Here is a 184,705-nt window from a genome sequence, read left to right as displayed (position 1 = left end):
TTTTTTTTCAATAAACTCCAGAGCCTGTTCAAATTGCGAAGACTTTTCATCAGGCTCAAAGCAGCCACAAAACTGTATATTCACTTTGTCCGAAAACGTTTTCTCGATACTTGATATTTCAGGGGTGCTCGTGCCTTTTTGCCAGTTGTAAAGATTCCTTAATACTTTCTCGTATTGATCATCACTATCTAGATCGTTGTCTAAATTATTAGCAATAGATGTTTTGGTGTTTTGGATTAAGTCGATAAGCCAATTCAAGACTTGCGGTACAGGGAGAAGAAGCTGCGTAGGTTCAATCGTAGAGTCTACGGCAGGAAGATACCAAAACCGTCCGCCAGGCATACCCTCATCCATTTTTGATTCAATTTGCCAAAATACCGTATGTCTCGCTAGAGCTGGTATGATAACCCTGGCTAAATAATGCCAAACGATTTTTCTTTGTGACGCCTTTGAAGAATAAACATTGAGTTCGATGTTCTTATGCATCAAGTAATCATCTGCAACATTGGAGATCAGGTCTTCTTTCGCTCTTTCATCAAGCCCTAAAGCATCCGCTATATCACCCAAAATACTTTCCCAAGTATTAGATAAATTATCCATCGTCATCTCGACATATTTAAACGTGCTTTTCGATTTTGAAGTCATCTGACTATTAGCGCCAAGCGCTTTAGCAATTTGAAGAAGTACCGATTCGAAGGTTGGAAAAGTAGCCACTGAATGTCCTTTTATTGTTTCGTTTTCCGCTAGAAAAAGAAATTTGATGGGGGGGGATGTTGCTTTTCATTTTTCTACAGAGCCGATTTTATCATACTGAAGCCATCTGAATACCTGAGTATAAAAAGCATGACAACAACACAATCTAGAAAAACAAAAGAACTCGTAATCAATTGGCACATGACAGAGGTCTGCAATTACAGTTGTAAATACTGTTTTGCAAAATGGGGCCGCCCCAAAGAACTCCATCGTTCAGAACAGGCAATCGCTAACTTATTGGATAAGCTAGCAGACTACTTCATCAAAGGCACTCCAGTCTTAAAAGAAAAGCTGGGGTACGAAAGTGTTCGTCTTAACTTTGCAGGAGGGGAACCAATGATGTTAGGAAATACGTTCGTTACCGCTTTGGTTCTTGCAAAACAAAAAGGATTTAAAACCTCAATCATAACTAATGGACATTACCTAATTCATGGAAAATCACCGTTGCCGAAAGATACTTTAGACATGATTGGAATCAGCTTTGACAGTCAGTACTTAAGTACACGTATGAAAATAGGAAGAAACGATCGAAAAGGGAACTCTTTTGGTGTTAATGATTTAACACATGCTCTAGCGAACCTTACACAGTCACAAACAGGAATCAAAACAAAGATTAATACTGTAATTAATAGTCTTAATTGGGAAGAGGATTTCTCTAATTTAATTTCTAGTCTAAAACCATACAAATGGAAAGTATTACAGGTCATGCCTTATGGTGATAATGAAATACTAATTTCCAAAGAACAGTTCGATAATTTTGTTCAAAGACATAGTGGATTAGGGTTACCTATGTATTCTGAGTCTAATTCTACTATGACAGAATCATACTTAATGATTAGTCCAGAGGGTTGCTTTTACCAAAATACTGCCAATAAACCTGGGTATAAATATAGCGAATGCATTAATTCATGCGGTGTGGAAAAAGCTCTTTCTCAAATAGAGTTTAATCCAATTACGTTTGCTTCAAGATATAAAGAAACCAATATAGATATTGTAGAAATCTCATAAATCTACTAACAAAAAATAAATCTAGGTTCCTTATTATAGGAGCTATAAATAATCACAAAATACTAGATGAGGAACAGATGAATAAATTTATCGTTTTTGAAGGGTTAGATGCATGTGGAAAAACAACATTAAGCTCTCTATATGCGAAAGAAATGAATACTATCGTTCATAATGCGGTAGTCCCTGAAGCTCATGATCTAAGAAAGGTCATTGACTCCTATGAGTCAAAAGAGAGTGCATTTCTATTTTTTTTGTTAAATAATTTATTGAAGAGTAACGAGGTTTCTAAAGTATTAAACGATGAAGATATCATATTAGACAGATATATATTTTCAACTTTGGCTTACCAAACAATTATGCTTGGAGAAGATATTGTCAAAAAAATTTTTGACACACTTAGAATTAATAAAAAAATACTTCTTCCAGAAGTGATCATTTTTGTTAAAGCCGATATTGAAACAATAAACAACAGAATAGAGACCAGAGGTGGTACAGTTCAGTGGTACGGCGATGCGGTTACGCAAAATAATAGTGTTGAATCAGCATATCACAAAGTTTTTGAATGGTTTGATATTCCAATTGTAGAGGTCGATACATCAGAAAAGCATGGCCGTTCGGTAGAAGAAAATTACCAACTAATGAAAGATCGGGTCGAGCACGTTCTTTCGGGAGGGAATAATTTGTACAGTTTCTAGTTCGATATCTCTCGGTGATATTGCATTAATATGCGGACACAAACGGCTCGTAAAGAAAGCCGCTTCTGCTTATGTTTGGGAGAAAATGAGCACTACTGCTCCGTGATGCGACATAAGCAAATGTAAGGTGACATTCTGGCTAGATTGAACAGCGATTTATTGCGCAAACTCATAAAGGGGCATTTTCGAGTCACAGAGTCCGCGCTCCCATTTGTGATCACCAAGCGATTCTGTCGATACGCAAACAAAGTTAGTCTGTCATATGTTACAGACCAACTGTTCACGATATTTCATCCTAAGTAGAGTTTATTAAACCCGACCAAAAGCTTTGAGAAAGTTCTTGGGGTGTTGGTGAAACCTTACATGCTTGGGGTGATTAACCTTCCTCTTTCCCCTAAAAGGCGGCGCAATGTATCCCCAATTTGAACATCTTGAGAAATATATTACGTAATCAATCTGTGCATTCTGCCATTGGTCAGTAACAACGGTGTTTTCATCGAAGCATTCTACTGACTTCACTTGAATTCGGTAGAATTTGTTCCCGTCAGAAATAAGCACATCGGTCTTCATGCCATGATCGATCATGGGCATAAATACTTCCCAACCATCTTGCAATAGCCAGCTTGCTAATAGGGTTTCGTAAGAGATGCTTTTGTAGTGTTTTTTAGCTTCAGAAGAAGTGTGGAGTGTTTTTATAGGCATAGTAATATCCTAATTACATGCTGAGTGCTTTTTTAGCTCAAGACAGCCAGCGAAGCCTCCCTTATAGGATAACTTCAATTAGGATTCACAATGGCTCTATTGAGATCTCATCAACTAGTAATGGGAGCTGCCCCTAGTCTTCTACCTGTTTGGTTACCTTGACTATTAATACTAGTGTTCACGTAGCGTGAGTGAATCGGTAAGTGTTCATATTAAAATAAACAAAGATCTTTATTTCGTCAATTTAACTAATGGCGAGAAAGCTTCATTAGACAGACAAACTGGCAGGAACCCAGAACAATAGACACCACACTGATTAGAAAATGTAGGTCAAACGACTTTCCGCAAAGTTTGATGGAAAAACATCCTGAATTGAAAGGGGTCAAAACCGTGTTTACTATGAGCTGGCACTTAATAAAGATCACATTGGATGATTAGTCCAATGTGTATAAAGAGCTAGATAGTTGGAAAGTTATATGTCATTTGCGCACTTGAGCATGCCTAGACGTTCATTCAATGCCTTTTCCCAAGCTTCCAAGGCAGCTCTTTTTTCATCTAGGTATTCATACATATCGTAGTGTTTTGAGGAAACATCAGAGAATGCGTGACCTTGTATGCGATCTCGAATTTCTTTTGACAGCTTTATTGTTGCACCGAGAGTTTTTACTGTTCTTCTAAAGTCTCTGCCGATGAAAGGTCTAATCTCTTTTGTTCGGGATTTATAAGTTAAGAGCGCTTGAGCAATTGTGTTTGTGGGCATGTGCTCAAGATGTTCCGTTTTCTTATAAAAGACGTATGGACTATCTTGGGTTGCATTATCCTTTAACTCTTGAAGGATTTTGATCGCTGTTGTGGTCAAGGGAATCACGTGGGGAATGTTAGTTTTAAAGTTGCCTTGTTGAACAGTTAGGTACTTATCTTTGAAGTTAATATCACGCCACTCAAGCGTTACGATTTCGTATGGTCGCTGCCCTCCAAGATAGAAGCAAAGTTTTATTACTTGGCGAGTTTGATAAGCTAAATCGAGGTCTTCGTATCGATGATCCATATCCCAGAGTAGTCGTTCGACTTCTTCCCAGCTTAAGAAATGTGTCCCCGCTTTTTCTGCCCACGTCTGCTTAGGTATGTCTGCGATAGGATTTCCTGAAATACCAAATTTTGTATTACGGTTTTTGTAAGCAGGATCACTGTCATAGAAGCGACCAAAGTTGAAAGCGGCATGAAGGATAGAACGTATTTTGTTGCTTTTAGCGGCATACCCAGCTTCAATCGGAACCGCTAATATGTAGATAAAATCTTCAGCTTTAAAATCCTTCGCCTTACGTTTGATATCTAAGTAAGGAAATACGTTATCTACAATTTTTTTCATTTCATCTTGATAAGTTCGCTTTCCTTCAATTCTCTTGTGTTCAGCATGGAGTGTGATTAATTGCTCAAAGCTACCAAGTTCGTTTGCTTCACGCTCTTCTCGAGCTTTTTCTTCAGCTCGGTACTTTAGCTCGGCTTTTGGGTCGATTCCTTGAGATAATAGGTCACTGTATTCTTTGCACAGATCACGGGCATGGGAAAGGGTCATACCTGGAAATTTCCCAAGAGATATAAATTGAGCTTTTGAGTCTTTGAAGTAGCGGAACTTAAAGTTGATTGAACCCGAGGGCATGACTTGAACTCCGAGACGACCTTTGCCTCTCTCACCTGATTTTTCCCAAGTGTAGTAAGGAGACTTTCTTGGTCTTAGTCCTTTAACTTCTTTAACGGTTAACATGCGCACCTTCATACAAAACAAGAGTAACTTGACTAACATTAAAACTAGTCAAGTTGTTAGTCAAGTAAGGTGGTGGTTTAGTGTAGTTAAATGTAATCGTAAATGATATAGTACTTGAGGTTTCGTTTTGTAAATTATTGATTTTTATTACTTATGTAATCTTTAGTAATTAAATGCGACTCTGTAACAATATCACTTCTAAGGATGTGGTCATTGGTTCGAATCCAATAGGGCGTGCCATTTATTCAAAAGCCCCGATAACTCTTTGAGTTGTCGGGGCTTTGTCGTTTTAGAACATTCGATATTAGTCGCTACGTCACCTACAACTTTTGACTGAGATTATAGCTATTGCAATCTCTAGCAATTAACATGAGCTCATATTGGTTGCTTTCCTGTTTATCTTTATGCCTGCCACGTCTAGATTTTATGAACAACACGCAGATTGTTTAGCGGAGCAATACACTTCGCTCAAGTTTGAGGATGTCCATGCGAGCTGGAGAGCTTTCTGGCCTCAAGCCAGAGATCGCGTCTTAGATGTTGGGGCTGGCTCTGGTCGAGACGCTAAATGGATGGCTGCACATGGATGTGAAGTTATTGCGATTGAACCTGCTCAAGCGCTTCTGAGATTTGGTAAGTCTTACTGTGGTGATTCAGTTACTTGGCTTGAAGATGGGTTACCTAAGCTTGAGAAAACCATTAATCTTGGCTTTCGCTTCGATTTAATTCTTGTCAGTGCGGTATGGATGCATCTTGCACCTACGCACCGTGAACGCGCATTTCGAAAACTTGCGAATTTGCTAGCGCCCAATGGTCGATTGGTGATTAGCCTTCGTCACGGTGACTTTTCTGATGGCCGTAAAGCTTATCCGGTATCGGTTGAAGAGCTTGAAAAGTTTGCAAAGAATAGCGCGTTAATGGTGAGAAACGTATCTCTCGATGATGACCAGTTACAGCGAACAGGTGTATCTTGGCAAACTGTAGTTATGTCTTTGCCTGATGATGGTTCTGGTGATCTGAATAAGGTTCGTCACATTATCGTCAATGATTTCAAATCGGCTACCTATAAACTCGCACTACTGCGTACTTTACTACGAATTGCAGATGCTCATTCTGGTGCAGTGGTTGATCGTAGTGAAGGTAAAGTTGCCATCCCATTAGGATTAGTCGGCTTATATTGGATTCGTCAATTTAAGCGTTTAATCGATAAAGAGAACATCCAGCAGAACTCGAACTCGTCTAAAGGACTAGGTTTTATAAAACCCGATGGTTGGGGCAGACTTTCCCATTTAAGCCCTGATGATCTTGCTATAGGCGCGACATTTTTTGGTGAAGATGCAGTTGCGCTGGATAAAGCAATAAAAGACAGCTTAAAAACCATAAAAGATGGCCCCGTCACCTTTACCTATCAGGGCGATAAATCAAACCCTTACTTTGAAATGATTCGTTCAGCTAAGAAGCCAAAAAGTTCAATTGTTGTGGATAGCGAGTTCCTCGAAAGCTATGGGCTGTTTGTGTTGGATGAAAGCCTTTGGGATTGTTTTCGATTGTATAACTCTTGGATTGAGCCGCTGGTAGTCAACCAGTGGATTATGGAAATGCAACGATTTCGGTCTAATCAAGAGCGGAGTATTCCACTGCAAACGTATCACGATTGTTTGGTCTGGATTGATAAAGACCATGATACGCGAGTGGTGCGAAAGAGAATTGAACAGTTGAAGCTCAGCCATTGCGACATTGTCAGTGTATGGAGTGGAAGCAAATTACGAAATGAGTATCACGTTGATCACTGTTTGCCTTTTGCTTATTGGCCTAACAATGATAAGTGGAACTTGCTACCAACTTCTAAGGCTGAAAACCTGAACAAACGTGATCGTATTCCTGCTAGCTATCGATTAAACGCATCCAAGCCGCGAATTTTGGATTGGTGGCAGTTAGCGTGGGGAGAGACGGATACTTTGAGTCGGACATTTTTCACTGAGGCTTCATTGTCGCTACCTAATGTGCCAGCATCTTGCCAAGATTTTGAGCATGTCTTTGAAGCGATGGGATTACAAATTCGTGGTGTTAAAAGTCGCCTGTGTATCGCGGAATGGTAATATCTCGTTTGCTATTACCTCGTGATAAATGAAGTTTGATTGGTAACTAACAAAAAAGCGCTGGTTAACCAGCGCTTTTGCATTTACTAAGGGCATTACATCTTTTTAAAGATGATGGAGGTGTTGATGCCGCCAAAGGCGAAGTTGTTACTCATCAAATATTTCACGTCCAGCTCTCGGCCTTGTCCGGCAATGTAGTCTAAATCGCCACATTGCTCGTCAAGGTTTTCTAGGTTGAGCGTTGGGTTGAACCAACCCGTGTGCATCATTTCTAAACCTAGCCACGCTTCAATTGCGCCACAGGCGCCTAGTGTGTGGCCAAAGTAGCTCTTGAGTGAACTGATTGGCACTTTGCCCAGAGCATTCGCTGTTGCGTTGCTTTCTGCAATATCACCGCGGTCGGTGGCAGTGCCGTGAGCAGATACATAGTCGATCTTCTCAGCAGTAATCCCCGCGTTTTGCAAAGCCATTTCCATACAGATTTGCATGGTTTCCATCTGTGGTTGAGTGACGTGTGCGGCATCACAGTTGCTGGCAAAACCGATGATTTCTGCATAGATTTTCGCGCCACGAGCGACGGCGTGTTCGTACTCTTCCAGAACCAGCGTTCCCGCACCTTCACCAATCACCAAACCATCGCGATCGGAGTCATAAGGTCTTGGTGTGCTTTTCGGGTCTTCATTCTTCAGACTGGTGGCAAAAAGGGTATCGAAGACAGCGGATTCCGTTGGGCACAGTTCTTCAGCGCCACCAGCAACCATTACCGTTTGGTAGCCATGTTTGATTGCTTCGTAGGCGTAGCCGATTGCTTGACTGCCCGAGGTACATGCACTGCTGGTTGGGATCACTCGGCCTTTCAAACCGAAAAATAGACCAACGTTCACTGCTGTGGTATGCGGCATCATCTGCACGTAAGTCGTTGCGGTGATCGCTTTCGTGGTTTTCTCATTCAGCATGACACCAAATGCGCCGATTGCGTCAGTACTGCCTGTTGATGAGCCGTATGCGATACCCGTTTGACCGTTGGTGAGTACGTCGTTACCAATCAAACCTGCTTGGCTCAGTGCGTTTTCTGTTGCGACGGTCGCCAATTTAGAAACACGCCCCATGCCGCGTACTTGCTTGCGCTTGTAGTGCTTTGGCAGTTCAAAATCTAAAATTGGTGCCGCGAGCTTGGTGTTCAAACCATCATACTGTTCGTAAGAAGGCATGTATTGCGTCGCGTTCTGGCAGTCACGCAGTTTTGGCTCGACAGATTGCCAATCGTTACCAAACGCAGTCACACCCGACATTCCGGTTACAACAACTCGACGGTTCATACTAGGCCTCCGTTTACCGAAATGACTTGGCGAGTTACATAGCCTGCGATGTCAGACATAAGGTAACTGACTAAACCAGCGACTTCTTCTGGTTCTCCCATGCGGCGCAAAGGAATTTGCGGCATCGCGTGTTCTTTTACGTGTTCGTCTACCATGCCTGTGTCGATAAGTCCCGGTGCAACGCAGTTAACGGTGATTTTTCGTTTTGCCAGTTCAAGTGCGAGTGATTTTGTTGCACCAATTACGCCCGCTTTTGCTGCGCTGTAGTTGGTTTGGCCACGATTACCCATTAGGCCAGAGACTGATGCAAGGGTAACAATTCGGCCGCCTTTGCGCTTTTGCACCATTGGCATAACACAAGGGTGAAGAACGTTGTAGAAGCTATCTAGGTTGGTATGAATCACGCCATCCCATTCTTCTTCGGTCATCGCAGGGAAAGCGGTATCTTTTGTGATGCCAGCGTTGTTCACGACGCCATAGTAAGCGCCGTGTTCGGCGATATCGGCTTCTAGCTTCTCACGACAATCTGCACGGTCACTGATGTCGAATTGGATAAGACGACCGCTACCACCATGTTGTTCGATGGTGTCTAGGGTATTTTGTGCGCCTTGTTGATCGCCCATGTAATGGACGATGATTTGGAAACCATCTTTGGCTAATTGAACGGCAATGGCTTTACCGATGCCTTTGCTGGCACCTGTAACGAGGACTTGTCGGGTCATTGTTGACTCCTGATTTTCATTTCTTGTAATTTTTCTTCTGATGGAACGTAAACGTTCAATTGGCAAGTCGCTACAACAGTTCCTTGTAGCTCAATACGGGCAGAAAATACCGCCATACCGTTATCTTCCATGACTTTTTCGGCATACACATCGAGCACTTGTCCGCGAGAAAACGCATCGCATTCAGACGTGTATCGACGGCTACCAAGCAAAAAGCCAATTGGTGGCGCTTGTTCTTTCATTAATGCGTGGTAACCAGACCACGCCGCGACAGATTGCGCCATAAACTCAATGCCAACGTAAGCAGGCACGGTTTGAGAGGCCGAGTCGAAGAACGGGTTGTGTTCTGCGATATCAACCTGACAATGAATCGTATCTTGTTGAACATCTATAGCACGATCAACCAAGATCATTGGTTTGTCGTGTGGCAAAAGTTGTTCGATGGGAGGAAGTTTAGTCATGAGCGTAACCAAAAATAAGACTAATATTGTTGCCACCAAAAGCAAAAGAGTTGCTGAGAATCGCTTTGTTGCCAAGTTTGGTTGGCGTCTCAACTAACGATATATGGATATCGTCTGCCTTGGTTTCGCAGTGTTGCATTGGCAAGTCAAGGTTGTACTTGAGAATATGCCAAGCGATAGCGGCTTCCGTTGTACTTGCAGCGCCTAATGTGTGTCCGGTAAGTGGCTTTGTAGAGCTCACAGGAACGGAGTCACCAAAGCAGCGGTGGATGGCTTTGCTTTCCATCGCATCATTTAACGGCGTTGCGGTACCATGCGCGTTGATGTAACCAATGTCTTGTGCTGTTAGTCCTGCATTGGCCAACGCTTTTTTCATCGCTTCTTCTGCGCCTAACCCTTCTGGGTGTGGTGCGGAAATGTGGTGTGCGTCTGAGCTATCGCCAACTCCGAGAAGGGCAACAGGCGCGGGTGTTTTGCTTAGCAACATTAATGCTGCGGCTTCGCCGATATTGATGCCGTTGCGATGTTGGTCAAACGGTTTGCAAAGAGTATCGGATAGGGCTTCTAAACCGTTAAAGCCGTTTAGCGTTAGGCGACAAATGGTATCCACGCCACCCACAATGACCGCATCAACAATACCAGAGCGAATCAGGCGTTGCGCGGTTAAAAAGACACGACCACTAGAAGAACAGGCGGTTGAAACTGAGTAATGTGGGCCGCTCAAATCAAAGTAGGCGGCAATAAAATCGCTGCAGTTGCCAAGCTCTTGTTTGGTGTAATGGTAGTCGGCAGGAAACTCGCCGTTTGCCAGCTTCTCTCCAAACGCGATTTCGCCATCTGAAATGCCAGATGTGCTGGTGCCGATCACGACTGCGATACGGTCACGACCATATTCAGCAATGGCGTTATGCACGTCGCTTTCGATTTGCTGCAAAGCCGAAAGTGCGAGGCGGTTGTTTCTTGTATCAAACCGGCTGAAAGCTGGTGGTAATTGCGGTAACGGCTGTGCAATTCGACCGATTACTGTTTGTCGGCCTGAATTCAAAATGTCTTGGTCAACCACCATGTTGGATGGTTTCGCTCCCGATAAACACTGGTGGATGATGACGTCATCTTGTCCCATTGCGGAGTGGAAACCACAGGCCTGAATATACAAAGGTTGAGGAGAGCGATTAGGCATATTGTTGTTCTAAATTGTTCTTAATTAATCTGATGTTGCAGTGTCTGAATAGAAATTGAAAACTGATGCTTGAGGTGGTGAAAATCAATCTTACCCTCTAATTTGTTAGAAGAACTGTATTGAATCTCAATGATCTTTTCACCGTCGCTATCAAAGATGGCGCGAGAATTATTTTTATCAATCATTTGCCACCTTACCTCATTTAACGACCCTTCCCAAGCGGAACTCGGCCAGAGCGTGATCATCAGGTTAAATAATACCTGTTCTGGCTGCGGTAGCGTACCTTGCAAACCGTTGAGCACTTCGGTTTGGATTTGTTCTCCATCGTAAGACAACGAGAGCACTCGCGTCCCCCAAGATGAGAAGCCTGCCAGTACCACTTCGTTGCTAGTCACTTGCAGTTGCACCGGAAGTTGCTCAGATGTGGGTTTGCCATCAATTACCCAAGAGGCCGTAATCAATTGGCTGGCAGCCAGCTGGTAACCTAAGCTGGCTGGAGTCGGTAAGTTAACTTGGGTGTTCTCAGCAATATCGACTTGAGGCGTCGATTGGTGAGGTACCAAGCTACATGCACTTAAAAACAGACTCAGTGCGATTAACGTCGCGCAGCGAAAAGCATGGTTAAAAATCATGACGTCGTTTCCTCTGTTTTAATCGCAATCGGAGAGAGCAGCCAAGCGACAAAAATACCACTTAACACCGTAATGCCGAAACTGTGAATCGCGTGAGTTTGGCTGAGTGACAGCAACCCAAATGACAGCACAGTGGTTATTGCCGAAAGGGTGATCGCCAATAGTGTGCTCACGCTGCGGGCTTTCTCGGCAAAGAACAGAGTGTAATCGATCCCGATACCAAGAATGAGCACCAAGCCAAGCAAGTTGAACAGGTTTAATGTTGTTCCCATCGCGACAGCAGTTGCCAGACCGCACGCGCAAGCAATCAATGATGGCAGTAAAACTCGCCAACTGTGTTGCAGACCGTACCGCTTGATTAACACCAGAAAGATCACAGTACTGGCGGCTACCAATAGCTCCATGATTTTGATTCGGTATTCACCAAATAGGGCGGAAATTTCTTCTGCTTTGTTTAGGTAGACAACATCAGACTGCGATTTGGCAAACGACTTAACAACGGCGGAGTCTTGCAATTGGTTTAGCACCACTACCGTTGCCGATTTTCCTTTGATCTTCCCCAAATGGAGAAAACGCACAGGTGCTGATACCGGGTTTTGCAAGTACTGATCAACCGTGACAGGGATAAAGTCGGCGTCCATTTTCGGCTTTTTATTTAAGCCCAGTCCGGATGCAAGTGGGCTGGATTGTGTCGCGTAAAGGTCGTGAATCAATTGATAGTCTTGTTGCTGACGTTCAACTGAGCTCAAGTAGCGGCTCAGACTCTGGTAGCTTTCGATGGTGCTGTCTGCTTTCCACGCTTCTAAAGCTGGCGTCAAAGACTCCAGCTTTTTCATTAGGTTTTCGTCATCGTCGGCGGTAACGACCAACATTTGCTGCGAAGATTGCATGCCACTGAGCGTCGTAATCAAGGTTTCTTGCTGCTTGAGATCTTTCGGCATCGTTTGCAGCAGACGAATGTCGTCATCGTAGTTCAATTGCAGCAAGAAAAAGCCACTCGCAACCACACATAACATCGGTAATCCGATTTTAATTCGAGGTTGATTCCAAAGCGTTAACCATTTCGCCAACAGTGATTGTCCCGGTAAATTCGAAATGGAGCGCGATGGGTTACGAGCCAGTATCGGATACCAAGCCACCACGGTGATGTAAGCGGCAATCAGACCAATGGATGAAAACAGCGCAAGCTGCTGCAAACCAGGAAACGGTGCCGCTAACATGCCCAAATAGCCGATCAAACTGGTGATTAAGCCAAGTGTGATCGCTATGAAAATATGCTTTAACCCTTGCTCGCTATCCCATTCATTTCCCGCCGCAAGGCGTTCGGTTAGGTAGTGGAATGCGTAGTCGATAGACACGCCGATTAAACTTGCGCCAAACACTAAGCTGAACAGATGGACTTTTCCAAAAATCCACGTCGTAACGGACAACGCAACGAGCAAACCAATGGTGATGGAAAGCAGCGCCAGAGACAGTGGCATCACACTACGAAAGACCAACACGAACAATGCAATGATACCGAGCAGAGAGAACACACCGATGGTGCTGATCTCCGATTTTGCACTTTGCGTACCAAAGTCGGCGTAAAATAGAACGCCAGTATGTGCGACTTCAGCGCCATATTTCTGCGCGACGCTTTGTTCTAGCGCTTGAATATCAGGGACTGCAAGCTGCCCAGTTAGGCTATAAGGAGAGTCTTTTAGCTCAGCAGTAATAAGCAAGTATTGAGCACCGTCTTTTTCGACGGACAGATAGCCGTTATCCAATCGGAAAGAGGACGATTGCTGGGTAACTTGGCTTAAATAATCACGAAATAGCAAGAAAGGATCATTTTGTAACTCTTGCCCAGTCACCCCAGAAAACGGGTTGTACAGAGACTGAATCACATGCTGCACTTGCTGTTCTGGATTTTGGCTTAAACGCTCTCGTTGTTCAGGCGTCAGCAATTGGAAGCGGTGCTTAAAGTAGTAACTCGCCCAAGCTTGCTGTTCTTGAGGTGAGATTTTTCCTACCACATCGCGAAAATGATTACTTTGGCGTAACCCCTTATCAAACTCTGCAGCCGCTGCAAAAAGGGCATTTTTGTCCGGCGCTGTGATCACGAAAATGACTTTGTCGCTCATACTTGCCGAGACCGACTCAAAGGCTTGCTCAGCCACCGGGTTTTGTTGGTTCTTCGGCAACAGTTTTAAAATGTTGGTCTCAATCGGAGATTCTGCACTCCAAACCCATTGTTTGAGTAGCAACGCGCCCGCTAAAACAACGAGATTGAGCCAAACAATAGCAAAGGTGTGAGTGCCGAGACTGAGTTTAGAAACGGAATTGAGCGTCTTCGGCATCCGTGAGTTCCTGAGGTAGAGAGGTCTGGTTCGTAAACGTGATTTCGGTCTTATCGCCACGCAGCTCTTGTAGGGTTAGGCGATCAATGTGCGTTTTACCGGAAAGGGTGATGGCTTTAAACACCGCATTTAATGGCGACTGTTTTGGCACTAAAACGAGCTGCCATTGATTGTTCTCAACTGAAAAATTGAGTGTGAATTGTTCTTGCAGTGCAGAAGTATCCCCGTGGAACACGGATAAAAACACATGGCTAAAGTAGAACGCCATTGGGTTTTCTTGTGCAGAGATCGTTTTCGGAGCTTGGTCGGCAAAAGTCTGACGAAGTTTGTTTTCCGTCAATACCAAATTGACTGCGAAAGGTTCTGTTTGTTGCCACAACAAGCCATGTGTTTTGCTCAGTGTGAACTGACCTTTAGAGGTTAAAGGTTGACTAAACATTTCCAGATGACGCTGCTGCGTAAAATCTCCGCGTACGATTTCATGCTGAGACAACTGCTGTTGAAGCGATGCCAAATCCGTTACATTTGCTGTAGGTGTGGCCAGTGCTGGAACAGAAAATATCAGCAAAAAAGAGAGTAACCACTTTTGCATTAGTTCAGGCTCCCATGGTTGTGCCATTGCTCTACTTTATCTAAAAAGACTGCTGGAGACACAAAGCACATCTCTTGCTTTTCAATGGATACGGCGACTTGCGTTGTATGCGCTTTGCACATACGTTGATTCGTTTCGGCGTCGTAAATCACGTAATCCACACGTAAGCGGTTTTCCCACTCAGTGAGTTGCGCGGTAATGCGAATGGTGTGATTAAACGGAATCGCCTTGACGTATTTAACGCGCGTGTCGATGATCGGCCACATGTACCCAGAGTCTTGCATATCGCGATAGCTGTATTGGATCTTCTCCATCAGCACACGACGCGCTTCTTCAAAATACCGAAAGAAGTTGCCGTGATATATCACGCCCATCGGGTCAGCATCTTGGAATGAGGTGACCATAGTCACCTCCGCTTCTAATGGGTAGAGAACCTGCTCTTGCATTATACCTCCGCGTAGAGTGGCCAATGACGTTGCTGAATGCGTTCAATGAAATGACGCAAATCTTGTTCTAACGGGCGATCTTCAATCACAAACTTAAACTCGCTCAGTACGGCGTCACGAATTACTCGCAAACTCTGACTCATGTGGTGTTCGTCCAATTCGTTATGACGGCGACGAATCTCAACCGCTTGAACGCTTGCTAGGAGTGAAGCCGCAGCAACTTGCTCTGTTAACTCAAGTACGCGTAGGCAATCACGAGCCGCAATGGTGCCCATGCTCACTTTGTCTTGGTTGTGACATTCGGTTGAGCGAGAAAAAACGCTCGCTGGCATGGTGTTTTTCAACGCTTCTGCCGTCCAAGCTGAGATACCAATCTGAACCGCTTTAAAGCCGTGGTTGATCGGTTTACGCTCGCCTTCTGCACCGGTTAAGTTAAACGGCAGGCCGTTATTGAACTTGTAATCCATCAATTGCGCCATCTGACGATCCAGCAAATCAGCTAAGTTGGCAATGTTCACTTTCAACGTATCCATCGCCATTGCGATATGACCACCGTAGAAGTGACCGCCGTGCAGAACGCGCTCGTTGTCGCCATCGATAATTGGATTGTCGTTGGCACTATTTAGTTCATTCTCGATCAATTGACGTAGCCAAGGCAGTGAGTCTTGCACCATGCCTATTACGTGTGGCGCGCAACGCAGCGAGTAGCGATCTTGCAGTCGGTCGCTATTGCGTGGCGGACGTTCAGCATTGAGATCATCACGCAGCCAAGCCGCAACTTGCTGTTGACCAGGGTGAGGTTTTACCGCAAACAACGCTTCATCAAAGTGGAAGTCATTACCTTGCATACCCACAGAAACCATCGCGGTAATCTTGGTGCAAAGCTGCGCTAGGTATTCTGCGCGTTTGTAGGCAAGACAGGCGAGGGCAGTCATCACGGATGTACCGTTCATTAACGCCAAACCTTCTTTTGGTTTTAGGCGAATTGGCTCAATGCCCAGCTCTGCAAACACTTCTTGTGTTGGTCGCACATCGCCTTTGTAAAGCACTTCACGCTCGCCAATTAAGGTCGCCGCTAGGTAAGACAGAGGCGTTAAATCGCCGCTTGCGCCCACCGAGCCTTCTTGTGGAATACGCGGCGCAATGTCGTGATTGATAAGCGTAACGATTTGGTTCAACAGATCGTGAGACACGCCAGATACGCCTTGCGACAATGAACATAAACGTGTCGCCAACACCGCGCGAGCTTGCTCATGAGAAAGGATTTGACCTAAGCCACAGCCATGGAAGCGCGTAAGGTGCAACGGAAGTTCATCCACAAGAGCGGGTGGAATCGCCACAGTACATGAATCTCCGTAACCCGTAGTCACGCCGTAAATAACGCCTTCTTCTTTCAGTAATCGTTCCAGAAACGCCACGCCACGATCAATTTTCGCGGTAAATTCTGGCGAGGTGTTCATGTTTGCCTTTGCTCCTTGAGCAATGGCAACGACATCTTCGATGGTTAAAGATTGGGCACCAAAAGTGATGTTGTGATTATGGTTGTTTGTCATGTGGCTGATTACTTAAAGTCCAGAAGTTAAAAAAGTTGTACCACTGTAACGGCGCTTGCAGTGTGTGGTGTTCTAATCTGTGTGCGTACTGTTGAACCACGTGTTCTAGTGCCTGCTGACGCTCCTTGCGCGGTAGCGTGATTTGGTCACTAAAGTGTTCAAAGTACACATTAAAATGCGGAGTGTTTGCTTCATCGTCGCGTAGGCCGAAGAGTAGGTAAACCGGCGCTTTTAATACCGAGGCCAGCATGAATGGGCCTTGCGGGAATGGTGCAGGTTTATCAAGAAAATTTGCCCAAACGACACGATTTTCTTTGCTGGTAGACGTGCGATCGCCAACGATCACCACCCATTCGCCTTGCTCGATTTTTTGTTGAAGGAGAATCGCGGTGTCTGGTCCCATTGAGCTGACTTGAATCAGATTCAGTTCCGAATTTGGGTTTACCGCCTTCATTACCGCATTAAATTGTTCAGCGTGTTGGGTAAATACCAAGGCATTGATTTTGACATGAGAGTGTCGACGACCAAGCGCGCGGCAGAGTTCGATGTTGCCAAGGTGCGAGCCCAAAATGAGCACGCCTTGTTTTTTTTGCGCCATCTCTTCGAAATGATGTTGGCCGTGAATGGTTAGGTTGTCGACATTAAAGTCACCTTGCCATGCTGCTAGTTTGTCGAGCATGGTTCGCCCAAAAGAAAGCAGATGATGATAGCTGTCCAACTGTTTTGGCAGTGCGATGTTCTGCTGCGCTGCGTAGCGCTGCAAGTTTTGCAGGTAAATCTCAGACGCTTCGCGGGCAGATTTACCCGTGAAGTGGTAGTAGCGCATGACTAACTTTAAAATCAGGTCGAACGCTTTTCTACCGAACAAGCGGTAAACCGCGAGCAAGGTTTTGATGCCTAAAATCGTGCCTTGTTCTTTTCGTTTCGACCAGTGGGCATTGCTGTCGTCTGTGTGACGGCGCTTTCTGGCGAGTAGCGAGGGTATACGCGGCAACATGCCAAAAAATAGGCGAGTGTGCATCCAGCTTATCTTGACGTTATCCCACAATGCGTCGAAGTGGGAAATGCCACCTTCAGGGTAGATCACGCGCGTTGGAACAAAATCAATATCGACGCCTTCCCAGTACATTCGCACCAGAATTTCGATATCAAAATCCATGCGTTTGCCGATGTTGTACTTGTTCAACACGGCGACCGTTTTCGCCACTGGGTAGGCGCGGAAACCGCACATGCTGTCTTTGATAGACAGTGACAAGGTTTCTATCCACACCCAAACGTGCGTAGCGTAGCGACCATACAGACGGGCTTTAGGTACGCTCTCGTCGTATATCGGTTGGCCAGAAATCAGGTTATCTGGTTTTGTTTCGCTGGCGCTGAGCAATTTGGGTAGTGCTTCTAGGTCGTGTTGACCGTCTGCGTCGATTTGAATGGTGTGCGTAAAACCAAGCTGGTGAGCTTGATGTAGGCCAGCCATCACCGCGCCACCTTTGCCTCGGTTTTCACTCAGACTAATCAGTTTTATCAGCCCTTGCTCACTCAATGCTGAAAGCGCTTGTTTGGTGTCTTCATTGCTGCCGTCGTCCACGACCAGCACTGGCAAATCGAAAGAGGATAACGACGCAGCCACGTCTGCAATTGTGCTGCCGTGGTTGTAGCAAGGAATTAAAAAGCAGGGACGGTAATCACTCACGTGACTCACCCAGTTTCATTTTGCCTGAAGAGTGAGTCACCAAGGTTTCACCGTTTTTCGATGTGTACTTAAAGGTCAATTTCTCGCGCTCATTGTCCCAAGAGAGTGAGAGACAAACGTCGGCGTTTGGCAGAATCGGCTCTTGAAATTTGATGACTTCCATTCCTTTAAATACCTTGGGGGTGTTCAAATATTGAACGGCGTAGAGCAACGCCCAGTCAATTTGAGTGACGCCGGGTAAAAGAGGAAAGTGACTGAAATGACCTTGGAAATCTAAGATGTCAGCATCCATACGCAGCAACAGCTCCGCGGTGTGGTCACTCACTTCAATATTCTGAATAGTTGGTTTTCTTTTATCCATGTTACTAGCTTTATTGGAATAGTTTTTCAATTTCAGCAACTTGGCGTTTGCCTTGGCTGTTCAATGGAATTTCGTCGACCACTCTGAATTTTCTCGGGATAGCGATCGGCTCTAGCCAATTGCGCAGAGCCTTGCGAAGCTCAAGCCAAAACTTGCCTTTACCGAGTTCATTAAGCACATCACCGCCTTTATCGTTAAGTACGATGATCGAGACTAACGTGAGGCGACCAGATTCTTCCATTGGGATAACCACGCTTTCTTGAACCCACGGCAGTTGCTCTAAACGTTTTTCCACTTCGACAAGGGAAATACGCTTTTCTTCGACTTTGACGATTCGGTCAGTGCGTCCACGCAATTCAAAAGAAATACTATCATGGAAATAGCATTCATCCGCAGTTTGGTACCAAGTGTTTTCATCAATGTGTGGCGAGCGGAGCTTTAAACAATTTTCATGGTTAAGCTCGGCTTCAACACCAGGGAATAACGTCCAAGGAGTGCTGGCTACGTGCTGCTGACGGTAGGCGATGCCGCCGGTTTCTGTGCTGCCAAAAACTTCAATAGGAAGTGACCCAAACAACAGCTGGCTGTGCTGCGCCGCTTGGTTTGACAAGGGGCCACCAGATGAAAATACGCACCGAATCGAAACCGGATTGTGCTCTTCACTGAGTCGTTTTAGTAACGCAGGGCTGCTTACTAGCGTGGTGTCAGCATCGGCGTGATGGATAATTTGCTCAGGGAATTCGAGGTTGTGTGCTGAAAATGGACGTGCAGAGCACAAAGGCCACAATACGCGAAACAGCAAGCCGTAAATGTGTTGATGAGAGACGGTGCTTTCAACGCGCGTGTTGGCAACCTTGTCGCCCCACAGGTTGTCTAGAATAGCAACTTCGATATCGAGCTGTTTCAGCGTTTTTGCAATAGCTTTTGGTTTGCCGCTTGAACCAGAAGTAAATAGCGTTACTGGTATTTTTGCCAGATTCAATTCGTGCCAAACAAAAGGTTGGTCTACCTGTTGCTCGTGAATCAAGGTGATGCCTACCAATGATTGAGCTTTTACTAGGAGTGAACTCACCTGTTCTGAAACAGAAACATCGGCATCATGCAACAATAAATCGTAATGCTCGCTGAGTTCTTTGAGTGCTTCTAGTTGGTAGTTACCAGGCAATACAATGGATTTTCCTGCGTGACAACAAGCAAAAAAGCCAACGGCAAATAGGTAGCTGTTGCCAAAACACAACGCAATGTTTTGCGTTGGCTGGGTTTCTAACTGCTGAGCAAGCGTTGCGACGTGCTGCTGGAAATCACCCCAAGTGATAACTGTGTCGCGATCGTAAGAGACAGGGGATTGCTCATACCTCTTTGTGCTGAACAAGGTCGCCAGTGAGGTAAAGCTCGAATACGTTGTATTCATACGATTAGTGTTCCTTTCGAACAAATTGACGCACGATCCATTCTCCGGCGAACAAGCTACCAGCAAGTAAGTAGCTAATCAGACCGTTATACAGCGTCCATATTTTTACTGGCAGGAAACAGGTATAGAGGGCAAAAGCTGCATTCAGTACAAAAAAAACGCACCAAACCATCGTCACTTTGCGAGTGTAAGCAACGCCGCTTGGCGGTAGTTCTGGTTCTTGTAAACGCGCGAGCCTTTCAATGATCGATTGAGGCTGTTTGAGACTAAAAGCGAACACGCACAACATGCATACGTTCACAACCACAGGGTAAAACTTAAGCCACCCGTGTTGTTTAAACACCATGCCAAGCGTAACAAGAAGAATACCGACAGCGCCCGTGGTGAGCGCTAGGAATTTAAACTCTTTAAGTGGGGTCTTATTTGCGACGAATAAACGCAAAAGCAACGCAGCAATTAACAAGCCCCCAACTAAGTTCAAGCCAAATTTATCTATACCGAAGTAAACGGCGAAGGGGTAGGCAAACAGTACAATTGCAGACAGACCAGTCAGCAATTGGCGCATTAACTTTCCTTCAATAGCTCAGTGACTGCGTTAACGACATCGTCAACGGTTCTTACTGTACTAAATTCAGCAGGTTTGATTTTTTTACCAGTGACATTCTGTAGGTGCACGACCAAATCAACCGCGTCAATGCTATCTAGATCGAGATCTTGATATAAGTGCGCGTCAGGTTGGATGTCGTCTGCGTCGATTTCGAACAGCTCAACAAGCGCATCTTTAACTTGTTCAAATACTTGATCTTTATTTACATCAGTCATGAATATACCTACAACTTATTCATTGGTTTGAGAAGAAACGTATTTCGCTAGGTTTGCTACAGAAGCAAAGTGTTCGCGCGTATTTGAGTCGTCAGCATCGATGACGATGTTGTATTGCTTTTTAATTGCTAATCCAAGCTCAAGTGCGTCGATAGAGTCTAAGCCAAGTCCATCACCAAAAAGTGGCGCATCCGTTTCAATGTCGTCTACGGTTAAATCTTCAAGGTTCAAAGCATTAATAATAAGTTGCTTAATATCGTTGTGTAACTGTTCCACTGGGACCTGCTTATCAATAAAAGTTTTCTGGAAAAATGTTGTCAGCTAAGTGCTGTTGTAAGCGTCGAGCCGCTATCGTTGGTGACGTAGTTTGCTTTATAAAGGGCTCAATCTCAACTTTATCCTTAACTTCAATTTTGAAAAAGGGCTTTGTTGTTGGCACCTGATACCATTTTTTCTCTTTTGTGAGAAAGCTCGGTGTCACCGTAATATGTACGACTCTTAAATCTCGTTCTGTTCTTACTGCAATTTGCGCCGCGCCACGTTGCAACTTAGGTTTTATGCCTGGTGTTGTTCTTGTGCCTTCCGGAAATATAAGCAACACGTTGCCTTTATTAAATCGTTCTTCACAAAGTGCTAATAAATCATCTGGCGCTTCGTTTGGAATATAGCCGGCCGCTTTTACAATATGCTTCATAAAAGGATTCGACCAAATTGCCGACTTTACTAAACAATCACAGCGATTTAATTGTGAGGCGATTAAAACGTAATCAATTAAACTCGGATGATTGGCAACAATTAAACAATTTCGATCTTGTTGAAGAAGGTCTGCGCCAATAATTTCATAATCAATCGCCCCGCTGAACTTCATTAATTTACAGAATGTGTTGAAAGAATATTGAATCGCGCCTTGAACTTTATATTCACGTTCGGTTTGGTCAGAGACAAAAATACGAATAGCTGGAATTACGATAAAGCTAAGCGCTAAACCACCCAAACCAAATACCGAAAAACAGAAACCCGTGGCGAGCACGCGCCAATACTGATTTAAGCGATTCATTTTTTGCGCCATTCCCAAGCTTGCTGTGGGGCATGGATGGTCCACTGAGTTTTGTCTGACAAGTAGTGCTGCAAAAACGCTAAGCCTTGTGGCAAAAGGTGGCCTTGTTTTTCTACGCTTTGGCTGCTGCGCAACGTAAAATCATCACCGTTTGATAGCACCAAACCTAAGCCAAAGCCCGGATACTGCTGCTGTTCAAATTCGGCGTAGGATTCAGGTAAAGGTTCATCAAAGTCGACAAGCAGAACTTTCTTATCTGGATTGTCTGCTAAAAATAGCCACGCTTCTAATATCGCGCTTTGGAATGTATTTTCCGATGCCGCAATCGAAGTGAGAGGGATTGGCTGCTTGGTTGCGATGGTCGCTAAACCTGCCGCGGTATTGTGCACTGATTGAGAGAACGCCATTGGAGAGGCTTCTTCGCCACTGATGATGTCTGCAACCAGCGCGACACTGCGATGCAGTTCGCCATGACGGCTAGAAAACACCAGATAATCGACCTGATGTTGCTTTAATAATTCGATGGCCGTTTGCACTGCAAGTTTACTTAATGGACTCATTCTTCGGCGCATCATTGCAGGAATATCCGCCACATTTACTTTGCCATCTTGTGGCCAATTTCCGCTTGCAGCCCATTCTTTCCATTCATCAGGTTGAGATAAACCCAGTGAATTCGCTGTCCACGCATCAATATTGAACGAAATTTTGATCTTCGAGTTTGGCATATTTGGTTAAATTGTTTATTTTACAGCTCGATACAATTTGGGCTTCACCCGAATTCATAATAAAAAGGAAATTCTTATGTCGCGCTTTAAGCTGTACATCTCATTATTATTAACTTTGCTTCTTGTCGGTTGTGGACGTGTACAACCTGTATTGAGTGTGGAGGATACTCCAGTTGCGTATGATCTTCAAAATAAACAAGTAAAAATGGCGATTGTGCAATCCGCAACTAACCGTGGTTGGACGATTGAAGAAGTTAGTCCGGGTGTATTAATTGCGAAAATTCACGTTCGTACACACTCTGCTGAAGTAAAAATTCCATACAACAACAAATATTATTCAATTATTTATCTCAACTCAGTAAATCTCAAAGCAAGTGATGGCAAAATTCACCGCAATTACAATCGTTGGGTAAACAATTTAAATGTTGATATTCAGCGAGCACTTGCGTTGTTGGGCACTCAGTCTCAGCAATAAAAATTATTAAATGCAGTTAGGTTTTTTCGTGTTAAATCAAAATAATGATCCTTTTAATGCTTTTGAAGCAAAAACAGAAGCTCAAAAATTATCTTTTGCCCCTATCGTTTTCCATACCGCGAGAACACTCAGAGATTTGGGTATATTAGCGGCGCTCGATAGCGCTGGTTCAAAAGGCATGAGCGCCATTGATATCGCCGAAAAAACAGGCGTGTCAGAATATGGTGTCAAAGTGCTGCTAGACATGGCGATAAGTGCGCACATTGTTTTGTGGGAAAAACCTAACTACTCACTGGCCAACCTCGGGTTCTACTTGTTGTACGATGGCATGACCCAAGCAAACATGGATTTCACGGCCGACGTTTGTTATGCCGCGATGATGCACCTGACTGAAGCAATCAAAGACGGCAAACCTGCTGGACTGAAAGAGTTGGGCGATTGGGAAACCATCTATCAAGGGTTGTCGACATTACCTGAGCAAGCTAAGCAGAGCTGGTTTAAGTTTGATCACTTCTATTCGGATCGTTCTTTCCCATTGCTGCTTAAAGAAGTGTTTGCCAATGAGCCAAAACATATTGTCGATATCGGTGGCAATACGGGTAAATGGGCAATGCAGTGCTGCAACTACGATAAAGATGTGCATGTGACCATTGTTGATTTGCCGCAGCAATTGGAAGTCGCGATGTCGAACGTGGCAGAGAATCAGCTCAGCGAGCGCGTGCATCCGTATCCTGCCAATATGCTTGATAAAGCCCAAACATTGCCTGATCATGCCGATATTTGGTGGATGAGCCAGTTCTTAGATTGTTTCTCTCCAATTGAAATTTTAAATATTTTGAAGAAAGTGAAGGCGCAGTTGAGCGCGGGCGATACCGTTTACGTTCTCGAACTGTTTTGGGATGCGCAGAAATATGCGGGTGCGTCATACAGCTTAAATGCCACCTCGCTTTACTTTACCTGCCTAGCCAATGGTAATAGCCGTTTCTACCGTAGTGATGATTTCCTAGAAATTGTTGAAGCAGCAGGTCTCTCTGTTGTGGAAAGAACGGACAACATTGGCCTCGGACATACCTTATTAAAACTCCAAGCAAGCTAGTATAAAGAATGAAAACAGAGCACAAGCAAGTTGTCGTCGTTGGCGCAGGTCCTTCGGGTTCCACCGTTTCTGCGTTGCTAAAATCTCGTGGTATTGATGTTGTCGTGATCGAAAAAGCGACGTTCCCTCGTTTCTCAATTGGCGAAAGCTTACTTCCAGCTTGTATGGAGGTGGTTGAACTTGCCGGAATGACAGAGGCGGTGAAGCAGCATGGCTTCCAATTCAAAGATGGTGCGGCGTTCCGTCGTAATGGGGTCTACACCCACTTTGATTTCACTGACAAATTTACCGCAGGACCAGGCACCACATTTCAGGTTCAACGCGCCAGTTTTGATAAAGTGCTCGCTGACAGCGCCGCAGAGCAGGGCGTCGATATTCGTTATCAACATGAGCTGGTTAGCTTGGCGTTTGAAGGCAAAAAATCGCGCTTAGAAGTGGTTGGGCCCGATAAGCAGGCGTATCAAATCGAAGCCGATTTTGTTTTGGATGCGAGTGGTTTTGGCCGAGTGCTGCCGCGTTTGCTGGATCTGGAAGAACCTTCTTGCCTTCCACCAAGAAAAGCGATCTTTACGCATATCGAAGATCATATTTCACCACAAGAACCAGAGTACGATCGCAACAAAATTCTGATTTCAGTCCATCCTGAAAATCACGACGTATGGTACTGGCTCATTCCATTCTCGAATGGTACGTGTTCGTTTGGTGTGGTGGGTGAGCCTGAGTTTTTCGAGCAACACCCAGAAGATAAGCTTGCAGCTTTGCAGCAGTTGGCTAATGAAGAGCCGGGTTTGGCATCTTTATTGCGAAACGCGAAGTACCCAAATCCTGCAGGAGAGTTGGGTGGCTATTCAGCGAACGTCAAACGCTTAGCCACAGAACACTACGCGCTGCTTGGTAACGCGGGCGAATTTTTGGATCCGGTATTCTCATCGGGTGTCACTATAGCGATGAAGTCCGCTCAATTTGCTGCTGATTGCGTTGTGCGTCAATTGAACGGCGAAGTGGTTGATTGGCAAGAAGAATACTCAGAACGCTTGATGGTTGGTGTCAACACGTTCCGCACTTATGTGGAAGGATGGTACAACGGCACGCTTCAAGACGTGATTTTCTACCAAGCTCCAAATCCACGCATTAAACAGATGATCAGTGCAATATTGGCTGGTTACGCGTGGGATACCGAGAACCCATACGTCAAGCAAAGTGAACAACGCTTGTCGACACTGGCTGAGTTAGTTCGTGGCGAAGGTTTTTAAATTACTAAGAAAGAACCATTAAAAACATCTCATTAGCCCCATCTGTGATTCATAGATGGGGCTTTTTATTGCCTTGATTTTAATAAGGTTATTCATTTTTTGGTGGGTTATTGAACGTTGAAATTGCCTTAAAGGTGACCTTAATCACATAAATGTTTGTTGTAGCTGATATTTCTATAAAACTCGTAGGAAATGGATTACATTTTGGGAGTGTTCCCTCAACTTGGTTATATCGTGAAAAAGGTATCTAAGCGACTGTATAGATTAGTAAAGTTTAAAAAACGGCAGCCACTCAAAGCCGTATTGTTTTCCTTTACTTCCATGTTGAAGGGCAGGCAGCAGCGCCTCATTAAAATGCTTCCTTTTTATCCTCAACGTTCCCATCGATGTATTTTTTCTCCCGAGCCATTTCAAGAGCCTTCTGAGCATGTTTTGGCGTGGGGACAGCGAGTCAGCCCAGCATTCAAAAGCAAAGTGGTCGAAATTTGCTCTGAGCTAGAAATCAACCCGAATCATCTAATGGCTTGTATGGCCTTTGAGACGGCTGAAACGTTCAGCCCTAGCATTAGAAACGGCTCTGGGAGTGGGGCGACAGGTCTGATTCAGTTCATGCCCGCAACCGCGAAAAACTTGGGGACGAGCACTAAGCATCTCGCCATGATGAGCGCCGTTGAACAGCTCGATTATGTGAAAGCTTACTTTTGGCCTTATCGACACCGAATGTCTTCGTTGGAAGATGTTTACATGGCGATTCTCTACCCCGCGGCAATCGGGAAGTCACCCTCACACGTGCTGTTCAAACAAGGTTCGATCGCTTACCGACAAAATGCAGGCATCGATCGTCACAGCAAAGGGAGCATTACGTTGAGTGACGTCTCTTACAAAGTTAGGCAGAAGCTGGCGAAAGGTTTGCAGCCTAACTTTATGGGTTAGCGTCGCCATCGTTGGTGTCGGTGGTTGTTTCCGACTCTGTCTCTCGGCTCACTTTAACTTGCACAATCCGGTGATGCTTGACGTTTAACACCTCAAACTGCCAGCCCTCATAGTCGACCAACTCTCCTGCATGTGGAAGGCGTCCTAGCCACCAAGTTAAAAAGCCATTGAGGGTTTGAAAACCTTCACTCTCTTCGCCTTCAATTGTGGTCAATCCCAGTTTGTATTTGAGTTCGTTGAGAGGAATCAGCGCATCCATCAGCCAACTGCCGTCTTTTTGCTGCTTCGCCCAGATTTGTTCTGGTGCCATTCCTAATTCGCCAGCAATGGACTTGAGCAAATCGTATAAGGTGACTAAGCCTTGCACGTCGCCATATTCATCAACAATAAATACCATCTCTGCGCTGGTTTGTTGCATGTAGTTCAGCAGAGGCAAGCCTTTCATCGACTCCGGTACAAAGCGCGGATGTTTGAGCAATTTACCGAGTCTCGAAACAGACAGGTGGTCGTACTCATCAAGCAATACTTTTGAGGAAATGGTGCCGATGATGTTATCTAAACCGCCTTTGCACACTGGCCAAACTGAGTGTTGAGTTTGACGTAGGTGTTTGAGAATCGCATCCAGCGGCAAGTTGGTGTCCAAAAAATGGATGTCGCAGCGCGGCGTCATTAAAGACAGGGCTAAACGATCATTGAGGTGCAGTAGCTTGCGGATCATCAGTTGTTCTTGCGGTTCGATGGCTCCTGATTCCGAACCTTCATTGACGACGGCAAAGATGTCTTCTTCTGTGACGATTTCGCCTTGGTTTTCGTTTTGGCGCAGAAGTTTAAGTAACGCGTCTGTCGACACAGTAAGTAAGAACACAAAAGGTCTGGCAAGTTTGGCTAACCAATGAATCGGATAGGCGACCACAATTGCGATGCTTTCCGCGTTGTTTTGCGCAAAACGTTTTGGTACGAGCTCGCCGATGATGATCGCGAAGTAAGTGATCAAAATAACAACGCTGGTGGTCGCAAGAATGGTGGCGACTTCGCGCTCTAGCCCTTGGGCAACGAGCCAGTGTTCAAAAGGAATGGACAGCGTCGCTTCACCAAAAATGCCACTGAGTAGACCGATGGCAGTAATGCCGATTTGGATAGTCGAAAGAAACTGGGTAGGGTTGTTTTTTAGTTCTAAAGCGAGCGCAGCAGGTGCGTTGTCTTCGGCCATCATTTTTAGTCGGCCGCTTTTCGCCGCGACTAACGCAATCTCAGACATAGCGAAAATGCCGTTTAGTGCGATCAATCCAACAAGCAATAAAATGTCCATGGCGCCTTCCAATAATGCACACGTTAGCAGCATAACGAGATTCTCTCGCGAGAAACGTGAGGTTGTGAATAATTCAACGCGTCATGCCAACAGAATGTCTTATTAAAAGGATAGAGTTCATTTGTTGAATGTGGTTTTCGCGTCCAGACGAATGATTCTGTTACTTGACTGGGATTCTGATAAACTACGCGCCCATTTCCTCTTTAGAGACGTTTCTATGCCATTTTCTAAGCTTGGTTTAAGCGCACCAATTACGGATGCCGTAACGGCGCTGGGTTACGAAAAACCGACTTCTATCCAACAAAAAGCGATTCCAATTGTGCTGCGTGGCAGCAACTTGATCGCGGCTGCGCAAACAGGCACGGGTAAAACCGCCAGCTTTGTGTTGCCAATCTTAGAAAAGCTCAGCCAAGGTGAGACGCAACGTAAAAAACGCGCTCGTGCCATCATTCTTACGCCAACGCGCGAACTGGCTCTGCAAGTGCATCAAAGTATTGAAGCGTACGGGAAGAACTTGCCACTGCGCTCAATGGCGATGTTTGGTGGCGTGGAATATGCGCCGCAGAAGCAAGCGCTGATTGAAGGCGTAGATATTGTGGTGAGCACTCCAGGACGTCTGATTGATTTATACGGCCAGCGTGCGATCCATTTTGATGAAGTGGAAATGCTGGTATTGGACGAAGCCGATAAGATGCTTGATATGGGCTTTATCGACTCGATCGATAAGATCATCGATTGCATGCCAGAAGATGTTCAAAGTTTGCTGTTCTCGGCTACGTTGTCGAACCCAGTTCGTGATTTGGCCAAAAACGCGATTGTAGATCCTGAAGAGATTACGATTGCAAAACACAGCGCATCTAAGTCGAACATCAAGCAGTGGATCACCACCGTCGATAAAGACATGAAGTCATCGCTTTTGAGCCACATGCTGAATGAAAACGACTGGTCGCAAGTGCTGATCTTTATTGAAACAAAACACGGCGCGGCCAAATTGGTTAGCCAGCTTGAGAAGCGCGGCATTGTGGCTGAAGCGTTCCACAGTGGTCGCAATCAGCGTGTTCGTCAGGAACTGATTGAGAAGTTCAAAGCGGGTGAAATTCAGTATCTGGTTGCAACCGGTGTTGCCGCGCGTGGTATTGATATCGACAACTTACCAGTAGTGATTAACTACGATTTACCATTCCCTGCGGATGAGTACGTACACCGCATCGGGCGTACTGGCCGTGCTGGCGCGCAAGGTGAAGCGATCTCTTTGGTATCGAAGGATGATTTCAAAAACCTGTGCATGATTGAAAGCCGTCTGGGCCACTTGCTTGAGCGTGTTGAAATCGAAGGTTTTGCTCCAAGAAAGCCCGTGCCGATTTCGATTTTGAATTACGTACCTAAGAATAAGCGTAAACCGCAAGACAATCGTCCGCGTCGTGAGAATTCTGAACCGCGTGACGCAAAATAGTCTGCTAATACATTGAAAGCAAAGCCGCATTCGTGCGGCTTTTTTGCGTTTAGAACCGCCGAAAACACAATGGATTTTGTCTGGTTTGTCGACCGTGATGAGGAAAAAAGTTAAATCGTGTCATACGCTTAACACTCAAAATGCAAATAACTGCGTAAATGTTTTGTCAAATTTCTGTCCTCATATTTGCAGAAGGGCAGGAATAGGCGCAGACTTTCGCGCTTGCTAATGAATGCATAAATGAGGCACGAATGAAAACAGGTGATAAGCAATTCGCTGTTATTGGTCTTGGCCGATTTGGTTTGGCGGTATGTAAAGAATTACAAGATTCTGGGTCACAAGTCTTAGCGGTCGACATCAATGAAGATCGAGTGAAAGAAGCTGCAGGTTTTGTGAGTCAGGCCATTGTGGCAAATTGTACTCATGAAGAAACGGTCGCAGAGCTCAAGCTCGATGATTACGACATGGTGATGATTGCCATTGGTGCGGACGTGAATGCCAGTATTCTTGCTACTCTGATAGCAAAAGAGGCGGGTGTAAAATCGGTATGGGTAAAAGCTAACGACCGATTCCAAGCTCGCGTTCTGCAAAAAATTGGCGCAGACCACATCATCATGCCAGAGCGCGATATGGGCATTCGTGTGGCGCGCAAAATGCTGGATAAACGCGTACTCGAATTTCATCCATTGGGCAGCGGATTAGCAATGACGGAGTTTGTTGTTGGCTCGCGTTTGATGGGTAAAACGTTAAGCGATTTGGCGCTGTGCAAGGTCGAAGGCGTGCAAGTGTTGGGCTTTAAACGTGGCCCTGAAATCATCAAAGCGCCCGATATGAGCACCACGCTTGAAATCGGCGATCTCATTATTGTGGTTGGCCCGCAAGACAAGTTGGCAAACAAGCTGAAATCATTATGACGCAATTTCATCAGAGAGGCGTTTTTTACGTCCCAGACGGCAAACGAGATAAAGCGAAAGGTGGCGAACCGCGCATTATATTGCTGAGCTTTCTCGGAGTGTTATTGCCTTCTGCTGTTCTGCTTACGCTACCGATTTTTTCGGTTTCAGGTCTGTCTATTACTGACGCGTTGTTTACCGCGACTTCAGCCATCAGTGTGACTGGGTTGGGTGTGGTCGATACCGGCCAACATTTTACGCTCGCGGGTAAAATTCTTCTGATGTGTTTGATGCAGATCGGCGGCTTAGGGCAAATGACCTTATCTGCGGTGTTGCTCTATATGTTTGGGGTGCGCTTGAGTCTACGTCAGCAAGCGTTAGCCAAAGAAGCTCTTGGCCAAGAAAGGCAAGTCAACCTACGTCGTTTGGTGAAAAAGATCGTCACATTTGCGCTGGTGGCAGAGGCGATTGGTTTTGTTTTCCTCTCGTATCGTTGGGTGCCAGAAATGGGTTGGCAGACGGGCATGTTCTATGCGCTGTTTCATTCTATTTCGGCTTTCAACAATGCTGGCTTCGCTCTCTTCTCTGACAGCATGATGAGTTTTGTCAACGATCCGTTAGTGAGTTTCACCTTAGCTGGTCTGTTTATCTTTGGCGGCTTGGGTTTTACTGTGATTGGGGACGTTTGGCGACATTGGCGTAAAGGTTTCCACTTCTTACATATTCACACCAAAATCATGCTGATTGCCACGCCGTTACTGCTGTTGGTGGGAACGGTGCTGTTTTGGCTTTTGGAACGTCACAACTCCAACACCATGGGGTCACTCACTACTGGCGGGCAATGGTTGGCCGCTTTCTTCCAATCAGCCAGTGCGCGGACAGCGGGTTTTAACAGTGTTGATTTAACGCAGTTCACGCAACCGGCATTACTCATCATGATCGTTTTGATGTTGATTGGTGCGGGTTCGACCTCTACGGGTGGCGGTATCAAGGTGTCTACTTTTGCTGTCGCGTTTATGGCGACGTGGACGTTCTTGCGTCAAAAGAAACACGTGGTGATGTTTAAGAGAACGGTAAACTGGCCAACGGTAACGAAGTCACTGGCAATCATTGTGGTGAGCGGAGCAATTCTCACCACCGCGATGTTTTTGTTGATGCTGACGGAGAAAGCTTCTTTTGACAAAGTGATGTTCGAAACGATTTCTGCTTTTGCAACGGTTGGGCTTACTGCAGGTTTGACGGCAGAGCTTTCAGAGCCTGGAAAGTACATCATGATCGTCGTGATGATCATTGGCCGTATTGGGCCTTTGACGCTCGCATATATGTTAGCGAGACCAGAGCCAACCTTGATTAAGTACCCAGAAGACACGGTTCTTACTGGTTGATTTGTCAGTAATAAGCAAAATGAATGTAAATTAACGCTTTGAATTTAAAGTGATATTTTGACTTTTTTGAGCGTCGATTGGTCATCGGCGCTCAAACATTTATAAATAACGTGGTCTTCTGCTCAAATTTTCTTTTTGATCCCCTTGTCAGCATTCCCTTATCCTTTCATTTCTGTACCATTCATTCACTTAATTTATATCTAATGCGTAAATAACCATCAGGTAACCGCTCATTAAATTGATGGGTATCTGAGTTCGTTTTACGCATGGTGAATTGAAAAGATGGAGCTGTACTTTGAAATTCCACACCTTTGCCTTGACCATGCTGACTGCACTTGTTGCCGGAAACAGTATGGCAACGACCCCACCATCGCCAATTTGGCATCCGATCACGCTGAGTGACGGAAGCAATAGCGAGGCGATTTTACGCGGAACTGCTGATTTCCATTGGTTTGAAGACAAACAAGGCAATGCCTTGATTCAGGAAGATGGTGTTTGGTTTTTTGCTCAGATCCAGCGTAATTCAGACACCCCTGAGTTGCTCTCGACTGGTATTGAGAAAACCCAATCCAGTGATGCGCCTGATTCAGCGAAGTTTCGTCCGGACGTGCAAGTTAAGCCGGAGCTGTCTTCGTTAAAAGCGATTGAACCTATGGCTCGCCAAAACTTATTGCGCACGGCACAAGGTTATCAGGCGATGAGCAGCTCGAGCGTGAAACAGCAGCCTTTGTTGGTTGTGCAGGTTTCTTTTAACGATCAAGCGATGGTGCACAATTTCGAGCAACGTGTTTTCGACACGAATGGCCAAAGCGTTGTGGATTACTTTGATAAAAACTCTCAAGGTAAATTCAAAGTCGTCCCAGCTATCGAGAGTTACGGCACCGCGAATGATGGTGTAATCAATGTGACCGTGGCACAAAGCCACCCAAATTGTCACTCTAGTTCTAGCGACACCACATGTACGGCCAAGCTGAACGCCGTGTTTACAGAGGCCTACCAAAAACTGGATCCGTACTTCAATCTTTCTGCTTACGACAGTAACCAAGATGGAACCGTTGAACCTTCAGAGTTGTCAGTGATGTTTATCTTTGCTGGTGGCGATCGTTCAACCGGATTCCTTGACCGTCCTGCTATCTGGCCGCACAAATTCTCTCACAATGATGTCACGCTAGATGGCAAAAAGATCACTGACTATTGCGTGTTTGCTGACTACCAAGTTGATCATCAAGCGACGTTGGGTGTGATCGTACATGAGCTTGGCCATTTAATGCTTGGCTTACCGGATTTGTACGCAAGGAACAGTGACGCCTCGATCGGTTCTTGGGGCGTGATGGGTGCTGGTTCATGGGCGAAGAAACCGGGTGATTCGTACTCAGGTGATACGCCCGTTAACATGAGCGCATGGAGCAAACACGCGGCTGGTTTCGTTGTACCAACGATCACTCATGAAAGCCCGACGCCTATTTCCGTGAATAACGACGACGTCAAATTGGTGTATCTCGACCCATACTTAAAAGAGTTTGGCCCACGCGTGTATTTGGAAAACCGTACCTTTAGCGGTTACGACCGAGCATTGGCGGCAGAAGGGGTATTGGCGACGTCTGTGAACGTCCAGAACCGCTTTAACGATGTTGGCGCGATGCAGGTTCAAATCATGCAGGCTGATGGTCTGAATGAGTTAGAAAATGATGGAAGCAGTGATGCCGGCGATTTGTATCCTAACGGTGGCACTGAGATTTCCGACACTTCTAATCCAGGACTTCAAGTAATTGCTGGGTTTGAAACTGGTGTTCGTATTTCTAACATTGCTAGCAGTACGAATGGCGGCAGTTTCTCCCTTGAGCAAGCGAGCGAGCCAAACAAATCGGCTTGGCTGAACTCTCTCTATCAAGGTTATGTGTTTGCTAGTGGCACAAATACGCTGGCGGTTTCACTCGATTTAAATAACGCTACAGAACTGGATGGTATTCAGCTGTACGCGCAAAGAAGCAGCCTTCAAAGTGATATGACTTACCGAGTATGGCGATTCCCATTCTCAGGTAATGCGGGTTACCGGTTGGTGTTAGACCAAGACAGCGCTGAACTGCTACAACAAGGTTCTTTCCAAAAATCATCACGAATCTTATTCCCTCAGCCAAGTCAACTAAGTGCTGGTCAGCATCTGTTGGTGGTGGAATTGGAAGGCGGTGAGTTTGAAGCGAACTTTGATTTTGGTCGTGTTCTAAAAACAGAAAAATCCTCTTTACCTGCGATGTGGACAGGCAGCAATAGCAACATGTACACATTTGGTTTGAATCAGACAGGCTTCTCTTTCGTACCGTTTGCCGCGCTGCTGAATGTGGATGCGAGTCATGTCGTTGAGGCAAAAGCAGACTCATTGCAAACCGATAAGAACAAGTCAATCGAGTTGAACTTGATGGACAATGACTTTATGGCCGTTGGTTATCAGTTCAATGTGGACATCGTTCAACAACCAGAACATGGCACCATTTCGGGTAATCAGTACCAACCTGAAATGAACTTTGTTGGTTTGGATCGTTTTCAATATCGTTTGTTGTCGATTGATGGTGCCTACTCATCTTCAATCGTGAATGTTCAGGTGGAAGTGCTTGGCAGCAACGAAGCGCCAGTTGCCGTGATTAATGTTGATAATCAAGACATGACGGTTGGGCAGCGAGTCACGCTGTCTGCGTTAAATAGTACGGATGCCGATGGTGACGTGTTGAGTTATCGATGGGAGCAGTTGGCTGGCACTTCAGTTTCTCTTGGCAATGCAACCAGTGTTAGCGCTAGCTTTACGGTGCCTCAAGGTGCAAAGGCGGGTGAGGTTCTGACATTCCGTCTTACGGTTGCGGATCCAAGTAACGAGACTTCCAGTGCGACCATCGATTTAACCGTGCAAAACTCAGCTCCAATTACGCTAGCGGATACGGCGACAGTCGCCGTCGGTGAAAGCATTGTGATTGATGCAGCGGGCAATGATTCGGACGTGAACGGCGATAAACTGGTTGTACAAAGTGTACAAAACTTAACGGGCGTAGGAATCGCGAGTGTAGAGAACGGAAAAATCCGCTTTCAAGCACCGGATAGTCCGGCTGACGGCATCAAGCTGCAATACACGGTTTCGGATGGCAAAGGTGCTACTGCAACGGGTGAAGTGACCGTGACGGTTGTTGCTTCTTTGAAAACAACGACGTTCAAAAACTCGGAGGGTGGCGGCAGTGTTTCTTATTGGGCTCTGATGTTACTCGCGGTATTGGGCTGGCGACGCCGCGTCTAAAACGGTATTAAATTTACGGTATAAGCCACTCGCATCGAGTGGCTTATTTTTTGTGTCTGATTTATTTCGAATTTGCTCTCATTATCTTATGAGATGTGTTTCTCATTATTTTAAAAGCGATTTTTCTACTCTGCGGTTACCCTAGGGGCAGATTTTTACAAATTAAGGATGTTGTATGTCAACCGAGGACTTTTCTGTTTCGGCAATATGCCGAGAAGCGGCAGTGATGGTCAGAAGGAACCTACTCGCAATTGTCATTGCGTGTATTCCATTAATCATCGTGCACTCAATTTTTGTGTTTATGTATCCTGAAATGACGGGGCAAGATCAAGCGAGCGCCCAAGAAGGAAACATCACGGGATTTTATTTCGTCACAATCGTTTTATACCCACTTGTTGCTGCGATGGCTGCTGTGCGTGTGCACCGGATTTATTTGGTTGGCGATTACATGCACTCGGCGTTGGATGTGTTTCGTTTGTCGGCCCGAGAATTCCGTTTCATTGGCTGGTGGATATTGTTTGGACTGATGATGATGCTCGTCATTGGTATCCCAATCTTTGTATTGTCGTTTATCTACATTGCAGAAAGCGGTGAACCCGATTTTGTCGCCATGGCGTTTATCACAACAGTTGCAAGCATTCCAGGCTATTGGGTGATGGCGCGTTGGTCGTTTGTTCTGCCAGCGACCGCAATGGATCATCAGCCGCGCAGTTTGCGTCGTTCATGGAACCAAAGCAGACCATACAACAAGCAAGTATTCATTTTGATGGGATTAATTCCATTAGGTGCAGGATTACTCAGTCAGCTTATCTTTAGCCACTTTACGAATTTCTTCATGCTGAGTTTTGTTGGCGTTGCCTATGGTATTTTCGGCGCGTACCAGCTGGCATTGTTATCGTTGAGCTATAAAACGGTCGTGGATATCGAACGCGCTCGTTTTGATACGCCATCAGAGCCACCAAAAACGGGTGAAGAATTTTCCGCTTAATCAATTTGATCGTTTTTACATACCACCTCCGTTTGTGAGGTGGTATGTAGCGGGTGAATACCTTTCCTGCCGTCTTCGCGTTATTCATGCAAAATACCCATGCCCATTTCATGGCTGAATGACAGTGACGTTCACACGTATACTGACAACAGTACTTCTTTTTATTAAGGAACCCCACATGTCCATTTGGCAACGGGTCAGTTTCACCCATCGCTTTAGTCAACTACCGTCAGCTTTCTATACTTTGGTTGAGCCACAACCCTTGGATAATACTCGCTGGGTTGCTTGGAATGGTGAGTTTGCGCAGCAGTTTGGTTTACCAGCAGAGCAAAACGATGAGCTATTGGCGGTTTTTTCTGGGCAAAGCGAATTCGAACCGTTTCGTCCTCTGGCGATGAAATACGCAGGGCATCAGTTTGGCGTCTACAACCCAGACTTGGGTGATGGACGTGGATTGCTGTTGGCGGAAATTGAGCATCAAAATGGCACTTGGTTTGATATTCACCTTAAAGGCGCGGGGCTAACACCCTACTCGCGCATGGGGGACGGCAGGGCGGTGTTGCGCTCAACCATTCGTGAGTATCTATGCAGCGAAGCCATGGCGGGGCTTGGGATCCCGACGACTCGTGCTCTTGGCATGATGGTCAGTGACACGCCTGTTTATCGCGAGAAAACAGAATTCGGCGCAATGTTGATTCGTATGGCGGAGACCCACGTGCGTTTTGGCCATTTCGAGCACCTTTTCTATACCAATCAATTGGCAGAGCAAAAGTTGCTGGCGGACAAAGTCATCGAGTGGCACTTTGCTGATTGTGCGTCGGCAGAGAAGCCATACGCTGCAATGTTTGGTGAAATTGTTCAGAAAACAGCGGACATGATTGCTTACTGGCAAGCGTATGGGTTTGCTCATGGCGTGATGAACACCGATAACATGTCAATTCTCGGGCAAACCTTTGATTACGGGCCATTTGGTTTTCTCGACGATTATGAATCGGGGTACATTTGTAACCATTCTGATTATCAGGGGCGTTATGCGTTCGAGCAGCAACCGCGAATTGCCCTGTGGAATCTTTCTGCTTTGGCACATGCCTTATCACCGCTCGTCGAGCGAGAAGATTTAGAACAGGCACTGAGCCAATTTGAAAGGCGTTTAAGCCAGCAGTTTAGCCGCTTGATGCGCAGTAAGCTGGGTTTGAAAACAAAAATTGCAGAAGACGGACGTTTGTTTGAGTCGATGTTTGAACTGCTTAATCAGAATCATACCGACTACACGCGATTCTTTAGAGCGTTGTCCAACCTCGATAAACAGCCAGCGCAAGAGGTCATCGATTTGTTTATTGACCGGGAAGCCGCCCAAGCGTGGCTTGATTTGTATTTGGCTCGATGTGAGCTGGAGGTAGATGAAATTGGTGAGCCGATTTCAGCCGAGCAACGTTGTGAACAGATGCGCCAAGCCAACCCGAAATACATTCTTCGCAACTACCTTGCGCAATTGGCTATCGATAAAGCTGAGGAAGGGGATTTCAGCGAAGTTCATCGTCTTGCTGAGATACTTCGCCATCCATACGATTCGCAACCAGAGTTTGAGGCGTATGCCAAATTGCCGCCAGAGTGGGGGAAAAAGATGGAGATCAGCTGCTCCTCATAAATGGGTCATTTCCCACCCATATCCTTTAGGTTTGTGGGTGGATTTCCCTCCTTTTGGCTCTCGCTTGTCAACTTTAATATTTTAATGGATTGATTTTAAATAAAAAAATAGTTGGTCTGTTAATTGCTCTTTGATGAACATCCGTACCCATCACCTTAACTTCATGGACGGGATGGGATGTGATTTATCAAGGAGAATAATAATGTTAAAGCCTCTAACCCTACTATCTGTCTCTGCTCTTGCTGTTACCAGTTTTAATGCCGCTGCGAATTGTGACCCAGGTGAAACGGTCATCAAATTCAGCCACGTGACTAATGCGGACAAACACCCAAAAGGCATTGCTGCTTCGTTGCTTGAAAAACGTGTCAACGAAGAAATGAACGGCAAAGTGTGCATGCAGGTGTTTCCAAACTCAACGCTTTACGATGATGACAAAGTGTTGGAAGCTCTTCTAAATGGTGATGTTCAACTCGCTGCTCCTTCTCTTTCTAAGTTTGAGAAATTCACCAAGAAGTATCGCCTTTTCGATCTGCCTTTCTTGTTTGATGATGTCGCTGCTGTTGACCGCTTCCAAAACTCTGAAGCGGGAGAGAAGCTGAAAAACTCAATGAAACGTCGTGGTCTACAAGGCATTGCGTTCTGGCACAACGGTATGAAGCAAATGTCTGCCAATAAACCTCTGATGGTGCCAAGCGATGCGAAAGGACTTAAGTTCCGCGTCCAAGCTTCTGACGTTCTTGTTGCCCAGTTCGAGCAACTTGGCGCAAACCCTCAAAAAATGTCCTTCAAAGAAGTTTACGGCGGTCTACAAACGAAGGTTATCGATGGTCAAGAGAACACTTGGTCAAACATCTACGGTAAGAAGTTCTTCGAAGTTCAAGATGGCATCACGGAAACCAACCACGGTATTTTGGATTACCTCGTTGTGACGTCGAACGATTTTTGGCAGAAGCTACCAGAAGATCAGCGTGAACAGCTCAATACCATCATTCAAGAAGTGACTGTTGAGCGTAACGCGGAATCGACCAAAGTGAACTTGGCGAATAAAAACAACATCATCGAAGCGGGTGGTGTGGTTCGTACGCTAACGCCAGAGCAGCGTCAAGAGTGGGTGACGGCTCTGCAACCAGTGTGGAAAAAGTTTGAGAAAGACATTGGTTCTGACCTGATTGAAGCGGCTTTGGCTTCAAACCAACAATAACAAAAACGATATCCATTCGCCCTCGGACTCTCTCTAAGCCGAGCTGAGGATGAGGGCTTTTTCCCCTTTACTGATGACGTGATGTAATTATGGAACCGACTTTTTTTGCCAAGGCTGGACGAATCACCGATGCCATTGAAGAAACCTTGATTGCTTTCTTCTTAGGTGCGATGACATTGCTGACGTTTGCTAATGTCATTTTTCGCTATGTCTTTAACGATAATATTCTCTGGGCGTTAGAGCTCACCGTATTCATGTTCGCGTGGATGGTTTTAGTTGGCGCTTCGTACGGTGTGAAAAAACACTTTCACATTGGCGTGGATGTCATCATCAATATCGTGCCTGAAGGGCGCCGTAAACTCCTTGCGCTAGTCGCAGCGGCCTGCTGCCTAACCTTTTCGATTCTGCTTTTGATTGGTGCTTGGAATTATTGGTATCCCTTTGCGACAGAGCGCGCATGGTATGAAACCGACGATATCCCAATGCCTGAGTTTTTACAGTTCTTAGCGGATTGGCTTAATGAAGGCGAGCGCTACGAAAAACTACCACGCTTTATTCCTTATTTCGCTTTGCCGCTTGGTATGGCGATGCTCACTTTCCGTTTTTTACAAGTCACTTGGCAGATCGCTACAGGCAAGCTGGATCGCTTGATTGCAGGTCATGAAGCTGAGGAAGAACTGGAAGCCTTAAAAGAAGAAATGAGTGAAGCTGGCGATGCCATGACTCCTCGTTCCTCGAACGATTCTGATCACAAGGAGCGCTAAGCCATGGATATTTTACTACTGTTTTTAATGGTGATTGGCTTCATGCTCATTGGTGTGCCAATCGCAATTTCTCTGGGTCTTTCCAGTGTTCTTTTCTTAATGCTGCATTCCGATGCTTCTTTGGCGTCAGTTGCTCAAACGCTGTTTAATGCCTTTGCTGGTCACTACACATTGTTGGCGATACCTTTCTTCATTTTGGCCTCAAGTTTTATGTCGACAGGTGGCGTTGCAAAGCGAATCATCCGATTTGCGATTGCCATTGTTGGTTGGTTCCGTGGTGGTCTCGCCATGGCTTCCGTTGTGGCATGTATGATGTTTGCAGCACTGTCTGGCTCTTCACCAGCAACCGTGGTCGCTATCGGTAGTATCGTCATTGCGGGGATGATCAAAAACGGTTACTCGAAAGAGTTTGCTGCGGGTGTTATCTGTAACGCAGGTACTTTGGGGATCTTGATTCCGCCATCGATCGTGATGGTGGTGTATGCTGCTGCGACCGATGTGTCAGTGGGGCGTATGTTCCTTGGTGGTGTGATCCCGGGTTTGCTGGCTGGCGTGATGTTGATGATCGCTATATACATTGCGGCGAGGATTAAGAATCTACCTAAGCAACCATTCGTGGGATGGAAAGAAACGTTTGATGCCGCCAAAGATGCGAGTTGGGGGTTGTTGCTGGTGGTGATCATCCTTGGCGGTATCTATGGCGGTATTTTTACACCAACAGAGGCTGCGGCAGTTGCGGCGGTGTACTCATTCTTTATCGCGAACTTTATATATAAAGACATGGGACCATTTGCTGATAAGCAAAACACCAAACCAGCGATCGTCAAAGTGATTCAGACCTTTGTGCATGAAGACACTAAGCATACCTTGTATGAAGCAGGTAAGCTTACCATCATGCTGCTGTTTATCATTGCTAATGCACTGATCTTAAAACACGTACTGACTGAAGAACGTATCCCTCAGATGATCACGGAATCGATGCTGTCTGCGGGGCTTGGGCCAATTACGTTCTTGATAGTTGTAAACTTGTTGCTCCTGATCGGCGGTCAGTTTATGGAGCCTTCGGGTTTATTGATCATCGTTGCTCCTTTGGTGTTCCCAATTGCCATTGCGCTGGGAATTGACCCAATTCACCTCGGTATCATGATGGTAGTGAACATGGAAATCGGCATGATAACGCCACCAGTCGGGTTGAACCTGTTTGTAACGGCTGGGGTGGCAAGAATGTCGATGATGAATGTTGTAAAAGCGGCATTGCCATGGGTGGGTGTCATGTTCTTGTTCTTGATAATTGTGACTTATGTACCTTGGGTATCAACTTGGTTACCTACGACCTTGATGGGGCCAGAAATAATCACTAAATAACACATTTTCAGGATTACATTCACGCAACCAAAAAGAGGTGTGAGCAATCACACCTCTTCGTCTATGGATTTAAAATCTTGTTTTCTCGGATCGGGATGGACTCTGCGCTCATAGCCGTGCCACTTCTTTTTGTTTTTACGTCGGTCTTCACCGGAGCGCCTTTCTTCTTGATACTGGCCGTCTACCATCACTGTATCGGTAATGATCGGTATCCTCACTTTTTCATTCATATCCATATGAGCCCAATAATTGCCTTAGAAAAATTATGATTCAAGTTGGATATAATACCAATCGTGCGAACCTGTTTTATTTATAGAGCTCTTTATCTATCTGATAGCGTTGCATTTTGTCATACAGCGTTTTTCGAGGTACATTCAACTGTTCCATCGTTTGTTTGATGCTGCCATTGTTTTCTAGTAGCGCATTTTCTATCGCTGCCTTTTCAAACTCCGCCACTTGCTCTGCAAGGCTACTGGTTGAGGCGGGGATGGAACTCGGTTCGCCTAATTGGATGAGTTTACCTAATAAAACGAAACGCTCTGCTGCATTGCGGAGTTCTCGGACATTTCCCGGCCAATCGTGAGCCATTAGCTGAGCCAAATCTTGTGCTGAAAGACTTGGCGAACTTTTACCATAGCGCGACGCCGCGACTAAAAGAAAATGATGGAAAAGGGCAGGGATGTCTTCCTTGCGTTCACGTAAGGGAGGCAAATCTAGCGTAACCACGTTGAGGCGGTAGTAGAGGTCTTGACGAAATGTACCTTGTTCCGTAGCACGTTTAAGATCCACTTTCGTTGCCGCGACAACGCGAATGTCGAGAGGTAAAAGTTCGTTTGAGCCAACGCGTTCAATCACGCGCTCTTGCAGGACGCGCAACAAACGAATTTGTGCCTGAATTGGCATCGATTCGATTTCATCTAAGAAGAGTGTGCCGCCCTGCGCAAATTCAAACTTACCAATACGCCGACTGTCTGCACCAGTAAATGCGCCTTTTTCGTGACCATAGAGTTCGCTTTCAATTAAGTTTTCTGGCACCGCGCCACAGTTCACCGCCACAAAGTTATTGTTTCTACGAGAACTTTGTTCGTGCAGTGAGCGGGCGATAAGCTCTTTACCTGTACCTGTTTCGCCAAACAGCAGAATATCGGCATCTGTATCAGCAATGTGGGTGATGGTTTCTCGTAGCGTTTGGATGCTGGTGGTTTCACCGATGATTCGGGGGCCAAGCGTTTGGCTTGCTTTGAGTGATTGACGAAGTTTCTCATTTTCGTTCGTCAGTTGGCGTCTTTCAATGGCGCGCTTTACGGTTTCAACCAAGTGTTCTGGCGCAAAAGGTTTCTCTATAAAATCGTAGGCCCCTTGGTGTAACGCATTTACGGCCATAGAGATGTCACCATGGCCTGTAATCATGATGACTGGCAGGTTTGGGTCGCGTTGAACTAACGTGGTTAACAGGTCCATGCCTGAAATGCCGGGTAAACAAATGTCGGTTACAATTACGCCAGCTTCATCGCTTTGTTTCATGGCTAACAAGGCGGATTCCGCATCGGAAAAAAATGTCGCTTCGATATCGGCTAGCTCAAACGTTTGTTCTATTGCTAATCGAAGGTCGGCTTCATCATCAATAAAAAACACCTGACACATTATCTTATCCTTCTGATTGTTCGGTGCGTTGGCATATTGGTAAGCACAATGAGAATCGAGCGCCACCTTGGGCTCGGTTGTGAGCACTCAAGCTGCCGTTCATACCAGCCAATATTTGCTGAGATATAGAAAGTCCTAATCCCAATCCATTCTTTTTAGTTGTTAAAAACGGTTCGCAAAGTTCGGACAGTGTGTGCGAACCAAGCCCAGGGCCATTGTCATCGACATGAATCATCACTTTGTTTTCATCCGTATCCGTTTCAACGAGCAACCACACTTGTTTATCTTGTTGTTCTTTTACGGCTTCAATCGCGTTCGTCAGCAAGTTAACCAGAACTTGCTCCAATTGAATGGTATTGATTTGAACTTCGATGTCGTCAGTAGGAAGTTCGGTAGCAAGTAGAACACGAGCAGATTTAAAAGCGGGTTTCATGAGCTCTTTTGATGAGGCTATCACGGGCAACAGACGTGTTTGGGTAAGCTCATTGCCGCTGGCCTTTTTGGCAAACGAACGCAATTGCTGGCTGATGTTTGCCATTCTGTCTGTGAGGGCTGAAATGCGAGTGAGATTGTCTTCCACTCGGTCATACTTTTCTTTCTGAAGGAACAATTTTCCATTCTCAGCAAAGCTACGAATGGCTGCCAACGGATTATTCAGCTCATGGCTGATGCTCGCTGACATTTGACCGAGAACTGCCAGCTTAGCCGCTTGAATCAACTCATCTTGGGTCAAACGCAGTGTTTGCTCCGTTTCGGTTCGCTGCGCAATTTCAGCCTGTAACTCTGCTGTTCTCGCCATGACTTGAAATTCTAACTTCTGATTCGCTTCTTGTTGGATTCGTTCTAACTGCAAATGACGTTGTTGGCGGTGATAAATCAACTGGCCAATCAAGAACAAAACCGTAAAGGCCAACGTAAGCACAACGATATAGCCCATCGTAACCCAAACGATGGATTGTTTTGGCGAAAGCACACGAATCGTTAGCTTTAACTCAGGTAAAGGCAGTGAAGAGACAACCAGTGTCCCTTTATTGTAGGGGTAGCCTTGTTTCAGTTCAGAATTTGGTGCATTCAAGTTGCCGACAAAGCCCAATGTCGGAATCGGTGTGTCGAGATATTGTCTACTCGTCCAAACTTGCTTTTTATCTGCATCACTTAACGGTTGTAGGCTTTTGAATAGCCAATCCTGCCGGCTGCTCATAAAGACAATATTGTGAGGGTCGCTGGCCACGAACACGCTGTCAGGTTGTTGCCAGTTATCTTCAATTTTACTCAAATCCATTTTTACGACCACGATGCCCAACACGCCGCCAGCATAAATTATTGGATATGAGTAGTAATAGCCACGTTGGCCGGATGTTGAGCCCAGAGCGTAATATTGGCTGCTTTCACCGCTGATGGCTTGTTTAAAGTAAGGTCTAAAAGCAAAGTTGCGTCCAATAAAAGAGCGCTTTTTACGCCAGTTACTTGCTGCAATGGTCGTGCCCCATTGATCAATCAAATAAGTATCTGCCGCTTCAATAACGTTGTTCACCGATTCTAGATAGCGATTGGTGATTTCGAGTTGAGCGCTATTTGAAGGATTCAGTAGAGCTTCAAAAAGAGGATCATCTTTGGCTAAAAGATTGGGTATATGGGCGTATTTATCGAGCTTATTTTTGATGTGGCTAGAAAATTGTTCGAGCTGTGATTGGTGTTTATCTAGCAAAGATTGATAGCTGTGTTGCCACACCCAGCGCCCGCCCACAATGGCGCACAGGAAATATAAGGCGAAAAAAATCAGTAAAATACGATTTCGTTGAGACATCCTTGCATTCCTATTACACGTCCTTTTTATGCCTTTAGAAATGTTAATGGGTTGTAGGGATGATGGGGGATTTAGTTTTCAACTCTGTGGAGTAAAACAAGAGCAAGATCTCTTTTTACGCTTTTCAATAAAAAAAGCAGTCGATTCTCTTGAAAAAGTCGCTATTGTCCCCATTCTAGATATGCTGACGCGCTCATTGGGTGTTTTAATCCCATTTTTGGCAAAAAAATGAGTCAGCTTTCGAGAATTTAGCGCAGACAATGTCCACATAGTGGCTATTGGCTCGACAGGGTTGCGACAGATCGCTAGAATGTCGCGTCTAAAAATTCTGTCCTGAGGCTAATAGGAGATACCTTTGATATTTCTGTCGAAGATATCACTGATTAGTCTGGTGCTGAGAATCAGCATCAATACTCGATTTTAAATTAGGTGTTCGGACAGAACACTACACAAGGATGAAGCGTTAACTTAAAGAGTTACGCTCATACGCTCGGATAACCGAGCCACTTTAGAGGTTTATAAATAATGCAAGTTACTGTTGAAACGCTAGAGGGCCTAGAGCGCCGTCTAAACATTACTGTTCCAGCTGCAAACATCGAAGATGCTGTAACAGCTGAACTACGCAACATCGCTAAAAACCGTCGTTTCGATGGTTTCCGTAAGGGTAAAGTGCCTCTAAAAATGGTTGCTAAGATGTACGGCAAAGCAGTACGTCAAGACGTTCTTGGTGAAGTTATGCAACGTCACTTCATCGAAGCGATCGTAAAAGAGAAAATCAACCCAGCTGGCGCTCCAACTTTCGCTCCTGTAGAAAACAAAGAAGGTGCAGACCTAGTTTTCACAGCAACTTTTGAAGTTTACCCAGAAGTTGAACTAAAAGGCCTAGAAAACATCACTGTTGAGAAGCCTCTAACTGAAGTTAAAGAAGCAGACGTAGAAGAGATGATCGAAACTCTACGTAAGCAACAAGCAACTTGGGTTGAAGTTGAAGAAGCAGCAGAAGCTGGCAAACGCGTAAGCATCGATTTCGTTGGTTCTATCGACGGCGAAGAGTTTGAAGGCGGTAAAGCAGAGAACTTCCCACTAGAAATGGGCGCTGGTCGCATGATCCCTGGTTTCGAAGACGGTATTGCAGGTAAAACTGCTGGTATGGAATTCGACATCGACGTAACTTTCCCAGAAGATTACCACGCTGAAAACCTAAAAGGTAAAGCGGCTAAGTTTGCAATCAAAGTGAACAAAGTTGAAGCTCGTGAACTTCCAGAACTAAACGACGAATTCGTTGCTAAGTTCGGTGTTGCTGAAGGCGGTGTAGACGCACTTAAAGCTGAAGTACGTAAGAACATGGAACGCGAACTTAAGCAAGCTGTTAAGACTCGCATTAAAGAGCAAGCAATCGAAGGTCTAGTTAAAGAAAACGAAATCGACGTTCCTGCTGCACTTATCGAGCAAGAGATCCACGTTCTACGTCAACAAGCGGCACAACGCTTCGGTGGTAACCCAGAAGCAGCTGCACAGCTTCCACGTGAACTGTTCGAAGAACAAGCTAAGCGTCGCGTAGTTGTTGGTCTTCTACTAGGTGAAGTAATCAAGTCTGAAGAGCTAAAAGCGGACGACGAGAAAGTGAAAGCTCTAATCGAAGAAATGGCTACTGCATACGAAGATCCATCAGAAGTTATTGCTTACTACGAGCAAAACGAGCAAATGATGAACAACATGCGTAACGTAGCTCTAGAAGAGCAAGCAATCGACGCGATCATCGCTAAGGCACAGGTTACTGAGAAAGAAGTAGGCTTCAACGAGCTACTTAACCAACAACCTGCTGCTTAATAAGCAATATCTTGCGTAGAAGGTTGACTTAACGTTAACTATTCTGCTAACAATGGTCCGTATGATAGTCATCATCCGGGCCATTTATTTTAGGGACATAAGAATATGAGCTACCAAGAAAAAAATGCAATGTCGCCAATTATGGACGCACTAGTACCAATGGTGGTTGAACAAACTTCCCGAGGCGAGCGTTCTTACGACATCTACTCACGTCTACTTAAAGAGCGCGTGATTTTTTTAACTGGTCAAGTGGAAGACCACATGGCAAACCTTGTCGTGGCTCAGCTACTTTTCCTAGAATCTGAAAATCCAGATAAAGACATTTTCCTATACATCAACTCTCCAGGTGGCAGCGTAACTGCAGGTATGTCAATTTACGACACAATGCAGTTTATTAAACCAAATGTAAGCACTGTATGTATGGGCCAAGCTTGTTCTATGGGCGCATTCCTGCTTGCAGGTGGTGCAGCTGGTAAACGTTACGTTCTTCCTAACTCACGTGTGATGATCCACCAACCACTAGGTGGTTTCCAGGGTCAAGCTTCTGATATCCAAATCCATGCTCAGGAAATCCTGACCATTAAACAGAAGCTAAACAACCTGTTAGCAGAACATACTGGCCAGCCTCTTGAAGTGATTGAACGCGATACCGATCGTGACAACTTCATGTCAGCAGAGCAGGCTGTGGAATACGGTATCGTGGATGCAGTGTTGAGCCATCGCGGCGCGTAATTTAGCCAGCGCATTTTGGCAAAAATTGATATACACTCATTCATGAAGAGTAAAGGCTAAGAGGTTAGCGAATGACAGATAAAAGCAAAGAAAGTGGCAGCGGTAAATTGCTGTACTGTTCTTTCTGCGGCAAAAGTCAGCACGAAGTTCGCAAGCTAATCGCAGGTCCGTCAGTTTACATTTGCGACGAGTGTGTCGACCTATGTAACGATATTATTCGCGAAGAAATCAAGGATGTTCTCCCTAAGAAAGAATCTGAAGCGTTACCAACGCCAAAACAGATCCGTGAACACCTTGACGACTATGTGATCGGACAAGATTACGCGAAAAAAGTGCTCGCAGTTGCGGTATATAACCACTACAAGCGTTTACGCAATGGTGATACAACGAGCGAAGGTGTGGAGCTTGGTAAAAGTAACATCCTTCTAATTGGTCCTACAGGTAGTGGTAAAACGCTGCTTGCTGAGACGCTAGCTCGATTCTTGGATGTGCCATTCACAATGGCAGACGCAACCACACTAACCGAAGCTGGTTATGTGGGTGAAGACGTTGAAAACATCATCCAAAAGCTTCTGCAAAAATGTGATTACGATGTAGCGAAGGCTGAACGCGGCATTGTTTACATTGACGAAATTGACAAAATTTCTCGCAAAGCTGAAAACCCATCAATTACGCGTGACGTATCTGGTGAGGGTGTTCAGCAAGCGCTATTGAAACTTATCGAAGGTACGGTTGCTTCAGTTCCACCTCAAGGTGGTCGTAAGCATCCACAGCAAGAATTCCTACAAGTGGACACGTCTAAGATCCTGTTCATCTGTGGTGGTGCATTTGCTGGTTTAGATAAAGTTATCGAACAGCGTGTAGCTACGGGTACTGGTATCGGCTTTGGTGCAGAAGTGCGCTCGAAGAACGAAACCAAAACCGTCGGCGAACTGTTTACTCAGGTTGAGCCAGAAGATCTAGTGAAGTATGGTTTGATTCCAGAATTCATTGGTCGTCTTCCTGTGACAACAACACTGACAGAGCTTGATGAAGAAGCGTTGATTCAGATCCTATGTGAACCGAAAAACGCACTGACCAAGCAGTATGCAGCATTGTTTGAGCTAGAAAACGCAGAGCTTGAATTCCGTGAAGATGCCCTTCGTGCTATCGCGAAGAAAGCAATGGAACGTAAGACAGGTGCTCGTGGTTTGCGTTCAATTCTGGAAAGTGTTCTGCTTGAAACCATGTACGAACTGCCATCTGCGACAGATGTAAGTAAAGTCGTGATTGATGAATCCGTCATCAATGGTGAGTCAGAACCACTGCTTATTTACAGCAATGCCGACAATCAGGCAGCTGGGGCAGAATAAATTCAGCCATGAATGAAAAAGGAGGTAAGTAATTACCTCCTTTTTTTATTTCTCTTATTGAATCCAAACAATTAGCCCCCATATACTGCCTTAAGTAATACGTTAAACGTGAAAGCGGAAGAGAGAATTATATGAACTTGGAACGTTCCGAGCGTATCGAGATCCCGGTATTACCTCTACGTGACGTAGTGGTCTACCCGCACATGGTGATTCCATTGTTTGTTGGTCGTGAGAAATCGATTAGCTGTCTAGAAACGGCGATGGAAACAAACAAACAAGTTCTGCTTGTGGCTCAAAAACAAGCTGACACTGATGAACCAACGGTTGATGACCTATTCGAAGTGGGTACGGTAGCTACCATTCTCCAACTTCTAAAGCTCCCTGATGGCACAGTAAAAGTACTGGTTGAAGGTCAGCAGCGCGCAAAAATCAATCATTTCAAAGAAAGTGATTTCTTCTTAGCTGAGGCGGAATTCATCGTAACACCAGAATTGGATGAACGTGAGCAAGAAGTGATTGTTCGCAGCGCAATCAACCAATTCGAAGGCTTCATTAAGTTAAACAAAAAGATTCCACCAGAAGTGCTAACGTCACTGAATGGTATCGATGAAGCGGCACGCCTAGCAGATACGATTGCGGCACATATGCCTCTTAAACTTGTTGATAAACAACAAGTTCTTGAAATTATTGATGTTACTGAGCGTCTGGAGTTCCTAATGGGCCAGATGGAATCAGAGATTGATTTGCTACAAGTTGAGAAACGCATTCGTGGTCGCGTGAAAAAGCAAATGGAGAAGTCTCAGCGTGAGTACTATCTGAATGAGCAAATGAAAGCGATTCAGAAAGAGCTTGGTGAGATGGAAGACGCTCCTGATGAGTTTGAGACTCTGCAAAAGAAGATCGACGAATCAAAAATGCCGCAAGAAGCACGTGAAAAGACAGAGCAAGAGCTGCAAAAGCTTAAGATGATGTCTCCAATGTCCGCAGAAGCGACAGTAGTTCGTAGCTACATCGACTGGATGGTAAGTGTACCTTGGACTAAGCGTTCTAAAGTGAAGAAAAATCTTGCGAAAGCGGAAGAGATTCTGAACGAAGACCATTATGGTCTAGAGCGCGTGAAAGAGCGTATTCTGGAATACTTGGCAGTTCAAAACCGCATTAACAAGCTAAAAGGTCCAATCCTTTGTCTTGTTGGTCCTCCAGGCGTGGGTAAAACATCGCTTGGCCGCTCAATTGCATCTGCTACTGGCCGTAAATACGTACGTATGGCCCTAGGTGGCGTGCGTGATGAAGCGGAGATTCGAGGCCACCGTCGTACTTACATTGGTTCATTGCCAGGTAAGCTGATTCAGAAAATGTCGAAAGTTGGTGTGAAAAACCCTCTATTCCTTCTGGATGAAATCGACAAAATGTCTTCAGACATGCGTGGTGACCCGGCTTCAGCGTTGCTTGAAGTGTTAGACCCTGAACAAAACAACTCATTCAACGACCACTACCTAGAAGTGGATTACGACTTGTCTGATGTGATGTTTGTTGCAACGTCTAACTCGATGAATATTCCTGGTCCGTTGCTTGATCGTATGGAAGTGATTCGTCTATCCGGTTACACCGAAGATGAAAAACTAAACATTGCGAAGCGTCACCTTGTTGAAAAACAAGTGCAACGTAATGGCTTGAAACCAAACGAGATAGTCATCGAAGATTCAGCAATCATCGGTATTATCCGTTACTACACTCGTGAAGCGGGTGTGCGTGGTCTTGAGCGTGAGATTTCTAAGATCTGCCGCAAAGCAGTGAAGAACATCCTGCTAGATAAAGACATCAAATCAGTGACGGTAACGATGGACAACCTAAAAGAATACTTGGGTGTTCAACGTTTCGATTACGGGAAAGCTGATGAAAGCAACCGAATTGGTCAAGTTACTGGTCTAGCTTGGACTGAAGTGGGTGGCGATCTATTAACGATTGAAACTCAATCTATGCCAGGTAAAGGAAAGCTGACTCAAACAGGTTCGCTGGGCGACGTAATGCAAGAGTCTATCCAAGCAGCAATGACCGTGGTGCGCTCTCGTGCAGATAAACTGGGCATTAACTCAGATTTCTACGAGAAAAAAGACATTCACGTTCACGTGCCTGAAGGTGCGACGCCGAAAGATGGCCCAAGTGCGGGTACAGCAATGTGTACTGCTTTGGTATCGGCTCTGACCGGTAACCCGGTAAAAGCTGAAGTTGCGATGACGGGTGAGATCACCCTACGTGGTGAAGTATTACCAATCGGTGGCTTAAAAGAGAAGTTACTTGCGGCACATCGTGGCGGCATAAAGACAGTGCTTATCCCGAAAGATAACGAGCGTGATCTGGAAGAGATTCCTGAGAATGTTATCGCAGATCTGCAAGTTATCCCTGTTCGGTGGATTGATGAAGTTCTGAAAGTTGCACTAGAGCGAGACCCGACAGGCGTTGAGTTTGAAGCTAAAAAATAGTGATGTGCAGCAAAAATAAGTAAAAGTTTGCGCTGATAAGCCTAAAAAGGCTTGTCAGCGTTTTTTTTGGGCGCTAAGTTAGTTTCGATAGCTGCCAGCCCTTGAAAAATAAGGGTTGGAGCATATTTTCTTAACTATGGAACGAAAAGTCATCACAAAAATAATCACAGATGGCACAAAGGGGAAATCACAGTGAATAAAACTCAATTAGTAGAACAAATCGCAGAAAATGCAGACATCTCTAAAGCGTCAGCGGGTCGTGCTCTAGATGCATTCATCGAAGCAGTAAGTGGCACACTTCAGTCTGGTGATCAAGTTGCTCTAGTTGGCTTCGGTACATTCAGCGTTCGCACTCGTGCTGCACGTACTGGTCGTAACCCAAAAACTGGTGAAGAAATCCAAATCGCAGAAGCAAAAGTACCAGCTTTCAAAGCAGGTAAAGCACTGAAAGACGCTTGTAACTAATTAAAGCGTGATTCTGTTGCCGGCCATTTGAATAACTTTTGCTCAAACAATAAGTTTCGAACAAAAATTTACAAACTTCGAGCCGAACTTTTTTAAATTATGCGCATCATACTGATGCGCATTTCTTTTTCTGATATTATCGCGTCATTATATTTTCTATTAGAAGCCGTACGCTTCAATTGTGGAGAGCAGTTAAATTATGATGGATCGACTACGCGAAGGCGTGAATAGCATCGCGGTCAAAATTATCCTTGGACTTATCATCCTGTCTTTCGTATTTGCCGGTGTAGGTAGCTACCTAGTGAATGGCAGCAACAATTCAGCAGCGAAAGTAGGTAACACCGAGATTCCTCGTGGTGAGTTCGAGATGGCTTACCAAAATGAGCGCAATCGCATGCAGGCTCAATTGGGTGACTACTTCTCTCAAATGTTGGCTGACCCTGCATACGTTGAATCTTTCCGCAAATCAGTGCTTGATCGTATGATTAATGACGTATTGCTTGACCAACAAGCTGAAGCACTTGGCTTACGAATCAGCGATGCTCAAGTTCGTAGCATGATTCTTGAAATGCCTCAGTTCCAATCTAACGGTCAGTTTGATCAAGAAATTTACCAAGCATCGCTACGTCGTGCAGGTTTCTCTCCTGATTCTTTTGCTGAGTACATGCGTCGTGAATTGGTGCGTGAGCAGCTTCTAACAGCGCTTCAAAGCAGTGAGTTTACTCTTCCAGGCGAAGTTCAATCTCAGGGTAAACTGTTTACCCAAACACGCGACATCCGCACTGTAACCATCGATTTGGCAGAGTTTGCGAAGAAAGTTGAGTTAACTGACGAAGAAATTCAAGCTTACTACAAAGCAAACCCAGATAACTTCACTCGTCCAGAGCAAGTGAAAGTGTCTTACGTTGAGTTGTCTGCTGAAGCACTTAAGAAGCAGATTCAAGTAACAGATGAAGACGTTAAGAAATACTACGACGAGCATCTAGACAAATACTCTTCAGAAGAGCAACGCCGAGTGGCGCACATTCTTGTTGAAGGTGATGATGAAGCAAAAGCACAAGCTATCTTAGATGAATTGAACTCAGGTGCAGATTTTGCTGCGGTAGCGCAAGAGAAATCTGATGATTTCGGTAGTGCTGAAAACGGCGGTGACTTAGGTTGGATCGAACGTGATGTTATGGATCCGGCTTTTGAAGAAGCTGCGTTTGCACTTAAGAACCCAGGTGACATGTCTGGTCTAGTAAAATCTGACTTTGGCTACCACATTATCAAGCTAGAAGAGCTGAAAGATGCCGTTGCAAAACCATTTGATGAAGTGGCTGCGGAGATTAAGCAAGAGCTAGTAGACCAAAAAGCGGTGGATCAATTCTACGAGCTTCAAAACGAGCTTGAGCGTGTTGCTTTTGAGTACCCTGATTCACTAGATGATGCTTCTAAAGCCATTAACCAAGAAGTGAAGACAACAGACTTCATCTCTCAAGTTGATGCACCTGAGGTTCTACGTAACCAAGCCGTTATGCAAGCACTACTGAGCCCAGAAGTGAAAGAAGACGGTCTGAACTCTGAAGCGATTGAAGTTGCGCCTGAGCACATTATTGTTGTTCGTGTTGAAGATTCTCGTGACGAAACAGTGCTTCCATTAGCTGAAGTGAAAGACCAAGTTGTGGCTGAACTATCTCGCGTTAAAGGTGAGCAAGGTGCTCTAGAGCTAGGTACAAAAGTGGTAGCTGCTCTGAATGAAGGCAATACTGCTGTTCTTGCGGAAAACAACCTAACATTTGGTGAGCAAGAGACCGTTGACCGTCGTTCACCACTAGCAACTACCGTCTTTGCAATGGCGAAGCCAGTAGATGGCAAACCTGTCTACGGTCAGTCGAAAGACCTTGAAGGCAACATCGTAGTGATTGAACTGGATGCTGTGAAAGCGGAACTAGATAGTTCGCTAGAAGATCAAGTCGCGATGCAAATGCAACGTGCATCATCTCAGCAGGATCTATCTTCTGTTCTCGCTGTATTGCGTGCTAACACAGACATTGAGTACTTTGTTGTGAGCAACTAAGCACTAATTATGTAATTTGCATGTTAACTAAAACGGGTCGCGTAAGCGGCCCGTTTTATTTTTGTTTAAACAAACTTCAATGACGATGAGTGTTTGCCTACATTAGGGCGGATTATTTCAGAGCGTTAATTTGGAGTGTATATGTTCAATATGAAATGGATTTTAACCTTGTGTTTAGTGGTGTTCGCACCACTCAGTTTGGCCGCTGATACCAAGGCTGATAAATATGAAGGAATTGAAATTACGGTCAATATCAATACTGCTTCTGCAGAAGAGATAGCAACGATGCTGAAAGGTATTGGCGAAAAGAAAGCGCAAAGCATAGTTGACTACCGTACTGAGCACGGCCCATTTAAAACAGCAGCTGATTTAACCAATGTGAAAGGAATTGGTGAAGCAACCATCAAGAAAAACGAAGACCGCATTCTTCTATAAACGCGGGCTTCGACCATTGTATTCTTACTGAGTTTTCGTTTCCGGTTACTGCTTTCCCGAACCAAACCCTCTTTCGTGGTTCGGGATTTTTTATCCAAATATACGGCGATGGAATCTTTTCTCTACTAATGCCATACCTAAGCCTCCCATTGCACCAAACAGGTGTGCATCAACAGCAACACGAGCGCCTATCATTGCAGCAGTGCTGGTTGAAGGGCCATAAAATTGCTCCCATGCAATTTTCGCAATAAGTCCGGCGACTAAGAGTAGGCTACTTCTTCTGTTTTCAAACACTTCTCTGAGAGCCCAAAAACCAAACAAACCGTGTAAGACGCCAGACAAGCCGACATAGACTGACATGCTAGTCAGTAAGTTCATTGCGCCGACAAAGGCACAAAGCAAAAGAAAAACAATCGAGAAGTTGCGTGCACTAGGACGGAATATAAACGCGATAACCCATAATCCTGCCAAGTTCATTCCAAGGTGGGCAAAGTTGGTATGCGTGAAATTTCCTGTTACGATTCGCCACCATTCACCATGACGTATGTTGTAAGCGTGCCATTCGGTGAGGCTCGCCATTGGTTCGAATTGTAGTACTAAGCAGATAACGCTGATGATGGTCAGCAATGTATAAAGGTTCACTCTATGTCTCGTTATTGTTCTCAGTGTGGAAAATCGCGCAAAGCCTGTATTTGCCAATGGATTGTACCGCTAGCAAGCGGGGTTGAACTTATCATTCTTCAGCATACGAGTGAAGCGCATCGTCCACTTGGTACGGCACGGATTCTCAATTTGAGTTTAAAGAACTGTACTTGTTTGATTGGCGAGGATTTTTCTGACGACGCACAGTTAAACGCGTTACTCACCGATGAAGCGTATCAGCATTTTATCCTTTATCCGTCGGAGCAATCACAGTGCCTTTCAGACATTGCGTGTACCGAGAGCGAGCGCACAAGAAAAACACGCTTGATTTTGCTCGATGGCACGTGGAAAAAAGCCTATAAAATGTGGCAGCTTTCCACCAACTTGCACACTTTAACCACAGTAAAGCTTCCCGAGGATTTACAAGGTCACTATACAATTCGTAAAGCGCCTTCAGACAACAGTCTTTCGACAGTGGAAGCAGGGTTTTATGCGTTGAGTTTATTGGAGCCGGATAACGACTTCTCGCCGCTACTTAATGCTTTTGACAGGATGATTGAATTTCAAATCGCCCAGATGCCTCCGGGCGTATTTGAAAAAAATTATTTGAACAAGTAGAACAACGTTCTACAACACAATCGAAGAGAACAATTGGCGGTGTAGCTTTTGCGCATGACCATCGGTCATTGCGGATATGTAATCGGCAATGACTCGCATTTTGCCACTATCGCTAGTTGCACTCTGCCAAAGCTCTTTTGTGTGTATTGGCAACAATCGTTCAGGATCGGCACTTAGTGCTTCGAATATATCCATGATGATTTGTTGCCCTTTGTATTCGACAATCTGTACCTGCGGCACTTGAATGACATACTGACTGACGAAATGTTTAAGCACATCTAGCGCTTTCGCCATATGCGGTTCTAAACAAGCATTCCATGCCAGTAAAGGGTTTTGGAATGGTTCATCAACCACTTTAATAGAGATGCTTGTAAGTAGGGCATTGACCATACCGCCAATCGCATCTTTGCGTTGGTGATGTTTACCGCTAAACAGCATTTGTCCAATAGAGCCGATATGTTCTTCAAACCAAGGATCACCGCAATCGGCTAACTGACTTGCTGCACCTTCTTGCCACTGCTGACGTGTGACCATACCCAGCACAATGGCATCTTCTAAGTCGTGCACGCCATACGCAATATCATCGGCGAGCTCCATAATGGAGCAGTCGAGGGATTTAAAGCGCGTTTTGCTGTGCTCTAAATCGGAGTCTGGTCGATAGCGCATTTGGCTCAACAGGCTTTTGTCATTCTGGCTGAGTGGAGCGATAACCCAATCAAACAGATCTTTATCACAATCGTAGATGCCTTTCGCTGGGCTCCATTCTTTGGCTTTTAATCGGCGTTGATGTTCTGCAGGGTTTGGCAGCTTGACTGAACGAGTCTGACTGATGAGTGCTGGGTATTTGATCAAACCTAACAAAGTTCGGCGCGATAGATTCATCCCGAAGTGCTCAGTGTATGGCTCCAATTTGGTCACAATACGAAAAGTCTGCGCATTGCCTTCAAAGCCACCATGGTCACGCATCATATAGTTCAATGCGACTTCACCACCGTGTCCGTATGGTGGGTGGCCAATATCGTGCGCGAGACACAGAGAGTCAATCAAACTGTCCGAGGGCAATAGTTCTTTAAATTCAGACTGTTTCTTTTTGAGTTGCGCGACAATACCTGTGCCTAATTGGGCCGCTTCTAACGAGTGGGTAAGTCGACTTCTATGAAAGTCTTCCAAGCTGTTGCCATGAACTTGAGTTTTCGCTTGCAGGCGTCGAAATGCCGCAGAGTGCAGGATTCTCGCTCTATCACGTTGATAGGGGCTGCGGTGGTCATCACGGCGGATTTTATGCTCATCATCGTGGCGCTCTTGCCACAAAGAGTGTAATTCAAACGACACGTTTATCTCCATAAACTAAACTGGCTAACTGATTTCATCCAGCGATAGCTCAAAGCTTGGGGCGAATGTATTAAGGAAGTATTCCATTTCTGGCGTTTTACGTTCTTGTAAAGTGACGTCTAGGCGCTTTTTCGCTAAGGCAAACTCATGGTTACCTGCGCTTAGTTCTTCCAAACATTTTAAGTACGCACAGATGGAGTCGGCCTGTTTTACTATCTGAGAGTCTTCTTCGTGAGACGAATGAGAAAGTAGAAATGGGGCAAAATCTTCCTGAAATTCTTCCGGCAACATAGAAAGTAATTTGTGCTCGGCAGCGGCTTCTATCTTCTTATATTCTTTTGCGATTTCGGGATTGTAGTACTTAACGGGAGTTGGCAAATCACCAGTGAGCACTTCACTTGAATCGTGATACATCGCGAGAAGAGCAATGCGTTCAGGATTAAGCGTGCCGCCGAACTTTTTGTTTTTAATTAACGCGAGTGCGTGAGCGACAAATGCGACTTGTAAGCTGTGTTCCGAAACGTTTTCTGGTGATACAGAGCGCATCAAAGGCCAGCGTTGGATAAGCTTCATTCGTGCCAAGTGGGCGAAAAAATGGCTTTCTTTCATGGCTTTCTCCGTTTCTGGTATAAAAAAGGAACTCACTAGGAGTTCCTCTAAGCATATGAGAGATCAACACTAATTACTACCAGTGATTCTTTACTGGCTGTAGGTTGATAGGAATCGCTCGAAGCGTCCGATTGCGGTTTCCAGATCTTCAACGTGTGGCAAAGTCACAATGCGGAAATGGTCTGGTTTTGGCCAGTTAAAACCTGAGCCTTGTACTAGCAGTACTTTTTCCTGTTTCAAGAAATCGAGCACCATCTGTTGGTCATTCTTGATGTTGTACATCTTGGTATCGATTTTAGGGAATAAGTACATGGCACCTTTGGGTTTCACACAAGATACCCCTGGGATCTGGTTGATCAGCTCGAACGCGCGATTACGCTGCTCTAGCAATCGACCACCAGGTAAGATCAACTCATTGATACTTTGGTAGCCACCTAGCGCGGTTTGAATCGCATGTTGCATCGGCACGTTGGCACAAAGACGCATAGAAGAGAGCAACTCTAGACCGTTAACGTAGCCTTGTGCTAAGTGTTTTGGACCAGTTAAGAACATCCACCCACCACGGAAACCACATACCCGGTAAGCTTTCGACAAACCATTGAAGGTCATCACAAGTACGTCTTCCGTTAGCGTCGCAACAGAAGTGTGTGTTGCGCCATCGTAAAGCACTTTGTCGTAAATCTCGTCAGCGAAAATGATCAGCTTGTGTTGGCGAGCAATCTCAATCACTTCAAGCAAGAAGTCACGACTATATACAGCACCTGTTGGGTTGTTCGGGTTGATCAGAACAATACCGCGAGTCTTCGGCGTGATTTTCTTTTTGATGTCATCAAGGTCTGGATACCAATCCGATTGTTCATCACACAAATAATGAACGGGGTTGCCACCAGACAACGCTACTGATGCCGTCCACAATGGGTAGTCAGGCGCAGGGATGAGCATTTCATCGCCGTTGTTTAGCAACGCTTGCATTGCCATCACGATCAGCTCCGACACGCCATTACCGACGTACACATCTTCTACGTCTAGAGAACGAATGCCTTTGCGTTGGTAATGTTGAACCACCGCTTTACGTGCAGAGTAAATGCCTTTGGAATCACAGTAGCCTTGAGAGGTCGGTAGATTACGAATTACATCTACAAGAATCTCATCAGGGGCGTCAAAACCAAATGGGGCAGGGTTACCAATGTTCAACTTTAGGATTTTATGCCCTTCTTCCTCCATGCGCTTAGCATGTTTGAGTACAGGACCCCTAATGTCGTAGCAGACATTGTCGAGTTTTGACGACATCCCGATATTTTGCATTGTATAATTCCTAAAAATTCGTTAATTTCTTTATTAAAATACAATAATTTGTTTTTTATTAGAATATAAATCTGTAAATTATCCGTTTGCAGGCTAACTTTTGCTCGCTTGCTATCACAGGATTTTGCAAAAGATCGCATACGACCTTGATTTGCTTTGGGTCTAAACTTAGAGTAGCCGTCAGTTACCTTTATCCTCACATACTTCGAGGTTGATTTGTCAGAGTTCCATCAAGCCGTAAAAAGAATTATCGAGCGAGTTCAGCACACGGAAGGCAATCAAGTACGTCTGGTCGAGCCCCTCAGCGAAAAACCGAATTTCGCATTTATTGATTGGCTTGATGCACAACCACTTTTTCCCAAGTTTTATTGGCAATCCCGTGATACTCGTGAAGAGGTCGTCGCGCTAGGACAGTTGCACTCTTTTGTTGAGCCGGGTCCTGCCTATACCATTCTTGGTGAAGGGCAGCGAGTATGGGGCGGGCGATCGTTTGATGGCCAGCACGAAAAAAATCGCCGTTGCATGCCTTCTTTCTTCTTTTTGCCTCAAATTGAACTGATTCGATTTGATCAGCAGTGGTCACTTGCGGTTAACCTAACTGAAGACAAAGCGCGCACGCTTGCAGGCTTGAGAAAGCTTATTTGCGATGTCGCCGCTTTACCTCCGATCTCGTCACACATTCGCTCGATTGTTCATACTCCTGTCAAATCTGAGTGGGATGCGCTGGTACATAAAGTTCTGACTGGGATTGAGAATGATGAGTTTAAAAAAGTTGTGTTGGCTCGCCGCTCTACTGTCCAACTGGATAACAGGTTGAGCGCTGCACAACTGCTTAAAGCGAGCTATTTGAACAACCATCACAGCTTTCATTTCTTGCTGAGTTTAGACAGCAAACACAGTTTTATGGGTTCTACGCCAGAGCGTTTGTATTCTCGTGTTGGACATGAGCTTCATACCGAAGCTTTAGCGGGCACTATTGGCCGCGGCGACAATGCCACTCATGATATGGAATTGGCGAATTGGTTATCTCAGGATTCAAAAAACTTAAACGAAAACCAGTACGTCGTGGACGATATCGTGGAACGCCTTTCTCCTCATTCCGAAATGGTAGAAGTAGAAACCGAACCGAGATTGGTGCGTTTACGTAAGGTGCAGCACCTCAAGCGCAATATTCATGCAAGCTTAAAAACAGGCACAAATGGCGTACAACTGCTTTCTGCATTGCAGCCGACGGCCGCAGTGGCAGGTTTGCCTCGTAAAGAGTCGATGCAGTTCATCCTTGATAACGAGCCGTTTGCTCGTGGCTGGTATGCCGGCTCTATGGGTTATATCAGCCATGAACGCGCAGAGTTTTGTGTGGCAATAAGAAGTGCATTGGTGCTTGGCGATCAAGTTCAGCTGTTTGCTGGAGCGGGTATTGTTCCTGGATCAGTTGCTGAACACGAATGGGCCGAGTTAGATAAAAAGATGTCGACGCTGTTAACGTTGATTTCCGATCATCCGCCGCTTGGAGTGGCATCATGAGTTACGATCAAGCGGTTCTCAATCGAATTTGGTCAGAGACCATTTTGACTGAGCTTCACCGATTTGGTGTGAAGCATGTTTGTATCGCGCCGGGGTCGCGTTCGACTCCTTTGACTTTAGAAGCGGCGGAACAGCCAAATTTTTCCATTCATACTCATTTTGATGAGCGTGGATTAGGTTTTATGGCGCTTGGTTTGGCGAAAGCGAGCCAAGAGCCGGTAGCCGTTATCGTGACTTCTGGCACTGCGGTCGCAAACTTGTTGCCTGCGGTAGCAGAAGCTAAATTAACGGGCGAAAAACTGGTTTTGCTTACCGCTGATCGCCCTGTTGAACTCGTCGGTTGTGGCGCAAACCAAGCAATTAATCAGCTTGGGATTTTTTCGCAGCATGTATCGGCAAATTTGAACTTGCCAAGTCCGAGTTTAAATACGCCGCTCAACTGGTTACTCACTTCGGTTGATGAGGTGATGTTTAACCAGCAGTTACATGGCAGCGCGGTTCACATTAACTGCGCCTTTCCTGAGCCGCTGTATTCTGACGGGGAAAAAAGCGCTTACCAAAGCTACCTGAACAGTGTCGAAGCGTGGCGCAAAGGCGGTCAAACATATACTCAACGATTCGTCAGTCCATCATTTCGTGACATTCCATTTTGTGCTGATAGAAAAGGAGTGGTTGTTATTGGCAGCTTACCTGCTGATCACGCGCAAGCGGCAAAAGCGTTTGCACAGCAAATGGGGTGGCCTGTATTGGCGGATCCGCAAAGTGGAGTTAGCTCCGGTTGGTCACATTATGATTTGTGGTTACAACAGCCTAAGTTGGCCAGCCAACTCGACGAATGTGATTTGGTGCTCCAGTTTGGTAGCCGCATCATATCTAAGCGATTGAACCAATGGATTAATAAACAGGTGTCGCAAAGCCAACAAGGCCGAGATGTTCAGTACTGGTTTATCTCGCCAAGTTTAAGCCGAGATAACCAAACACACCTTCCGCAATTGCATTGGGTGGCATCACCTAAAAGTTGGCTCGAGCGTGTTGATGTTAAGAGCTCAAGTACTCAAGGGTGGGCTGATGGATTGCTGACCGATATAGCCCATGTTCGCGCTCACATTCGCGATGAGTTTCTGTCTTCATCAGCTTCAACGCTTAATGAAATCGCGTTAGCGGCTGACATTGAAGAGCGAACGCAGAACGTCGATGTCTTTCTCGGTAACAGCTTGTTTGTTCGATTGGTCGATATGTTTGGCCGATTAAATACTGAGGTGTTTACCAATCGCGGAGCGTCGGGTATTGATGGTCTATTTGCCACAGCTTCGGGTGTTCAGCGTTCGCGAGGCAAGCCGCTATTGATGTACATCGGTGATACATCGGCGCTTTATGACCTCAACTCGCTCGCGCTGTTTTCTCGTAATGATCTGCCATCAGTACTTGTGGTCACAAACAATGATGGTGGTGCGATTTTCGATATGTTGCCAGTGCCTCAGGAGCATCGCACTGCGTACTACCAAATGCCCCACGGTTATCAGTTTGAACATGCAGCTAAGCAGTTTGGCTTAAAGTATGAAAAGCCAACTACATTAGAAATGTATCAAGCAGTGGTTGCCGAGCACTTGTCGAGCGGCCAAGGCACAATGCTGGTGGAAGTTCAAACCCCACCAAGCCAAGCCGCAGAGTTGATAAAGGCATTTAATAAGAGCCTGCATGCTTCACTCTGAGCGTCTCTCTCCAACTGAAAAACACCAAAGTGGTGATCTTCCCACTCTGGTGTTTTTGCATGGTCTTTTAGGAAGTGGTGCTGATTGGCAAGCTTGTTTGGATGAGCTGACTCAGTTTGAACGAGTCGTTATCGACCTTCCTGGTCATGGTCGCAGCCAGTTTACAAAGTGCAACGATCTCGATGATTGCTGCAAACTTCTTAATTCCACACTATCTTTATTATTTCCTCCGCAACAACCACTTATTTTGATTGGCTACTCAATGGGTGGAAGAATCGCAATGCACGGTCTTGCTGGTGAGTGCTTCTCAGATCTCAATATTGTCGGCGCGATTGTGGAAGGGGGAAACTTCGGGCTTCAAACAGAGTCAGAGATACAGTCAAGATTGCACAACGACCAAAAATGGGCACTGCGCTTCGAGAGTGAACCACTTGAACGTGTTTTGAGCGATTGGTACCAACAAGCGGTGTTTTCTTCACTAAACCATGAGCAAAGACAAACATTAATTGCCAAGCGAAGTGCTAATCTTGGCTCGGCAATTGCGAACATGTTGATGGCAACATCGTTAGCCAAGCAGGCGTATTTACTGCCCACACTGCAACAACAGCGCATACCCATTTATTATGTGTGTGGCGCGAAAGACAAAAAATTTAGCCAACTGGCACAAACAAGCGGGTTGGCGTATCGACAAATTGAAGGCGCAGGACATAACGTTCATCAAGAGCAGCCGAAACAGTTTGCGATGCACATTAAGCAAATAATTCATTCTCACTTTCAGTGAGAGCAACGAGAACAATGGGAATCACCATGGCTAAAACAGTAGGCATTTCTGAAGAAGAACTTTACGCTCCGGTTCAATGGAAAGATTGCGGCGAGAAATACGAGGATATTCATTACCACAAGTCTGAAGATGGTATCGCGAAAATTACCATTGCACGCCCTCAAGTGCGTAACGCGTTCCGCCCTCAAACGGTAAAAGAGATGATTGATGCGTTGGCAGATGCACGCTACGACTCAGGTGTTGGCGTTATCATCCTAACTGGTTTGGGTGAAGATGCATTCTGTTCTGGTGGTGACCAGAAGATTCGTGGCGACTACGGCGGTTACAAAGATGACCAAGGTACGCATCACCTAAACGTATTGGACTTCCAACGTGATATTCGTACGTGTCCAAAACCTGTTATTGCTTCCGTAGCGGGTTGGGCTGTTGGCGGCGGTCATGTACTGCACATGATGTGTGACCTAACAATTGCAGCGGACAACGCGCAGTTTGGTCAAACGGGCCCTAAAGTGGGTTCATTTGATGGTGGTTGGGGCGCGTCTTACATGGCTCGTATCGTAGGCCAGAAGAAAGCACGCGAAATCTGGTTCCTATGTCGTTTCTACAACGCGCAAGAAGCGTTAGACATGGGCTTGGTCAACACGGTTGTGCCTCTAGAAGATCTAGAGAAAGAAACCGTTCGATGGTGTCGTGAAGTTCTTCAGCATAGCCCAATGGCGCTACGCTGCCTGAAAGCGGCATTGAACGCGGATTGTGATGGTCAAGCTGGTCTTCAAGAGCTTGCGGGTAACGCAACGATGATGTTCTACATGACAGATGAAGGACAAGAAGGTCGTAACGCATTCAACGAGAAACGTCGCCCAGACTTCGACAAGTTCCCTCGTAACCCATAATCCGTAAATAAAGAGGAGCCAGAGTGCTCCTCTGCTTCGTTTTTAGTCCCGAGCGCCTCGCCCTCAGGGAGGATGGTTCGTTCTTATAGCCAGCAAGCTTGGGTTGTACGTAATAGGACAGGAATTATGCGTAAAGCAAAGATTTACCGTTACTGCCTTCCAATGGACAGTGGCGTAATACTGCGTGATAACAAGCTGACGGAACGCATCGGCTACATTGTTGAGCTATCTGATGGCGAGAACACGGGATTAGGTGAAGTCGCACCGCTTTTTGGTTTTAGCTTGGAAAGTACCGAAGAGGCTGGCATTCAGTTACAAGAACAGGCTGAACGCTGGGTCGCGGGTATACCGGTTGATTATGCCAATATGTATCCTTCGGTTGCGTTTGGCTTATCTATGGCTCAATTGGAGTTAGAAGGTGGTTTGCCGACGCAAGGCAAATATCAAACTGCTCCACTGTGTACGGGCGATCCCGATGAGTTGATTCCAAAACTCAACGAGATGGAAGGTGAGAAAGTGGCAAAAGTGAAAGTGGGTCTGTATGAGCCCATTCGCGACGGCATGCTTGTGAATCTCTTCCTTGAATCTATCCCTAAATTAACGCTTCGACTGGATGCGAACCGCGCTTGGACTCCCGAAAAAGCGCAGCAGTTTGCTAAGTACATTACACCGTCTCTTCGCCAACGAATTACGTTTTTGGAAGAGCCATGCCGAGCTCCTGGCGACAGCATGTCTTTTGCCATTAATACTGGTATCGCGATTGCTTGGGATGAAACGCTGCAAGATGCCGTTCGTCGAGAAGACTTTAGCCTTGAAGATCTGACAGGCGTGAAAGCGATCATTATCAAACCGACATTAATCGGCTCCGTCGATTTCTGCATTAAATTGATCGAAAAAGCAAAAGCGTTAGGTATGAAAGCGGTGATCAGCTCAAGCATTGAGTCGAGCCTTGGCTTGAACCAATTAGCACGTTTGGCGCAATGGCAGTTGCCTGATGAAGTTCCTGGTTTGGACACTATCGGGTTGTTCAAAGCGCAGCTAGAGCAAGGTTGGCCAAAGTGCGAACTTCCTGTGCTTCCTTTGTCTGAGCAGGAGTTAGTGTGGCATTCAGCATAGAGCCATTCTCTACAGAAAATAGTGCGATTCCACCTTGGAAGTATTGGGCTCAAACGAGCCCTTTTTCTATTGCACTCGCAACACCTCAAGAAACATTGAATTGGCAACAGCTCTCGCTTCGTGTTACTCAATACGCGCAATCGCTCTTGCAGCAAGGTGTTACGCGCGATGAGGTGGTGACTCTGGTAGGGAAGAACCAAGTTGAAACAGTATTGTTTTATTTAGCTGCGCAACAGTTAGGCGCTATCACCGCGTTGACTATGCCTCAGCCAATCGAGGCGCTACAAGGTAAGCTCTGCACTCTGTACGGCGATCATAAAACGCGTTTTGTTTGGTTAACTCCGGAGTGTGAGTTCGCTTACTCTAGCGAAGAGAAAGCAGCATTAAATGCGATTTTTCTCACTTTGCCTACGGTAGATACCGTGGTTGAAAACACTGAGGATGACTATCAGCATGACAGGTTGGCTTCGATTGTGTTTACCTCAGGCTCAACGGGGGCACCGAAAGCGGTGGTTCATACGCATCGACAGCACCTCGCTTCGGCAGAGGGATTACTTTGTGAGTTCACCTTCCATCAACAAGACACTTGGTTGTTGTCGCTTCCACTTTATCATGTTTCCGGCCTTGCGATTGTCTATCGCTGGTTGTTTGTTGGCGCAACATTGAAAATCGGCACGGGAAGACTGGCAGACGATATCCTCGCGGTTTCACACGCCTCTTTAGTGGCGACTCAACTTAAACGCTTGCTAGATGATGATGTTGAACTGTCACTGACGCACGTTTTGCTGGGGGGCAGTCATGTGGCTCATGAGTTGGCGGTAAGAGCCACAGAAAAAGGCATCGAAACGTGGTTAGGTTATGGTATGACCGAGGCTGCATCTACCGTTACGGCAAAACAGATCAATGACGTAAGCAATGCTGGGCATTTACTAAAAAATCGTAAGATTAAGTTGGTTGATGAGCGCATTTACATTGGTGGACAAACGCTAGCTTCAGGCTATTTTCACCAAGGTCAAGTGACGGCATTCGTGGACGAGGATGGTTGGTTCGACAGTAAGGATCTCGGTACTTGGCAAGGAGATGAGTTAAAGATCATCGGTCGGGCCGATAATCAATTTATCTCAGGTGGAGAAAACGTTCACTGTGAGGAAATAGAAGCAGTATTGAACCAAATCCCAAGCGTCACTCAGAGCATTGTCGTGCCAGTCGAAGATGTTGAGTTCGGTCATCGTCCTATAGCCGTTATTCAATCAGAAGCGTTACTGAGCCAACAGGAATACGAGCAATACTTGTGGAAAAAGCTTGAGAAGTTTAAATGGCCAATCGCTTACTATTTGATGCCACAAGCCTTGTTAGAAGGTGGAATTAAAGTTTCGCGTAAAGCGGTCAAAGAGTGGCTGCTGTATGAGTTAGATAATCAACGTTAAATAGCTGGCGCTCATTTGCCCTGCTGAAATGAGGCGAAGATTAGTCAATTTTGCTATGTGTTAGTCGGAAAGGGAATTTCGTAACCTTATAACTCTGAATCATAATCATGTCTCAACGTAGAGCAGAAAGGCATAAGCTTCAGAATGGTGACATTGGTTTTATTGATAGCGGTGGTATTACAAATTGGCATCGCAATCAGCAGTGAAGGGCTCACTCGCTCGTTAGCTGAATTGACGGCGTTTTTAATCGCTATCGCGTTGGTGTTTGCGCTCAAGAGTGACAAACAAGAGTCAACCTCCGACCAACGCGATAAGTCGACAACGATTATCTAAGTACTAGCCAGCTTAGTGACGTGGTGGAAATTAATACCCATAAAGTCACACCAAACAACAGCGGTTTAGGGCCCGAAGATTTCAGTTTCGAAATCGAAATACTACATCCTATCAAGAATAAGCACACCACCAGAGCTTGCTTCGCAATGGTAAAAATACCGTGATACACCACCTCAAGTTGTGGGAAGAAATCACTAAAGGCGATGGCCGCGCAATACCAGAAAATGAAGTAAGGAATCACTAACTTTTTCGAACCGTTCTCTTTGTTCCCACGTGAGAAAATCACGGCGCTAATCAAAGCAACAGGAATGATCCACAAGGCTCGCGCCAGTTTGAGCGTGGTTGCAGTTGTCAGTGCCTCTTCACCGTAGGCAGAGGCAGCGCCAACAACAGACGAAGTATCATGAATCGCAATTGCCGCCCACGTCCCAAAGGTGTGTTGGTCTAGGTTTAACGCATGACCAATGACGGGGAAGATGAACAACGCTAGAGAGTTGAGTACAAAAACGGTAGCGAGTGCCAAACCTATTTGTTCATCTTTGGCTCTGATTGCTGGTGCGACCGCAGCAATTGCGCTGCCACCACATATCGCAGTTCCGGATGAAATGAGATACGCAGTCGTCGTTTCGAGTTTGATTACTTTGGCGATGAGTGAGCCAATGACGAGTGTGCCGACAATCGTAGCGATAATTAGCCCGATACCATCTGACGTGACAGACAATGCCTGTTCAAAATTGATACCAAACCCTAAACCGACAATAGAATAAGAAAGCAGTTTTTTGGTGAAAGAGGCGATGGGTAACTCAGTAGGAACTAAGCCAAAGCTGGCAAGTAAGAAGCCAATAACAAGTGCAATAGGGGATGACACAAAAGGAGTTAAGCAAAAAAGCAGTGCCAGTCCAAAGGGGATGTACTTTCTGTTCAAGATTTATGATTCATTGTCGTTAGTGAAAGCGAGAGTATATCGCACTGTATCTGGTCAGTTTGTCTTAATGATTTGAACACACGTTCAGATAATCTAAACGTGTGCTCAAATAATTCTCAACGTTTTGTTTATCGCCAATCTCCGCGCAATGCGTGCACTTTTTCGAACATAGTTTGTGCGGTGGCTGAGCTAGGATCTACCGGTTCGCCAGCTTCAATTTCCAATTTGGACCAGAAGCGAGTCGGGAACCCTCTGCATGCTCGTCCTTTAGCGCGGCTAAAATAACTGCCCCACAATCCTTTCAATGCCATCGGAATCACAGGTACTGGGCTTCGACGCAGAATAATGTCGATGCCACGCATGAAGTCGTTCATTTCGCCATCGGAGGTCAATCGCCCTTCAGGGAAGATACAGACAATATGGCCTTCATTGAGAGCTTCTTCGACGTCGTTAAATGCTCGACGAATAGAACTTCGGTTGCTAGCAGAAATTGGTATCACGCCAGCACGGCGTAAAAAGCGTCTTAGCGGCGGCAGGTTGGCGTAATCTTCTTCCATCACAAAGCGAATCAAACGAGGGCATACGGCACTCAGTAACAGGGCATCCATGTAGCTCACATGATTGCACACAATCAATGCACCACCATGCTCAGGTAAGTTGTGCAGATTTTTGTGTTTAACACGATAGATGGTGTGCGTGAGCATCCACATTGCAAAGCGAACCACAAAAATCGGGATTTGTAGAAAGATATATGCCGCGACTAAGAAATTAAGCACTGCAAGAAGCGCAAACAATTGTGGAATACTCATCTCTACTACGCTCAGGCATATAATGCCAAGGATCGCGCTGCCCACCATAAATAGTGAGTTAAAGATATTCAGACCTGCTATCACTTGCGCACGTTCAGTCTCCTTCGCTCGGTGTTGCATTAAGGCGTACAGTGGGACGATAAATAATCCGCCCGATGCTCCTATCATGAGCAGATAGAAAAACAGAGGCCAGAAAGGCTCGAAACGAACAAATTCAATGAAGTTTGCGAACTCAGGTAGCTCAGTTGGTACTGATGTCGCCATTAAGTAACCGAAGATGGTGATGCCTAAGGCACCGATTGGCACGATGCCCACTTCGATTCGATGATTTGAGATCCAGTTGCAAGCCAGTGAGCCTAGAGCAATCCCTACTGAGAAGAGTGCAAGTAAGAAGGATACGGCGCTTTCTGTACCGTTCAGATAGACCTTGGTGAAGTTTGGGAACTGAGTAAGATATGCAGCACCGAGAAACCAAAACCAACTGATGGCCATGATGCATTGAAATACGATGCGATCGGATTTCGCGATCGCCAGCGTGTGCTTAGTTTGCTGATAAGGTCGCCAACGGAATTTAAGTTCAGGGGCACTTGCCGCAGCAAATGGAATCGAGCGACTGGATAAGTAACCGAGCAGGGCAAATAGAACCACGCAGAAAGCGGCCAGATACTTCGCGTTGTCAGCAGAAGCAATAATGCCTGCACCGAGCGTGCCGATAAGAATGGCGATAAATGTCCCGGCTTCAACCAAGGCATTGCCCGGTACCAGTTCCTTAGCGTTTAATTCCTGAGGAAGAAGCGCGTACTTGACGGGGCCGAAGAACGCGGATTGCGTACCCATTAAGAAAAGCAGCAGAAGTAAGACACCGTAGCTTTCTGTTATAAAGCCAACGGCGCCTAGCAGCATGATGGCGATTTCAAACAGTTTTACTTTGCGAATAAACCACGATTTCTCGTATTTATCCGCCAAAACTCCAGCAGAGGCAGAAAAAAGGAAGAATGGAAGAATGAATAATCCAGCTGCTAAGTTTATGAATAAATTACTAGAAATGGGTAATGCGCTAGAACCAGCGAAAGCGACAAACAGCAACAAAACGTTTTTAAAAATGTTGTCGTTGAAAGCGCCAAAAAACTGAGTAACAAAATAGGGCAGGAACTTTCTTTGCGTAAGCAAGGACGGCTGTCTGTCGGATGACATGGATAATCCTTTGTTTGTTACCAGTTCATGATGTAGTTAGAAAGCAAGTTACTGATTAACTCTTTACCATCTACAGGCTCACTTGAGAAAAACTTGTCATCAACGCTAAGAAGAGTAATGCCGTGTACGCCAGCCCATAGTACGCGACTCGCTTGAATGACTTCGGATTCCGTACGTTGAGGAGCGATTTGTGCGAGTAATGATTCGAGCATTCCTGTCATGCCATCAATACGTTTCGCATGCCATTCTGGAAGTTCGGCACCGTTCATGTTGTGTTCGAAAACCAATTGCCAACGGTAAGGATGTTTTTGTGCGAAATCGTGGTAGCAGTATGCAAGTTCAAAAAGTGCTTGATGAGCATCTTTACTGCTTTTTGTTGCATTTAGCGCTTCCTGCGATAACTCATCTAAAGTTTGAGCCACGGCATGAAGTAGCAACAAATTATAGTTACCAAAAATATTCACCAAGGTGCTTGGCACGTAACCAATCATGTTAGCGATCTTGCGAAGGCTAAGTTCGTGGTAAGAGTTCTCATCTAAAAAATTTTTGACCGTCGTTAAGGTCAGGTTAATCAACTCTTCTCTGGTGTGATCGTTTCTGCGCGCCATACTCTCAAACTGCTTTATTGAACAACGTTCAATATGATAGACAGCTACTTAATGAGCGTCAACCGCGCAATCACGTTAGAAGGCGACATGTTTGGCAATATTCTGATACATGTCAGACTCTTTAGATTGTTTTCATAAGGTGACATACGGAGTATGATGAACCAACAATCATCTTTGGCGTGCTACTGCTTGTATGTACAAGGTTTGGAGCACAATCTGAGATGTACCCAAACGGCTTCTTTTACCTGAGGTTGCGTGGGTATAACAATCGTCAACTTTAAGGATAACGATGAAACGTTTATTTTCTATTGTTGCTCTATTAATGTTTACCGTTGCTGTCACTCCTATCGCAGAAGCGAAGAAGTTTGGTGGCGGTAAGTCTTTTGGTAAGAGCTACAAAACAGCACCTGCACCTAAACAGCAGCAACAAAACACCAATACGATCGGTAAAGAGCAAACGACCAAGTCTTCTAGCAAGAAAGGTTTGATGGGCGGTCTATTAGGAGGCCTTCTAGCTGGTGGTCTACTTGCTGCGTTCTTCGGTGGTGCTTTTGAAGGTATCCAGTTTATGGATATCCTAATCATTGGTTTAATTGCCTTTATTATCTTTAAGCTTATGCGCGGAATGTTAGGTGCGAAGCAGGGCAGTATGAACCAGCAACGTCAACAACCGGCATTTGGTGGTAACGCGTCAAAGTTTGAACAACCGAACATGCAGAACTTTGAACAACAACCAAATACAAACGCAGGCGGTTTCACCGGTTTTGGTGCTCAAACAGATGTACCACACAATTACCCACCGGGTTTCGATCAAGCTGCGTTTATTAACGGTTCTCGTGAGCACTACCGCATTTTGCAAGGTGCGTGGAACCACAACCAACTAGACACTATTGAAGAATATGTTTCTCCAAGTCTATTTGAAGATCTGAAAGCTGAGCGCGCGAAGCTAGAAGGTGAGCAGCACACTGATGTGATGTATGTCGATGCAGAGATCGTTCGTGCTGAATACGATGCGAACAAAGCACAATTAAGTTTGCAATTTAGTGGCCGTTACCGTGATGCTGCAGAAGGTGTAGAGGAAGATATTGAAGATATCTGGCACCTAGAGCGCGACCTAACAGTACCGAATGCACCTTGGTTGATTGTTGGTATTCAAGGTTAATCACCAAGCTCGTTCAATTTAGTCTTAATAAAATCCCGCTATTTAGCGGGATTTTTTGTATCTGTTAATTGTTGGATGAGCGGAGATAGCTCTACAGGTAAAAGCGAAAGGTAATGCTCCGTAGCTAAGCACAATACAACTCAGTCGTTTTATGATTTAGCAGTCTAATGACTTAGCCATTTGGTATCTGGGATAGCTCAGTTAGTATTTTGTTGTGTCTATTCTTGAGAGATTTAGAAAGTTAATACTATTCAGCGTCTTATCGAAGAACTCTTACCTGTTAAAAGATCGGTTCTAACGTTGAGTTTGGCCTAAAGCAATGTGTCGGTATTGGTTGAAGATCTTAGCTACATTAGGAGTTCGTAGAACATGAATGCGACACTATGGGGTGAGCGAGAGATTGTTAGAATGGGTGTTGATCTTACGATGTATAGAACGAAAAAAGCCAGCTCAATGAGCTGGCTTTTCAATATGGTGGAGGGGGACGGATTCGAACCATCGAAGGCGGAGCCGGCAGATTTACAGTCTGCTCCCTTTGGCCACTCGGGAACCCCTCCAGGGTATTTTTATACTTAGAAAGTGTTTTCCCAACACGGCTTTCCAAGTGTTTTCTCATGACAAAATCACAAGAAAGAATATGGTGGAGGGGGACGGATTCGAACCATCGAAGGCGGAGCCGGCAGATTTACAGTCTGCTCCCTTTGGCCACTCGGGAACCCCTCCAGGGTGTTTTTATACTTAGAAAGTGTTTTCCCAACACGGCTTTCCAAGTGTGTTCTCATGACATAATCACAAGAAAAAATATGGTGGAGGGGGACGGATTCGAACCATCGAAGGCGGAGCCGGCAGATTTACAGTCTGCTCCCTTTGGCCACTCGGGAACCCCTCCAGGGTGTTTTATACTTGAAAAATGTTTTCCCAACGCATCTCTCAAGTGCGGAGCGCATCATAGCAAACTCGCTCCGGCTGTAAAGCGTTTTTCTAGCGTTTTTACGTTGAATGCTGCCTTTTTGGGCAAAGATGGTAGAAAGTCAGCGTTTTGTATGTCCTTTATACAGAACGAAAATATACTTTTTACTGGAATTTACACTACTTGACGTTAAAAGACGTATCTATTGATAAACTGTAAGCAGTTTAATGACATAAGTTTATTCGTTTAGTAGTCAAGATCATGAGCATGAAAGCCACTTTATCCTTATCTGTTTTAACGCTTTCTATATTAATGGCTTCCCCTAGCGCTTTTGCAGCAAAGCGAGGTCCGTCTGCGGTCACGGTTGTGACTGAGCAAGTAGAAACGCACGAAATTAATCAATCTTTATCCCTTATCGGCAAATTGAAGGCGGCAGAGTCTGTGGTTGTCGCTTCAGAAGTTGCAGGTAAGGTCAAACAAATTGCAGTAAAAGCAAACCAGAACGTGCAGCAAAACCAACTGTTAATTCAATTGGATGATGATAAAGCGCAAGCAGCATTGGTTGAGGCAAAAGCTTACTTAAAAGATGAAGAACGTAAGTTAAAAGAATTTCAGCGTTTAGTTAAACGAAACGCAATTACTCAAACCGAAATTGATGCACAAAAAGCAAGCGTGGAGATTGCTCAGGCTCGACTTGATGCTGCGAAAGCGAATCTCGCCGATCTGCATATCACCGCGCCCTTTTCTGGAACGGTTGGATTTATCGATTTCAGCCGCGGGAAAATGGTTAGCGCAGGAACTGAGCTTCTGACATTAGACGATCTGTCGGTCATGGAGTTGGATTTACAAATTCCAGAACGTTATTTGTCGATGTTGTCGGTTGGAATGGAAGTCGCCGCGAAGACCAGTGCTTGGGGTGAACAACGTTTTTCTGGGAAAGTCACTGGTATTGATACCAGAATCAGTGCAGAGACATTGAATTTGCGCGTGCGCATTGAGTTTGATAACCCAGAAAACCAATTGAAACCGGGCATGTTGATGAACGCTTCTCTGGCATTTCCTGCTATTAAAGCGCCGATCATTCCTGTTCAAGCACTTGAATACTCAGGCACTAAACGCTTTGTATATGTAATTGATGAAAACAACAAAGCGACTCGCCAAGAAGTGTTGCTGGGTGCGCGTGTCGACAACGAAGTAGTGATTGAATCTGGCGTTGAGATTGGTGACAAGATCGTTGTTCAAGGTATTGTTAACATGCGTGATGGCGTTGAAGTGAAAGAAATTGTCGCGCCACTCAAAGCGAACACCACGGATGTGACACGCAATGACAGTGAATCGGTTGAGGAAGAAAACTAATGTTACTTTCCGACGTTTCAGTTAAACGCCCTGTCGCGGCGTTAGTTCTGAGTATGCTGTTGTGTGTGTTTGGCTTTGTGTCATTCACCAAATTAGCCGTTCGTGAAATGCCTGATATTGAGAGCCCAGTCGTTTCTATCAGCACGCGTTATGAAGGCGCGTCGGCAACCATTATTGAAAGCCAAATCACCTCCGTACTGGAAGATCAGCTTTCTGGGATCAGTGGAATTGATGAAATCAGTTCCACCACTCGTAACAGCATGTCACGCATCACGATCACTTTTGAGTTAGGTTACGATCTGAATACTGGGGTGAGTGATGTGCGTGATGCCGTTGCTCGTGCTCAGCGCTCGTTACCCGATGAAGCAGATGACCCAATTGTTTACAAGAACAATGGTTCGGGTGAAGCGTCCCTTTACATCAATCTGAGTTCTTCTGAAATGGACCGCACACAGCTGACGGATTATGCCGAGCGTGTTCTGATGGATCGTTTCAGTTTGATCACGGGTGTGAGTTCTATCGATCTCTCTGGCGGTTTGTACAAAGTCATGTACGTGAAACTCAAACCAGAGCTTATGGCTGGTCGTGCGGTCACGGCATCGGATATTACATCAGCTTTACGAAGTGAGAACCTAGAAAGTCCGGGTGGTGAAGTTCGCAACGACTCGACGGTGATGTCGGTACGTACGGCTCGTACTTATAACACGCCTGAGGACTTCCAATATCTTGTCATTAAACGTGCAAGCGACAACACGCCTATCTACTTAAAAGATGTGGCGGATGTCTTTATTGGTGCAGAAAACGAAAACTCGACCTTCAAAAGTGACGGTGTTGTAAACATCAGTCTTGGTGTGGTACCGCAGTCAGACGCAAACCCGTTAGAAGTGGCGAAGCTGGTTCGTTCTGAAGTCGATAACATTCAGAAGTTCTTACCAGAAGGAACACGTCTCGCGATTGATTACGACGCGACAGTATTTATCGAGCGTTCAATCGAAGAGGTGTACAGCACGCTGTTTATTACAGGTGGCTTGGTGATCTTGGTGTTGTATATTTTCATCGGCCAAGCTCGTGCGACTCTAATCCCAGCGGTTACGGTGCCCGTTTCGCTGATCTCTTCGTTCATTGCCGCGTATTACTTTGGCTTTTCTATCAATTTGATCACTTTGATGGCGTTGATCCTGTCTATTGGTTTAGTGGTGGATGACGCGATTGTGGTTGTTGAAAACATCTTCCACCATATTGAACGTGGTGAATCGCCTCTGCTTGCCGCGTACAAAGGCACTCGAGAGGTTGGTTTTGCGGTTATCGCGACAACGTTGGTTCTGGTGATGGTGTTTCTGCCAATTTCCTTTATGGATGGCATGGTAGGGCTGCTATTTACAGAGTTTTCTGTATTGCTGGCGATGTCGGTAATTTTCTCCTCTTTGATTGCACTGACACTTACACCTGTGTTGGGCAGCCAGATCTTAAAGGCAAATGTAAAACCAAATCGATTCAACGAAGTGGTCGATCGCCTGTTTAGCAAGCTGGAGAATGGCTACCGCTCATTATTGAAAGGAGCATTGAAAGCTCGCTTGGCTGCGCCATTGGTGATTCTGGCTTGTATGGGCGGCAGTTATTTCCTAATGAATCAAGTACCAGCTCAATTGACGCCACAAGAAGATCGCGGTGTGATTTTTGCGTTTGTGCGCGGCGCAGATGCTACGTCGTACAACCGAATGTCAGCCAATATGGATATTGTCGAAGATCGATTGATGCCATTGCTAGGGCAAGGTTATCTGAAGTCATTCAGTATCCAAACGCCAGCGTTTGGTGGTCAGGCAGGTGACCAAACTGGCTTTGTGATCATGATTCTAGAAGATTGGAATGAACGTGATGTAACGGCTCAGGAAGCGCTCAACAAAGTACGTGGTGCATTGGCGGGTATCCCTGATGTTCGAGTGTTCCCATTTATGCCAGGTTTCCAAGGTGGTTCGAGTGAGCCAGTTCAGTTCGTATTAGGTGGTTCGGATTACGATGAACTTCTCGTCTGGGCTGAACTGTTGAAGAACAAAGCCGAAGAATCACCAATGATGGAAGGCGCTGAGATAGACTACTCCGAGAAAACACCAGAGCTGTTAGTTACGGTCGACAAACAACGCGCGGCTGAACTCGGTGTGAGCGTAAAAGACATTTCTGACACGTTAGAAATCATGCTCGGCGGTAAAAGCGAAACGACTTATGTTGAGCGTGGCGAAGAGTATGATGTTTACCTTCGTGGTGATGAAAATAGCTTCAATAATGCTGCCGATTTGAGCCAGATTTATCTGCGTACCAACAGCGGCGAGCTAGTGACATTAGACACGGTCACAAAAATAGAAGAAGTGGCAGCATCTATCCGTCTGTCTCACTACAACAAACAGAAGTCCATCACCATTACTGCAAATCTTTCCGAAGGTTATACATTGGGTGAAGCGCTGAATTACCTCGATCAGCAAGCCATCGACAACTTGCCGGGTGACATTTCTGTGAGTTATTCGGGTGAGTCGAAAGACTTTAAAGAGAACCAAGCGAGTGTCGCAGTTGTGTTTGCACTGGCATTGCTGGTGGCGTATCTCGTGTTGGCGGCTCAGTTTGAAAGCTTCGTGAACCCGCTAGTAGTAATGTTCACTGTACCAATGGGTGTGTTTGGTGGTTTCCTTGGTTTGGTCGTAATGGGGCAAGGAATGAACATTTACAGCCAGATCGGCATGATCATGTTGATCGGTATGGTAACGAAAAACGGCATTTTGATCGTAGAATTTGCCAACCAGCTACGTGACCGTGGTGTTGAGTTTGAAAAAGCGATCATTGATGCTGCCGCGCGACGTCTACGCCCAATTTTGATGACCGCGTTTACCACACTTGCAGGTGCAATCCCGTTGATCGTATCAACAGGTGCTGGTTATGAGAGCCGTATTGCTGTGGGTACGGTTATCTTTTTCGGGATGGGATTTGCTACATTGGTGACCTTGTTTGTTATCCCTGCGATGTACCGACTGATTTCTGCGAAAACACAAGCCCCAGGTCATGTAGAAGCAGAACTGAACAAAGCGCTCAGCCACGATTCGAAAGGCCGCACAGTGCATCCTTAACGACAACATGTAACGCTTTGATTAAAAACGCCGAACCATTTTTGTTCGGCGTTTTTTTATATTTCTAATGATTATTTATAGATCTAACCATTAATTGTGGTTATTATTTCGCCACTTCTTCGAGGGGCACAGGACTCGCTCATCGTTTATGACTGAATGTCGAGTCTTGCTAGGTATAAAGCCAGGAAGGTGGCTATACCTATGATTATTGAGGTGTTCCCTTGAAAAAAGTTCGTGGTAGTTACATGGTAGAAATGGTTCTGGTTGCGGGTATTATGGCGTTGTTAGTCACCACTGCACTTCCAACGTTTACGAATGCGCTAAAAGGTCATCAAGATGGTATTTTGGCGTCACTTGATACTGTTCAACCTAGTAGTCATGTAAACAAAGAGACCGCAGAAAAGTTTTCCGCTCAATAAGCAAAGCTACTTTCTAGATTGATAAAAGAAGCCGAGGCATTTGCCTCGGCTTCTTTACATTTAACTTCAAATTCTGGGTTCAACGTCGCGCTAGAAGCGTTTTCCTAAGCTTATTTGTAGACCTTCATAGCTGTCGTAAAAGTCTTCAAAACCCATATCTGCGACATTGTAGATGTACTCTGCGCGCAACCAGATATCTTTACTCATATCCCAATGAACTCCAGCTCCTACGTTAAACAGTGCGCCAGAGTCGTCAGTCACTTTCTGGGCATTTGGAACATACATTTCTGCTTGAGTCCCCAAAGCGGTCACGCGGCCAAACAAAGAGAGTGGTGTGTCGCCTAAGTTGTCACTGGTCAATACCGCTGACATGCCTGCTTGGTAATAGTGCAAATCCAAATCTGTTTTTAGCGTGTCGTTCTTAAGCTCGTTTTGGGAGTAACGAAGCACACCTTCAAACGCAAGGTATTGATTAACATGATAGCCCCAGCCAACAGTGATATGCGGTGTGGACCACTCATTGTCTCTGTCTGATCCAAAATACGGCGTATCGAAACCAACGTTACCAGTACCTAGATAAAAATAAGATTGATGAGTTTGTTCTTGAGCAGCAAAAGTCGGCACACTGATGGTCAAGGCAGACAATAATAGGATGGCGTTTTTCATAACTTGACGATAACCTTTGTAAAAGAACGTTGTAATGATTTGTGTTAATATTAATTTAATCAATAAGATAGATGGCGCTTATCATATCAGTTTTTGTTCAAAGGTAGTGATTTTCGAATGGGAATTGTTGCGCTAAAGCATACTTCCTACTTATGAAAGTGGACTAACTGGATATGGTGACGAAAGCCAATCAAATAAGAGAGAAGGAAAGTAAAGTGGCTGAATTCAAATATAAAAATCTGACTCAAGAAGAACAAGACAAGTTAGACGCAGCGACATTTCGTCGTTTATTGGCGCATTTAGATGCAAACAAAGATGTGCAAAACATCGACCTGATGATCCTTGCGGGCTTCTGTCGTAACTGCTTTAGCAAATGGTACAAAGCAGAGGCTGAAAATCTCGGTTTGGATTTAGATATTGATGACGCTCGCGAACGTGTTTACGGCATGACTTATGATGAGTGGAAACAAAACCATCAACCAGCAGCAACGCCAGAACAATTGGCCGCGTTTGAAGCGCGTCAGAAAAAGTAATCCCAATCAATAAAAAACAGCCCGCACATAAGCGGGCTGTTTTTTATATTCGAATTTGCATCTTAAGCGGTAATTGGACCACAACATGCTGGCTCAACACAGCCTTTCGCTTGAATGACTTCAAGTTGCGCGAGATAAGGTTGAATATCACCGATGTTCTCTTTTACCCATGCTAAGTCGTAATACGTATCTAAGTAACGCTCACCAGAGTCACATAGAAGTGTCACGATAGAGCCTGTTTCACCGCGTTGTTTCATTTCGCAGGCCAGTTGAAGTACACCGTAGAGGTTCGTCCCCGTAGATGCACCGACTTTACGTCCAATCAGCTGAGAAACCCAATGCGCGGTCGCGACACTTGCCGCATCAGGAATTTTTCGCATCTCATCAACCACACCGGCGATAAAGCTTGGCTCAACACGTGGTCGGCCGATGCCTTCAATTTTGCTGCCAGTATTGCCTTTTAATTCATTGTTGCCGGATTGGAAGGCATCGTAAAACACTGAGTTTTCAGGGTCTACCACACACAGTTTGGTGTCGTATTTTTGGTAACGAATAAAGCGGCCAATGGTTGCTGAAGTGCCACCAGTTCCTGGACTCATCACTACCCAACTCGGAATTGGGTGATCTTCTAACTGCATTTGGCTGAAGATCGAGTTCGCGATGTTGTTGTTGCCGCGCCAGTCAGTTGCACGTTCAGCATAAGTAAATTGATCCATGTAGTGGCCATTTAACTCTTGAGCCAAACGTCGAGACTCGTCATAAATCTGATCTGAGCGTTCAACAAGGTGTGCTTTGCCACCGTAAAACTCAATTTGTTCAATCTTTTTACGCGCGGTGGTTTTTGGCATAACGGCAATGAAAGGTAAGCCAAGTAAGCGAGCAAAATACGCTTCTGAAACGGCAGTGCTGCCTGAGGATGCTTCAATTACTGTGGTTTCAGGACCAATCCACCCATTACAAATCGCATAAAGAAACAACGAACGCGCCAATCGGTGTTTGAGAGAGCCTGTTGGATGCGTGCTCTCATCTTTTAGGTAGATATCGATACCATCAAGAGAAGGCAGTTCGAGTTTAAATAAATGAGTATCAGCAGAGCGTTGAAAATCCGCTTCAATTTTACGCACTGCATTGTTGATCCAGTTGTGGTCAGTACACATAGCGTCTCTCCTTGGAAATCGATAGATAAGCATTAGATAGGGATAATTTACCTATAAGGTGAGAGAAAAACTTTGCTATAGTTGCTCTTGATGGGGTTTGGGATAGAAAAATTTTCTACATTTTATGGTTTTTATAGAAATGAAATTAGATCGGGTCGATAAACAACTGCTTGCTTTGCTACAAACCGACAGCACCTTGTCATTAAATGACTTAGCAGAGCGAGTCAATCTGACAACAACGCCTTGTTGGAAGCGTTTAAAAAGGTTGGAAGAGGAAGGCTACATTGAAAAGCGCGTCGCGTTACTGAGCGCAGAAAAACTCGACTTGTCTTTTATCGCTTTTGTTCAGCTAAAAACCATCGATCACTCAGAAGATTGGTATCACCATTTTGTTACAACAGTGAGTGATTTCCCTGAGGTGATGGAGTTTTATCGTATGGCCGGCGAGTATGACTACATGATGAAAGTGCTGGTGAAAGATATGAAGTGCTTTGACGAGTTTTATAAGCGCTTAGTGAATAGTGTAAAGGGGCTCTCTAACGTGACTTCAACATTTGCAATGGAGTCGATTAAATATACCACTGAGTTGCCAATTCGAAGTTAATCTAAGTTTACAGTTACTGGAATAATAGTTGTTACTGACGAGACATTAAAATGGAACGTAAGAGTGACATTATTCCAGTTTTAAAATACAAATCTCTTTTATTAAATATAAACGAGATTCGTTCTTGCTTTTATTTGTGTATTAGATAATTATGTTTTTCTAATCTGTTAATGTCCATACAGCATAGCCCGCCAAAAATTAACGCAATTTTTCTTCATTATTTTTCCTGTTTTATTTTGTTGAATATTCATTCTTTCTAAATTAATTAATTACATTAATTTAAACGTTTGCTTCGCGTTTTTTCGGGTAATTTTCTCGCCATTTATCAGAATTTATTTTTACCCTTAATATAGTAGTAAATACTTAAGTAATAAAGTCATCAACAATAGGGATGGCGATTAATAAAACATCGTATTATTATCTCGCCCCTTGAGATGCAACAAATTATTACTAAAAATGAACAGAAATTATTATTTGATTTTTCTTGCTGCTTTACTTGCTGGTTGCGGTGGAGGAGGTGACTCCAAGCCGAGCAATACAAGCTCTCCAACTTCTATCACGAAGCAGAGTCGTCCACAGCTGATTGTTGAAGATGCCTCGTTGCAGTTTGAGGGTGTGGGAACCATCACTCAGACACTATTGAGCAACGTTCGCGGCTCAGTATCTTACCAAGTCATTGATTCAAATCCGCCGAATGTGGTGAGGGTGAATGATTCGGGTGTATTTCAAATCCTGCGTCCAGGCACCGCGATAATTCGTGCAACAGATACCAGTTCTGTGTATGAATCTTCTGAAACGACGTTTTCGGTCACGGTTGAACGAGGTTTTAACAATGATCTTTCTGCCAGTGATTTAAGCCTAGTAGCACTCGATCCTGACGGGAAAGCTCTGACCGTGCGCGGGCAGAAAGGTAAACTGAGTTATCAAGTCGAAAGCGGGCAGAACCTCATTCAAGTTGATGATAACGGCGTTGTTTATTCTCTTGGTTCTGCGGGTCAGGCTTCTGTACTGATTTCCGATTCAGGTAACGACTTATATCTACCTAAGCAAGTTCGTGCAACCGTAACATTGTATGCGATAGGTGCTGAGCAACTTAAATTTGCCTTAATCGAAGATGAGTATCGAGACGGTTTAACCTTAGCGCCTTCACGTTTGGATAAAGTTGAAACGCAAAATATCACTTACAAAATTTTGCGCAGCGAACCAGACAACGAGGTTGCCGAGTTACTAAATCCAGAAACGGGTTTGCTTTTGATCCACAACGTTGGTCAGGTAACCGTCGAGGCGACAGCAACATACAGCGATGCTTTCTTAAACAAGCAGCAAGTCGCTCAGTTTGTGGTCGATGTGAAACCGGGTCAACGTCAAGCCATCAGTGTTGCGAATATTGCTAAGACGTATGAAGACGGTGGACGCATTTTCCCTCAAGTTGCACACGCTCGCGGCGACTATGGATATCGCATCATCAATGGTGAAGATGTTGTCGCTAAAACTACGGATGGTGAAGCGTTGTTGATCAAAGGTGTTGGTAGCGCAGAAGTTGAAGCCTACGAATACGACTTGCGTAATTATCCAGCAAGTAAAACCCGCTTCAACATTGAAATCGAACGCGCACCTCATCCGGTAATGAAAGACGTGGAAATGTCTCTCACTTATCAGCCTAAACTGGCTATTCCAATGGCGTTTGCTGGTCAGAAAGGCAAAGTCAGTCTGATTGGTGGGTTGCCTGAAGGTCTTCGAATGAAGGATGGCAACTTAGAAGTGGATACCGCGGGCGAATATCGTCTTAAGTTTGAAGATGATGGCGGTGACTTTTACCAACCAACTCAATTCAATGTTGTGATCAAAGTTGCGAAAGCGCAAGGCCAAGCGATGACGACGCAAGATTATGAAATGGTATACAGCAAAGACTACGATTTTAACTTGCAGCGTGATTTTGGTTTAACGGCCAGCAATGATCATTTGGAAGTCGTTGACAATACTTCTCCAGGCGTTGCAGATGTTATTGGTGACGGTCTTATTCGTGTCTACAAAGCGGGTCAAACGACGTTAACAGTTCGCAGGAAAGAGAGTGCAAATTACACGGCCGGTCCAGATCAAAAAGTTCGCTTTAACATTCTGAGTGCGCCAAGCCGAATTGCTATCCAGTCAGGCGTAGTAGAAGGTACGTGGAACATCAACCAACCTTATGTCCAAAAACCATCGATTCTCGGTACGGTTGGTGAAGTGAGCTACCGATTTGCGACGGATTCTGCAACCGATGTGGTTTCCTTAGATCGCAAAACGGGTGATATGCGCATTCTGAATGCGGGTAGCACCAGAGTTATTGTGTCGGACGCAGGTAACGATAAGTTTACTCCAGGTGAAAGTAGCTTTGCTGTAACGATTAAACAAGGTAGCAACCCGGTTTCTATTACTTATCCAACTCTGGACTTTTCTGCTGGTGCGGTTATCACACCTGTGATGAGTGGGGGAGATGCCAAAGCAAGCTACCGTCTGATTAACCAAGCTGAGCCGGTGGTTGAGTTGTTATCTTCAGATTCTGGTCGTTTGAAAGTGCTGCATGCTGGCGACTACCAAGTGGAAGTGACGTTAACTGCACGTAACTATACAACTAAAACCGTATTGGTTAACGGCACCATTAATAAAGCGGATCATCCAGGTCTTACGACGAAGCTTCAAACTGTGGAATTTACGCCATTTAAGACGATTAGTTTGGACTTTGGTAAAACGGTAGGCACTCGCACTTACTCATTTGCTGATACCGTGAGCGAAGAGCTTGCCACGTTAGACAATGCGAAAGCTGAGTTGACGCTAACTAATTACTCTCAATATCATTCTATTGCGTTGGATATTTCTGAGAGTGAATCGCGAGATTACAAAGCGTTACCAAGAACAAGAGTTACGGTTAATGTCGATTTGGCGGAATCGGGTGTTGCAGATAAATACACACAACTTGATAGCGAACAAACCGTCATCGTCAGTACCCTCAGTGCCCCACAGTTTTCCAATTTAGAAGAAAGTGAGTTTGGCATCATGGGGTCGCGTTCGGTGCGTGAACCGACGGATGATGAGCTGCAAAAATTTGGCAAAGGTAAGGTCGCGCTGTTCTTGTTAAAACCAGTGGGTAGCGATGACCGAACCCAACAAAAGGCAGTCTGGGTACATGTTGCTCGATTTGATGGCTGTACTGCGGATCTGTTTTCTGATGATCTAAAACCATTCGATGCAATTGATTATGATGCAGCAGGCTATTGTGCGAACGGTAGTACGATTCGTATGACTCGCTTTTTAGTGATTGACGACTCTAAACTAGAAAACATTGAGTATGAGTTGGCAGCGCCTATCGTGTACTACCGTCGCGGTCAACGTGAGTTCTTAGCGAGTGATGACGGCGGTTTTTATGCCAAGCCAAATGTGGTGTACGGAAAAAGCAAGTATGGCTATCCGAAATCACTTTATGAGTGGTCAGTGGTAACCATGAAGTATCAACCGAATTAATCATCGTTTGATACCCACTAAAAAGGAGTGCTGAGCACTCCTTTTTGCGTCTTATACGCACGGGTTACTTCGTGTAGCGCATGACTCCTTCTTGTACGGCTGTCGCCACCAAATGACCTTGCTGGTTATAAATTTCGCCACGCACTAAGCCTCGAGTATTACTCGCCGTTGGGCTTTCTATTGCGTACAAAAGCCATTCATCCATCTTGAAGGGACGATGGAACCAGATTGAATGGTCAATCGTCGCAACTTGGAAATTCGGCGTCATTAACGACACTTCATGTGGATGCATCGCCGTGACCAAAAATCCCCAATCTGACGCGTAAGCCAGCAAGTATTGATGAATCAGTTGGTTATCTGGCATCTCACCGTTAGCACGAATCCAAAGGTACTGTTTTGGCTCCGCTTTTTTGGGTTTTAGAGGATTGATCACCGTGACAGGGCGAGTCTCAATCGGTTTTTCTCCGCAGAATGTTTTACGCAAGCGCTCTGGCAGAAACTCCGCAATATGACTTGCGAGTTCACTCTCTGAGGCGAAGTTTTCAGGCCCCGGAATATCTGGCATGGCTTTCTGGTGATCGAACCCCGGTTGATCGCCGTGATAAGAAGCCGTTAGATAAAAAATAGGTCGTCCATTTTGCACTGCTTTAACGCGTCTGGTGCTAAAGCTACGTCCATCTCTTAAATTTTCCACATCGTAAATGATCGGCTTTTCAGGGTCTCCAGGGTAGAGAAAATAGCTATGGAAGGAGTGCACAGTGCGTGTTTCTTCTACTGTGTAACGCGCCGCTGAGAGGGCTTGCCCAATCACTTGGCCGCCGTAGACTTGAGGTAAACCTAGGTTTTCACTTTGTCCACGAAACAAGCCTTCTTCTAATTTTTCGAGTTGTAGTAGGCTGAGCAATTCTCGTAATGGTTTACTCATTGTGTCTCCTCACCGATGTGTTTTTTCTTCACGTTACCTCAAGATCTGATGATCTGTGAAGTGACTTTGTTTAGAACTGTTGAGTGACTTAATAGTAGTCTCATCCTTAAACCTACGAATAAGGCAAAAGGAATAGTAACAACGTTTCTGCTTTGCAGGAAAAGTCCAACTAGTCCTAATTATGAAACGAAATCAATTGTTTGAAAAATTCTAACTTAGTCAAACTATTGTCAAATAAACGAAAGGAAACAAGACAGTTTTATATTCCAACCCTATACTTATCCCGATTTAATACTCTTCTTGAGGAATATATGAAAAAAACACTACTACTTGTTACTTCTTTACTTTTTGGCGCTGCGTTAGTGGGTTGCCAAACTTCTCATACAACAGAAATGGAATCTGCTGAGGCGTCAATGAAGACAATTACAGGTACAGTGGCTTACCGTGAACGTATTGCTCTACCACCAAATGCTGTGGTTACGGTAACACTAGAAGATGTGTCTTTGGCTGATGCGCCATCTAAGCTTCTAGCAAAACAAACGTTCGAAACGGAAGGTAAGCAAGTTCCTCTTTCGTTTGAGCTGAGTTACGACAGCAACGAAATTAAACCGAATCACACTTACAGCGTGCGCGCGCGTATTGAAGTCGATGGTAAATTGCGTTTCATCAGTGATACGCATAACGGTGTGATCACAGATGAAGCTCAAACTCACCAGTTGGATATTCGTCTAGTTGGTACGCGTTAATACCCAACATAGCGAACAAAAATGGCAGCCTAAGGCTGCCATTTGTATTTTCTGAGGGCGATTTTTCCTATCTCAGAAACTTCGACCCCTTCAGCTTCTAATTTCTGCTTTTGCCTGTCTAAGTCTCTGCCTTTCAGCGATATCTTCCCTTGACTATTGATGACTCGAAACCAAGGCAATTTGCTACCTTCTGGCAAATTCCCAAGAGCTTTTCCTACGTGTCTGGCGTATCCCGGATAGCCTGCCATTTTGGCAATTTCGCCGTAGGTCGATACTTTTCCTTTTGGAATTTGGTGAATTACAGCAAAGATTTGCACTAAAAATTGGTCCATACTGAAACTGTCCGTTGTGGCTTGCTAAGGAATGGTAATACACACGACTTGTATTTCGCTAACAGTTCTTGTGCATGATTAACATTTGTTGCTAGTGAGTTAGATGCCTTTTTAAAGACCTTTTAACTAAAGACAAATTGGTGCATCAAGCGCACGAAATACAAATTAACGATAAGCTAAGCTTGAATCTAGACCCACTCAACGACTTTAGATACCCAGTTTTATTTGCCGTTGAGTTACCAAGTTGGTGGGGAAGCCAGGAGGCGCTATGATTTTTTCAACACTTCAATTTTTCATCACAACTTTTCTTGCCGTTGTGTGTGCCCGAGCGATGAGTTTGAGTGAGGGCGAAATCCCAGTACTCGCACTCATGATCCCGGCATTATGGCTGTTGCCTCAAGGTGGCCTTGCTGGCTTAGTGTTGCTCGGCGCTATGATGGTGTTTGGTGCGACGCTTTCGATGCAGCCCATTGCGTTGTCTGTTGGCGTGCTGATTCTATTCCCGTTACTTATGGTGGTGTTCTCACATCGCAGCTCTCTTGGCGTTCTCCTTACTACCGGTTTGATTGTGATTACCTTACAAGTAGGGCTGATGGTCACGCAACAAGGCGGTAAGCTTGATGGTTCAGCTTGGGTGACCGTGGTTCAAACGTTGTCTGTTGTGGTCATGTGGTGGGCAGCAACGCATTGGAAACGCTCAGAAAAACACAGCTGGTGGCCTTTGCTTTTACTATTGCCTCTCTGGATTGCCGATCTTCATTACGCGGTGCTGGTGGCGTTGAGCATTACTGGGATGTTGGCTTCGATGGAAACACTCGCCAAATTAAAAGACTCGATTCGCTGGAGTAAGTTGCTTTGTTGGACACTACCAACCGTCGGTTTTGCAGCGTTGGTGGTGAGCCCTAATACGGATGTACCAAATCCTGTATTTGTGGTCTGGATCTGTTTGTTGGGTACTGCTTGGATGACGGACTACATCTTACGTAGTAGTGACGAGCAGGCGGAGTTATAAAATAGTTGTAGGCGTTCAGAGGAAAAAGTGACCCGTGCGGCAGACTGTTGAATTGATTGTGAAACAATAAGTGAATTAGTATATGTTCATCATTTCATAATTATTCTACTTTCCATAATAATAACCACACTGTAAGTGGTTAATTTTAGATAAGTTTGTCATGATCACACTTGCTCGAACGCTGCTGCTTTTCGCTTGTCTGTTACCAAGCATTCATGTAAAGGCCGAACCTTCATTACAGCCTCACTATAAAATCGCGACGGAAGCGGATGATGTTGTCACTCGCGTTTTATTTGATGCGGTATCCACTGAATTTGGTGTGAGTGTTGAGTACATCAACTACGCGAGTTTTGATGCCATTTTAGATGCAGTCGCGAATGAAGACGCAGACTTTGCTGCAAACATTACCTATACCGATACTCGCGCCGAGCGTTTCAGCTATTCCCGACCAACAAACATTGAATACACATACCTATATGGGCTGAGCGACTCGACATTAGATGACATTTCGCGTGTTGGTGTGCCTCAAAACACCATCTACTCAGAACTGATCAAACAGTATCATCCAGAGTTAAAACAAGTTCCCTATAAAGGCCATAACGAAGCAGTACGTTTGCTACAAACTGGTTTAGTGGATGGCGTGGTTGATGCGATCAACCAACTCAAACCAATGTTGTTGGAAGGGTTTGATGCCAAAATGCTCAACGATCAGATCTCCATCAAACCTGTTTCTATCATTAGTAAAAAAGGTCACCACTTAGAAGAGTTGGATACCTTTGCCTCGTTTATTCATGGTGAAGCGGTACAAAAGCAACTTCGTGAGCAAATCGCGTTGTATCAATTTGAGTTGAGACGTTCAGCCCTACGAGATGCGATCAAGTTACTGCCTGTCAATTTAAAAGAGCCAATTCGAATCAAAATGGAATCCATCTTTCCTTATGTGGTGTACAACCCTGATGGCACCGTACAAGGGATGACAGCCGATATCGTTCTACAAAGCTGTGAAATTCTGGATTTAAACTGTGTGATCATCAGTGAGCCTAACGAAAGTTGGGAGTCGATGTATCGCCAGTTCATGAAAGGTGAATTTGATATTTTGGCACCATTGACGGTGAGCAGAGAACGGCATGAATTCAGCTATTTCCCAAGACCGCACTATTCACCAGCTTCAGTGATGGTCAAGCGATTGGGTTACAAGCCAAACACCTATTCCCATGTGTCACAATTGATCTCTGAAAGAATCGGTGTAGTCAAAGACGATTTCTTCGATCAAATGATGACTCAGCTTTTACCGTTGAAAGAGCTTGAGCGCTTTAACACGCAGCACGATCTTATTGAAGCATTGCTTAAAGGGGAGGTGGATTACATCCCGATGGATACGGCAATGCTCAACCATTTCCTTCGTTTGAGCGAGCTTGTGCCCATCGAACAAGATACCGCGATAGGGGAGTTTTACAGTTCGCAGTTGTCTATCGGCCTCGTCGCGAATGAACGCGGTGCAATGTTAGCGCCATATTTTAGCCGCGCGATCGCGATGTTGGGCGTTGACAAAATTGTGGCTCAATACGATTTACGTCCAGATTGGCGCACGGCGTTAGAGTATGAGGTGCGATTGGCAACACAAACCCAAGCGGTATTTCTATTCGTACTTGTATTGGCAATTTGTGTTTCTCTCTATCTGTATCGTCAATCCAACACCGATAATTTAACTGGGTTGAGGAATCGTCGCTCTTTGCAAGTTAAGTATCGCCAAGGGGTGAATAAGGATTTGGCGATACTTTATTTAGATATTAATCACTTCAAACAAATCAACGATACCTACGGTCATTTAGCGGGTGATGAAGTGCTGCAATTGCTTTCGCTGAAGATACATCGAGTGTGGTCTGGGCGTAGCTATCGTATTGGCGGTGACGAATTTATTTTGCTCGGATACCCAACACAAATAGAGCTTTCGAGAGCCGTTCAAGAACTGAGTCGATTGGATGTTACCGATAAATTGTGCGCGGAGCTGAAAACTGTCACGATTTCAGTTGGTGTTTCTGAGAAACGAAAGCAGCACATGAGCTTGGAACAAGCGCTGCATTTGGCGGATGAAGACATGTACGTAAGCAAACATTCTTCTCGTCATTATTCTGGTTCTAGCGACTATCTTGTTCAGTCTTAAATGGATGAATTGATCGAGTTTTGTCCAAACGAATGAAGAATAGTGGATTTAGCGGTTTTTGCCCTTGCATTATGAAGGCCGATACTGAATAATCCCCAACATCATTTGAGGCAAGCCCTCAAAAAAGAATTATGGGGCTCTGGTCCTCTCGCAACAATAGCTCGTGAACTCGGTCAGGTCCGGAAGGAAGCAGCCGCAGCGTGTGACTTGTGTGCCGGGATGTGGCTGGGGTCCCACCCTTTAAAAGCCCCGCTTATATAGCGGGGCTTTTTCGTTTTTAACATCTCTTTTTGCCTTGAGCACTTTACTTTATAATCACGCTTGTTTTAATTCGCCAAGTATTCACTTTCCACCTGAGATATTGTCATGATTTCAAAAAACCAACTAAAACTGCTTCGTGCTTTGGGCCAAAAGAAACAGCGTAAAGCGCATGGTTTGTTTCTTGTTCAAGGTGAAAAGAACGTATTAGAGTTGGCGAGCAGCTCATTGGTTGTGAAGCAAATTTTTGCTACGGCAGACTTTTTGGAAAGTCACCGCCAAGAGCTAAGTGGTTTTGAGTGCGTTGAAGCGTCGCTTGATGATCTAACCAAAGCAAGTACGCTTGTGAGCAACAACGCAGCCATTGCTGTGGTAGAGATTCCAAACGTAAAAGAACCACAGGCAAAGGGCTTGATGATTGCTCTGGATGGTGTTTCAGACCCTGGTAACCTAGGTACGATTATCCGTGTAGCTGACTGGTATGGCATTAAGCACATTATTGCGAGCACTGACTGTGCAGACCCGTATAACCCAAAAACCATCAGCGCGACAATGGGCAGTTTTGGGCGTGTGCAAGTGAGTTTGGTTGATTTGCCAAGCTACTTAGCAGAAGCAGACTTACCAGTGTATGGTGCTTTCCTTGAAGGTGAGAGCGTGCATAAAACTGATTTTTCAGCAGAAGGTATTTTGTTGATGGGCAGCGAGTCACATGGTGTGCGCGAAGAAGCGTCTAAGTTCGTGACAGATAAGATCACGATTCCTGCTTTCGGTGGCGCAGAATCTTTAAACGTGGCAATGGCGACGGGGATCATTTTGGACAACATGCGTCGTCAGCACAGCTAATCGTAGCAACGAATTTTAGATACAAAAAAAGCGTAACGGCCTAGGCGATTTCAAGCTGAGGCTCATTACGCTTTTTTCGTTTTGAATGCGGTTATTTTTCTAACATATCCAACTTGTTTGGCACGCCGTTCCATTTTTCCGCTTCATCCATCGCTGGTTTCACTTCAGTTTGTACCGGCCAGATTTCTGCGAGTTCGGCGTTGAGCTCTTTGTAGATGGTTTGATCTTCAGGCAGCTCGTCTTCTTGGAAGATTGCCGCTGCGGCACACTCGTCAACACACAAGCCACAGTCGATACATTCTATTGGGTTGATTACCATGAAGTTTGGACCTTCGTGGAAGGCGTCAGCCGGGCACACCGCGACACAGTCGGTGTATTTACATTGGATACAGTTATCGGTTACGACAAACGCCATGATAATCAGCTCTTAAGTTAGTCAAAATCAAAGAAGGGGGATAATACTCATCCCAAGGCAAAATTCAACATTCACCAAGTTAAATCCGTCGTCCAACCTTGATTTAGTATGACAGACAATTCAATTTCTCGTAAAATGCGCGCCATTGTGAGCTGGGGGCCGTTAGGTTTTTTGGCTAAGACACCTACTATAACGAGACATCGACATGATTCGTATTAATGAAATTAAGCTTCCTCTTGATCATGAGGAAGGCGCGCTATTAGACGCGATCACTAAAAAACTTGGCATTCCTGCTGAGAAAGTTATCTCTTTTAACGTCTTTAGACGCGGCTACGATGCTCGTAAGAAAACCAATATTCATCTTATTTACACGCTAGACATCATCGTTGAAGGCGATGAAACCGCGTTGCTAGCGAAGTTCGCAAACGATCCTCACGTTCGCCAAACACCAGACATGGAATACAAGTTTGTTGCGAAAGCACCTGAGAACCTAACAGAGCGCCCAATCGTCATCGGTTTTGGTCCATGTGGTCTGTTTGCTGGTTTGGTGTTGGCTCAAATGGGTTTCAACCCAATCATTGTTGAACGTGGTAAAGAAGTACGTGAACGTACTAAAGATACTTTCGGTTTCTGGCGTAAACGCACGCTAAACCCAGAATCAAACGTACAGTTTGGTGAGGGCGGTGCGGGTACGTTCTCTGACGGTAAGTTGTACAGCCAAGTGAAAGATCCAAACTTCTACGGTCGCAAAGTGATCACTGAATTTGTTGAGGCTGGCGCACCAGAAGAAATTCTATACGTAAGTAAACCGCACATCGGTACTTTCAAGCTGGTAACGATGATCGAGAAAATGCGTGCGACTATCATCGAGCTAGGTGGTGAAATTCGCTTTAGTACTCGTGTTGATGATCTTCATATGGAAGACGGTCAAATCACTGGCGTGACATTGTCAAACGGTGAAGAGATCAAATCTCGTCACGTGGTATTGGCTGTTGGTCACAGTGCGCGTGATACATTTGAAATGTTGCACGAGCGCGGTGTGTACATGGAGGCGAAACCATTCTCGGTTGGCTTCCGTATCGAGCACAAGCAATCGATGATCGACGAAGCGCGTTTTGGTCCAAATGCGGGTCACCCAATTCTTGGTGCTGCGGATTATAAACTGGTTCACCATTGTAAAAATGGTCGTACCGTGTACAGCTTCTGTATGTGTCCAGGCGGCACTGTTGTTGCGGCGACATCTGAAGAAGGTCGCGTAGTGACGAACGGCATGAGCCAATACTCTCGTGCAGAGCGTAACGCAAACAGTGCGATTGTTGTGGGTATCTCTCCTGAGGTGGATTACCCGGGTGATCCTCTAGCAGGTATCCGTTTCCAACGTGAACTTGAATCTAACGCTTACAAACTAGGCGGCGAAAACTACGATGCGCCAGCACAGAAAATCGGTGACTTCCTGAAAGGTCGCGATCCAAGTCAACTTGGTGATGTTGAGCCATCATTCACGCCGGGCATTAAGCTCACAGACTTATCGAAAGCGCTGCCTCCATTTGCGGTAGAAGCGATTCGTGAAGCCATTCCAGCTTTCGATCGTAAGATCAAAGGTTTTGCATCTGAAGATGGCCTACTGACTGGCGTTGAGACTCGTACCTCTTCACCAGTTTGCATTAAGCGCGGTAAAGATTTCCAAAGTGTAAACTTAAAAGGCTTCTACCCTGCGGGTGAAGGTGCAGGTTACGCTGGTGGTATTCTTTCTGCTGGTATCGATGGTATTAAAGTCGCAGAGGCGGTTGCGCGTGACATCGTTGCAGCAATGGAAAATGCATAATTAAATCACTTTTTGATTTGATGAAAGCCAGTCAGTTTTGCTGACTGGCTTTTTTGTATGTGCTGCATAGCTAATTAGGATTAGTGAGCATTTTCTGCGCGACATTTGAGACGTTTCCTCGTCATGTCTCTGGCTTTTGTTGGTGTTTACTTCTGCAGATAAATTTTTCTTACTGGGATAAATATGCAACAAGATTTAGCTTGAGAGCAGTAGATAAATGAATTTTGATAGAGATCAATAGACTACGCCTATGAACAAAATTGCTAATTTCCATTTAGTAAAATCAAGAAAGTAGACGACACTTATCTTAAGGCCGCAATAAAATGCCGCTAAGGAGATAAGAATGCATTCATTAAAAGTAAAAGATTACATGACGTTGCAAGCGGTGACTTTCACTAAAGACATGTCACTCACAGCCGCTTTGAACAAAGTGATGCAGAGCGTGACGCTTGGTGGTCCAGTCATTGATGAAAACGAAAAAGTAGTGGGGTTCTTATCTGAACAAGATTTGTTAGATAAGTTGGTGAAAGCCAGCTACCACTGCCAAGATACACATACTGTGCAAGAGTGTATGCATGAAGATGTGTTGTCCGTCTCGCCAGAAATGTCGGTCATTGAGTTGGCGGATATGATGAAAGTCGGTAAGCCAAAAATGTACCCAGTAGTTGACGACCGAGGAAAACTTGTTGGCATCATCACTCGCCGTGATGTTCTGCGCGCTATTGGGATGACGTTAAACGAATGCTTTAAACATCCAGTTTGATGACGACATCGACATGACAACTTCGAAAGGCGCTGCGGCGTCTTTCTTTTTTCGGAAAAAGGCTGAGGTTGAGCGAAGTGGTTATTTTTCTCTTTTAACAAAATTCGTCTTGACCTTGGAGCTAGCTCCAAGGTTTATCCTTAGTGGTAGATGAACAGTCTCAGCCAATAAGGAAAACAAACTATGTGTACAAAACATCAAGGTTGCCAGTCAGGCAAAATCAAAACTTCTGTGCCACTCAGCGCCCATGACTCTTGCTGCGCGCCAACTAAACCGACGCTAAATATTGCTCAAGCGGGTGTTGATACTGTTGAAAGCTCTTGCTGTAGTGGAGGCAGTTGCAGTTCGGACACCGCCGATGAAGAAGGCCCCGCGGAACAGCGAGAATCCTCGATTCGTAGCAGTTGGATCGTGTCCGATATGGACTGCCCGTCTTGTGCGCAAAAGCTTGAAAAAGCCATCATGTCATTGCAAGGCGTTACGAATGCTAAAGTCCTTTTTGCTACAGAAAAGTTAGTTGTCGATTTTGATGACCATTCTCTAAGTTCGATCATCGAACAAACAGCGCGCCAAACTGGTTTCCCGCTTTCTGCGCTGGATAAACCAAAGCAAAAGAAAGAGAACAAAGGCTGGTTCGGTTTTGTTCAAGACAATCTACAGATTTTATCGATCGCAGGTGCAATGGCATTTGCGGGCCTTGTCGCAAGCATCAACCCTCAGCTTAGTGGCTGGATTTTTACTTTAACCTGTTTGCTGGGTTTGTATCCTATTGCCCGTAAGGCCGTCAAACTGGCTCGTGGTGGCACACCATTTGCCATTGAAACACTGATGAGTGTTGCTGCATTAGGTGCGTTGTACTTAGGTGAAACCGCAGAAGCCGCGATGGTGTTATTGCTCTTCCTTATTGGTGAAAAGCTAGAAGCATACGCATCATCACGAGCTCGAAGTGGCGTTCAGGCCTTAATGGATTTGGTACCAGAAAACACCACGCTGATCATTGATGGTGTACGCAAAGAAGTACCAGCGTCTCAGCTTCAACCTGGGGACGTCATTGAAGTGGCACCTGGCGGTCGTTTGCCAGCTGATGGTGTATTGATGACGACGTTAGCCGGCTTTGATGAAAGTGCATTGACCGGTGAATCAGTTCCTGTTGAGCATGAAGAAGGCGGGAAAATCATGGCGGGGGCTGTGGTAGTCGATAAAGTAGTGCAGGTGCAAGTGACCTCCCGCCAAGGTGAAAATGCCATTGACCGCATCCTTCATTTGATTGAAGAAGCTGAATCGCGCAAAGCGCCGTTAGAACGATTCCTCGATAAATTTAGTCGCTGGTACACGCCACTTATGATGCTGGTGTCTCTTGCCGTTATCGTTACGCCACCATTACTGTTCGCTCAACCTTGGGAAACATGGGTGTACCGTGGTTTAGCATTGCTCTTAATCGCTTGTCCTTGTGCCTTGGTTATTTCAACGCCTGCTGCGATTACGTCGGGTCTGGCTGCTGCGGCACGCCGTGGAGCATTGATCAAAGGTGGGGCAGCGCTTGAGTTGCTTGGCAAAGTGGAGTCGGTTGCGTTTGATAAAACAGGCACGTTGACACAAGGTAAACCGCAAGTAACGGACGTGGTGACTTATGATGTAACAGAAGAAACACTACTGAGTTTAACGGCTTCTATCGAGATGGGGTCAAGCCACCCTTTAGCGGTTTCATTAGTGAAGCGGGCTGAAGAACAAGGCGTTTCGATTCCTGAGGCAAATGATAAAACTGCTCAAGTCGGCTCTGGTGTAACAGGTTTGGTGAACGGTAAATTAGTGCAAGTTATTGCACCATCAAAAGCGGACTTCCCTGTTTCTTCGAAAGTAGAAAAACGTGTTATTGAACTGGAAGAACAAGGCAAAACCGTGGTGATCGTTCGTCACGATTACGAAGTTATTGGCGTGATCGCGTGGCAAGATACTCTTCGTCAAGATGCTCAACAGGCAATCGCCACGTTGAAAATGTTGGGCGTAAGTTCTGTGATGTTGACGGGGGACAACCCACGCAGTGCAGAAGCGATAGCCCATCAAATTGGTTTGGATTACAAAGCGAGCTTGTTGCCTGCCGATAAAGTGCGTTATGTGGAACAACTTTCTACTAAGCACACGGTTGCGATGGTTGGTGATGGTATTAACGACGCACCTGCGATGAAAGCTTCTAGCATTGGTATCGCGATGGGCGGAGGTACTGACGTCGCATTAGAAACTGCTGATGCGGCACTAACGCACAACCGCTTGGTTGAATTGCCAGCAATGATTGAATTATCACGTGCGACGCTCAATAACATTCGTCAAAACGTGGCATTGGCGCTTGGCTTAAAAGGCGTGTTCTTAGTCACCAGTTTATTGGGTATCACTGGGCTTTGGGTTGCGGTCTTGGCAGACAGTGGGGCGACTGCGTTAGTGACACTCAATGCGCTACGACTTCTGCGGTTTGAATCTAAACAAGTGCAATAACGCTATTCTCAAAGTTGCTCTATATTTAACCCGAGGCGTTTCTCGTCTCGGGTTTTTATGTTTCTGTGAGCACTATAAGTTTTGTGAATGTAATCTGAGCCGTCGGACTTGTTGTTATGCAACGAAATGATAAGTTTGCCCGAATAATGTGATCTAAACCGTTTTAATTTGAAATTGTAGATTTATTACATTTTATCAATGTGATTGTGATCACTCTATGTTGGTGCAAGGTTCGCTACAGTGCTCCTGTACCCAACAACTTACTAATGAGCTTATTGTTTACAAAATAAGCCACAATAAGGAGCGACATATGTCTCAAGCTGTATTCCATTTAGGTGTTACTGAAGCTGATCTTAATGGTGCAACTCTAGCCATCATTCCAGGTGATCCAGCGCGTGTTCAAAAAATCGCAGAACAAATGGAAAACCCTGTATTCCTAGCAAGTCACCGCGAATACACGCTTTACCGCGCAGAACTAGACGGTAAGCCAGTTGTGGTTTGTTCAACAGGTATCGGTGGTCCATCTACCTCTATCGCAGTAGAAGAGCTAGCACAGCTTGGTGTTCGCACATTCCTACGTGTAGGTACGACTGGTGCAATTCAACCACACGTAAACGTAGGCGATATGATCGTGACAACAGGCTCTGTTCGTCTAGATGGTGCAAGCCTACACTTCGCTCCAATGGAATTCCCAGCAGTTGCAGACTTTGATGTTGCAACCGCGATGAAAGCAGCAGTTGAAGAATCTGGTGCAACAGTTCATATGGGTGTGACTGCTTCAAGTGACACTTTCTACCCAGGTCAAGAGCGTTACGACACATTCACTGGTCGTGTTGTGAAGCGTTTCCAAGGCTCTATGCAAGAGTGGCAAGACATGGGCGTGCTGAACTTCGAAATGGAATCAGCAACGCTACTTACCATGTGTGCAAGCTCTGGCCTGAAAGCAGGTTGTGTGGCGGGTGTAATCATCAACCGTACACAAAAAGAGATTCCAGATCATTCAACACTGAAAGAAACGGAAGCTCGCTCAATTAAAGTTGTAGTAGAAGCAGCACGTAAAATGCTTTAAGCGCTCACTTTAGTTGGCATTTAAACAAACAGAAAAACCCAGAGGCTTGCCTCTGGGTTTTTCTATGCGCCTTGTTCAAGGTGCGATTTTCTAGATTCTGAAACGCAAAGTGATTGAAGCTAGGATAGGCACTAAAAACACGAAAGCAGCTCCAGTGAGCTGCTTTCGTGTTTTTAGAGGGCGACTAGATTTCGTCAGAACCGCCAGCGGCTTCAAACCATTTCGCAAGATGCGTTTTGAGATCTTTCAGCTCTTCAGGGCCGATAAGCGCAAGGCCAAGATCCTCTGCACGAGTAATGTCATTGTGACGAAGAGGACGGAAGCTCACCAGCATAGCGCGTGCTTGTAGACCGCCTAGCAGGTCACGCAAAGATTCCAGTTTGTACAGCGTATCGTCACCATCATCGCGCATGCCTTTCGTTTTACACTCAATGATGTGCAGCTTGTTATTTACAACCGTTGCTACGTCTAGCTCGTTACGTACTTCACTTTCACCCAGCTTACGATATACCTGAACATTCAAAGAGCGGTCTTGAATCGTTGGCATAGTGTCTTGGATTTGCTTCACAGTGCTGTGAACCAGGGTCTCCAACCATTCGCCGTTAGAGAATCGACGTGCGTCTTCGTTCGCGAAGGTCAAAATGCCATTTTCGTAAGTCGCGATCTGTGCTTCGACAAGATCCGACAGCAGCATGTTGAGTTCACGGTAGCCTTGTTGCTTCTCAGAGAGCTCCACATCCAGCTTCTGTTCCTTACGGCAGGTTGTCGCAAGGTAGTTGAGTGTCGCCAAGCCTGGACCCAATTCAAGCGCATTTGACGCCCAGCGTTCGCCAAGCTCATACAGTTTTTGATCAAGAAGAGGAGGAAGGTCTACGTGGTGGAACTCGCCGCGCGCACCGAAAATAGTTAGGTAGTCGGAGATAGTAATGTGGTCTTCAACTTGCGTATCTTCTTTGCCATCTGGGTAAAGCCAGCAAAGTTTGTCACTGTTAGGTTCAACCACGAAGATAGGCCAGCGATAAGTACGGAAAACCTCGTAAACCGACAACAATCGATGACGAAGGCCACAGCTTGCGTTCAGTTTGACGTCTTCTCCACGGTCGTGAAGATCTTTCGCGAGCTTTTGAATCGATTGTTTAATCAGGGTTGTATTGACAGCAGACGGAATTTCAAAAAACTCAGAAGTAATCTCTCGCTGCTCTAACACGCTACTCAGTCGGTCAAACATATCTACCTGTGTTTTGTCACCAATGAATACGATATGTGTGCTTAAAGTGCGATTATCCAATAGAGGAGTGACCAATCTCACTGGGTCTTGGTCGATAATACCAACATGAACAGCCATAGATTTTCCTTTTTGTGTGGCCGCTCGAAAAGAGAAGTGCAAGGGATGAGCAGGCCATATTACCCATATGTAGACAAGGCCGAGAAAAAACAAGGGCGACTTCATAAAAAGTCGCCCTTATACAGCTGGTTGCATCAACTATTGCATAAAAATTTACAATTTAAAGCGATGGACTAATTCATTTTGCTGATGAGCAAGCTGAGTGAGAGATTCACTCGTATGAGTGATGCTCGACATCGCGTGGTAACTTTCATCCGCAATATTGTTGATGTCTTCAATGTTGCGCGCAATATCTGCTGAGGTTTCGCTTTGCTCTGCTGCCGCTTGAGAAATGTGCGTACTCATTTGGCTGATTTCGATAATGAGTGCTTGGATCTCTTCCATTGAACTGTTCGCTTTCGAGGCTTGCTCAACCGACATTTCCATATCACTCATGCAGCTTTGAATCACTTGGTTGGCTGACTGAGAGCTCGATTGCAGATTGCTGATCATCGATTCGATTTCTGTGGTGGATTGTGTGGTTTTCGATGCCAGCACACGTACCTCATCGGCTACCACGGCAAATCCGCGTCCTTGCTCTCCTGCACGTGCCGCTTCAATCGCGGCATTGAGAGCCAACAAGTTGGTTTGCTCAGCAATGTTGCGGATGACATCCAAAATTGAGCCAATTTGACCACTCATCTTTTGCAGTTCAGAAACGGCAGACACAGACTCGTGAAGGCGCGTTTCTAGCTGATTGATGGTCGAAATGTTGCTACTCATGATATTTCGGCCTTCTTCGGATGCAGACTCAACACGTTGAACCATTTCCAAAGAGCCTTGAGCGCTTTGCGCAACTTCTTGAACCGAGTGAGACATCTCGGTCATAGCCGTTGCCACGTTGGCGGTCTGCTCACGTTGTGCATTCAACTTAGATTGCGCTTGAGAAGACGTTCGTTCGTTGGTTGTCGCGGTCGAGGCTAAGTTTTCTGATGCTTCATTTAACTTCACTAGAATATCGTGCAAGCTGTCCGCTAACGTGTTGATATGGCCACTAACGCGGCTGAACTCGTTGTTAAAGCGAATATCAATACGTTGCGTCATATCGCCTTTAGTTAGGCTCTCTAGCGCATTGAGAATACGTGTTAATGGCTCACGCACACTTTGCGCGATGTGATAGCCGATAGCCGCCGCAAACAAAACCACAACTACACCAATCACAATCGCTTTCGTCACGCCAGCAGAGTAAATGTCACCGGCATCATCAAGAGATTCGTTTAGTTTGTCTGTTGCTGTCGTTGTGAATTGCTCAAGGATAGCCATCGTAGAATCGACTTTGTTAGCTAAGTTCGCAATATTGTCGTACAGAGCTGCGCGAGCGTTGAGGTAGTTGTTGTGTTGGTCTAGCACACCACCACGCATACCTACGTCACGGGTAAATTGTTCTACGGATTCGCCAAAAGCTTTTTCTAACTCAGGAAGCTGAGTGACCAACCCACGGAATGCGTAGTTCAAGTGCGTTACTGCTTTACGGTTTTTCGTTACCGCTTGCGTAACAAACTCAGGATTGGAGCTGGCCAGCGCATCAGAGGTGATCACTTCGGCATCTTTGAGTTTGATGAAGTAGCTTTTCGCCATAACTTTCACTGAAATACTCGATTGGTCTGCAACGTATTCTTTCAGGCCAACAGAAAGTTCAGTGTTGAGTTTTTGAAAGCGGCGCGATGACTTCTGCACTTCTTCTTGTGCTGAAAACATTGCTTCATAGTTGTCCATTGCTTCGAGCGCTTCGGTAAAGTAGCTTTGCTCTAGCGTCTTCAGTTGAGAAAAAGGTTCGGCAAGAGAAGGGTAGATCTGGCTTGCTGATTCGAGCTGCGCCAAAGTGGATTCAAAACGTTGTTGAGATCTCGCAAACTCCTGACGCATTTCTTCCATGCGCTGTTTATTCTCAGTGGTTAGAAAATCTTTAAAAGACTTGTCGGCAGAAAGCAGTTCCACACTGGTTTGGTTAGATAACGATACAAGGGGCAACGATGATTTAGAGACGGTTTCAAATTTACCGTGAATATCGTGCATTCCCCCCATCATAATGGCAATTGTGACAGCAAACAGGATGATGATCAGCGCAAAGCCCGCATACATCCTTTTAATAACTGAACCTCGCATAAGTGAGCTTCCTCTCCCAAAAATAGACAACATAAATAAGAATTGTCTTAAAAAAGTAACAAAATTCATTGGATTGTATTGAGTTCGTGACGCACGTTTTATGACGCATACGACAAAAAAAGCTTCGTTTATTAGCATTAGATTGATAATGTTAAGTGAACACTGTTTTTTATTGAGCTCAGCTTTGGGTTGGAGCATACTAAATGGGTTACACACCTTTATAAAATGGAGTCCCCATGGCGGAAGAAACTATCTTTAGTAAAATTATTCGTAAGGAAATCCCTGCAGACATTCTTTACCAAGATGATTTAGTGACCGCGTTTCGCGATATTAACCCTCGCGCGCCAAGCCACATTCTTATCATCCCGAACAAGTTGATTCCGACAACGAACGACGTGGAAGCAGAAGACGAAGCAATGATGGGACGCCTATTCACTGTGGCGAAGAAGCTTGCGAAAGAAGAAGGTATTGCTGAAGACGGTTACCGTTTGATCCTTAATTGCAACCCTCATGGTGGCCAAGAGGTTTACCATATCCACATGCACCTACTAGGCGGTCGTCCTTTAGGTCCAATGGTATTGAGCTAAGCTAATTTGAAAAGGGTGGTGCCTATGCCACCCTATTTATATTCTTTTCTGAGCACACATTTGCGGAGATAAATGTGAAATTAGGTGTGAAGCTGTTTGGACTGATTAGCTGGGTCTTGATGGCGTCTGGCTGCGCTAATTTGTCTGCGGGCAATTTGTTTAGCCACTACAGCGACCAGAATCAAGAAGTTTATCAGGCAGTTGTTGCTGGCAATTATGCCAACGCTGAGCAACTCCAATCGAGCGACGTCGGTGGCGAGATCCTTGGCAATTTCGAAAAGGGTCGTATTTCATTCCTTGCGAAAGATTATCCAACCAGCCTCAAAGCTCTCGAAGAGAGCGACCGCGCGGTACGTGTTCAACAAGACCGAGCAACCATTTCTGTTTCTGAAACAGCGACGAGCGTAGGTTCACTTGCTGTAAACGACAATCTTAACGAATACCAACCTGCAGACTACGAACTCGGCTTTTTGCATTTATACCTTGGTCTGAACTATCTACAAAAAAATGATTTAGAAGGCGCACTCGTCGAAGTTCGTCGTGCTAACCAAGTTCAGGAAGCGGCTCGAAAAGCGCGTGAAAAAGAGCTGAAGTCGGCAGAAAAAGATCTTAAAAACCAAGGTATGTCAGCCAACTTAGGCAGCGTGCTCGCGAGTTATCCAGACGCAGGGAAAAAACTCAGCGCGGTGCAAAACGGTTATCTCTTCTATCTTTCTGGTTTGTTGTACGAAGCGTCACGTGATCTTAACAGCGCTTATGTGGATTACCGTCGCGCTTTGGCTGTGATGCCAGATAACAAACAGGTTATTGAAAGCACGATGTACGCCGCGAAAAAGCTCGGTATGCGTGAAGACTTACGTCTGCTTGAAAAACGCTATGGCAAGGCACCGACAGGGTTAAATAAGTCACAAGGACGCGTCATTGTGATTGACGAGCAAGGTGTGGTTGAGGCTTTGCAAGGTTGGCGTATTGATTTACCTATTTTTGACAGTCGCGGCAATGGCGCAATCTACTCATTGGCACTACCTTATTATCCGAAACGTGGGGCACCACGCTTTAGTGATGTGGCTTTGAATGGAACAAAACTGCCTTCTAGTACGTTGGCTGACGTTAATGCCATGGCTCAGAATGATTTGAATGAACGCTTAACGACAATAGTGATTCGCCAAGCCATTCGCGTTTGGGCGAAAGACCGAATCAGAAAAGAAGCAGCGAAAAAAGGCGATGACGTGGGCAATATTCTTTTCAACGTTTGGAATACGTTAACAGAACAACCAGATACTCGAAGCTGGCAAACGCTGCCAGCGCAAGTGAAGACGGCCTCACAAATTGTGAAGCCGGGTACACAGCAGCTAAATTTAGGCGATCAAGTCTATCAATTTGACGTACCAGCGCAGCAAACCACACTGGTGTGGGTTTCTCGTCAGGGAGCGCATTCGACGGTATGGCATAAACAATTAGGGAGATTGTAATGAGAGCATGGCTTATTGGCTTAGCAGTCATTATCGGTTTGGCAGGTTGTGCGGACAACACTGCTGGGATCCGAGTTGATGGCCAAACACAAAACGTATTTTTTAACGATAACGTATTGGGCAGCCGACTGTTGGTTGACAACATCACCACGACTTACGTCGATGATCGACCACGTGGTGTGGTGCAGTTAAGCAGTAACTACAAAGGTGACCAGCACATTCTTTATCGCTTCTACTGGTACGACAACAATGGTTTGGAAGTGAACACCAAACCGGGGCCTTGGCGCAAAATGATCGTGCGTGGATTTGAATCTGTGACGCTTTCGGAAGTCACGGTCAATCCAAATGGCACACATTTCCGTGTTCAAATTAGAGAAGCACAAGACGATTAATCTTAACGGCTTTGCCGTAGCTGCCGCGCCAACATGCGCTGGTATTGATATAACTAAGGAACTCTCATGAAAAAAAGTATTATTGCTCTTTTAGGTCTAGCCGTTATTTTGGGTGGTTGTTCTAACAAAGTCTCTTACGGTGATTCACAAGCGACTGAAACGACAACCATCGATTTCGGTTCGACGGACCTACAAAAAATTGCTGGCGAGATGGTAGACAGCATGATGATGTCAGGTTCAGTAGCAGCAATTACTCGTGACCAACGTCCAATCGTGTTTGTTGAGCGAATCAAGAACAAAACCAGTGAGCACATCGACACTGAATCGATCACTGATACCATCTCAACTAAAATGCTGAACTCAGGCAAATTCCGCTTTGTTGATATGGACCGCGTAGAATCGGTTCGTGAACAACTTAACTTCCAAAATACGGACGAGCTTGTTAACCAAAGTACAGCAATTCAGTTTGGTAAAATGGTCGGTGCGCAATACATGCTTTACGGTAACCTTTCTAGCATCGTGAAAAATGCAGGTAGCGATAAAGATGTATACTACAAAATGACAATGCGTTTGATGGATTTGGAAACAGGCCTAATCGAATGGGCTGATGAAACAGAAATCCGCAAAGAGCAATCTAAGAGCCTATTTGGCCTTTAATTGACCATAATGGAGAAGTCATCAATGGCGTGGTTTTCTTGGCAACAAGCAAAACAGTTAGATCCGAGCTTAAATGCGTTAGATGGCTTCTTTTCAGAACCACTGGTGAAGGTGCAAACCGTCACCGGCGGGCTCACCAACCGCTGTTGGCGGTTGGAATCTTCTCAAGGCCTTGCTTATGTCTGGCGACCGACCAGCAACGTATGCAAGGCTTTTTCTATCTCTCGTCATAACGAGTATCAAGTTCTTCATGCGATCGAGTCGCTAAATCTCGGGCCAAAGCCGATCTTCGTTCATGAGCAAGGGTTATTAGTGGAGTGGATCGATGGGATCACGCTGACAAAAGATGGCATCGAGTTGGAAGAACTCTTACCCATCGCGGCGATCATTCATCAATACCATTCGAGCTCCATACCTGTTGTGCCATTTTCTTACATCTCGCGAATTGATCATTATTGGTTGGAGTTAGAAGGAAAGTACGTCGGTTCAGAATTTGAAACTCTATACAAACAGTGGCGTTCTGAACCTAGTGTTGAGCAAATTCCGTTAGCGCTGTGTCACTTTGATTTGGGGTGTTACAACCTAGTTCGGGGAGAGCAGGGCGTGAAAGTCATTGATTGGGAGTACGCAAGCCTTGCAGATCCAAGATTAGATTTAACGCTCATTTTGCAAATTACCGATTCGCCAATAGAAGAGTCGGTTGAACGCTATTGCCAGATTCGAAATATTGAAAATACCTCAGTTTGGCTTGAAGGAGTAAAAGCGTGGCACCCCCGCACTTTAGTGATGGCAATGCTTTGGTACTTGCTTGCTTATAAATTGTGGGGAGATGAACAATACTTAAACAGTGCGCAAGAGTTTAAAGATTTATTGTGTTTAGAAGATCACTGTTTTGAGAACTCGTGACGTTTTCCCCTTTATCAGTAAGGAAATAGTGGTAGTTTTAAAAAAAGTACCAGATTTTACAGGGAGAGGTACACATGATTATTTACTTGCACGGCTTTGATAGTACAAGCCCAGGTAACCACGAAAAAGTTCTTCAACTACAGTTCATCGATGACGATGTCCGTTTCATTAATTACAGCACGCTTCATCCTAAACATGACATGCAGCACCTGCTAAAAGAAGTGTCGAAGGTTATCGATCAGTCTGATGATCCTAATCCACTTATCTGTGGGGTTGGCCTTGGTGGGTATTGGTCTGAGCGTATTGGTTTCTTGTGTGGTATTAAGCAAGTGATGTTCAATCCGAACTTACATCCAGAAAACACCATGGCTGGTCGCATCGATCGACCAGAAGAATACGAAGATATTGCAACGAAGTGTGTAGATCAGTTCAGAGCTAAAAACCAAGGGCGCTGTTTAGTGATTTTGTCGAAAGAAGATGAAATTCATGACAATACAAAAACGGCTTCTGAGTTAGAAAAGCACTACGACATCATCTGGGATGAATCGCAGTCACATAAGTTCAAGAAAATCTCTCAGCATCTTCAAGCGATGAAAGAGTTCAAAAATACCTAGTACGCAAAACTCATTGTTTACGATTTAAACAGCACTGCTTGCAGTGCTGTTTTTCTATCTGTCCCATTTCGCTGGATTACTCCAGCTCACATTTTCAGCCGTTTAAAGGCAAGAATATTGTGTTCTTTCTATGGTTTTCTTACTGATGAACTATGTGGCACGAATACCTTGTTGTAGAGTAGTCGAAAAGTAGTCAATCCGCATCCAGAGTAAGGATTTTGGTTGCCTTCAAAGGATGGCTCTATATAATGAACCAGACTAAAATAATTTGATAAATATCAAAAAAAATTGAGAGCGAGTGAGAAACTTGCCCACTTTTGTCTGGAATCGTATGTTTCAGGCGATGTAAATGATGCCCAATGAACAAACAGTAATAACAACGAAAAACATAGGCATCCGTTTTAATCCAAACAAGCTGAGACACCTCTAAGAACCAAGAATTCATCGGTTGGATGTTTTACCGCAGATTTGCTGTGAGTGAGACATCGGGCTGAACCCCATATATTCATTTTTGTAGAGGAAAATCATTGTGACACGCATTATCGTTGTAGGCGGCGGTGCTGGTGGCCTTGAGTTGGCGACTAAGCTTGGCCGTACTCTTGGTCGTAAGAACCGTGCGCAAATTACGCTAGTAGACCGTAAAGCGAGCCACTTGTGGAAACCACTGTTGCATGAAGTTGCAACGGGTTCTTTGGATGAAGGTGTTGACGCTTTGAGCTACCGTGCTCATGCGAAAAACCATAGCTTCGATTTCCAAATGGGTAGCCTTCAAGACATCGACCGTGAACGTAAAGTGATCATTTTAAGTGAGCTGAAAGACGAGCACGGTGAACTTCTTATGCCAAGCCGCGAGCTAGAATACGATCTTCTAGTGATGGCGATTGGTTCAACATCGAACGATTTCAACACTCCAGGCGTTCGCGAAAACTGTATTTTCCTAGATAGCCCAGAACAAGCGCACCGTTTCCGTACAGAAATGAACAATGAGTTCCTAAAGCTGCATGCGAAAAACGGTAATGGTACAGTGGATATCGCGATCGTTGGTGCTGGTGCAACGGGCGTTGAGCTATCGGCTGAGCTGCACAATGCCGTGAAAGAACTTCGCACTTACGGGTTTGGTGATCTAGATTCAAGCAAGCTGAATGTTAACCTGATTGAAGCGGGCGAGCGCATTCTTCCTGCATTGCCACCACGTATTTCGTCTGCGGCGCATCAAGAGCTTGTTAAGCTGGGTGTAAACGTTCGTACAGCAACGATGGTGACTAAGGCGGAGAAAGACGGCCTAACTACCAAAGATGGCGAAAAGATTCCTGCGCAAATCATGGTTTGGGCTGCGGGTATCAAAGCTCCTGATTTCATCAAAGACATTGCAGGTCTAGAAACAAACCGTATTAACCAATTGGTTGTGAAAGGAACACTGCAAACAACGCGTGATGACGATATTTTTGTTATCGGCGACTTGGCGCAATGCACACAACCAGACGGCTCATTTGTGCCACCTCGTGCGCAAGCTGCGCACCAAATGGCTAGCCAAGCGTTCAGCAACATTGTGGCGAAGCTAAATGGTCGTGAGTTGAAAAACTACGTGTACAAAGACCATGGTTCTTTAGTGTCTCTAAGCCGCTTCTCTACAGTAGGTAGCTTGATGGGTAACTTAACCAAAGGGTCGATGATGGTTGAAGGCCGTATTGCACGTGTTGTTTATATCTCACTATACCGCATGCACTTGATGGCACTTCACGGCGTGTTCAAAACAGGATTGATGATGCTGGTTGGCCGCATTAACCGTGTATTGCGTCCAAACCTTAAGCTTCACTAATTTCGGCGATTCAGCCAGTTTCAGTGTTGAAACTATAGAATAGAAAAAGCCACCGCAAGTCGGTGGCTTTTTATTTCTATTTTGTCCCGTCCCAAATAAAGCTTACACCTTCCAACGCTTACCGCTGTCTTACAGCAAATCAGTTGGCAGAAGTGAATACACGACGCCATCTTTTGGTTTGCCATGGAAAATAAATCGATTTCTGGCGATGGCTTCTTTTTTGGCTCCAACGGATTCGATCAAAGCTTGGCTGGCGTTGTTATCAGGATCACAAACGATTTCAATACGCGTTAAGCTCAGTTTCGCAAAACAAAATTCTGCCAACGCTTTAATCGCCTCTTGAGCGTAGCCTTGTCTTTGGTAACGGTCTGCTACCCAATAACCAATACTCGCCATATTAAACGTATGGTAAAGCTCATTCACGGCTGCCATTCCCAGCAAGGTATTGCTATCTCTATCATAAATACCGAAACCAAATGCTTCCGTTTTGACCCAATTTAAACGTGTTGCTAGTAGAAAGTCTTGGGCATCTTTTAGCGAGACTTCTGCGTCACACCAATCAAGCCAAGTATGCAAAGATGGGGATTGGGAGAGCAATCGTTGTAGCGAGTGAGCGTCATCTGCTGGGATAAGACGAAGGGCTAGGCGAGGGGTGATGATTTCAAAATCTGGGCTCATGAATAAATACGACTTCCATTGCTGATTTTAGAGATACCGACCTTTCGTTCCTTAGGTCATTGTAGTTGTTGGCTTGGGTTTACTTCGCTCAAAGGCTAAGGCTCAAACCGAGTGACTACTGGCATGGTTGTGATTAAATGAGTTTAGGTGATATGAAGTGGCAGATAAAACAAAGCGCAGCGATTGCTGCGCTTTGTAGAACTGTCGAAGTTTAGTTAACTCGTCGCACTTGGATGATCATTCCCATTAGAGGGTTGTCTAAGTAGTGCGTTTCGCTGCTTTTCATGCGGCGTTTTTGATCCAATCGGTAGCTCTTTAAGAAGGTTTCTTCAGTCACCGTTGGTGAGATTTCTGCGAGGTTACCCACTTGAACGTTGCCGTCAACATCACCGAGTTCATCATTCAACTGGTCAGTTGATTTAGACTCAAAGCGAACTTCACGAACGCTTGGTTCACGCAAATCCAGCGTGGTTTCTGCAAACAAGTAATGCTGCACGTAAATTTGGAATTTGCCATCTAACTCATACAGTGGGCCGTTGATGGTTTCTTCGTTATAGCCATCGCTAGAGTAGCTGTTATTGCCATTAATCGGGCTACCATCTGCATTGTAAGAGCCAGAGAAATCACGACCACCTACAATTCGAAAGATTGGCGCGCTTGCTTTACCTCGATCACCTTGACGCCATGCTACGTGTTTTAGCACTTTAAATCCGGCATGATTGTTCAGCGCCGCTTCTTGTGCGTTTAAGCGGAAAGAAGAGCGAGGTAACAGAGTTACGCCTTTAGAGCGGCGGTAGGCTTCGCTGTCCAAACTGCCTACATTTTCCATGTCAATTTTAGGCAGTTGGTTTGGCCAAGATTCAGTAGTGCTTTCAGCGTCGACTGCTCGCTTGAAAATAATTACTTCAATATCAAATTGACGCGCAGCCCAAGAAGGCATTGAGACACATAGAAGCAATAACGGGATCAATATTCTCATTCGACTATTAGCTCGTTGGTAATAAATTCTGTTTAAAATCATTCAGTAAGTCTTGTACAAACTGAATGCGTTTACGTCGGTCCGCCAATGGTACGCTAAACTTGAACTTAGTTGGACCTTCCATTGCAAATTTTTGCGGCTGTGATTGCAGGAGTTTAACTAAATACGCTGGATTTATGTCAGCATCAGGGTAAAACTCGATAAATCCACCTTTATCATGGGCTTCTATCTTCTTCGCTTTAATACTACCTGCGGCAAATTTCAATTCTGAGACAGCCAGCAAGTTCTTCGCGGCATCAGGAAGTAAGCCAAAGCGGTCGATCAGCTCAACTTTTAATTCGGATAGCTCATCGCTGTCGCTCACACTCGCAATTCGTTTGTACATCGACAGACGCGTATTGACGTCTGGAATGTAATCATCAGGCAGTAGCGCAGGGATTCTCAGTTCTACTTCTGTTTGTTCACGAAGCAGATCATCCAATGATGGCTCTTTACCTTCTTTCAACGCTTCAACCGCTTGTTCAAGCATTTCCATATACAGTGTAAAACCAACAGATTGAATTTGACCACTTTGTTCGTCACCAAGCAGTTCACCAGCGCCACGAATTTCCAAATCGTGCGTTGCCAGAGTAAAGCCCGCGCCTAAGTCTTCCAGTGAAGCAATGGCATCGAGACGTTTAATGGCATCTTTGGTCATTGCTTTTGGATGTGGCGTTAACAAATAAGCGTAAGCTTGATGGTGAGAGCGACCAACACGGCCACGCAATTGATGCAGTTGCGCCAAGCCAAGGTTGTCAGCACGATCCATAATGATTGTGTTGGCCGTCGGAACGTCGATACCCGTTTCAATGATGGTGGTACACACCAACACGTTAAAGCGCTGGTGGTAGAAATCATTCATGATGCGTTCTAGTTCGCGTTCACGCATTTGGCCGTGTGCCACGGTAATACGGGCTTCTGGAATGAGTTTTTGTAAATCTTCTGCCGTTTTTTCAATGGTTTCAACCTGATTGTGCAGGAAGTAAACCTGACCACCACGCATGATTTCACGCAGTACGGCTTCTCGCACCACGGACTCTTCACGTTCGCGAACAAATGTCTTAATAGCTAAACGACGTGCTGGTGGTGTGGCGATGATCGACAAATCACGCATACCACTCATTGCCATGTTCAGCGTACGAGGAATCGGCGTTGCCGTTAGGGTGAGAATGTCCACGTCAGCGCGCATCGCTTTGACTTTCTCTTTTTGACGAACACCGAAGCGATGCTCTTCGTCGACGATCAACAAACCCAAATCTTTGAATTTGATGTCGCTGGAGAGCAATTTGTGCGTACCGACGACGATATCAACTTTGCCATCCGCAACATCTTGCAAAATCACTTTTTGCTCTTTGGCTGATTTAAAGCGAGAAAGCACCTCGACTCGGATTGGCAAGTTCGCGAAGCGGTCACGGAAGTTTTCAAAATGCTGCTGAGCAAGCAGGGTTGTTGGCACGAGTACGGCAACTTGTTTGCTGTTGTCCGTAGCAACAAAGGCCGCACGCATGGCAACTTCTGTTTTACCAAAGCCAACGTCACCACACACCAAACGATCCATGGCTTTTGCTTGGCACATATCGGAAAGCACCGCGTTGATTGCCATGGCTTGATCATCGGTTTCTTCAAACGGGAATGTTGCTTTGAAGGTCGCGTATTGGCCTCGATCCAAGGCAAATTTAAAGCCCGGTTTTAGCTCACGTTTCGCGTATACATCAAGTAGCTCTGCTGCAACATCGCGTACTTTCTCAGCTGCTTTTCGACGTGCTTTCGACCACGCTTCTCCGCCAAGTTTGTGCAGAGGAGCCGTTTCTTCAGCGCCGCCAGAGTAACGGCTGATCAAGTTTAGCGAGGAAACGGGAACATAAAGTTTGGCGTCGTTTTGGTATTCAAGCGTCACATACTCGGTTTTCATTCCCCCCGCTTCAAGGGTTTGCAGACCGATGTAGCGGCCGATGCCGTGGTCTATATGAACAACAGGTTGGCCTGGTTTCAGCTCGGCAAGGTGGCGAATAACAGTGTCACTGTTGACGGCTTTTTTGTCTTTGCGACGGCGTTGAATTACGCGATCGCCAAGCAAGTCACTTTCGCATATCAGCGCGAAATTCAGCTCGTCATGAATAAAGCCGTGTTCTGCTGAACCAAGAATCAACGTGAAACGGTGATCTGACTCCAAAGCGTGATACAGCGATTCTTGCACCACTGGGCGAACTTTGATGCCTTGCAGAAGCTCAGTCAGGGCTTCGCGTCGACCTTCCGATTCCACCGAAAAGATGATTTTGCCCGTAAATTGTTCGCTGAATTGGCGCAAACGAGATAATGGCTCTTTGTTTTGCTGTTGAACGCCAAGTTCTGCCAGTGTTTGTACCGCTAAGTTTTGGCGGCCAGCACGTTTCACTACTTTCTCTAGGCTGAGCTGTGCCTGAGGAAGTTGTTTGAAGTGTGCAAACAATTCGTCTTTCTTGAGCCACAAATCATGTGGGGCAAGAAGTGGACGCAGAGGATCAATTTTCTTTTGATCGTAGCGATATTCGACGTCATTTAAGAATGTGTCGACAGCTGCTTCAATGTCGCCGTATGTGATCAGCTGCGAATTTTCAGGTAAGTAGTCGAACAGGGTTTCGGTATGGTCGAAGAACAGTGGTTGCCAGTATTCAATGCCTGCCGGCCACGTTCCTTTGGTGACTTGCATGTAGATGGATTCTGGCTCGCGTCTCGCCTCAAACTGGGTGCGCCAACGAGTACGGAAATCTTCAATCGCTTCTTTCGTCGTTGGGAATTCATGCGCAGGCAGTAATTGGATTTGCTGAATGTCTTCAATAGAACGCTGGTTTTCCGGATCGAAAGTGCGAATGGTGTCGATCTCATCATCGAAAAAGTCAATACGGTAAGGATCAGCACTGCCCATCGGGAATAAGTCGAGAATCGAACCTCGGCTCGCGTATTCACCCGGCCCAAATACTTGGTCTACGTGACGGTAACCCGAGTTCTCTAGTTGCACTCTCAGGTTTTCTAGCGAGAAATTATCGCCTGTTTTGACCATTAGTGTGTGCTGTAACAAAAAATCTCGCGGAGATTGGCGCTGAAGAACAGTGCTGACTGGCACGATAGTGACACCGCCACGTTGATTCGGCAGTTGGTATAGGCGAGCAATACGGTCAGAAATTATCTCTTGGTGTGGAGAAAAATTGTCGTATGGCAACGTTTCCCAATCAGGGAAAAGGCTTACCGGTTGGTCGGTAAACTGTTCGATTTCTGCTTGCAGTTTCAACGCGATCTGCGGATCTGGCACAACCAGTAGTGAGTGACTTGAATGCTGCTTGGCCAGTTCGGCAATGGCGAGTGGCAGCGCTGCACCGGGTAAGTTGCCAAGTTGTTTTTTGTCGCCACGCTCAGTTGGATTGGTGACGGAAAGTATCGTTGCTTTGGTCATAGGAGTTATTTTTTATCTCGCTCCAGTGAGCGCTGACGTAAAAGTTTTTGTTGTTGATATAAAGCGGCTTTAATGAGCAAATCTTGGTCTGCTTCTCTGAGCATTTTATATCTAAGAGTGACGACGAACCCTTGCTCAGAGGCGACACACTCTACGACTTGAGCGTAGCAGTAAATTGCCGCAGCAGGATGGTCAAGAAAGAGTTTCACTCGGACAAATTGGTCCGTTTCAACTGGGCTTGATGATCGGTAACTCAACTGACTTGCACCAAATTGAGTGGTCTGGAAGCGAACCGAAATATCATCTTGTTGAGATAACATAAAGCTCAGCAGTAAGTTGAGCTTTGAGTTTTGCGTATCGAGCAAACTAATAACGTGTTTAAGCTCTTTATTTTGCAGCTCTAGGCGTGCGTTATCTGCCAATGTATCTAAGTGGCTGAACTCGCTCGCGACAATAAAAGGCGCAGGAATTTCTGACACAAACGTTTCTTCGTCTGGCAAAGCAAAATCGGTCCCCAAGGTTTCCACGTTAATGGTGAGGTTATGGTGAACGGTGAAGTATTCTTGCTCTGTCATAAATCGGTCCTTTGTTGCCAGCGAGCACTCTCATTTCACTACTAATAAGAGGGATAGGGCACTGATTATCGCTAACTGAATGAAGTTATCAAGTTTACCACTACTGCGTTTGAACTTTTTGCCCTAAATGCAGACTTATTGCATGTCGTTGACAAATTTAGCGATTATCTTGTCTTCTTCATGAGAAGAGTAAGGTAAGATAACTCTTATTATTTAGAACTAGGGTCAATCGCCCTTATTAGAAAACCAGTTGGTTTGTCCTGTATGTATCATCCTATCTCTTTGTTTATTGGCTTGAGATATCTTCGGGGACGCTCCGGAGATAGGTTTAGCCGATTTGTTTCTTATATGTCGACGGCGGGCATCACGATCGGTGTGATGGCGTTGGTCACTGTGCTTTCGGTTATGAACGGATTCGAAGCACAACTGAAAGAGCGCATTCTTGGTGTTCTTCCTCACGCGGTGATTTCTCAACATGATGGTCGCACTCCACTGACGGAGTCTGCGCCGCAATTCATTCAAGCGATGTCGGATGTTGCTGAGCCAGAACCTGTTGTTCGCGGAGAGGCGGTAATTCAAAGTTCGGCACAACTGACGGCAGGTTATTTGATTGGGATTGAGCCTAAGAAAGGCGACCCGATTGCCAACCATTTGATTGCGGGTCGTTTGTCTTCTCTTCAAGCGGGAGAGTACAAAGTATTTCTTGGCCACAGTTTAGCGCGCTCTCTTAAGGTTTCTATTGGCGACAAAGTTCGTTTAATGGTGACAAACGCCACGCAGTTTACCCCTCTTGGTCGAATCCCTAGTCAGCGCAACTTCACAGTGGCTGGTATTTTTAATACCGGTTCGGATGTCGATGGTCAGCTTATGATCGTCAATATGGCGGATGCAGCTAAGTTAATGCGCCTGCCCAAAGATACCGTATCTGGCTGGCGAGTGTTTTTCTCTGACCCATTTATGGTGACGGATTTCGCTGATAAACCGATGCCTGAAGGGTGGCAGTGGAGTGATTGGCGTGCACAACGTGGTGAGCTTTTCCAAGCTGTGAAAATGGAAAAGAACATGATGGGCTTAATGCTGGGTCTCATTGTCGGCGTTGCAGCGTTTAATATCATTTCTGCTTTGATCATGGTGGTGATGGAAAAACAATCTGAAGTCGCGATTTTGAAAACGCAGGGTATGACGCAATCGCAAGTCATGACGATTTTCATGGTGCAAGGCGCAAGTAGTGGTGTGATTGGGGCTATTGTCGGCGGAGCGGTTGGCGTGGCGTTGTCACTCAACCTCAACGCCATTTTGGAATCGGCTGGCGTGGCTCTGTTCAGCTTTGGCGGGCATTTACCAATTGTGATTGATTCTTTCCAAATTCTATTAGTGGTAGTGCTAGCGATTGCTCTGAGTCTGGCTGCTACTGTTTATCCTTCTTACCGAGCATCTTCTGTTAAACCTGCTGAGGCACTTCGCTATGAATAAGCTATTAGAATGTCGTGATATTCGTAAAGTATACCGAGAAGGTTCGTTGGATACGGAAGTGTTGAAAGGCGTGAGCTTTGATATCGATAAAGGTGAGCTCGTTTCGATTGTTGGCTCATCGGGCTCTGGTAAGAGTACGCTGCTTCATATCCTTGGCGCATTGGACGACGCAACGCAAGGTGAAGTGGATTTTTTAGGGCAGAACCTATCGGCGTTAAGCTCCAATAAGCAGGCTGCTTTGCGCAACAAACATCTTGGTTTTGTGTATCAATTTCACCACTTACTTGCTGATTTTACGGCACTCGAAAATGTCGCAATGCCACTGCTGATTGGCGGTACTAAAGTGACAGAAGCTAAAGAGGCGGCAAAAGCGCTGCTTGAGAAAGTGGGCTTGAGCCATCGTATGGATCACCGCCCATCAGAGCTGTCTGGTGGTGAGCGCCAGCGTGTGGCCATTGCTCGTGCTCTTGTGAACAAGCCTGACTTAGTTTTGGCTGACGAACCAACTGGTAATCTGGATCACAATACGGCTTTGGCGATTTACGATTTGATGCGTGAATTAAACAAAGAGTCGAACATCGCCTTTTTAGTGGTGACGCATGACAACGAACTCGCAGCAAAAATGGACCGTCAGATGCACATGCAAGATGGCCTTCTGGTGGATCGTTTGATGACCGAATCGGCATCGGTGGAGGGCTAGTTTTGTTCTCTTCTTTAGCATTAATGATTGGTGGTCGCTTTAGTCGTGCGAAAAAGCGCAACAAAATGGTGTCGTTCATTTCTCTTTCTTCAACCATTGGTATTGCAGTAGGCGTGGCGGTGATCATCATTGGCCTTTCGGCGATGAATGGTTTTGAGCGTGAGCTTCAGTCGCGAGTGTTGTCCGTGATTCCTCATGGTGAGTTAGAAGGGGTTAATGGGCCACTGCAGAACTACACCAAGACGATGAACCAAGCGCTGCAACATGAGCATGTCGTTGCTGCCGCACCGTACGTCCGCTTTACGGGTTTAGCCGAAAAAGGCAGTAAACTAAAGGCGATTGAAGTGCGTGGTGTGGATCCTGCGTATGAGCAAGCGGTGTCGAGCATGTCTGACTTTATTGATCCAGAGGCATGGCAGAACTTTTACTCAGGCCAACAACAAGTGATTTTAGGTCGAGGAGTTGCAAATGAGTTGAAGGTGCAAGTCGGTGACTACGTCACGTTGATGATTCCTCAAACGGGTGGCACAAATAAAGTTCAAGCGCCGAAACGTGTGCGCGTCAAAGTGGCGGGCTTTTTGACGTTGAACGGCCAAATTGATCATTCATTGGCTTTAGTTCCGCTGGCGGATGCGCAGCAATACGCTCGTTTAGGAGACGGCGTAACTGGAATTTCTCTAAAAACCGATGATGTTCTTGATGCGCCTTCGATCGTTCGAGAAGTCGGCAACCTAGTGAATGTGTACGTATATTTGAAGAGTTGGCAGCAGCAGTTTGGCTTTCTCTACCGTGACATTCAGTTGGTACGCACGATCATGTATTTAGTCATGGTATTAGTGATTGGTGTGGCGTGTTTCAATATCGTCTCGACATTGATGATGGCGGTGAAGGACCGCGCAGCAGAGATCGCGATTTTGCGTACGATGGGGGCAAAAGATGGTCTGATTAAACGTATTTTCGTTTGGCAGGGCGTCTTCTCTGGAGTGTTTGGTAGCCTTGTCGGTAGCCTTGTTGGTGTGTTGGTTGCGTTGAATTTAACTCCAATCATTAAGGGGCTTGAAGGCTTAATAGGACACCAGTTTTTATCGGGTGACATCTACTTTGTGGACTTTCTTCCTTCGCAGTTGCATTGGCCTGACGTCGCATTGGTGTCGACCACCGCTATAGTATTAAGCCTATTGGCCACTTGGTACCCAGCTTCTCGTGCAGCGAAACTGAACCCTGCCGCAGTTTTGAGTGCTAAGTAGCGAAGGAAGGAAAGCTAGCCTCGTAGACATCGTTGTTAGCGATGACTTATTTTGCTAAGTACTCTAGATACAGAAAAGGACCTTTCATGGTCCTTTTTTGTATTCATTAGCATCTTTTCATTCTTTGCTTACATTTCGTTTCAGCTTTATTGTCGTTTGAACCTCAAGCCATGTCGCAACGAATGATTTTAGCGTCTTATCCGCTTATCTTACTTTTCGTTTTTGCCAACTGCGAACGACAGAGTAGCGCCACAATCCGCGAATACCGAAATAACCAATGATCGCAGAACCCACACCGCAAATTGCGCACCCCAATAGGAATGGAGGCCCAATCGTGCTCATCTGTTGCATGATAAAGTCCCAAGATAGCTCAAAATGGAATGGCTGAGGTGGAACATGCATGACCCATGCACCGAGCTTGTAAGCAAAGTAAAACAAGACTGGCATGGTAATAGGGTTGCTGACCCAAACGAGAGCGACTGACAGAGGTAAATTTACGCCCATTAAAATGGCTAAACCTGCAGACATGATCATCTGGCTCGGAAGCGGGACAAACGCCATAAATAGGCCAACGGCAAAAGCACCTGACGCAGAGCGACGGTTTAAGCACCAAAGGTTCGGGTTGTATAACACATTGCCGAAGACCTTCAATGCTTTTTGGCGTTTGATCACTTCGTGATCAGGCATGAAGCGTTTTATCAGCTTTCTAGGCATAGGACGACATGACTCTCTTAGAAAAAAGTTGGACCTTGGCGTTATTTGTCGCGAGCGTAATTTCGTCTGCATGGTGGCCGACGATGCCGGATTGGCGTTGGTTGCTGCTGGGAATAATTACCACTGGCTCAATAATTAAATTACGTCGAGGCTTAATTAGCATAGGCGTAATTGTGGGCTTTATGGTTGTCATCGTCCACGGCAATATTATGGAGTATCAGAGACAAGCCCTTTTTCAAGCAGGTGAGAATAGTACCATAATTGGTAGAGTTGACAGCTCTTTTACGCAAATAAGTCACGGATATGAAGGTGTCGTAGCGATAAAACAAGTGAATTCTCACACTCTGTTACCTTTTCTTAAACCTAAAGTCCGCCTTATAACGCCATTCCCACTAGCTGTTAACAGTGAGTTTACGACTAACGTTTTGATTAAGCCCATTATCGGCCTCAGAAATGAAGCGGGTTTCGACGCAGAAAAGCAGTCAATGGGAAGTGGTGTTGTTGCAAGAGCGGTCGTAACTAAAGATTCATACTGGGTCATTCGTACTTCTTCGTCTTGGCGCGAAGCTATTATTCAAACTGTTGAGCGTGATATTTCTCGCCTTGAGCATTTTGCTCTAATTAAAGCACTGGCTTTTGCTGATCGCACTGGGCTTACCAAAGAGGATTGGCAGTCTCTGCGTGACAGCGGACTACTGCATCTTGTATCAATTTCTGGTCTACACATTGGGATGGCATTGACGTTTGGGCTCGCCCTTGGTGGGCTTATTCGGCTTGCTATGCCACGATATTGGTTTCTGCCATCAGTGAGTGGGTTGGCGTTTGCCATTGTTTACGCTTGGCTTGCTGATTTTTCTTTGCCGACGACCCGAGCCGTTTCTGTTTGTATCATCTATCTTGCTTTGAAGTATTGGCTTGTTCATTGGAGTCCATGGCGCGTACTGTTATTGGCTGTGGCGTTGCAACTTTTCTTCCAACCTTTTGCTTCTTTTAGTTTGAGTTTTTGGCTGTCTTATTTATCCGTTGGTGCCGTTTTGTTTGCGGTTAACACAGTGCAAGACTCGAAGGAAGGTCGTTTGGGAAAGTTGCGGATACTTCTGTTGACTCAACTGATACTGAGCTTATTGATTGTCCCGATCAGTGGCTATTTTTTCTCTGGATTTAGCTGGTCTTCTTTAGTCTACAATTTGGTTTTCATTCCTTGGTTTGGCTTTGTTGTCGTTCCAATCATGTTTGCTGCTTTAATCGCGTCATTGCTCTTTCCTATGTTGGCGACGGTTCTATGGTATTTGCTTGACGTATTCCTTGTGCCACTAAGTTGGTCGGTTCGATATGCCATAGGAACTTGGCAACCCATTAGTGCCGAGTGGACATTTGTTATTGCTGTAGTGAGTGTCGTGCTCGTTTTAAGACATGTTATGCCTCGTTACGTTTGGATGTTTGTCTGTGTAATTGTTGTGATGACCGGGTTGTTTCCTAAGCAATATAACCAAACTTGGCGTATTGATGTACTTGATGTCGGGCATGGGTTGGCGGTACTGGTTGAAAAAGAGGGGAGAGTTTTACTCTATGATACGGGCAAGGCTTGGCAAAACGGCAGTATAGCTGAGCAAGTGATTACGCCAGTACTGCACCGCAGAGGTTACTCAAGTGTCGATACGATGATTTTAAGTCATGCCGATAATGACCATGCTGGCGGCCGAAAAGTGATAGAGCAGTACTTTTCACCTAAACACAAACTAAGCAGCCAGAGCTTTTTACATTATCAGCCTTGTATTGCTGCTGAGAAATGGAAGTGGCAAGGGTTGAACATGGAGGTACTTTGGCCTCCTAAACCTGTTGTACGTGCATACAACCCCCACTCTTGTGTCATCAGTCTGGAAGACCCTAGTTCAGGTTTTAAAATGTTGTTCACTGGTGATATCGAAGCCATCAGCGAATGGATACTGCTTCGAGAGCCAGAAAAGCTGCGCAGTGATGTAATGCTAGTGCCGCATCATGGAAGCAAAAGCTCTTCTAACCTTAAGTTTATCAATGCTGTTGAGCCTAGCTTGGCTATTGCTTCAACGGCAAAACTAAACCAGTGGGGAATGCCCGCACCTGAAGTCGTTCAAGCCTATACCGACAGTGGTGTTAGTTGGTTAGACACTGGAAGTGATGGCCAAATAACAATCTTACTTGATGGCAATAACTGGCGTTTTGAAAGTAAACGTCGTGAGACAATTGAGCCTTGGTATAGGCAGATGCTGCGTAACCGAGTAGAATAAGAGTCTTACTGTAAGAAAATAAAGCACTTCTATGTCGATAAATACTGATGAAACGACTTGGCAGACGTTTAAACGTCTTTGGCAGTTTATCCGCCTTTACAAGTCTGGCCTTATCGTTGCCGTCATTGCATTAGTGATTAATGCTATCTCTGATACTTATATGATTTCCCTACTAAAACCGCTTCTCGATGAAGGTTTTGGTAATGCGGATTCTGATTTTCTACGTACACTTCCTTTAATTATATTTGTCATGATGTTCATTCGTGGCACGAGTGGTTTTGTCTCCACTTATTGTTTGAGTTGGGTCTCTGGCAATGTGGTGATGCTAGTACGACGCATGGTGTTTAATCACTTTATGCACATGCCTGTATCGTACTTTGACAAAGAAAAAACGGGTAACTTGCTTTCTCGAATCACTTACGATTCAGAGCAAGTCTCTGCGGCGACGAGCCAAGCGTTAGTGAGCATCGTACGTGAAGGCGCAAGCATTATTGGTTTGCTTGTTCTGATGTTTTACAACAGCTGGCAGTTGTCATTAGTGCTGTTTGCTGTAGCGCCTGTGGTTGCTTGGGGAATTGGTGTCGTTTCTAAGCGATTCAGAAAAATCTCTAAGAATATGCAAACGATGATGGGTAATGTGACCGCATCGGCTGAGCAAATGTTAAAAGGGCACAAAGTCGTATTGAGCTACGGTGGTCAAGACATTGAACGTCAACGTTTTGATAAAGTCAGCAACCAAATGCGTCAACAAAGCATGAAGTTGGTAACGGCTCAAGCTGCGGCAAACCCAATCATTCAAATGATTGCATCATTTGCGATTGTTGCTGTTCTTTATCTGGCAAGCATTGATTCCATCAAAGAGCAGCTGACTCCGGGTACTTTTACCGTGGTCTTTTCTGCGATGTTTGGTTTGATGCGCCCACTTAAAGCACTGACAAACGTAACTTCTCAATTCCAACGTGGTATGGCAGCAAGCCAAACTTTGTTTGCTCTGATCGATTTAGAACCAGAGAAAAACGAAGGTAAATACACGGTTGAGCGCGCGAAGGGTGAAGTATCTGTGAAAGATGTCAGCTTCACGTATGAAGGTTCAGAAAAGCCAGCTCTAGATCATGTCAGTTTTGATATTCCAAGAGGTAAAACGGTCGCTCTAGTGGGGCGTTCAGGTTCAGGTAAAAGTACCATTGCGAACTTGTTTAACCGTTTTTATGACGTGGACAGTGGCTCGATTACATTAGATGGCCGTGATATTCGTGACTATGAATTGAAGAACTTGCGTGAGCAGTTTGCTTTGGTTTCGCAAAACGTACATCTTTTCAATGACACCATAGCAAACAACATTGCTTACGCGACGGAAGATAAGTACCAGCGCAGTGATATTGAGCATGCAGCGAAGCTGGCTCACGCAATGGAATTCATCAATAAGATGGAAAATGGTTTAGATACCATGATCGGCGAAAACGGCGCGAGCTTATCTGGTGGTCAGCGCCAACGTGTAGCTATTGCTCGAGCGTTGCTGCGTGATGCGCCTGTACTGATTCTTGACGAAGCAACCTCTGCTTTGGATACGGAATCTGAGCGTGCCATCCAAGCTGCATTAGATGAGCTGCAGAAAGATAAAACCGTGTTGGTGATTGCTCACCGCTTGTCAACGATCGAAAAAGCCGATGAGATTCTAGTCGTAGACGACGGTGCCATTATTGAACGAGGTAATCACGCAGACTTGATTGCTAAGAATGGCGCTTACGCTCAACTTCATCGCATCCAGTTTGGCGAATAGTTGCTGTGGTTGAAAAAATCTGGTTTGAAAATCATCCATTAAAATATCTGTTGTGGCCATTATTATGGCCACTCAGTGTGTTGTTTGGTGCAATCAGTAGGTCGAAGCGCCAACAGTTTCAAACTGGTCGCAAGCAAGCGTATCAAGCACCAGTGCCCGTAGTGGTGGTCGGTAATATCACCGCTGGTGGCAATGGTAAGACGCCTGTTGTGGTTTGGTTGGTCGAGCAATTACAACATCTGGGGTATAAACCGGGAGTGGTGTCTCGAGGATACGGTGCGAAGGCTCCGCAGTATCCGCTGGTGTTAAATGATGATACTCCTACTCAACATTGTGGTGATGAACCTAAACTCATCCACCGGCGCACCGGAGCTCCTGTCGCAGTAGACCCTGTACGTGCAAACGCCGTGAAAGCGCTAGTAGAGTTAGACGTGGATATCATCATTACCGATGATGGTTTGCAGCATTATGCTCTAGAGCGTGATGTTGAACTTGTGATTGTTGATGGAAATCGTCGTTTTGGTAATGAGTGTTTGATTCCGCTTGGTCCATTGCGCGAAGGTGTTGAGCGACTTCAGGAAGTCGACTTTATCATCACCAATGGCGGTTTGGCCCATCAGGGTGAGATCTCAATGTCTCTAGCACCATCAAAAGCGATCAACCTAAAGACCAAGCAGCAAGTTGATGTAAGTGAGTTAAAGGCATTGGTGGCATTTGCCGGTATCGGGCATCCACCTCGTTTTTTTAATACACTAGAATCAATGAATGCGGATGTTAAAGTCACGAAAGGTTTTGCTGACCATCAAGACTTTGACCAAAAAGAACTTGAAGCATTGGCTCTACAAGGGGCGAATGTGATTATGACAGAGAAAGATGCTGTCAAATGTAGCGACTACGCACAAGACAATTGGTGGTATCTTCCTGTATCTGCTCAATTTGAGCCTAAAGATGCAGAGCGAATTTTAAATCGAATAAAAGAGGTTAAAGCGACTTATGGATCACCGTCTGCTTGAGATTGTGGCTTGCCCAGTGTGTAAAGGTAAGCTGACTTACGATAAAGATAATCAAGAGTTGATCTGCAAATTGGATCGCCTTGCTTACCCTATTAAAGAGGGTATTCCTGTTTTGCTTGAGCCAGAAGCTCGCACCATGAGTATGGATGAGGGACGTTAATGTCTTTTACGGTTGTGATACCGGCTCGTTACTCTTCGAGCCGTTTACCAGGTAAACCACTGGCTGATATCGGTGGTAAACCAATGGTGCAATGGGTTTACGAACAAGCAATGCAATCTGGCGCTGATGACGTGATCATTGCGACTGACGATGAGCGAGTTTCTGCGGCGGTTGAGCAATTCGGTGGCAAAGTTTGTATGACTTCGCCAAACCACGAATCTGGTACAGAGCGTTTAGCGGAAGTGGTAGAGAAAATGGCTATTCCTGCTGACCACATTATTGTGAACGTTCAAGGTGATGAGCCTTTGGTACCACCAGTTATCATCCGCCAAGTCGCAGATAATTTAGCCGCTAGTGATGCGCCTATGGCTACGTTGGCGGTTGAAATTGAATCTGAGGATGAAGCCTTCAACCCAAATGCCGTAAAAGTCGTTGCTGATGAGCGTGGTTATGCCATGTACTTTAGCCGAGCAACAATTCCTTGGGATCGTGATAACTTCGCAAAGCAAGACAAAGCTATCGTGAATCCATTGATGCGTCACATCGGTATCTATGCATACCGCGCAGGTTTCATTAACACTTACGTAAACTGGACGCCAAGTGCCCTAGAGCAAATTGAATGCCTAGAGCAGTTACGAGTGCTTTGGTACGGCGAGAAAATCCACGTTGCAGTCGCTAAAGAAGCGCCAGCAGCAGGCGTTGATACGCCAGAAGATCTTGAAGCCGTTAGAGCTATTGTGGCGAAAAAAGCGTAACGATTCTACTTCTTGCAGTTAATAAAAAGGCTCCTTTCATGGAGCCTTTGGCTTTAAGGGGATGAGTCTATTTTTTACTAAATGTTTGAATCGTACTGATTGCGTTTTGGACAAGTAGCTAATGTTTCTCTGTGTCCCGTGTCTTTAACTTCTTCTAAGATTACGTCAAAGCCCCATAGGCGATAGACGTGTTTCAATACCTCATCATAACTTTCATCGAGTGGAATGCGGTTATGAGGAACGTACTGCAACGTGAGTGAACGGTCACCACGAACATCCACGTTAAACACCTGAATGTTAGGCTCTAAGTTTGATAGGTTGTACTGCGCCGCCAGAGTTTCTCGAATGCGCTTGTAGCCCATTTCATCATGTATAGCGGAGACTTCAATAAAGTTCTTCCTGTCATCATCGTTGATGGCGAACAGTTTGAAATCACGCATCAATTTCGGCGACAGATATTGGCTGATAAAGCTTTCATCTTTGAAATTATGCATAGCAAAATGCAAGGCGTCTAACCAATCTGTTCCTGCTAGATCTGGGAACCACTCTTTATCCTCGTCAGTTGGATCTTCACAAATACGCTTTATATCGCGGAACATTGCAAAGCCGAGAGCATAAGGGTTGATACCGCTAAAGTAAGGACTGTTGTAGGGTGGTTGAGCAACCACACTTGTATGGCTATGTAAAAATTCAAGAATGAACTTTTCGGACACAATACCTTCATCATACAAGTGGTTTAGAATCGTGTAGTGCCAGAACGTTGCCCATCCCTCATTCATAACCTGAGTTTGCTTTTGTGGATAAAAGTACTGGCTGATTTTTCGGACGATTCGAACAACCTCGCGTTGCCATGGTTCCAAGAGCGGCGCATGTTTCTCAAAGAAGTAGAGTAGGTTTTCTTGAGGTTCACTAGGGAAGCGCTCTTTAATGTCTTCTTCTTTAGTTTTGGCTCTTGGTACGGTTCGCCACAGTTCATTGACTTGAGATTGCAGATAAGCCTCGCGCTCCTCTTGGCGAGCCTTCTCTTCGGTAATTGAGATTTTCTCTGGTCGTTTGTAGCGGTCGACACCAAAGTTCATTAACGCATGGCAGGAGTCGAGAAGCTTTTCAACCTCTTGAACGCCATAGCGCTCCTCACATTCGGCAAGGTACTTTTTAGCAAAGAGTAAGTAGTCGATGATAGAACTGGCGTCCGTCCACGTTTGGAACAGATAATTCCCCTTGAAGAAAGAGTTGTGGCCGTAGCACGCGTGCGCGATGACAAGCGCTTGCATAGTGACTGTGTTCTCTTCCATCAAATACGCAATACAAGGGTCGGAGTTAATCACAATCTCGTACGCAAGGCCCATCTGACCATGTTTGTAGTTCTGTTCTGTTTGAATGAACTTTTTACCAAATGACCAATGGTTGTAGTTGATAGGCATACCGATACTTGAGTACGCATCCATCATCTGCTCAGACGTGATCACTTCGATCTGATTTGGATAGGTGTCCAAACGATAGTGCTCCGCGACACGTTTTATTTCCTTGTGATAGCGTTCAAGCAGTTCGAATGTCCAATCCGGTCCGTCAGGTAGCAACTTGCTGTTGCGCTTTTTAGGCACCTCTCCAGAGAGGTTTTTTGTTGCGGTAGTCATCGCTAGCCTCCTTACGCCGTTTCTTTTTGGAATAGTTCTCGGAAGACTGGGAAGATATCCTCCACAGAGCGAATATTCTTCATAGCGAAGTTTGGAAACTCGTCGGTGAGCTTCTCATACTCGTGCCATAAGGTTTGATGTGAGCGACGCGTGATTTCTATATAAGAATAGTACTGACAATTTGGCAGCAACTTATTAACGAGTAAATCTCGGCATCGTGGTGAGTCATCCGCCCAGTTATCCCCATCGGACGCTTGGGCTGCGTAGATGTTCCACTGACCAACCGGGTAACGCTCCTTGACGATTTCATCCATTAATTTCAAAGCGCTAGATACGATGGTGCCACCGGTTTCTTGCGAGTAGAAAAATTCGTGTTCATCGACTTCTTTGGCTTGCGTGTGGTGGCGAATAAACACAACGTCTACGTTTTCATAGGTGCGAGTCAAGAACAGATACAACAGCACATAGAAGCGTTTTGCGATGTCTTTGGTCGCTTGATCCATAGAACCAGACACGTCCATCAAACAAAACATCACGGCTTGGCTAGAAGGGACTGGTCGTTTTTCGTAGTTTTTAAAACGTAAATCGAAAGTATCGATGAACGGCACATTTTCAATTTTCTTGCGCAGTTCTTCGATTTCCTTTTTCAGACGATTTTCTTCAAGTTGTTGTGCTGGCTCAATATTTTTGATGCGAGTCAACTCGTCTTCGAGTTCTTTAAGAAGTCGTTTTTTGCCTGCAGTCATGGCGGTTCGACGAGCTAATGACTGCTGCAATGAACGAATAACGGAAATGTTGGAAGGGATCCCTGCGGTTTGGAAACCTGCTCGGTGAGTTTTCCATTCCGTAATTTTAGCGATTTGATTTTTTTCTAGATTCGGTAGCTCTAAGTCTTCAAACAGAATATCCAGGTATTCGTCTTTTGAAATTTGGAACACAAATTCATCTTGGCCTTCGCCATCTGGACTCGCATTACCTTCACCAGAGCCACTGCCTTGACCTCCACCTTTTGGACGCTCGATTTTATCACCCGTAATAAACTGATCGTTACCAGGGTGCACGCGTTCACGCACGCCACCTTTCCCTTGATGGAAAATTGGCTCGTTAATGTCTTTGTGCGGTATTGAGACGTCTTCGCCCGTTTCTGTATTCGTGATCGAGCGTCGATTCACTGCGTCAGCTACCGACTCTTTGATCTGCTCTTTATGGCGTTTCAAGAAGCGCTGTCTGTTAACAGCGCTCTTGTTCTTGCCATTGAGCCTGCGGTCTATAAATTGCGCCATGAAATAGCCCTCTTCATGTTTCACAAGCGACCTAACTCAACATGGGTTAGGATGACTTACGTACTCGTAGGTACCACTCAGAAAGTAGGCGAACCTGTTTCTCGGTATAGCCTTTTTCCATCATGCGAGCGACAAAGTCGTCGTGTTTCTTCTGATCTTCAGAAGAGGTTTTCGCATTAAACGAGATAACCGGAAGAAGCTCTTCGGTATTGGAGAACATTTTCTTCTCGATTACCGTGCGCAGTTTTTCGTAGCTGGTCCAAACTGGGTTTTGACCATTGTTATTGGCTTTCGCACGAAGCACAAAGTTGACGATTTCATTTCGGAAATCTTTCGGGTTGGAGATACCAGCGGTTTTCTCAATTTTCTCTAGTTCCGCATTGAGAGACGCGCGGTCAAATAGCTGCCCCGTTTCTGGATCACGGTATTCTTGGTCCTGAATCCAGAAGTCTGCGTAGGTAACATAACGGTCGAAGATGTTTTGGCCGTATTCAGAGTAAGATTCTAGGTATGCGGTTTGGATCTCTTTACCGATAAACTCAACATAACGAGGAACGAGGTACCCTTTCAAAAACTCAAGATATTTTTCTGCGGTTTCTGAAGGGAATTGTTCGCGTTCTACTTGTTGTTCAATTACATAGAACAAGTGAACTGGGTTTGCTGCCACTTCGGTTTGGTCAAAGTTGAACACGCGAGACAAAATCTTAAACGCAAAACGTGTAGATAGGCCGTTCATACCTTCATCGACGCCTGCGTAATCTCGATATTCTTGGTAGCTTTTCGCTTTAGGATCGGTGTCTTTTAGCGTCTCGCCGTCGTACACGCGCATTTTCGAGAAGATAGACGAGTTTTCAGGCTCTTTCAGACGAGAAAGAATGCTGAACTGCGCCAATGTTTCTAATGTGCTTGGTGAGCAAGGGGCTTGAGATAGTTCACTGTTTTCAAGCAGTTTTTGATAGATTTTAACTTCTTCCGATACGCGTAAACAGTACGGTACTTTAACGATGTATACACGGTCTAGGAAGGCTTCGTTGTTTTTGTTGTTGCGGAAGGTTTGCCACTCAGATTCGTTAGAGTGAGCCAAAATCATGCCGTCAAACGGAATTGCAGAAAGGCCTTCCGTCCCGTTAAAGTTGCCTTCCTGTGTTGCGGTTAGTAATGGGTGCAATACTTTAATTGGCGCTTTGAACATCTCGACGAATTCCATCAAGCCTTGGTTTGCTTTACACAGCGCGCCAGAGTAGCTGTACGCATCTGGGTCGTCCTGAGAGTAGTGTTCGAGTTTACGGATATCCACTTTACCGACGAGTGATGAAATATCTTGGTTGTTCTCATCACCAGGTTCGGTTTTCGCAATACCGATTTGGTCAAGGATAGATGGACGAACTTTCATCACTTTAAACTTGGTGATGTCGCCGCCAAATTCGTGAAGGCGTTTTGCTGCCCAAGGCGACATGATTGAGCGAAGGTAGCGCTGCTCAATACCGTAGTCCGTTTTCAGAATCTCGCCATCTTCGGTCGCTTTGAACAAACAGAATGGGTGGTCGTTCACAGGGCTGCGTTCGCCATTAGCACTCAATACATAAATAGGCATCGCTTCCATAAGCGATTTTAATTTTTCAGCAAGTGAGGACTTACCGCCACCAACAGGGCCCAATAGATAGAGGATCTGTTTGCGTTCTTCTAATCCTTGTGCCGCATGTTTTAGGTAAGAAACAATTTGTTCAATCGCATCTTCCATACCATAGAAGTCTTTGAATGTTTCATAGCGAGAGATAACGCGGTTGGAGAAGATGCGGCTCAAACGAGGGTCTTTAGCTGTATCTATTATCTCTGGCTCGCCGATTGCCATCAGTAGGCGTTCTGCTGCATTAGCATAAGCACTTTTGTCATCCTTACACAGGGCTAGAAACTCCTGTAACGACATCTCTTCATCTTTTGCAGCTTCATATCTGGATTGATAGTGGTCGAAAATACTCATGTCGCTTTCCCCTTTAATAGTCAGTCTACCGACGAACGTTGGTGCAGGCTGTTCCACGTTTTGCTGTGCTCTTAGTTGCCTGAATGTCGACGTCCTGTTATCTCATTTGGTTTGTACGAAATGTATGACCAGTAACACCAAAGACTTTGCTTTATGGACAGTTTTTTCATCACAACGGTGAGCAGTGGATGTGTACTTTTCAGTCACAGCCTTTCTCTACTTAAGCCTAGTCGGGGATTTGCAATTTTGCTTAACAATTATGAATTTATTGTAAAAGTGACATTTGAATCACTCTTTAGATGAGGATGAATTTATGTTGCGAATAGGGCGGAGATAAATCAAATATTTGGTGAAAAATACAGAATTTCAGTGATTCGTTATTCCACATTGCACAAGATAAGCAGAAGGATACGGTAGTGAAGAATGGAAGTTGTGACAGGAAAATAAAAAAAGGAGAGCGAATGCTCTCCTAATCAAAGACTTGCTAGCTTATGCACTAAAAATTTGTGCAAGCTCGTTTTCACACAAGTGATATTGACGAGGGCAGTTACGCCAAGTTTGCAGCATGCGACGGTATTTATCTAGCATTGGCATTTGGCTATTAAAGTGGTGATCTGCCTTGTCGAATTGTGGGTAAAGACCTTCAGAATCAACAAGGAAGCGGACGTAATGCACTTGCTGCGCTTCTGTTGCGATATCGAAACCTAAGAACTGTAAGCGACGTTGGTCTACTTTGCTACGCTCTTCCGCATCTAACATATTGTTAGATTCTTGCATCGCGTGATACATCTCCATAATGTCGATGATTTCACGGCATTCTGCTTCTGAAAGGCAACCGAAATCTTTGTTCAGTTCGCGCATTTGAAGCTCATAGCCGCGTTCAACGATCGTCTGTAGGCGTTTGTATTTAGCCGCATTATTCGGATCAAGCTGAGACATTAGGTTGTATTGGTTTGATAGGATCAAACGTTGAGCGTTTGACATTTCCATGATGACCTCACTAAATAATCTAATACATTTTTAATGTGCTTAGGTTAACGCTTCAGACAAGGGTGAAACATGATCTCAACACATATTTAATATGAAAAAATGGCAAGAATTGTCGAATTCAGCCACGGCGTGATACACGATATAAGAAGAATATCTACTTTTTGTGATAGTGGTTGTATATATAATCTCGGTCCGAAAACACTCTTAACCACTCTGGCTTGAAGACGGTTAATACTGCCAGTGACATCCCGTTAAGTAACCCTTCGGGGAACGCAAGCAATGGGACAAAAATAAAGTAGTTGTGTTGAATGGTTTCCCAATCGTAGTGGCCAACCAACAAGTGATAAAACGAGTTAAATACTAAGTGTAAGCTGCCTGTGAGTGCGCCATTAAAAAAGCCAGCGACAAAAATAAACACAAAGATGTTGCGGGGTAAATAATGGTAACTAAGCAAAAAGACTAAGTAGCTGATTAATATTGGAACGAGCGCCGATAGCACAAGAGAGCTCGGGAGCAAGATAAACGAAATATCGTGTATCCAGTGGTAGGCGATCATCGCAGGACTGCTGAGCAAAAAAGCCATTCGCCAACCGTACATCATGGTTAGTGTCGTTAAAGCGAGAAAGTGTATTTGTAACCCTTCTTTTACTCCTGCTTGAGCAGACCAAAGAACCGTAATGAGGAAGAAAGAGGCAAGCACGATATGTTGAAATGCTTTCTCTTGTTCAAGTTTAGGCCAAACTACTTTTCTCCAATCGGGTATGCAAAAAGCAACGACAACCCAAGTGACGATGATGAATGAGCCTACGTTAAACCAGTCCATGAACTCTTTTCCTAAAATGCGTTTGTTACTTTTACGTTAATCCTTTTGTTGGGGTGCTATTTTACACGCCTTGGTGATTTATATAAGGAATTTGCCAGTGTTACATACAAAAATGCCAGCTAAATGCTGGCATTTCTAGAACGTTAAGTTTCTTATTTGCTTAGTATTTCACGTTAGAGTGGTACTGAGACAAGATGGATTGAATTTCATCCATTGTCTCTTTTGAAGGAGGATTCACGCCTTCAAGAGGGTACTCTAAACCAAGAGCTTCCCATTTATGTGCACCGAGTTTGTGATATGGGAGCAGCTCAACTTTCTCGATGTTGTCCATATCTTTAATGAATTCACCCAGCATGTGCGCCGCCTCTGGATCATCGGTGTAACCCGGCACAACTACGTAGCGAATCCATGTTTTTTGACCAATTTTGTGCAAGTAACGAGCAAAGTCTAACGTACGTCGATTCGACACACCGATAAAGTCTTGGTGAATTTCATCTTTCATATGTTTGATATCTAGCATCACCAAATCAGTCGCGTCCAATACTTCGTCGATCACTTCTGTGTGTTTACGAATGTAGCCATTGGTATCTAGACATGTGTGGATGCCTTCTGCGTGAGCCGCACGGAAAAAGTCGCGAACAAATTCTGGTTGAAGCATGGCTTCGCCACCAGAACAAGTGATACCACCACCTGATGCATTCATGAAATGACGGTAGCTTTTCGCTTCGGCAATGATTTCTTCAACAGTAACTTCTTTACCATCATGCGTGTCCCAAGTATCGCGGTTATGGCAATACTTACAGCGCATTAAACAACCTTGCAAGAAGACGATAAAACGAATACCAGGTCCGTCTACGGTACCGCATGATTCAAATGAGTGAATACGACCAGTTGTTGACATCTTTTGCTCTCATTACTAATAAATTCTTGCTGTTATTTTATTACAAAAAGCAGGGTTAAAACAGCCTTGTGGGTGGCTAAGGCAGCGTAATGTGACCAAAGAAAACGGCCAATGACGCGTTCATTGGCCGGAGAGATAAATACTATTTAAAAGAAAGCAAAGACTGAGAAAGAACCAGTACCATAAACGTCAGTTTGTGATTCTTCGTAATCAGGTGTTTTCACCGTAAAGGTTAGGCTTGCGCCGTAATTCTGGTTATACCAAGTTGCACCTGCAACGGCACTTGCTTGCCAGTTTTCTAGAGTCACATCATAGGGTTCTGATGAGCCTGGAATACCTGAGCGATCGCCTTCAATGGTGATATCGTTGAAACGGTATCGACCTTCAAATCCTGTAAAGACAAACCAACTGGAGGTATTTTTCGCAAGCATACTGGCAGAGAAAGGGCTTTCTACACTGATGTTTGCTGCGCCAATACTATTGGCTAGATTCGTGCCCCAGCGGAACATGACACCTTGTGATACATCGCTGCGGAAGTTACCTGCGTTAATGTCATTCACATTAGTGATTTCCCATTGCGTCTTCTGGCCCTCACTGCGCATGAGTTTATTGAAAGCTCGGTAACCAACGCTAAAGGCAATTTCATCGTCAATTTGGTAATCCCAGCCTTGAGGATCGGTTGAACCAGTGATGCCGTGAACAATTTCCTGCGCTTTTTCTGATAGAGAACTTTCACCTGTGGCACCAATGGTGAAGTTATAGCGAACGGCTTGATCGGCGGTTAGAGATAGGTAGTTGATTTCAGTGTGTAGGTAACCAGCGTATGGACGGTCATTGGCAAGAGGGTAGTCTGCTTCAATATCACTTGGAGTCCACATCTTGTGGCCAAGTACTACCTCGATCTTATCGACATTGGATTGGTCTGCATTTTCTAAGCTGAACCATTTCCATTCGCTTTCTTTTTTTAGCTTCTCGGTTGCGTAAGAGAAGAATATACCGTTGGTGTAATCTTGGTCGACACCAAAAATGCCATCGTTATCAAGGGTAAAGGATACTGTGGATTTGGTGGATGCCAGAGCAACTGGCGATAAAAGGGTAAGGAAAATTAATTTACTGAGTTTCATATACTGCATTTACTAACTTTTTTTGCATCATACGTAAGAATTCAATCAAAATCTTCCGCAATGTCACAACTTTAGTTCAAGAAACAAAAAAAGGCTGATGCTTTGCAGCATCAGCCTTTGTTGTATCACTAAAACGTTATTTCGCTAAAGTCTTATAGAGACTCAGTGAATGTACGTGCGATTACGTCAGCTTGTTGCTCTGCAGTTAGAGAGTTGAAGCGAACAGCGTAACCAGATACACGAATTGTTAGCTGAGGGTATTTCTCTGGGTGCTTAACTGCGTCTTCTAGAGTTTCGCGGTTAAGAACGTTCACGTTTAGGTGTTGACCACCTTCGATACCAGCTTCGTGGTGGAAGTAACCATCCATCAGACCAGCAAGGTTAGCGCGTTGTGAACCCTCATCTTTACCTAGTGCGTTAGGTACGATAGAGAATGTGTAAGAGATACCATCTTGTGCGTCAGCAAACGGCAGTTTAGCAACTGAAGTTAGTGATGCTACAGCACCTTTCTCATCGCGACCGTGCATTGGGTTTGCACCTGGAGCAAATGGAGCACCAGCACGACGACCGTCAGGTGTGTTACCAGTTTTCTTACCGTATACCACGTTTGAAGTGATAGTAAGAATTGACTGAGTAGGGATTGCATCACGGTAAGTCTTAAGCTTACGAATTTTGCCCATAAATACAGAAACAAGTTCACATGCGATGTCATCAACGCGTGGGTCGTTGTTACCAAATTTAGGGTAATCGCCTTCGATTTCGAAGTCGATTGCTAGACCGTCTTCATCACGGATAGGTTTAACAGTTGCGTATTTAATTGCAGACAGAGAGTCAGCAGCAACAGATAGACCAGCAATACCACAAGCCATAGTACGTTTAACGTCACGGTCGTGCAGAGCCATTAGTGCAGCTTCGTAGCTGTACTTGTCGTGCATGAAGTGGATTGCGTTTAGTGCAGTCACGTACTGTTTCGCTAGCCAATCCATGAAGTGGTCCATTTTTTCCCACAACTCGTCATAGCTTAGTACGTCGCCTTCGATCTTAGGCATTTTCGGACCAACTTGGATTTTTAGCTTCTCATCCACACCACCGTTGATGGTGTAAAGCATAGTTTTCGCAAGGTTAGCACGAGCGCCGAAGAACTGCATTTGCTTACCAACAACCATTGGAGATACACAACATGCGATTGCGTAGTCGTCAGAGTTCATGTCTGGACGCATTAGGTCGTCGTTTTCGTACTGGATTGAAGATGTATCGATAGATACTTTCGCACAGAACTTCTTGAAGCCTTCAGGTAGTTGCTCAGACCAAAGTACAGTGATGTTTGGCTCTGGAGAAGGACCCATTGTGTATAGTGAGTTTAGGAAACGGAAGTTAGTACGAGTAACTAGCGTACGACCGTCAAGACCCATACCACCCATAGACTCAGTTGCCCAGATTGGGTCGCCAGAGAATAGGTCATCGTACTCAGGAGTACGTAGGAAACGAACCATACGTAGTTTCATTACGAAGTGGTCGATCATTTCCTGAGCTTGTTCTTCAGTAAGCTTACCAGCAGCGATATCACGCTCGATGAACACGTCTAGGAACGTAGAAGTACGACCTAGAGACATTGCAGCACCGTTTTGAGACTTAACAGCTGCTAGGTAGCCGAAGTAAGTCCATTGGATAGCTTCTTGTGCAGTTTCAGCAGGGCGAGAGATGTCACAACCGTATTTCGCAGCCATCACTTTCATTTGGCCAAGTGCACGATGTTGCTCAGCGATCTCTTCGCGAAGCTGCATAGTCATTTGAAGATCTTCACCGTTCTCAAAACGCTCTTGTAGAGATTTGAATTGAGCCAGTTTGTCCTTCATTAGGAAGTCGATACCGTATAGAGCAACACGGCGGTAGTCACCGATGATACGGCCACGACCGTAAGCATCTGGAAGACCAGTTAGAACACCAGATTTACGACAAGCTAGGATTTCTGGAGTGTAGATGTCGAAAACACCAGCGTTGTGAGTTTTACGGTATTCTGTAAAGATTTTTTTAACTTGTGGGTCTAGTTCGCGGTCGTATGCTTTGCACGAACCTTCAACCATGCGGATACCACCGTTAGGGATGATAGCGCGTTTTAGAGGAGCGTCAGTTTGAAGACCAACGATAGTCTCAAGATCTTTCTCGATGTAGCCTGCATCGTGAGCAGTGATGGTAGAGATGATAGAAGTATCGAAATCAACAGGAGCGTGAGTTGAGTTCTCTTGCTTGATACCTTCCATTACCTTAGCCCAAAGCTTGTTAGTTGCTTCAGTACCTTCAGAAACTAGGAAAGATTCGTCGCCTTCGTACGGAGTGTAGTTCTTTTGAATGAAATCACGAACGTTTACTTCGTTTTGCCAGTCACCTGCAACAAAACCTTCCCAAGCTTTAGCAAATTGCTCTGCCATGACATACCTACCTTTTTAGTAGAAAAAAATTACGTACTGCTTCGCCGTTGAGCCAGCTATCCCCAAAATCTGAGGGGGAACAGTACACTCTTTTGAATAACAATATTTATAGTCTTAAATTTAAAAAATTGGGTCACAAAACTATAAATATTGTCACTATCTTTAATGACACTCTTTTTAAGAGACAACTAGAGGTTAAACTAAAATTTTTTTGCAAACCTTAAACTAAATCAATAAATCCTCAAAAATCTCGATAAAAATGGGGTAGCGACAAGCGCTACCCACACGTTTTTTGAACAATTAGCCTTACAGCCAAGCTTTGATGCCATACTGGCCTTCTAGCATACCAACTGCAAGCATAGCGACCAAACAGATAACAAGTACACCTACTGGGATCACAATCTTGTCTACGAATGACAGGCGAGCTGCACGCTCTTTGTCACCAATTAGACCGTTGTTATCAAGTAGCATTGTTAATGCCCATGCTAGTACAGGGTTAACGACGGCAGAACCGAAAATACAGATACCCGCTGCTTGAGAGTCTTTAGAGTCTTTCACCATTTGCATACCTGCTTCAAGTAGAGGTAGAGATACACCTACAAGAAGAGCGACACGCATTACTGGTGGCCATACTGCGATGTCCATTGGGAAGCCAAGGATCGCGATGATCATCACTAGAAGACCAAGAAGGATAGCACCGCCAGGAATTGGACGTTTTGCAATCGCTGCTGGGATCATGTAAGTACCCCAAGATGAAGTGATGTTACCACCACCTACCGCTGTACCTACCATCTGACGGATAGAACACATAGTCATTGTGTCATCAACGTCCATTAGTACTTTTTCAGTCTTTTTAGGGTAGTTAAGTTCTTGAAAAATACGATGACCTAAGAAGTCAGGAGACCACATTGCTACTGCTAGGATTGCAAAAGGCAGTGACGCGATGAAGTGTTCCATATTAGGAAGACCGAGCATCCAACCTTCTTCTGTTGAACCCCACCAGTAAACAGGGTTTAGATTCGGTAGACCAGTTTCAGTGACGAATTTGATGTCAAAACCAGCACCTAGCACTAGAGCGATAATAAGGCCTGTGAAAGCACACACTGGAATCGCAAGCCAACGTTTGTTCACTTTTGCAAGGAAAGCGTATAGTGCGATAGTCACTGCAAGCACGATCAGACCCACGTAACCCATGCTGCCAGCTTCAACAGTTGAAGATTGTAGGCCAACTGCCCATTCTTGAATCGAGTTGATTTGGCTCATGGTCCCCGTCAAGCCCAAGAAAATGAGCAAGCCACCAGCTGTACCCTCTGAGGTGAGGTTCACCAGTTTAGAACCGCCTTTCAAGAAGCTAAGTAGAAGACCGAATACACCAATAAGAATTGCCAATGCAAGAGGGTGAGCACCAGCGAGAGCGATGGTACCAATAAGAGGGATCATTGGACCGTGGTTACCTGCCAAGTTGGCTTTCGGGTTGATAAAGCCAGAAGCAAGCACACAGAAAAGTAGTGCAGGGATTAGCATTTCTACACGCGCAACTTCAATGGCAAAATCTTTGCCTAAGTTAACGTGGTCCCATGCTGCAGTAAGGCCTTCAGCCCAAGACATCATTACCGCAGAGTACATTGCGATAATGCCGATAGTACCAGCAAGTGCTGGAACAAGGTCTTCAAGCTCAAAGCGGAAGTCACGACCTGGCAAGTTTAAGCCGAAACGACGCGGCTTCATGATTTGTAGTTCGTGGTCTAGGTAGTCTGAACGGCTCGCGAACTCAGATGATGGACGATGAAGCTCACGGTAGCTTTTGGTCTCGATATCTGAATCAGAGTGCGCTTTGTTAACTGCGTCTGACATAGATTCCTCATATATTTAAAAGTTATGAATTATTCATTCAAGTGTGTTATTCCGCATCCTGCGGCACGTCCTATGCTAGCTATTATTAGATTTGTTACACGTCGACGTCGTGCCTAAGCATAGCTAATAACTTGTTGTGTTGAGGCACAAAAAATTCCTCATCTTTTGGCTGGAGTCTAGCAAGATAGCCATTTAGGGTGATTGATTTAGATCACTTTAAGAATAGATGTGAAATAAAACTACAGAAAGTGTCTGGTATGCGAATGAGATGGTTATTTAGTGTGTAATTTCATTACACAAGTTGCATAAAATTAGAGTTTATTGCCCTGCATCGCATGAGTCACCCTTAAATGATCAATATTCACGATGTTTATATAAAGCTGGCTTTATTCTTGCTTTGTACCGAGCAACGACGATTTTTTGGCTAATCATTGCCGCTCAGTTTAGGAAGAAGACATGAAACAGCTTAAAGTACTGCCACTTGTGGCAATTATCTCAGGTTTAATGGTCGGTTGTGGCGGCGGTGGCGGTGGCGGCGGCGGTGCTGCGCCGAAAACAGCGTTTACTTTTGATTTTGCTATACCAGCAACAATGACTGAAAGTGAAGCTACTGCGAAAGGTTGTACGGTGTATGACCACAAAACCGAGCTGAACGGTGATAAAACGGTTTTAACCTATAGCGCAGCGTCAAAAGAGCAAGTGACTAACTATGTTATCGGTTACTACTCTGATGCAGATGGCAAAAGAGCCGGAGACATCATCAAACCAACCACTGATAACTTTAAGTTTTATCTTGAAGATATCCCTGACGGCGGCTTTGTAACGTTTCAAGCAATAGAATTTAACGGTAGAGAAGCTCGCGTAAATACGTTTTCAAAAGAATTCTTACAAGATAAGAAACTACGTAATGCCACGTTTGCCCTTAACCGAGACTCTTTGAACAAGTGCTTTACTGGCGGTAACTTAGCAAGCAATAAGTTTACTAACCTAGATTACCGAAATGCTGAATCAGGTGGTGGAGACTACAACTTTGTCTCGCAAACCGATATTTTCACGTCACCTAACCCTGATATGTTGCCTACCGATGAGCTTATGGGACTTAAAGGTGAGCCAACGGCGTTGTTCCAGTATGAATCTGGTTCAAGCGACAAAGCGCTTTACCAGTATGGTATTGGTTCGTGGGGGACTGGTGAGATCGCCTTAGTCAGAGCGGATAATACGTCAAACATTTATTCGTCTTCTGATTATACTTACGACACTCTCCACATTGGTTTTGTTACTAACGGCTTTGCGTATGATGCGCTGAAGCTAGATAAAACTGCCGTTGAATACAATCGCCCTAGTGCAACGAATAAAGAAACTTGGGTATACATGGCGTTCTCAGAGAATCAAGTTAATGGTTGGGAGTCTCTACTTAATGAAACGGTCTCTGATGGATGGGATATTGACGTTGATCCAAGCTCTTACTTAAATATTGATAACCTGCCAAACACAAAACCAAGTGTATCAACACAAGGAAGTGCAGACTCGGTGATTGATCTGGACATGGGTTTAACATCGTCTACAGAAGGCTTTACTCGTGTTGCTTACTTTGCGGCTTCAGGCGACTATAAAGTCACACATCGTATATTCACAAAGAGTGACAGTGACTCTGTTGTTGTTCCTGAGCTCCATTACTACAATTTCCCAACATCAGCCGTTAACGGTTTGAAAGTTTCAGCTTCGGACGATTTTAATCGCACTGCTTTGGTATTGAGTGACGATAGCAATATCAACTCTAAAGTTTTCATGAGCTTCTTTTCTAATGGTGAAGCGTCAGAGCCTGAGCTAGATGAAGACTTGGATGGCATCATTACTTCTGAAAAAGAAGGCCTAGAAAATGAAGTGACATTACGTACTTCAAACTCATTGGTAGTCAGTCGTTTTAATTAATTCATTACGACCCTAAATAAGTTTCAATTAACACTTTTGTAAATTTATTAAGCCCCTTCTAAAGGGGCTTTTTTATATTTAATATTCAGCTTTTGAAGAATATGTTGCTATATATTGCATATTCATTTGTCTATCGTATCTATCTATTCGATTTATTTAGGTTAATAATTTGTTGCAACTTTCTGGGGGGGTGCTAATTTGTTCCGAAATAGAGAGGGCGGAGTCCCTTAATTGCAGTGACAAAAACACAGGGAGTAGAGCGCATGAATGATGTACCAGCGCTAGATATAAAAGACCTGCACAAAACATTTGGACAGAATGAAGTCCTGAAAGGCATTTCACTTGCCGCTCACAAAGGGGATGTTATCTCCATCATTGGCTCTTCCGGTTCTGGCAAGAGTACTTTTCTTAGATGTATTAACTTACTAGAAACACCGACCGCTGGTGAAATTTGGGTAAACGGCGAGCTTATTCAAATGAAAAACAACCGCGCGGGTGAATCTGTACCTGCCAACGAAAAACAAGTTCAGCGTATTCGTTCGCGTTTAGCTATGGTTTTTCAGGGGTTTAACCTTTGGTCTCATCTTACCGTTCTTGAAAACGTCATCGAAGCACCTGTCCACGTTCTTGGAGTGCCGAAAGCCCAAGCAATTGAAAATGCAGAGTTGTTACTGAAAAAAGTCGGCCTTTACGAACGTAAAGATTATTACCCAGGTCATTTATCTGGTGGGCAGCAACAGCGTGCTGCGATTGCTCGTGCCCTTGCCGTAGATCCAGAAGTTATGTTGTTTGACGAGCCTACCTCTGCGCTTGACCCTGAGCTTGTTGGGGAAGTGCTAGGGGTAATGAGAGATTTGGCAGATGAAGGGCGAACCATGTTGGTGGTGACGCACGAAATGGCGTTTGCTCGTGACGTCTCAAATCATGTGATGTTCTTGCATCAAGGCTTAGTGGAAGAACAGGGAGATCCAGCTAAGCTATTTACTAACCCCGATTCTCAGCGATTACAGCAGTTTATCTCATCTATCTACTAATATTCATTAGGCGGCAGAGTTTTGCCTCCTAAGTAAGCACAACGAACAAAACCAAATAAAATAGCAATCACAGGAGTATGGAAATGAAAAAGTGGTTATTGGCAGCAACTCTTGCTGCAACGGCAGTGTCTGGTGTTGCTCAAGCGAAAGAATGGAAAACAGTTCGCTTTGGCATTGAAGGCGCATACCCTCCATTTAGCTGGACAGAAACCGATGGTTCTCTAAAAGGCTTTGATGTTGATATGGCCAATGCGCTGTGTGAAGAAATGCAAGTGAAGTGTCAGATCGTTGCACAAGATTGGGATGGCATTATTCCTTCTCTATTGGCTCGTAAATACGATGCGATCATCGCGGCAATGTCGATTACCGAAGAACGTAAGAAGAAAGTGGATTTCACGGGCAAATACGCATTGATCCCAAATAAGTTCATCGCTAAGAAAGGTGCAAACCTAGATTTTGCTAATCTAGATGGCCAAAAAATCGCAGTTCAACGCGCGACCACTCACGATAAATACCTGACTGATAACTACGGTGACAAAGTTGAAATTGTACGTTACGGCTCTTTTGACGAAGCGTACCTAGACCTTGCGAACGGCCGTGTTGCTGCAGTTTTGGGCGATGCATCTGCTCTAGAGGAAGGTGTATTGAACAAAGCTGGTGGTGATGCGTACGAATTTGTTGGCCCATCTCTGACTGATGCGAAATGGTTCGGTGAAGGTTTCGGTATCGCTGTACGTAAACAAGATAAAGATCTAACGAAGAAACTTGATGCGGCAATCTTGTCACTGCGTGATAAAGGTATTTACCAAGAAATTGCTGGCAAGTACTTTAACTACGATGTTTACGGCGAATAAGCGGTAATTAAGCGACCGTTGGCTTGTTCCTAGAAGTAGTCAACGGTCGATTTTTTGAGTTTAGGGATTAGGAACTCACCTATGCTGGATTTACAAGGATATGAAGCCTCCATTTTTAAAGGGGCTTTGGTAACCATCGAAGTAGCAGTTCTGTCACTACTGCTTGCGGTGATATTGGGAATGCTTGGCGCGCTTGCTAAGCTCGCACCCTACAAATGGGCAAGAGCAATTGCCACACTTTACACCACCATTATTCGCGGCATTCCAGACTTAGTTCTGATGATGTTGATTTTCTTTGGTGGGCAAATACTTTTAAACAATAGCCTCTATTCCATCAACGAAACGCTCAATGAATGGTTTGCATCTAGCGACCCAAATCATGAGTGGACTTCTTACTTACCTGACTACATTGATGTGAGCCCGTTTATTGCCGGTGTGCTGACAATTGGTTTTATCTTTGGAGCTTACATGGCGGAAACTTTCCGTGGTGCGATCATGGCCGTCGATAAAGGTGAGTTGGAAGCAGCAAAAGCTTATGGCATGAGCCCAGTGTTGTCGTTCAGAAGAATCCTTCTTCCTCAGATGATTCGCCATGCACTACCGGGATTTGGTAACAACTGGCTGGTATTGTTAAAAACCACCGCGCTTGTCTCCATCATCGGGCTTGAAGATATGGTGAGAATGAGCTCTCTGGCGGCTGGTACAACAAAAATGCCGTTCACGTTCTACATGGCTGTTGCATTGATTTTCCTTTTCTTCACCAGTATTTCGACGGGGTTGTTAAAACTCGTTGAACGCAAATTCAGTATTCATGCGAGGTAAGTAATGGATTTTTCGTTGATTTTTGAAAGCTTCCCTGTTTACCTTCAAGGGCTTTGGACGACCGTTTGGCTGGTGGGCATTTCATTGGTGATTGGCCTGTGCGTCTCCGTTCCACTCGCCATTGCAAGAAACAGTACCAACTACGCTTTGAGCCTTCCTTCTTGGGGATTCATTTACTTTTTCCGAGGAACGCCACTGCTTGTTCAGTTGTATCTGATTTACTATGGCATGGATCAGTTTTTCCCAGTGAAAGATACCTTATGGGAACACGCGTGGTTTTGTGCTCTGGTTGCGTTTGTACTAAACACATCAGCGTATACGGCAGAGATCATTCGTGGTGCGATTAACGGTTTGCCGAAAGGCGAAGTGGAAGCCGCAAAAGCGTATGGCATGAGTAAATTTATGACTTACAAACGCATCATCTTGCCAAGTGCGTTACGCCGAGCACTACCTGCTTATTCTAATGAAGTGATCTTCATGCTTCACGGCAGTGCGGTTGCAGGGATCGTAACCATAGTGGACTTAACTGGTGCAGCGCGCTTAGTTAACTCTCGTTATTACGCACCATTTGAGTCGTTCTTGACGGCTGGACTTTTCTATATGTCGCTTACGTTTATCATTCTTTGGTGCTTTAAACGCGCGGAAAAACGTTTCTTAGCGTACCTGCGTCCTCTGAGCTAAATCATGTATTTAAGTAATGGTACCTACGGGTACCATTCTATTTTTGATACCTTCATTCATACTTTTCTGATTTATCAACAAGACTATTTCGTTCCCTCGTTCGCTTACATTACACTTCCGCAAAACCCTTGTTTAATAAGTGAAATATGAAAAAAACAATTATATCGTTGGGTCTTGCCGTTGTTGCCACCGGATGCGGTGGTGGAGAGAACAAGTCACAATCAAACAGTCAAGTCACACCAACTCCAGTTCCTGTTCAACAAGCGCTAGAAACGGGCAATGCCCTGTTGGTTTCTGACCCAAATGACTTTATTCGTGAAAGCCGTCAAGTTGTTGAGGCGCACAAGAAACAGTCGAATGCGATCAAATCTGCGATAGCAAAAAATCTTTCGGGTCTTTACTGGGATCCGACGCATGATGCCGCGATTTTTGCTCCTACCTATGGATTCAACGACACCATATTGATGACCAATAAAGCGATGTTGAGTGGCTACAAAGACCAAGCGTTGTCGATTGGGATTGCTGGTGAGCAAACTAATGGCCAGCGTTATGCTGTTTTAGGCAGTAACCCATTTCGAACCGCACAACGTTTTCCTGATTCTTCTAATGCGGCAATGACTCAATGGTTAAAAAACCTCGTTACTTGGTTGTCAGGTGGAGCTACTTCAAACGTCGTCATCGCGCAAATGGATCAGTCTTATTACTTTCCTGATGAGCAAGCGACGCGCAGTTGGTTAAACAACAATATTTCACCAGACCTGACATTTAATGAAGCTAACCTGTGCGACGGTTCAAAATTACTTAGCTGCTTGAAAGCCGATAAGCCAAACCTGTTGATTCTGTCACAACATTTGCTGTCGGGAGATACCAACCAACAGGTAATAGATGCGCTGGCTTATGCCGAGCAAGCTAAAATTCCGGTTCTATATCTGCATTGGGACGGTGGGCTGACCGATCTTGGTCGAGACATTTTGGCAAAATTCCATGTTGACTACGTGGGGGACAACTATTGGCGTAAGTTAGGTTTGGTCGATTGGGCACCTTCATCACTGATGAACGTTGTGCCAGATTCTGTCATCACGCAACAAGCGTTGTTATCCCGTTTCGAAACTCAAAACTTCAATGTTGATTTGTCCCAATGTGATGATAAATCATGCCCAGAAGTAGCGAACATGGACAGTCAGTTTTACGACGCTGCCAACAGCATTCGCCAATGGCTGAAATCGTTTGATGAGCAAAAAATCTCGTTGTTTGAACAAGATGGTTATCAATACGAAAAGCTGATGGTGTTATTGGCGGATCATTATCGTCAAACGGCCTCTTTTCCAATGGATAAGCAGTCTACGGGGACGACTGAATTTTTGAAATCGTACTTCGCGGACTACGTTCAATACAACAGTCGTCGCATCAACCCAAAACAACCAAATATGGGAAACTTCAGCCGCAGTGAATTTGGGGCCGATGTAAAGAGAATTGATACTACGGTGAATATGGAGTCTAAACGCAACTTCCGTTCGGCAGGAGTGTATGCGCTGCCAGGTGAGACTTTCACGGTAACGCGTAAAGACAACAATGATGTGACCACAAAAATTGTCATCAATAGCTTAAGAAGTGGAGCGACTCATGAGTTCAGTAAAGACGGTTATACTCGACCTAAACTGCTGACTTCATTTGCTTACGAAGTCAAAGCGGGTGAAACCATCACGCTGACTTCTCCTTATGGCGGCCCAGTACAGGTTCACTTTGACAAAAATGATATTCCGGTTGAACTGAGATTTAACCATGTGGCACAGCATCCTGTATGGAGAAGTGAGAACGACAACGACACCTTTATTCAGCAGCTAGAAGCCAATTTGTTTGATTGGGCCGAGCTGATCACCCCTGGGTTTGAAGTGCACTCAAAGCGTGACAAGATGTTAGAGTCGGTCAACGATGAAATGTGGTCTACCCCTGCAGAAATGGCGCTTGCAACGGAAGAATATGTTCATAACTACCCGCATGTTCTGGCTGGTTTCCAAGGGCCGGGTATAGACGAAGTACCTGAAATTATTCAATACGCTCAAAACCAAGGCTGGGAAATTGCCAATATTGATATGGTTAAGCACATGAATGCTGACCAAGCCACTTGTGGTTATGGCTGCTCTGGTAACCCGTACGATGCTTATTGGGCCTTCAGTCCTTTAGGTCACGGTGATTTGCATGAACTAGGTCATGGTTTAGAGAAAGGACGATTCCGATTCGCGGGTTGGGAGGGGCATTCGACGACCAACTACTACTCCTACTACAGCAAGTCTCGTTTCTTCCAAAATACGGGTAAGGAATCAACCTGCCAAAGCTTGGATTTCAAAGGTCAGTTTGAACTGTTGCAAACCAGTCGAACACAAAGCGATCCAAATGCTTATATGGCGGAGCAAAACCAAACGGGTTGGAGCTGGGGTGCTCGCGTTTACATTCAAATGATGATGGCAACTCAGCACGAAGGTGTGCTTAAAAATGGTTGGCATTTACTGGCGCGACTGCATCTTATTGAGCGTGAGTTTAATCGTTTGAAAGCAGATGAGGCACTGTGGAATGCGAAACAATCAAGCATTGGCTTCTCGATGTATACCAAAGATGAAGCGAACAGCATCTCAAACAATGACTGGTTGCTCATTGCCCTAAGTTACGTGGCTCAGCGAGATATGACTAACTATCTCGACATGTGGGGATTCTCGTTCTCAGAAAAAGCGAAGCAACAAGTTGTTGCGTTGAATCTGACGCCGATGCCTCTCACTTACTTTGCAAGTAGCAATACCGGCTACTGTCTGAACGAATTCGCTCAAACGCCAGTAAGTATTGATGGTCAAACGGTTTGGCCGCTGAACTAGCTGAGTAGAAAATAACGTGCATGAAAAAGGGAGACTGAGTCTCCCTTTTTACTAGATTTATCTTAGCGTTGAGTCACGGTTATTGCTTTGTAAAGTATTACTTGAATGTCGACCAGATTGGCGCATGGTCTGAAGGCTTCTCAATACCGCGTAATTCATAATCGATACCCGACTCAATACATTTTTGCGCGAGAGAAGGAGTGGCCAAAATCACATCAATTCGTAGACCTCGGTTGTCATCAAAGCCACGAGAGCGGTAGTCAAACCACGAGAAGCGATCGTTCACTTCTGGGTAAAGCTTACGGAAAGTATCTTCAAAGCCCCAATTTAACAACGTTTGTAGCCATTCACGTTCTTCTGGTTGGAAAGAGCATTTACCCGTTTTCAACCAACGCTTACGGTTTGGTTCTCCGATACCTATATCTGAATCGATAGGGCTGATGTTGATATCACCCATAACAATCAACTGTTCATCGTTGCTGTGATGATCGTTTAGATACGTCATTAGATCTTTGTAGAACTGGCGCTTGTATGGGAATTTCGTTTCGTGGTTAATGTTGTCCCCTTGAGGGAAGTAGCCATTAAGCACCGTTACTTTTTCACCATTTTCGTTTTCAAACGTCGCCATGATCATGCGCTTTTGGTGTTCTTCGTTATCCGTTGGAAAACCTTTTTGTACGCGGATGGGCTCTTGCTTACAAAGCATCGCTACGCCGTAATGCGCCTTCTGGCCATGAAAATACACTTTGTAACCCATGGCTTCGACATCTTCAATCGGGAACGCTTCATCATGCACTTTAATCTCTTGAAGACCAATAACGTCAGGCTGGTGTTTATCGATTAGCGCTTGGAGTTGGTGCAGTCGAGCACGTAGTCCATTGATGTTAAAGCTGATTACTTTCATTATTTATCCTTTTGAGGGCGTATTTTTCTAGAATGGTATCATTCTGAAAGCGTAGTGAAAATGAATCTCAACAAAAGAAAAAAGCGCGTTTTACTGCGCTTTCAATTTGTTTTCTAAATCTGTTTGTACGATCTTCAATGCTTTAATCGCAACTTCTGGATCAATCTCGTTGGTTTCAAGCAAGTAGATCAAATCAACGGCCAGCTTGATCTCTTCTGGTGCGTCATCAAGAGGAGAGGTTGGTTGGTCTGCCATTATTGGTGCTTTTCCCTATGTGTAATTTGATTTTCTAGTTTAAGAAGCGCTGCCTCGCAACGAGCTAAACGTTGCTCTGTCGCCAGCAATACTTTCTGAGCTTCAGCTCGCATAAAACTAGGTGCAGTTTCCACTGCGCGTTCCTTTTCTAACACCATTTCTCGCAAGCGTCTTGCCCATTCTTGATGCTGCGCGAGCTCTTGATAAAGCACGTTAATTGGTTTGCGAAAGTGGCTGCTATGCTTGATTTCATTCTTACGAATTTTAGTGGTAGAAATCTCTCGCTGAATTGCGCCAATTTGCGCTACGAGTCGTTCGGTGAGGTACTCCGCTCGCAAAGCGGTGAGCTTATTTTCGTTTTGCTCTCGGATAATCGCGTCCAGTGTCGATTTCGCTTCTTTTACGCAAGGGGTAAGTAAGCGAGAGCGGCAGCTAAATAAACGTTCATCAAACAACGGAACGTGATGCTCTCCTCGTTGGCGATCCAATGTCGCGGCTTGATTCGCCATGTGTTCTAAACTTTGCGAAAGTTGTTCGATGTTCATGATAAACCTACAAACCAAGCGTCATAAGCCAGCTTAATCGCCAATACGCTCACGACCGTGACAAAAACGGGACGAATGAACTTAGAGCCGAATCGAATTGCAGAGTGCGCACCAACAAATGCCCCGGCCATTAAACACACACCCATTGTTAAGCCTAGCACCCAGTTAATGTGACCTAAAATGGCGAAAGTAATAAGTGAGGTAAAATTACTGGTGAAGTTCATCGCTTTGGCTAAACCAGAGGCGAGCAATATATTGAGACGGTACAGCGCCATAGAACTTACAGTCCAAAACGCGCCAGTTCCTGGACCGGCCAATCCATCGTAAAAACCAATCGACAAACCTTGCAGGTACTGTTTTTTATGCAGCTTTGGGCAAGGCTCTGGTATTGGGCTTTGATGAGGTGAATGTGGCGTTTTATGGAATACGGTATACAGCGCAGCGGCTAATATAATAAGAGGCAAGACTTTTTCTAGCCAATCCGTACTGATTGCATCGACAAAGAGCGTGCCCAATGTTGCGCCGACAAGCGTTGCTGCAAATGCGCGCCCCCAACACTGAGGTTTGAACAAGCGTTTTTTGTAGTAAGTGAATGCGGCAGTCGACGATGCAAAGGTGGCAGCCAACTTGTTCGTCCCTAAAGCAATATGAGGAGGAAGCCCCAAAGACAGCAAAGCAGGGACGGTTAGCATCCCTCCACCACCTGCGACTGCGTCAATAAATCCAGCAACAAAAGCGACTAGCGCCAACACCAACAGCATTGTCGGCTCTATCATTTCCATAAATTCTTATTCTTCTAATATTCTATTTTTCGTTTAAATGGCGGCAGTGAGTCGATAAGTGCTTGCCCGTAGCGTTTGGTTACGAGGCGTCGATCCAGAATGGTCACTCTACCAGAATCTCGTTCTTTACGCAGTAGGCGGCCCACGCTCTGGATCAGCTTTTTGCTCGCATCAGGTACAGTGATTTGCATAAACGGGTTGCCGCCTTTCTTTTCTATGTATTCTGAATGCGCTTGTTCTACTGGAGAGGTAGGAACACCAAATGGAATTTTGGTGATCACTAAGTTTTCCAGTAACTCTCCTGGCAAATCGAGTCCTTCCGAAAAGCTTCCTGTACCAAAGAGAACGCTGGTTTTGTTTGTTTCTACAAGCTTTTTATGTTTTTTTAGAATTTCTTGACGAGAACTTTCGCCTTGTACTTGCAAAGCCCAGCCTCGTTTTATGAACTCTGAAGACAGCGCTTCTGCGACTTGGTTCATCTGCCAGTAAGAGGAGAATAATACCAAGTTGGCCTTTTTGTCTTCTAAGTACTTAGGCAAGATCTCAATAAGATATTCAGTAAATTGAGGTGCCGATGGTTCGTACTTCATTGCCGGTATGAGTAACTCAGCTTGGTTTTGATAATCAAAAGGCGAAGCGAGTGCCAAAAACTGAGTCCCAGATTCTGGCTTTCCATCAATGCCTACTTGATGGCAAAAATAGTGGAAAGAGTTCAACGCTCGCATTGTTGCTGAAACTAATACGGCACCAATACAACGACTCCAAATCTGTTGGTCTAGCTGCCATCCGATCTCAAGAGGGGATACGCTCACAATAAAATCGCCTTCACGATCGGGGTGAGTTTCTAGCCATCTCGCTAAAGGCGCTCCTTTTTCTCGTGTTGGCTCTGCCATTAAATGCCAAACTTGACCGAGGTTCTCTAGTCGTTGAATATAGAAACCTAGTTCAGCGAGCGCAGGCTCGGCCAATCTTGCCGCGAGTTCGCCATCTTTGACTCTTTCTGCAATAAGATCGGCGATTTTCGCGACGCTTTGGTTTGCTTTCTTGCTGAACTGTTTTAGCTCTTTAGATTGGTTTTCTAGCCAAGTAGGCAGCTCGCCATGTTCAAAGCGGTAGATGCCTTCTTCAAACTGAGCTGGATCGAACTGCTTAGTCAACTGAGTGAGCGCAGGTATTAAGTTTTGCACGGAGTCTTGCAAGTCATTGCGGAATCGAGCGACACGTTTCTCATCAGCCAGTGATGAAAATTTACTGATTGACTGATTCAGCTTCTCTAGCCACGCTGCTGCGCCTTTTAAACTTGCGGATGCTGAAGCGTGATCACGGGCGACGTGAGGCAGGTGGTGAGCTTCGTCAAAGACATAAATCGTATTTTCTGGCTCTGGTAAGATTACGCCACCACCTAAGTCAGCATCAGCCATAACGAGAGAGTGATTCGCGATGATCACGTCATTTTTATCTAACTCAGAGCGAGCCTTTTGAAACGGGCACCCTCTGTGACCTGGCAAACTGTTATTACAGCTGTGTTTGTCGCTGACAATCAATTGCCAGATGCGGTCGTCTATAGGTTTAGGCCAAGCATCGCGGTCACCATCCCATTTCCCTTGAGCGAGTGAGCGATACATGGTTTCCAGTAATTCAATGTCTTTTTTCTTTGGCTTGGTCTCAAACATCGCTAGTTGACCGCCATCCACACCACTGGCTGTTGCGAGCTTTTCTGCGCAGCAGTAGCGCTGCCTACCTTTGGCAAGAATGAAAGAGAATTCTCTGTCTGTAATACGACGGAATAGAGGAAGGTCTTTATTCACTAGCTGTTCTTGAAGCGCGACGGTTGCCGTTGAGATAACGACTTTGCGGTTGTTATGCACGGCAACTGGTATAGCGGCCATCAAATAAGAAAGTGACTTACCGATCCCTGTGCCTGCTTCTGCTACCAGTATTCGATTGGACTTATGATATTGACCACAAAGCGTCTTTGCGATTTCAGCGACAAGATAGTTTTGAGCTCGTCTTGGTACAAAGTTATCGAGTTGAGCTTGTAGGTTTTGATAGCTATTGCGAATCGATTTTTGAATGTTACTGGTCAGCATACGGGCCTCAAATGCGTTGGAGCCGAATAGTAGCACACATCACTAGTTGTACAGTAGTTCACAAAACGGAATGCTTTTGTAAGGAATCTAGATCTTCTTCACAAAAAAATATTGAACTCCATATCAATGCAAATAATTTCATTATATGAAAAATATAAAGCTTCAAAAATGCAGATTTACCAGGTTTTAATTCTGTATTTTGTGTTCTAAAGTATGTTTTTTAGGTTGAAATTTTGGTTATTAATAGGATGATAAATTGAGGAAAATCAAGCCGATAGTTTAGATGTTCATCGAATAAATTAAATAAAGAGAATCAAGTTGTTGTTTTTATTGGTTATTTTTATTTTTTGATATTTATATTTAGAAAATTTGACAGGCAGAATAATCTTTTGCAATCTAGTGCCCAGATTTTGTAGGTCATGCATTGTTACGAATCGATAACAAGTGGCCTCAAAAATATAAAAAAGGGAATTCGGAAAGGATATCCCAAACTAAGAAAAGGCAGTGGATTAATTATGAAAAAGACTCTAGTAGCACTAGCTGTAGTTGCGTCTGCAACTTCAGTTAACGCAGCGGAAGTATTCAAATCTGAAGAAGGTTCTGTAGATTTCTACGGTCAACTACGTCCAACTCTTCTATTCCTAGACAGCACAGACCACACTGCAGAGCTAAACACTAGCTCTTCACGTATGGGTGTAAACGGTGTTTACGTTGTAAACGATAGCCTTAAAGTTCTAGGTGAAGTTGAAATCGGTGTTGCACTTGGTGACAACTACGGTGCAGGCGCAGATTCAAGCGAGCGTACAGATGACACTGTATTCGTTCGTCGTCACATCTTCGGTTTCGACATGGGCGATATGGGTACACTTCGTTTCGGTAAAGAAGGTACTTTCGCGGATGACGTTTACGGTGCTGATTACTCTTACTTCTTTGGTGGCTCTGCTCTTCTTTACGGACACGAGTGGAACAACGACTCTCAAATCAAATACTCTTTCGAAAACGATGCATTCTGGCTAAAAGCTGGTTACGCGCTAGGTGAGAAAGACAAGAACGAAGAAGTTCGTGAAGTATTCGTAGGTAAGTCTTTCGGTGAACTATCTGTTCACGCTGGTGTACTTTCTTCTGTAAATAAGATTGCAGTTAAGAATGTTGCGCACAACACTGAAAACCTATCTTTTGAAGTAACTGGTGAATACGCACTTGGTGAGCACACTCTAGGCGCGACTTACTACTACAACGAAAACGAAAATAAAAACGCTAACTCAACTGTTGATTCTCACGGTATCTCTCTAGCGGGTATGTTCGCTGTAGCACCTAAGACAACTCTATACTCTGGTTACGAACTAGTAATGTCTTCTTCTGATGTTGCTGGCACTGTTGACGCAGACGACTCTCGTTTCTACGCTGGTGTTGAATACAAGTTCTCTAAATGGGCTCGCGTATTCGCTGAAGGTGCATACGTATTTGAAGAAACTAAGCTAGACAACTCTAAAGTTGACAGCAAAACTGACTTCGGTGTTGGTGCACGTTTCTACTGGTAATCAAAACCCAGTCTGATATTGTAAGACCCAGCTTTATGCTGGGTCTTTTACTATGAAGATAAGGATGAGAAATTCTATGCAGTTATCATTTAAAGTGGCGATGGCTCTGTCTATTTTTGCCAGCTCAAACCTATATGCTGCAACAACTCTGGTGGTTCCTGAAGATGTTAAACTTCTGGCTGTCAACATGGAAAAACCTAAGTTGGAAGGTGGGATCTTTTCTGATGAAAAGACAATAGAAATACCTGATGGGACGAATCAGATTGTCTTCAAATATCAACCTGAATTTGAAATTGGCGACGATATTAAAAGTGTATATAGCGATGTGATTATTGCTAAGTTTGATGTTAATAATGAAAAGCTTAAGTTCCAGCTTCCTCAATTTAATACGTATCGCCAAGCTCAAACGAGCATTTCTCCATTAGAGTGGCAACTATTGGACTCTAAAGGCCAGACAATCGATTTAGTAGAAGATACTCTCGAATCGGAGGGTGTTCAAATAGGTCGAAACTATCCACAAGAAGCCCGCAGTTATAATATTGCTGGTGGTGTCGCTAGTGTTGCAGTTACTTATGTTACTGTGAATCAGCATCAACAAGTTGTGACGGGTATTGAGCCTGCTTCAAAAACCGTAGAAAGCACTCAAGGTTCTGGGCAACAAGATACGCAAATGGTCGACTTGCTAAAAACTATGTATCTAAAAGCTTCTCCGGCCGATCAAGAAGCATTCAAGCTCTGGATCTCACAGCAATAATTCATCAACAATAATTGTTATTTGTGACGATAAAAATATAAAAAGCAGGCGATCGCCTGCTTTTATGTTTTTTGATGTTGACTACTTTAAGGAATGTGCTGTTTTAAGATGGCTAGAGCTGAATCTCTTTCCATTGGCCAGGCTGCAAGTCTCCAAGGGTAATGTCGCCCATTGAATAGCGTACTAAGCGTAAAGTTGGGAAGCCGATATGAGCGGTCATGCGTCTTACTTGGCGGTTTCTACCTTCAACGATAGTGATTGCTAGCCATGTCGTTGGAATATTTGCACGAAAACGAACTGGTGGGTTTCTCTCCCAAATCGTCGGAGCATCAATGACTTCTACTTTTGCGGGTAAGGTCATACCATCTTTTAATTCAACGCCTTTACGCAACTTCTCTAAATCTTGCTCTTGTGGCGCTCCATCCACCTGTACCCAATACGTTTTCGGCGACTTTGATTTCGGCTGAGTCAGCTTCGCTTGTAGGATACCATCATTGGTTAACACCATTAGGCCTTCACTGTCTCTATCTAGTCGACCTGCTGCGTATACGTCTTTTACTGGAATGTAGTCAGCCAATGTTTTACGGCCGTCACCATCGGTAAATTGGCTCAGCGTATCGTAAGGCTTATTGAAAATAATGACTTTTCTATTTTGCAGGTCGACTCGAGGTTTATTGGCTTTGGCTGTGCGAGTAGGGTGGCGTCTTGTGGTTTGATCCTCTACACGGTTTGGTTTACCGGAACGTTTAAAATGGCCTGTTTTAGATTGGCTGGTACGACGCCCTTTTTCATGACCTGTGCGAGATGACATGTTAACTACCCTGCAAAAATGTAAATGAACTGTGTTTGAAAGTTTTAAGTTTTCTTAAGATCGGCTATCATTTGCGCGCCTAAAACTAACAAATGCGCACAGAATAATAGACTATTTCGTGTTATTTGTTTAATTATATCAGTGCACTCATGGATTCAGAGCCAAGAGCTTCAAACTACAAGAAAGAGTGCAAACCGCATGTGGCGTTAGCGAGGAGATACACACTACTAACGTGTAGCAATGCGTCAATTACACCAACTCAGACGCTGAGTTGATCAGCCAACAAGTTGATTCAAAAATAGGGAAATTTCATGCCTACAGAAAAACCTACCATTATCTACACCATCACTGATGAAGCACCGGCGCTAGCAACTTATTCATTACTACCAATCATTCAATCGTTTACTGCATCGTCTGGCATCAACGTAGATACTCGTGATATTTCACTAGCGGGTCGAATTATCGCTAACTTCCCAGAGCACTTAAAAGAAGAGCAACGCATTGGCGACGCGTTAACTGAGCTGGGCGAACTCGCACAAACACCAGAAGCAAATATCATCAAGTTGCCAAACATTTCGGCTTCTATTCCTCAGCTAAAAGCCGCAATCAAAGAGCTTCAAGCTAAAGGTTACGACCTACCAAACTACCCAGAAGAGCCAAGTACTTACGAAGAAAAAGCGATTAAATCGGCTTACGATAAGATTAAGGGCAGTGCGGTAAACCCAGTACTTCGTGAAGGCAACTCTGACCGTCGTGCGCCACTTTCTGTTAAGAACTATGCAAAGAAAAACCCACACTCAATGGGCGCATGGTCATCAGACTCTAAATCCCATGTATCAAGCATGGCGGGTGACGATTTCTTTGGTAGCGAGAAATCAACAACCATTTCTGGCGCAACAGAAGTAAAAATCGAGTTTGTTGGCGCAGATGGCTCTGTAAAAGAGCTAAAATCTGCTTTCCCACTGTTAGACAAAGAAGTTATTGATAGCTCTGTACTGAAGAAAAAAGCATTGGTTGAGTTCTTCGAAAAAGAAATCGCAGATGCGAAAGAGCAAGACGTACTGCTTTCTCTACACATGAAAGCGACGATGATGAAGGTTTCTGACCCGGTTATCTTCGGTCACGCTGTAAAAGTGTACTACAAAGACGTTTTTGCTAAATACGGTAAGTTATTCGAAGAGCTTGGCGTTGATGTAAATAATGGTCTTGGTGATGTTTACTCGAAAATCGAGTCACTACCAGCAGCACAGAAAGAAGAGATTGAAGCGGCAATTCAGGCGGTTTACCAAACTCAGCCTGAACTTGCGATGGTTGATTCGGATCGTGGCATCACGAACCTGCATGTCCCAAGCGACATCATTGTCGATGCATCTATGCCAGCAATGTTGCGTTCTTCTGGCCAAATGTGGGGTCCTGACGGCAAGCAAAAAGATACTAAAGCGATGATCCCAGATCGCTGCTATGCAGGTATCTACCAAGCAGTTATCGATTTCTGTAAAGAGCACGGCGCATTTGACCCGACAACAATGGGCAGCGTACCAAACGTGGGTTTGATGGCTCAAAAAGCAGAAGAGTACGGTTCTCACGATAAGACGTTTATCCTAGATGCAGCAGGTACAGTACGTGTTGTTGATGCTTCTGGCGCAGTGCTGCTTGAACAGGCGGTAGAAGAGGGTGACATCTTCCGTATGTGTCAGGTAAAAGACGCGCCAATTCAAGATTGGGTGAAACTTGCAGTGACTCGCGCACGTGCGACAGGCGTTCCAGCTGTATTTTGGCTAGATGAAAACCGCGCACACGATGCAGAGCTTATTAAAAAGGTCAATGCATACCTGCCAGATCACGATACGACAGGTCTAGAAATTAAGATTCTTGCTCCAGTAGAAGCATGTAAATACTCATTAGAACGAATGAAAGCTGGTCTAGATACCATTTCTGTAACGGGTAACGTACTTCGTGACTACCTAACAGACTTGTTCCCAATTTTGGAACTGGGTACATCCGCTAAAATGCTCTCAATCGTTCCGTTGATGAACGGCGGTGGCCTGTTTGAAACCGGTGCTGGTGGTTCTGCTCCAAAACACGTTCAACAAGTTGAGAAAGAAAACCACCTTCGTTGGGATTCTCTAGGCGAGTTCTTAGCATTAGCTGCTTCTCTAGAGCATTTAAGCTCAGTAACTGGCAATGCTAAAGCGCAAGTTCTAGCCGATACACTAGACAAAGCAACGGGTGAATTCCTAGACAAAAATAAATCGCCATCACGTAAAGTAGGTGAGTTGGATAACCGTGGTAGCCACTTCTACTTAGCACTGTACTGGGCGAAAGCATTGGCAGAGCAAACTGTGGATGCAGACTTAGCCACTGAATTTGCACCTATTGCAAAATCTCTTGCTGAGCAAGAAGAGAAGATTGTTGCAGAACTTAATAGTGCTCAAGGCGTGAAAGGTGAGCTAGGTGGTTACTACTTACTAGACGATGCTTTAGTTTCTAAATTGATGCGTCCAAGCGAAACGTTTAACGCAATCATCGACAAGTAATCTGCGGATGACACGTCGTGAGCGGCGTGTTTTTCAGATAATAAGAAACCCGCTTAATTGGCGGGTTTATTTTTCTCTTCACAAAGGTTTAAGCTATGTGAGAGCAATGGTTTCTACGACAGCACTCAATTTACTTGGCTTGGGCTTCAATTGGCACAACGCTACTTGCGTGGCAACCCTTTGGACCTTTTTCAATCTCGTAAGAGACTTGTTGGCCTGCTTTCAGTGTACGATAACCGTCCATTTGGATAGTTGAGTAGTGGGCAAAGATGTCTCCTTCCTCTTCGTCTGAACAGATAAACCCAAATCCTTTGGCATTGTTAAACCACTTTACTGTACCTGTAGCCATGCTTATACATCCCTCATGCATTTTTTACTGATGTTGTTACAACAACCAAGTTATACCTTTAACTTGGTACTACTGTTAGCGACCGCTAACAAACGTCTCATTGATACAGAATCACATTCACCAAGTTGCTTAAATTCAAACTGATCCAGAATGAGGATTTATGCATCAATACTTTCCACTGTAGTCAATGAATCCATACAGTCAATAGTGTCGAGCAACAAACGGAAACATAATTGAAAACAAATCACTTTTGAGATTAACAATTTTGCAAACTGTTTTTTGGACGTACACCGAAGTTTAGATATTTAGACCAAAAAGCGACGGGTTACGAAAAATCCATACTGTTGGTGTTGCTTATGATAGTGAAATCATCGGATTGAATAAAAAATGAAGTTTTCGTGATAAATAACCTTTTCTCAGTGAGGAAGTGTGATCTAACACAGAAATTAGCGTTGGTCAGATTCTGTTCGTTAGTGAGAAAAGAGAGTGATTTTTGAGTAAAAGTTCAGGGCTTATCGATAACCATCTTTTATTTGCGCGCCCGCGAGACGTGGATTAGTCTCTATATTAGGTAGCAACTTTTATCTATCAAAGTTCTAAATCGGTGCCACATCTCACTACACCGCACAGCATGCTTGTGGTAGATTGTTTTTATAGGTCGAAAACATCAACCCTTTGATACGATATCTTTAAATTGCCATGAGTAAAAATTTTGAATGGGTCACTCCGGACTCTGATCTTCTGGAGCGAGAAAGTACAAAAGTTCAGCCACCTAAGCTGTATAACGTTGTACTCAATAATGATGACTATACACCTATGGATTTCGTCATAGAGGTACTTGAGCGATTCTTTTCACATGATATTGATAAAGCAACACAAATCATGCTCAAAGTGCACTATGAAGGAAAGGCAGTCTGTGGAACTTACAGCGCAGAAATTGCCGAAACAAAAGTAGCGCAAGTTACGATGTACGCAAGGGAAAATGAACATCCGCTACTTTGTACTATGGAGCAAGCGTAGAAGAAGACTTGCTCGAACAACCCAAGTTGTTTTTTCGGGAGGTACTTATGCTAAATAAAGAACTAGAGTCAAGCCTTAACGGTGCATTTGCTCGTGCAAGAGACAAACGTCACGAGTTTATGACTGTCGAACACCTCCTACTTGCATTGTTGGAAAACGATGCAGCTAAGGAAGCCCTTTTAGCCTGCAAAGCAGACCTCGATGCTTTGCGCAATGAGCTCGATATATTCATCGATCAAACTACGCCGCTTATCCCTGAAAGTGATGAGACGCGCGAAACCCAGCCGACTTTGAGCTTTCAACGTGTATTGCAACGCGCGGTTTTCCATGTTCAGTCGTCTGGTCGCAACGAAGTAACGGGTGCTAATGTATTGGTCGCAATCTTTAGCGAACAAGAGTCGCACGCCGCTTATTTATTGAAGAAAAACGACATTTCTCGCTTAGATATTGTCAACTTTATCTCCCACGGTATTACGAAAGCTTCTGGCGCCGGAGAAGATCCATCTTCTTCAGATTCGTTTAGCTCGGATAGTGTCGAAGAGACAGGTTCCGATGAGCGTTTAGAAAGCTTTGCAACAAACCTCAACCAAGTGGCGAAGGCCGGTAATATTGATCCATTAATTGGCCGTGACAAAGAGCTAGAACGTACGATCCAAGTTCTATGTCGTCGTCGTAAGAACAACCCATTGCTCGTTGGTGAAGCCGGTGTGGGTAAAACGGCAATTGCAGAAGGCCTAGCTTGGAGAATTGTTGAAGGCCAAGTGCCTGAGGTGATTCAAAATAGCGTTATCTACTCACTTGATATCGGTTCGCTGCTAGCAGGCACTAAGTATCGTGGTGATTTCGAGAAACGTTTCAAATCGATTTTGAAGCAGCTTGAAAAAGAAGAAGATGCCATCCTGTTCATTGATGAGATCCATACTATTATCGGTGCTGGTGCAGCGTCTGGTGGCCAAGTCGATGCGGCAAACTTGATTAAACCTCTACTAAGTAGCGGTAAGTTGCGCTGTATTGGTTCAACTACCTACCAAGAGTACAGCAATATTTTCGAAAAAGAGCGTGCGCTATCTCGTCGCTTCCAAAAAATCGACGTTGTCGAACCGTCTCTGGACGATACAACCAAGATCCTGATGGGCTTGAAACCAAAGTACGAAGCTCACCACGAAGTGCGTTACACCAACAAAGCACTGCGTGCAGCCGTAGAGCTGTCTGCGAAGTACATCAACGAGCGTCATCTACCTGACAAAGCGATTGACGTTATTGATGAAGCCGGTGCTCGTAGTCGATTAGCTCCAGCAAGTCGTCGTAAGAAGACGGTTGGCGTGGCTGATATTGAAGCCATGGTTGCAAAAATGGCTCGAATTCCAGAGAAGTCGGTGTCTTCATCTGACAAAGACATCTTGAAGAATCTTGATGGCAAAATGAAGATGCTAGTCTTTGGTCAAGACAACGCTATTGATGCGCTTTCGGAGGCTATCAAACTGTCTCGTGCTGGTTTGGGCGTAGATAACAAGCCTGTGGGTTCGTTCTTGTTTGCAGGGCCTACTGGTGTGGGTAAAACCGAGGTAACTGTTCAGCTATCGAAACTGCTGGGTATTGAACTGCTTCGTTTTGATATGTCTGAGTATGGTGAGCGTCACTCTGTGAGCCGCTTAATTGGTGCTCCTCCAGGTTATGTTGGTTATGATCAAGGTGGCTTGTTAACCGATGCCGTTATTAAGCATCCTCATTCCGTTGTTTTGTTGGATGAGATTGAGAAAGCGCACCCAGATATCTTTAATTTGTTACTGCAAGTGATGGATAACGGTACGCTGACGGACAACAATGGTCGCAAGGCCGACTTCCGTAACGTGATCCTTGTGATGACCACTAACGCGGGTGTGGCTGAAACTGAGAAGAAATCGATCGGTTTAATCCAACAAGATCATAGTCACGATGCCATGGCAGAAATTAAGAAGGTGTTCACTCCGGAGTTCCGTAACCGTCTTGATAATATCATCTGGTTTAATAGCCTAGATGAAAGTGTTATCCATCAAGTGGTTGATAAGTTTATTGTCGAGCTTCAAGTCCAGTTGGATGCTCGCGGAGTATCCATGGAAGTATCGCAAGATGCTCGCCATTGGTTAGCACATAAAGGTTATGACAAAGCGATGGGGGCACGTCCAATGGGCCGTGTAATCCAAGAGCAATTGAAGAAACCATTGGCAAATGAACTGTTGTTCGGATCACTTGTTGATGGTGGTACGGTGAAAGTGTCGTTAGTAAATGATGCGCTTGAATTTGAATATTTGAGTGAGAAAGAAGCAGCAATGCACTAACGTTTGTCGTAAATTTCAAATCAAAAGCGTGCGATTGGTCGCACGCTTTTTTTATATCTGTCTAGCACGAAGACTCATCTCTTTATTTCTGTTTTATTCATGGCTGTGCATATTGAGAAATAAAGAGGAAGCATGAAAACTTTCATCATAGCGTGGTTGCTTATCCTACTCGTAGGGTGTGATAAACACGCAGTAGTTGTTGAGGCGAGTAAGCCAGAGTTTGATCCTATCATTCAGCGAGTAGAACAAGGACAAGCAGCAAACCTGCATAGCTTACTAGTGTGGCAAGATAACCAGTTAACGTTGGAGCTGTATCGTCAAGGTGGTGGGCTTGACGGTAATCGTCAAACACCAAATGTGCCTGTCGGGCAAGAGGTTGTGCATAACGTGCATTCTATCACGAAATCCTTTGTCGCTACGCTGATTTTCATCGCTATTGATGAAGGCAAAATCGAAGGGTTAGATACGTCAATATTTGATTTCTTTCCTGAGTATACCGAGCCAGATAGAAAGGCGAAGCTAGCGATAACATTACGAGATGTTCTAAATATGTCCACAGGCTACGCATTGGATGAATTGTCCGTACCATATGGACAAGGCAACATTTTTTCTCGTCATTACAATGCGAAGGACTTAAAACAGCAGTTTCTTTCCACTCAATTAGCTTTTGATCCAGGAACAAAGTTCGCGTACAGCGGTCTTTCTACAGTTGGTCTTTCTAAAGTGATTGAAAAAGTATATGGGCAATCATTTACGAAAGTAATGAAAGAGAAGATTTTTTCCCCTTTAGGTATTGAAGAGTATCAGTGGCTGCCAAACATTGGCAGTGGCGAAGCAGGAGCAGATTGGGGCTTACGTCTAACATCGCGAGATATGGGTAAGTTTGGCTTGATGTGGCTGAACAAAGGACAATACAACGGAACGAAAATTGTTGGTGAAGAATGGTTGAATGAACTCAGAAAGAGTAAGTTCTATTCGTATGAGATGGGGTATGGGTTACATTTTTGGCAGGTTTCTAACGTTGAGAATGGCGTTGCGGCTGTAGGGATAGGGGAGCAGTACATTGTTGCCATTCCGAACAAAAATGCAGTGATTGTCACGACCGCTGGGAACTACGAAACAAGATCTCGACCAGTGTTAACTCTGATCCAGCAATTGGCCGAGTTACTTTAATTCAATGTTTACAAATAAAAAACGGAGCAAAAATGCTCCGTTTTTTATTTGCATCCGAAAATCAAAGATTAACGAGCGCGGAAGACGATGCGGCCTTTTGATAGGTCGTATGGAGTCATCTCTACAGTTACTTTGTCACCCGTTAGGATACGGATGTAGTTCTTGCGCATCTTGCCAGAGATGTGAGCAGTCACAACGTGACCGTTTTCAAGTTCAACACGGAACATAGTGTTTGGTAGAGTGTCAAGGACAGTACCTTGCATCTCGATTACGTCTTCTTTAGCCATTTAATCCTCTTTAGAAATTAGGCAATATTAGCGAGCGTTATTGTGCCGCTAAATAGGAATTATGTAAAGTTGGGGCGTATTCTACCCTTGCCAACGCTGATTTACTAGCCTTTGGTGGCGTTGAAAACGCGTTTTGTAGTTCATTGCTGGACATTCATCAATCTGATAACCCAAATATAGCCACTGCTCGTTATTTTGTTGGCAGTAGTTCACTTGGTACAGCACCGCTAGTGTACCGAGTGAAAGTGGGTAGTCTGGATCAAAAAACGTATAAAACGCGCTAGAACATTGTGTCATCACATCAGTCACCGCTACACCAAGTAGTTGATTTGATTCATCATAGATGTGCAAGAACAACGTTGTCAGCCAAGTCGTTTGTGCAAAACGTGAGAACTCATCTCGCTTGGGAGGGTACATGGTACCGTTTTTGTGTCGCTTGCAAATGTAACGGCTGTAGAGCTCAAACCACTCGGCGTCCATCTCCGTTTTCATCTCCCAACGCAGATTTTTGGCTTTACTGAGCAGTCGTTTTTGACTTCTAGATAGTACGAAATCAGGTATCGATATGCGAATAGGTTGGCAAGCATGGCAACGCTCGCAATGTGGTTTGTATATTGTATCTCCGCTGCGACGAAAGCCATTAGCCATCAATAGTTGATAGTTTTGTTCAGTATGTAATTCAGCGTCCAATGCCACCGCAACACGCTCTTGTCGCTCCGGTAAATAGCTACAAGGATGGTTGTTGGTTAACCCAATTCGAATGTGTTGTAGATCTGTGCTCATGATTCTGAATCCTGCAAAACTTGGGGCGTAAAGGTGTCAGAAGCCGTTTGCTTTTCTCTTAAAGATAGTAGCTTTTGTATGAACTCGTCTCGGTCAAGCTCAAATGCGCCGAGGGATGCCAAGTGCGGGTTCATCACCTGACAATCTATTAATTGACCATGCTTTGACGCCAAATGCGAACACAAATACCACAATGCGATTTTTGATGCGTTGTCTTTCAAACTGAACATGGACTCACCACAAAAAAGTTGACCCACGCTAATGCCGTATAAACCGCCAACAAGCGTGTTGTCATGCCATACTTCTACTGAGTGGCAATGCCCTAGGTTGGATAGCTGAATATAAGCCGCTTGCATCTCTTCATTCAGCCATGTTTCATCTGCTGGCCGGGTCGACGAGCAAAGTTGAATGACGCGCTCAGTCGCTTGATTTATAGTGACTTTATATTGATGCTTGCGCTGAAACTTTTTAAGACTTTTTGATGGCTTAAACGTTAAAGGATCAAACACCGCACGTGGCGAAGGACTCCACCATAAAATGGGTTCTCCTGGACCATACCAAGGGAAAATACCTTGGTAGTAGCCACTCAAAATTCTATGTGGATCTAAGTCTCCGCCAAAAGCCAACAGACCATTGGGATCTGACAGAGCTTCGTAAGGGGATGGGAAGTTGAACGTTGAATCGAGTTCAGTTAAATAGATTGCCATAGAAAAGTACTGACCAATATCGAACCAGAGGAACTTGTGATGACTCGAGTTAGAAAATTTTTGAAAGTATGTCCTTGGATCATACTGTTTTTACCCCTTTTCGCCAATGCAGCGTACCAAAGGAATGTCGCAAAACCAGTGAATGAAGTGGTGTACGGGAAGATAGATTCAGTGCGTTACATCACTCAACAAGAAGTTGTGCAATCAAAAAGCAACGGTTGGAAAACCCTATTAGGGGCAACCATTGGTGGTTTAGTTGGCAACCAGTTTGGTGGTGGCACGGGTAAAGAGGTAGCCACAGCAGTTGGCGCACTGGCTGGCGCTGCGGTTGCTCAAAACCAAAGTAATTATCAATACACAGTTGAATATAAGTTGGTTGAACTGTTAATTAAAGTTAAAGGCGATAAACTGATCAACGTTATTCAGGATGTTGATAAAAATATGCTGTTTAGCCGAGGGGATGAAGTTCGTATCTTATATTTCGATGATGGAGTGCGCGTAGATTTAGCGTACTGAGTGGGTGTTTTAGCGTCAATTTTATCGTTGACTAATTATTCAGAAATTAGCGCAGATTTGCTCTGGTTTTGTGCTGGTTTTTTCGTTAGTCTGAATCCACGAAGAATTGTTTAGCTCTCACAACAGCGTGAATTGAGAGCACAAAGGATTATCAACTTTTAATGGAAAGCCTAACGTTACAACCGATCAATAAAATTCAAGGGGAAGTGAACCTTCCTGGTTCCAAAAGTGTTTCTAATCGAGCACTTTTACTCGCTGCATTAGCAAAGGGGACGACTCGTCTCACCAACCTTCTCGATAGTGACGACATTCGTCACATGCTAAACGCACTCACTAAACTAGGCGTGAAGTACACATTATCTGCAGATAAAACAGAATGTGTGGTTGAAGGCCTTGGTCGTCCGTTCTCAGTATCAGAACCTGTCGAGCTCTTTCTGGGCAATGCGGGCACAGCCATGCGACCTTTAGCAGCCGCACTTTGTGTTGGCCAAGGTGAATATGTGCTTACTGGCGAGCCTCGTATGAAAGAACGACCAATTGGTCATCTTGTGACTGCATTGCAAGAGGCGGGAGCAGATATTGAATATCTGGAAAACACAAACTACCCACCACTAAAGATTGTCGGTACTGGTCTGAAAGCAGGCACAGTGTCGATTGATGGTTCTATTTCTAGTCAGTTTCTCACGGCTTTTTTGATGTCTGCACCACTTGCCGAAGGCGAAGTGCGTATTAAGATTGAAGGTGATTTGGTATCAAAGCCTTACATTGATATTACGCTGCATATCATGAAGCAGTTCGGTGTCGAAGTGATCAACAACGACTATCAAGAGTTTGTGATTCCAGCTGGTCAGCACTATGTTGCGCCTGGTGATTTTCTTGTGGAAGGGGATGCTTCGTCGGCCTCTTACTTTTTAGCGGCGGCTGCAATCAAAGGTGGTGAAGTCAAAGTAACTGGCATCGGTAAAAATAGCATCCAAGGTGATATTCAATTTGCTGATGCGCTAGAAAAAATGGGCGCAGAGATTGAATGGGGCGATGATTACGTTATTTCCCGCGTCGGGAAGCTTAAGGGCATCGATATGGATTACAACCATATTCCAGATGCAGCAATGACCATCGCGACGACGGCTTTGTTTGCTGAAGGTACCACGGCAATTCGCAATGTTTATAACTGGCGTGTAAAAGAAACCGATCGTTTGTCTGCAATGGCAACAGAGCTTCGTAAAGTTGGTGCGGAAGTGGAAGAAGGTGAGGATTACATCATCGTTAAACCAGTACCTCACCTTAAACATGCGGCTATTGATACCTACGATGATCATCGTATGGCGATGTGCTTTTCTCTGGTGGCGTTAAGCGATACACCAGTGACGATTAATGACCCGAAATGTACGTCCAAAACATTCCCGGATTATTTCGACAAGCTTAAAGCGTTGAGCTGCTAGATCTCTAACTGAAAAGCCAGAGCGATGATGCTCTGGCTTTCTTGTCTTAATTTGCTGTTATTTAATCAGCGTAAATTCTTTAGAAAGGTGATGGGCTAAGTATTTGAACATATTGAATACTGCCGTAGTATTTGCGGTTGGTAAGCCTTTGTCATCAAGGAAGTACTCACCTTTAAATACCAAAACCCCGTCTTTTTCTTCTACGCTTGTCGCTCGCATTCCGTCGATGTAATCATCGTGCTCTTGGATGATTTGGTTTGCGATTAAAAGAAGGTCGAATTCTTCAATAAACTTTCTATCAGACATAACGTTCTCATCATTCATTACAAATTAAAAAAGTGTGGCGAAGTATACCCATATTCTTTAAGGGTTTGCATGATTAATTCCATCGCCACGTTGGTTGATTTGAGGCGAGGGTTAACTCAGTACTGAGGTTACGCGGATACAAAGTGGCTTTCAGCGCAACAACCTAAGGTTGCGCCATATTGACAGAAAATATTTTGTGATGAGTAACAAAATTTATTGCATTGGATTAGCAGCAGCAAAGTTTGCCTGCTTAGATATGCCGCTCAATACCTTTCAGACCCCTGTCTCTTTGAAGTATAAAGACGATGAATTGTCAACCAATCGGATCTGAATTTCAAAAAAGCAGTTGATCTTCTTTTCATCTCGCACAATAGTAAAAAAAGAAGCAATGAAATAGAACACTATGCGGGTGACCTTAAAACGAGGTTTCTACCCGCATTATTATGAAGGACGTTAGAGTCAGTTATGGGTAAATCACTCGTTATAGTGGAGTCTCCAGCCAAGGCAAAGACGATAAATAAGTACCTTGGTAAGGACTTTATTGTTAAGTCTAGTGTTGGTCATGTGCGTGATCTGCCTACGGCTGGTCAAAGCACTGGTGAGAAGAAAGCTGCAGCTATCTCAACAAAAGGGATGAGCGCAGAAGAGAAAGCGCGCGTTAAAAAAGAAAAAGATCGCAAAGCGCTGATCAAAAAAATGGGGATTAACCCATATCATGACTGGGAAGCGAACTATCAGATTCTTCCGGGTAAAGAAAAAGTCGTAAGCGAACTACAAAAATTAGCCAAAGATGCTGATTGCGTTTATCTCGCAACCGATTTGGACCGCGAGGGGGAAGCAATCGCATGGCACCTTCGTGAGATCATCGGTGGCGATGAAGAGCGATACAAACGAGTAGTCTTTAACGAAATTACTAAAAATGCTATCCAACAAGCTTTCCAGACTCCTGGCGAGTTAAATATGGATGGCGTTAATGCGCAGCAAGCTCGTCGATTCATGGACCGCGTTGTAGGTTTCATGGTTTCTCCATTGCTATGGAAGAAAGTGGCACGTGGCCTGTCTGCTGGTCGTGTTCAATCTGTAGCGGTGAAGCTATTGGTAGAACGTGAGCGTGAAATCAACGCATTTGTGCCAGAAGAATTCTGGGATATTCACGCAAATACCAAAACTAAAGATAAGTCAGATTTCAAACTGCTGGTTGCGCAGAAAGATGGCGTTGCGTTTAAGCCTGTTAACGAAACAGAAACTAAGGCAGCCATTTCTGTCCTTGAAAACGCAAGCTACGAAGTGTGTAAGCGCGAAGACCGGCCGACGAAGAGCAAGCCTTCTGCGCCATACATCACATCAACATTGCAGCAAGCGGCAAGTACCCGTCTAGGTTACGGCGTTAAGAAAACCATGATGTTAGCTCAGCGTCTGTATGAAGCGGGTTACATCACATATATGCGTACCGACTCGACTAACTTGAGTGCGGAAGCAGTTGATGCTGTTCGTGACTTCATTGATTCAGAGTTTGGTGACAAGTATCTTCCAGCTAAGCCACTAACGTACGGCAGCAAAGAAGGTGCTCAAGAAGCGCACGAAGCGATTCGTCCATCTGATGTGTCAGTGAAAGCAGAAGACTTGCAAGGTGTAGATGCGGATGCTCACAAGCTTTACTCACTGATCTGGAATCAGTTCGTTGCGTGTCAAATGACACCTGCAGAATATGATTCAACCACAATCAGCGTAAAAGCGGCGGAATACACGCTAAAAGCGAAAGGTCGTATCCTTAAATTTGATGGTTGGACTCGCGTACAGCGTCCAATGGGCAAAAACGAGGACACAATCCTTCCTGCGGTACAACTTGGCGATAAGCTAAGCCTAGAGTCACTTGACCCTAAACAGCACTTTACAAAGCCACCTGCGCGCTTTACGGAAGCGGCATTGGTTAAAGAGTTAGAAAAACGAGGCATTGGTCGTCCTTCGACTTACGCATCGATCATTTCTACTATTCAAGACCGTGGCTACGTAAAAGTAGATCAGCGCCGATTCTACGCTGAAAAAATGGGTGAAATTGTTACTGACCGTCTTGATGACAGCTTCAACGATTTAATGAACTACGACTTTACTGCGCGTATGGAACAGAAACTGGACCAAATCGCAGAAGGTGAAGTGAACTGGAAAGCAGTACTCGACAACTTCTTTGCGGATTTCACTGGTGACCTAGAAAAAGCCGAGTTAGACGAATCTGAAGGTGGTATGAAGCTAAACCACATTGTGATGACGGATATCGAGTGTCCGACATGTGGTCGCCCTATGGGTATTCGTACCGCTTCTACAGGCGTATTCTTAGGCTGTTCTGGTTACGCATTGCCACCTAAAGAACGTTGTAAGACAACCATTAACTTGGGTGACGAAGAAGGTATTATCAACGTTTTAGAAGAAGACGTTGAAACGGCTGCTCTTCGTGCGAAAAAACGTTGTCCGATCTGTGAAACTGCGATGGACGCGTACTTGATTGATGACAAGCGCAAGATGCACGTTTGTGGTAACAACCCGAACTGTGAAGGCTATGTTGTTGAGTACGGCGAATTCAAAGTGAAAGGCTACGATGGCCCTGTTGTTGAGTGTGACAAGTGTGGCTCAGACATGGTGCTTAAGAACGGCCGCTTTGGTAAATACATGGATTGTACGAGTGAAACTTGTAAGAACACCCGTAAAATCCTGAAGAACGGTGAAGTAGCGCCACCTAAAGAAGATCCTGTGCACTTCCCTGAATTGCCATGTGAAAACTCAGATGCGTACTTCGTGCTTCGTGATGGTGCTTCTGGCCTATTTATGGCGGCAAGCAACTTCCCTAAATCGCGTGAAACAAGAGCACCTCTAGTCTCTGAACTGGCGCGTTTTGAAGAGCGTCTACCAGAGAAGTTTAAGTACCTAACAACGGCTCCTCAAGAGGATCCAGATGGTCGCCCAGCCGTGGTTCGCTTTAGCCGTAAGACGAAAGAGAACTATGTTCGTTCAGAAGACGACGGTAAACCAAGTGGTTGGACTGCACTTTACGTTGATGGTAAGTGGGAAGTCACTGATAAACGTAAAAAAGCGAAAGCTTAAGCTCAACTTGTAAAATAAAGGCAGCAAATAAGCTGCCTTTATTTTTATATCCACCTGTCTAAGCGGGTTTCCATCTGCTCCTTTCCCTACCGTTTTTAAGCTCTGTTTTCCCACTTTTAGCGATTTGTTTTGTATGAATCTACAAGTGTCTTTTCTGTAAACAACATTCAGTTGAACTATTCATTTTATATTCACACATTTGTTATATCTTGGTATTTCAAACATGAACTGTAGTTAACGCGTTCGTAAATTGTTTTCACAATGTAATCGCTTACTTGGCCTTGTGTGATCTGGATATCGTCTTGAGCAAGTAACCTTTGTATGCAACACAGAACGGCATATTAAAAATTGTAATTTAGATTCTGGTTGGATAATTTATTACAAAATTAGTGCAATTGTATGCATTTATTTAGCGTCAAAAAATAAGAACAATTTGAATATTTGCATACTGGAAAATGCAATAGCTTTTTTATCTACACTGCAAGGGCTCAATAGAGGCTCAGGTGTAGGTGCAACAATGTATTCGCTTGACTCCCCGAGTTTTACTCATTCAAGTGAGTACTAAATCCAAGCTATAACGATATGGAGAACAACGAATGGCTGGTGTTTTGGGAATGATTCTTGCTGGCGGTGAAGGCTCTCGTTTGAGACCTTTAACTGAATCCCGTAGTAAACCTTCGGTACCTTTTGGTGGAAGTTATCGGCTGATTGATTTCGCTCTAAACAACTTTGTAAATGCGGATTTGATGCGCATTTATGTCCTTACTCAATTTAAATCTCAGTCACTTTTCCATCACTTGAAAAAAGGGTGGAATATTAATGGTATTACTGATCGCTTTATTGACCCAATTCCTGCGCAAATGCGTACGGGTAAGCGTTGGTATGAAGGCACTGCAGATGCTATCTATCAAAACCTACGTTTTATGGAGCTCGAAGAACCGGATCAGGTTTGTATCTTTGGCTCTGACCACATTTACAAGATGGACATCAAGCAGATGCTGAACTTCCATACGGAGAAGAAGGCGTCATTGACGGTGTCTGCACTGCGCATGCCACTAAAAGAAGCTTCTCAGTTTGGTGTAATAGAGGTTGATGCTGAAGGCAGAATGATTGGCTTTGAGGAAAAACCCGTTAATCCAAAATCGATTCCTGGAGAACCAGATTTCGCGTTAGTCTCGATGGGGAACTACGTATTCGAAGCACAAGTTCTATTTTCTGAACTCGTGGAAGATGCAGACAATGAAGCTTCTTCTCATGATTTTGGTAAAGATATCATCCCGAAAATGTTCCCTCGTGGTGACGTTTTTGTCTATGACTTCAGCACCAACAGAATCAGTGGTGAGAAAGAAGAGGTTTACTGGCGTGATGTGGGTACGATTGATGCGTACTGGCAAGCGCACATGGATCTATTGGAAAAAGACGCGCCATTCTCTTTGTACAACCGTAAGTGGCCTCTTCATACCTATTACCCACCATTGCCACCTGCAACGTTTACCGATTCAGACAATGGTCGAGTGCAGATCATCGATAGCTTGGTATGTAATGGCAGCTATGTTCGTGGTTCTCGTATCGAGAAGTCAGTACTTGGATTTCGCAGCAATATTGCATCCGCGTGTGATATTAGCGAATGTATCCTATTAGGTGACGTAAAAATTGGCGAAGGCTGTGTGTTACGTCGTGTTATTGTCGACAAGGATGCCGATATTGCACCTGGCACTCAAATTGGTGTGAATCTTCAAGAAGATAAAAAGCATTTCCATGTGTCGGAAGAGGGCATTGTTGTTATTCCGAAAGGAGCTCGAGTTGGCTACTAACAACTTATCCATTCTGTTTGTAGCTTCTGAGGTTGAAGGTCTTATTAAAAGTGGTGGCTTGGCAGATGTTGCCAAGGCACTGCCGGAAGCCCTTCAAAACCTACAGCAAGATGTAAGAATTACGATTCCTGCGTACACCAGTATCGAAAGATTAGCGGACGCAGAAGTTGTACTAGAAACAAATCTAACGTCATGGCCGCATACAGAATATCGAGTTCTATTGCTTACGTTAGGAAACAATCCTGTCTATCTGATCGATTGTGAGCCGTACTTCAATCGACCATCAATGTATGCAGAGAACAACCAAGCGTATACTGATAATGGTGAACGTTTTGCGTTTTTCAGCGCTGCGTGTCTCGACATGTTGCCGAAGCTGGCGTTTCAACCTGATATCATCCATGCAAATGATTGGCACACAGGGCTGGTTCCGTTTTTGCTTAAGCACAGGTATGGCAATGATCCCTTTTTTGCTCATACAAAAAGCGTCATTTCAATTCATAATGCGGTCTTTAAAGGCGTATTTAGTTATGACGACGTACAGTGTTTGCCTGAGTTTCACTGCCGAAACGTTCCCGATGCTGCGGTGAGTGCAACGCATATTACTATGCTCAAAGCTGGCGTAATGAATGCCGATAAGATAAATGCAGTCAGCCCAACGTACGCTGAAGAGCTAAAGACAGAACTTGGCAGTCATGGAATGGCATGGGAGTTTCAGCAACGAGCAGGGGATCTAGTCGGAATTTTAAATGGTTGCGATTACAGTGCTTGGAATCCGGAAACTGATGTTTATTTGCCAATGAACTATAGTGCCGACAAACAAAGTATGGTTCTAGGTAAAAACACTTGTAAGCGCGCATTACAGCAGAGGCTAAACCTTGCTGAAAAAGACGTAGCCATGTTTGGTATGGTTTGTCGTTTGACTCAGCAAAAAGGCGTGCATTACTTGCTGCCGGCTTTGGCGGATTTTTTGAAGCATGATGTTCAAGTCGTTGTTGTTGGGACGGGTGATCCCGTATTGGCTGCACAATTGGAAGAGGTTGCGGCGCAATTCTCCGACAAGTTTGTATTTGTTGAGGCGTATGACAATGAACTCGCGCATTTAGTTGAAGCTGGTTCGGATTTCTTCTTAATGCCTTCTGAATTCGAACCATGTGGCTTAAATCAGATCTACAGCATGGCTTACGGCACCTTGCCTATTGTGAGAGGGGTAGGTGGCTTAAAAGACAGTGTGAATGATTACGACGTAGACCCTTGCGACGCTACTGGATTTGTATTTTATGAACCGACGTCTCAAGCGCTGCTACTTACTATGCTGCGAGCGTTGCTGTTGTATGCGCAAAACCTGACGGAAGTGCAAAGAGTACAACTGCATGCAATGCAAAAAGATTTCTGCTGGAGGAAGGCCGCAGAATCGTATTTGCAACTCTATCGTTCAGCGTTAAATTGACGCAAGTTTGATAAAAAGTGTAACCAAAGGCACCTATTGAGGTGCCTTTATTACCTTGGCTTTACGGAGTGTGATAGGATTCTGTCACTCTCTATCACAAAGAATCTTACTTATACTGACTCATGACTCAGCCACTGCTTTTTCACAAAACCTATCTGCATCCTACTAGTAATGAGTGGGTTGTTTTCGTGCATGGTGCTGGTGGCAGTTCTTCGATATGGTTTAAACAAATTAAAGCATATAAGCAGCACTTTAATTTGTTGCTGATCGACTTACGAGGACATGGAAAATCCAATCAGCTTTTGAAAGAGTTGATAACTAGTCGTTACACCTTCACGGAAGTGACGCAAGATATATTAAAAGTGCTGGATCACCTCAAAATCCAGTCGGCGCACTTTGTTGGCATGTCGTTGGGTACGATCATTGTTCGAAATTTAGCGGAGTTGTCTTCTGAAAGAGTTCGTTCGATGGTTTTAGGCGGTGCGGTGACACGCTTGAATACGCGTTCGCAGATTTTGGTTAAGTTGGGTAACTTCTGTAAACATATCTTGCCTTATATGTGGTTGTATAAGCTGTTTGCCTACATTGTGATGCCGCAACGAAGTCAGCGTGAATCAAGGCATTTGTTTATTCGAGAAGCAAAGAAGCTGTGCCAAAAAGAGTTTAAACGCTGGTTTATTCTTGCCGCGGATGTAAACCCATTGATGAAGTACTTCAAAGACAGAGAGTTACCTATACCGACATTGTATTTGATGGGTGATAGAGACTATATGTTCATCCAACCGGTGAAAGAGATGGTTGCAGCGCATAAGCTCAGTATCTTGCGTGAAATTCCAAACTGCGGTCATGTCTGCAATGTAGAGCGTCCTGAAGATTTTAACCAACACTCTATCGAATTTATAAAGCAACAAAGTATCGTCGTCTAGCCATCAATATAGACACCTGAAATGCGAGAATAGGGGAACGATCATGGCTCCCCAATTTGATATCCACATTGCCAACACGCACCAAACTGTCCTTCGTTGTGTTCAAGACAATGAGGACATTGCCAGTCTTCATATATGTTTCTTTGTGACTGCTGCCTAAATGCTTCAATAATTGCGTGAGCTTTCAATTGTTGTTCTGGATCTAATAGCCAAACATAAGGATCAGTATCATCGCCAAAAGGAAGCTCACCTTTCAGACCAAAAAGTCCTTCGCCACGCACCTCACAGCATATATCTTCAGTTTTTAATAGTTCACATACGATGTGCGCTTCTGCTGGATTTTTCGCGATAAAGATTTTCATCAAATACTGCCATTTGGCTGAGTAGGGGTTGGTCTGACCTTATTCATAACCCATTTTACGAGTATTGGAAACAGCCCCAGCAAAGCAAAAGATGCTAATACCGTCGGGGATACGATACCAGAAAGGCTATCAATGGTTGCTAACTGAGTACCAGCGTTAAGGTAAACGGCAGTACCAGGGAGCATGCCTATTTGACTGGTTAAATAAAAGCGCGCAATGCTCATAGGTGTTAATCCCATCAGTAGGTTGATGAGGAAAAATGGGAACACTGGAATTAAGCGCAAAGAAAACAGATAAAACGCGCCATCCTTTTTTACTCCTTGGTTAATCGCAACAAGCTTTTCCCCAAATCTCGATTGAACCCAATCCCTAAGCAAATATCGGCTACTCAAGAAAGCTAAGGTCGCACCGATCGTACTGGCAAAAGAAACCAAAAGTAAGCTAAACCAAAACCCAAACAACGCTGCGCCTAGCAAAGTAACCACTGCTGCTCCGGGAATAGAAAATGCGGTAATCGCAACATACGCTAAAAAATACAGCGTGGCGGCATAGACGATGTTGGCTTCGATGAATGAATTGAGTGCTTCTTGCTGCGCTTTTGCGTTTTCAAGCGTTAGATATTGACCAAAATTAGCGCCTAACAAAAGAATGGTGGCAACAAGTATCAGTCCAAAGATAAGTTTTTTATTCATGTGTGCTCCGTTTCTATATCTAGGCTACCGCTTAAAGTATTCATACTGAATATTGTTTTAACAATCTCGTTATCGAAACTAAGTCGTGGCGCTGAAGATACGGGTGTTTTGGGATTTACAAAGGAGTAGACACGAGGGGAGCTAAAAAAATTTCATAAAAAAACCGCAGTTCGCACTGCGGTTTTAGTCGATAGATTAGAGCAGACTTCTGTTACGAAAGGCCATTCATTAATTCTTCACGACGAGACTGGGGGACTACACTCCAGTGTGTGCCGTTAATAGCACCTTCTAAGGCCCAAAGTAGCTCAAGGCTAACTGTGGTGGAGTGCGTGTCTCTGATCGCTTTATAAGCACTTAGTGCGCCTTCTTCTTCAAGTTGAGCAACAGAATCAATACCCGCTTTCTTAAGCATTCTTTCTGTAGCCAATCTCAGGTTCGGCAGATCTTTCAAGCGATTAGGCTTAGTGCTCGCTTGTTGTTCTTTCTCAAGTTTGGCGTTTTCTAAGGATTTTTTCGCTACTTCAATTAAGCGATCGCTAGATTCCCATAGTTCGCTGGAAATAGCGTAGTACTTAGTAACGACTGGGAAGCCACGTTTTTTATAAACGTAAGGCTTTAGACCCTGTGTCTCGAAGTCAGATGAAGTTTGTTGGTCTGCTCGTATATGAAGCTGGTTGTTTACCACTAGTGCAAACATCGTTTCATCAGCGAAAAGTCCGAAGCCACCAAACATTGAGCGCGACTTGATAGTACCAAGTGCCTCAAATAGCTTCATAGAGTCTTTGAGTATCGGTTTATCCATGTTTTGTTATCTCGGTGTAATTAATATTACGCCACCAAAAGTCAGGTCCGAGAGAGTAGCAAACGTGCGCAAAGGCAATGTCATTAAAGGGTAAAGACATTGGTTGCACACTTGCCATCGGTAACCCCGCTACCTTCCATATACTACTATGGTTCAGGCCGGAGGCTTTGCGTCCCACCCTTTCGGATGGTTTGCCCTGTGCGTGACCAGATGAGGATACTTCGTATATTGAATTAACATCACACTTTAGATTTTAAAACGTGATCTTGATTCAATAAATAATGCCATTTTGTGCATGGGTACTCATAATTGAGAATTGTATTTAATGTTTGAAAAGAAGCGGGAATTAATAATTCACATGTAAAGAAAACAGTAACTTATGGAAGTTATTGTTTTTAAGAATGAGGCAAAGTGTGCGGGAAGTGTTATTTTTTTAATAAAAAAAAGCGCCCCTAAGGGCGCTTGTGTTCATTTAATTAAGTTTCTTAACGGTATTGCGGATAACAATCTCTGGTTGCATCTCGAACACACGTTTTTCGTGTTCTTTATCTTTAATGCGTTCAAGTAGGATCTCAAACGCATTTTTACCCACACGACGTTTAGGTTGGTGAATCGTTGTTAGCGGTGGTGAGAAGTACTCTGCAAGTTCAATGTTGTCGTAACCGATAACAGAAACGTCATCTGGAACCTTGATGCCGTTTTGTTGCAGACGGCTCATTAAGCCAAGTGCCATGGTGTCGTTAAAACAGAATACTGCAGTAGGGCGTTTTTCCATCGCGGTGATCTTGTCTGCAACCAGTACCGCAGTATCACATTCAAAGTTACCTTCAAGAATCCAATCTTCATTGATTGGCAGTTTTGCTTCAGCCATGGCACGACGAAAACCAGCGATACGCTCTTGGCAAGCAAGTTTCTCAAAGTGACCACTAAGGCAGGCGATGTCAGTGTGGCCGTTATCGATAAGATATTTAGTTGCTAGGTAGCCACCTTCTTCAGAGTTATCGATGATCTTGTCCGCACGAGAACTCTCTGGGCCCCAATCCATCACAACTTTCGGGATATCTGAGTGACGATCTAACATCTCTTTTAGTTCTTCGGTTAGATCTGAACACATCACCAAAATGCCATCTACACGTTTCTCAGCAAGCATGCGGATGTAGTCGCGCTGTTTCTCGTAGATGCCGCCAGTATTACACAAGATCAACGTGTAACCTTGACGGTAGCAGTAGCTTTCTACACCGTCGATCACTTCAGAGAAGAACAGGTTAGTTGATTGTGTTACCAACATACCAATAGTACGAGTTGAGTTGCATTTTAAACTACGAGCAACTGCGCTTGGTGCGTAGTTAAGCTCATCAACCGCTTTCATTACTTTTTCTTGGGTTGCTTCTGCAACAAAACGTGTCTTATTAATAACGTGCGAAACTGTCGTGGTAGAAACGCCGGCTAAGCGAGCAACGTCTTTTATAGTGGCCATAAATGATGTCCTGTATCGAGCTACTTAATACCGTAGTGAATACAACCATACGCTTAGTTTTTTGCGCAAACTAAACACCACAACAACAGTAGTGTCTATTCTAGTAGGCAGCGGTTGTACCGAAATCGGTATAAAAAGATTTGTAGCAACTTGGTTGAAGGTACTCGGCTTCCTACTAAATATGAGGAAGTGGTTATCAACCTATTAATAAAAAACAAAAACCGCTATATTTCAGCGGTTTACATATAAATCATATTTAATCGTTTGCGTTCACATTTTAGCCCTATGTGGGCTGGCTGGCAATATTTTCAGCAAGAGTTTTGTGTATTTGAAGTCACATTTTGACTGCTAAATGAACGAACGTCTTTGAGCCAGATTAAAAGCAAGCGAATAAAATAGGGAGCCCGACAGGCAGGCTCCCTAAAAATAGGCGGTGATTATTCACCAAGAAGGTAAGCGCTGTCCAGTTTACAAAATGCAATTAATAGTTGCGCAACGCTTAAGTAGAAGCCAAAATCATCAAATTGCTTACATTTTTCAGCAAATTTTGGCAACCAAGACATGAGTTGATTTTGGATGAAATCGTTTTGTTTAACGAAAGCCTCTTCCATATGTTTTTCTTGCTCTAACTCATTTGAGCGAATGATCATGTTGCCCAAAAAGTCCAATTCGACAGCGAGATGGTCTGCTGGTTCTTTGAGGTTTTCGTCTACCTGAACCCCAAAATCTGCCATCAGTTTTTCCATCTCTTCTGCAGGTTTGTCATTAAGCAAACCTGATTCACCAATGTACATAGAAGCGTACGGTAGTGCCCCATACTTATCTGTTTTTAAGAACAGCTCGCAAAAATCTGCTGCAAGTTCTAGTTGAGCATCATTGCGGTCTTGGAGTCTGTTTAGGGCATCAACTAGGCTATCAACGGCTGGCTTGAGTGATTCGTTCTCACCTAAGCCCGCTAAAAAACTGCGAATTTCAACACTGTGGTAGGTTTCTAGTTCTTTTTCGCTGAGTTCTTTAGCGAATAAGCTCGAAAACCACCAGTAAATTTCAGCACGCTTTTCATTAAAAGCTTTCACTTCTTGCATTTTTGGCTCCTGAAGGATGCTTCGAGTATTGCATCATAAAGTCAATTAGGGATATCCCCTAAGTGTAATCAAATAAGATGAATAGCAGTAACTATAATTATTGTTGATTATGTTGAATTGTGTGCACTTGTTAACGGTGATGGGCAAGCTTGTTTTGAATCAATAAAAACGCTAAATCTTGCTTTTTAATGTATCTATGACTAGAAATATTACTAGTTATGAATAGAATACGTCTTGGATAATAAGAAGACAGAAAGTGGTGTAAATGAGCTATCACGTATTAGTCGTAGAAGATGATGTTGTAACTCGTAGTAAGCTTGCGGGATATTTCCAAAATGAAGGTTACAAAGTTAGCGAAGCAGAAAGTGGCGCGGAGATGCGCGAAGTTCTGCAAGGCGGTGATGTAGACCTTATTATGTTGGATATTAACTTGCCGGGCGAAGACGGCCTAATGCTTACGCGTGAGCTACGCAGTCAATCAGACATCGGCATCATATTGGTAACAGGACGCACGGATAGCATCGACAAAATCGTAGGCCTAGAGATGGGCGCAGACGATTATGTGACAAAGCCTTTTGAACTAAGGGAATTACTAGTTCGAGTTAAAAATCTACTGTGGCGCATTTCTGCGGCGCGAAGTGGAGCAAGTAAAGCGGCAAGCGAAACAAACGATGAACACATTGTTCGCTTTGGTGAGTGGACATTCGATATTCAGCGTCGAGCACTTAGCCGTAATGGTGAACCAGTAAAACTAACCAAAGCAGAATATGAGCTTTTGGTGGCGTTATCGTCTTACCCGAATCAAGTGCTGAGTCGTGAACGTATTTTGAATATGATCAGTCATCGAGTTGATGCTCCAAATGATCGTACGATTGATGTTCTTATCCGACGCATGCGCGCTAAGATGGAGTTTGATCCTAAGAACCCACAAATTTTTGTGACCGTTCACGGTGAAGGCTACATGTTCGCAGGTGATTAATCACCATCAGACAAGCAGTAAAGAAAAAGGAGAGCCAATGCTCTCCTTTTTTGTGTTTATAAATCGGGTTTATTCCGCTTCCACCATCGGCGTTTGCCCTACGGTGTCACGCAGTCTTTGCCAAACGCTACCAAGGTATTCATGCCAAAACAGTTCAGTTTGCTCAAGGTAACGAGCTTTAGGTGAATACTTGTCCCACGGTTGGCTAACTTCGTCTATCGCTAAGAAATTCGTTGGAGCAGGGATGGGTTTAATTCCAGCTGCGTTAAACTCGTACAGCGCACGGCTCATGTGGCTCGCTGACGTGACCAGCACAATCTCTTTTTGTTGAACAAAAGCGGCGGCTTGTCTTGCTTCTTCCCACGTGTCTTTTGCGTCTTCTAACAAAATAATGTCGGATTTTGCAACACCTAATGCCAAAGCAACGTTTGCCATCATACGAGCATGGCTGATCTCAGAGCCACCATCATAACCAGATAAAATTAGCTTTGCGCCTGGGTACATACGCAAAATACGAATGCCTTCCGTTAATCGCATCAACGCCGCGCGGCTTAATTGCGATGTTGGTGGAATTTCGTCATCGACCACGTGGCCATTACCCAGCACCATAACGTAGTCAATGGTACCTGACACAGGTAAAAAGGCCTTATGCTCGCGCTCAAGTGGCATGAGAAGCTTGGTTGAAACAGGTTGGAAGGCAACTAGAAAAAGGCCAACAAAAGAGAACAGAACAACGAAGCAGCCAGTTTTACGTTTTGTGGTAAAACTAATGAGAGCAAGACCTAACAAGCCTATCAGTAGCAATGCCGGAAGCGGCATAAGCAAGGCTGACATTACTTTTTTCAGCTCAAACATACATAAATAGTCCGAAAAAACATCAATTGATAATAAAAATGAGGGTGACCCTCTTTATTCCTGCTTTCCTTGTGCCAGAATAGCGGCACAATCCGATATGATAACTCAGCAGAAGTGACAGAAGACCGCAATTTCGACGATATCGCCCACAAATTTGCAAAAAATATTTACGGCTCCGATAAAGGGGAGATCCGCCAAATCATTGTGTGGGAAGATTTTCTACAGATTCTAAGTGAATTGGATGCGAGCCAGCAACCCCTAGAAGTACTTGATGCAGGTGGTGGTTTAGCACAAATGTCGCAAAAGCTTGCTAAGCTCGGACATCGTGTTGCGTTATGTGATCTATCTTCGGAAATGCTGCAACTAGCCAAACAGGATATTGAAAAAAACGGTTTGCTTGAGCAGTATCGCCTGATTCATTCGCCTGTTCAGTCCATTGCGGAGCACATGGAAGAACAGGTGGATTTCGTTATGTTCCACGCTGTCATGGAGTGGCTCGTTGATCCTAAAACGGCGCTAGAGACAGTATTGGAACAAGTAAAGCCGGGGGGCATCGCATCAGTGATGTTCTATAACCACCATGGTTTAGTCTACAAAAACGTGGTTTGTGGCAACATTCCTCATATTTTAGACGGCATGCCCCACCGAAAAAGATTTAAACTACAGCCGCAAAAAGGCTTGAAACCGGAAGATGTCTATCACTGGATAGAAGAGGCTGGTTTTAGCATTTGTGGCAAATCTGGTATTCGTTCCTTTAGTGATTACATAGGTAATATGCAATACATGGGCGATTACGAGTTTGAAGATGTGTTGGCGCTAGAAAAACAACTATGTCGACAAGAGCCATACCTCTCATTAGGCCGCTATATTCACGTGTGGGCCAAAAAGAACGATAAACAGGAATAACAATGAGTGAGATGACTCTCAATGCTGCAGAGCAACCAATCGATGAGTTGGTTGGCTGGGTTAAGCAGCACGATTTCTCGTTGAACCTGACCACAGAGCGATTGGCATTTTTGATTGCCATCGCCGTACTGAGCAATGAAAGGTTCGACGAAGAACTGGGTGAAGGTGAACTGCACGATGCGTTTGCCATCGTCACTCGACTATTTGATGAGACTGGCGAAGCCTCCGCTTTTCGTGCGAACAACGCCATCAACGAGATGGTCAAGCAGCGTCTTATTAGCCGTTTTGTCAGTGAAATTACTGACGGAGCGAGCATTTACCGCTTGTCGCCTTTAGCGATAGGAATTACCGATTACTACGTGCGTCATCGCGAGTTCTCAAGACTGCGTCTGTCTATCCAGCTATCGATGGTAGCGGATGAAATGGCGAAAGCGATTGAAGCGGCACAAAAAGGTGGCACACCGGGCCACTGGAAGAAAAACGTGTACGGAGTTTTAAAATATTCTGTAGGCGAAATCTTCGATCAAATCGACCTTAACCAACGTGTCATGGATGAGCAGCAGCAATCTGTGAAACAACAAATTGCCGACCTGCTAAACAAAGACTGGCGTGAAGCAATCAACAACTGTGAAGCACTTCTGTCAGAAACATCAAGTACGTTGCGTGAACTTCAAGATACGCTGCAAGCTGCAAGTGATGAACTGCAAACTCAAATCCTAGACATCCAAGAGATTGTTTACGGTGATCCTGAGCTTGAGTTTATTGAAGAAGCCTTGTTTGGTCTGCAAATGAAGCTAGACCGAATCACAAGCTGGGGCCAGCAAGCGATTGACCTCTGGATTGGCTACGACCGACACGTGCACAAGTTCATCCGTACCGCTATCGATATGGATAAGAACCGTGCATTTAGCTCGCGTCTGCGTCAATCGATAAAAGACTATTTTGATATGCCTTGGTATCTGACTTTTGCAGATGCAGAAAGGCTTTCCGACCTTCGTGATGAAGCTTTGGTACTGCGTGATGACGAGGTAACCGGCCAAGTTCCGATGGAAGTGGAATACGAAGAATTTCAACAAGTCAATGATGAGCTATCAGAACGCATTGGTGACATGCTAAAAGCGCATAAAGAGCAAGGCACGCCAATCGATTTGAGTGTGGTGCTGCGAGATTACCTTGCACAACATCCATACACTCATCACTTTGATTTAGCTCGAATTATCGTTGATCAAGCCGTACGTCTTGGTTATTCGGAATCGGATTATCAAGCGATTCAGCCTGACTGGAAAGCAATCAACGAATTTGGGGCAAAGGTACAAGCGAATGTCATCGACCGATACTAATGAATACATGTCAGATAATCTGGCAAAAGCAATTTCTAACCCTCTGTTCCCAGCGCTAGACAGCATGCTACGAGCAGGGCGTCATATTTCAACTGAAGATCTCGACAATCACGCGTTGTTGTCTGATTTCGAGCTTGAGCTTTCTTCTTTCTACCAGCGCTACAACACCGAGTTGGTAAAAGCGCCAGAAGGCTTTTTCTACCTACGTCCACGTTCAACATCATTGATTGGCCGCAGTGTTTTATCTGAGTTGGATATGCTGGTGGGTAAGGTACTGTGTTTCCTATACCTAAGCCCAGAGCGCTTAGCGCACGAAGGCATTTTCACCAATCAAGAGCTTTACGACGAGTTGCTTGCATTAGCAGACGAGAAAAAGCTGATGAAACTCGTGACGAACCGTGCAACGGGTTCGGATCTAGACAAAGAAAAACTGTTTGAAAAAGTACGTACGTCACTTCGTCGCCTACGTCGTTTAGGGATGATCATCAACATCGGTGAAACCGGTAAATTCAGCATTAGCGAAGCGGTATTCCGTTTTGGTGCTGATGTTCGTGTGGGCGATGACATCCGTGAAGCGCAGCTGCGTCTTATCCGTGATGGTGAAGCCGTAGTCCACACTAAAGAGCCGAGCCAAGGCAGCTTGCTGTCTGAAGAAGACCAAGAAGAACAAGCCCAAGAAGAAATGACAGAAGAGGGTGAAGCATGAGCATGATTGAACGCGGTAAATATCAATCGCTGACCATGGTCAACTGGAACGGCTTCTTTGCCCGTACGTTTGACATCGATGGTCTGGTTACGACGCTGTCGGGCGGTAACGGTGCCGGTAAATCAACCACGATGGCAGCGTTCATCACAGCGTTGATTCCTGACCAAACGCTACTGCACTTCCGTAACACAACCGAAGCGGGCAGCAGCCAATCGTCTCGCGATAAAGGTCTATATGGTAAACTACAGCCGGGTGCGTGTTACGCAGCGTTAGACGTAGTAAACTCACGTAACCAACGTCTATTGTTTGCAGTAAAACTGCAGCAAGTCGCGGGTCGTGACAAAAAAGTAGACATCAAACCGTTTGTTATCCAAGGTCTTCCAAGCCATGTGAAACCAACGGATATTCTGGTTGAAAGCGTATCGGCGACTCAAGCGCGCGTACGTCAAATCAATGAAGTCAAAGATGCGATTGCGGAATTTGAAGGCGTTCAATTCAAAGCCTTCTCTTCAATCGTGGATTACCACGCGCAAATGTTCGAATTCGGTGTGATTCCTAAGAAACTGCGCAACTCAAGTGACCGCTCTAAATTCTACCGTTTGATCGAAGCCTCGCTTTACGGTGGGATCTCAAGTGCGATTACACGCTCACTGCGCGACTACCTTCTGCCACAAAACGGTGGTGTGAAGAAAGCATTCCAAGACATGGAATCGGCGTTGCGTGAAAACCGCATGACGCTAGAAGCGATCAAAACCACTCAGGCTGACCGTGACTTGTTCAAACACTTGATCACCGAGTCGACAAACTACGTGGCTGCTGACTACATGCGCCATGCTAACGATCGTCGCAACAAGCTTGAACAAACTCTATCTTTGCGCTCTGAGCTCTTTGGCTCACGCGAGACGTTGATTGAGCAAAACAATCTGCTTAATCGCGTTCAAGAAGAACTTGAGCTTCTAATCGAATCGGAATCGGCACTAGAGCAAGACTATCAAGCGGCTTCTGACCACTTGCAATTGGTGCAAAACGCACTGCGTCAGCAAGAGAAAATCGAACGTTACCAAGAAGATCTTGAAGAGCTTAGCGAGCGTCTTGAAGAGCAGATGATGGTCGTTGAAGAAGCGCAAGAACGCGTGATGATGGTGGAAGAGCAAGCAACCGTTGCAGAAGAAGAGGTGGACAGCCTCAAGACGCAACTGGCTGACTACCAACAAGCACTAGACGTTCAGCAAACTCGTGCTCTTCAATACCAACAAGCGGTTCAGGCACTTGAGAAAGCGAAACAACTACTTGGTGATGACTGCCTGACGGCAGAGTCCGCGCAAGCACTTGTTTCTGAGCTTAAGAACAAAGAATCAGAAAGCACTAACGCGCTGCTATCGGTTAAGCACAAGTTGGATATGTCTTCTGCAGCAGCAGAGCAATTTGAAACTGCGCTGAAGCTTGTACAAAGTATCGTTGGGCAAGTCGAACGTAAAGATGCGGCTGAACAAGCGAAAATCGTCATTACGAAAGCGCGTGAATCTCAGCAAATCGCACAAAACGAACAACAATGGCGTGCTCAACATCGCGACCTCGAACGTAGCTTAAACCAACAGCGTCAAGCTCGTGAATTGGTCACGGAATATCAAAAACAGTTCCATGCTGAACTGACGGACGAAATCACGTTTGAACAAGAACGTGAACGTCACGCGATGCAAATCGAAACGCTAGAAATGACGCAAGAAGAGCTGCGTGAACAACGCAGTGAACAGCGTCGTCTAGAACAAGATGCTGCGGCAGAAATCAACAAGCTAGAAGCCATTGCACCAACTTGGATTGCCGCTAACGATGCGTTGGAAAAATTGCGTGAGCAAAGCGGTGTAGAGTTAGAAGATCGCCATGCTGTGATGAGCCACATGCAGGTTGTTCTGGAGCAAGAGAAAGAACTGTCTCTAGCGAAAGACAAACTGGCAGAGCGTCGCTCGCAACTAGAAAGCGAAATCGAACGATTGGCATCACCTGGTGGTTCAAACGATCCTCGTCTGAAAGGCTTGGCAGATACACTAGGCGGTGTGCTTCTATCCGAGATTTACGACGACATTACAATCGACGACGCACCTTACTTCAGTGCGATGTATGGTCCTGCACGTCACGCGATTGTGGTTTCTGACCTGTCGGGTATCGAAGAGAAACTGGTAGAGCTAGACGATTGTCCGGAAGATTTGTACATCATTGAAGGTGACATAGATGCCTTTGATGACAGCTCGTTTGACGCAGAAGAACTTGAAGGTGCGGTATGCGTTCGTATGAACGACCGCCAAATGCGTTACTCTCGTTTCCCTGAAATTCCATTGTTTGGACGCGCGGCGCGTGAACAGCGTTTAGAGCTACTGCGTAATGAACGTGAGGAAGTGGTTGAGAAGCACGCAAAAGCGGCTTTCGATTCACAAAAGATGCAGCGTCTATACCAAGCATTCAACCAGTTTGTGGCTAACCACATTCAAGTCGCGTTTGAAGCTGACCCAGAACAAGCATTGGCAAATGTTCGCGAAAAACGTGGTCAAATTGCCCGTGTATTGGCTGATTTGGAAGCGAAAGAACAACAACATCGTTCTCAGCTTCAAACTAGCAAGCAAGCTCTGTCTTCGTTAGACAAGCTCGCGCCAAACATGGCTCTGATTGAAGATGATACGCTGCAAGCGCGTTTCGACGAGCTGGAAGAGAAAATTGCGCAACTGTCAGAAGCGAAAGCGTTCTTGAACAACCACGCGAAAGCCGTGGCTGAGCTTGAAAAAATTGCTTCTGCACTTGATGCAGACCCTGAACAGTTCGATGCGCTAGAAGCAGAATACAAAGCCGCGGACGAGCAACTTCAAGAATTGAAGAAGCAGATCTTTGCCTTGTCTGATCTCGTTGAACGTCGTCACTACTTTGCGTATTCAGACTCTGTAGATTTGCTTAACCAAAGCAGTGAACTTAGTGAGCAGTTAAAAGCGAAGCTGGTTCAGGCTGAACAAATGCGTACACGCTCTCGTGAAGAGTTGAAGCAAGCGCAAGGTCAAATGAACCAATACAACCAAGTATTGGCATCATTGAAAAGCTCGCACCAAGCGAAATTGGAAACCGTTCAAGAGTTCAAACAAGAACTGCAAGAGTTTGGTGTTAACGCCGATGAAGGCGCAGAAGAGCGTGCGATCCGTCGCCGTGATGAGCTGCACGAGCGTCTGCACACATCTCGTAGTCGTAAGAGTGAATACGAGCGTACCATCACCTCTACTGAGCTAGAGATGAAAGGTCTGGCGAAACGTCTGAAGAAAGTTCAGAAGGAATACGCAGAGCTGCGTACCTTCGTGGTTGCTGCGAAAGCGGGCTGGTGTTCAGTACTTCGCTTGGCACGTGAAAACGACGTTGAACGTCGTCTTCACAAGCGCGAGTTGGCGTACATGTCTGCCGATGAACTGCGTTCAATGTCGGATAAATCGTTGGGTGCGCTGCGTCTTGCTGTTGCAAACAATGATGACCTACGTGATGCGTTACGTTTGTCTGAAGATAATGCACGTCCAGAGCGTAAAGTTCTGTTTTACATTGCGGTTTACCAGCACCTTCGTGAGCGTATTCGTCAGGACATCATCCGCACAGATGACCCAGTAGAAGCTATCGAAGAAATGGAAGTAGAGCTAGCGCGTCTGACTGAAGAGCTAACTCAACGCGAAAACCGTCTGGCAATCAGCTCTGAGTCTGTGGCAAGCATCATCAAGAAGACGATTCAGCGTGAGCAAAACCGTATTCGCATGCTAAACCAAGGCTTGTCGAACATCTCGTTCGGTCAGGTGAAAGGTGTGCGTCTAAACGTGAAGATCCGTGAAAGCCATGAAGTGCTATTACATGGTCTGTCTTCGCAGCAAGAACAGCATAAAGATTTGTTTGAATCTCCACGTTTCACTTTCTCAGAAGCGATGGCAAAACTGTTCCAACGCGTGAACCCTCACATCGATATGGGTCAACGCTCTCCTCAGGTTCTGGGTGAAGAGCTACTGGATTATCGTAACTATCTAGAGCTAAGTGTGGAAGTTAACCGTGGTTCTGATGGTTGGCTGCAAGCGGAATCTGGGGCGCTATCAACGGGTGAGGCAATTGGTACTGGTCAGTCTATCCTATTGATGGTTGTTCAGAGCTGGGAAGAAGAATCCCGTCGTCTACGCAGTAAAGACATCATCCCATGTCGTTTGTTGTTCCTCGATGAGGCGGCACGTCTGGATGCGAAGTCGATTTCAACGCTATTCGAACTGTGTGACCGTCTGGATATGCAGCTGTTGATTGCTGCGCCAGAAAACATTAGCCCAGAGAAAGGTACAACCTACAAGCTGGTACGTAAGGTGTTTAAAGATCACGAACACGTACACGTTGTTGGTCTGCGTGGCTTTGGTCAAACAGATAAACCGAAGAGTGAAGTTCAAGAAATGATTGAAGAGTTTGAATCATAAGCTTGGAAGCATAAAAAACGCCCGCAATTAAAGCGGGCGTTTTTGTATCTGATTAACAGAGAGATGCAGGTAACGGGCATAAAATAAGCCGAGGCTGTAGGACGACAGTCTCGGCTTTTTCGTGAGCACTTAGACCAATAGCAGGGAGTATTGGAAATAATCTAAGCGCTATTCCTCTGAAATATCGGTTCCAGCTTCGATAATTTCAGCAAGCTCTTCAAGTGCTTGAACCGAAAGCTCAGACAAACGCTGTAAGTGTTGGTCAAAAGTTTCCTGGTCTACAAGCTGTGGTTCATTATTATTTGTTTCTTTTGTTAGCATCGCCCAACCTCTTTAAGTTGAGTAAGGGGAGTAAACATCATACTCAATGGGCTCAGTGGAAAAGAAACGATCTATGTTGATTCTGTTAGCTCGATCATTGATTCAAATGATGAAACCGGCGAAATGAGATAGGAAGGGGAGTGAAAACGATGGCAGAAAGAAAAAAGCTAGCAACCATGTGCTGATTGCTAGCTTGTAAGATTTAGAACTTTGGTTTTACACCAAACTGCTCAACCGCGTAGGCTACGCGCTCTATAGGCTTAGGGTACTCCGCTGGGGTGCCGAGGCTTTCAATATGCTTCAAGCGAGGAAGCAATCCTGCTCCGTTCGCGATTTGAATAGCTAAACCAGGACGAGCATTCAGCTCAAGTACCATCGGACCTTCTTCTTTGTCGAGAACCATGTCGGTACCCATGTAACCCAGCCCCGTCATTTCCCAAGCACTTGACGCAAGTTCTAGCAAACGCTCCCAATGAGGCACTTGCAGAGTCGATAAATCTTTACCCGTATCTGGGTGGTGCGTTACTGGTTGGTCGAATTGCACCGCACGAATGGCTTTGCCTGTTGCGATATCAATGCCGACACCGACCGCACCTTGGTGAAGGTTAGCTTTACCATCAGACGCTGATGTTGAGCAGCGCATCATCGCCATGACAGGGTAGCCTTTAAATACGATGATGCGTACGTCTGGCACACCTTCGTAGCTGAAACCATCGAAGCAGTCATCAAACTTAATCAAGTTCTCAACCACCGCAACATCGTTCTTACCGCCGAGCGAGAACAGCCCCGCCAGTGCGTTACTGATGTGGCGTTCCACTTCTTCTTTGTTGATTGTCGCACCAGAAGGTTTGGTGTACACACCGTCTTTATGCGATGTCACCACCAGAATACCTTTACCACCGCTGCCTTGAGCTGGCTTAATCACAAAACCCGGCCAGTCTTTCACCATGTTGTGGATGGTTTTTACTTCTGCTTGGTTGTGGATCACGCCGATAAGGGCAGGGACGGTTGCCCCTGCAGCTTGAGCGATGATCTTGGTTTTTAGCTTGTCATCCACCAATGGGTATTTAGAGCGATCGTTATAGCGACCAATGTAGCTATGGTTACGCTTGTTCATGCCCATAATGCCTTTGTGGCGAAGTTTTGATGGCGTAGTGTAACGTTCAAACATCGTTTAATCCTCCGCTAGCGGTTTGAAACGACGTAGTTCTGTTAGACGGTAACCAGTGTAAGTACCTAGTAATAGAATACCCGCCAAAACAATTAGCTGTAGGCCGATAAAGTTAAACGTTAAGTGCTGGATATACGAGTTGGTCATCGCCAAGTAAACCAGTACCGCAGTCAGTAGTGAACCACCACCTTGCATTGCTACTTCTTTCGCGCCTTCTTCCTCCCACAGAATCGACATACGTTCGATAGTCCATGACAAGATGATCATTGGGAAGAAGGTGATTGTTAGACCTTCCGTCAAACCAATCTTGAATGCTACAACGGTGAACACCGATATGATCATAATAACTGTGATAATAACCGCGGATATCCTTGCTACCAGAAGTAAGTTGAGCCGCGATAAGTAGCTTCGGATGATCAAGCCTGTACCAACAATTAATAGGAAGCCAACAATACCAGTCACAAGCTGCGTTTGAACGAACGCAACCGCAATCAATACTGGCATGAACGTACCAGAGGTTTTAAGACCAATAATCACGCGCAGGAACACAACGATCAATGCGCCAATTGGGATCAGCATGATGGTCTTGAACATCGCTTGCTCTTCTAGAGGCAAGCTGTGGATTGATAAGTTAAGCAGGCCATCGGCCTCAACCTTGTTGTTTGTCGCTTGTTGAGGCGTCACTTCTTGTTTGATCATGGAGAAATGAACTTGGCTGTTCTTACCTCCCACAAGGTCAAGTAACGAAACGTTCGATTCATCCCAAACAAGAAGGTTAGGTTTTACGGCTTTTTGCTCTGAATTTGGCGAGAACAGTACCCAATCTTTTCCAGACCAAACTTGCACCATCGGTTGGATGGTTTGACGACGACGGCCATCTTCAAGCTCGATAACGCCAACAATTTTACTTT

156 protein-coding genes, 3 tRNA genes, 1 other RNA gene, 1 pseudogene and 1 riboswitch (1 of these 162 cut by a window edge) are annotated in these 184,705 nt (G+C 44.9%); of the genes and pseudogenes, 86 read left to right on the top strand and 75 right to left on the bottom strand.

Annotation, left to right across the window (positions count from 1 at the left end):
* Positions 1 to 714: pseudogene (locus ACF8CV_RS16275) on the bottom strand (ankyrin repeat domain-containing protein); the annotation flags it as partial.
* Between the two features lie 129 nt (positions 715 to 843).
* Between ACF8CV_RS16275 and ACF8CV_RS16270 the strand changes: the two are divergent.
* Both ACF8CV_RS16270 and ACF8CV_RS16265 read left to right on the top strand, forming a co-directional pair.
* A complete protein-coding gene (locus ACF8CV_RS16270; protein WP_054395014.1) occupies positions 844 to 1,761 on the top strand; it encodes a viperin family antiviral radical SAM protein in 918 nt (305 codons plus the stop codon).
* A gap of 77 nt (positions 1,762 to 1,838) precedes the next feature.
* The gene (locus ACF8CV_RS16265) at positions 1,839 to 2,456 is read left to right on the top strand and encodes a deoxynucleoside kinase (protein ID WP_054395015.1); all 618 of its coding nucleotides are present in this window, start codon (positions 1,839 to 1,841) and stop codon (positions 2,454 to 2,456) included.
* A 309-nt stretch (positions 2,457 to 2,765) separates the two neighbouring features.
* On the opposite strand, the gene ACF8CV_RS16260 is transcribed toward ACF8CV_RS16265, so the two are convergent.
* Positions 2,766 to 3,158 carry a hypothetical protein gene (locus ACF8CV_RS16260; RefSeq protein WP_273992130.1) on the bottom strand — a complete coding sequence of 131 codons (393 nt, stop codon included), beginning with the start codon at positions 3,156 to 3,158 and terminating at the stop codon, positions 2,766 to 2,768.
* A gap of 472 nt (positions 3,159 to 3,630) precedes the next feature.
* Positions 3,631 to 4,923 carry a site-specific integrase gene (locus ACF8CV_RS16255; protein ID WP_273992131.1) on the bottom strand — a complete coding sequence of 431 codons (1,293 nt, stop codon included), beginning with the start codon at positions 4,921 to 4,923 and terminating at the stop codon, positions 3,631 to 3,633.
* Positions 4,924 to 5,327: 404 nt separating this feature from the next.
* Here ACF8CV_RS16255 and ACF8CV_RS16250 point away from each other — a divergent pair, with 404 nt between their 5' ends.
* Complete coding sequence (locus ACF8CV_RS16250; protein ID WP_138938311.1) at positions 5,328 to 7,019, top strand: class I SAM-dependent methyltransferase; 1,692 nt, start codon at positions 5,328 to 5,330, stop codon at positions 7,017 to 7,019.
* A 95-nt stretch (positions 7,020 to 7,114) separates the two neighbouring features.
* Here ACF8CV_RS16250 and ACF8CV_RS16245 read toward each other — a convergent pair whose 3' ends face one another.
* The 17 genes from ACF8CV_RS16245 to ACF8CV_RS16165 are packed head-to-tail and all read right to left on the bottom strand — an operon-like array spanning position 7,115 to position 22,329.
* Positions 7,115 to 8,338, bottom strand: a complete 1,224-nt coding sequence (locus ACF8CV_RS16245) for a beta-ketoacyl-ACP synthase (protein ID WP_017448728.1) — start codon at positions 8,336 to 8,338, stop codon at positions 7,115 to 7,117.
* Complete coding sequence (gene fabG / locus ACF8CV_RS16240) at positions 8,335 to 9,060, bottom strand: 3-oxoacyl-ACP reductase FabG (protein WP_017448727.1); 726 nt, start codon at positions 9,058 to 9,060, stop codon at positions 8,335 to 8,337. Before fabG ends, ACF8CV_RS16245 begins: the two co-directional genes overlap by 4 nt.
* Positions 9,057 to 9,521: a hotdog family protein gene (locus ACF8CV_RS16235; RefSeq protein WP_017448726.1), complete on the bottom strand. Its 465-nt coding sequence runs from the start codon at positions 9,519 to 9,521 to the stop codon at positions 9,057 to 9,059. Before ACF8CV_RS16235 ends, fabG begins: the two co-directional genes overlap by 4 nt.
* A complete protein-coding gene (locus ACF8CV_RS16230) occupies positions 9,514 to 10,701 on the bottom strand; it encodes a beta-ketoacyl-[acyl-carrier-protein] synthase family protein (protein ID WP_208870987.1) in 1,188 nt (395 codons plus the stop codon). Before ACF8CV_RS16230 ends, ACF8CV_RS16235 begins: the two co-directional genes overlap by 8 nt.
* A 20-nt stretch (positions 10,702 to 10,721) precedes the next feature.
* Positions 10,722 to 11,333, bottom strand: a complete 612-nt coding sequence (locus ACF8CV_RS16225; protein WP_020904071.1) for a DUF3261 domain-containing protein — start codon at positions 11,331 to 11,333, stop codon at positions 10,722 to 10,724.
* Complete coding sequence (locus tag ACF8CV_RS16220; protein ID WP_138938253.1) at positions 11,330 to 13,672, bottom strand: MMPL family transporter; 2,343 nt, start codon at positions 13,670 to 13,672, stop codon at positions 11,330 to 11,332. Before ACF8CV_RS16220 ends, ACF8CV_RS16225 begins: the two co-directional genes overlap by 4 nt.
* On the bottom strand, positions 13,644 to 14,264 hold the full coding sequence (locus ACF8CV_RS16215) for an outer membrane lipoprotein carrier protein LolA (RefSeq protein ID WP_029804365.1): 621 nt from the start codon (positions 14,262 to 14,264) through the stop codon (positions 13,644 to 13,646). The genes ACF8CV_RS16220 and ACF8CV_RS16215 overlap by 29 nt, the downstream gene beginning before the upstream one ends.
* The gene (locus ACF8CV_RS16210; RefSeq protein ID WP_005388315.1) at positions 14,264 to 14,710 is read right to left on the bottom strand and encodes a thioesterase family protein; all 447 of its coding nucleotides are present in this window, start codon (positions 14,708 to 14,710) and stop codon (positions 14,264 to 14,266) included. Before ACF8CV_RS16210 ends, ACF8CV_RS16215 begins: the two co-directional genes overlap by 1 nt.
* A complete protein-coding gene (hutH, locus tag ACF8CV_RS16205; protein ID WP_138938252.1) occupies positions 14,710 to 16,263 on the bottom strand; it encodes a histidine ammonia-lyase in 1,554 nt (517 codons plus the stop codon). Before hutH ends, ACF8CV_RS16210 begins: the two co-directional genes overlap by 1 nt.
* On the bottom strand, positions 16,247 to 17,953 hold the full coding sequence (locus ACF8CV_RS16200; RefSeq protein WP_171055961.1) for a glycosyltransferase: 1,707 nt from the start codon (positions 17,951 to 17,953) through the stop codon (positions 16,247 to 16,249). Before ACF8CV_RS16200 ends, hutH begins: the two co-directional genes overlap by 17 nt.
* Positions 17,946 to 18,314, bottom strand: coding sequence for a 3-hydroxyacyl-ACP dehydratase (locus ACF8CV_RS16195; protein WP_138938250.1), 369 nt, complete (start codon positions 18,312 to 18,314; stop codon positions 17,946 to 17,948). Before ACF8CV_RS16195 ends, ACF8CV_RS16200 begins: the two co-directional genes overlap by 8 nt.
* 10 nt (positions 18,315 to 18,324) lie before the next feature.
* Positions 18,325 to 19,725 (bottom strand): AMP-binding protein, encoded by a 1,401-nt coding sequence (locus ACF8CV_RS16190; protein WP_171055960.1) that lies wholly within the window; start codon positions 19,723 to 19,725, stop codon positions 18,325 to 18,327.
* A gap of 4 nt (positions 19,726 to 19,729) precedes the next feature.
* The gene (locus tag ACF8CV_RS16185; RefSeq protein WP_021453665.1) at positions 19,730 to 20,290 is read right to left on the bottom strand and encodes an intracellular septation A family protein; all 561 of its coding nucleotides are present in this window, start codon (positions 20,288 to 20,290) and stop codon (positions 19,730 to 19,732) included.
* On the bottom strand, positions 20,290 to 20,547 hold the full coding sequence (locus ACF8CV_RS16180; RefSeq protein WP_005460583.1) for an acyl carrier protein: 258 nt from the start codon (positions 20,545 to 20,547) through the stop codon (positions 20,290 to 20,292). Before ACF8CV_RS16180 ends, ACF8CV_RS16185 begins: the two co-directional genes overlap by 1 nt.
* 15 nt (positions 20,548 to 20,562) lie before the next feature.
* Positions 20,563 to 20,823, bottom strand: a complete 261-nt coding sequence (locus ACF8CV_RS16175) for a phosphopantetheine-binding protein (protein WP_005457487.1) — start codon at positions 20,821 to 20,823, stop codon at positions 20,563 to 20,565.
* A gap of 13 nt (positions 20,824 to 20,836) precedes the next feature.
* Positions 20,837 to 21,604 (bottom strand): 1-acyl-sn-glycerol-3-phosphate acyltransferase, encoded by a 768-nt coding sequence (locus tag ACF8CV_RS16170; protein ID WP_171055959.1) that lies wholly within the window; start codon positions 21,602 to 21,604, stop codon positions 20,837 to 20,839.
* Entirely contained in the window at positions 21,601 to 22,329 is a 729-nt protein-coding gene (locus ACF8CV_RS16165; protein ID WP_138938248.1) for a beta-ketoacyl synthase chain length factor, read from the bottom strand. The genes ACF8CV_RS16170 and ACF8CV_RS16165 overlap by 4 nt, the downstream gene beginning before the upstream one ends.
* Before the next feature lie 76 nt (positions 22,330 to 22,405).
* Here ACF8CV_RS16165 and ACF8CV_RS16160 point away from each other — a divergent pair, with 76 nt between their 5' ends.
* The 4 genes from ACF8CV_RS16160 to ACF8CV_RS16145 all read left to right on the top strand — a co-directional run bounded on the left by ACF8CV_RS16160 (position 22,406) and on the right by ACF8CV_RS16145 (position 26,086).
* Complete coding sequence (locus ACF8CV_RS16160; RefSeq protein WP_005460588.1) at positions 22,406 to 22,804, top strand: lipoprotein; 399 nt, start codon at positions 22,406 to 22,408, stop codon at positions 22,802 to 22,804.
* A 10-nt stretch (positions 22,805 to 22,814) separates the two neighbouring features.
* Positions 22,815 to 23,900 (top strand): methyltransferase, encoded by a 1,086-nt coding sequence (locus ACF8CV_RS16155; protein WP_011105739.1) that lies wholly within the window; start codon positions 22,815 to 22,817, stop codon positions 23,898 to 23,900.
* An 8-nt stretch (positions 23,901 to 23,908) separates the two neighbouring features.
* Entirely contained in the window at positions 23,909 to 25,153 is a 1,245-nt protein-coding gene (locus ACF8CV_RS16150; RefSeq protein WP_017448712.1) for an NAD(P)/FAD-dependent oxidoreductase, read from the top strand.
* A gap of 192 nt (positions 25,154 to 25,345) precedes the next feature.
* Positions 25,346 to 26,086 carry a transglycosylase SLT domain-containing protein gene (locus ACF8CV_RS16145; protein WP_138938247.1) on the top strand — a complete coding sequence of 247 codons (741 nt, stop codon included), beginning with the start codon at positions 25,346 to 25,348 and terminating at the stop codon, positions 26,084 to 26,086.
* Here the strand turns inward: ACF8CV_RS16145 and ACF8CV_RS16140 are convergent.
* Positions 26,076 to 27,428 carry a hemolysin family protein gene (locus tag ACF8CV_RS16140; RefSeq protein WP_005479025.1) on the bottom strand — a complete coding sequence of 451 codons (1,353 nt, stop codon included), beginning with the start codon at positions 27,426 to 27,428 and terminating at the stop codon, positions 26,076 to 26,078. The genes ACF8CV_RS16145 and ACF8CV_RS16140 overlap by 11 nt on opposite strands.
* A 184-nt stretch (positions 27,429 to 27,612) precedes the next feature.
* Here ACF8CV_RS16140 and ACF8CV_RS16135 point away from each other — a divergent pair, with 184 nt between their 5' ends.
* The 9 genes from ACF8CV_RS16135 (at position 27,613) to ACF8CV_RS16095 (ending at position 40,372) form a co-directional block, all read left to right on the top strand.
* Positions 27,613 to 28,848 carry a DEAD/DEAH box helicase gene (locus ACF8CV_RS16135; RefSeq protein WP_005479020.1) on the top strand — a complete coding sequence of 412 codons (1,236 nt, stop codon included), beginning with the start codon at positions 27,613 to 27,615 and terminating at the stop codon, positions 28,846 to 28,848.
* 251 nt (positions 28,849 to 29,099) lie between these two features.
* Positions 29,100 to 29,762, top strand: a complete 663-nt coding sequence (locus tag ACF8CV_RS16130) for a TrkA family potassium uptake protein (RefSeq protein ID WP_005460581.1) — start codon at positions 29,100 to 29,102, stop codon at positions 29,760 to 29,762.
* Positions 29,759 to 31,126 carry a TrkH family potassium uptake protein gene (locus ACF8CV_RS16125; protein ID WP_392417189.1) on the top strand — a complete coding sequence of 456 codons (1,368 nt, stop codon included), beginning with the start codon at positions 29,759 to 29,761 and terminating at the stop codon, positions 31,124 to 31,126. The genes ACF8CV_RS16130 and ACF8CV_RS16125 overlap by 4 nt, the downstream gene beginning before the upstream one ends.
* A gap of 295 nt (positions 31,127 to 31,421) precedes the next feature.
* Positions 31,422 to 34,406, top strand: coding sequence for a M6 family metalloprotease domain-containing protein (locus ACF8CV_RS16120; RefSeq protein ID WP_392417186.1), 2,985 nt, complete (start codon positions 31,422 to 31,424; stop codon positions 34,404 to 34,406).
* A 175-nt stretch (positions 34,407 to 34,581) separates the two neighbouring features.
* On the top strand, positions 34,582 to 35,394 hold the full coding sequence (locus ACF8CV_RS16115) for a sugar transporter (protein ID WP_078230355.1): 813 nt from the start codon (positions 34,582 to 34,584) through the stop codon (positions 35,392 to 35,394).
* 178 nt (positions 35,395 to 35,572) lie between these two features.
* Positions 35,573 to 37,042, top strand: a complete 1,470-nt coding sequence (locus tag ACF8CV_RS16110; RefSeq protein ID WP_392417183.1) for a protein adenylyltransferase SelO — start codon at positions 35,573 to 35,575, stop codon at positions 37,040 to 37,042.
* Between the two features lie 202 nt (positions 37,043 to 37,244).
* On the top strand, positions 37,245 to 38,243 hold the full coding sequence (locus tag ACF8CV_RS16105; protein WP_005479018.1) for a TRAP transporter substrate-binding protein: 999 nt from the start codon (positions 37,245 to 37,247) through the stop codon (positions 38,241 to 38,243).
* Between the two features lie 89 nt (positions 38,244 to 38,332).
* On the top strand, positions 38,333 to 39,007 hold the full coding sequence (locus ACF8CV_RS16100; RefSeq protein ID WP_020904055.1) for a TRAP transporter small permease: 675 nt from the start codon (positions 38,333 to 38,335) through the stop codon (positions 39,005 to 39,007).
* 3 nt (positions 39,008 to 39,010) lie between these two features.
* The gene (locus tag ACF8CV_RS16095) at positions 39,011 to 40,372 is read left to right on the top strand and encodes a TRAP transporter large permease (protein ID WP_005495990.1); all 1,362 of its coding nucleotides are present in this window, start codon (positions 39,011 to 39,013) and stop codon (positions 40,370 to 40,372) included.
* A gap of 47 nt (positions 40,373 to 40,419) precedes the next feature.
* Here ACF8CV_RS16095 and ACF8CV_RS16090 read toward each other — a convergent pair whose 3' ends face one another.
* The 3 genes from ACF8CV_RS16090 to ACF8CV_RS16080 all read right to left on the bottom strand — a co-directional run bounded on the left by ACF8CV_RS16090 (position 40,420) and on the right by ACF8CV_RS16080 (position 43,823).
* Entirely contained in the window at positions 40,420 to 40,602 is a 183-nt protein-coding gene (locus ACF8CV_RS16090) for a hypothetical protein (protein WP_021451574.1), read from the bottom strand.
* A 76-nt stretch (positions 40,603 to 40,678) separates the two neighbouring features.
* Positions 40,679 to 42,016, bottom strand: a complete 1,338-nt coding sequence (locus ACF8CV_RS16085; RefSeq protein ID WP_140317086.1) for a sigma-54 dependent transcriptional regulator — start codon at positions 42,014 to 42,016, stop codon at positions 40,679 to 40,681.
* A 4-nt stretch (positions 42,017 to 42,020) separates the two neighbouring features.
* Positions 42,021 to 43,823 carry an ATP-binding protein gene (locus ACF8CV_RS16080; RefSeq protein ID WP_005487692.1) on the bottom strand — a complete coding sequence of 601 codons (1,803 nt, stop codon included), beginning with the start codon at positions 43,821 to 43,823 and terminating at the stop codon, positions 42,021 to 42,023.
* Between the two features lie 46 nt (positions 43,824 to 43,869).
* On the opposite strand from ACF8CV_RS16080, the gene ACF8CV_RS16075 reads away from it, so the two are divergent.
* The 8 genes from ACF8CV_RS16075 to ACF8CV_RS16040 all read left to right on the top strand — a co-directional run bounded on the left by ACF8CV_RS16075 (position 43,870) and on the right by ACF8CV_RS16040 (position 53,179).
* Positions 43,870 to 44,055: a hypothetical protein gene (locus ACF8CV_RS16075; RefSeq protein WP_005482581.1), complete on the top strand. Its 186-nt coding sequence runs from the start codon at positions 43,870 to 43,872 to the stop codon at positions 44,053 to 44,055.
* A gap of 293 nt (positions 44,056 to 44,348) precedes the next feature.
* On the top strand, positions 44,349 to 45,653 hold the full coding sequence (tig, locus tag ACF8CV_RS16070) for a trigger factor (RefSeq protein ID WP_005460612.1): 1,305 nt from the start codon (positions 44,349 to 44,351) through the stop codon (positions 45,651 to 45,653).
* A 105-nt stretch (positions 45,654 to 45,758) separates the two neighbouring features.
* Positions 45,759 to 46,385, top strand: a complete 627-nt coding sequence (gene clpP / locus ACF8CV_RS16065) for an ATP-dependent Clp endopeptidase proteolytic subunit ClpP (protein WP_005460620.1) — start codon at positions 45,759 to 45,761, stop codon at positions 46,383 to 46,385.
* A gap of 71 nt (positions 46,386 to 46,456) precedes the next feature.
* Positions 46,457 to 47,737 (top strand): ATP-dependent protease ATP-binding subunit ClpX, encoded by a 1,281-nt coding sequence (gene clpX / locus ACF8CV_RS16060; protein WP_005460618.1) that lies wholly within the window; start codon positions 46,457 to 46,459, stop codon positions 47,735 to 47,737.
* Positions 47,738 to 47,868: 131 nt separating this feature from the next.
* On the top strand, positions 47,869 to 50,220 hold the full coding sequence (gene lon / locus ACF8CV_RS16055; protein ID WP_015296438.1) for an endopeptidase La: 2,352 nt from the start codon (positions 47,869 to 47,871) through the stop codon (positions 50,218 to 50,220).
* A gap of 192 nt (positions 50,221 to 50,412) precedes the next feature.
* Positions 50,413 to 50,685, top strand: coding sequence for an HU family DNA-binding protein (locus ACF8CV_RS16050; RefSeq protein WP_005382341.1), 273 nt, complete (start codon positions 50,413 to 50,415; stop codon positions 50,683 to 50,685).
* A gap of 199 nt (positions 50,686 to 50,884) precedes the next feature.
* Complete coding sequence (ppiD, locus tag ACF8CV_RS16045) at positions 50,885 to 52,744, top strand: peptidylprolyl isomerase (protein ID WP_005495983.1); 1,860 nt, start codon at positions 50,885 to 50,887, stop codon at positions 52,742 to 52,744.
* 150 nt (positions 52,745 to 52,894) lie between these two features.
* Positions 52,895 to 53,179 carry a ComEA family DNA-binding protein gene (locus ACF8CV_RS16040; protein WP_021449594.1) on the top strand — a complete coding sequence of 95 codons (285 nt, stop codon included), beginning with the start codon at positions 52,895 to 52,897 and terminating at the stop codon, positions 53,177 to 53,179.
* Between the two features lie 90 nt (positions 53,180 to 53,269).
* Here ACF8CV_RS16040 and rrtA read toward each other — a convergent pair whose 3' ends face one another.
* Positions 53,270 to 53,821 carry a rhombosortase gene (rrtA, locus tag ACF8CV_RS16035; RefSeq protein ID WP_392417177.1) on the bottom strand — a complete coding sequence of 184 codons (552 nt, stop codon included), beginning with the start codon at positions 53,819 to 53,821 and terminating at the stop codon, positions 53,270 to 53,272.
* Between the two features lie 3 nt (positions 53,822 to 53,824).
* Between rrtA and ACF8CV_RS16030 the strand changes: the two genes are divergently transcribed.
* A complete protein-coding gene (locus tag ACF8CV_RS16030) occupies positions 53,825 to 54,439 on the top strand; it encodes a tRNA-uridine aminocarboxypropyltransferase (RefSeq protein WP_005482520.1) in 615 nt (204 codons plus the stop codon).
* 9 nt (positions 54,440 to 54,448) lie between these two features.
* On the opposite strand, the gene ACF8CV_RS16025 is transcribed toward ACF8CV_RS16030, so the two are convergent.
* The 3 genes from ACF8CV_RS16025 to ACF8CV_RS16015 form a co-directional block, all read right to left on the bottom strand.
* Positions 54,449 to 55,783, bottom strand: coding sequence for an anti-phage deoxyguanosine triphosphatase (locus ACF8CV_RS16025; RefSeq protein ID WP_044139060.1), 1,335 nt, complete (start codon positions 55,781 to 55,783; stop codon positions 54,449 to 54,451).
* A gap of 12 nt (positions 55,784 to 55,795) precedes the next feature.
* Entirely contained in the window at positions 55,796 to 56,380 is a 585-nt protein-coding gene (yfbR, locus tag ACF8CV_RS16020) for a 5'-deoxynucleotidase (protein WP_005482513.1), read from the bottom strand.
* Positions 56,381 to 56,470: 90 nt separating this feature from the next.
* Entirely contained in the window at positions 56,471 to 57,685 is a 1,215-nt protein-coding gene (locus ACF8CV_RS16015; RefSeq protein ID WP_005456922.1) for a pyridoxal phosphate-dependent aminotransferase, read from the bottom strand.
* A 216-nt stretch (positions 57,686 to 57,901) separates the two neighbouring features.
* On the opposite strand from ACF8CV_RS16015, the gene ACF8CV_RS16010 reads away from it, so the two are divergent.
* From ACF8CV_RS16010 to ACF8CV_RS15980, 7 genes are all read left to right on the top strand, one after another.
* Complete coding sequence (locus tag ACF8CV_RS16010; protein WP_021454285.1) at positions 57,902 to 59,209, top strand: isochorismate synthase MenF; 1,308 nt, start codon at positions 57,902 to 57,904, stop codon at positions 59,207 to 59,209.
* Positions 59,206 to 60,921, top strand: a complete 1,716-nt coding sequence (menD, locus tag ACF8CV_RS16005) for a 2-succinyl-5-enolpyruvyl-6-hydroxy-3-cyclohexene-1-carboxylic-acid synthase (RefSeq protein ID WP_025508244.1) — start codon at positions 59,206 to 59,208, stop codon at positions 60,919 to 60,921. Before ACF8CV_RS16010 ends, menD begins: the two co-directional genes overlap by 4 nt.
* Positions 60,908 to 61,702, top strand: coding sequence for a 2-succinyl-6-hydroxy-2,4-cyclohexadiene-1-carboxylate synthase (menH, locus tag ACF8CV_RS16000; protein ID WP_021485419.1), 795 nt, complete (start codon positions 60,908 to 60,910; stop codon positions 61,700 to 61,702). The genes menD and menH overlap by 14 nt, the downstream gene beginning before the upstream one ends.
* Positions 61,703 to 61,728: 26 nt before the next feature.
* The gene (menB, locus tag ACF8CV_RS15995) at positions 61,729 to 62,595 is read left to right on the top strand and encodes a 1,4-dihydroxy-2-naphthoyl-CoA synthase (RefSeq protein ID WP_005482536.1); all 867 of its coding nucleotides are present in this window, start codon (positions 61,729 to 61,731) and stop codon (positions 62,593 to 62,595) included.
* A gap of 126 nt (positions 62,596 to 62,721) precedes the next feature.
* On the top strand, positions 62,722 to 63,711 hold the full coding sequence (menC, locus tag ACF8CV_RS15990) for an o-succinylbenzoate synthase (protein ID WP_392417172.1): 990 nt from the start codon (positions 62,722 to 62,724) through the stop codon (positions 63,709 to 63,711).
* On the top strand, positions 63,696 to 65,138 hold the full coding sequence (gene menE / locus ACF8CV_RS15985; RefSeq protein WP_392417170.1) for an o-succinylbenzoate--CoA ligase: 1,443 nt from the start codon (positions 63,696 to 63,698) through the stop codon (positions 65,136 to 65,138). Before menC ends, menE begins: the two co-directional genes overlap by 16 nt.
* Positions 65,139 to 65,282: 144 nt before the next feature.
* Positions 65,283 to 65,471: a hypothetical protein gene (locus tag ACF8CV_RS15980; protein WP_203510958.1), complete on the top strand. Its 189-nt coding sequence runs from the start codon at positions 65,283 to 65,285 to the stop codon at positions 65,469 to 65,471.
* Here the strand turns inward: ACF8CV_RS15980 and ACF8CV_RS15975 are convergent.
* The 3 genes from ACF8CV_RS15975 to ACF8CV_RS15965 all read right to left on the bottom strand — a co-directional run bounded on the left by ACF8CV_RS15975 (position 65,464) and on the right by ACF8CV_RS15965 (position 69,007).
* Positions 65,464 to 66,396 (bottom strand): YeiH family protein, encoded by a 933-nt coding sequence (locus ACF8CV_RS15975; RefSeq protein WP_140120966.1) that lies wholly within the window; start codon positions 66,394 to 66,396, stop codon positions 65,464 to 65,466. The two genes, ACF8CV_RS15980 and ACF8CV_RS15975, sit on opposite strands and share 8 nt — an antisense overlap.
* Positions 66,397 to 66,524: 128 nt before the next feature.
* Positions 66,525 to 68,399 (bottom strand): MFS transporter, encoded by a 1,875-nt coding sequence (locus ACF8CV_RS15970; protein ID WP_005456914.1) that lies wholly within the window; start codon positions 68,397 to 68,399, stop codon positions 66,525 to 66,527.
* Between the two features lie 17 nt (positions 68,400 to 68,416).
* Positions 68,417 to 69,007 carry a TetR/AcrR family transcriptional regulator gene (locus ACF8CV_RS15965; RefSeq protein ID WP_005456899.1) on the bottom strand — a complete coding sequence of 197 codons (591 nt, stop codon included), beginning with the start codon at positions 69,005 to 69,007 and terminating at the stop codon, positions 68,417 to 68,419.
* Positions 69,008 to 69,296: 289 nt separating this feature from the next.
* On the opposite strand from ACF8CV_RS15965, the gene ACF8CV_RS15960 reads away from it, so the two are divergent.
* A complete protein-coding gene (locus ACF8CV_RS15960; protein WP_005495957.1) occupies positions 69,297 to 70,169 on the top strand; it encodes a Tim44 domain-containing protein in 873 nt (290 codons plus the stop codon).
* Between the two features lie 472 nt (positions 70,170 to 70,641).
* On the opposite strand, the gene ACF8CV_RS15955 is transcribed toward ACF8CV_RS15960, so the two are convergent.
* The 3 genes from ACF8CV_RS15955 to ACF8CV_RS15945 all read right to left on the bottom strand — a co-directional run bounded on the left by ACF8CV_RS15955 (position 70,642) and on the right by ACF8CV_RS15945 (position 71,058).
* Positions 70,642 to 70,726: transfer RNA gene (locus ACF8CV_RS15955), tRNA-Tyr, on the bottom strand.
* Between the two features lie 81 nt (positions 70,727 to 70,807).
* Positions 70,808 to 70,892: transfer RNA gene (locus ACF8CV_RS15950), tRNA-Tyr, on the bottom strand.
* An 81-nt stretch (positions 70,893 to 70,973) separates the two neighbouring features.
* A tRNA-Tyr gene (locus ACF8CV_RS15945) sits at positions 70,974 to 71,058 on the bottom strand.
* Between the two features lie 282 nt (positions 71,059 to 71,340).
* Here ACF8CV_RS15945 and vmeE point away from each other — a divergent pair.
* From vmeE to ACF8CV_RS15930, 3 genes are all read left to right on the top strand, one after another.
* Complete coding sequence (gene vmeE / locus ACF8CV_RS15940; RefSeq protein WP_011105748.1) at positions 71,341 to 72,435, top strand: multidrug efflux RND transporter periplasmic adaptor subunit VmeE; 1,095 nt, start codon at positions 71,341 to 71,343, stop codon at positions 72,433 to 72,435.
* Positions 72,435 to 75,548, top strand: coding sequence for a multidrug efflux RND transporter permease subunit VmeF (vmeF, locus tag ACF8CV_RS15935; RefSeq protein WP_005481813.1), 3,114 nt, complete (start codon positions 72,435 to 72,437; stop codon positions 75,546 to 75,548). Before vmeE ends, vmeF begins: the two co-directional genes overlap by 1 nt.
* Positions 75,549 to 75,769: 221 nt before the next feature.
* Positions 75,770 to 75,967, top strand: a complete 198-nt coding sequence (locus tag ACF8CV_RS15930) for a type II secretion system protein (RefSeq protein ID WP_005461161.1) — start codon at positions 75,770 to 75,772, stop codon at positions 75,965 to 75,967.
* Between the two features lie 90 nt (positions 75,968 to 76,057).
* Here the strand turns inward: ACF8CV_RS15930 and ACF8CV_RS15925 are convergent, their stop codons facing one another.
* Positions 76,058 to 76,633, bottom strand: coding sequence for a porin family protein (locus ACF8CV_RS15925; protein ID WP_005495951.1), 576 nt, complete (start codon positions 76,631 to 76,633; stop codon positions 76,058 to 76,060).
* Between the two features lie 215 nt (positions 76,634 to 76,848).
* Here ACF8CV_RS15925 and ACF8CV_RS15920 point away from each other — a divergent pair, with 215 nt between their 5' ends.
* Complete coding sequence (locus ACF8CV_RS15920) at positions 76,849 to 77,166, top strand: DUF1244 domain-containing protein (RefSeq protein ID WP_021449582.1); 318 nt, start codon at positions 76,849 to 76,851, stop codon at positions 77,164 to 77,166.
* 62 nt (positions 77,167 to 77,228) lie between these two features.
* Here the strand turns inward: ACF8CV_RS15920 and ACF8CV_RS15915 are convergent, their stop codons facing one another.
* Positions 77,229 to 78,323 (bottom strand): PLP-dependent cysteine synthase family protein, encoded by a 1,095-nt coding sequence (locus tag ACF8CV_RS15915; RefSeq protein ID WP_021823471.1) that lies wholly within the window; start codon positions 78,321 to 78,323, stop codon positions 77,229 to 77,231.
* A 139-nt stretch (positions 78,324 to 78,462) separates the two neighbouring features.
* Here ACF8CV_RS15915 and ACF8CV_RS15910 point away from each other — a divergent pair, with 139 nt between their 5' ends.
* Both ACF8CV_RS15910 and ACF8CV_RS15905 read left to right on the top strand, forming a co-directional pair.
* Positions 78,463 to 78,927: an Lrp/AsnC family transcriptional regulator gene (locus ACF8CV_RS15910; RefSeq protein WP_005481879.1), complete on the top strand. Its 465-nt coding sequence runs from the start codon at positions 78,463 to 78,465 to the stop codon at positions 78,925 to 78,927.
* Positions 78,928 to 79,383: 456 nt separating this feature from the next.
* A complete protein-coding gene (locus ACF8CV_RS15905) occupies positions 79,384 to 82,428 on the top strand; it encodes a cadherin repeat domain-containing protein (RefSeq protein ID WP_276441644.1) in 3,045 nt (1,014 codons plus the stop codon).
* Positions 82,429 to 82,492: 64 nt separating this feature from the next.
* Here the strand turns inward: ACF8CV_RS15905 and tesB are convergent, their stop codons facing one another.
* Positions 82,493 to 83,353, bottom strand: coding sequence for an acyl-CoA thioesterase II (gene tesB, locus ACF8CV_RS15900; protein ID WP_005461165.1), 861 nt, complete (start codon positions 83,351 to 83,353; stop codon positions 82,493 to 82,495).
* A gap of 311 nt (positions 83,354 to 83,664) precedes the next feature.
* Between tesB and ACF8CV_RS15895 the strand changes: the two genes are divergently transcribed.
* Positions 83,665 to 84,099, top strand: coding sequence for a YbaY family lipoprotein (locus ACF8CV_RS15895; RefSeq protein ID WP_392417142.1), 435 nt, complete (start codon positions 83,665 to 83,667; stop codon positions 84,097 to 84,099).
* Between the two features lie 29 nt (positions 84,100 to 84,128).
* Here ACF8CV_RS15895 and ACF8CV_RS15890 read toward each other — a convergent pair whose 3' ends face one another.
* On the bottom strand, positions 84,129 to 84,431 hold the full coding sequence (locus tag ACF8CV_RS15890) for a DNA base-flipping protein (protein ID WP_005481834.1): 303 nt from the start codon (positions 84,429 to 84,431) through the stop codon (positions 84,129 to 84,131).
* A gap of 268 nt (positions 84,432 to 84,699) precedes the next feature.
* Here ACF8CV_RS15890 and ACF8CV_RS15885 point away from each other — a divergent pair, with 268 nt between their 5' ends.
* The 4 genes from ACF8CV_RS15885 to ACF8CV_RS15870 all read left to right on the top strand — a co-directional run bounded on the left by ACF8CV_RS15885 (position 84,700) and on the right by ACF8CV_RS15870 (position 88,708).
* Complete coding sequence (locus ACF8CV_RS15885; protein WP_005461144.1) at positions 84,700 to 85,443, top strand: hypothetical protein; 744 nt, start codon at positions 84,700 to 84,702, stop codon at positions 85,441 to 85,443.
* A 160-nt stretch (positions 85,444 to 85,603) separates the two neighbouring features.
* Positions 85,604 to 87,607 carry a GGDEF domain-containing protein gene (locus ACF8CV_RS15880; RefSeq protein WP_077281308.1) on the top strand — a complete coding sequence of 668 codons (2,004 nt, stop codon included), beginning with the start codon at positions 85,604 to 85,606 and terminating at the stop codon, positions 87,605 to 87,607.
* A gap of 137 nt (positions 87,608 to 87,744) precedes the next feature.
* Positions 87,745 to 87,841: signal recognition particle sRNA small type (gene ffs, locus ACF8CV_RS15875), an RNA gene on the top strand.
* A 132-nt stretch (positions 87,842 to 87,973) separates the two neighbouring features.
* Positions 87,974 to 88,708, top strand: coding sequence for an RNA methyltransferase (locus ACF8CV_RS15870; protein ID WP_025552978.1), 735 nt, complete (start codon positions 87,974 to 87,976; stop codon positions 88,706 to 88,708).
* Between the two features lie 91 nt (positions 88,709 to 88,799).
* On the opposite strand, the gene fdxA is transcribed toward ACF8CV_RS15870, so the two are convergent.
* A complete protein-coding gene (fdxA, locus tag ACF8CV_RS15865) occupies positions 88,800 to 89,123 on the bottom strand; it encodes a ferredoxin FdxA (protein ID WP_005461160.1) in 324 nt (107 codons plus the stop codon).
* Between the two features lie 205 nt (positions 89,124 to 89,328).
* On the opposite strand from fdxA, the gene ACF8CV_RS15860 reads away from it, so the two are divergent.
* The 4 genes from ACF8CV_RS15860 to udp all read left to right on the top strand — a co-directional run bounded on the left by ACF8CV_RS15860 (position 89,329) and on the right by udp (position 95,270).
* Positions 89,329 to 90,948, top strand: a complete 1,620-nt coding sequence (locus tag ACF8CV_RS15860) for an NAD(P)/FAD-dependent oxidoreductase (protein WP_005461132.1) — start codon at positions 89,329 to 89,331, stop codon at positions 90,946 to 90,948.
* A gap of 343 nt (positions 90,949 to 91,291) precedes the next feature.
* The gene (locus ACF8CV_RS15855) at positions 91,292 to 91,711 is read left to right on the top strand and encodes a CBS domain-containing protein (protein ID WP_005461138.1); all 420 of its coding nucleotides are present in this window, start codon (positions 91,292 to 91,294) and stop codon (positions 91,709 to 91,711) included.
* A gap of 183 nt (positions 91,712 to 91,894) precedes the next feature.
* Positions 91,895 to 94,201 carry a zinc/cadmium/mercury/lead-transporting ATPase gene (locus ACF8CV_RS15850; RefSeq protein WP_138938456.1) on the top strand — a complete coding sequence of 769 codons (2,307 nt, stop codon included), beginning with the start codon at positions 91,895 to 91,897 and terminating at the stop codon, positions 94,199 to 94,201.
* A gap of 310 nt (positions 94,202 to 94,511) precedes the next feature.
* The gene (gene udp, locus ACF8CV_RS15845) at positions 94,512 to 95,270 is read left to right on the top strand and encodes a uridine phosphorylase (RefSeq protein WP_015296454.1); all 759 of its coding nucleotides are present in this window, start codon (positions 94,512 to 94,514) and stop codon (positions 95,268 to 95,270) included.
* Between the two features lie 184 nt (positions 95,271 to 95,454).
* Here udp and ACF8CV_RS15840 read toward each other — a convergent pair whose 3' ends face one another.
* Positions 95,455 to 96,615 carry a DUF1887 family protein gene (locus ACF8CV_RS15840; protein ID WP_005461150.1) on the bottom strand — a complete coding sequence of 387 codons (1,161 nt, stop codon included), beginning with the start codon at positions 96,613 to 96,615 and terminating at the stop codon, positions 95,455 to 95,457.
* Positions 96,616 to 96,768: 153 nt separating this feature from the next.
* Positions 96,769 to 98,760, bottom strand: a complete 1,992-nt coding sequence (locus ACF8CV_RS15835) for a methyl-accepting chemotaxis protein (protein WP_025606478.1) — start codon at positions 98,758 to 98,760, stop codon at positions 96,769 to 96,771.
* 236 nt (positions 98,761 to 98,996) lie between these two features.
* Here ACF8CV_RS15835 and hinT point away from each other — a divergent pair, with 236 nt between their 5' ends.
* The 7 genes from hinT (at position 98,997) to ACF8CV_RS15800 (ending at position 105,207) form a co-directional block, all read left to right on the top strand.
* Entirely contained in the window at positions 98,997 to 99,347 is a 351-nt protein-coding gene (hinT, locus tag ACF8CV_RS15830; protein WP_005461572.1) for a purine nucleoside phosphoramidase, read from the top strand.
* 74 nt (positions 99,348 to 99,421) lie between these two features.
* Positions 99,422 to 100,819, top strand: coding sequence for a COG3014 family protein (locus tag ACF8CV_RS15825; RefSeq protein WP_005495934.1), 1,398 nt, complete (start codon positions 99,422 to 99,424; stop codon positions 100,817 to 100,819).
* Entirely contained in the window at positions 100,819 to 101,211 is a 393-nt protein-coding gene (locus tag ACF8CV_RS15820; protein WP_005456243.1) for a YcfL family protein, read from the top strand. Before ACF8CV_RS15825 ends, ACF8CV_RS15820 begins: the two co-directional genes overlap by 1 nt.
* 66 nt (positions 101,212 to 101,277) lie before the next feature.
* Complete coding sequence (lpoB, locus tag ACF8CV_RS15815) at positions 101,278 to 101,868, top strand: penicillin-binding protein activator LpoB (protein ID WP_005456187.1); 591 nt, start codon at positions 101,278 to 101,280, stop codon at positions 101,866 to 101,868.
* A 24-nt stretch (positions 101,869 to 101,892) separates the two neighbouring features.
* The gene (gene thiK, locus ACF8CV_RS15810) at positions 101,893 to 102,774 is read left to right on the top strand and encodes a thiamine kinase (RefSeq protein WP_075983847.1); all 882 of its coding nucleotides are present in this window, start codon (positions 101,893 to 101,895) and stop codon (positions 102,772 to 102,774) included.
* A gap of 74 nt (positions 102,775 to 102,848) precedes the next feature.
* Positions 102,849 to 103,388 carry an alpha/beta hydrolase YcfP gene (gene ycfP, locus ACF8CV_RS15805; RefSeq protein ID WP_005456278.1) on the top strand — a complete coding sequence of 180 codons (540 nt, stop codon included), beginning with the start codon at positions 102,849 to 102,851 and terminating at the stop codon, positions 103,386 to 103,388.
* A 529-nt stretch (positions 103,389 to 103,917) separates the two neighbouring features.
* On the top strand, positions 103,918 to 105,207 hold the full coding sequence (locus ACF8CV_RS15800) for an NAD(P)/FAD-dependent oxidoreductase (protein ID WP_005456272.1): 1,290 nt from the start codon (positions 103,918 to 103,920) through the stop codon (positions 105,205 to 105,207).
* A gap of 129 nt (positions 105,208 to 105,336) precedes the next feature.
* On the opposite strand, the gene ACF8CV_RS15795 is transcribed toward ACF8CV_RS15800, so the two are convergent.
* The 4 genes from ACF8CV_RS15795 to ACF8CV_RS15780 form a co-directional block, all read right to left on the bottom strand.
* The gene (locus tag ACF8CV_RS15795) at positions 105,337 to 105,885 is read right to left on the bottom strand and encodes a GNAT family N-acetyltransferase (RefSeq protein WP_005481806.1); all 549 of its coding nucleotides are present in this window, start codon (positions 105,883 to 105,885) and stop codon (positions 105,337 to 105,339) included.
* A 211-nt stretch (positions 105,886 to 106,096) separates the two neighbouring features.
* Positions 106,097 to 106,864 carry a peptidoglycan binding protein CsiV gene (locus ACF8CV_RS15790; RefSeq protein ID WP_021449347.1) on the bottom strand — a complete coding sequence of 256 codons (768 nt, stop codon included), beginning with the start codon at positions 106,862 to 106,864 and terminating at the stop codon, positions 106,097 to 106,099.
* 7 nt (positions 106,865 to 106,871) lie between these two features.
* Positions 106,872 to 110,333 carry a transcription-repair coupling factor gene (gene mfd / locus ACF8CV_RS15785; protein ID WP_075983848.1) on the bottom strand — a complete coding sequence of 1,154 codons (3,462 nt, stop codon included), beginning with the start codon at positions 110,331 to 110,333 and terminating at the stop codon, positions 106,872 to 106,874.
* A 5-nt stretch (positions 110,334 to 110,338) separates the two neighbouring features.
* Positions 110,339 to 110,908 carry a PilZ domain-containing protein gene (locus tag ACF8CV_RS15780; RefSeq protein WP_075983849.1) on the bottom strand — a complete coding sequence of 190 codons (570 nt, stop codon included), beginning with the start codon at positions 110,906 to 110,908 and terminating at the stop codon, positions 110,339 to 110,341.
* A gap of 264 nt (positions 110,909 to 111,172) precedes the next feature.
* Between ACF8CV_RS15780 and lolC the strand changes: the two genes are divergently transcribed.
* The 3 genes from lolC to lolE are packed head-to-tail and all read left to right on the top strand — an operon-like array spanning position 111,173 to position 114,328.
* A complete protein-coding gene (gene lolC, locus ACF8CV_RS15775) occupies positions 111,173 to 112,381 on the top strand; it encodes a lipoprotein-releasing ABC transporter permease subunit LolC (RefSeq protein WP_029785989.1) in 1,209 nt (402 codons plus the stop codon).
* Positions 112,374 to 113,081, top strand: coding sequence for a lipoprotein-releasing ABC transporter ATP-binding protein LolD (gene lolD / locus ACF8CV_RS15770; RefSeq protein WP_020840312.1), 708 nt, complete (start codon positions 112,374 to 112,376; stop codon positions 113,079 to 113,081). Before lolC ends, lolD begins: the two co-directional genes overlap by 8 nt.
* A gap of 2 nt (positions 113,082 to 113,083) precedes the next feature.
* Complete coding sequence (gene lolE, locus ACF8CV_RS15765; RefSeq protein ID WP_015296461.1) at positions 113,084 to 114,328, top strand: lipoprotein-releasing ABC transporter permease subunit LolE; 1,245 nt, start codon at positions 113,084 to 113,086, stop codon at positions 114,326 to 114,328.
* Positions 114,329 to 114,532: 204 nt separating this feature from the next.
* Here the strand turns inward: lolE and ACF8CV_RS15760 are convergent, their stop codons facing one another.
* Positions 114,533 to 115,042, bottom strand: coding sequence for a DUF2062 domain-containing protein (locus ACF8CV_RS15760; RefSeq protein WP_005456245.1), 510 nt, complete (start codon positions 115,040 to 115,042; stop codon positions 114,533 to 114,535).
* A gap of 8 nt (positions 115,043 to 115,050) precedes the next feature.
* Here ACF8CV_RS15760 and ACF8CV_RS15755 point away from each other — a divergent pair, with 8 nt between their 5' ends.
* From ACF8CV_RS15755 to kdsB, 5 genes are read left to right on the top strand one after another with little or no spacing between them, the layout of a single operon-like run.
* Complete coding sequence (locus tag ACF8CV_RS15755; RefSeq protein WP_155006985.1) at positions 115,051 to 117,309, top strand: DNA internalization-related competence protein ComEC/Rec2; 2,259 nt, start codon at positions 115,051 to 115,053, stop codon at positions 117,307 to 117,309.
* A gap of 31 nt (positions 117,310 to 117,340) precedes the next feature.
* On the top strand, positions 117,341 to 119,089 hold the full coding sequence (gene msbA, locus ACF8CV_RS15750; RefSeq protein ID WP_025542099.1) for a lipid A ABC transporter ATP-binding protein/permease MsbA: 1,749 nt from the start codon (positions 117,341 to 117,343) through the stop codon (positions 119,087 to 119,089).
* A gap of 5 nt (positions 119,090 to 119,094) precedes the next feature.
* Positions 119,095 to 120,102, top strand: coding sequence for a tetraacyldisaccharide 4'-kinase (lpxK, locus tag ACF8CV_RS15745; protein ID WP_025508123.1), 1,008 nt, complete (start codon positions 119,095 to 119,097; stop codon positions 120,100 to 120,102).
* Entirely contained in the window at positions 120,083 to 120,262 is a 180-nt protein-coding gene (locus ACF8CV_RS15740) for a Trm112 family protein (protein ID WP_005378451.1), read from the top strand. Before lpxK ends, ACF8CV_RS15740 begins: the two co-directional genes overlap by 20 nt.
* Positions 120,262 to 121,017, top strand: a complete 756-nt coding sequence (gene kdsB / locus ACF8CV_RS15735; protein ID WP_138938454.1) for a 3-deoxy-manno-octulosonate cytidylyltransferase — start codon at positions 120,262 to 120,264, stop codon at positions 121,015 to 121,017. Before ACF8CV_RS15740 ends, kdsB begins: the two co-directional genes overlap by 1 nt.
* A 77-nt stretch (positions 121,018 to 121,094) precedes the next feature.
* Here the strand turns inward: kdsB and ACF8CV_RS15730 are convergent, their stop codons facing one another.
* From ACF8CV_RS15730 to ACF8CV_RS15690, 9 genes are all read right to left on the bottom strand, one after another.
* Complete coding sequence (locus ACF8CV_RS15730) at positions 121,095 to 122,654, bottom strand: SpoVR family protein (RefSeq protein ID WP_025441580.1); 1,560 nt, start codon at positions 122,652 to 122,654, stop codon at positions 121,095 to 121,097.
* A gap of 11 nt (positions 122,655 to 122,665) precedes the next feature.
* Complete coding sequence (locus ACF8CV_RS15725; RefSeq protein WP_005481863.1) at positions 122,666 to 123,937, bottom strand: YeaH/YhbH family protein; 1,272 nt, start codon at positions 123,935 to 123,937, stop codon at positions 122,666 to 122,668.
* Between the two features lie 46 nt (positions 123,938 to 123,983).
* A complete protein-coding gene (locus tag ACF8CV_RS15720; protein WP_005456210.1) occupies positions 123,984 to 125,918 on the bottom strand; it encodes a PrkA family serine protein kinase in 1,935 nt (644 codons plus the stop codon).
* 489 nt (positions 125,919 to 126,407) lie between these two features.
* Positions 126,408 to 126,908 carry a YfbU family protein gene (locus tag ACF8CV_RS15715; RefSeq protein WP_005456271.1) on the bottom strand — a complete coding sequence of 167 codons (501 nt, stop codon included), beginning with the start codon at positions 126,906 to 126,908 and terminating at the stop codon, positions 126,408 to 126,410.
* A gap of 154 nt (positions 126,909 to 127,062) precedes the next feature.
* Positions 127,063 to 127,731, bottom strand: a complete 669-nt coding sequence (locus ACF8CV_RS15710; protein ID WP_138938453.1) for an energy-coupling factor ABC transporter permease — start codon at positions 127,729 to 127,731, stop codon at positions 127,063 to 127,065.
* A 160-nt stretch (positions 127,732 to 127,891) separates the two neighbouring features.
* Positions 127,892 to 128,632: a pyruvate formate lyase 1-activating protein gene (gene pflA, locus ACF8CV_RS15705; RefSeq protein ID WP_005456250.1), complete on the bottom strand. Its 741-nt coding sequence runs from the start codon at positions 128,630 to 128,632 to the stop codon at positions 127,892 to 127,894.
* Between the two features lie 146 nt (positions 128,633 to 128,778).
* The gene (locus tag ACF8CV_RS15700; protein ID WP_005481800.1) at positions 128,779 to 129,756 is read right to left on the bottom strand and encodes a lipid A deacylase LpxR family protein; all 978 of its coding nucleotides are present in this window, start codon (positions 129,754 to 129,756) and stop codon (positions 128,779 to 128,781) included.
* 152 nt (positions 129,757 to 129,908) lie between these two features.
* Complete coding sequence (gene pflB, locus ACF8CV_RS15695; RefSeq protein ID WP_005456189.1) at positions 129,909 to 132,185, bottom strand: formate C-acetyltransferase; 2,277 nt, start codon at positions 132,183 to 132,185, stop codon at positions 129,909 to 129,911.
* A gap of 306 nt (positions 132,186 to 132,491) precedes the next feature.
* Positions 132,492 to 134,039 (bottom strand): DUF3360 family protein, encoded by a 1,548-nt coding sequence (locus ACF8CV_RS15690; protein WP_005456280.1) that lies wholly within the window; start codon positions 134,037 to 134,039, stop codon positions 132,492 to 132,494.
* A gap of 456 nt (positions 134,040 to 134,495) precedes the next feature.
* Between ACF8CV_RS15690 and ACF8CV_RS15685 the strand changes: the two genes are divergently transcribed.
* From ACF8CV_RS15685 to ACF8CV_RS15660, 6 genes are all read left to right on the top strand, one after another.
* Entirely contained in the window at positions 134,496 to 135,971 is a 1,476-nt protein-coding gene (locus tag ACF8CV_RS15685) for a 54K polar flagellar sheath protein A (RefSeq protein WP_086458706.1), read from the top strand.
* Between the two features lie 263 nt (positions 135,972 to 136,234).
* Positions 136,235 to 137,005: an ABC transporter ATP-binding protein gene (locus ACF8CV_RS15680; RefSeq protein WP_005456207.1), complete on the top strand. Its 771-nt coding sequence runs from the start codon at positions 136,235 to 136,237 to the stop codon at positions 137,003 to 137,005.
* Between the two features lie 83 nt (positions 137,006 to 137,088).
* Positions 137,089 to 137,859, top strand: coding sequence for an ABC transporter substrate-binding protein (locus ACF8CV_RS15675; protein WP_005456273.1), 771 nt, complete (start codon positions 137,089 to 137,091; stop codon positions 137,857 to 137,859).
* A gap of 81 nt (positions 137,860 to 137,940) precedes the next feature.
* Complete coding sequence (locus tag ACF8CV_RS15670) at positions 137,941 to 138,681, top strand: ABC transporter permease (RefSeq protein ID WP_005456256.1); 741 nt, start codon at positions 137,941 to 137,943, stop codon at positions 138,679 to 138,681.
* Positions 138,682 to 138,684: 3 nt separating this feature from the next.
* Entirely contained in the window at positions 138,685 to 139,362 is a 678-nt protein-coding gene (locus ACF8CV_RS15665; protein WP_020840323.1) for an ABC transporter permease, read from the top strand.
* Between the two features lie 146 nt (positions 139,363 to 139,508).
* Positions 139,509 to 142,229 (top strand): ImpA family metalloprotease, encoded by a 2,721-nt coding sequence (locus tag ACF8CV_RS15660; RefSeq protein WP_138938452.1) that lies wholly within the window; start codon positions 139,509 to 139,511, stop codon positions 142,227 to 142,229.
* Between the two features lie 97 nt (positions 142,230 to 142,326).
* On the opposite strand, the gene xthA is transcribed toward ACF8CV_RS15660, so the two are convergent.
* From xthA to dinG, 5 genes are all read right to left on the bottom strand, one after another.
* The gene (xthA, locus tag ACF8CV_RS15655; protein WP_025569878.1) at positions 142,327 to 143,133 is read right to left on the bottom strand and encodes an exodeoxyribonuclease III; all 807 of its coding nucleotides are present in this window, start codon (positions 143,131 to 143,133) and stop codon (positions 142,327 to 142,329) included.
* 90 nt (positions 143,134 to 143,223) lie between these two features.
* Positions 143,224 to 143,388 carry a pleiotropic regulatory protein RsmS gene (gene rsmS / locus ACF8CV_RS15650; RefSeq protein WP_005456217.1) on the bottom strand — a complete coding sequence of 55 codons (165 nt, stop codon included), beginning with the start codon at positions 143,386 to 143,388 and terminating at the stop codon, positions 143,224 to 143,226.
* Entirely contained in the window at positions 143,388 to 143,933 is a 546-nt protein-coding gene (locus ACF8CV_RS15645; RefSeq protein WP_005456195.1) for a primosomal replication protein, read from the bottom strand. Before ACF8CV_RS15645 ends, rsmS begins: the two co-directional genes overlap by 1 nt.
* Positions 143,930 to 144,715, bottom strand: coding sequence for a TSUP family transporter (locus tag ACF8CV_RS15640; RefSeq protein ID WP_005456200.1), 786 nt, complete (start codon positions 144,713 to 144,715; stop codon positions 143,930 to 143,932). The genes ACF8CV_RS15645 and ACF8CV_RS15640 overlap by 4 nt, the downstream gene beginning before the upstream one ends.
* A 14-nt stretch (positions 144,716 to 144,729) precedes the next feature.
* On the bottom strand, positions 144,730 to 146,805 hold the full coding sequence (dinG, locus tag ACF8CV_RS15635; RefSeq protein ID WP_138938451.1) for an ATP-dependent DNA helicase DinG: 2,076 nt from the start codon (positions 146,803 to 146,805) through the stop codon (positions 144,730 to 144,732).
* Positions 146,806 to 147,320: 515 nt separating this feature from the next.
* On the opposite strand from dinG, the gene ACF8CV_RS15630 reads away from it, so the two are divergent.
* Both ACF8CV_RS15630 and ACF8CV_RS15625 read left to right on the top strand, forming a co-directional pair.
* Entirely contained in the window at positions 147,321 to 148,346 is a 1,026-nt protein-coding gene (locus ACF8CV_RS15630) for a porin (protein WP_138938461.1), read from the top strand.
* Positions 148,347 to 148,422: 76 nt separating this feature from the next.
* A complete protein-coding gene (locus tag ACF8CV_RS15625; protein ID WP_021449332.1) occupies positions 148,423 to 149,100 on the top strand; it encodes a DUF2057 family protein in 678 nt (225 codons plus the stop codon).
* Between the two features lie 112 nt (positions 149,101 to 149,212).
* Here the strand turns inward: ACF8CV_RS15625 and ACF8CV_RS15620 are convergent, their stop codons facing one another.
* On the bottom strand, positions 149,213 to 149,911 hold the full coding sequence (locus tag ACF8CV_RS15620; protein ID WP_020840328.1) for a pseudouridine synthase: 699 nt from the start codon (positions 149,909 to 149,911) through the stop codon (positions 149,213 to 149,215).
* Positions 149,912 to 150,222: 311 nt separating this feature from the next.
* Here ACF8CV_RS15620 and ACF8CV_RS15615 point away from each other — a divergent pair, with 311 nt between their 5' ends.
* A complete protein-coding gene (locus ACF8CV_RS15615; protein WP_005456197.1) occupies positions 150,223 to 152,448 on the top strand; it encodes an NADP-dependent isocitrate dehydrogenase in 2,226 nt (741 codons plus the stop codon).
* A 130-nt stretch (positions 152,449 to 152,578) separates the two neighbouring features.
* Here the strand turns inward: ACF8CV_RS15615 and cspD are convergent, their stop codons facing one another.
* Positions 152,579 to 152,797, bottom strand: coding sequence for a cold shock domain-containing protein CspD (cspD, locus tag ACF8CV_RS15610; RefSeq protein ID WP_005456215.1), 219 nt, complete (start codon positions 152,795 to 152,797; stop codon positions 152,579 to 152,581).
* Positions 152,798 to 153,496: 699 nt separating this feature from the next.
* On the opposite strand from cspD, the gene clpS reads away from it, so the two are divergent.
* The 3 genes from clpS (at position 153,497) to ACF8CV_RS15595 (ending at position 157,308) form a co-directional block, all read left to right on the top strand.
* On the top strand, positions 153,497 to 153,817 hold the full coding sequence (gene clpS, locus ACF8CV_RS15605; protein WP_005456259.1) for an ATP-dependent Clp protease adapter ClpS: 321 nt from the start codon (positions 153,497 to 153,499) through the stop codon (positions 153,815 to 153,817).
* Positions 153,818 to 153,864: 47 nt separating this feature from the next.
* Complete coding sequence (gene clpA, locus ACF8CV_RS15600; protein WP_005495889.1) at positions 153,865 to 156,135, top strand: ATP-dependent Clp protease ATP-binding subunit ClpA; 2,271 nt, start codon at positions 153,865 to 153,867, stop codon at positions 156,133 to 156,135.
* Positions 156,136 to 156,267: 132 nt separating this feature from the next.
* A complete protein-coding gene (locus ACF8CV_RS15595) occupies positions 156,268 to 157,308 on the top strand; it encodes a serine hydrolase (RefSeq protein ID WP_138938450.1) in 1,041 nt (346 codons plus the stop codon).
* Between the two features lie 68 nt (positions 157,309 to 157,376).
* On the opposite strand, the gene infA is transcribed toward ACF8CV_RS15595, so the two are convergent.
* From infA to aat, 3 genes are all read right to left on the bottom strand, one after another.
* Positions 157,377 to 157,595, bottom strand: coding sequence for a translation initiation factor IF-1 (gene infA / locus ACF8CV_RS15590; protein ID WP_001040192.1), 219 nt, complete (start codon positions 157,593 to 157,595; stop codon positions 157,377 to 157,379).
* Positions 157,596 to 157,676: 81 nt separating this feature from the next.
* Positions 157,677 to 158,378, bottom strand: coding sequence for an arginyltransferase (locus ACF8CV_RS15585; RefSeq protein ID WP_024699955.1), 702 nt, complete (start codon positions 158,376 to 158,378; stop codon positions 157,677 to 157,679).
* The gene (aat, locus tag ACF8CV_RS15580; RefSeq protein ID WP_023585402.1) at positions 158,375 to 159,085 is read right to left on the bottom strand and encodes a leucyl/phenylalanyl-tRNA--protein transferase; all 711 of its coding nucleotides are present in this window, start codon (positions 159,083 to 159,085) and stop codon (positions 158,375 to 158,377) included. Before aat ends, ACF8CV_RS15585 begins: the two co-directional genes overlap by 4 nt.
* 39 nt (positions 159,086 to 159,124) lie before the next feature.
* Between aat and ACF8CV_RS15575 the strand changes: the two genes are divergently transcribed.
* The gene (locus ACF8CV_RS15575; RefSeq protein ID WP_005495881.1) at positions 159,125 to 159,601 is read left to right on the top strand and encodes a glycine zipper 2TM domain-containing protein; all 477 of its coding nucleotides are present in this window, start codon (positions 159,125 to 159,127) and stop codon (positions 159,599 to 159,601) included.
* A 161-nt stretch (positions 159,602 to 159,762) separates the two neighbouring features.
* On the top strand, positions 159,763 to 161,043 hold the full coding sequence (gene aroA / locus ACF8CV_RS15570) for a 3-phosphoshikimate 1-carboxyvinyltransferase (RefSeq protein ID WP_005495880.1): 1,281 nt from the start codon (positions 159,763 to 159,765) through the stop codon (positions 161,041 to 161,043).
* A 57-nt stretch (positions 161,044 to 161,100) separates the two neighbouring features.
* On the opposite strand, the gene ACF8CV_RS15565 is transcribed toward aroA, so the two are convergent.
* A complete protein-coding gene (locus tag ACF8CV_RS15565; RefSeq protein ID WP_005495879.1) occupies positions 161,101 to 161,349 on the bottom strand; it encodes a YciN family protein in 249 nt (82 codons plus the stop codon).
* Between the two features lie 465 nt (positions 161,350 to 161,814).
* Between ACF8CV_RS15565 and topA the strand changes: the two genes are divergently transcribed.
* The 4 genes from topA (at position 161,815) to ACF8CV_RS15545 (ending at position 168,632) form a co-directional block, all read left to right on the top strand.
* Positions 161,815 to 164,445, top strand: coding sequence for a type I DNA topoisomerase (topA, locus tag ACF8CV_RS15560; RefSeq protein WP_069505358.1), 2,631 nt, complete (start codon positions 161,815 to 161,817; stop codon positions 164,443 to 164,445).
* Between the two features lie 596 nt (positions 164,446 to 165,041).
* Positions 165,042 to 166,259 carry a glucose-1-phosphate adenylyltransferase gene (gene glgC / locus ACF8CV_RS15555; protein WP_023585404.1) on the top strand — a complete coding sequence of 406 codons (1,218 nt, stop codon included), beginning with the start codon at positions 165,042 to 165,044 and terminating at the stop codon, positions 166,257 to 166,259.
* Complete coding sequence (gene glgA, locus ACF8CV_RS15550; RefSeq protein WP_025621962.1) at positions 166,249 to 167,706, top strand: glycogen synthase GlgA; 1,458 nt, start codon at positions 166,249 to 166,251, stop codon at positions 167,704 to 167,706. The genes glgC and glgA overlap by 11 nt, the downstream gene beginning before the upstream one ends.
* Positions 167,707 to 167,828: 122 nt before the next feature.
* Entirely contained in the window at positions 167,829 to 168,632 is an 804-nt protein-coding gene (locus ACF8CV_RS15545) for an alpha/beta fold hydrolase (RefSeq protein ID WP_025629061.1), read from the top strand.
* 41 nt (positions 168,633 to 168,673) lie between these two features.
* Here the strand turns inward: ACF8CV_RS15545 and ACF8CV_RS15540 are convergent, their stop codons facing one another.
* From ACF8CV_RS15540 to torD, 5 genes are all read right to left on the bottom strand, one after another.
* Positions 168,674 to 168,994, bottom strand: a complete 321-nt coding sequence (locus tag ACF8CV_RS15540) for a putative signal transducing protein (protein ID WP_020840338.1) — start codon at positions 168,992 to 168,994, stop codon at positions 168,674 to 168,676.
* Positions 168,994 to 169,686, bottom strand: a complete 693-nt coding sequence (locus ACF8CV_RS15535) for a TVP38/TMEM64 family protein (protein ID WP_208871028.1) — start codon at positions 169,684 to 169,686, stop codon at positions 168,994 to 168,996. The genes ACF8CV_RS15540 and ACF8CV_RS15535 overlap by 1 nt, the downstream gene beginning before the upstream one ends.
* Positions 169,687 to 169,897: 211 nt before the next feature.
* A complete protein-coding gene (locus tag ACF8CV_RS15530; protein WP_005457243.1) occupies positions 169,898 to 170,488 on the bottom strand; it encodes a TfoX/Sxy family DNA transformation protein in 591 nt (196 codons plus the stop codon).
* A 116-nt stretch (positions 170,489 to 170,604) separates the two neighbouring features.
* Positions 170,605 to 170,694, bottom strand: a riboswitch (cyclic di-GMP riboswitch).
* Between the two features lie 266 nt (positions 170,695 to 170,960).
* Positions 170,961 to 171,965 carry an HTH-type transcriptional repressor PurR gene (gene purR, locus ACF8CV_RS15525; protein ID WP_005457245.1) on the bottom strand — a complete coding sequence of 335 codons (1,005 nt, stop codon included), beginning with the start codon at positions 171,963 to 171,965 and terminating at the stop codon, positions 170,961 to 170,963.
* 437 nt (positions 171,966 to 172,402) lie between these two features.
* Positions 172,403 to 173,050: a molecular chaperone TorD gene (gene torD, locus ACF8CV_RS15520; protein ID WP_208871027.1), complete on the bottom strand. Its 648-nt coding sequence runs from the start codon at positions 173,048 to 173,050 to the stop codon at positions 172,403 to 172,405.
* A 265-nt stretch (positions 173,051 to 173,315) separates the two neighbouring features.
* On the opposite strand from torD, the gene torR reads away from it, so the two are divergent.
* On the top strand, positions 173,316 to 174,029 hold the full coding sequence (gene torR / locus ACF8CV_RS15515) for a two-component system response regulator TorR (RefSeq protein ID WP_005457237.1): 714 nt from the start codon (positions 173,316 to 173,318) through the stop codon (positions 174,027 to 174,029).
* A gap of 69 nt (positions 174,030 to 174,098) precedes the next feature.
* On the opposite strand, the gene elyC is transcribed toward torR, so the two are convergent.
* Complete coding sequence (elyC, locus tag ACF8CV_RS15510) at positions 174,099 to 174,884, bottom strand: envelope biogenesis factor ElyC (RefSeq protein ID WP_005457224.1); 786 nt, start codon at positions 174,882 to 174,884, stop codon at positions 174,099 to 174,101.
* A 114-nt stretch (positions 174,885 to 174,998) separates the two neighbouring features.
* Between elyC and cmoM the strand changes: the two genes are divergently transcribed.
* The 4 genes from cmoM to mukB are packed head-to-tail and all read left to right on the top strand — an operon-like array spanning position 174,999 to position 182,302.
* Positions 174,999 to 175,790, top strand: coding sequence for a tRNA uridine 5-oxyacetic acid(34) methyltransferase CmoM (gene cmoM, locus ACF8CV_RS15505; RefSeq protein ID WP_031851618.1), 792 nt, complete (start codon positions 174,999 to 175,001; stop codon positions 175,788 to 175,790).
* Between the two features lie 2 nt (positions 175,791 to 175,792).
* Positions 175,793 to 177,130 (top strand): chromosome partition protein MukF, encoded by a 1,338-nt coding sequence (gene mukF, locus ACF8CV_RS15500; protein WP_005483103.1) that lies wholly within the window; start codon positions 175,793 to 175,795, stop codon positions 177,128 to 177,130.
* On the top strand, positions 177,111 to 177,836 hold the full coding sequence (mukE, locus tag ACF8CV_RS15495; protein ID WP_005483111.1) for a chromosome partition protein MukE: 726 nt from the start codon (positions 177,111 to 177,113) through the stop codon (positions 177,834 to 177,836). Before mukF ends, mukE begins: the two co-directional genes overlap by 20 nt.
* 2 nt (positions 177,837 to 177,838) lie before the next feature.
* Positions 177,839 to 182,302, top strand: a complete 4,464-nt coding sequence (gene mukB, locus ACF8CV_RS15490) for a chromosome partition protein MukB (protein ID WP_025543151.1) — start codon at positions 177,839 to 177,841, stop codon at positions 182,300 to 182,302.
* 168 nt (positions 182,303 to 182,470) lie between these two features.
* On the opposite strand, the gene ACF8CV_RS15485 is transcribed toward mukB, so the two are convergent.
* From ACF8CV_RS15485 to ACF8CV_RS15475, 3 genes are all read right to left on the bottom strand, one after another.
* Entirely contained in the window at positions 182,471 to 182,623 is a 153-nt protein-coding gene (locus tag ACF8CV_RS15485; RefSeq protein ID WP_005457235.1) for a hypothetical protein, read from the bottom strand.
* Between the two features lie 202 nt (positions 182,624 to 182,825).
* Entirely contained in the window at positions 182,826 to 183,794 is a 969-nt protein-coding gene (locus ACF8CV_RS15480; protein WP_005457241.1) for an alpha-L-glutamate ligase-like protein, read from the bottom strand.
* Between the two features lie 3 nt (positions 183,795 to 183,797).
* On the bottom strand, positions 183,798 to 184,705 hold the 3' portion of the coding sequence (locus ACF8CV_RS15475; protein WP_047733010.1) for an inactive transglutaminase family protein. It continues 598 nt past the right edge of the window; the window shows 908 of its 1,506 coding nt (coding positions 599–1,506); its start codon lies off the right edge, out of view; it ends in the stop codon at positions 183,798 to 183,800.

The sequence above is a fragment of the Vibrio sp. zbq_1 genome, assembly GCF_043102935.1.
GTDB classification, from domain to species: Bacteria; Pseudomonadota; Gammaproteobacteria; order Enterobacterales; family Vibrionaceae; genus Vibrio; species Vibrio parahaemolyticus.
The sequence above is the reverse complement of the archived record's forward strand: the minus strand, read 5'-3'. Positions and strand labels throughout refer to the sequence as shown.

Coding starts and splice junctions, on each gene's coding strand:
- ACF8CV_RS16270 (WP_054395014.1), top strand. CDS start 844: ATGACAACAACACAATCTAGAAAAACAAAAGAACTCGTAATCAATTGG.
- ACF8CV_RS16265 (WP_054395015.1), top strand. CDS start 1,839: ATGAATAAATTTATCGTTTTTGAAGGGTTAGATGCATGTGGAAAAACA.
- ACF8CV_RS16260 (WP_273992130.1), bottom strand. CDS start 3,158: ATGCCTATAAAAACACTCCACACTTCTTCTGAAGCTAAAAAACACTAC.
- ACF8CV_RS16255 (WP_273992131.1), bottom strand. CDS start 4,923: ATGTTAACCGTTAAAGAAGTTAAAGGACTAAGACCAAGAAAGTCTCCT.
- ACF8CV_RS16250 (WP_138938311.1), top strand. CDS start 5,328: ATGCCTGCCACGTCTAGATTTTATGAACAACACGCAGATTGTTTAGCG.
- ACF8CV_RS16245 (WP_017448728.1), bottom strand. CDS start 8,338: ATGAACCGTCGAGTTGTTGTAACCGGAATGTCGGGTGTGACTGCGTTT.
- fabG (WP_017448727.1), bottom strand. CDS start 9,060: ATGACCCGACAAGTCCTCGTTACAGGTGCCAGCAAAGGCATCGGTAAA.
- ACF8CV_RS16235 (WP_017448726.1), bottom strand. CDS start 9,521: ATGACTAAACTTCCTCCCATCGAACAACTTTTGCCACACGACAAACCA.
- ACF8CV_RS16230 (WP_208870987.1), bottom strand. CDS start 10,701: ATGCCTAATCGCTCTCCTCAACCTTTGTATATTCAGGCCTGTGGTTTC.
- ACF8CV_RS16225 (WP_020904071.1), bottom strand. CDS start 11,333: ATGATTTTTAACCATGCTTTTCGCTGCGCGACGTTAATCGCACTGAGT.
- ACF8CV_RS16220 (WP_138938253.1), bottom strand. CDS start 13,672: ATGCCGAAGACGCTCAATTCCGTTTCTAAACTCAGTCTCGGCACTCAC.
- ACF8CV_RS16215 (WP_029804365.1), bottom strand. CDS start 14,264: ATGCAAAAGTGGTTACTCTCTTTTTTGCTGATATTTTCTGTTCCAGCA.
- ACF8CV_RS16210 (WP_005388315.1), bottom strand. CDS start 14,710: ATGCAAGAGCAGGTTCTCTACCCATTAGAAGCGGAGGTGACTATGGTC.
- hutH (WP_138938252.1), bottom strand. CDS start 16,263: ATGACAAACAACCATAATCACAACATCACTTTTGGTGCCCAATCTTTA.
- ACF8CV_RS16195 (WP_138938250.1), bottom strand. CDS start 18,314: ATGGATAAAAGAAAACCAACTATTCAGAATATTGAAGTGAGTGACCAC.
- ACF8CV_RS16190 (WP_171055960.1), bottom strand. CDS start 19,725: ATGAATACAACGTATTCGAGCTTTACCTCACTGGCGACCTTGTTCAGC.
- ACF8CV_RS16185 (WP_021453665.1), bottom strand. CDS start 20,290: ATGCGCCAATTGCTGACTGGTCTGTCTGCAATTGTACTGTTTGCCTAC.
- ACF8CV_RS16180 (WP_005460583.1), bottom strand. CDS start 20,547: ATGACTGATGTAAATAAAGATCAAGTATTTGAACAAGTTAAAGATGCG.
- ACF8CV_RS16170 (WP_171055959.1), bottom strand. CDS start 21,604: ATGAATCGCTTAAATCAGTATTGGCGCGTGCTCGCCACGGGTTTCTGT.
- ACF8CV_RS16165 (WP_138938248.1), bottom strand. CDS start 22,329: ATGCCAAACTCGAAGATCAAAATTTCGTTCAATATTGATGCGTGGACA.
- ACF8CV_RS16160 (WP_005460588.1), top strand. CDS start 22,406: ATGTCGCGCTTTAAGCTGTACATCTCATTATTATTAACTTTGCTTCTT.
- ACF8CV_RS16155 (WP_011105739.1), top strand. CDS start 22,815: ATGCAGTTAGGTTTTTTCGTGTTAAATCAAAATAATGATCCTTTTAAT.
- ACF8CV_RS16150 (WP_017448712.1), top strand. CDS start 23,909: ATGAAAACAGAGCACAAGCAAGTTGTCGTCGTTGGCGCAGGTCCTTCG.
- ACF8CV_RS16145 (WP_138938247.1), top strand. CDS start 25,346: ATGGATTACATTTTGGGAGTGTTCCCTCAACTTGGTTATATCGTGAAA.
- ACF8CV_RS16140 (WP_005479025.1), bottom strand. CDS start 27,428: ATGCTGCTAACGTGTGCATTATTGGAAGGCGCCATGGACATTTTATTG.
- ACF8CV_RS16135 (WP_005479020.1), top strand. CDS start 27,613: ATGCCATTTTCTAAGCTTGGTTTAAGCGCACCAATTACGGATGCCGTA.
- ACF8CV_RS16130 (WP_005460581.1), top strand. CDS start 29,100: ATGAAAACAGGTGATAAGCAATTCGCTGTTATTGGTCTTGGCCGATTT.
- ACF8CV_RS16125 (WP_392417189.1), top strand. CDS start 29,759: ATGACGCAATTTCATCAGAGAGGCGTTTTTTACGTCCCAGACGGCAAA.
- ACF8CV_RS16115 (WP_078230355.1), top strand. CDS start 34,582: ATGTCAACCGAGGACTTTTCTGTTTCGGCAATATGCCGAGAAGCGGCA.
- ACF8CV_RS16110 (WP_392417183.1), top strand. CDS start 35,573: ATGTCCATTTGGCAACGGGTCAGTTTCACCCATCGCTTTAGTCAACTA.
- ACF8CV_RS16105 (WP_005479018.1), top strand. CDS start 37,245: ATGTTAAAGCCTCTAACCCTACTATCTGTCTCTGCTCTTGCTGTTACC.
- ACF8CV_RS16100 (WP_020904055.1), top strand. CDS start 38,333: ATGGAACCGACTTTTTTTGCCAAGGCTGGACGAATCACCGATGCCATT.
- ACF8CV_RS16095 (WP_005495990.1), top strand. CDS start 39,011: ATGGATATTTTACTACTGTTTTTAATGGTGATTGGCTTCATGCTCATT.
- ACF8CV_RS16090 (WP_021451574.1), bottom strand. CDS start 40,602: ATGAATGAAAAAGTGAGGATACCGATCATTACCGATACAGTGATGGTA.
- ACF8CV_RS16085 (WP_140317086.1), bottom strand. CDS start 42,016: ATGTGTCAGGTGTTTTTTATTGATGATGAAGCCGACCTTCGATTAGCA.
- ACF8CV_RS16080 (WP_005487692.1), bottom strand. CDS start 43,823: ATGTCTCAACGAAATCGTATTTTACTGATTTTTTTCGCCTTATATTTC.
- ACF8CV_RS16075 (WP_005482581.1), top strand. CDS start 43,870: ATGGGTTGTAGGGATGATGGGGGATTTAGTTTTCAACTCTGTGGAGTA.
- tig (WP_005460612.1), top strand. CDS start 44,349: ATGCAAGTTACTGTTGAAACGCTAGAGGGCCTAGAGCGCCGTCTAAAC.
- clpP (WP_005460620.1), top strand. CDS start 45,759: ATGAGCTACCAAGAAAAAAATGCAATGTCGCCAATTATGGACGCACTA.
- clpX (WP_005460618.1), top strand. CDS start 46,457: ATGACAGATAAAAGCAAAGAAAGTGGCAGCGGTAAATTGCTGTACTGT.
- lon (WP_015296438.1), top strand. CDS start 47,869: ATGAACTTGGAACGTTCCGAGCGTATCGAGATCCCGGTATTACCTCTA.
- ppiD (WP_005495983.1), top strand. CDS start 50,885: ATGATGGATCGACTACGCGAAGGCGTGAATAGCATCGCGGTCAAAATT.
- ACF8CV_RS16040 (WP_021449594.1), top strand. CDS start 52,895: ATGAAATGGATTTTAACCTTGTGTTTAGTGGTGTTCGCACCACTCAGT.
- ACF8CV_RS16030 (WP_005482520.1), top strand. CDS start 53,825: ATGTCTCGTTATTGTTCTCAGTGTGGAAAATCGCGCAAAGCCTGTATT.
- ACF8CV_RS16025 (WP_044139060.1), bottom strand. CDS start 55,783: ATGGAGATAAACGTGTCGTTTGAATTACACTCTTTGTGGCAAGAGCGC.
- yfbR (WP_005482513.1), bottom strand. CDS start 56,380: ATGAAAGAAAGCCATTTTTTCGCCCACTTGGCACGAATGAAGCTTATC.
- ACF8CV_RS16015 (WP_005456922.1), bottom strand. CDS start 57,685: ATGCAAAATATCGGGATGTCGTCAAAACTCGACAATGTCTGCTACGAC.
- menD (WP_025508244.1), top strand. CDS start 59,206: ATGAGTTACGATCAAGCGGTTCTCAATCGAATTTGGTCAGAGACCATT.
- menH (WP_021485419.1), top strand. CDS start 60,908: ATGCTTCACTCTGAGCGTCTCTCTCCAACTGAAAAACACCAAAGTGGT.
- menB (WP_005482536.1), top strand. CDS start 61,729: ATGGCTAAAACAGTAGGCATTTCTGAAGAAGAACTTTACGCTCCGGTT.
- menC (WP_392417172.1), top strand. CDS start 62,722: ATGCGTAAAGCAAAGATTTACCGTTACTGCCTTCCAATGGACAGTGGC.
- ACF8CV_RS15980 (WP_203510958.1), top strand. CDS start 65,283: ATGGTGACATTGGTTTTATTGATAGCGGTGGTATTACAAATTGGCATC.
- ACF8CV_RS15970 (WP_005456914.1), bottom strand. CDS start 68,399: ATGTCATCCGACAGACAGCCGTCCTTGCTTACGCAAAGAAAGTTCCTG.
- ACF8CV_RS15965 (WP_005456899.1), bottom strand. CDS start 69,007: ATGGCGCGCAGAAACGATCACACCAGAGAAGAGTTGATTAACCTGACC.
- ACF8CV_RS15960 (WP_005495957.1), top strand. CDS start 69,297: ATGAAACGTTTATTTTCTATTGTTGCTCTATTAATGTTTACCGTTGCT.
- vmeE (WP_011105748.1), top strand. CDS start 71,341: ATGAGCATGAAAGCCACTTTATCCTTATCTGTTTTAACGCTTTCTATA.
- vmeF (WP_005481813.1), top strand. CDS start 72,435: ATGTTACTTTCCGACGTTTCAGTTAAACGCCCTGTCGCGGCGTTAGTT.
- ACF8CV_RS15925 (WP_005495951.1), bottom strand. CDS start 76,633: ATGAAAAACGCCATCCTATTATTGTCTGCCTTGACCATCAGTGTGCCG.
- ACF8CV_RS15915 (WP_021823471.1), bottom strand. CDS start 78,323: ATGTGTACTGACCACAACTGGATCAACAATGCAGTGCGTAAAATTGAA.
- ACF8CV_RS15910 (WP_005481879.1), top strand. CDS start 78,463: ATGAAATTAGATCGGGTCGATAAACAACTGCTTGCTTTGCTACAAACC.
- ACF8CV_RS15905 (WP_276441644.1), top strand. CDS start 79,384: ATGAACAGAAATTATTATTTGATTTTTCTTGCTGCTTTACTTGCTGGT.
- tesB (WP_005461165.1), bottom strand. CDS start 83,353: ATGAGTAAACCATTACGAGAATTGCTCAGCCTACTACAACTCGAAAAA.
- ACF8CV_RS15895 (WP_392417142.1), top strand. CDS start 83,665: ATGAAAAAAACACTACTACTTGTTACTTCTTTACTTTTTGGCGCTGCG.
- ACF8CV_RS15890 (WP_005481834.1), bottom strand. CDS start 84,431: ATGGACCAATTTTTAGTGCAAATCTTTGCTGTAATTCACCAAATTCCA.
- ACF8CV_RS15885 (WP_005461144.1), top strand. CDS start 84,700: ATGATTTTTTCAACACTTCAATTTTTCATCACAACTTTTCTTGCCGTT.
- ACF8CV_RS15880 (WP_077281308.1), top strand. CDS start 85,604: ATGATCACACTTGCTCGAACGCTGCTGCTTTTCGCTTGTCTGTTACCA.
- ACF8CV_RS15870 (WP_025552978.1), top strand. CDS start 87,974: ATGATTTCAAAAAACCAACTAAAACTGCTTCGTGCTTTGGGCCAAAAG.
- fdxA (WP_005461160.1), bottom strand. CDS start 89,123: ATGGCGTTTGTCGTAACCGATAACTGTATCCAATGTAAATACACCGAC.
- ACF8CV_RS15860 (WP_005461132.1), top strand. CDS start 89,329: ATGATTCGTATTAATGAAATTAAGCTTCCTCTTGATCATGAGGAAGGC.
- ACF8CV_RS15855 (WP_005461138.1), top strand. CDS start 91,292: ATGCATTCATTAAAAGTAAAAGATTACATGACGTTGCAAGCGGTGACT.
- ACF8CV_RS15850 (WP_138938456.1), top strand. CDS start 91,895: ATGTGTACAAAACATCAAGGTTGCCAGTCAGGCAAAATCAAAACTTCT.
- udp (WP_015296454.1), top strand. CDS start 94,512: ATGTCTCAAGCTGTATTCCATTTAGGTGTTACTGAAGCTGATCTTAAT.
- ACF8CV_RS15840 (WP_005461150.1), bottom strand. CDS start 96,615: ATGGCTGTTCATGTTGGTATTATCGACCAAGACCCAGTGAGATTGGTC.
- ACF8CV_RS15835 (WP_025606478.1), bottom strand. CDS start 98,760: ATGCGAGGTTCAGTTATTAAAAGGATGTATGCGGGCTTTGCGCTGATC.
- hinT (WP_005461572.1), top strand. CDS start 98,997: ATGGCGGAAGAAACTATCTTTAGTAAAATTATTCGTAAGGAAATCCCT.
- ACF8CV_RS15820 (WP_005456243.1), top strand. CDS start 100,819: ATGAGAGCATGGCTTATTGGCTTAGCAGTCATTATCGGTTTGGCAGGT.
- lpoB (WP_005456187.1), top strand. CDS start 101,278: ATGAAAAAAAGTATTATTGCTCTTTTAGGTCTAGCCGTTATTTTGGGT.
- thiK (WP_075983847.1), top strand. CDS start 101,893: ATGGCGTGGTTTTCTTGGCAACAAGCAAAACAGTTAGATCCGAGCTTA.
- ycfP (WP_005456278.1), top strand. CDS start 102,849: ATGATTATTTACTTGCACGGCTTTGATAGTACAAGCCCAGGTAACCAC.
- ACF8CV_RS15795 (WP_005481806.1), bottom strand. CDS start 105,885: ATGAGCCCAGATTTTGAAATCATCACCCCTCGCCTAGCCCTTCGTCTT.
- ACF8CV_RS15790 (WP_021449347.1), bottom strand. CDS start 106,864: ATGAGAATATTGATCCCGTTATTGCTTCTATGTGTCTCAATGCCTTCT.
- mfd (WP_075983848.1), bottom strand. CDS start 110,333: ATGACCAAAGCAACGATACTTTCCGTCACCAATCCAACTGAGCGTGGC.
- ACF8CV_RS15780 (WP_075983849.1), bottom strand. CDS start 110,908: ATGACAGAGCAAGAATACTTCACCGTTCACCATAACCTCACCATTAAC.
- lolC (WP_029785989.1), top strand. CDS start 111,173: ATGTATCATCCTATCTCTTTGTTTATTGGCTTGAGATATCTTCGGGGA.
- lolD (WP_020840312.1), top strand. CDS start 112,374: ATGAATAAGCTATTAGAATGTCGTGATATTCGTAAAGTATACCGAGAA.
- ACF8CV_RS15760 (WP_005456245.1), bottom strand. CDS start 115,042: ATGCCTAGAAAGCTGATAAAACGCTTCATGCCTGATCACGAAGTGATC.
- ACF8CV_RS15755 (WP_155006985.1), top strand. CDS start 115,051: ATGACTCTCTTAGAAAAAAGTTGGACCTTGGCGTTATTTGTCGCGAGC.
- msbA (WP_025542099.1), top strand. CDS start 117,341: ATGTCGATAAATACTGATGAAACGACTTGGCAGACGTTTAAACGTCTT.
- ACF8CV_RS15740 (WP_005378451.1), top strand. CDS start 120,083: ATGGATCACCGTCTGCTTGAGATTGTGGCTTGCCCAGTGTGTAAAGGT.
- kdsB (WP_138938454.1), top strand. CDS start 120,262: ATGTCTTTTACGGTTGTGATACCGGCTCGTTACTCTTCGAGCCGTTTA.
- ACF8CV_RS15730 (WP_025441580.1), bottom strand. CDS start 122,654: ATGACTACCGCAACAAAAAACCTCTCTGGAGAGGTGCCTAAAAAGCGC.
- ACF8CV_RS15725 (WP_005481863.1), bottom strand. CDS start 123,937: ATGGCGCAATTTATAGACCGCAGGCTCAATGGCAAGAACAAGAGCGCT.
- ACF8CV_RS15720 (WP_005456210.1), bottom strand. CDS start 125,918: ATGAGTATTTTCGACCACTATCAATCCAGATATGAAGCTGCAAAAGAT.
- ACF8CV_RS15715 (WP_005456271.1), bottom strand. CDS start 126,908: ATGGAAATGTCAAACGCTCAACGTTTGATCCTATCAAACCAATACAAC.
- ACF8CV_RS15710 (WP_138938453.1), bottom strand. CDS start 127,731: ATGGACTGGTTTAACGTAGGCTCATTCATCATCGTCACTTGGGTTGTC.
- pflA (WP_005456250.1), bottom strand. CDS start 128,632: ATGTCAACAACTGGTCGTATTCACTCATTTGAATCATGCGGTACCGTA.
- ACF8CV_RS15700 (WP_005481800.1), bottom strand. CDS start 129,756: ATGAAACTCAGTAAATTAATTTTCCTTACCCTTTTATCGCCAGTTGCT.
- pflB (WP_005456189.1), bottom strand. CDS start 132,185: ATGGCAGAGCAATTTGCTAAAGCTTGGGAAGGTTTTGTTGCAGGTGAC.
- ACF8CV_RS15690 (WP_005456280.1), bottom strand. CDS start 134,039: ATGTCAGACGCAGTTAACAAAGCGCACTCTGATTCAGATATCGAGACC.
- ACF8CV_RS15685 (WP_086458706.1), top strand. CDS start 134,496: ATGAAACAGCTTAAAGTACTGCCACTTGTGGCAATTATCTCAGGTTTA.
- ACF8CV_RS15680 (WP_005456207.1), top strand. CDS start 136,235: ATGAATGATGTACCAGCGCTAGATATAAAAGACCTGCACAAAACATTT.
- ACF8CV_RS15675 (WP_005456273.1), top strand. CDS start 137,089: ATGAAAAAGTGGTTATTGGCAGCAACTCTTGCTGCAACGGCAGTGTCT.
- ACF8CV_RS15670 (WP_005456256.1), top strand. CDS start 137,941: ATGCTGGATTTACAAGGATATGAAGCCTCCATTTTTAAAGGGGCTTTG.
- ACF8CV_RS15665 (WP_020840323.1), top strand. CDS start 138,685: ATGGATTTTTCGTTGATTTTTGAAAGCTTCCCTGTTTACCTTCAAGGG.
- ACF8CV_RS15660 (WP_138938452.1), top strand. CDS start 139,509: ATGAAAAAAACAATTATATCGTTGGGTCTTGCCGTTGTTGCCACCGGA.
- xthA (WP_025569878.1), bottom strand. CDS start 143,133: ATGAAAGTAATCAGCTTTAACATCAATGGACTACGTGCTCGACTGCAC.
- rsmS (WP_005456217.1), bottom strand. CDS start 143,388: ATGGCAGACCAACCAACCTCTCCTCTTGATGACGCACCAGAAGAGATC.
- ACF8CV_RS15645 (WP_005456195.1), bottom strand. CDS start 143,933: ATGAACATCGAACAACTTTCGCAAAGTTTAGAACACATGGCGAATCAA.
- ACF8CV_RS15640 (WP_005456200.1), bottom strand. CDS start 144,715: ATGGAAATGATAGAGCCGACAATGCTGTTGGTGTTGGCGCTAGTCGCT.
- dinG (WP_138938451.1), bottom strand. CDS start 146,805: ATGCTGACCAGTAACATTCAAAAATCGATTCGCAATAGCTATCAAAAC.
- ACF8CV_RS15630 (WP_138938461.1), top strand. CDS start 147,321: ATGAAAAAGACTCTAGTAGCACTAGCTGTAGTTGCGTCTGCAACTTCA.
- ACF8CV_RS15625 (WP_021449332.1), top strand. CDS start 148,423: ATGCAGTTATCATTTAAAGTGGCGATGGCTCTGTCTATTTTTGCCAGC.
- ACF8CV_RS15620 (WP_020840328.1), bottom strand. CDS start 149,911: ATGTCATCTCGCACAGGTCATGAAAAAGGGCGTCGTACCAGCCAATCT.
- ACF8CV_RS15615 (WP_005456197.1), top strand. CDS start 150,223: ATGCCTACAGAAAAACCTACCATTATCTACACCATCACTGATGAAGCA.
- cspD (WP_005456215.1), bottom strand. CDS start 152,797: ATGGCTACAGGTACAGTAAAGTGGTTTAACAATGCCAAAGGATTTGGG.
- clpS (WP_005456259.1), top strand. CDS start 153,497: ATGAGTAAAAATTTTGAATGGGTCACTCCGGACTCTGATCTTCTGGAG.
- clpA (WP_005495889.1), top strand. CDS start 153,865: ATGCTAAATAAAGAACTAGAGTCAAGCCTTAACGGTGCATTTGCTCGT.
- ACF8CV_RS15595 (WP_138938450.1), top strand. CDS start 156,268: ATGAAAACTTTCATCATAGCGTGGTTGCTTATCCTACTCGTAGGGTGT.
- infA (WP_001040192.1), bottom strand. CDS start 157,595: ATGGCTAAAGAAGACGTAATCGAGATGCAAGGTACTGTCCTTGACACT.
- ACF8CV_RS15585 (WP_024699955.1), bottom strand. CDS start 158,378: ATGAGCACAGATCTACAACACATTCGAATTGGGTTAACCAACAACCAT.
- aat (WP_023585402.1), bottom strand. CDS start 159,085: ATGGCAATCTATTTAACTGAACTCGATTCAACGTTCAACTTCCCATCC.
- ACF8CV_RS15575 (WP_005495881.1), top strand. CDS start 159,125: ATGACTCGAGTTAGAAAATTTTTGAAAGTATGTCCTTGGATCATACTG.
- aroA (WP_005495880.1), top strand. CDS start 159,763: ATGGAAAGCCTAACGTTACAACCGATCAATAAAATTCAAGGGGAAGTG.
- ACF8CV_RS15565 (WP_005495879.1), bottom strand. CDS start 161,349: ATGTCTGATAGAAAGTTTATTGAAGAATTCGACCTTCTTTTAATCGCA.
- topA (WP_069505358.1), top strand. CDS start 161,815: ATGGGTAAATCACTCGTTATAGTGGAGTCTCCAGCCAAGGCAAAGACG.
- glgC (WP_023585404.1), top strand. CDS start 165,042: ATGGCTGGTGTTTTGGGAATGATTCTTGCTGGCGGTGAAGGCTCTCGT.
- ACF8CV_RS15545 (WP_025629061.1), top strand. CDS start 167,829: ATGACTCAGCCACTGCTTTTTCACAAAACCTATCTGCATCCTACTAGT.
- ACF8CV_RS15540 (WP_020840338.1), bottom strand. CDS start 168,994: ATGAAAATCTTTATCGCGAAAAATCCAGCAGAAGCGCACATCGTATGT.
- ACF8CV_RS15535 (WP_208871028.1), bottom strand. CDS start 169,686: ATGAATAAAAAACTTATCTTTGGACTGATACTTGTTGCCACCATTCTT.
- ACF8CV_RS15530 (WP_005457243.1), bottom strand. CDS start 170,488: ATGGATAAACCGATACTCAAAGACTCTATGAAGCTATTTGAGGCACTT.
- purR (WP_005457245.1), bottom strand. CDS start 171,965: ATGGCCACTATAAAAGACGTTGCTCGCTTAGCCGGCGTTTCTACCACG.
- torD (WP_208871027.1), bottom strand. CDS start 173,050: ATGCAAGAAGTGAAAGCTTTTAATGAAAAGCGTGCTGAAATTTACTGG.
- torR (WP_005457237.1), top strand. CDS start 173,316: ATGAGCTATCACGTATTAGTCGTAGAAGATGATGTTGTAACTCGTAGT.
- elyC (WP_005457224.1), bottom strand. CDS start 174,884: ATGTTTGAGCTGAAAAAAGTAATGTCAGCCTTGCTTATGCCGCTTCCG.
- mukF (WP_005483103.1), top strand. CDS start 175,793: ATGAGTGAGATGACTCTCAATGCTGCAGAGCAACCAATCGATGAGTTG.
- mukE (WP_005483111.1), top strand. CDS start 177,111: ATGTCATCGACCGATACTAATGAATACATGTCAGATAATCTGGCAAAA.
- mukB (WP_025543151.1), top strand. CDS start 177,839: ATGATTGAACGCGGTAAATATCAATCGCTGACCATGGTCAACTGGAAC.
- ACF8CV_RS15485 (WP_005457235.1), bottom strand. CDS start 182,623: ATGCTAACAAAAGAAACAAATAATAATGAACCACAGCTTGTAGACCAG.
- ACF8CV_RS15480 (WP_005457241.1), bottom strand. CDS start 183,794: ATGTTTGAACGTTACACTACGCCATCAAAACTTCGCCACAAAGGCATT.